The organism is Rothia halotolerans, assembly GCF_004136635.1.
Classification (GTDB): domain Bacteria; phylum Actinomycetota; class Actinomycetes; order Actinomycetales; family Micrococcaceae; genus Rothia; species Rothia halotolerans.
Window position 1 is genome coordinate 57,672 of sequence record NZ_NOIU01000003.1, and the last position, 229,584, is coordinate 287,255.

The window sequence follows — 229,584 nt, forward strand, 5'->3', positions numbered from 1 at the left end:
AGGTAGTGCGGCACGGGGCACGCCACCGGGTAGATCTGGTAGATGAAGTCCTGCTCGCCCTCCATGCGCTCGGTCAGGGAGACGAAGGGGAGATGGGTCGCGGGGTCGGAGCCACGCTCCACGACGGCGTCGACCCCCGCCGAGCGCATCTCCTCCGCGACCTCGTCAAGCGCCGGCCGGGCCGTGGAGTCGACGTAGCCGGCCACGTCCCGCTGGTCGGGATAGGACATCGAGCGGCTGAGCCGCTGCCGCCAGGACCTGGTCCGGGCGCCCGGCTCGATCGTGGCGGCGCGGTCCCCGGCGCGGACCCCGGCCCAGGAGGCCTGGCTGGCGTCCATCTGGGCGCCCTCCACCTTCAGCGCCTTCCAGAGGCCGAACATGATCAGGTAGAGCACGATCGCGAAGGGCAGGCCGAAGATGATGGTCGCCGACTGGAGCGTGCTGACGCCCCCGATCGAGAGCATGGCCAGGGTGAGCGCACCGGTGGCCAGCGCCCAGAAGATCCGCATCCAGTTCGGGCCGTCCTGCTGCGGGTCCTCGATGGTCGAGCAGAAGTTGGCCATGACCAGGGCGCCCGAGTCGGCGCTGGTGACGTAGAAGAGCAGTCCGGTGAACGTGGCGACCGCGATGGCCACGGTCGCACCGGGGTACTGGGCGAGCAGCGTGTAGAAGGCCTCCTCCTGGCCGCCCATGATGGTCTCGCCGAAGCCGGCGTCGCCCTGCTCGTGGATGCGCCCGAGCGCGGAGTTCCCGAAGACCGAGATCCACAGGAGGATGAAGGCGAAGGGGACGATCAGGACGCCCAGGACGAACTGCCGGATGGTCCGGCCGCGGGAGATCCGGGCGAGGAAGAGCCCGACGAAGGGGGACCAGGCGACCCACCACGCCCAGAAGAACAGCGTCCAGTCGCTCATCCACTGCTCGGGGTGGCCGAAGGGCATCGCATCCATGGTCATGCCGCCGAAGCGGCTCAGGTAGTCGCCGATGTTGGTGATGACGCCGTTGAGCAGGAACTCGGTGCGGCCGAAGACCAGCACATAGAGCATGAGCCCGATCGCCATCAGGACGTTGAGCTCCGAGAGGCGGCGGATGCCCTTGTCGACGCCGGAGACCGCGGAGACGATCGCCAGGAGCACGGACAACCCGATCAGGGCGGACTGGACCGCCAGCCCCTGGGGGAGGCCGAAGAGGAAGCCCAGGCCGAAGTTGATCATCACGACGCCGATGCCCAGCGACGTCGCGACGCCGAAGATGGTGCCGAGCATGGCCGCGATGTCCACGGCGTCGCCGGTTCGGCCCCTGATGCGCTTGCCGATGATGGGGTACAGGGCCGAACGGATCGACAGCGGCAGGTGGAAGCGGTAGGCGAAGTAGCCGAAGGCCAGTCCCATGAGGGCGTACATGGCCCAGCCGGTGATCCCGTAGTGGAACAGGGTCCACACCACGGCCTGCCGTGCGGCTTCGGCGCTCTCCCCGCCGCCCTCCGGCGGCGCGTAGTACTGCGTCACGGGCTCGAGGACCGAGAAGAACATCAGGTCCACGCCGATGCCCGCCGCGAAGAGCATGGAGGCCCAGGAGAAGAGGGGGAACTGCGGCCGCGAGTGGTCGGGGCCGAGCCGGGTGCGCCCCTGCCTGCCGAACGCGACCACGAGGATGAACACGATCACCACGGTCCCCGTGAGGATGTAGAACCATCCCAGGTTCGCGGCGACCCACGAGACGACGGCTCCCAGGGCCGCCGACGCCGAGTCGGGGGCGATGAGCGCCCAGCCGGTCACGGCGAGGATGCCGAGGGCGGCTCCGACGAAGACGGTCCAGTTGGTGCGGACCGGGGCGTGCGGGGAGCCCCCGGAGAGCTCGGGCCGCTCCCGGCGGGGTCGTTCCGGCTCCTCCGGCCGCTGCTGCTCGGTGACGATCTCCGCCATCCGGCTCCCTCCACACGTCTACTCTCAGGATGCTGATCAATACCGTCAGGGAGCTTATCAAAAAGATCAGGAGACTGATCGTATACGTGTGGGGGACGAACGGCGGACTCCCGGCGGCCCGTCAGCCCTCCAGCAGTCCCCGGATGTCGTCGGCGGCCAGGCCCGAGGAGAACAGGCCGCCGTCGTCCAACACGGCGTCGAACAGGGCGGACTTGGAGTCCTTGAGCTCCATGACCTTCTCCTCGATGGTCCCCGCCGAGACCAGGCGGTAGACCATCACGTTGCGGCGCTGCCCGATCCGGTGGGCGCGGTCCACGGCCTGCTCCTCGACGGCGGGGTTCCACCACGGGTCCATCAGGAAGCAGTAGTCTGCGGCCGTGAGGTTCAGCCCGAAACCGCCGGCCTTGAGGCTGATGAGGAACAGCGGCGCCTCGCCCTCCTCGAAGGCGCGCAGGACCTCGGCCCGGTTCCGCGTCGAGCCGTCGAGGTAGACGTACGGGATCCCGTCGGCGTCGAGCGCGTCCCCGATCTGCCGGAGGAAGGTGGTGAACTGGCTGAAGATCAGGGCGCGGTGGCCGTCGGCGATGATCTCGGGCAGCTGCTCGCGCAGGTACTCCACCTTGGCCGAGGCGACGTCCCGGTGCTCCTCATCCACCAGCCCCGCGGCGAGCGAGAGCCGCCGCAGCATCGTCAGCGACTGGAAGATCGTGAACCGGTTCTGGTCCATGTCCTGGAGCAGGCCCAGGATCTTCTGGCGCTCGCGCTGCAGCCGGGTGTCGTAGATCCGCCGGTGCTCGTCGGTCAGCGCCAGCTCGATCCGGTGCTCCTGCTTCTCCGGCAGGTCCCCGGCCACCAGCTCCTTGGTCCGCCGCAGCATCAGCGGCTTGATGCGCTGCCGCAGCCGGGGGAGCGCCCGCGGGTCCTCGCCGGAGGCGATCGGTTTGGCGTGGAAGTCCCGGAACTTCCGCGCGGAGGGGAACAGCCCGGGCGCCACGATGGAGAACATCGCCCACAGCTCCATCAGGTCGTTCTCCATCGGGGTGCCGGTCACGGCGAGCTTGAAGTCGGCGTTCAGCTCCCGGGCGGCCCGGTGGGCCTTGGTCCGCGGGTTCTTCAGGAACTGGGCCTCGTCCAGCACCAGCCCGGTGAACTCCGGCTCCCTGTACCCCTGCTCGTCCAGACGGAACAGCGCGTAGGAGGTCACGACGACGTCGGCCCCCTCGATCCGCTCCGCCACGGACCGCCCCGCCTTGGCCGTGGAGGCGTCGAGCACGACCGCTGAGAGATGCCCGGCGAACCGCTCGATCTCCCGGGCCCAGTTGGGCACCACCGAGGTGGGCGCGACGACGAGGAAGCGGGGCCGCGGGCCGGCCTGCTCGCCCGCGTCCTCGTGCCGCTCGAAGGCCCTCGCCATCACGGCGATCGTCTGCACCGTCTTGCCCAGCCCCATGTCGTCGGCCAGGATCCCGCCGAGACCGTGGTCCAGGAGGAAGGACAGCCAGCGGTACCCCTCCAGCTGGTAGGGGCGCAGGTCCGCGGTCAGGCGGCGGGGCAGCGGCGGCGAGGGGATCTCCTCCAGCGCCAGCAGGGACCCCACGGTCTCCTGCCAGCGCCCGGCGGTCTCGACGTCGGTCGCCAGCTCCTCGAGGTCCTCCCACAGTCCGGCCTGGTGCCGGCTGATGCGCAGCTCCTTCGAGGAGTCGGAGATCTGCCGCGCCTCGGCGACCAGCTCCCGCAGGGCCGTGAACTCCGGCCGGTCCAGCCGGAAGTAGCTGCCGTCGCCCAGCAGCAGGTGCTTCTGGCCGGAGTCCACGGCCCGGAAGATGTCCGCGAACGGCACGTACCACTGCCCGGCCCGGATGGTCACGCCCAGACCGAACCAGTCGCGGTCCCCGGTGGACTCGACTGAGACCGTGATCTCCGGGTCCCCGTCCAGGGCCTTGAACCGGGGCGGCTCGCCCTGAACGACGACGTCGACCCCGGCCAGCCCCCGTGCGAGCGGCAGCGCCCGCTCCACCAGGTCCCGGGTCTCCCAGCCGCTCACCCGGCGCCGGCCCAGGGAGGAGTCGGGGAAGGCCTGGCGGACCGCGCCGAGCACCTCGTGCTCCAGCTCGGCGTCGCGCAGCTCCCGGTGCGGGTCCGGGTGGCCGACCTGGACCGGGACGCGCGTCCTCTCCGGCTCCTCGGCCCCGGGCCAGCGGACCGGCGCCGTCGGATAGCTCCAGAACCACTCGCTGACGGCCGGGAAGATCTCCTCTGCCTCCGGGGCCGGCTCGAGGAACTCGACGCGGAAGACCAGCCGGGGCTCCAGGACCTCGGGCAGGGACTCGGCGACGGCGTCGTCCGCGGCGACCTCGGCCCGCCGGGCCAGCTGCGGGTAGAAGCCCTCGGCGAAGTCGGGGACCTCCTCGGCCGGGACCTCCATCGGGCCGCTGCCGATGAGGGACAGGACCATGGGGGAGGCCCGCTCCAGCAGGGGCACGAAGAGCAGCTCCGTGCGGTCCTCCAGCCACGGCTCCTCCTCCGCCTCCCGGTTCAGCTGGGGGAGGGGGGAGGGGCGGGTCCGCGCCCAGTTCCCCGACGCCTCGGCGCGCTGCTCGTACTCGCGCTGCAGGGCGTTGCCGAGCGCGAAGTAGGCCTGGGGATGCTGGGCGCTGCCGATCGGGAAGGCGCGGTCGGCCGGCAGCCAGAGGCTCTCGGCGTCCTCCTCGTCCCCGGCCTCGGGAGAGGAGGGGAAGCTCAGGGCGGGGGTCAGGGCGAGGCCGCCCTGCCCGGCGTCGGTCAGGCGCAGGCCGAGTCGCGCCTCGGGTGCGAGGGAGACCGCGGCCTGCCGGCCGTCGAGCACCAGCGTGATGCCGGCGTCGGCGCTGCGCTCCAGCAGGTCCCACACCAGCGGCGAGGTCACGTAGTCCAGGACCAGCCAGTCGTGGGTGGAGGCGTAGGCGTTCTGGTCCGCGCTGACCACGGCGTAGAACTCCCGCAGCCAGTCCTCCTGGGCGGGCCGCAGGCCGGTGCGGCGCCCCGCCCGCCGGGAGAAGGCGTCCCAGGTCAGGCCGCCCTTGATCCAGCGGCCCCGGGCGCCGAGCAGCAGCGGTCGCGCGCTCAGCCGGGCCGGAGCCGGGGTCTCGGGCGAGCCCATCCCCAGGCCGTAGCGCGCCGGCACCTCGAGCCGCAGGTCCAGGGCGGCGGGGACCTGCTGTGCGCCGCTGCGGAAGTCGATGCTCTGGGACTGGAGCGCCCGCGCCAGGTGGCGCCGCCAGGAGCCCTGGATCGCGCTGGTCTCGCCCGCGCGCGGCGCACGGTCCGGGAGGCGGGTCAGGCCGGGGACGCTCTCGCGCAGCTCGTCGATGGTCCTGCGGCGGGCGGCGTCGGCGTCCTCCTCGGGGGGCTCCGCCTCGCTCCGGGAGCCGTCCGCTGCGGGCCGGGGGCTCTCGGCTCCCGTGCGGGAGCCGTCCGTCGACGCCGAGCGGAGCGGCCGGTCCTCCCCGGCCTCGCCCCAGCCGCCCTCGTGGAACCAGCCGATCAGCGCCGCCATGACGTGCTTGCAGTTGGTGCCCACCGGGCAGGAGCAGAACGAGTGGAACGGCGCCGAGTGCGGGATCCGCTCGGCGGGGAAGACCACCGACTGCGAGTAGGGGCGCACCGCGTTGCCCGCCACCTTGGCGGAGAGGGTGAGGTTCTCCTCGTCGTACTCGGCCCCCAGGACCTTCCCGGCGCGGTAGTACCGCTCGCCGCGCGCGAAGGTGTTGTGTCCTGCGACCTTGAGGACCTGCGCGATGCTCACCGGGATCTGTGCAGCGGGATAGGGCATACCTCCCAATCTAGCCCCACCGGACAGGGCGGCGCGGCGCGCCGTCGGCTCCCCGGCTTTTCAGCCGCCGCCTCCTTGGGTATGCTGAATCCAGCTTCAAGAGTCTCAACTGCAAAGCTCCGACTTGGTTGAGCGCCAACCCCATGTTCAAGGGTGGCTCGGATGACGAAGCGGTCTATATTCGCCGTGAATGCGGCACACCTGACCGGTATAGGCAAGAGCACTCGAAAGGAATGCGCGCTCGCGCTGATGGCCATGTCCACCACTTCCTCCGCCCGCCCCGACTTCTCCGCCGCCGTCCCGGTCGCCGGAGGCTACCAGGCGATGAGCATCCAGGACTACGCCCGCGTCGACTCGGCGCGCTCTGAGTTCCTCAACTTCCTGCTGGCGCCCAACGCCGTGGGCACCCCGGTGGTCGAGATGGCGGTAGATCGCGCCGCATGACCGTGAGCTCCCAGGGGCTGCTCCTCGACGCGGACGTCCTCGCCGAGATCCGCCGGGCGGAGCCCAACCCAGTGATCGTGGCGTTCCTGCGCCGGCGCTCCCACCGGACGCTCTTCGTCTCGGTGCTGAGCATCGGCGAGCTCCGCGGGCTCTACCCCCACGCGGAGACGGACCGGTGGCTCGACGAGCTGATCGAGCGCTTCGGCGGCCACGTCCTGGAGGTGGGCCCCGACGTCGCGCGCGCCTGGGCCGGACGCTCCACGCCCGAGTCGATCCTCCGGCGCGGGCAGCCCTCCGGCGGCAACTGGACCGGCGCCGCGGTGGAGGGACTGATCGCCGCCACGGCGCGGGTGCACGAGCTCACGGTCGTCTCCTCGAAGGCCGAGGCGTACCGCGCCTGGGGGGTCGACGCCGCCGACCCCTGGACCGAGGCCTGAGGACCCTCGACGGCGGGGGACGCGCCGCTGGGCGCCCGGCATGTCAAAATTGATGTCGATGAGAACCCCACGCCGCCCGTCCCTTCCCGCGACGCTGCCGATGCCCCTGTGGCTCCAGGCGATCGTCGAGACCGTTCTGATGACCATCGCCTCGCTGGCGGTGGTCCTGGTCCTGCTGCTCTGCGGCTGGGCCTCGATGGGGTTCCCGGGCGGCGTCGAGCCCGTGCTCGGCGGGGCCGGGCAGCTGTGGCTCGCGGCCCACGGCGTCGGGCTGCGCCTCGACGTCGCCGGTCCGGGCGGGGGGCCGGACGTGACCGGCCTCGCCACGTTCACGCCCCTGGGGCTGACCCTGCTGCTGCTGCTCTTCGCCCGCCGCTCGGGCTCCCGGCTCGCCCAGGCCTCCTACGAGGGGCAGTTCTGGCAGCCGGTGCTCAGCTCGGCCCTGACCTACGCCGTCCTCGGCGCCGGCATCAGCCTGGCGAGCGGCTCTCAGGCGCTGTCCACCAGCGTCGTCGCCTCCGCGATCGTGCCCGTGTGGGTCGTGCTCGTGGGGGCGGTGTGGGGCGGCCACCGGGTCTCCGGCTCCTGGCTGCGCCTGCTCGGGATCCGGCGCGAGCGCCTGATCCAGCGGTACAACCAGTACACCCGGTGGGCCGGGGCCTACATCGTCTCCGTGCTGCGCTCCGCCTGGGTGGGGCTGCTGGGGGTGGTGGCGGCCGGGGCGCTGCTGACCGGCGTCGCGATCGTCTACCACTGGAACGACGCGATCGCCCTCCAGCAGGGCCTGCACGCGGGCCTGCTGGGCGACGCCGTCCTCGCCCTCTTCCAGTTCGCGATCCTGCCCAACCTGGTGGTCTTCGGCATGGCGTGGGGCCTGGGCGCCGGGTTCAGCCTAGGTGAGGGCACGCTGATCTCCCCGGCCGTGACCGACGCGGCCGGCCTGCCCGCGCTGCCCATCCTGGGGGCCGTGCCGGCGGGGACCGGGCCCTGGTCCTTCGCGGTGCTCGCGCTGCCGGTGCTGGCGGGCGCGCTCGCCGGCTGGTGGTTCGTCCGGGCGGGGGAGAACCACCTCGACGAGTGGCTGGCGCTGAAGATCAGGCAGCGGTGGCTCTCGGCGCTGCTCTCCGGCACGGCGCTGGCGCTCGCGGTGGGGCTGCTCGTGGGGGTCGGGACGGCCCTGCTCGCGGTGCTCTCCCGGGGCTCGCTCGGGGTGGGGCGGTTCACCGACGTCGGCCCGGATCCGCTCCTCACCGGGCTGTGGGCCCTGGTGACCGTGGGCGTCGGCGTCGTGATCGGGCAGGTGCTCTCGCCGGTGCTGGAGCGGGAGGGCTCCTCGACGGCGCGCCGGCGGGCCGCGGCGGGAGGATCCGCGGCGACGGCGGGGGAGACCGCCCAGGAGCCGACCCGCCGGGAGCGCCGCCGCGCCCGCCGCCGGGAGCGCCGGGTGCTCAAGGCGTCTTCCCGCCGGGCCGCCGCGGCCGGGAGGACGGGTGCGGCTCCCAAGGAGCCGGGCGCGGCCTCGGAGACCGGCGAGGGGCGTCTTGAGAACGACGCCCGGCCTGAGACCGCCGGACGCCCTGACACGGGACCGGCCGCAGGGGACGACGCCGGTTCCGTCGGAGCCGGTGAGCCGACCGCCCTGCAGCGCCTGCGCGGTGTGAGGGCCGGAGCCGCCGTCCCCCTGGAGCGGGATGCCGCTGAGCCCGCCGCCCCGTGGACCCGGGGAGACCTCCCCGACGAAGCCCGCGAGGAGGCCTCCGCAGGGGCCTCCTCCGCGCCCGAGCCCTCCGTGGACGCGAAGGCTCCCCTGCCCGCCGCCCCGGGAAGCGGGACCGAGGAGAAGGTGACCAGAGCCGATACGGACGACGACGGCCTCGAGGGCGCCCCAGCCGGATCGAAGGGGCACGCCCCGCGAGCCGATGCCGAGGGCCCCGAGGGGGCCCGCCCCGTGCCGGCGCCCTCCCACCCGGCCGGCCAGAAGCCGCAGAGCGGGCAGGACGCCCCGGAGGACGCCGAGCGTCCTTCAGAGGAAGAGCCCCGGCCCGAGCCGAAGCGCGTGGTGGTGGCCCGGCCGCGCCGGCGGCGCCCGAGGGGCTGAGCCGGGCCGCCCGAAACCTTCTGCTCCCGGCCCGTCAGTCCCCGGTTAGGCGGGACATGATCGAGTCGTACAGCGAGTCCTGACAGCCGCCGGCCGAGGAGATCGTCAGCGAGGTGTCCACACACTCGCGGTAGCCCTCCGTGAGCTGCCACATCGCGAGGTTCACCCCGGAGATCAGGGCGAAGTACAGGCAGCCCAGCAGGATCAGGATCATGAACACGTAGCCGGCCCGGCCGGAGCCCGCCCGCTTCAGCGCCACCAGCGCCGCGATGTCCGTGACCGCCGCGGCCAGCAGCAGCACCAGGGAGGCCGCCAGGAACCAGCGCCCGCCCCCGCCGTCGCCGGCCAGGAAGGAGGCCATCACCCCCGCCACGGCCAGCAGCACGGTCACGCGGGTGCGGTACACGACGGCGTTCGCCCGCCGCTCGGCGTCCGGGCCGCCGGGTCGCCCCGGGCCCTCCGACCCGGTGGGTCCGGTCTCGCGGGTCTGCTGGCTGTCCTGGGGATCGGGCGAGGAATGCATAGGACCCGAGTCTACCGGCCGTCGCGGCCCCCACCTCCCGGTACAGTGAGGCGCATGCGCATTGTGGTCATGGTCTCCGGTTCCGGCACCAATCTCCAGTCGATCCTCGACGCCGCCGAGGCGGGCCTGTTGGAGGCCGACATCGCCGCGGTGGGCGCGGACCAGGAGTGCCAGGGCCTCGAGCGCGCCCGCCGGGCGGGGATCCGGACCTTCGTCCTCGCCCCCGGGGACCACTCCGACCGCGAGGCCTGGAACCGCGCCCTCGAGGAGCGGCTCGCCGGCCTCGAGCCCGACTGCATCGTCTTCGCGGGCTTCATGCGGATCGTCGACGCGCGGCTGGTCGAGCGCTTCGAGCGCCGCATCGTCAACACCCATCCCTCCCTGCTCCCCGCCTTCCCCGGCGCGCATGGGGTCCGGGACGCGCTGGCCTACGGCGTGAGGATCACCGGGGTCACCGTGCACTTCGTGGACTCCGGGGTGGACACCGGCCCGATCCTGGAGCAGGCCGCCGTCCCGGTCGTGGAGGGGGACACCGAGGGGACCCTGCACGAGCGGATCAAGGTGCAGGAGCGCTCTCTGCTGGTGACCACGATTAAAAAACTGTCCGCCGCTGGCTTAGGCTGATGTGGTCACCAGCACCCATCCCCGACACACTGGAGCATTCGTGACCCTGATCGAGCTGGACCGAGTCCCCCTCAAGCGCGCCCTCATTTCCGTCTACGACAAGTCCGGGCTGCCGGACCTCGCCCGCGGCCTGCACGAGGCCGGCGTCGCCATCGTCTCGACCGGGTCCACGGCGCAGACCATCGCCGACGCCGGGGTCCCCGTCACGGAGGTCTCCAGCATCACCGAGTTCCCCGAGTGCCTCGAGGGGCGGGTCAAGACGCTGCACCCGCGCATCCACGCCGGCATCCTCGCGGACCGCCGCAAGCAGGACCACATCGACCAGCTCGAGCAGCTGGGGGTCGAGCCCTTCGACCTGGTGGTCGTCAATCTCTATCCCTTCGTGGACACCGTGGCCTCCGGCGCGGGCCAGGACGCGATCATCGAGAAGATCGACATCGGCGGGCCCTCCATGGTCCGCGCCGCCGCCAAGAACCACCATGCGGTCTCCGTGGTCACCGACCCGGCCCAGTACGCCGAGGTCGTCGAGGCGGCCCGCGGGGGCGGCTTCGACCTGGCCGCCCGGCGTCGCCTGGCGGCGGGGGCCTTCGCCCACACCGCGGCGTACGACACCGCCGTCGCGACCTGGACCCAGCAGCAGTTCCTGCAGGACCCGGAGGCGAACTTCTGGCCGCCCTACGCGGGCCTGGGCTTCGAGCGCTCCGAGTCGCTGCGCTACGGCGAGAACCCGCACCAGCGGGGCGCCCTCTACGCGGATCCCGCGGCCCGCCCCGGCATCGCGCAGGCCGAGCAGCTCGGCGGCAAGGCGATGTCCTACAACAACTACGTCGACGGCGACGCCGCCCTGCGCGCCGCCTACGACTTCGACGCCCCGGCTGTGGCCGTCATCAAGCACAACAACCCCTGCGGCATCGCCGTCGGCTCGCCCGAGGCAGCCGATCCGATCGCCGACGCCCACCGCAAGGCCCACGCCTGCGACCCGCTCTCCGCCTACGGCGGGGTGATCGCCGCCAACCGCGAGGTCACGCTGGCGATGGCCGAGTCGATCAAGCCGATCTTCACCGAGGTCGTGATCGCTCCCTCCTTCGCCCCCGAGGCGCTCGAGCTGCTGCAGAGCAAGAAGAACCTGCGCATCCTCGTGCTGCCCGAGGGCTTCGAGCGGGAGGAGCTGGAGTACCGGCAGGTCTCCGGCGGAGCCCTGTTCCAGCAGTCCGACCGCCTCCAGGCCGAAGGCGACGACCCGGCGAACTGGGAGCTCGCGGCCGGTGAGGCCGCCGACGAGGCGACGCTGGCCGACCTCGCCTTCGCCTGGCGCGCCCTGCGCTCGGCGAAGTCCAACGCGATCCTGCTCGCCGAGGACGGCGCCGCCGTCGGCATCGGCATGGGCCAGGTCAACCGCGTGGACTCCTGCCGGCTCTCGGTCGAGCGGGCCAATACCCTCGGCGAGGAGGGCCAGGAGCGGGCGCGGGGCGCCGTCGCCGCCTCGGATGCCTTCTTCCCCTTCGCCGACGGCCTCCAGGTGCTGCTCGACGCCGGGATCCGCGCCGTCGTCCAGCCCGGCGGGTCCATCCGCGACGCCGAGGTGGTCGAGGCCGCCGAGCGGGCCGGGATCACGATGTACACCACCGGCGCCCGCCACTTCTTCCACTAGGGCGCCGAGGCCGGGCGGCCGCCGGCTCCCGCATCCGCGGGGCCGGCGGCCGCTCGCGTCCCCGACCGGCCCGGACTCCCCGGCCCTCGCTGACCGGGCGGAGCTCAGGGGGCGGGGGCAGCGACCGCGCCTCGCCCACGCCGTCCGGTTCCGGCGGCCGCCGGCCCGGGTGCCCACCTGATGGGACGGTCGCTCCGCGCGGCATGATCCCGCGGGCCGATCTGATAGACCGGTGCCATGTCTTCACCAACCGCTCGTACGGCGGAGGATCGCAGCGCCCTGATCGCCGTGACGGTCTTCCCCCTGCTGATCCTCGCGGCCGGAGTCCTCGGCTTCCTCTTCCCGCCGGCCTTCGCCGGCTACGCCTCCTGGGTCAACCCGCTCCTCGGCGTCGTCATGTTTGGCATGGGCCTGACCCTGACGCTGCCCGACTTCGGCCTGGTGGCGAAGAAGCCGATCCCGGTGATCATCGGCGTCGTCGCCCAGTTCGTCATCATGCCGCTGCTCGGCGCGGGGATCGCCTGGGCGCTGCAGCTCCCGCCGGCGCTGGCGGCGGGCGTGATCCTGGTGGGCTGCTGCCCGGGCGGGACCGCCTCCAACGTGGTCTCCTACCTGGCCAAGGGCGACGTCGCCCTCTCGGTGGCGATGACGTCCATCTCGACGCTGATCGCACCCTTCCTGACCCCGCTGCTGTGCATGTGGCTCGCGGGCCAGTACATGAACGTCGACGGCGGCTCCATGATGCTGTCCATCCTGGAGGTCGTGCTGATCCCGGTCCTGGCGGGGGTCCTCGTCCGCTGGCTGCTGCCGCAGGTGGTCCGCGCGATCACGCCGGCGCTGCCCTGGATCTCGGTCGCGGCGATCTCGGTGATCGTCACCATCGTCGTCTCCGGCTCCGCCGAGGCGATCGCCTCGGCCGGCCTGCTGGTGCTGCTCGCGGTGATCCTGCACAACGGTCTGGGGTACCTGCTGGGCTACGGCGCTGCCGCCGCGTTCGGCGTCCCCGTGGCCTCCCGCCGCACGACGGCGATCGAGGTGGGGATGCAGAACTCCGGGCTCGCGGTCTCGCTGGCCCGGACCTACCTGACGCCGGAGGCCGCCCTGCCCGGCGCGGTGTTCTCGGTGTGGCACAACGTCTCCGGCGCGCTCGTCGCGGCCTTCCTCAGGCGTCGCGCCCTGCCCGCCGAGGGCCGGCGGGAAGAGGCGGCCGCGGCGGGCGAGGGCGAGCGCTGAAGCCGGACGGCGCGCGAAGAAGGGGCCCGGGAATCCCGGGCCCCTTCTTCGCGTCTCGAGCGCCGTGCGGCGCTACTCGATCTCGTCCAGCCGCCGCTCGAAGGACTCGCCGCCGGAGAGCACCGTGGTGAGATCGCCGATCCGGACCGTGACGTCGGGGGCCCGGCGCGACCGGGCGGTGATGCGCACCCGCTCCCCGTCGATGAACACGTCCAGCAGCTGGCCCCGGTACTGCACCTCGAAGCCGACCGAGCGCAGATGCTCCGGCATGGACGGCTCCAGGCTGATGCAGTCGTCGTACACCTGCAGGCCGGCGTAGGCCCGCTGGATGACGTCGAGGGTCCCGCACATGGCGCCGAGGTGGATGCCCTCCTGGGTCGTGCCGCCCTGGGTGTCGTCCAGGTCCGCCGAGAGCGCGTCCTGGTACACCGACCAGGAGTGGCGCCGGTCGATCCGGGCGAGGATCGACGCCGTGACCACCCGGGAGAGGGTCGAGCCGTTGGAGGTGCGCTGCAGGTAGTACCTGACGGTCTCCCGGATGGAGTCCACCTCGACGTCGTACCCCAGCTGCCCCAGCTCGTGCTTCAGGCCGTGCTGGCCGAAGAGGTAGACCAGCATCAGGGTGTCGGCCTGCTTAGAGAGCTTGTAGTCGTTGGTCGCGTCGCCCTCGGCCTCCAGGATCAGGTCCATCCGGCCGATGTTCCCGTACTTGCGGCGGTAGTAGTCCCAGTCCAGCTCCTTGAGGTCGTCGTACCCCTCGAACTGGCTGATGGTCCCGTTGGAGTTGAAGGGCACCGCCATGTGGTGCGCCATCTTGTCCCAGAGCTGCAGCTCCGCGTCGGTGATCTCGTGCGCGGACCTGACCCGGTCGGCGAGGTGCTCGGGGAGCTGCTCGAAGATCTCCGTGACGCGGCGGAACATCCACGCGGCCATGACGTTGGTGTACGCGTTGTCCTTGACCCCGCCGCCGTAGACGGATCCGGGGTAGCCGTCGTGGTACTCGTCGGGGCCCATGGCGCCGCTGATGTGGAACTTGCCGTCGGCGTCGTCGTAGGAGACCAGGCAGGCGAAGAACCGGGCGATCTCGATCATCAGCTCGGCGCCCTCGTGGCCCAGCCAGGAGGTGTCCTCGGTGGCCTGGTAGTACTGCCACGCGTTGTAGGCGATCGAGAGCCCCACGTGGAACTGGCGCCACGAGTTGTCCGGCATCCAGCGCTCCGAGTGGGGGTTGTACAGCTCCACGGGCGTCTCCTCGCGGCCGTCGGAGCCCGACTGCCACGGGAACATGGCGCCCTCCGCGCCGAACTCCCGCGCCTTGTGCTGGGCGCCGGGCAGGCGGGCCCAACGGTAGGCCAGCAGCGCCTTGGTCACGAACGGCAGGCGCATCGTGATGATCGGCAGGATGAAGATCTCGTCCCAGAAGATGTGGCCGCGGTAGCCCTCGCCGTGGAGTCCGCGGGCGGTCACCCCGGCGTCGGACAGCGACACGTTGGGCCCCAGGGTCTGCACGATGTGGAAGATGTGCAGGCGCAGGGCCAGCATCGTCGTGATGTCGGTGTCGATGTCCACCGAGAAGCGCGCCCACAGCCGGGACCAGGTCTGGGAGTGCGGGCCGTAGAGGGCCTTGAAGCCGATCTGGTTGCGGTTGAGCATCTCCACCGCGCCGAGGCTCGCCGAGGCGATCGCGGAGTCGCGCGAGGTGACCACGGCGGTGGTGGTGTCGAAGGTGACGCTGCGGCCGGCCTGGGCGTTGACGTGGTAGCGGCGCATCTCGACGCCGCCCGGCCGGATCTCCCGCTCCAGCCGGACGTCGGCGTTCTCGGTGACCTTGGTGCGCTGGGCGATCGCGATCTCGTGATCCGACTGGCTGGTGCGGGTGACGTTGATCAGCGTCTCGTCGGGCAGGGTCGTGGAGGCCTCGGCGACCAGGTGGTGCCGGCCGAGCTCCCGGTACTCGGCGACGTTGTTGTTGGTGACCGTCGGGTCGATCCCGTTGCGCACGTGGATGCGCCCGGACCAGCCCTCCGGGGTCAGCGTGGTCTCCAGGGCGGCGAGGTGCCGGTTGGCCATCGAGACCAGGCGGCGCTGCTGGACCCGCAGCCGCCGCGGGGTGCCCCGCTGGCGCCGGGACTCGTCGGGGAAGACCTCCTCGAGGAGCACCTGGCGGGTGAGGATGCCGTGCCGCAGGTCCAGCTCGGTGAGCTCCTCGAGCGGCCGCAGGCCGCCCTCGGACCACCACTCGCCGTCGCGCAGGCGGACGTCGAAGCAGAGGAAGTTCGGCGCGTTGACCATCGACTCGTGCTCGAGGTCCCGCCCGTTGATGTGGGAGACGACGCGGTTGAACACCCCGGAGACGTAGGTCCCGGGGTAGTGCACGCCGTCGTCCTGGCGCTCGGCCTTGGCGCCGCGGACGCCCATGTAGCCGTTGGCCAGGGTCAGCAGGGACTCGCGGTGGCCCTCGTGCTTGGGGTCGTAGCCGCGGTAGGCCAGCTTCCAGGAGTCGTCCCTGAGCAGGCCGAGGTCCAGCTCGGCGACGTCGTTGTGCACGACGTCGGCCCCGGCGTTCTGCAGCTCGTGGCGGTCCCCGTGCCGGTTGATCCCCACGACCAGGCCGAAGCCCCCCGAGCGGGCGGCACGCACCCCGGCCACGGCGTCCTCGATGACCACGGCCTCGGAAGGGTCCACCCCGATGATCTGCGCCGCGGCGAGGAACGTGTCCGGCGCCGGCTTGCCCGGCAGGCCGTGCTCGTGGGCGTAGGTGCCGTCGACGATGACGTCGAACAGGTCGGCCAGGCCGGCGGCCTCCAGGACGCGGCGGGAGTTGCGCGAGGCGGTGACCAGGGCGATCGGCGTGCCGCCGTCCTTGAGCCGCCGGGCGAAGTCCACGGTGCCCTTGAAGACCGTGACGCCGTTGCGCTCCAGCTCGGCCTGGAAGAAGTCGTTCTTGCTGCGGGCCTGGCCGTGCACGGTCCAGGTCCCGGCGGCGTCGAGCTCCAGGCCCTCGGGCAGGGCGGCGTTGCGGGAGGCGAGCAGGGTCCGGACGCCGTCCTCGCGGGTGCGGCCGTCCACGTGCGCGCGGTAGTCGCGGGAGATCGAGAACTCCCGGCGGTTGATGTCCTCGGCGGACGAGCCCTCGGCGGGCTCCAGGCGCGGGTCGGCCAGGATCGCGTCGAACAGCGTCTTCCACGCGTTCGAGTGCGCGGTGGCGGTGTCGGTGACCACGCCGTCCATGTCGAAGATCACGGCGCGGTAGGGGACCATCATCGGGAACTCGGGCGGACGCGCCTCCTGCCCCGCGGAGGGACGGTAGGGGGCGCCCGACCGCAGGTTCAGCGGATCCGATGACGCGAGCGGGTTCAGGGGGTTCATGAGCGGCCCTTCCAGCTGATAGACGTCAGGCGCTTCAGACTATTAAACACAGTTCTTCTCGGTGCGGAACGCTTCCTCACCCACTGTAAGGACTCTCACCCGGCGCGCATTCCCTCAGGAGGGCATGAATCTGCGTGAGGAGTCCCACGGCGATGCCACCGCGTGCTCTGCGAGGCCGGCGTGGCCTAGACTGTGTGAGGTAGCTTTCACGCGTGCCGCGCCACCGGGTGGCGGCCAGTCGTATCAGGAGAAGCATGAGCAATTCTTCCGTCCGGGAAGTCAACGATCTTCCGCTGTCAGAGGTCGACCCCGAGATCGCCGAGGCCATCCAGAACGAGCTGGGCCGCCAGCGCGGCACGCTGGAGATGATCGCCTCGGAGAACTTCGCCCCGCGCGCCGTGCTCGAGGCCCAGGGCTCGGTCCTCACCAACAAGTACGCCGAGGGCTACCCCGGCCGCCGCTACTACGGCGGCTGCGAGTACGTCGACGTCGTGGAGGAGCTGGCCCGCGAGCGGGCGAAGTCCCTCTTCGGCGCCGAGCACGCCAACGTCCAGCCGCACTCGGGCGCGCAGGCCAACACCGCCGTGATGATGGCCCTCATGCAGCCCGGCGACACCCTGATGGGCCTCTCCCTGGCCCACGGCGGGCACCTGACCCACGGGATGAAGCTCAACGTCTCGGGCAAGCTCTATAACATCGCCGCCTACGAGCTGGACCCGGAGACCGGCCGCCTGGACATGGACAAGGTCCGCGAGGTGGCTCTTCAGGCTCAGCCCAAGGTCATCGTGGCGGGCTGGTCCGCCTACCCGCGGGAGCAGGACTTCGAGGCCTTCCGCCGCATCGCCGACGAGGTCGGCGCCTACCTGTGGGTCGACATGGCGCACTTCGCCGGGCTGGTGGCCGCCGGCATCCACGCCAACCCGGTGCCCCACGCCCACGTGGTCACCTCGACCGTGCACAAGACCCTCGCCGGGCCGCGCTCCGGCGTCATCCTCTGCGTCGAGGACCTGAAGAAGAAGATCGACTCCGCGGTCTTCCCCGGCCAGCAGGGCGGGCCGCTGATGCACGCCATCGCGGGCAAGGCGGTGGCCTTCAAGATCGCCGCCTCCGAGGAGTTCAGGGAGCGGCAGCAGCGCACCGTCGAGGGCGCACGCCTGCTGGCCGAGCGCCTCTCGCAGCCCGACGTCGCCGAGGCCGGCGTCTCCGTCCTCTCCGGCGGCACGGACGTGCACCTGGTGCTGGTGGACCTGCGCGACTCCGAGCTCGACGGCCGCCAGGCCGAGGACGTCCTGCACGAGGCCGGCATCACGGTGAACCGCAACGCCGTGCCGGACGACCCCCGCCCGCCGATGGTCACCTCGGGGCTGCGCATCGGGACCCCGGCGCTGGCCACCCGCGGCTTCGGCCGGGAGCAGTTCGAGGAGGTCGCGGACATCATCGCCGGCGCCCTCAAGCCCGGCGCCGACGTCGAGTCGCTGCGCGCCCGGGTGGACCGCCTGGCCCAGGACTTCCCGCTCTACGAGGGTCTGGAGAGCTGGTAGGGATGGCTCAGACCGAGCAGAAGCCGGCGACGACGTCGGCCGAGGAGGGCCCCCAGCGGCTCGACGGGACGGCGACGGCGGCGGCCATCAAGGGCGAGCTCGCCGAGCGGGTGGCGCGCCTGAAGGAGCGGGGCGCGGTCCCCGGCCTGGCAACCGTGCTGGTGGGGGACGACCCCGCCTCGCACTCCTACGTGGGCGGCAAGCACCGTGACTGCGCCGAGGTCGGCATCGCCTCGATCCGCAGGGAGCTGCCGGAGAGCGTCACCCAGCAGGAGCTGGAGGCGGTCATCGACGAGCTCAACGCGGATCCGGCCTGCACGGGCTACATCGTGCAGCTGCCCCTGCCCGGGCACATCGACACCCAGAGCATCCTGGAGCGGATCGACCCGGACAAGGACGCCGACGGGCTGCACCCGACCAACCTGGGCCGCCTGGTGCTGGACGTCTACGGCGAGGGGCAGGCCCCGCTGCCGTGCACCCCGCACGGCATCGTCGAGCTGCTCCGGCGGCACCGCATCGACCTGGTCGGTAAGGAGGTGGTGGTGCTGGGCCGCGGGATCACGGTCGGCAGGCCGCTGGGCCTGCTGCTGTCCCGGCGCGACGTCAACGCCACCGTGACCCTGGCCCACACCGGGACCCGGGACCTCGACGAGGTGCTGCGGCGGGCCGACGTCGTCGTGGCGGCCATCGGGGTGCCGCACGCGGTGCGCCCCGAGCAGGTCAGGGAGGACGTGGTGCTGCTGGACGTCGGGGTCTCCCGGGTCCTGGACCCCGCGACGGGGAAGAAGCGGCTCACCGGCGACATCCACCCCGAGGCCGCGGCGAAGGCCTCGTGGGTCTCGCCGAACCCCGGCGGCGTCGGGCCGATGACCCGGGCGATGCTCCTGGTCAACGTGGTCGACGCGGCGGAGCGCGCGAGCGCCTGAGCGGCCCCGCGCCCTTCCCGCCCGGCCCGGCCGCTCGCTCATCGCGGACGGCCGGGCCGCGGCGCGGGTGCCGAGCGCCCGCGCTTGTACAATGGGCACCATGCAATCGATCGGACCCAACGACCCCCGCCTGAGCGGCGCAGCCACCGACCGGAAGACCTCCCGGACCGCCCTGTGGGCGACCGTGATCGGCATGGCGGTGCTCGTGCTGATCTTCGTCTTCGCGATCATCCAGGCGGCCAACGAATCCTCGGTGCTGGGCTGGATCCTGGCCGCCATCGCCGGCGGCTGGCTGGCCATCGCCGTCTACGTGCTGTTCATGGTGCGCGGGACGCTGCGCTTCGGCCGCGAGGCCGTGGCCCGGATGGAGGGGGAGATGCGGGGCGCGTCCGGCCGGGCGCCGGCGGCCGCCTCCTCGGCCTCCGAGGGCGACTCGGTCCGGGACCAGAAGATCGCCCACAGCTTCCAGATCGTCCTGGTCCAGGCCAAGGTCCTCAGCGAGGAGCTCGAGAAGGGCCCGGAGGCGGACCGCGAGGTCGTGGACCGCTCGATCGACACGATCAACCTGACCGCCAAGAACGGCATGGGCATGGTCCGCTCCGACGGGCCGATCAGCGGCACCGTCGTCGACTGACGCCCGTACCCCTCCCGCATCGCCGCCCGCGGAGGCGGCGCCGCGCCCGCACGGCATGAAAGGCATTCCTGCACCGATGACCGAAACCGCCGAGAGCACCCGGCCCCTGCGTGTGGCCACCGTGAACGTCAACGGCATCCGCGCGGCCTACAAGCGCGACATGGCGAGCTGGCTCGCCGAGCGTGACGTGGACATCCTGTGCCTGCAGGAGGTGCGCGCGCCCGACGGGATCGTGCGCGGGCTCCTCGACGAGGACGAGTGGGAGATCCTCCACGCCGAGGCGGAGGCCAAGGGGCGCGCCGGCGTCGCCATCGCGACCCGCCGCCCCGCTGCGGGGGAGCGGGCCCGCCACGGCGAGATCCTGGAGACCAGGGAGCACATCGGCGAGGAGTACTTCGCCAACGCCGGGCGCTGGGTCGAGGCGGACTACCGGCTGCCCGGCGGGCAGACGCTCACCGTGGTCTCCGCCTACGTCCACTCGGGCGACGTCGGGACGCCGAAGCAGGACGACAAGTACCGCTTCCTCGACGTGATGCTCCAGCGCCTCCCGGCGCTGGCCGAGCACTCCGACCACGTGCTGGTCGTGGGGGATCTCAACGTCGGCCACACCGAGCTGGACATCAAGAACTGGAAGGGCAACCTCAAGAACGCCGGCTTCCTCCCGGAGGAGCGGGCCTACTTCGACCGGTTCTTCGGGGACATCGGCTACGTCGACGTCGCCCGCAGCCTGGCCGGCGAGGTCCCCGGCCCGTACACGTGGTGGTCCTACCGCGGCCAGGCCTTCGACAACGACGCCGGGTGGCGGATCGACTACCACATGGCCACTCCCGCGCTGGCCGCCGCCGCGGCCGACGCCGTCGTGGACCGCGCCCCCAGCTACGACACCAGGTTCTCCGACCACGCCCCGCTCGTGGTCGACTACAGGATCTGACGCCGGGAGCCCCGGGCCGGCCGGGGCGCCGAGCAGAAGCACCGACGAGAGAGAAGCAGATGACCCACGAACCCTCCGCAGCACCCTCCGGCACCGCCGCCGCGACCCGAGCCCCCCGCGTCTTCTCCGGGGTGCAGCCCTCGGCCGACTCGATGCACCTGGGCAACTACATCGGGGCCGTGCGCAACTGGGTCCGGATGCAGGAGGAGAACGAGTGCATCTACTTCATCCCGGACCAGCACGCGATCACCGTCCCGCAGGACCCGGCCCTGCTGCGGGAGCGCACCCGGCGCACGGCCGCGCAGTACATCGCGGCAGGGATCGACCCGCAGCGGACCCCGTTCTTCGTCCAGTCCCACGTCCCGGGGCACGCCCAGCTGGCCTGGGTGCTCTCCTGCATCACCGGCTTCGGCGAGGCCTCGCGGATGACCCAGTTCAAGGACAAGTCCGCGAAGGAAGGATCGGAGAACGCGACCGCCGGGCTCTTCACCTACCCCGTCCTGATGGCGGCTGACATCCTGCTCTACCAGGCCGATCAGGTGCCGGTGGGGGAGGACCAGCGGCAGCACCTGGAGCTGACCCGGAACCTGGCGCAGCGCTTCAACGCCCGCTTCGGCGAGACCTTCACCGTCCCGGAGGCCAAGATCCTCAAGGACACCGCCAAGATCTACGACCTGCAGAACCCGGCGGCCAAGATGTCGAAGTCCTCGGCCTCGCCCAACGGGATCATCTGGCTGCTGGACGAGCCGAAGAAGCTCGCGAAGAAGATCAAGTCGGCGGTCACCGACGACGGCGCCGAGATCCGCTTCGACCGCGAGGCCAAGCCCGGCGTGTCCAACCTGCTGACCATCTACTCCTCCCTGACGGAGCGGCCGGTCGAGGAGATCGTCGCCGAGTACGAGGGGAAGATGTACGGGCACCTCAAGGTGGGGCTGGCCGAGGTCGCCGTCGAGACGCTCGGCCCCATCCGCGAGCGGGCGCTGGAGATGATGGACGATCCCGCCGAGCTGGACCGCCTCCTGGCGGTCGGCGCCGAGAAGGCGCGCGAACTCGCGGAGCCCACCGTCGCGGCGGTCTACGAACGGGTCGGCTTCCTGCCGCCCCGGAGTTAGCGGGCGGAGAGGCTCCGTGCAGAGACAGCGCTCAGGACCCCGCGGCGGGGAGACCGGAGGCAGCCCGACGCTCGGCTCGGGCCGCCGCTACCTGAGCGTGGTCCTGGAGGTCCCCCGCCGGCTCCGGGAGCGCGTCCTGACCCGGCGCGGTGGGGCGGGGAGCACGGGCCCGGCCGCTCACATCACGGTCTTCATCACCGAGCGGGACGCCGGGGAGCCGGGGGAGGCCGAGCTGCTGGAGCGCGTGCGCAGGGCGTGCTCGGGCGTTCCCGGCGGGGAGGTGGAGCTGCGCGGCACGGGGAGCTTCCGGCCGGTCAGCGACGTCGTCTTCCTGCGCGTGGGGGAGGGCTCGGAGATGCTGAGGGAGCTGCACCGGCGCTGCGCCGCGACGCTTCCGGACGCCTCGCCGTTCCCCTACCACCCGCACTTCACGCTCGCCCAGGGCCTCGGCGGACCGGAGCTGGAGCGGGCGGCCGCCGAGCTCGCGGACTTCGAGGACCGCTTCGAGGCGAGGGCGCTCGGCGTCTACAGCGGCGACCTGACGGGCTGGCGCCGCGTCGGCGAGGTCCCTCTGGGCTGAGGGCACCGGCGGGCTGAGGGAGCCGGCGGGAGGCCGGCCCGGAGGGCCTCACAGCACGTCGGTCTCGCCGTTCTTCTTCAGGGCGTCGACGGCGTTCTTGACCCGCTGCGCGTGCTCCTGGGTCGTGACCAGCAGGGCGTCCGGGGTGTCGACGACCACGATGTCCTCGATCCCGATCAGCGCGACGATCCGGCTGGTGTCCGAGACCACGATGCCCGAGGCGTTGTCGGTCATCACCCGCTTGTTCTTGCCGAGGACCGCGACCTCGTCGACGTCGACGGCGCGGTTCAGCCGCGAGATGGCGGCGAAGTCCCCGACGTCGTCCCAGGTGAAGCCGGCGGGCACCATCGCGACGTCGCCCGCGGCCGCGGCGGGCTCGGCCACGGCGTAGTCGATCGCGATCTTGGGCAGCGTGGGCCAGACCCGGTCCATGACCTCGTCCCGCTGCTCGGTCTCCCAGGCGTCCGCGATCTCCATGATCCCGGCGTGCAGCTCGGGCTGGTTCACCTCGAGGTGCGCCAGCAGCAGCCGGGCCGGGGCGACGAACATGCCGGCGTTCCAGGTGTACTCGCCGCTGCGGACGTACTGGCGGGCGGTGTCCTCGTCGGGCTTCTCCACGAACTCCGCGACCTTCAGCGCGGTCGGGGCGGCCGCGACGCCGAGGCTCTGCGCGGCGCGGATATAGCCGAAGCCCGTGGAGGGCGAGGTGGGCGTGACGCCGATGGTCACGATGCGGCCGGTGGCCGCCGCGGCCGCCGCCTCGCGCACCGCGCGGTGGAAGACCTCGGTGGGCTCGATGACGTGGTCCGCGGCGAAGGAGCCGACGATCGCCTCGGGATCCCTCCGGACGAGGATGGCGCTGGCCAGCCCGATGGCCGCGCCGGAGTCCTTGGGGGAGGGCTCGAGCACCAGGTCCACCTCGGCACACTCGGGGAGCTGCTGGCGGACCGCCGCGGCGTGCGTGCGGCCGGTGACGACCATCACCCCGTCCTCGCCCAGGTCGACCAGCCGGTCGTAGGTGGAGCGCAGGAGCGAGCTGCCCGAGCCGGTGAGGTCCAGGAGGAACTTCGGCGCGTCGGCGCGCGAGAGCGGCCAGAGGCGGGATCCGACGCCGCCGGCCGGGATGAAGGGGTGGAAGTGTTCGATTGCAGAGCTCATCGTCCCCCAGCGTATCCGGTATCCGCGCGACATCTTTAAACGGGATGCGGAGATGTCTTCAGGACGGATCGACCCTAACTCGTCCTCCCGTGCCCGGCGCGCTCTCGCGGAATGAGGGGGATCCGGACCAATAGTGCATCCTTTTATGCCCTATTCCCCCGTGATTCCGGGCCTGCGAGCCCGGACACTGTGTCACTAAGGGGGTCCCGCGACTGGTAATGTTTGGGGCAGAACTCGCACGCCCTGTCCTGCCCGGTCCTCGCCCGGTGGGAGCACGGGTGGGTGATCCGTGGGCCCCGCCGGCCCGGAAGAACCGGCGCCGAGCCCGTCCCGTTGATCAATCAGGGAGGTTATTCAGTGCCGAATTCAGCCAAGGGCACCCTCTATCGCGGCCGCCAGGGCATGTGGTCCTGGGTCGCGCATCGCATCACAGGTATCGCGATCTTCTTCTTCTTGCTGGTGCACGTGCTGGACACCGCCGTCGTCCGGGTCTCCCCGGAAGCGTACAACGCGGTCATCAGCGCCTACCAGAACCCCATCATGGGGCTCGGCGAGGCGGGTCTGGTCGCCGCCATCGTCTACCACGCCTTCAACGGCCTGCGCATCATCCTGATCGACTTCTGGAAGAACGGCGCGAAGAACCAGAAGGCGATGCTGTGGGGCGTCCTGGTCCTGTGGGTCGTCGTCATGGTCCCGTTCCTGATCCGCCACCTCTCTATCGTCTTTGGAGGTCACTGACCGATGGCAACTCCGCTGAAAGCGCAGATCGCTGTTCCCCGCAGCAGCGACAAGACGGTGGCCGGCGTCAAGTACAACCGCTCGGGCCGCAAGCGCAACAACTTCGAGATGTACGCCTGGCTGTACATGCGGGTCTCCGGCGTCATCCTGCTGGTGCTGATCTTCGGGCACCTCTTCGTCAACCTGATGGCCGGGGACGGCGTCCACGCGATCGACTTCGGCTTCGTGGGCGGCAAGTGGGCCAACCCCTTCTGGCAGGTGTGGGACCTGGTGATGCTGTGGCTGGCAATGCTGCACGGCACCAACGGCGTGCGCACCGTCATCGACGACTACGCCGAGCGGGACCGCACCCGGATCTGGCTCAAGGCCCTGCTCTACCTGGGCTCCGCCTTCGCGATCCTCGTCGGCACCCTGGTGATCTTCACCTTCGATCCCTGCCCCGCCGGCGCCGACCCGGAGCTGCTGGCCTCGTTCTGCCCCGCCCCCTGACCGGCGCCGGGGGCTGAGGCCCCGCCGGGGCGGCGACGTCGCCGCCCCCATCACCACCTGAGACTCAACGATAGAAAGAGCATCCTTAGAATGCAGGTTCACAAGTACGATGTGGTCATCGTAGGTGCCGGTGGCGCGGGCATGCGCGCGGCCATCGAGGCCGGGCAGCGCTCCCGCACCGCCGTACTGACCAAGCTCTACCCCACCCGCTCCCACACCGGTGCGGCCCAGGGCGGCATGTGCGCCGCGCTGGCCAACGTGGAGGAGGACAACTGGGAGTGGCACACCTTCGACACCATCAAGGGTGGCGACTACCTGGTGGACCAGGACGCGGCGGAGGTCATGGCCAAGGAGGCCATCGACGCCGTCCTGGACCTGGAGAAGATGGGCCTGCCGTTCAACCGCACGCCCGAGGGCCGCATCGACCAGCGCCGCTTCGGCGGCCACACCCGTGACCACGGCAAGTCCCCGGTGCGCCGCGCCTGCTACGCGGCCGACCGCACGGGCCACATGATCCTCCAGACGCTGTACCAGAACTGCGTCAAGCACAACGTCGAGTTCTACAACGAGTACTACGTGCTGGACCTGATCATGACCGAGGTCGACGGCGTGCGCCGCCCCTCCGGCGTCGTCAGCTACGACCTCGCCTCGGGCGAGATCCACGTCTTCCAGGCCAAGTCGATCGTCTTCGCCTCCGGCGGCTGCGGCAAGATCTTCAAGACCACCTCCAACGCGCACACCCTGACCGGCGACGGCATGGCGATCGCGCTGCGCAGCGGCCTGCCGCTGGAGGACATGGAGTTCGTGCAGTTCCATCCGACCGGCCTGGCCGGGCTGGGCATCCTCGTCTCCGAGGCGGCCCGCGGCGAGGGCGGCATCCTGCGCAACTCGGACGGCGAGCGCTTCATGGAGCGCTACGCCCCGACCATCAAGGACCTCGCCCCGCGCGACATCGTGGCCCGCTCGATGGCCAACGAGGTGCGCGAGGGCCGCGGCTGCGGCCCCAACAAGGACTACGTCCTGCTGGACCTCACGCACCTGGAGCCCGCGCACATCGACGCGAAGCTGCCGGACATCACCGAGTTCGCCCGCACCTACCTCGGCGTGGAGCCCTACACCGAGCCCGTGCCGGTGTTCCCCACCGCGCACTACGCGATGGGCGGCATCCCCACCAACATCGACGCCGAGGTGTTCCGCAACTCGGAGGAGACCATCCCCGGCCTGTACGCGGCCGGCGAGGTCGCCTGCGTGTCGGTGCACGGCTCCAACCGCCTGGGCACCAACTCGCTGCTGGACATCAACGTCTTCGGCAAGCGCGCCGGCATCAAGGCCGCCGAGTACGCCGCGACCGCCGAGTTCCTCCCGGTCCCCGACGACGCGACCCAGCGGACCGAGGACCTCCTCCAGCTGATGCGCAACGGCCACGGCGAGGAGAAGGTCGGCGTGCTGCGCAAGGAGCTGCAGGACATTATGGACGCGGACATGCAGGTGTTCCGCACCGCCGACACCATCCACTCGGCGCTGGACAAGATCGCCGATCTGGAGGACCGTTATACCCGGATCGCCATCCAGGACCAGGGCAAGCGCTTCAACCTCGACCTCCTCGAGGCCGTGGAGCTGGGCTTCCTGTTGGAGCTGGCCAAGGTCATGGCGGTCGCGGCGCTGCACCGCGAGGAGTCCCGCGGGGGCCACTTCCGCGAGGACTTCCCCAACCGCGACGACGAGAACTTCATGAAGCACTCGATGGCCTATCTGGACCCCGAGGCGGAGACCGACAGCGTGGCCGGAATCCGACTGGAGACCAAGCCCGTGATCTTCACCCGCTACGAGCCGATGGAGCGTAAGTACTGATGACTACCCAGGAAAAGGAAGCAGCCGAGCCGGCCTCCAAGGTCGACCTTCCCCAGGAGCAGGGCGGCGGGGGTGAGATCCCCACCTTCGACGTGACCCTGCGCGTGCGCCGCTACAACCCCGAGCTCTCCTCCGAGGCCTACTGGGACGAGTGGAACCTGACGATGTTCGGCACCGACCGCGTGCTGGACGCGCTGCACAAGGTCAAGTGGGAGATCGACGGATCGCTCTCCTTCCGCCGCTCGTGCGCGCACGGCGTGTGCGGCTCGGATGCGATGCGCATCAACGGCCGCAACCGCCTGGCCTGCAAGACCCTGCTGAAGGACCTCGACCTGTCCAAGCCGGTCATCGTCGAGGCCATCAAGGGCCTGCCGTGCGAGAAGGACCTCATCGTGGACATGGAGCCCTTCTTCCAGTCCTACCGCGAGATCATGCCCTTCCTCATCAACGAGGGGCACGAGCCGAAGCGGGAGCGCTACCAGTCGGTCGAGGACCGCGAGCGCTTCGACGACACCACCAAGTGCATCCTCTGCGCCGCGTGCACCTCCTCGTGCCCGGTGTTCTGGACCGACGGGCAGTACTTCGGGCCCGCCGCGATCGTCAACGCCCACCGGTTCATCTTCGACTCCCGCGACGACGCCGGCGACATGCGCCTGGAGATCCTCAACGACAAGGAGGGCGTGTGGCGCTGCCGCACCACCTTCAACTGCACCGAGGCCTGCCCCCGCGGCATCCAGGTCACCAAGGCCATCGCCGAGGTCAAGCAGGCGGTGCTGGCCCGGGCCTTCTGACCCGGCCGGGACCGCCTCCGCAGCACGACGCCGCCCAGGGAGCCCTCACGTGGGCTCCCCGGGCGGCGTCGTCGCATCTGGGGGGCGATCCCGCGCTCGCGCCGCGTCACGGAGGCGTCACGCCGTCACCTGGCCGGGCGCAGCCGGGAGGGCGCTAGAGTCGTGGGTATGGTCAACAGCCCGAGAACCTCCGAACTGGACACTCAGCAGCCCCTCGTCACGCCCTTCGTGGGCGCCTTCCTCCCCGAGCTGATCGAGTTCCGCCGGACCATCCACCGCTATCCCGAGCTCTCCTTCCGCGAGCACCGGACCACCGACCGGATCGTCGAGCGGCTCGAGGCGGCGGGGCTGCATCCGGTGCGGCTGACCCCCACGGGGTGCTACGTCGACATCGGGCAGGGGCCCATCGCCGTCGCGCTGAGGGCCGACATCGACGCGCTGCCCATCCAGGAGGAGACCGGGCTGGAGTTCGCCTCGGCCAACGAGGGCGTCATGCACGCCTGCGGGCACGATATCCACCAGACGGTGATGCTCGGCGTCGCCCTCACGCTCGCGGACCTGAACGCCTCCACGCCGCTGGCCGGGACGGTGCGGGTCATCTTCCAGCCGGGGGAGGAGAAGCTGCCCGGCGGCGCCCTGGCCTGCATCGAGCAGGGCGCGCTCAAGGGCGTCCCGCGGGCCTTCGCGCTGCACTGCGAGCCCAAGGTCGACGTCGGCCAGGTCGGCACCCGCATCGGCCCGATCACCTCGGCGACCGACACGATCAAGCTGCAGGTGCAGGGCCGGGGCGGGCACACCTCGCGACCGCACCTGACCGAGGACCTGATCTTCGCGATGAGCCAGATCGCGATCAACGTCCCCGCCGTGCTCTCCCGCAGCATCGACGCGCGGGCCGGGGTGCTGGTGGTCTGGGGGCAGATCGAGGCGGGCGTGGCGCCCAACGCGATCCCCGGCGCCGGCTACCTCGCCGGGACGATGCGCTGCCTCGACGCCGAGGCCTGGTACCGGGCGGGGGAGAGGCTGGACAAGGTGGTGGAGCAGGTCGCGGCTCCCTACGGCGTCGAGGTCGAGCTGGAGCACGTCCCCGGCGTCCCGCCGGTGGTCAACACGGAGACGGAGACGACGCTGCTGGAGAACGCCGCCCGTGCCGAGCTGGGGGAGGAGTCGGTGGTCCTGGTCGAGCAGTCCATGGGCGGCGAGGACTTCGCGTGGATGCTCCAGGAGGTCCCGGGCTCGATGATGCGGCTGGGCACCCGCGTCCCCGGCGGCATCACCTACGACCTGCACCGGCCGGACTACATCGCCGACGAGCGGGCGATCGAGTGCGGCGTGCGGGTCATGGCCGCCACCGCCCTGCGCTCGATCCAGTTCGAGACTCGTCTGCGCTGATCAGATGGTGAATCGGGGGTGATCCGATCCACTTCGTGGGAAACTTCCCCTTAGACTGGACGGGTAACGCATCTCACTCAGGGCCCCCTGCGCACCGGCGGCACCCTCGCCGGATCCGCTCGACGCGGCGAGCGCGGAGGTATCCCAGGCACCCACCGGAGGTCACCACCCATGTCAGTCCCCCGCCCTCCCCGGCGGCGCCCGGCGGCGCTGGCCGCGGGCTCCCTCCTCGGCGTCTGCGCCCTCCTCCTGTCCGCCTGCGGTCCCGCGCCCGAGGAGGGGTCTGACGCCGCCGGCGAGAACGAGGACTACTACGGCTGCATCGTCTCCGACTCCGGCGGCTTCGACGACCGCTCGTTCAACCAGAACAGCTACGAGGGGCTGAGGAAGGCGCAGACCGACTACGAGATCAGCGTCCGCCAGGCAGAGTCCCAGGCCGTGACCGACTACGGCCCCAACATCAACCAGATGGTCCAGAGCGGCTGCAACATGGTGGTCACGGTGGGCTTCAACATCTCGGACCAGACCGCCGAGGCGGCCGAGGCGAACCCGGACACGCACTTCACCATCGTCGACGACGACCAGATCGACCTGCCCAACGTCCGCCCCATCATCTACGACACCTCCCAGGCGGCCTTCCTGGCCGGGTACCTCGCCGCGGGCTCCTCCGAGACCGGCAAGGTCGCGACCTTCGGCGGCATGGAGATCCCCACCGTCACCATCTTCATGGACGGCTTCGCCGAGGGAGTGGAGCACTACAACGAGGAGAAGGGCGAGGACGTCGAGGTCCTCGGCTGGAACCCGGACGCGCAGACCGGCACCTTCACCGGCGACTTCGAGGACACTGGCAAGGGCAAGACCACCGCCCAGAACTTCCTCAACGAGGGCGCCGACGTCGTCATGCCGGTAGCCGGCCCGGTCGGCAACGGCGCGGTGGACGCGATCACCGCGGCCAACGCCGACTCCCCGGACGACCCGACCCGCATCATCTGGGTCGACTCCGACGGGTACGAGACCCTGGACAACGGCCAGGAGTACGTCCTGACCTCGGTCATCAAGAAGATGGGCGACGCCGTGGAGAGCACGATCAAGGACGACATCGACGGGGACTTCACCAACGAGCCCTACGTGGGCACCCTGGAGAACGACGGCGTCGGCATCTCCGAGTTCCACGACCAGGACGGGGAGGTCTCCGAGGAGCTGAAGGAGGAGCTGGACGACATCAGGTCCCGGATCTCCTCCGGCGAGCTGAGGGTCGAGTCCCCGGCGAGCCCGCTGAACGCCCGGTAGCCGGCAGATCCCGTCCCCGCACCACGGCCCGCGGCGCACCGCCCCGGCCAGCGCCCCTCTCACGAAAGCACGCGATGAAACTCGAACTGCGCTCGGTGACCAAACGCTTCGGCACGTTCACCGCCAACGACGCGATCGACCTGACGGTCGAGCCCGGAACCGTCCACTGCCTGCTCGGCGAGAACGGCGCCGGGAAGTCGACGCTGATGAACGTCATCTACGGCCTCTACGAGCCGAGCGAGGGGCAGATCCTCCTCGACGGCCGCGAGGTCTCCTTCTCCGGCCCCGGGGACGCGATGGCCGCCGGCATCGGCATGGTGCACCAGCACTTCATGCTCGTGCCCGTGTTCACCGTGGCCGAGAACGTGGCCCTGGGCGCCGAGGCGACCCGCGGCGGCGCCCTGAACCTGGAGGAGACCCGCCGCCGGATCCGGGAGATCTCCGAGCGGTACGGCTTCCGGGTGGATCCCGACGCCGTGGTGGAGGACCTGCCGGTCGGCGTGCAGCAGAGGGTCGAGATCATCAAGGCCCTGGTCCGCGACGCCCGGATCCTCATCCTGGACGAGCCGACCGCCGTGCTCACCCCGGAGGAGACCGACGAGCTGCTGGGCATCATGGCCCAGCTGCGGGCGGACGGGAAGTCGCTGCTGTTCATCTCCCACAAGCTGCGGGAGGTCCGGCAGGTCTCCGACGAGATCACCGTGATCCGCCGCGGCAGGGTCGTGGGGACGGTGGAGCCCACGGCCGGGACCGCCGAGCTCGCCGCGATGATGGTGGGCCACGACGTCAACCTCACCGTGGCCAAGGAGGCGGCGGAGCCCGGGGAGGCGGCCTTCCGGGTCAGGGGCCTCTCGCTGGTCTCGCCGACCGGCGTCCGGCTGCTGCGGGACATCGACCTGGAGGTCCGGCGCGGCGAGATCCTCGCGATCGCGGGGGTGCAGGGCAACGGCCAGACCGAGTTCGCGGAGGCCGTCATGGGCCTGCAGCCGCGGGCCACCGGCAGCCTGACGCTGGAGGGACGCGAGCTGCTCGGGCGCTCGCCCAAGCAGATCATCCGGGCCGGCGTCGGCTTCGTGCCGGAGGACCGGACGCTGGAGGGGCTCGTGGGGCCGTTCAGCATCGAGGAGAACCTCGTGCTGAACCTCTTCGACACCCCGGAGTTCTCCTCCGGGCCCTCGCTCAAGCGCGCCGCGATCCGCCGCAACGCCCAGCGGAAGGCGGCTGAGTTCGACATCCGCATGGGAGCGGTCTCCGACGCGGTCGCGACGCTGTCCGGCGGCAACCAGCAGAAGGTCGTCGTGGCCCGGGAGCTGTCCCGGCCGCTCAAGCTGTTCGTGGCCTCGCAGCCAACCCGCGGCGTCGACGTCGGGTCCATCGAGTTCATCCACGAGCGGATCGTGGCGGAGCGCGACGCCGGCACCCCGGTGGTCATCGTCTCCACCGAGCTCGACGAGATCTACGCCCTGGCCGACAGGATCGCCGTGTTCTTCCACGGGGAGCTCATGGGCGTCGTCGGACCCGAGACCCCGCGCGGGGTGCTGGGGCAGATGATGGCCGGCGCCTCGCGGGAGGAGGCGCAGGGCCGCGGTGACGCTCCCGAGGGCGATGCCCCCGGGACTGCCTCCGCCGGGCCCGTCACCTCCACCGGGCGCGCCGCCGACGGCCCCGCCCCCGGCGGCAGGGCCGCCGACGACAGCGCCCCCGCAGGCCACGCCAACCCCGAAGGAGAGGGCGCATGAGCCCCAGCCAGTCCCAGCAGCCCGTCCCGGCGCCCGCCGACGGCCTCGGCTCCGCCCCGGAGGACGGGGCCGGCCCGCCGGTGACCCCGCCGTGGGCGGATCGGCCCGCCAAGCCCACCCTCGCCTACCGGATCACCTCCTCGCCGCTGGTGCTCTCGGCCGCGGCGCTGATCGCCGCGCTGGTGGTGGGAGGGCTCCTGATCGTCCTGACGGACCCCCTGGTCACCTCGAAGATGTACTACTTCATCGCCCGGCCCTCGGACACCTTCGTAGCCGCCTGGAAGTCGGTGAGCGAGGCCTACCTGGCCCTGTTCGAGGGCTCGGTCTACAACCCCGCCGGCGAGACCGCCTCCCAGCGCCTCTACCCCCTGACCGAGACGCTGACCATCGCGACGCCGCTGATCTTCGCGGGCCTCGCCGTCGCCGTCTCCTTCCGCTCGGGGCTGTTCAACATCGGCGCCCAGGGGCAGATCATCGCCGGTGCGATCGTCGCCGGATACATCGGCATCGCCTGGGAGCTGCCGGCCGCCCTGCACCTGCTGCTCGTGGTGGTCGGCGCGGCCCTCGGCGGGGCGGTCTGGGGCGGGATCGTCGGGGTCCTGAAGGCCAAGACCGGCGCGCACGAGGTCATCCTGTGCATCATGCTCAACTACGTCGCGCTGAACCTGCTGCTGTACCTGCTGACCACCCCGGCTTTCCAGCGCCCGGGCTCGGCGAACCCCATCTCGCCCCAGGTCTCCGACACGGCGCTGTTCCCTCGGCTGCTGGGCGACTCCTTCCGCCTGCACTGGGGATTCGTCCTGGCGGTCGTGGCCGTCGCGGCGATCTCCTGGCTCGTCAACCGCTCCACCGTCGGCTTCCGGCTGCGCGCCGTCGGCGCCAATCCCCGGGCCGCCGCGACCTCGGGGATCAACGTGACCGCCGGCTACATCGTGGTCATGCTCCTCTCGGGAGGCTTCGCCGGGCTCGCCGGCGCGGCCCAGGTCTCCGGCACCGAGCGCGTGCTGACCGGGGACATCGCCGGATCCTTCGGCTTCGACGCGATCACCGTGGCCCTGCTCGGGCGCTCGACGCCGTGGGGCACCTTCTGGGCCGGCCTGCTGTTCGGCGCCTTCCGGGCCGGCGGCGTGGCGATGCAGACCACCACGGGGACCAACATCAACATCGTGCTGGTGGTCCAGTCCCTCATCGTCCTCTTCATCGCCGCGCCGCCGCTGGTGCGCGCGATCTTCAGGCTGCCGGACCCGGCCAAGGCCCGGCGGAGGAAGAAGCCCCGCAGGCCCGCCGCGTCCGCCCCCTCGACCTCAGGAGCATCCCGATGAGCACGCAGACTCTCGAGCCCTCCCGCTCCGCCGGGGCGGCGCCCGCCCCGGTCGTGCGGAACTGGAAGAAGGCCGTCATCTTCTCGGTGCTGGGCCTGGTGGCCCTGGTGCTGTGCGGGGTCAACGCGGCGGACACCACCGTGGTCCTGCGGCTGTCCAACCCCGGCGACGTCGTCGAGCTCGGGGACCTGAGCCTGCCCGCCTCGACGACGGGATGGGTCCTCAGCGTGCTCATGCTCGCGATCGCGGTGCTGGCGATCGGGCTCACGGCACAGGGGCGCGGCGTGAGCGGGTGGCTCTCGGCCGTGTTCTGGATCGCCTTCATCCTGGCGATGCTGGTGTGGGCGGTCGGGCACGCGACCGGGAACAGCCTCTCGCTGCCGGGCCTGCTGGGCGGCTCGCTGGCGCTGTCCATCCCGCTGATCTTCGGGTCGATGTCCGGGCTGCTGTGCGAGCGCTCCGGCGTGGTGAACATCGCGATCGAGGGGCAGCTGCTGTTCGGGGCCTTCGCCGCGGCGCTGGTGGGGACGCTGGCCGGCAGCGCGTGGATCGGTCTGCTCGCGGCGGTGCTGGGCGGGGCGCTGGTGGCCCTGATCCTCGCCGCGTTCTCCATCCGGTACCTGGTCAACCAGGTGATCGTGGGCGTCGTCGTCAACGTGCTGGTCTCCGGGCTCACCGGGTTCCTGTACTCGACCGTGCTGCAGCGGGACACCTCGCTGCTCAACGCGCCGCCCCGGCTGCCCAGCTTCGCGATCCCGGTGCTCTCCGAGATCCCGGTGATCGGCCGGGTGCTGTTCGACCAGTCCGTGCTGGTGTACCTGATGTACGCCGTCGTCGCGGTCCTCTGGTTCGCGCTCGGCCGCACCCGGTGGGGCCTGCGCACCCGCGCGGTGGGGGAGCACCCCCAGGCGGCGGACACGCTGGGGGTGAAGGTCAACCGGCTGCGCTTCCTCAACGTGCTGCTGGGCGGTGCCGTGGCGGGCATGGGCGGGGCGTTCTTCACGCTGGTCTCCGTCAGCTCGTTCACCAACGACATGACCGCGGGGCAGGGCTACATCGCGCTCGCGGCCCTCATCTTCGGGCGCTGGCGGCCGCTGGGAGCCCTGTGCGCCGCCCTGCTGTTCGGGTTCGCCACGAACCTGCAGTCGGTGCTCTCCCTGCTGGGCACCACCGTGCCCAGCCAGTTCCTGACCATGCTGCCCTACCTGGTGACCATCGCCGCGGTGACCGGACTCGTGGGCCGGTCCCGCGGGCCGGCCGCCTCCGGGCAACCGTACGTGAAGGAGTAGCCGTGAAGCTCACCGAGGACGCGATGTGGCAGCGGCTCCAGGCCGCCGCCCGCCAGGCCCTGTCCCGGGCCTACTGCCCGTACTCGAACTACCCGGTCGGGGCCGCGGCCATGACCGACGAGGGCCGGATGGTCTCCGGGGCCAACGTGGAGAACGCCGCGTACGGCGTGACGCTGTGCGCCGAGTGCTCCCTGGTCTCCGAGCTGCACCGCACCGGCGGCGGCACGCTGCGAGCCGTGGTCTGCGTGGACCGGGACGGCCAGGTCATCACCCCCTGCGGCCGCTGCCGGCAGCTGCTGCACGAGCACCGTGGGCCGGACCTGGAGGTCCTGACCCGGCAGGGGGCCAGGACCATGGAGGAGATGCTGCCCCTGGCCTTCGGGTCCGAGGACCTGGACCCGGAGGGGTCCTGAGGGAGCATCCAGGACGACGACGCCGCTCCCCGGGCCCGGGGAAGCGGCACGAGACGAGGAGGAGCGCATGACCGAGGCATTCGACGCCGTCGAGGTGATCCGGCGCAAGCGGGACGGGGAGCGGCTGGCCCCGGAGCAGATCGACTGGGTCATCGACGCCTACACCCGCGGCGTCGTCGCGGAGGAGCAGATGTCCGCGCTGGCGATGGCGGTGTTCCTCAACGGGATGGAGCGCGGGGAGATCGCCCGGTGGACCCGCGCCATGATCGCCAGCGGGGAGCGGCTCGACTTCTCGCCCATCCTGGGCCCCGGCGGCAAGGTCGCCACGGCGGACAAGCACTCGACCGGCGGGGTGGGGGACAAGATCACCCTGCCGCTGGCTCCGCTGGTGGCGGTCTACGGCGTCGCGGTCCCGCAGCTCTCCGGGCGGGGGCTGGGGCACACCGGCGGCACGCTGGACAAGCTCGAGTCGATCCCGGGCTGGCGCGCCGAGCTCTCCCACGCGGAGGTGCTCGAGATGCTCGGCGGGATCGGCGCCGTGATCTGCGCCGCCGGGGCCGGCCTGGCGCCGGCGGACAAGAAGCTCTACGCTCTGCGGGACGTCACCGCGACGGTCGAGTCGATCCCGCTGATCGCCTCCTCGATCATGTCCAAGAAGATCGCGGAGGGCACCGACTCCCTGGTGCTCGACGTCAAGGTGGGCAGCGGCGCCTTCATGAAGGACGAGGAGCGGGCCCGGGAGCTGGCGCGCGTGATGGTCGAGCTCGGCGAGGAGGCGGGGGTGCGCACCTCCGCCCTGCTCACGGAGATGTCCGTCCCGCTGGGGGCGAGTGTGGGCAACGCGATCGAGGTCGAGGAGTCCGTGGAGGTCCTGGCCGGGGGAGGGCCGGGCGACGTCGTCGAGCTCACCGTGGCGCTGGCCCGCGAGATGCTGGCCGCCTCCGGGATCGGGGAGGACCCGGCCGAGGCCCTGGCGGACGGCCGGGCGATGGACGTCTACCGGCGCATGATCCGGGCCCAGGGCGGGAACCCGGACGCCGCCCTGCCGACGGCGCGCGAGTCCCACCAGGTGCTGGCCCCGTCCGACGGCGTCCTCTCCCGCCTCGACGCCCTGGCCGTGGGCACCGCCTCGTGGCGGCTCGGGGCGGGGCGGGCCCGCAAGGAGGACGCGGTGCAGGCCGGCGCGGGGGTGCGCCTGCACGCGAAGCCGGGGGACCGCGTCGCGCGCGGGCAGCCGCTGATGACCCTCCTGACCGACACCCCCGAGAGGTTCCCCCGGGCCGTGGAGGCGCTGGAGGAGGGCTTCACCGTGACGGAGGGGGATTCCGCCGATGTCGAACGGCGGCTGATCCTCGATAGACTGTCGGCAGAATAGAAGGTCGGACGGCCCGCTATTGAGGGATCGGAAGTCGAGTGCGTCGGCGACGACGCGGAAGTCTAGGTGAGTTGTGGCATTCAAAATGTTCCGTAAGAATTCGCAGGACGATCAGTTCGACGAGCAGCGGCAGTCGGATGAATCGCCCATGACGAGCGGCTCCGCCCCCTCAGCGTCGGCCTCCGGCACCCGTGAGCCGCTTCCGGCCGGCAACGGGCTGCCCGAGCTCGTGGACCTGATGGACCGTGAGGGGGCCCACGTCCTCCAGCTGGACCAGCACGGCAACGAGATGACCGCGCACCTCGACCCGGGCGAGAAGCCCGAGCGGAAGAGCGTCGTGGACACCGAGTCCCCGTGGTTCGACGCCGTCGCCTCCCTCTACACCGCGGCCCAGGCCAGCGAGCGCGGCCCGTGGCGCCGGGTGGAGATCATGGTCTCCACGGTGCGCGATGGCGCCCGGACGGTGGAGATCGAGTACACCTTCCCCGACTCCGACCGCCAGCAGCGCGAGGCGTACACCCAGCGGGTCGAGTTGGAGCGCGAGGACGCCTCCGCGGACGCCGCCCCGCAGCCCGAGGCCCCGGACGCGGCGCCGACGCCGGCCGGGTCCTCCGCCCCCGCCTCCTCCGAGGCCCCAGCCTTCGCCGGGACCTCCGGCTCGTCCGGGCCCTCCGCCCCCGCCGAGGCAGCCGGTTCATCCGAGACCCCCGCCCCCGCCGAGGCCTCCTCGGACAGCGCCCTGGCCGCCCTCGCCGCCGACGCGGACCGCCGCCACGACGAGGCGGGCTCCCCGGCCGAACCCGAGCCCGGCCTCGCCGGCGACGCGCCGGCCCGGGACGAGTCCTCGGCCTCCGCCGCCGGGGAGCAGGACCCCGCGAGCGACGACGCCGTCTACGTCTCCTCCGACGAGCCGCAGGCCCCCGCCGAGGAGCGGGAGGTGCTCGGCACACCGGAGCCCCGCGACGAGGCGGAGGCCCCCGCGCCGGTCGACGCCGCCCTGGAAGGCCGCGCCGCCGAGGCTCCCGCCGCTTCCGGCGAGGCGGCCCCCGCCGCTTCCGGCGAGGCGGCCCCCGCCGCCGACGCCGCCTCGGTCCCGGACGCCCCGGCCCCCGACGCCGCCCCGGCCCACGCCGGATCCCCGGCGGACTCGGCAGAGGCCCCGGCCGGTGCGGCCTCCGCGCTGCCCGCATCCGCCCCCGCCACGGCCGACCACGCCGACGTCGCCCCCTCCTACGCCGCCCCCGCGCGCGTGGAGAAGCCCTCCGAGACCCACCTGGCCGACGGCAACCTGGTGCTCACCGAGTCCGCCGTCCTGCAGCGGCTCGGCGAGGCCCAGGCGGCGCTCTTCGGCCCCGGCGGCTCGGCGCGGGACGTCTCCAGCGTCCTGATCCGGGTCCGCGCCCTGGGCTCGTACTACGACGCCCTGACCCACGTGCGCCGCGACGGCACCTGGGAGCAGCGCAGGACCTTCGAGCTGATCCCGGAGGAGGCGCTGCACATCCTGGACCTCAAATCCGACTCCTACCTGGAGGGCAGCGGATCGCCGGTGGCCATGATGTTCCGGTTCACCCCGGGGATCCCGCCGCAGGTCTCCTTCGACTACCAGGACGAGGAGAGCTTCGTGAAGTACCGCGACCGCCTCCCGGCCCAGCAGTACATCGAGGAGCTGCGGCTCTTCCCCCGCACCGGCGTCAACATCCCCGAGCACATGAACGAGGCACTGACCCAGTGGAGCCTGTAGGCCCCCGACGCAGCACCGGGGTCGCGCCGTGAGCGCGGTCTCCACGGAGGATCTGCCGCATCGCAGCCTGGCCGCCTCGCGGCTGGCCCGGCTGCCCAAGGTGTGCCTCCACGACCACCTGGACGGCGCGCTGCGACCCGCCACCGTGGCGGAGCTCGCCGCCGAGTGCGGCCACGCCCTGCCCGAGCGCGAGCCGCAGGCCCTGCGCCGCTGGTTCGCCGAGTCCGCCGACTCCGGCTCCCTGGTCCGGTACCTGGAGACCTTCGAGCACACGGTCGCGGTCCTGCAGACCGCCTCCGCGCTGGAGCGCGCCGCGCAGGAGTACGTGCTCGACGCCGCGGAGGACGGCGTCGTCTACGCCGAGGTCCGCTGGGCCCCTGAGCAGCACCAGCGCTCCGGCCTGAGCCTGGAGGACGCGGTGGCCGCGGTGGCCCGGGGTCTCGCGGAGGGCGAGGCCGCCGCCGCGCGCCGCGGCGCCGCCGTCACCGTCCGGCAGATCCTCTGCGCCATGCGGCACGCCGAGCGGTCCCTGGAGATCGCGCGGCTCGCCACGGCCAGCCGGGCCCTCGGCGTCGTCGGCTTCGACCTCGCCGGGCCGGAGGACGGCCACGCCCCCTCGGCCCACCGGGAGGCGCTGCGGCACTGCGCGGAGCACTTCCTGCCGGTCACCCTGCACGCCGGCGAGGCGGCGGGCACCGGCTCGATCCGCGAGGCGGTGCTGGAGGGCCGCTCCCTGCGCCTGGGCCACGGCGTCCGCATCCTGCGGGACGTCTCCGCCGGGCCGGAGGGCGCGGCCCTGGGGGAGAACGTCTCGCGGTTCCCCGGCAACGGACACTCCCGTCCCGACGCCGAGGGCCTCGCCCTGGGGGACCTGGCGGCCTGGGTGCGGGACCGGGGCATCGCGCTGGAGCTGTGCCCCTCCTCCAACCTGCAGACCGGGGCCGCACCGCGGGTCGCGGACATCGCCTCCTCTGCGGACGGGGAGGGGGCCCGCCCCGCCGCCGAGTACCGCGAGCATCCGGTGGAGCTGCTGCGCGCGCTGGGCTTCACCATCACGATCAACCCGGACAACCGCCTGATGAGCGGGACCTCCATGACGCACGAGTTCGTGCGCCTGAAGGAGGAGTTCGGCTACGGCACGGAGGACTTCCTGGAGGTGACCATGAACGCCGCCCTCGCCGCGTTCCTGCCGGCGGACCGGAAGAACGAGCTGGTCGAGCAGGTGCTCGCGGGCTACTCGGGAGCCGGGGCGTGAGCCGCGCGGGAGCCGCCTTCGAGCGCCTCGTGGAGCTCATGGACGGCCTGCGCTCGCCGGGAGGCTGCCCCTGGGACGGCGAGCAGACGCACCGCTCCTTGGTCCGCTACCTCATCGAGGAGTCCTACGAGGTCGTCGAGGCGATCGAGGCCCCGGACGGCGTGGACCGGACGCTGCTGAGGGAGGAGCTCGGGGACGTCCTGCTCCAGGTGGTCTTCCACTCCCGCATCGCGGAGGAGACCCCGGCGGAGTCCGGAGGGTTCGACGTCGCCGCGGTCGTGGAGCAGCTCAACGCCAAGCTGGTCCGGCGGCACCCGCACGTCTTCGGCGACGAGCCCGACCCGGACGCCGCAGGGGAGGAGCCCGTGGACGAGCGCCGGCTCGAGCGGCTGACCCGCCGCTGGGACGCCATCAAGCGCGAGGAGAAGCCCGAGCGCTCGGACCCCTTCGACGGGATCCCGCCCGCCCTGCCCGCGCTGGCGCTGGCCGAGAAGACCCTGAGCAAGGCCGCCAAGGCGGGGCTGCCGCTGCCTGCGCCCGCTCCGATCCCGGCCCGTGAGGACGCCGACTCGCCCGGGGCCCGTCCGGACGCCGCCGAGACGGCCGCCGATGCCGTGGCCGGAAGACCCGACGCCGACGACGCCGCGGCCGGGCCGACCGGCGCCGCCTCCGAGCCCCGTCCGTCCCGGCCTCTTCCCCCGGAGCCCGGCAGCGAGATCTCGCCCGAGTCCGTCGCGGCGGCCGGCCGGGAGGAGGCCGAGCGCCTGCTCGGCGAGGAGCTGCTGGCCCTGGCCGTCCGGGCCCGCACCCTCGGCGTCGACCCCGAGCGCGCCCTGCGCGGCGCCGTCCGGCGGTTCACGGCGACTTCACGCCCCGTTGGGAAAGTGTGAATACGCCTGTGTTCGTGTGGGAAATTGATATGATCGTTCCCGGGAGCCGCGCCACGCGGGTTCAGAATCGCGCGGCGAGTCACTAGGCTCAACCACGAGAAGCCACTTATCCTTACCGACCCAGAGGAGATGCCCCATGGCTATCATCATCGACATCCACGCCCGCCAGATCCTGGACTCCCGCGGCAACCCGACCGTCGAGGTCGAGGCGCTGCTGGAGGACGGCAGCTTCGGCCGCGCGGCGGTCCCCTCGGGCGCCTCCACCGGCGAGTTCGAGGCGGTCGAGCGCCGCGACGGGGACAAGGGGGTCTACCAGGGCAAGGGCGTCCTGGAAGCCGTCCAGGCCGTCGTCGACGAGATCTCCGAGGTGGTCATCGGCCTCGATGCGACCGACCAGCGCCTGGTCGACGCCGCCATGCTCGAGCTGGACGGCACCGACAACAAGGGCAAGCTCGGCGCCAACGCGATCCTGGGCGTCTCCCTCGCCGTGGCCCGCGCGGCCGCCGAGGCCTCCGAGCTGCCGCTCTACAAGTACCTGGGCGGCCCCAACGCCCATGTGCTGCCCGTGCCGATGATGAACATCCTCAACGGCGGCTCCCACGCCGACTCCAACGTGGACATCCAGGAGTTCATGATCGCCCCGATCGGCGCCCCGACCTTCTCGGAGGCGCTGCGCTACGGCGCCGAGGTCTACCACCAGCTGAAGTCGGTGCTGAAGGAGCGCGGCCTGGCCACCGGCCTGGGCGACGAGGGCGGCTTCGCCCCCAGCCTGGGCTCCAACGCCGAGGCGCTGGACCTGATCCTCGAGGCCATCGAGAAGGCCGGCTATACCCCGGGCAAGGACCTCGCGCTGGCCCTCGACGTCGCCTCCTCCGAGTTCTACGACGCCGAGTCCGGCACCTACGCCTTCGAGGGCGGGAAGAAGACCGCCGAGGAGATGACCTCCTACTACTCCGACCTCGTGGCCAAGTACCCGCTGGTCTCGATCGAGGATCCGCTGGACGAGGACGACTGGGACGGCTACCGGACCATCACCGCCGAGCTCGGCGGGAAGGTCCAGATCGTCGGCGACGACCTCTTCGTGACCAACCCCGAGCGCCTGGGGAAGGGCATCGAGATCGGCGCCGCCAACGCCCTGCTGGTCAAGGTCAACCAGATCGGCTCGCTGACCGAGACCTTCGACGCGATCTCCCTGGCGCAGACCAACGAGTTCCGCTGCATGGTCTCGCACCGCTCCGGCGAGACCGAGGACACCACGATCGCCGACATCGCCGTGGCCACCAACGCCGGGCAGATCAAGACCGGCGCCCCGGCCCGCTCGGAGCGCGTGGCCAAGTACAACCAGCTGCTGCGCATCGAGGAGGAGCTGGGCAAGGCCGCGACCTACGCCGGCGCCGCCGCGTTCCCGCGCTTCTCCGCGAAGTAGCTCAACGCCGCTGAGGCGCGTGGGGCCCCGCCTCAGCCGGAGGATCATCCGGCTGAGGCGGGGCCCGACGCCGTCCCGGCCTCATCCCCGGACCGCGACGCCGCAGGCCCCGCCTCTCCTCCCGGCCGGGCCGTCTCTGCCTCGTCACCGCCCTGAGGCCCCGTGTCGCCCGTCCGGCCGGCTGGAGCGAACCTGGCCCGAGGGTTAGGTACAGTGAGGATGCATCAGCAACCGATGGAGAGGACGGCCCCGTGAAGAATCCCCTGCCCCGGGGCCTCCGGCTGCCCCAGCGGATGCGCCGGCGCGCGGACGATCGGCCCGAGCCCGCGGAGGGCGCCGGCCCGGAGCCGGGCGGCTCGGCCGGCAGGCGTCCCCGGACCGCGCGGAAGCGCCCCGCCGGAGCGGCCCCCGCCGGGCGCGCCCCGTCCGAGGGCACCGGCAGCGGCTCCCTCGGCGCCGAGGACTGGTCCGAGGAGCGGGGGGCGATGCAGCCGGTCGCGGCCCGCTCGTTCTCCGGCCGGACCGTGCTGCTGCTCCTGGTCGTCATCGCCCTGGTGGTGCCGCTGGCCCCCACCGTCCACCGCTACTTCGCGCAGCAGGCGGAGATCTCGGCGCTCGAGCAGGACATCGAGAGCCTCAAGTCCGAGCAGCAGCAGCTGAAGGACCAGGAGGACCTGTGGAAGCAGGACTCCTACGTGGAGCAGCAGGCCCGCGAGCGGCTCTCCTACGTCCGGCCGGGCGAGACGCCGTACCTGGTGGTCGGCGGCGAGGACGAGGGGACCGAGGCCAACACCTCCTCCGCCGAGGCCGTGACCTCGGAGGACCCGGGCTGGGCCGGGAAGCTCTGGGAGTCGCTGAACGATCCGGCCTCCTAGAGGCGCTCCGCGCACCCGCTGCACATCGACGCGACGAACCGAAGGACCACGGTGACCACTCCCTCCACAGACCACGTGCCGCACGGCTACGGAGCCAGCGCGGACACCCTCGCGCCGACCTCCCTGGACCTGCTGGTGCTCTCCCGCCAGCTGGGACGGCAGGTGCGCGACGTCGTCGAGGTCCCGGCCCGCTGCGTGTGCGGCAACCCGCTGGTCGCGGCGACGGCGCCCCGGCTCTCCAACGGCTCGCCCTTCCCCACGGTCTTCTACCTCGCGCACCCGGTGGCCACCCAGGCCGCCTCCCGCCTGGAGGCGGCCGGGCTGATGTACCGCATGACGGACCGGATCGCCGAGGAGCCGGAGACGGCACGCGCCTACGAGGCGGCGCACCGGAACTACCTCGCCGAGCGGGAGCGGGTCGGGCGCGCGGCCGGGATCGGAGAGGTGCCCGAGATCGAGGGCATCTCCGCCGGCGGCATGCCCAGCCGCGTCAAGTGCCTGCACGCCGTCCTCGGCCACACCCTCTCCGTGGGACCCGGCGTGAATCCCTTCGGAGACGAGACCCTCGAGGCGATCGGGCAGTGGTGGACGCCCGAGCGGTGCGCCTGCGACCCGGCCTGGCGCGAGCCCAGGGACTGACCGAACGCCCCCACCCGACCCCCAGGAGGTTCGAGACATCATGCGCGTAGGCGCCATCGACTGCGGCACCAATTCCATCCGGCTGCTCATCGCCGACCTCGAGGAGGCCCCCGGGGGCCCGGTCGCGGTGCGCGACGTCGTGCGCGAGATGCGGGTGGTCCGCCTCGGCGCGGGCGTCGACGCGACCGGATGGCTCTCCCAGGAGGCCCTGGACCGCACCTTCGCCGCCGTCGACGACTACGCGGCTGCCCTGAAGGAGCACGACGTGCAGCGCGTGCGCATGGTGGCCACCAGCGCGACCCGCGACGCCGGCAACCGGCAGATCTTCACCCGCGGGATCCGCGAGCGCCTCGGCATCGATCCCGAGGTCATCTCCGGGGCCGAGGAGGCCCGGCTGTCCTTCCTGGGCGCGGCCTCCGCCGTGGACCCCTCCTACGAGGGGCGCGACCTGGTGGTGGACATCGGCGGCGGCTCCACGGAGTTCGTGCTGGGCGATCGCGCCGGGGTCATCGGCTCGACCTCGGTGAACATCGGCTGCGTCCGGCTGACCGAGCGCTACCTGAGCTCCAACCCGCCCTCGCGCTCGCAGGTCGAGCGGCTGATCGGCGACGTCGACGCCGCCGTCGCCACCGCCCTGGAGACGGTGCCGATCGCGACGGCCACCCGCCTGGTCGGCGTCGCCGGCTCGGTCACCACCGTGACGGCGCAGGCCCTGGGCCTGGCGGAGTACGACGCCGAGCGCATCCACGGCACCGAGCTTCAGATGGACCGGACGATCGACGCCGCCCACGCCCTGACCCGGATGACCCGCGCCGAGCGGGCCGAGCTGGGGTTCATGCACGAGGGCCGGGTGGACGTCATCGGCGCCGGCGCCCAGATCTGGGCGCGCATCATCGAGCGGGTCAACGAGCTGACCCACGGCCGGGTGGACGCGACCGTGACCAGCGAGCACGACATCCTCGACGGCATCGCTCTCTCCCAGGTGGGGGAGCGGGAGCGGAAGAGGTAGTGCCATGGCCCCGCCGACGCGCCGCAGCCGCCTGACCGGCACCGCCAGGACGGCGGTCGCCGCCGCGCTCGCGCTGGGCGCGGCCCTGCTGGTCCCGGGAGCCGCCCAGGCGGTCCCGGGCCGGCAGCCGGCGCCCCTGCCCTCGGTGCCCATCATCGAGGAGGACCGCTCCGGCGACGGGGTCCGCGCCCAGGAGTACTGGCTGGACGACTACGGCTTCCGCGAGGCCTGGGGGAAGAGCACGGGCGAGGGCGTCAAGGTCGCGGTGATCGACACCGGCGTGGACGGGAACCACCCGGACCTGAAGGGCAACGTGGCCAAGGGCTCGGACGCCTCCGGCGGCGGCTCGGCCGACGGCTGGGAGGGCCTGGGCGCCGAGCCCGAGCACGGCACGCTGGTCGCCTCGATGATCGCCGCGCACGGGCACTCCGAGTCCGGGGTCTCGGCGGAGGGGAAGGAGCCCGGCAAGCCGGGGGGGATGATCGGGGTGGCCCCCGAGGCGGAGATCATCCCGATCTCCCTCTGGATCGGCACGGAGAACCCCGGCGGGGTCTCGGTCGAGGACCAGGTGCCGCGGGCCGTCCGCTCGGCGGTGGACGCCGGGGCCGAGGTGATCAACCTCTCGGTCGGCTCCTCCAAGACCTCGTGGCCGGAGTCCTGGGACGACGCCTTCGAGTACGCCCAGGACCACGACGCCGTGGTGGTCGCCTCCGCGGGCAACCGGGGGAGCGGGGTCACCCAGGTGGGCGCCCCCTCGACGATCCCCGGCGTGGTCTCCGTGGGCGGGGTGGACCGCCAGCGGGTGCAGTCCGAGGAGTCCTCGGCGCAGGGCATCTCGATCGCGGTGGCGGCCCCCAGCGAGGACCTGATCGGGGCGATGCCGGGCGACGGCTACGGGCTGTGGTCGGGCACCTCCGCCTCGGCGCCGATGGTCTCCGGCCTGGTGGCCCTCATGAGGGAGCGCTACCCGGACGACTCCGCGGCGCAGATCGTCCAGCGGCTGATCACCACCGCGGAGGACCGCGGGGCCAAGGGCCGCGATCCCCAGTACGGCTACGGCGTGATCGACCCGGAGGCGGCGCTGACCCGGGAGGTCGACGTCGCCTCGGTCACCGAGAACCCGCTCGGCAGCGTCGCGGAGTGGGCCAGCATCCACCGCCGCACGGTGCCCTCGGAGGCCGCCGAGGCGGACGCCCGGGAGCCCGCCCCCGAGCACGAGGAGGGGGAGAGCCTCGCCGCCGTCCCGCCGCCCGAGCCCGCCGCGCAGGGGACCTCCCTGCCGCGGCTGCTGCCGATCGCGCTGATCGGGGCCTTCGGCCTGTGGGTGGGGGTCCTCGCCGCGGGCGCCGTCGTCAAGATCCGCCGCACGGCACGCATGTCGCGGGGCGCCGAATAGCCACAGACGCGGCCTAGTGGCAGTATGGTGCGGAGTGAACAGTGGTCTCCGATGGGGCGGGCCCGCCTTCTTCGACGGAGGCGGGTGCGGCCTGTCCCGCGGTGCGCTCGGCCGAACGGGCTGACCGCATCTCACCCGAGCAATACCAAGGAAGTAGCATTTCAATCATGGCTTTCAAGCAGCTGACGAATGATCGTCCCCGCATCCTGGTCGTGGGCGGTGGCTATGTGGGCTTCACCGTGGCCTCCAAGATCCAGAAGGCCGTCAAGGCCTCCGGCGGCGTCGTGACCGTCGTCGATCCCAACCCCTACATGACCTACCTGCCCTTCCTCCCGGAGGTCGCGGGCGGGAACATCGAGGCGCGCCACGCCGTGGTCCCGCTGCGTCAGCACCTGCCCGACTCCGAGATCCTCACCGCCCGGGTCGAGAAGGTCGACCACGCGAACAAGAAGGCGACCGTCCGCGGCGTGGACAACGGGGACTCCTACGAGCTGGCCTACGACCAGATCGTCATCGGCGCCGGCTCCGTGACCCGCGCGTTCCCGATCCCGGGACTCGGCGAGTCCGCGATCGGCATGAAGGCCATCGAGGAGGCCGAGCACGTCCGCAACTGGGTGCTCCAGCGCCTCGAGGTCGCCGCCCTGCTCAAGGACGAGGCCGAGCGCCGCCGCGCCCTGACCTTCGTGGTCGTCGGCGGCGGGTTCGCCGGCGTCGAGACCGTGGCGGAGATCGAGGACATGGCCCGCGCCGCCGTCGAGCGCAGCGACTTCCTCCGCGTCTCCGACCTGCGCTTCGTCATGGTCGAGGCCATGGGCCGCATCATGCCCGAGGTCCCCGAGTCCCGCGCCGAGTCCGTGGTGGCGCACCTGCGCTCCCGCGGCATCGAGGTGCTGCTGAACACCTCCCTCGGCGAGGTCGTGGACAACACCACCCTCAAGCTGGTCAACATGGCCGACAAGTCCTCCGCCGGCGAGATCGAGGCCGACACCCTGATCTGGACCGCGGGCGTCCAGGCCGCTCCGTTCCTGAAGGAGAGCGACCTCCCCCTCGACGAGCGCGGCCGCCTCCGCGTGGGCGCCGACCTGCGCGTGACCGGCGACGAGGGCCCCCTCGAGGGCGCCTGGGGCGCCGGCGACAGCGCCGCGGTCCCGGACCTGACCGGCGCCGGCCCCGGCGGCTTCTGCGTCCCGAACGCCCAGCACGCCTCCCGCCAGGCCGTCCGCCTGGCCAAGAACCTGCTGGCCTCCCGCAACGGCGGGCAGCTGCAGGACTACTACCACGAGAACCTCGGCGCCGTCGCCGGCCTGGGGTTCCTCAAGGGCGTCGCCAACGTCAAGGGGAAGTCCTTCGAGGGCCCGCTGGCCTGGCTCATGCACCGCGCCTACCACGGCTACGCCATCCCCACCGTGGAGCGGACCGCACGCGTCGCCGCGAACTGGGCGCTCAGCGCGGTCTTCGGCCGCGACACCGCCCCGATCCGGCACCTGCGCCAGCCGCGCCTGTCCTTCCAGAAGGCCACCGGCGGCTCCGCCGACACCAAGAAGGCCCGCCTCTGAGGCAGGCCCCGGTCTTCCGGCAGAAGCGTCCGCGCTGACGGACGGGCCCCGTTCCCCGCCTCCCGGCAGGGGAGCGGGGCCGTTCTGCCCCAGTAGCCCAATCGGCAGAGGCGGCGGACTTAAAATCCGCGCAGTGTGGGTTCGAGTCCCACCTGGGGCACCCCTCCACGGCCCCGGAAGATCAGGCATCGCGCCCGGTCTTCCGGGGCCGTTCCGGCATCCATGGAGGGTGGCTGACCGCCATTGCTCGTCCAAAATCGTGGCAACGGTAGTCGGACCTTTCCGCTATGCTCAGAAATCGTGTCTACGAATCGAGTAAGCCTGCCGCCTCCCCGGTGGTTCATCCTCCTGGTCGCGTTCCCCCTCATCTTCATCCCATTGCTTCTGGCTGGCGGTGTACTGGGGCTGATCATCTGGGCGTTCTTGGGGCTTGATGAGCATGGCTGGAGCGTGGCCGGTGAGATTACTCGTAACGTCTCCGGGGTCGCCACGCTGGTCGGAGCGCTCATCACGGTGTGGATGCTGAATCGCACAAATCGTGCGCGTGCTCGAGAAGCGGCAAGCGCCAACTTCCGCGAACAGATGCAGTGGGCGGCAGAACGGATCTATACTGAGGACGAGGTGGCGCAGTCTTTCGCCCTTGCCATCATCGATAAGTACGCTGAACAAGCGAGGCTAGATAGGGGCTTGCTCTCATCAGATGACAAGGCCATGGCACTCGAGATGCAGTGGGTGGCGGACAACATCACGAATCCCGAGACGCTTGAAAATATAATCCCGCGCGACGATGATGAAGACATCAGCAAGGAGGGCTAGGTATGACCGGTACCAACCATGCCTCGCAGACTGATCGGCGTATCGCAACACCGGCTCAGATGCAGCGGAATGCTCGCGTCTTGAACGGCCATTTGCGTGCCGAGATGCATCGTGAGGTCTCAAGCCGTAGCGCAGCCCAATCGCAGAAGCCGCAGGATGACTGGATGAGCAGCGTCCGCGACATGGTGCGACAGGCAACTCGCGTGATCAGAAAGGATCCCCTCGGCTCGCTGTTCGGCCGATAGGAGTGCAGGAAGCCCCTCGGAACCTCCGGGGGGCTTCTTCGTGCCTCGCGTCGTCGTCGCATGGTCTCGAAGTCGATGACGTTCGTCTTCGGCGTCGGCTCCTCGGGGGAGGGGGCTGGCGTCTGTGGGTCATGTGTGGGTGTCTCAGCGGCCCAGAGGGCGCCGGCGACGCGAGTTGGCAGTGTCGGTGCGCATTTCGTCCATGACGTGCTGGTAGCGGGGTAGTATCGAAGTGATGGGCCACATGGGCAAGGTCTGCTCCAAACGAGGAGCTGGCCGGGCTCTTCGGAGTCTGCCCGGTGACTGCTGTCCTGGATCAGTCTCTCCGCGAGATAGTCGAGTAGGCTAGCGGCATCGTGCTCGAGGATGAGATCAAGTTTCCGGAGGATCTTGGGGTCAAGAACTATGAGCCTGCCCATGCCAGACCGTTCAGCGACGAGGTTGAGCCGTTCGAAGAGATGGAAGGCTTCGACCACCCGGGCATCGGCGTGATCGCTGAGGGTGAGCAGCCCGAAGTGCCCCTTTACCATACTGGTGCGAGGGCGTTTTGTCGTTATGTCTAAGATGCTTGGCTAGGCAGATTGTTACGTCTCATTAGGACGAACACCGGTATACTTCAGTGGTCTTTTCACTCATGAACTCCTGGAGGAACGATGGCTGACGCCACCGCAATCACCGCCGCGCAGATGGCATACGACAACGAGAAGAAGGAATCGGTGCCGATGTGGCTCCTGTGGTGGTTTACCGGTGTCTTAGGTGGGCACCGTTTCTACCTCGGGGATACCGGGTATGCGCTCGGGATGCTGTTCACCCTGGGCGGCTTCGGCTTCTGGGCTCTGATCGACGCGTTCATGATCAGTGGCCGTCGCCGGAACATCAACTCCAGAAAGCAGCAGGAGATCTTCCAGCGCTACGGTCTGACCCCGATCGCAGCACCTGCCCAGTAGTAAGACGAAGAACTGATGTTGGCGAGGCCCCACCGTATGGTGGGGCCTCGTGACGTTCTAGAGAAGGGCGTCGTCGAATATTGCACACTATCGACGGGTATGATCTGGGTTGGATGGAGCCGCGCTCTTCTCACGACTGATCGTCTTCCTTACCGTTGTTGGCCTGCATGAGGGCGTATTCGGACAATCCTAAAGAGGTAGGGGAAACTCGGAGCTCTCTTGGGCTCATCCCCCGGAGGGCCAGGCTTTACGTCCGACCTTCCGGGGCCGTTCCGTATCCGCGGACGGTGGGTGACAGCCATTACGCGCCTCGCCGTCGCTATATGCCTTCACCCCCTCGACGCTTGCCCTCCCCCGTTCCACCGATGTGGGCAGGAGCAGTAAAGGGCTCTGATACGGCCAGGAGCGGGGAAAACTCCCGATCCGGCACGTTTCCCTGCGCGTTCCCAGGTAATCAACGGCCCGGACGGCTGACGAACAACCGTTGAACTGTAAAATAGAGGGAAGGCCGGTCCACTGGCGCACCGCGCCCGTGTCGCCCATTCGCGAATCCACCACAGAATTGAGGAATCCCCATGGGACGTGGCAACCCGCTCATCAAGCGCATGAACTCCGATGCGCACAAGAACCACACGCCCGCCTACTCCGGCGGCGGCCAGGCGCTCGCGACCGATCCGCAGCAGCTGAACGACCTCTACAACGCCCCCTCGGCCACCGCCGCGGACACCCAGCGGGCGACGATGAACGACGTCGTCGTCAAGTGCCTCATCCTCCTGGGCCTGGTGGTGGCGGGCGGCGCCGTCGGGTGGGTGATCCCCGCCGTCGGCATGATCGGCGCGCTGGCCGGGTTCGTCCTGGCGATGGTCGTCATCTTCAAGAAGAAGACCTCGCCCGGGCTGATCATGGCCTACGCGGTGTGCCAGGGCCTGGCCCTGGGCGCCATCTCCCGCATGTTCGAGACGATGTTCAGCGGCATCGTCCTGATGGCCATCGTCTCCACCCTGATCGTCTTCGTCGGGATGCTCGCCCTCTACGCCAAGGCCGGCATGCGCATCGGCGGCAAGGTCGCCGCGATCCTGGGCATCGGCATGATCGCCTACCTCGCGTTCATCATCGGCAACCTGATCTTCGGCGCCTTCACCGGCGGCTCGATGCGCGACGTCGAGGTCTTCGGCATCCCGCTGGGGATCATCGGCCTGGTCGCGGTCGTCATGGCCGCCCTGTGCCTGGTGATGGACTTCCAGGAGATCGACGGCGCCCTGCGCGCCGGCGTGCCGGAGAAGGAGTCCTGGCGTCTGGCCTTCGGCCTGATGGTCACCCTGATCTGGCTCTACGTGGAGATCCTGCGCCTGCTCAGCTACTTCATGAGCGACGACTGACCGTCCCCAGCCTCCTCCGCCCTCACCGGCGGCCCCCGCGACGACGCCGGGCACGATGCACGTCATCGATGCGCCGGCGTCGTCGTCCGTTCTGCTTAGAATGAGGGTCATGACTTCTACCCAGGCATCCTCCAGCGGGACTCCGCCGACGTCGGGCACCTCCGACGGGCGGGGCCCCGCTCTCCGGTCCCGAGGGGCGCAGGACGTCCCCTACGGCATCACCACCGCCGCCGCATGGTCATGGCGGGTCCTGATCATCCTCGCGATGGCGGGCGTGATCGTGTGGCTCTCCCGCCCGATCAGCACCGTCATCATCTCGGTGGCGGTGGCGGCCCTGCTGGCGGGGCTGCTCTACCCCGCCGTGCGGTGGCTGCGGAAGCGGCGGGTCCACGCGGGGATCGCCACCGCGATCACCGAGGTCGGGGCGATCATCCTGGTGGTGGGCCTGCTCGCGCTGGTGGGCCAGCAGCTGGTGGTCGGGTTCTCCGAGCTCTCCGACCAGGTGGTCGCCGGCTACCAGCAGCTCATGACCTGGCTCTCGGAGGGCCCGCTGCACCTGTCGGTGGAGCAGGTGGACAACGCGATCAACTCGCTGATCGAGACCGTCCGCAACAACTCCCAGCAGCTGCTCACCGGCGCGGCGGCCGTGGGGTCCACGGCCGGCGAGGTGGGCACCGGCCTGCTGATCACGCTGTTCACGCTCATCTTCTTCCTGCTCGAGGGCGAGCGCATCTGGCTGTTCCTGGTCAAGCTCTTCCCCCAGCAGGCCCGGCGCGCGGTCAACGGCGCCGGCCGCCGCGGCTGGCACTCGCTGGTCTCCTACGCCCGCATCCAGGTGTTCGTGGCCTTCGTCGACGCCGTCGGCATCGGCCTCTCGGCCTTCTTCCTGGGGGTGCCCCTGGCCTTCCCGCTGGGCGTGCTCGTCTTCCTCGGATCCTTCATCCCGGTCATCGGCGCCGTGGCGACGGGCGCGGTCGCCGTCCTGCTGGCGCTGGTCGCCAACGGCCCGTTCAATGCCCTGCTCATGCTGCTCATGGTGCTGCTGGTCCAGCAGATCGAGTCCCACATCCTGCAGCCGCTGGTGATGGGCAAGGCCGTCTCCCTGCACCCGCTGGCCGTGGTGCTGGCCGTGGCCCTGGGCTCCATGGTGCTGGGGATCGTCGGCGCGCTGTTCGCGGTGCCGGTCATGGCGGTGCTGAACACCGTGGTCAGGTACCTGGCCGGCCGTCAGTGGGAGCACGACACCCAGATCCGCGCCGAGCCCTTCAAGTACCCCTGGGAGATCGCGCGGGAGTCCAAGAAGACGGCGGCCCAGCGGGTCAAGGACAGGATCTCGCGCGGCGAGTCGAAGAAGGACGCCGAGGAGGCGGAGCACCCCGCCGCGGCGTCCCAGCAGCCGGGAGACGGGGAGGCGGCCTCCGCGCGCACGACGTCGGAGGACTAGTCTCGTAGGGGGGCGCGACGGTCCGCGCCCGGTAAGGACTCAAGCATGCATCATCTGGAGAATCTCCCGGTCACCATCCAGGACATCGAGGCGGCGGCGAAGCTGCTGGAGGGGATCACCGAGGTCACCCCGGTCGCCCACTCCCGCGCGCTCGAGCGGGAGATCGGGTCCCCCGTGCACCTGAAGGCGGAGAACCTGCAGCGCTCGGGCTCGTTCAAGGTCCGAGGGGCCTACACCCGGATGGCCAAGCTCTCCGAGGAGGAGAAGGCGGCCGGCGTCGTCGCGGCCTCGGCGGGCAACCACGCCCAGGGGGTGGCGCTCGCCGCCTCCAAGCTGGAGATCTCGGCCAGGATCTACATGCCCAAGGGCGCGGCCCTGCCGAAGATCGCGGCGACGCAGAGCCACGGCGCCGAGGTCATCCTGCACGGGAGCACCGTGGACGAGGCGCTGGCGGAGGCGAAGCGCTACGCCGATCAGGTCGGCGCCGTCTTCGTCCACCCCTTCGACAACCCGGACATCATCGCCGGCCAGGGCACGCTCGGGCTGGAGGTCATCCGGCAGGTGCCGGACGTGGAGACCATCATCACCGGCGTCGGCGGCGGAGGGCTGCTGGCGGGGGTCGCGATCGCCGCCAAGGCGCACGAGGCCCGCACCGGCCGGAGGATCCGCGTGATCGGGGTCCAGGCGGAGCACGCCGCGGCCTACCCGCCCTCGCTGGCCGCGGACGCGCTCGTGCCGCTCAAGCGGGTCTCGACCATCGCCGACGGCATCGCGGTGGGGCGGCCGGGCCAGCTGCCCTTCTCCATCATCAAGGAGCTGGTGGACGACGTCGTGACCGTCTCCGAGGACGGCCTCGCCCGCGCCCTCATCTTCCTCATCGAGCGCAACAAGCTGGTGGTCGAGCCCGCCGGGGCGGTGGGCGTCGCGGCGCTGCTCGACGGCGAGCTCACCGAGCGCTACGGCGACCTGGGCTCCACGGTGTGCCTGCTCTCAGGCGGCAACATCGACCCGATGCTCATGCTCAAGGTGATCCAGCGGGGGCTCTCGGCGGCGGGACGCTACCTGACCATCAAGATCATGCTCACGGACCGCCCCGGCGAGCTCGCGACCATCTCGCGGGTCATCGCCGAGTGCGACGCCAACGTGACCGGCGTCGACCACACGCGGGTGGGCGGCTCGCTCTCGATGGGGGACGTCTCGATCACCATCGACATGGAGACCAAGGGCAACGAGCACAGCGACGAGGTGCTGCGGGCCCTGGAGGCCGAGGGACTGCAGCCCATCGTGGTCTCCTAGGCCGGGTGCCGGGTGCCGGGTGCCGGGTGCCGGGTGCCGGGTGCCGGGTCTTGGGCGCCGCGCCACCAGCGCTCGCTCGCAGGATCCCTGAGCCTAGGCGTCAGCCCCGCGCTGTTCCTCGCGGCCCCATGGGCGGGGACGACGAAGGCCGCGACCCCTCGGGTCGCGGCCTTCGCGCATCCTCGGCCGGGCGCTGAGGCCCGCCGCGGTCAGTAGGGCTTGGCGGAGATCACCTTGAGGGTGATGTCCTTGCCGTTGGGGGCCTCGTAGGTCAGCTGGTCGCCGACGCGGTGCCCGTTGATGGCCTGGCCCATGGGGGACTTCTCGCTGAAGACCTGGATGTCCTGGTCGCCCACCAGCGTGTCCGCGACCTCCCGGCTGCCCAGCAGGAAGGTCAGGGTCCTGCCGCTGATCTCGGCCTCCACCAGCATCCCGGGCTCGACGACGCCGTCGTCCGCCGGCTTCTGGCCGACCTCCGAGTGCTCGATGAGGTACTTCAGCTGCGCGATGCGCCCCTCGTTCTTGCCCTGCTCCTCCTTGGCCGCGTGGTACCCGCCGTTCTCGCGCAGGTCCCCCTCCTCGCGGGCGGCCTCGATGCGGTCGACGATCTCCTGGCGCTTGGGGCCCTGGCGCTCCTCGAGCTCCGCCTGGAGCCGGTCGTAGGCCTCCTGGGTGAGCCAGGCGCCGGATTCGGTGGTTTCTTCAGACATAGTCGCTCCTCGGGGTGACGCCGCGGGACGTGTGTGCTCCCGCGGCCGGGGGGTCGGTCCCCGGTCACGTCGTTTCGGATAGATAAAACCCGCCACGGGATGCCCATGGCGGGATACGTCGGTCCTTCGAGTGTAACGAGTGACGCAGAGAACGTCAGAAGATTTCGCCGCTAGCTGTCACTCGGCCAGCAGGAGTCGACGGTCACCGTGTGGGCGGGGGAGGTGGTGAGCAGCTGCACGTGGTGCGCGGAGGTCCTGTTGCTCAGCTGGTCCTCGGGCACCTCGCCGATGCTGACCTCGTCCCAGCCGACGGTGGCGTGCTGGTCGTTCAGGGCCTGGACCGCGCAGGTCACCACGGCGTCGTCGTCCTTGGTCAGCTCGAAGTCCAGGCCCGCCTGGTCGGCGGACTCGATGTCGAAGCTGACCTCCTTGAAGGTGGGGGCGTCCGCGTCGGAGAGCGCGATCCAGGCGGCGAAGGCCGCCGAGACGATGATCGCGACGGCGGCGATGGCCAGCCAGGCGCGGGTGCCCAGCCGCTTCCTGGGGCGTTGCCTGCCGTAGCGCTGGTCTAGAGTGGGAGAGGTCAATTTCTCTGAGGGTGCCTGCCAGTCGAAGGGTGTACCGGCCGGGGCCGGGCACTGCGTCAGTGGTCACTGCACGGTGCCGTCCCGTGAGGGTATCGTGAACTCGTCACCATTGTATCGAAAGGATGGGGTGTCAGGCTGTGCCAGACCCGCAGGAACCGGCTTCGGCCGTCGTCTCCGACCATGCATCTTCTCGCCCGGACTTCTCCGGGCTGAGGATCCTCGCGATCCACGCGCACCCGGATGACGAGTCGAGCAAGGGCGCCGCCTCGATGGCGTACTACGCGGCGCACGGAGCGCGCGTGATGGTGCTCAGCTGCACGGGGGGCGAGCGCGGCTCGATCCTCAACCCCGGCGTCGAGGAGAATCCCCGCTCGCACTGGGACCTGCCCGGGCTGCGTCATCAGGAGATGGCGAACGCCCAGCGCGCGCTCGGCGTCGAGCACCGCTGGCTCGGGTTCACGGACTCCGGCCTGCCCGAGGGGGACCCCCTGCCGCCGCTGCCGTGGGGCAGCTTCGCGACGCTGCCCCTGGAGCGCGCCGCGGCGCCGGTCGTCGGCCTCGTGCGCAGCTTCAAGCCGCACGTGATCCTCTCCTACGACGAGAACGGCGGCTACCCCCACCCCGACCACATCATGTCCCACAAGGTCTCCATCGAGGCCTGGGACGCGGCGGGCGACGCCTCGCGCTACCCCGGCACGGGCGAGCCCTGGACGCCGGCGAAGCTCTACTACGACCGGGCCTTCAACGTGGACCGCTTCAAGGCCCTGCACGAGGCCCTCACGGAGCGCGGCATCCCCTCCCCGTACGCCGAGCGCCTGGCCCAGTGGGCCGAGTCGGAGCCGGAGGGCGCCCCGCCGGTCTCGCGGCACAGCACGACCACCCAGATCCCGTGCGCCGAGTTCTTCGACCAGCGCGACGCCGCCCTCGTCGCCCACGTCTCCCAGGTGGACCCGGACGGCTTCTTCTTCGCCGTGCCCACGGAGATCCAGCAGCAGGTCTGGCCCTGGGAGGACTACACGCTGGTGGAGAGCCGCGTGGAGACCACGACGCCGGAGGACGACTTCGGAGCCGGGATCGACTACGCCGCAGAGGGCGGGACGGCGGGTGCCGAGGGCGCCGGACGGAGCGCTGGGGCCCGATGAGCGCGGCGATGCTGAACGCCGCCGTGCTGTTCGCGGCGCCGGGGCAGGAGTCCCCGACCCTCAAGCCGGGTCTCGACCCGAATCAGGTGGCGCCCGGCACCATCGGATTCGTCGTCACCTTCATCCTGGTGGTGGCGGTGGTGCTGCTGATCCTGGACCACACGCGCCGTCAGCGGCGGATGAAGAACCGCTTCGACTACGCGATGGCCCGGGAGGCCGAGGAGCGGCGTGCCCGGGAGGAGGGCTCCGCCGGCGCCGCGGCCCCCTCCGGAGAGGCCGCCGACGCCGAGGACCGGGGCGGGCCCGAGGGCGAGGCGGGGGAGGCCCCGCGCGACCCCTCGGACCGCTAGGTCCGCGGACCGCCGCCCGGCTGCTCGGCCGGGCGGCCCGCGCACGCCGTGCCGCCCGGAGGGGGCCCGGCCCGCCCTCAGGCGTGCAGGGCGAACACGATGGCGACGTAGTGGCAGGCGAAGCCCAGGATCGTGCACACGTGGAAGAGCTCGTGGAAGCCGAAGACCCGCGGGGACAGATGCGGCCGCTTCAGGGCGTAGAACACCGCGCCGGTGATGTAGCACGCGCCCCCGGCCGCGATCAGCAGGGTGGCCACGGGGCTGACGCTCCAGAAGTCGCCCAGGTAGAACACCGCCATGAGCCCCATCACCACGTACAGCGGCGTGTAGAGCATCCGCGGCGCCTGGGTCCAGAAGACCCGGAAGACGATCAGCAGGAGCGCGCATCCCCAGATGCTCCACAGCAGCACGGCCGTCCTGGGCTGCGTCAGCATGACCAGCGCCAGCGGCGTGTAGGTCCCGGCGATGATGAGCGAGATGTTCGAGTGGTCCAGCCGCTTGAGCAGCAGTTGGGCCCGCGGGGACCAGTAGGCGCGGTGGTACATCCCCGAGACCCCGAAGAGGACGACGCTGGTCAGCGCGAACACCGCGCACGCGGCGGAGCGCTCGCCCCCGCCCGCCAGGACGATCAGCACGATGCCGGCGGCGAACGCCACCGGTGCGAAGGAGGCGTGCAGCCACCCGCGCCACAGCGGCTTGCGCTCGAGCACGTCGGCGAAGCGGTGCGCGGCGGAGCTGGCCACGTCCTCGGCGTAGGAGGCCGCGGCGCGCGTGGCGGAGCCGGCCCGGGCGCGCAGCTGCTCGGCCCGGCGCTCGAGGCGCTCGGCCTGCGCCAGCCGCCGGTGCGAGCGCCGGTCTCCGGCCCGCTCGCCCGTGTCCGCTCCGGACCCACCAGCCATGCATTCCCACCTTCCGAGGCGTCGTACGCACTCATCGTAGCGGGCGGGTCCGTGAGTTGCCTGGGGGCGGGCGCCCCTCCGGCCGCGAGCGCCCAGGCGGCAGCGAGCGTCCCGGCCGCCGCGGGCGCCCCTCCGTCCCGGGCGCCGCGCCCGCCGCGCCTGCCGCGAGCGTCCCGCCTGTGGACACGGCGGGAAGCACGCCGCGGGCGGAGTACGGTTAGACTGGTCCGGCCGTCCTCGTGCCCCGCTGCGGGCTCGGCGTCGGGCGGACAGCAGAGGAACCCGGATGGGGAAGGACGAGCATGAAGCTACCGAAGCCTCTCTACGCGATCTACGAACGCAGGCTCGTCTCGTCGATCCCCGCGGACCGGCTGCCCCGCCACGTGGGCGTGATGGTGGACGGCAACCGGCGCTGGGCCAAGCTTATGGGGGAGCCCACCAAGCACGGCCACCAGAAGGGGGCCGAGCGGATCGTCGAGTTCCTCGGCTGGTGCCGGGAGCTGGGGATCGACGTCGTGACCCTCTACATGCTCTCGACCGAGAACCTGAAGCGCCCCGCCTCGGAGCTGGGCGACCTGATGAGCGTGATCGACGACCTGCTCCAGCAGCTGGGCGAGAGCGGCACGGCCCGCCTCCAGCCGATGGGGGCCCTGGAACTCCTGCCCGAGGCGCTCTACCAGAACCTGCAGCGGGTGACCGAGCAGACCGCCGGTGCGCGGGGGCTGCACGTGAACATCGCGGTCGGGTACGGCGGCCGGCAGGAGATCGTCGACGCCGTCCGGGAGCTGCTCGGGGAGGCGGCGGACCAGGGGCGGGACATGCGCGAGGTCGCGCGGACCCTTCGCGCGGACGACATCTCGGGCTATCTCTACACCCGCGGCCAGCCGGACCCCGACCTGGTGATCCGCACCTCGGGGGAGCAGCGGCTCTCCGGGTTCATGATGTGGCAGTCGGCCTACTCGGAGTTCTACTTCTGCGAGGCGCTGTGGCCCGACTTCCGACGGGTCGACTTCCTGCGGGCCCTCCGCGACTTCGCGAGCCGCCAGCGGCGCTTCGGCTCCTGAGCGGGCGGGCCCGCCGTGCTGCGGCTGCTCGCCGGCTGGTGGTCCGACTCCGGAGGGGAGGGGACGGGAGCCCTCGCGGCGCTGCTGGGCGGGCTCTCGGTCCTGGCGGCGCTCGCCGTGGGGGCGCGGCTGGGCTGGTCCGACGCCGTCGGGCACCGGCTGCCCCGCCGGTGGGTCGATGCCCTCTACCCCCTGGCGGTGGCGCCCGCCGCGGCGGCCTTCCTCCTCGCGGGGAGGCCTGGGGCGCTGCTCGGCGGCCTCGCCGGGGCCCTCCTGCACGTCGCGGTCCCGCTCCTGGCGCGCTGCCTCTCGCCGGGGGCGGTGGGCCGGGGCGACGTCCGCCTGGCCCCGGCCCTGGGCGCGCTCCTGGGGCTCCTCTCCGTGCCGCACGCGGCGGCCGGACTGCTGCTGACCGCGCTGCTGGGCGGGCTGTGGGCGGCCCTGCTGGTCCTGGCCGGGCGGGCGAGGCCGGAGGACCGCCTCGCCCTGGGGCCGTGGATGCTGCTGGGCGCGGCGGCGGTCTGGCTGGCCGCCCCCGCGCGCCTGCTCTGAGCCGCCGGGCGGCTAGTAGGGTGGTCACGTCAGACCGGCCGCAGCCCCTCACCGAGGAGGAACCCCATGCCCACCCCCGAGTTCGTGCTGAAGCTCCGCGAGAAGATCGGCCACGACCTGCTGTGGATGACCGGGGTGACGGCGGTGATCTTCGACGAGCAGGGACGCATCCTGCTGTGCCGGCGCTCCGACAACGGCGCCTGGACGCCGATCACGGGGATCGTCGACCCGGGGGAGGAGCCTGCGGTGACCGCCGCGCGCGAGGCCGAGGAGGAGGCCGGCGTCGTCGTGGAGGTCGAGGGGCTGGCCGCGGTCAAGAGCGAGTCCCCGCGGCGGTTCCCCAACGGGGACAACGTGCAGTTCATGGACCTGACCTTCCGCTGCCGCTACCTCAGCGGCACGGCGCGGGTGAACGACGACGAGTCCACCGAGGTGGTCTGGGCCTCGCCCGGTGAGCTGCCGGAGATGAGCCCCCGCATGCTGCGGCGCATCCGCGACGCCGCGGAGTTCGACGGCACCACCCGCTTCGTCCGCGGGGATTGAGGGCCCGCCCGGGAAGGCCGAGGGCTCGCCCGGGAACGCCGAGGGCCCGATCGGGCAGGGCGAGGGCCCGCCGGGGCCGGGGCGGCTCGGGACACCGCTCTCTGCCCGCCGGAAGACCCCGTGCGCAGCGCGAAGCCCCCGCGAGGATCTCGCGGGGGCTTCGCGCTGCATCGCGGCAGGGGAGGAGGGCCGGCCGCGCGGCTCCTCAGCCGCGGAGCCGCGCGGGCGCGGTCACCACTGCCGCACGGCCTGGACGTTGCGCAGGTTGGACCGCGCCATCGAGACCGCCTCGCCGGCGCCGCGGTTCAGCACGATCTTGGACATCGCGGTCGCGAAGCCCCAGATCTGGTCGCTGGAGATCTCCGGCGGCACGGAGAGCGACATCGGGTCGGTGACGACCTCGACCAGCGCGGGGCCGTCGTGGGACAGCGCCTCCTCGTAGGCCTTCTTCAGCTTCCGGGGATCCTCGACGCGCACGGACCGGAAGCCCATGGCGCGCGCGATCTCCGAGTAGTTGGTCTCCGGGACGTCGACGCCGAAGTCGGCGAGCCCGTCCACCAGCATCTCGAGCTTGACCATGCCCAGCGTCGAGTTGTTGAAGACCACCACGTTGACCGGCAGCCGGTAGGTCGCGATGGTGATGAGATCGCCCAGCAGCATCGACAGGCCGCCGTCGCCGGAGATCGAGACGACCTGGCGGCCGGGGTAGGCCATCTGCGCGCCGATGGACTGCGGCATGGCGTTGGCCATCGAGCCGTGCAGGTAGGACCCGATGAGCCGGCGGGTGCCCAGCGGCCGGATGTAGCGGGCCGACCACACGTTGCACATGCCGGTGTCCGCGGTGAAGACGGCGTCCTCGGCGGCGACCTCGTCCAGGACCGACGCCGCGTACTCCGGGTGGATCGGCTGGTGCTTCTCCACCTTCCGGGTGTAGGCGCCCACGGCCTTGTTCATGATCTTGTCGTGCTTCTTCAGCACGCGGTCCAGCCACTTCCGGTCCTTCTTCTGCTCGACCATCGGCAGCAGCTTCTCCAGCGTCTCCTTGACGCTGCCCTCGATCTGGAGGTCGACGTCGGTGCGGCGGCCCATCTTCTCCGGCGCCAGGTCCACCTGCACGGTCTTGGTGTCCGGCAGGAACTGGTCGTAGGGGAAGTCGGTGCCCAGCATGATCATCAGGTCCGCGTCGTGGATGCCCTCGGCCGCCGCGCCGTAGCCCAGCAGGCCGGTCATGCCGACGTCGTACGGGTTGTCGTACTGGATGAAGTCCTTGCCGCGCAGGGAGTGGCCGATGGGGGCGGCGGCCTTCTCGGCCAGCTCGATGACCTCGTCGTGGGCGCCGGCGACGCCGATCCCGACGAACAGCGCGACCTTCTGCGCGCCGTTGACCTCGGTGGCCAGCTCGGCGATGGTCGCGTCCGAGGGCACCACCGGCGAGCGGCGCAGTTCGCCGATCACCGGGGCCTCGACACTGGCCTCCTCGTCCGCGAGGTCCCCGGGCAGCGTCACCACGGAGACGCCGGACTTGCCGACGGCGTGGCGGATCGCGCTGGAGAGCACGCGGGGGGCCTGCTCGGTGGTGGAGACCAGCTCGTTGTACACGGTGCAGTCCTGGAAGAGCCGGTCCGGGTGGGTCTCCTGGAAGTAGCCCTGGCCGATCTGCTTGCTGGGGATGTGCGAGGCGATGGCCAGCACGGGGGCCTGCGAGCGGTTGGCGTCGTAGAGGCCGTTGATGAGGTGGAGGTTACCCGGCCCGCAGGAGCCGGCGCAGACCGCGAGCTCCCCGGTCAGCTGCGCCTCGGCGCTGGCGGCGAAGGCCGCCGCCTCCTCGTGGCGGACGTGGACCCAGTCGATCCCGCCCTTCTTGGAGCCGCCGGTGGCGCGCACGGCGTCGACGATGGGGTTGAGCGAGTCGCCGACGATCCCGTAGATCCGGCGGACTCCGGCGTTGATGAGTTGGTTGACGATCTGTTCCGCGAGCTTCACAGTTCCTCGATTCCTCGGCATGAGATGCCGATCCAGCCGATGGTGACCTTCTGGTCAGTGCAAGTATCCTCCGGGAGGCGTTATTCCGCCGGAGGGCGCCTCTTGACCATCATCACACGGGGAGGCGAGGTACATCTCCTCCGCCGCCCGGCAGGGACCGGATTCGCGTGGGCCGGGCCGGCCCCGGGCCGCGGCCGGGTACGGGAAAACCGGGCGACGTCGTGGAATCGGGAAGTTCACGACGTCGCCCGGCCTGTTTCCGCGCCCCCGCGGGGACGCGGGCCTGACGGGCTAGAAGGAGCCCAGCATCTTCGTCACGTCGAGGGCCTCGTCGAGCTGCTGCTCGGTGACCTCACCCCGCTCGACGTAACCCAGCTCGACGACGGCGTCGCGAACGGTGGTCTTGTTGTTCACGGCGTGCTTGGCGATCTTCGCGGCCGCCTCGTAGCCGATGAGCTTGTTCATGGGGGTGACGGTCGAGGGGGACGCCTCGGCGAGGAAGCGGGCGCGCTCCACGTTGGCGGCGAGCCCGTCGACCATCTTCTCGGCCATCACGGAGGAGGCGTTGCCGAGCAGGCGGATCGACTCCAGCAGGTTCTTGGCCATGACCGGGATGCCCACGTTGAGCTCGAAGGCGCCGTTGGTGGAGGACAGCGCGACCGTGGTGTCGTTGCCGATCACCTGAGCGGCCACCTGGATGACGGCCTCGCAGATCACGGGGTTGACCTTGCCCGGCATGATCGAGGAGCCCGGCTGCAGGTCGGGGATGCGCAGCTCGCCCAGGCCGGTGTTGGGGCCGGAGCCCATCCAGCGGATGTCGTTGCAGATCTTCATCAGCGAGTAGGCGATGCTGCGCAGCTGGCCGGAGGCCTCCACGAGGCCGTCGCGGTTGGCCTGGGCCTCGAAGTGGTTGCGGGCCTCGGTCAGCGGCAGGCCGGTCTCCTCGGCCAGCAGCTCGATGACCCGCGCGGAGAAGCCGTCCGGGGTGTTAATGCCGGTGCCCACGGCGGTGCCGCCCAGCGGGACCTCGGCGACGCGCGGCAGCGAGGCGTCGATGCGCTCGATGCCGTAGCGCACCTGAGCCGCGTAGCCGGAGAACTCCTGGCCCAGGGTCACCGGGGTGGCGTCCATGAGGTGGGTGCGCCCGGACTTCACGACGTCCTTGAACTCCTCGGCCTTGCGCTCCAGGGCGGAGGCCAGGGTGTCCAGGGCGGGCTTGAGGTCGTTGATGAGCGCTCCGGTGACGGCCACGTGCACCGAGGTGGGGAAGACGTCGTTGGAGGACTGCGAGGCGTTGACGTGATCGTTGGGGTGGACCTCGACGTCCTCGCCCTCCAGGGCGCGGGTGGCCAGCGTCGCCAGGACCTCGTTGGTGTTCATGTTGGAGGAGGTGCCCGAGCCGGTCTGGAAGACGTCGATGGGGAACTCGCCGTCGTGCCGGTGGGAGGCGACCTGGTCGGCGGCCTCGCGGATGGCGCCGGCGCGCTCGGCGTCGAGCACTCCCAGCTCCTCGTTGGCGGTGGCCGCCGCCTTCTTCACCAGCGCCAGCGCCGCGATGTGGGCGGATTCGAGGGTCGAGCCGGAGATGGGGAAGTTCTCCACCGCGCGCTGGGTCTGCGCGCTGTAGAGGGCCTCGGCGGGGACGCGGACCTCTCCCATGGTGTCGTGCTCGATGCGGAATTCTGCGTTGTCAGTCATGGTCTCCACTTTAGGACGTGCGGGCGGGCGGACGGGACCCAGGGTCACAGGCCCTGCGAGGAGGAGACCAGTTCGGCCTTGCCGTCCCGCAGGTTGTAGAAGACGCCGAGGACGGCGGTGCGCCCTTCCTCGACGGCCCGGGTGATGATCTTGGACTGGTCGACGATGCGTTCGGCCGACTGCCGGGTGTGCTCGCGCACCATGTCGTTGACCCCCGCGGCCTCACCGGCGTCGTGCCGGGTGGCGATGACCGAGGGCATGATGGCTTCGACCAGGTCGCGGACGAAGCCGGTGGGCATCTTCCCGCTCTCGGCCGCCTGCTGGGTGGCGGTCACGGCGCCGCAGGAGTCGTGGCCGAGCACCACGATCAGCGGGACCTCGAGCTCCGCCACCGCGTACTCCAGCGAGCCGAGCGAGGCGGCGCCGAGGACCTGGCCGGCGGTGCGGACCACGAAGGTGTCGCCGAGGCCGAGGTCGAAGATGATCTCCGCGGCCAGGCGGGAGTCGGAGCAGCCGAAGATCACCGCGAAGGGGTGCTGCCCCTCGGTGAGGGACTCCCGGCGGGCGGCGTCCTGGTTGGGGTGGGCCGAGGCGCCGGCCACGAAGCGGGCGTTGCCCTCGGCCAGGCGCTGCCAGGCCTGATCGGGGGTCAGCTGCGTCGATGCGTTCTCGAGTGCCATGGGCGTGGGTCTCCCTGCGTGGTTGTCGGTCGTATCGGGCCGGCCCCGCGGGTGCGGGACCGGCGGCGGGGGCTAGTCGGCGGAGGACCGCTGCGAGGAGTCGACGACGGCGCGGCTCATGTCCTCGAAGTCGGCGTCGTCGGCGGTGCCGCTCAGGATCACCGTGGTGTCCTCGAGCTGCCCGACGTAGGAGGTCACGGTCTCCTCCTCGCCGTCGGAGGCCCGGGAGACGCGGGTCTCCCAGTCGGCTCCGCCGGCCTCGATCTCTCCCGTCGCGGGGGCCGAGTCGGTCCGCTGGGCGATCCAGGTCGGGTTGGCGTCGGCGGCCTGGGTCACCGTGATGAAGCCGCCGCCGGGGGTCACGAAGCCGGTCTCCCAGTAGGGGACGCCGTCCGTGGTTCCGGCGTTCCAGCGGGCGAAGTTCGCGTGCCACGGCTCCTCCAGGTCGGGGGCGACGACGTCGTACCCCGCCTCCCGGCTGGCCTCGGAAGCCGTCTGCTCGAGGTCGACCTCGGGCCGGTAGGTCTGGTTGTCCGGCCGGGGCTGGAGCCAGACGAAGGGGAGGGTGATGGCCAGCAGGGCGATCATCGTGATGATGATCGCGCGCAGGGGAGTGTTGAGCCTCTTGGCCTGCTTCTCGGTGATCTGCGGGAGGACCCGCTCCTGCTGTTCATCGCTCGCTTGGTTCACGTAGGTCATTGTGCCCCACCTCGGGGGAGGCACAAAGCGGCGGCGCTGCGGCGGGGGTGATGAAATCAACCGGGGCCGGCCCGGGGGAGTCGGTAAGCTGAGGGATGAAACCTGCAGCTGGCGTCGGTGCGGCCCCCATCACGGGGCGCGGTGGACGTCGCGGGACACCACTTCGAAGGCGAGGATTCCTGTGTCACTTCAACTGACAGACCAGAACAACCAGGCGGACCGCAACCTGGCGCTCGAGCTCGTGCGCGTCACCGAGGCGGCCGCGATCGCCGGCGGCCACTGGGTCGGCGCGGGGGACAAGAACGCCGCCGACGGCGCCGCGGTGGACGCGATGCGCACCATGCTCTCCACCGTACAGTTCAACGGCACCGTGGTGATCGGCGAGGGGGAGAAGGACGAGGCCCCCATGCTCTACAACGGCGAGAAGCTGGGCGACGGCGACGGCCCGGCGCTCGACGTCGCGGTGGACCCGATCGACGGCACCCGGCTGACCGCGCTCGGGATGAACAACGCCCTCTCGGTCATCGCGATGGCCGACGGCGGCTCGATGTTCGACCCCTCCGCCGTGTTCTACATGGAGAAGATCATCACCGGCCCCGACGCCGCGGACCTGGTGGACCTGCGCCTGCCCGTCAAGCAGAACCTCCACCTGGTGGCCAAGGCCAAGAACAAGAAGATCAACCAGCTGACCGTGTGCATCCTGGACCGGCCGCGCCACGCGCAGCTGGTCGAGGAGGTCCGGGCCACCGGCGCCCGCACGCGGATGATCATGGACGGCGACGTCGCCGGGGCCATCGCCGCGTGCCGGGAGAACACCGGCGTCGACGTGATGCTCGGCACCGGCGGCACCCCCGAGGGGATCGTCGCGGCCTGCGCCATCAAGGCCACCGGCGGCGTGATCCAGGGCCGCCTGGCCCCCATCGACGACGACGAGAAGCAGAAGGCCATCGACGCCGGCCTGGACCTCGACGCCGTGCTGACCACCGACGAGCTCGTCACCAGCGACAACTGCTTCTTCGCGGCGACCGGCGTGACCGACGGCGACCTGCTGCGCGGCGTCCGCTACTCCGGCCCGCGGATCAGCACGCAGTCGATCGTGATGCGCTCGCGCTCCGGCACGGTGCGCATGGTCGAGGCCGAGCACCTGGCCACCAAGTGGGAGCGCTACGAGCGGTAGGCCCGCGAGGAGAGCCCAGTTCACGACGCCGCGGCGGCCCGTCCCTGACGAGGGGGCGGGCCGCCGCGGCGTCGTTCTGCCACGGAGCTCAGCGGCGCGTGAGCCGCGCCTTCGCCGAGGCCCCCGCGCGTCGTGCGGCCGGCAGGGCCTTCTCCCGCAGGAACGGCACCGCCTTCTCCTTGGCCGCGTAGGCCAGCCGGAAGGCGCGGTAGCCGACCGCGCTGACCGGCAGGTCCCAGGTCCCGGGGTAGGTCACGGGGTAGCCGCCGAAGGACTTCTTGAACTTGGTGAACCCCGCCCACTCGTGGTCCGGCTGACCCTCCGGGGCGATGCCGAACATGTCGAAGCGGGCCAGGCCCTTCTCCTTGGCCTCCAGCATCATGAAGGAGACCAGCGGGTTGTTGGCGCTGAGCCGGCGGTGCTCGAAGGACATCGAGGCGTGGGCGTAGGTGCGGGTGTCGTCCGAGTCGTAGACCAGGGCGGCGCCGATCGGCTCGCCCTCGAGCTTCGCCAGGTACAGCGTCGCCGCGCCGCCCGGGAGCAGCGACTGCGCGGCCTGGGCCAGGTAGTCGTCCTTCTGCCGGTTGAAGCCCACGCGCTCGGCGGTCCTGCCGAGGTAGCGGGTCAGGACCTCGACGTCGGCCGGGTCGTGCGAGGCCTCGAAGGTCACGCCCTTCTTGTGGATGTTCCGGTGCAGGTTGCGGTTGGTGGAGGTCATGCCCTTGAGCAGGGCGTCCTCCTCCTGCTCGAGGTCGACCATCCAGGTGTGGCTCGGCTGGATCTGGCGCGGGGCCAGGCGCAGGCCGCGGCGGCGCAGCTCGGCCGCCGGGTCCGCGTCGCCGGGGAAGACCGCGGCGTCGGTCGGCTCGACCCTGACGAACAGGCAGTCCTTGGACCGGGCGAGGCGGCGCAGGTCGGCCAGGGCGGCGTCGAAGGCGCCCGGGGAGTCGGCGTCGGGGCCGTACGGGCAGTACAGGTAGCGGCCGGTCCGGCCGCCCTCCAGGGTGGCCAGGTAGGAGTAGCCGGGGCCCTCCCCGCGGAACACCTCGTGCCCGAGGTCGCGCTGGAAAGCGGCCCAGGCCTCCGATTGCAGAAAATTCGTCATGGACTCCACTGTAACGGCGGGGGAGGGCGGGAGCTGACCGGGCCGCCCGGCCCGCTCCCGCCTCCCGGTCACGGGACCGAGCAGGTGCCGTTCTCCGTCAGCTCGGCCGCCAGCTCGACGTCGGCGGTCCCGGCCTGCTCCGGCGTCTCGCCCAGCGCGAGCTGCTGGCCCATGCCGACGATCGAGGCGGCGGGCAGGGCGGCGAGCGGCGTCGGCGTCTGGCCGGACTTCGAGCCCTCGATGACCTCGGAGACGCCCGAGCGGAACTGGTCGTAGTCCGGGTAGGTCGGGAACATGTCCTCGTAGTACGGCGGCGCGGCGCCGTACTGGATCAGCTCGTGGTCTTTCGCCTTCAGCCCCACGTCCACGAAGCTCGAGAGCTGGGCCTCGGGGATGTCGGTCTCGATGATCTGCTCGCCGGCATCGGTGATGGACTGGAACTTGGTCAGCACGTTCGCCGGGTCCAGCTGGGCGAGCATCGCCGACTGGACGCAGCGCTGGCGCGCCTCGCGGTCGTAGTCGGAGGCCCCCTCGCGGGAGCGGGCGTACCAGAGCGCGTGGAAGCCGTCGAGGTGCTGCACGCCGGGCTCGATGTACCCGTCGATGGGGTTCTTCTCGCCGGTGATCTCGTCGGTGCCGCCGCCGATGGGGACCCGGCCGCCGACGTCGACCGTGATGCCGCCCAGCGCGTCGATCAGGTTGGAGAAGCCGTCCATGTCCACCACGATGTACGCCTGGATGTCCAGGCCGGTGATGCCCGAGGCGGCGTCCTTCATGGCCTCCGCTCCCGGGTCCGGGGAGTCGGGGTAGAGGTCGGGGTGCTCCTGGGCGACCGTGGGGTAGAGGGCGTTGAGGATGCACTCGTCGCCGCAGTTGAAGCCGTCGGGGTACGCCTCCCACAGCGGCGAGTCCTCGGAGAACTGGGCGTTCTGCATGTTGCGGGGCAGGGAGATGGTCACGGCCTGGCCGGTCTTGGCGTCGACGCTGAACACCGTCATGGAGTCGGGGCGGCGCCCCACGCGGTCCTCGCCGGCGTCGCCGCCCATCAGCAGGAAGTTGTAACGGCCGTCCGTGGGCTTGAAGGCCTGCCCGCCCGAGAAGATGCTGTTCAGCGCCGAGCGCCCCACCCCCACCAGGTAGGCGGAGTAGCCCAGCGAGCCCGAGGTGACGACCATGAGCACGACGCAGCCGATCAGGACCGCGGGCCGCATGCCCTGCGCGAGGAGCCCGGGGCGGATCAGGCGCAGCGTGTCCAGGAACAGCAGGGCCCAGCCGATCGCGAGGAGGATCATCGCCACCATCAGCACCAGCGAGGTGAACCTCCCCGTCACGAGGGAGAACAGCCAGGTGCGGTGGAGCAGGAAGAGCAGCCCCGCGAGGATCAGCAGGGACCAGACGGAGAACGTCACCGTCAGGGCGCGCCGGCCCAGCGTGCGGTGGCCCGCGATCAGCTGGGCGGATCCCGGCAGGAAGGTGGTGAGCAGCAGCAGGATCCAGGCCCGCTTGGTGCGCGTGACCGTCCCCGCGAGGTCGGGACTGCGCAGGGGGTCGGTGAGGTGCGGCTTGCCGACCGGGTCGTCCAGGCCCCGCTCGGCGGCCGGCTGGTCGGGATGCTGCGCGTGGTTCGAAGGAGGGGTCATATCTCTGCCGAGGTCGGGGAAGCGGGCCGCCCGGGCTTCGCGGGCCGGTCCGTGGGAAGGGGCGGGCAGGAGGGTCGCTCCTGGCCCGGTCCGTTGCGGCCCCCGGCGCGGACCGGCCTCGGGGGAGGGGCCCGCGCGGGGGAGGGAGGATCAGGGGGCGTAGGCCCCGCCCGACTCCTCGCCGTCCCGCGAGGAGTCCTCTCCGGGCTCCTCGGCCCGGCGGCCCCGGACCCTGCGCTGGAGGGCCTCGCCCTTGTCCCGGGCGCTCTGCCGCAGGTCCTGGGCGAAGTCTCGCAGGTCGGAGCGGACCTCCGCCGCGGCCGGGGTGCCGCCGGCGCCCAGGATGCGCGCGGCCAGCAGGCCGGCGTTGCGGGCACCGTCGATGGACACCGTGGCGACGGGGACCCCGGCGGGCATCTGCACGATGGACAGCAGGGAGTCCATCCCGTCCAGGGACTTCAGCTTGACCGGCACGCCGATGACCGGCAGCACCGTCAGGGACGCGAGCATGCCGGGCAGGTGGGCGGCCCCGCCCGCGCCCGCGACGATGACCCGCAGGCCGCGCTCCTCGGCGCTGCGGCCGTACTCGACCATCTCCTCGGGCATGCGGTGCGCCGAGACCACGCGGGCCTCGTAGGGGATCTCCAGCTCCTCGAGGACCTCCGCGGCGGCCTCCAGGACCGGCCAGTCGGAGTCCGAGCCCATGACGATCCCCACCACGGCGGGGCCTTCCGAATAGCTCATCGTTCGCTCCTGTTCCAGGGGTGCTCCGCCGCGTCCTGCGGGGCGCCGTCGCGGATGATGCCCGCGGCGCCCGCGGCCTCCTCGCGCAGGCGAGCCACCTCGGCGGCGGGGCCGGTGACGTTGACGTGCCCGACCTTGCGGCCCGGCCGGACGCCCTTGCCGTAGGTGTGCACCTTGGCGTCGGGGTGGGCGGCCATCGCGGCGGGGTACGCCGAGAACAGGTCCGGGTTGGACCCGCCCAGGTAGTTCTTCATGACGGTGCTCTCGGCGGTGCGCCCCGTGCCGCCCAGCGGCAGGTCCAGCACGGCGCGCAGGTGCTGCTCGAACTGGCTGGTGACCGAGCCGTCCATGGTCCAGTGCCCGGAGTTGTGGGGGCGCATGGCCAGCTCGTTGACGACGAAGCCGGGGCCGCGCCCGGGCACCTCGAACAGCTCGGCGGCCATCACGCCGGTGACGCCCAGCTCCCGGGCGATGCTCAGCGCGGCCTCCCGCGCGGCCTCGGCGGTCTCGGGGGAGATCCCGGGGGCGGGGGCGATGATCTCGTCGCACACCGAGTCCACCTGGATGGACTCGACGACGTCCCACGCCCGGGCCTCGCCGGAGGGGCGCCGGGCGACCAGGGCCGAGAGCTCGCGGGAGAAGGGGACCTTCTCCTCGGCGAGCAGGGCTCCCTCGTCCACGCCGCTCTCCCGCGCCGCGGCGAACCACTCGGCGACGGCCTCGCCGCGGGCGTCGTCGTGCTCCACGATCATGACGCCCTTGCCGTCGTACCCGCCGCGCGGGGTCTTCAGCACCACGGGCCAGCCGGCGCGCTCGCCGAAGTCGATCAGCTCCTCCGGGGAGGACACGGCGGCCCAGGCCGGGTTGGGGAGGCCGAGGCGCTCGACGGCGCGGCGCATCTCGATCTTGTCCTGGGCGTGGATCAGCGCCTCGGGGCCGGGCTGGACGTTCACGCCCTCGGCGAGGAGGGCGTGCAGGTGCTCGGAGGGGACGTGCTCGTGGTCGAAGGTGACGACGTCGACGCCCAGCGCGAAGCGGCGCAGCGCGTCGAGGTCGCGGTAGTCCCCGACGGGGGCCGTCGGCACCACGGCCGCCGCGCACACCTCGGGCGACTCCGCGAGGATGCGCAGCTCGACGCCGAGTTCTGAGGCCTCGGGGGCCATCATGCGGGCCAGCTGGCCGCCGCCGATCACTCCGACTACAGGTCCGGTTACAGGAAAGCTCACCGTCCCAGGCTACCCGTTGACATACGTCACGGTCATGTCCCACGCGCTTTCACCGGATAATCCCAGCGGCTGTGAGTAGACTCTTCGGATGAACCGCCGCCCGTCCCGGCTCGTCAGCGCCGCGCGCCCGCGAGCCGTTTTCGCTGAAGGGCCCGAGCGGCGCATCTGAAGCCGATCCACTGGAGACTGAGTGTCCACCGTTGCCGAGAAAATCCGAGGGCTCTGGGAGCTCTTCATCAAGGAGGTCCTGAAGTTCGGGATCGTGGGCGGCATGGCCTTCATCGTGAACGCCTCCGTCACGTGGGTGCTGATGAGCACCTGGTTCCAGGACGACGGCCACGGCAAGGCCAAGTTCATCGCCGGCGTGATAGCGACCGTCTTCTCCTGGATCGTCAACCGCCTGTGGACCTTCCGCGAGAAGCGGCAGGAGAACAAGTGGCGCGAGGCGTTCCAGTTCGCGGTCGTCAACCTCATCGGCATCGGCGTGGAGTCCGGCTGCGTGCTGTTCACCTTCCACGTGCTGGGGATGACGTCGCGCGAGGCGTCCTTCATCTCCGGGACCATCGTCGGCACGGTCCTCGGCACGGTGGTGCGCTACTTCGCATACCGCTTCTGGGTCTACGGCAGCGCCAAGCAGTCCCAGCAGGCCGGCGAGTACACGCGCGAGGAGTACACGCGAGAGGAGCGGGTCGGCCAGTTCGTCGACGACGCGACGGGGATCGTGACCGGCAGGCTGCAGGTCGACGAGGTGCTCAAGGGCGTCCGGAAGCGTCCCGAGGGCTGAGCCGACCGGCGGGGCACGTGGCCCCGCCCGCGGGGCCCGGATCGTCCGCAGAGTCCGGCCAGCCCGTGAGGGCCCCGCGCCCGCGGCCTCTACAGGCTCGCCCGCTCCTCCGCGAGGATCCGCTCGAGCGCCGGACGGTCCCCGGCCACCTCCGGGTGGATCAGCACCACCGACCGCCCGGCGCGCATCACTCCCGCGCAGCGGGCGAGCTCCTCCGCCCCGAGCTCCTCGTCCCCCACGGCCAGCGCGAGCCCGCCCTCCCGGGACGCTGCCGCACCGGCGTGCTCGCCGACCCGCTCCAGCCACTCGCTCTGGGTCACGACGTCGTCCCCGTCCTGGGCCGCCGGGCTCTCCGGCGGCACCGGCTCGAAGGGGAGGAAGACGTCCCCCTGGCCCCTGACCTCACGGGCGAAGTCGAGCGTCCCCGCGGGCAGTTCCGCGGCGCCGTCGTAGGACATGGCGAGCGCGCCGCGGGCCATCAGCAGGGCGGTCCCTGCCTCCTCCATCCCGGGGCCGGGCTCGAAGCCCGCCCACAGGTCCGGGGCCTCCCCGCCGCCAGTCACCAGCCGGCATCCGGCGCGCAGCGCGCCGAGGGCCAGCACCACCGAGCGCCAGTGCGGGGCGGCGGCCAGGCGCAGGGCCGAGCCGGGCTCGGCGTCGAGCTCCTCGGCGAGGAGATTGGCCGACTTCGCGGTCCAGTTCTCCACCACCCGGCCCGTCAGCTCGACCCTCTCCCCGCCGGGCGCGTACCAGATCAGGGCGGGTCCCGAGGAGGCCGCGAGCGCCGTGAAATAAGACTCCATATTGGCCGGTGCATTGGGAACTGTGTGGTCAACCATGCTTTTATCGTAAGGGTCGGTGGACGCCTCTCGCCGAGGTCTAAGAGTCGTGACGCGGCTTGACGGGGCGGTCTTACACCGTTGTAATTATGTGAGGCAAGTGGAATATCGTCGCGCTGGACCGGGGGCGTGAGGAAGGATGGGCATGACCGACGCGATCAGCCGCCAACACGCAACGCTCGACTCCGGGGGAGTCGGTGAGGAGCGCGCCCCCGGGACCGAGGCCCCCGGGTGGGGGACGGGCAGCGGCCTTCCCCCCACCGGTCGGAGCCTGGAGGAGCAGGCCGACGTCCTGCTCGGAGGGCAGCCGGAAGCGGCCGAGCCCGCGGGCGTCGAGGCGCCCGCCCAGCGTGCCGCGGCCTGGGGCGAGGAGGCGTCCACCTCGGACCTGTTCTCCTCGGATCCGGCCGTGCTCAAGCTCTGGCAGGCCGCCGCCGGCCAGTACGGGATCGACGAGGAGGAGGGTGAGCTCGCCTGGCAGGCGGACGCCCTGTGCGCCCAGACCGATCCCGAGGCGTTCTTCCCCGAGAAGGGCGGCTCCACCCGGGATGCCAAGCGCGTGTGCTCCGAGTGCCCGGTCAGCGAGGCCTGCCTGGACTACGCGCTGGCCAAGGACGAGCGCTTCGGCATCTGGGGCGGCCTCTCGGAGCGCGAGCGGCGCCGGCTGCGCAAGCGCGCGAGCTGATTCCCCAGCTCGCGGTAGTACCCTGAGTCCGATGACGGAGAACATTCGAGCGTGCGCGCGCATGACCTGCCGGCGCGAAGCCACACTGACGCTGACCTACGCCTACGCTGACTCCACGGTGGTGATCGGCCCCCTGGCCACCCGCGTGGAGCCCCACGCCTACGACCTTTGCGAGTTCCACGCGGCGCGCCTGACCGCTCCGCGCGGATGGCAGGTCGTCCGCCTCGAGGGCGACGCCGCCCCGCCGCCGGAGCTCGGCGCGCCCGTCCGGCCCCCGCGCGCATAGACCCCTCCTCTGAGCCTGGCCCCGCCCCCGGCTCCTGGCCCGCGCTCCCTCCGAGCCCGGGCTCCGCGCCTCCCGCCTCGGGCCCCGCGGCCCTCGCCCCGGGAGCTGCCGGCACCGCCCCTCTCCGCCGCGGCGCCGAAGCCGCCTCTTCGCCCTCCGGGTTCTCCCTCCCGCCTCGCTCCTTCCCGGGCGCCGCATCCACCGCCGCCCCGCGCCTCTCCGGCCCCCGACGCCGGGTCCGTGGACCCGCGCGACGTCGGCCCGCAACCCCGGCGTAACCTGTCCCGCCAGCCGGTACACTGCATCCAGGCGAGCACCGCGCGTCGTTTGAAAGGACGGTCAGTTCGTGAACACCACCCCCTCGTTCGGTCCGGAGAGCGATCCCGCACGGGCCTTCCGGCGCTCCCATCCCGTGAGCCGCCGGAACCTGATGCGCGGCGGGGCCCTCGGCGTCTTCGGCGCGCTGTTCCTGAGCGCGTGCTCCGGCGAGGACGCCTCCTCGCAGGGCTCCTCCTCCTCGGAGCCCAGCGCCTCCTCGACGCCGCCCGCCGTCACGGTCGAGCCCGAGGACGGCGCCCAGCAGGTCAACCCCACGGTTCCCGTGCGGGTCAGCACCGATCGGGGCGAGGTCCTCAGCGTCGAGCTCACCGGCCCGGCGGGATCGGTCGAGGGCCGGATCTCCGAGGACGGGAAGAGCTGGACCGCCGAGGGGCCGCTGGAGTTCGACGCGGAGTACACCTTGAACTACCTCGCGCAGGACGGCGAGGACCGGGCGGAGGGCAGCCGCACCTTCTCCACGGTCACGCCCGAGCTCCAGGCCGACGCGACGCTCAACGTCGTGGAGGGCGAGACCTACGGCGTCGGGCAGGTCATCCAGTTCGCGTTCTCGGAGCCCGTCCTGAACAAGGCCGAGGTGGAGAAGGCGATCACCGTGACCGGCGGCGGCGCGGAGCCGGGCCGCTTCCGCTGGTACAGCGACATCCTGATGCGCTACCGCCCGCCCGAGAAGTGGGCGCCGCAGTCGCGGGTCGAGCTGACCGCGAACCTGCTCGGCGTCGACTTCGGCAACGGCATGATCGGCAACGAGAACCTCCGGTTGGCCTTCAGTACGGGCGAGCGGCACTTCGCGATCGTGGACAACGCCGATAAGATCCTGCGGGTCTACGTCAACGACGAGCTGACCCAGGAGTTCCCCGCGACCCTGGGCAACCCGGACTGGCCCTCCGTGACCGGCGAGCTGGTGATCATGGAGCAGCAGGCGAAGTACAGCTTCAACCCGAGCACGCTGGGGCTGTCCAAGGACGACCCGCACTGGTACGAGCCCTTCGACGCCTCGTGGACCTCGCGGCTGACCCGCTCGGGGGTCTTCGTGCACCAGGCTCTGCCTTCGGCGATCCCGCTCCTCGGCGTCGCCAACGTCTCCCACGGCTGCATCGGGCTGCCCCCGGAGGGCGCGAAGTTCATCTACGAGAACTTCCGCGTGGGCGACGTGATCGAGGCGAAGAACACGGACTACCCGCAGGCCGACCCCGACGACGGCTACGGCGACTGGAACATCCCGTTCGAGCACTACGCCGACCCCGCCTGGCACGGCAACTGGTAGAGTTCAGCCGATGACGATCCCCGCCCGGCCGGGGCGGGTCCCGACCCACGCCGAGGAGCAGGATGCCCCGCAGCACCGCGCGAGACGACGCTGAGTCCACGCCCTGGGCGGCCTCGCCGCAGCAGGAGTGGGACGAGCTGGCACCAGCCGTGGCCGAGCCCGCGACCTCGTCGGGGCAGGATGCTCCCGGCGTCGTGCGCGGCGGGTCCGCGGAGCCGGTGCCGGGGGCCGGCGAGGGTCCCGTGCCGGGGGAGAGCCGCGGCGGGAGCAGTGCCGCCGAGGCGCCCCGTCGCCCGCGCGCGCTGAGGCTGCGGCAGGCGCTCGTCGCGGTGGCCACCCCGCTGGTGATCCTGGCCCTGGGCCTGCGCGCGGTCGCCAGCGGGGCCTTCCTCTGGATCGAGTACCACCGGCCCGGCTTCCCCGCCGACCCCTACGGCTTCAACCCCGACGAGCGCATGACCTACGGCTCGCACGGGCTGAACTACGTCCTGAACCTCGCCCCGGAGCGCTACCTGGGCGACGTCGTGCTGGGCAACGGGGACCGGGCCTTCACCGCCCCGGAGATCGGGCACATGACCGACGTCAAGCACGTGCTGCTCTGGGCGCTGCTGGCGGTGGCGGTCTTCGCCGTGGTGGCCGCCGTCGGTACGCTCGGACTGCGCCGCCGGGCCCCCGGGGCGGTGCGCCGCGCCCTCTTCCTCGGCGGGTGGCTCACCCTGGCGCTGATGATCGCGCTGGGGATCCTCGCCGGGCTCGGCTGGGAGTCGTTCTTCGTGAGCTTCCACGAGCTGTTCTTCCCCCAGGGGAACTGGGCCTTCCGTCTCTCGGACACCCTGATCCGACTCTACCCGCCGCAGTTCTGGGTCGACGCCGCGGCCACCCTCGCCGCCCTCGCCCTCGTCCTCTCCACCGCCCTGCTGGCCATCACCTGGCCCCGCCGGGCGCGGCGCCGACGGCGCTAGAGGGAACCGGCTGCGGGGCGCGCCGGGCCTCGCAGCGGCTTCAGATCCAGGAGTCGAACCACATCAGGGACCGCCACTGGTCGTAGGGGATCGCCGTCCCCGTCCACAGCGGCAGCAGGTGGTTGGTCACCAGCAGGGCCATCGCGAGGAACGCTCCCACCACCGCGAGCCCGGCGCGCCGCCGCCGGACGCTCTCCCCGCCCCGCCCGAGCCCCAGGCCCAGGATCGCGGTGAGCCCGAGGATCAGCCAGGGCAGGAAGGACAGCGCGTAGAAGTAGAACGTGGTCCGCTCGGGGTACAGGAACCAGGGGAGGTAGCCGGCCGCGAAGACGACGACGATCGCCCCCATCCGCCAGTCCCGCTTCAGGATCCACCACAGCAGCACCAGGACCATGGCCGCCGCGGAGGCCCACCAGATGAGCGGGTTGCCCACGTTGAGGATGGCCTCCGAGCAGGGGCCGGGGGAGCAGGAGGCGGTGCCGGCGTCGTAGCTCTCGTAGTAGTACGACGTCGGCCGGCCGAGCAGCAGCCACTGCCAGGCGGGGGACTGGTAGGTGTGCGGGGTGTGCAGCCCCTGGTGGAAGGAGTACGCGGAGACGTGGTACTCCCACAGGCTGCGCAGGGCGGGCGGCAGCCAGGGGACCCCCTCGCCCGGATGCCGGGCGGCCCAGTCGCGGTCGTAGGCCCCGGAGGAGGCGAACCAGCCGGACCACGTGATCAGGTACGTCACGAGCCCGACGCCGACGATCGCGAGGAAGGCCGGCCAGGAGTCCTTCAGCAGGGCGCCGGTGAACCAACCGCGGATCCCCGCCACCCGCCGCGCGCCGGCGTCCCACAGCACCGTCATCAGCCCGAGGACCGCGACGAAGAACAGCGCGTTCCACTTCACCCCCACGGCGGCGCCACAGCAGATCCCCGCGGCGATCCGCCACCAGCGCACCCCCAGCCACGGGCCGTGGGCCAGGAAGGCGGCGCTGGGCGGGCCGCCCCCGGGCCCGGCGGCCGCGGCGATGAGGCGGGCCAGCCGGCGTCGTGCCTGGAGCCGGTCCGCGAGCAGGCAGGCGAAGGCGGCGAGCAGCCAGAACATCAGGAAGATGTCCAGCAGCGCCAGGCGGGACTGCACGATGTGCAGCCCGTCCAGGGACATCAGCAGCCCCGCGATCGAGGCGAGGGTCACCGAGCGGAACATCATCCACGCCGCCCACATCAGCAGTGCGATGGACAGCACGCCCACCAGAGCGGCGGAGAACCGCCAGCCGAAGGGATCGTCCCCGCCGAACAGCCACATCCCCGCCGCGATCATCCACTTGCCCAGCGGCGGGTGCACGACGTACGACGGCGCGTCCTCCGGCGTCCCCGGCTCGCCGGCGACGAAGGCGGCATCCGCCCCCTCGGGCCAGGACCGCTCGTAGCCGAAGTGCAGCAGGGAGTAGGAGTCCTTGACGTAGTACGTCTCGTCGAAGACGACCGCGTCCGGGTGGGCCAGCCCCACGAAGCGCAGGATCGCGGCGAGCAGCAGGACGCAGGCCGGGGCGACCCAGGCGAGGCGGGGCAGCGCGACGGGCGCGGCCCGGAGCCGGTCCAGCAGGGCCGGCAGCGCGAAGGCGCCCGGCGGGAACCCGGGCCCCCGGCGGCCGGGGGGTGCGATCTGGCTGGTGCTCATCCGGACCATGCTACGTCAGGGGCGGGGGAGCGGTCTCAGGTCGCGTGCCGGGGCTCCTCGGCGTCGGCCTCGACGCCCTCGGGCACCTCGACCTCCTGGGCCGCCGCGAACTGGGACTCGTACAGCGCCCGGTACGGCCCGTGCGCCTCCATCAGCTCGGCGTGCCCGCCCTGCTCCACGATCCGCCCGGCCTCCATCACCAGGATGGTGTCCGCGTCGCGGATGGTGGAGAGCCGGTGGGCGATCACGAAGGATGTTCGCGAGGCCCGCAGCGCCGACATCGCCCGCTGCACCAGCACCTCGGTGCGGGTGTCCACCGAGGAGGTCGCCTCGTCGAGGATCAGCACCGCCGGGTCGGCGAGGAAGGCGCGGGCGATGGTGATCAGCTGCCGCTCGCCGGCCGAGATGGCGCCGCCCTCCTGGTCGATCACGGTGCCGTAGCCCTCGGGCAGGGCCCGGACGAAGCGGTCCACGTAGGTGGCCCGGGCGGCCTCGAGGACCTCCTCGTCGGTGGCGTCCAGCCGGCCGTAGCGGATGTTCTCCATGATGCTGCCCTCGAACAGGACGGCGTCCTGCAGGACCATACCCGTCGCGCGCCGCAGCCGCTGCCGGGACATCCGCCGGATGTCGACGCCGTCGAGCGAGATGCTCCCGGCGTCGATCTCGTAGAACCGCATGATCAGGTTGACCAGGGTGGTCTTGCCGGCGCCGGTGGGGCCCACGATGGCGACCGTCTGGCCGGGCTCGGCCGTGAGGCTCAGGTCGCGGATCAGGGGCCGGTCGGGGGTGTAGGAGAAGTCGACGTCGCGGAACTCGATGCGGCCCCGCACGCGTCCTGCGTCGGCCTCGGCGTCCTCGGCGTCGGGGGACTGCTCCGGCTCGTCCAGCAGCTCGAAGACCCGCTCGGCGCTCGCCACGCCGGACTGGAGCATGTTCGCCATGCCGGCGATCTGCGCGATCGGCTCGTTGAACTGGCGCGTGTACTGGATGAAGGCGGTCGCCGCGCCCAGCGAGATCTGGCCGTTGGCGACCTTGAGCGCGCCGAGCACCGCGATGCCGACGTAGCCCAGGTAGTTCACGAACTGCATCAGCGGCATCATCATGCCGGAGAGGAACTGGGCCCTGAAGGCGGAGTCGTACACCGCGTCGTTGCGCTCGTCGAAGCGCTCCCGCATCTGCCGCTCGCGGCCGAACACGCGCACGACGTCGTGCCCGGTGAAGGACTCCTCGACGTGCCCGTTGAGCTCGCCGGTGCTCTTCCACTGCGCCCCGAACAGCCGCTGGCTGCGCTTGCCGATGATCCCGACGACGACGCCGGAGACCGGCAGCGCGATCAGGGTCACCAGGGCCAGCTGCCAGGAGATCGTGAACATCATGATCGCGACGCCGAGGACCGTGAGCAGCGAGTAGACCAGCTCCGAGAAGGCCTGCTGCATCGCCTGCTGGACGTTGTCCATGTCGTTGGTGGTCCGCGAGAGGATGTCGCCGCGCTGGCGGGTGTCGAAGTAGCTCAGCGGCAGGGAGTTGACCTTCCCCTCCACGCGCCGCCGCAGGTCGTAGACCAGGTGCATCACGAGGTCGTTGAGGATCCGCCCCTGGACCCACATGAAGAGGGCGGCCAGCCCGTACATCCCGACCACCGTGAGCAGCGCCTGGCCCAGGGCGGCGAAGTCGATGCCCGAGCCGGGCACGAAGCTCATGCCCGAGAGCATCTCCGCCATCTGGTCCTGGCCCTGGGCCCGCAGCCCCTGGACCACCGCCTCGGAGCTGGTCCCGGCGGGCATCTGGGAGCCCACGACGCCGGCGAAGATGATGTCCATCGCGTGCCCGAGCACGCGGGGGGCGGCCACCTGCAGGGCGACCGAGACGACCGTGGCCACGGCGACCACGACCAGCCGGAACTTGAACCGGCCGAGCTCGCCGACCAGGCGCCCGGCCGTGGGCCAGAACGCCCTGACCTGAGCGGGGGGCCTCTCGTCCATGAACTCGCTCATGCCGCCTCCTCCGCGGAAAGCTGGGACTCGACGATCTCCCGGTACGTCTCGGAGGACTCCAGGAGTTCGGAGTGGGTCCCGCGGGCCACGATCCTGCCGGCCTCCAGCAGGAGGATCTGATCCGCTCGGGTGATGGTGGAGACGCGCTGGGCGACGATGACCACGGAGGCCTCGCGCGTGGCGGGCTCCAGGGCGGCCCGCAGCCGGGCGTCGGTGCTGACGTCGAGGGCCGAGAACGAGTCGTCGAAGACGTAGACCACGGGGTCGGCCACGATGGCCCGGGCGATGCACAGCCGCTGGCGCTGCCCGCCCGAGACGTTGGTGCCGCCCTGCGAGATCCCCGACTCCAGCGCCCGGGCGGCCTCCCGGCCCTCGCCGGTCACCCGGTCCGTCACGAAGTCCTTCGCCTGGGCGGTCTCCAGGGCCTCCCAGAGCCGCTCGTCCGGCGCCTCCGAGTCGCCGAAGCGCAGGTTGCTGGCCACGGTCCCGGAGAACAGGTAGGGCTTCTGCGGCACCGAGCCCAACCTGCCGGTGATCTCCGCGGGGTCCATCCGGCGCACGTCCACGCCGTCGAGCAGGACGCTGCCCTCGGTCGCGTCGTAGAGGCGCGGGATGAGGTTGACCAGGGTGGACTTGCCGGCGCCGGTGGAGCCGATGATCGCCGTCGTGGTCCCGGGCTCGACCCGGAAGGAGATCCCGGAGAGCACCGGGTCCTCGGCACCGGGGTAGCGGAAGCCGACGTCCCTGAACTCCACGACGCCGCGGCGCTCGGCGGGCGCCTGCGGCTCGGCCGGCGGCACCACGGAGGGGCTGGTCTCCAGGACCTCGCCGATGCGCTGGGCGCAGACCATCGCCCGGGGGAACATCATGGCCATGAAGGTGCCCATGAGCACCGCCATGAGGATCTGCATCAGGTACTGCATGAAGGCGGTCAGGGAGCCGACCTCCATCTGCCCGGCGTCCACGCGCTGGCCGCCGAACCACAGCACGGCCGCCTCGGCGGCGAAGAGCATGATGGTGATGATGGGGCCGATCAGCACGAAGAGACGGCCGATGTGCACGGAGACGTCCGTGATGGCCCGGTTGGCGTCGCCGAAGCGCTCCGTCTCGTAGGGCTCGCGGACGAAGGCGCGGATCACCCGGATCCCCATGATCTGCTCGCGCAGCACGGAGTTCACGCCGTCCACCCGGCTCTGCATGACCCGGAACAGCGGCATCAGCCGGCGGATGAACAGGATCATGATCAGCACGACGGCCGGCGCCGAGACCCAGACGAGCCAGGACAGCCCCACGTCCTCCTGAACCGCCATGACGACGCCGCCCACCACCATGATCGGCATCATCACCATGAAGTTCATCATCATCAGCAGCAGCATCTGGATCTGCTGGACGTCGTTGGTGCCCCGGGTGATGAGCGAGGGCGCCCCGAAGCGGGAGAGCTCCTGGCTGCCGAAGGCGTCGACGCTGCCGTAGACCGCCGCGCGCAGGTCGCGGCCGACCGCCATCGAGGCCTTGGCCCCGAAGTAGACCGCCACGATGGCCGTGGAGACCTGAACGAGCGAGACCAGCAGCATGACGCCGCCGGTCCGCCAGATGAAGCCGGTGTCCCCGGTGGTCACCCCGCGGTCGATGATCTGCGCGTTGAGGCTGGGGAGGTAGAGGGCGGCCAGGACGGAGACGAGCTGCAGCAGCAGCACGGCGGCGATCCGGCCCTTGTAGGGCGCGCTGTAGCGGCGCAGGAGAGTCAGGAGCATGCGTAGATCCCACCATGAGGCTGAATGAGGCCTCGTCATTCTACGCTGTGGCGCATTTGGCAACAAGAGCGGCCCCGGGGGATCATCGGAGATGAAAGACCCGGGCCTGATGCCGTCCGGGCCGCCGAGTAGAAAGCCATGACGCCCCCGCCATGACGCCCCCCGGAACCACCCGCACCGACGCCCATCCGCACCTGCGCCGCCCGAAGCCGCTGATGTTCCTCCTGGACATCGTGCGCGGCGCGCTGGTGGGCAGCGTCGAGACCGTCCCGGGGGTGAGCGGCGGCACCGTCGCGCTCGTCGTCGGGCTCTACGACCGGCTGATCGCCTCGCTGGGGCACATGGTCTCCGGAGTCAAGGACTGGGTCGTGGGCCTGGTCCGCCGCGACCCCTCCCGCGCGGAGCGGGCGAGGGAGAACTTCCGCCAGGTGCACTGGTGGACGCTGCTGCCGGTGGGGATCGGCATGCTGATCGCGTTGGCGGTCATGGCGGGGGTGATGTCCAGCCTGGTCGAGGCGTACCCGGTGCACACCTCGGCGGCGTTCTTCGGCATGGTCCTCGCCTCGCTCTACGTCCCCTTCTCCATGGTCAGTCGGTGGCGGGCCAGGGATCTGATCTTCGCCCTCGTCGCCGCGGCCGCGACCTTCCTGCTGGTCTCTCTGCCGCCCAGCGGCGCGACCGAGCCCAATCCGCTCCAGATCGTCCTCGCCGCCGCCGTCGCCGTCTCCGCGCTGGTCCTTCCCGGTCTCTCGGGCTCGTTCCTGTTGCTGACCTTCGGGATGTACGAGGCGACCCTGGGCGCGGTGAGCGACCGGGACCTCGGGTACATCGGACTGTTCTTCCTGGGCGCCCTGCTCGGGGTGGTCACGGTCATCAAGGGGCTCCAGTGGCTGCTCGAGCACCGCTTCCACATCACCCTGGTGATCCTGACCGGGGTCATGGCCGGGGCGCTGCGGGCGCTGTGGCCCTGGACCTCCGAGGAGAACGCGCTCCAGCCGGTGGGGGAGCACGCGGGGGCGGCGCTGGCCTGGGCGATCGCCGGGTTCCTCGCCGTCGCACTGACCATCCTGGTGGAGCGGCTCTCCGCGCGGGCCGCCGGGCGGCGCTCGGTGTCCCTCGACGCCGGGGAGTGAAGGCGGGCGCCGCGGGCCCGGGAGCGAGGCCCGGGCCGCGGGCCGGGGGAGCGCCCTCGGGCGCCGGAGGCGGGCGGGTGACTACAGTGGTGAGCGTGACCGACCACCGAGACCCCACCGAGACCGCCGACCCCCTCGAATCCGCTGAGCCCGGGGAGGCCTCCGACCTCGCCGATCCCGGCGAGACCGCTGAACCCGCCGGCCCCGACGAGTCTGCCGAGCCCGCCGGCCCCGCCGAGCCCGCCGTCGCCGGGGAGGGCGGCTCCCTCGTCCTCGCGGCGACCCCCATCGGCAACCTCCGGGACGCCTCCGAGCGGCTGCGCGAGTACCTGGCCCACGCCGACGTCGTCGCCGTCGAGGACACCCGCCGGCTCAGGACGCTGGCCGCGGGGCTGGGGGTGAGCGTGGGCGGCCGGATCGTGACGAACCACGACCACAACGAGGCCCGGCGCGCCGAGGAGCTGGTCGATCAGGTGCGCGCGGGCCGCACCGTGCTGCTGATCTCCGACGCCGGCATGCCCACGGTCTCGGACCCCGGCTACCGCGTCGTCGAGCGGGCGGTCGCAGAGGGGCTGCGGGTGACCTGCGCCCCCGGCCCCTCCGCCGTGCTCTCCGCGCTCGCGGTCTCCGGCCTGCCCACCGACCGCTTCGCCTTCGAGGGGTTCATCCCCCGGAAGGCCTCCGAGCGGCGCGCCCGCCTGCGCGAGCTCGCGGGCGAGCAGCGGACCATGGTCTTCTACGAGGCCCCGCACCGGCTCGCCGCGATGCTGGGCGCCCTGGTGGAGGGCTTCGGGGACGAGCGGCGCGCCGTCGTCGCCCGGGAGCTCACCAAGCTCCACGAGGAGGTCCTGCGGGGAAGCTTGGGGGAGCTCTACGTGTGGGCCGAGCAGCATCAGGTCCGGGGGGAGATCGCCGTGGTGGTCGCCGGGGCGGAGGCGCCCGAGGCGGCCGAGCCGGAGAGCCTCACCGGCGACGTCGAGGCCCTGGTCTCCGAGGGGATGCGCCTGAAGGAGGCGGCCGCGCAGGTCGCGGGCGAGAACGGGGTCGGCAAGCGCGACCTCTACGAGGCCGTGCTCGCCGAGCGCGCCTCGGGCGAGTAGCCGCCGCGGGCGCGCAGCCCGCCGCACCAACATCGAACAGCGGCGCCGCGGGGACCCCGCCGGCGCCGGGGAAGCGAGAACCGCAGGACATGTGCACCTCACCGAGCGGATCCTGGCGCGAGCTCGCGCCCGACGCCGCGGAACTGCTGACGACCCTCTGGCCCGAGGCCGGGGCGCGCCCCGCCGCCGTCGCGGGCGAGGTGCCTCCCGCCTACGAGCCGGAGCGCTACGAGGCCGCGACCGAGCCGAGCGGGCCGGGCACCCGCCGCCGCTCCTCCTCCGGGGAGGACGGCAGATCCCGCAACCTGGTCTTCCCGCCGGCCCCCGAGCCGCTGCCCGAGCCGGTCGCGGACAACCACACCCACATGGACCTGCTCGACGGCGACGTCGCCGTCTCCGCCCGCGACGCCCTGGACACCGGGGAGGAGCTCGGCATCGGCGCCATCGTGCAGGTGGGCTGCGACCTGCCCTCCTCCGCCTACGCCCTCGCCGCCGCGGAGGCCGACCCCCGGGTGCTGGCCGCCGTGGCGATCCACCCCAACGAGGCGCCCGACCTCGCGGCCGCCGGGAAGCTCGACGCCGCCCTCGAGGCGCTGGCCGAGATGGCCCGGTCCCCTCGGGTCCGGGCCATCGGGGAGACGGGCCTGGACTACTTCCGCACCGAGGAGGGCGGGCGCGCCGCCCAGCGGGAGAGCTTCCGGAAGCACATCCGGCTGGCCCACGAGACCGGGCTGGCGCTGCAGATCCACGATCGGGACGCGCACGAGGACGTCGTCGCCATCCTGGAGGAGGAGGGCGCCCCCGAGCGCACCGTCTTCCACTGCTACTCCGGCGGCCCCGAGCTCGCCCGGATCTGCAACGAGCGCGGCTGGCGGATGTCCTTCGCCGGGACGGTCACGTTCAAGAACTCCCGGGACATCCAGGCCTCCCTGGAGATCGCGCGCCCCGAGCTGATCCTCGCCGAGACCGACGCCCCGTTCCTGACCCCGCACCCCTTCCGGGGCCGACCCAACGCCTCCTACATGACCAACTACACGGTGCGCTACATCGCCCAGCGCCGCGGCGAGGACCTCGCGGAGGTCTGCCGCCGGATCCGGGAGAACTCGGTGGCGGTCTACGGCTCCTGGGGCCTGCCGGGCTTCGGCGCGTGAGCGGCCATAGTAGGGTGCATGGGGTGAGAGACAACGCGCTGCTGGGACCCGCCGAGATCCGCGAGCTCGCCGAGCGGGCGGGCGTCCGCCCCACCAAGACCCTCGGGCAGAACTTCGTGATCGACCCCAACACCATCCGGCGGATCATCGCGACCGCCGGGGTGGAGCCGGGGGAGACCGTCCTCGAGGTCGGACCCGGGCTCGGCTCGCTCACGCTCGGGCTGCTGGACGCGGCCGAGCGCGTCGTCGCGGTGGAGATCGACCCGCCGCTGGCGGAGCAGCTGCCCGAGACGGCGGCCCGCTTCCGTCCGGGGTCCGCCGGGCGCCTCGACGTCGTGCTCTCGGACGCGCTGCGCGTCACCGAGCTGCCGGCCGCGCCGGACGCCCTGGTGGCCAACCTGCCCTACAACGTCGCCGTCCCGGTGCTCATCCACCTGCTGGAGACCTTCCCCACGCTCAAGCACGGGCTGGTGATGGTCCAGGACGAGGTCGCGGACCGGCTCGCGGCCGGGCCCGGGTCCAAGGTGTACGGGGTGCCCTCGGTCAAGGCCTCGTGGTTCGCCGAGGTCCGCAAGGCCGGGGTGATCGGGACCAACGTCTTCTGGCCGGCGCCCAAGATCCGCTCCGGGCTGGTCGCCTTCGTCCGGCGGGAGGAGCCATTGGCGCAGGTGGACCGGCGGACGCTGTTCGACGTCGTCGACGCCGCCTTCGCCCAGCGCCGCAAGACCCTGCGCTCGGCGCTGTCCGGGTGGGCGGGCTCCGGCGCGGAGGCCGAACGGATCCTGCGGCGGGCGGGCGTCGACCCGGGCCTGCGCGGGGAGCGGCTCTCCGTCGAGGACTTCGCTCGGATCGCCGCGGCGGCGGACGCGCCCGCGGAGGGATCCAGGGGATGATCCCGCCCCTGCGCCGCACCGCGACGGCTCCGGGCAAGGTCAACCTGTACTTCGCCGTCGGCCCGGCCCGGCCGGACGGCTACCACGACGTCGCCAGCCTCTACGCGGCGGTCGACCTGCACGAGTCCGTGACCGCCGAGCTCGGGCCCCGGGGGTCGGGAACCTCGATCACGACGTCGCTGCGGCCGGGCTCCGCGCTCGCCGCGATGGCCGAGCGCGGTCGCTTCTCCCTCGACGCGGTGCCCTCCGACGGCCGGAACCTCGCGGTGCGCGCCGCGGGGCTCCTGCTCCGGCACCACGGCCTCCCGGAGGACCTCGGGCTGAGGCTCGAGGTCGTCAAGGAGATCCCGGTGGCGGGCGGGATGGCGGGAGGGTCCGCCGACGCCGCCGCCGCCCTGCGCGCGGTCGGGGAGCTGCTGGCCCGCGCCGGGCTCGCGCCCCGGCTCGGCGAGGCCGCGCTGCGGGACCTCGCCGCCGAGCTGGGGGCGGACGTCCCCTTCGCGCTGCTCGGCGGGGTCGCCGTGGGGCGCGGGACCGGGACCGAGCTGACCCCCGTGCCGCTCGCGGAGCCCCTGGCCGTGGAGCTGCTGCCGGCCGAGTACGGCCTTTCGACGCCGGAGGTCTTCCGCGAGCTGGACCGGCTGCGGGCGCAGGGGGACGCCCCGGCCCCCGGGCCCCTCGAGGTCCCGGACCGGCTGCTCCGGGCGCTGGCCGAGCCCGGGCCCGGCCTCGCCCGTCTCGCCCCGCTGCTGCGCAACGACCTCCAGGCCGCGGCCGCGAGCCTGCGCCCCGAGCTCGCGACGGCGCTGGGCCCCCGCGACGGATGGGCGACCATGCTCTCCGGCTCGGGCCCCACGGTGCTGCGCCTGGGCGGACCGGGCGGCGCCTCCTCCGGCCCGGGGGAGGGGCAGGCGCCGTCCGCCGAGGCGATCCGCACGGTCATCCCGGCGCGCCCCGGCCTCGGCGACCTCTGAGCGTCTGAGCCCTCTCTCCGGTCTCTGACCCGGCCGGAGAGCCATTCGGCCCGGCCGGAGGTCCGCGAGCGCCTGAGCGCCCCCTTTCCCTTACGGCAGAGCGACCCGCCGCATGGCGTCCAGGAAGCCCGCCGTCAGGGGATTGGCGTCGTCGATCCTGGTCGCGGCCACGATCTGCCGCCGCGGCATCCGGTCGGCCACCGGCAGCGCGACGACGTCCTCCTCGTCCGCGCGGTACCCGATGTCCGGGATCATGGCCACGGCCAGCCCGGCCGCGACGATGCCCTTGACCGTCCCGACGTTGTTGCTGCGGAACGCGATCTCCGGCCGGAAGCCGCTGCCGGCGCACAGCGCCTGGAGGCAATGGTGCGAGGGCGTCTCCTCGCGATGGGCCACCCAGGTCTCGCCGCGCAGCTCCTCGAGGCGCACCGTCTCCTTGCCGCTCAGCCGGTGCTTCCTCGGCGCGACGATGCGCAGGTCCTCCGTCATGACCTCCGTGAGCCGCAGGTTCGCCGGGAACTCCCGAGGGACCAGGTCGTACTGGAACCCGAGGGCCAGATCGAGGCTCCCGTCCGCGACGCGGGGGAAGAGCTCATAGGGCTCTCCCTCGTCCAAGGTGATCTCGACCTCCCGACGGCGGATGAGGAATCGGGCCATCGCCTGGCCCAGGATCGGCCCGCCGGCGGAGTCGAAGGTGCCCACGCGCAGTCGCCCGGTCTCGCCGGCACCCAGGCGCGCGAGGTCGATCTCCAGCTGGCCGAGCAGGTCGATGACCTGCTCGCTGCGCTGGCGGACGTAGTGCGCCGCCTCGGTGGGGAGCACGCTGCGGGGCTCCCGGTCGAACAGGCGGATCCCCACGCTGCGCTCCAGCGCCGCCATCTGCTGGGACACCGCCGACGGCGTGTACCCGAGCTCGCGTGCGGCCGCCGCGAAGGATCCGGTCCGCATCACGATGCTCATGGTCATGAGGCTGTTCACGTCCAGGGTCATCCCGCGAGTGTATCCCGCATCACCGGCCAGCTCGCCAGAGCCCGGGCCTCCCGTCTTCGCCTTCGACGAGCATCAGCACAGCTGTGCCTCAGGTCACTCAACTCTGGTTCTCGCCGCCTGCCGGAGGGTCTCCGCCCTGCCTAGAGTTGTGACCCAGATCCCCTCAGCAGGGCCCGACGGGCCGTCCAGCGGAAGCGTGACTCCATGACCACCAGCACCGATCCCTCCACGATCGTCATCTTCGTCCTCTACATCGTCCTCATCCTGGGGATCGGCGTCTGGGCCTACCGGAAGAACACCGGGATGAGCGACTTCGCCATCGGCGGCCGCCGGCTCGGCACCTTCGTGACCACCGTGAGCGCCAAGGCGACCGACTCCAGCCAGTGGGTGTTCTTCGGGCTGCCCGGCGCGTTCTACGTCAGTGGCGTCGTCAACGCCTGGATGGTCATCGGCCTCACCCTGGGCTTCTACCTCAGCTGGAAGATCCTCGCCGGGAGGCTGCGGGACTACTCGGAGCGCAGCATGGACTGGCGCGACGATGCGGCCGGCGAGTCGGTGACCCTGCCCGGCTTCTTCGCCAACCGCTTCCACAGCGACACCCTCCGGAGCGCCTCGGCCGTCTTCATCATCATCTTCTACGTGGTCTACCTGGGCTCGGCCTTCATCGCCACCGGGGTCATCTTCTCCCAGGTCTTCGGGACCTCCGTGACCACCGGGACCATCGTGGGCGCCGTCGCCGTCATGGCCTACTCCTCGATGGGCGGCTACCTGGCCAGCAGCTACACCGACCTGATCCAGGGGCTGCTGATGTTCGTCAGCCTCGCCATCGTCATGGTGGTGGCGCTGGTCAACGCCGGCGGCTTCGGCGGCATCAGCGATGCGCTCATCAGGCACGACGCCGATATGGGCAACCTCTTCGCGCAGGTCGCCCTGGTGGACGGCCAGTGGCACACCACCAGCACCTTCGCGATCGTCGCGATCGTCTCCTCGCTGGCGTGGGGCCTGGGCTACTTCGGCTCGCCGCACATCCTCGTCCGCTTCATGGGCATGCGCTCCAAGGACTCCGCCAAGAACGGGGCCCGCCTGGGCCTGATCCTGTCGATCACCCTGCTGGGGTCGGCCGGCGTCATCGGCATGGCGGCCGTGGCGAGCTTCGGCAACGCCATGGAGCCGGATCCCGAGGGGATCTACATGCACTACGTCTCCACGATGCTGCCCACCTGGATGGCGGGCATCTTCCTGGCCGGCGTCCTCTCGGCCATCATGAGCACCGCCTCCTCCCAGCTGGTCGTCGCCTCGACCACCCTGACCGAGGACTTCTACCGGGCCTTCCTCAACCGCGAGGCCTCGCCGAAGCGGCTCGTCTGGCTCAGCCGCGTCACGGTGGTGCTGTGCACGATCGTCGGCGTCGTCGTCGCGCTGAACGGCGGCACGATCCTGGACCTGGTGGGCTACGCCTGGGCCGGCTTCGGCGCGACCTTCGGGCCCGTGCTGCTCGCCGCGCTCTACTCCCGCCGGGCGACCTGGGTCGGGGCGCTGGCCAGCATCATCGCCGGCGGGGCCACCGTCATCGTCTACCGCCAGATCGATCAGATCGGGCTGTACGAGCTGGTGCCCGGCTTCATCGTCGGCCTGATCGCGCTGTGGATCGGCAACCGCTTCGGCCCGGCGCCGAGTGAGCGGGTCACCCGGCACTTCGACGGGCTGACCGGGCGCATCGACGTCGTGCCCGCGGCCCGCTGAACCCCCGCCTCGCCGCGGACGGGACGCTTCCGCTCCGCCGCGGAGGGACGGCCCGTTCCGCGGTGGACCGCTCGGGCGCCTCAGCGGCGGACCGCCCGGACGCCCCGGCATCTGAGCACCCCGAATTTTCCCTCCGAACCGACCGATACGTACAGAAGAAGAACACCGAAGGAGCAGCACCCCATGGCACAGCTGGACATCGACATCCGGGACGGCATCGGCGTCATCACCCTGAACAACCCCGAGGCCCTCAACGCCTGGACCCAGCAGATGCAGCGGGACATGGTCACCGCCCTGCAGGACCTCGACGCCGACGAGCAGGTGACGGGCATCGTCATCACCGGCGAGGGCGAGCGGGCCTTCTGCGCCGGCCAGGACCTCAAGGAGGTCGCGGCCTTCACCGAGGACCACGTCGAGGAGTGGCTCGAGACCTTCCGCCTCGTGTACGACGCCGTGCTCTCCACCTCCAAGCCCGTCATCGCCGCCCTCAACGGCGTGACCGCGGGCTCCGGCTACCAGCTGGCGCTGCTGTGCGACCTCCGCATCGCCCACGACGGCGTGCGCATCGGCCAGCCCGAGGTGCGCTCCGGCATCCCGAGCATCACCGGCATGTACCTAACCTGGCAGTCCCTCGGCCACAGCAAGACCGCCGAGCTTATGCTCACGGGCCGCCTGATGCAGGCCGAGGAGGCGCACGCCCTGGGGCTCATCGCCGAGATCCGGCCGCAGGCCGAGGTGCTCTCCCGCTCCCTCGAGGTCGCCGCGGAGCTCGCGGCCCTGCCCAAGCACGCGTTCACGCTGACCAAGCAGCGCATCCGCCAGACCCTGATGCCCGGCCTCGAGGAGGCCTTCGAGGCGGCCTACGAAGCCGACCAGAAGGCCTACGGCGGCGGCGAGCCGCAGAAGACGGCCGGGGACTTCTTCGCGAAGAAGGGGGCCTGAGACCGTGCGGACCGCCGATGAGAGGACCGACGGGGCCGCCGCGGAGGCGGAGGCGATCCTCGGCGGGCCCGGGCTCTCCGAGGCCCTCCGGCGGCTGGCCGCCGAGGAACCGGGGAGGCCCTACCTGAGGGACCGGGACCGCGCCGTCGGCGCCGCCGAGCTGGACTCCCGGGTCGACGACGCCGTGGCCCGCCTCCGCGAGGCCGGCCTCACTGGCGAGGACCGGGTGGCGCTCGCCTTGCCGGTCAGCGTCGAGCACGTGGTGCTGATCTTCGCGGTGCTGCGCCTGGGCGCCCTGTGGCTGCCGCTGAACACCAAGCTGAAGGGCGAGCCGCTGCGGCACCAGCTGGCGGACTCGGGGACCGACGTCGTGATCGCCGAGGACGGAGCCGAGCTGCTCACCGGGCTGCCCGACGCCGGAGGATCCGAGAGGATCGAGCTGCCCGGCGCTTCCGGCGCTCCGCTGGAACTGGTCCGTCTGGAGCGGGTGGGACGCGATCGTGCCGCCCGCGAGGACGCCGTCCTGCTCATGTACACCTCCGGGACCACGGGCCCACCCAAGGGAGTGCTCGTGAGCGAGACGATGCTGACCGGTGCAGCGGTCGGCGCCCTCCAGGTGACCCGGCCCGAGCCCGGCGACGTGTTCTACGTGTGGGAGCCCCTGTTCCACATCGGCGGGGCGCAGGTCGTCTTCCTCCCGCTCTTCCGGGAGATCGAGCTGGCCCTGGCCCCGCGCTTCAGCGCCTCCCGGTTCTGGGAGGACGTCCGGGACTTCGGCGTCACCCACGTCCACTACCTCGGCGGGGTGCTGCAGATCCTGCTGCAGCTGCCCGTCAGCGCCGCGGAGCGGGAGAGCGGCGTCAGGGTCGCCTGGGGCGCGGGGGCCACGCCGGCCATCCGCGAGGCCTGCGTCCGGAGGTTCGGATTCGAACTGAACGAGTGCTACGGGATGACCGAGACCTCGAGCATCGTGACGGTCAACCGGAACGACGCCGAGGGCGGGATCGGCCGCCCCCTGCCCTGGTTCGAGGTCTCGGTGGACGAGTCCGCGCCGGGCACGGCCCCCGGGCAGGGCGAGATCCTCGTCGGCGAGCGGATCCCGGGCCTGCTCACCCGGGGGTACCTGGGCAACCCGGAGGCGAGCCGCAAGGCCCGCGACGGCGCCTGGTTCCGCACCGGCGACAACGGTCATCTCGACGACGCCGGCAACCTCCACTTCGACGGCCGGGGGAGCGACAGCATCCGGGTCCGGGGGGAGAACGTCTCGGCCTGGCAGGTCGAGGACGTCTTCGGGCTCCACCCCGCCGTCGACCGGTGCGCCGTCGTCGGCGTGGACGCGCAGGTGGGGGAGCAGGAGATGCTGCTGCTGGTGACGCCGGCCGAGGGGGCCTCCCTCGACCCCTCCGCCCTGCTGGACTGGGGCAGGGAGCGGCTCGCCGACTTCCAGGTCCCCCGGTACGCCAAGGTGGTCGAGGAGATGCCGCTGACCCCGAGCCAGCGGATCGCCAAGCACCGGCTCTCCCGGAACCTGGAGGGGGCGACGACGGCGGGGTGAGTCGGCCGGCGCGCGGTGGAAGAGACCGCCGCGCGCCGGATCGATAGGCTGGAGCCATGCACCATCTCTCTCCGGATGAGTTCGACGCCCTGGTCTCGGACTGCCTCGACGCCGTCCCCGAGGAGGCGTTCGCGCACCTCGACAACGTGGTCTTCCTGGTCGAGGACCGTCCCGAGGACGGCAGCGACCTGCTGGGGATGTACGAGGGGATCTCGCTGACCGAGCGCGCCCAGTACGGCTACGGGAACATGCCCGACCGCATCGTGCTCTTCCGGGAGAACCTGCTGGCGGCCTGCGCCGACCGCGAGGAGCTGGAGCGGGAGGTCCGTATCACCCTGATGCACGAGATCGCGCACTGCTACGGGATCCCGGAGGAGCGCCTCCACGAGCTGGGGTGGGGCTGAGGGCGCTCAAGTACCCCAGCGGTCGGCCCTAGTCGCTATAGTGGGTTTTCATTGATGAGGTTGAGACTCAGCACCTGCCGGGGTTGTGGGTCCTTCCCTGTGCTAGCCAAGCTTCCCAGCCGAATCCAGCGAGTCTTTCACGAGGAGTAAATAAGTATTATATAGCTTAGTAGCGTGTACCTTTACTGTGAATGTCTACTTAAATGAGGAGAATGGGAGCGATGAGCGAAATCGTTACGCGTACCCGGGCTGGCGTCTATCGTATCGAGGATATTGTTAAACTTGTGATGGAGGGTAAGCTACGCGTGCCTGAGTTTCAGCGTAATTTTAGATGGTCGCGAAAAGACGTCCTTGAGCTTTTTGATAGTATTCTTAAGGGTTACCCAGTGGGTAGCCTCCTTCTATGGCGTCACGCAGCGCCGGCAGCTTCAGTCTCTTTAGGAGAATTGCACATATCTGCTCCAGGTATTGCAGAGGCAACATGGGTTGTAGACGGCCAACAACGAATAACAGCAATTGCCAATGCTGTGTCGCAAGAGGCGTATGATGCATCAGAAAAGTTTCGCATCGACTATGATCTAACAAGACAATCTTTTGTTCTGGGCAGTGGAAATGATGAAGAGCTTCGGGTGCCATTGCCGGTTCTTTTCGATCTGAGGCGTTTATTAACGTGGGCTCAGAGTCGGCCCGCTGCGGTGGAGTACATACAGACAATAAACGATATTGCTGTAAAATTGAGGGACTTCTCGGTTCCGGCCTCCATCGTGGATGAGAGTAATGAGGATACATTACGAGAGATTTTTGATCGCACGAATAACTCTGGAAAGAAACTGAGGCGAGCAGAAGTATTCCACGCTTTGTTTAGTGAAAAACATGACGCAGGGCTAACCATTGAAGCGATAGCTGATGAATTAGAAAGCACTGGGTTCGGTAAAATTGATAGTGACACTGTACTGCATGCAATTCTAGCGAGGCGTCATGCTGATTTCAGTCGGGATCTAAGGCAAGAGTTTTCCAAAGACCGTGAGCTTCGTTTAGACGTATCGGCCAACGAAACGCAGGAGAAGGCTTTTCAAGGTGGGCATGATGCTTTGCGAAGGGCAGTAACGTTCCTTCAAGAAGAGGCAAGAGTCCCCCATGTTACTTTTTTACCCTATAAGTACCTAATTACTACTTTGGCACGATTCTTTGCGCATCATCCTAATCCACACCCTCGTAATCAAGATCTTCTAGTACGATGGTTTTGGCGCACTGCATTAGCTCCGACCCTTTTTAGTGGAAGTGCAACAGCGATGGGTCGAGGTCTTACAAGTAGAATAAATCCAGGTGACGAAGCTCAATCCGTGCAAGATCTTTTATCATTAGTTCCGGATGATTTTTCCTTTCTCTGGCCGGATGTCAATAAATTTCGCACAAATACAGCTTCCACGAAAATTATTCTTTGCGCACTTTATAAAACGGGTCCTCGACGTTTCCAAGACGGAGAGATTATAGATGTTACCTCACTAGCTAAGAGTCTTGAAGACACTCAAACTGCTCATGATGTAGTAGCTGATATAGTGCCCCGGGGTCGTATTCGAAACTCATTTCTAGCCAGAGGCGCAGGGGGAAAATTCTTTCTTGGAGATGATGATGTTTCTCTTGAGGAATGCCGCGATATTTTAGCAAGGAATGCTCCAAACCTATTTACAGATATTGATGCGATTTCAAATTCTCATTTAGTTGATGAGAAATTATCTGCGGCACTTAGAGAGGGACGTACGGAAGATTTTCTTGAGGGCCGGCTTGAGGCAATAGGTGAAGTCGTGCAAGATTTTCTATCTGTTCGGATGGGGCTGGATTTTCCAAGCAATCCACCGCTTGAGTCTTATGATTTAGATGACTCTGATGGATTCCGTGATGCTTATGACTCTTGAAGCTAGGCATGCTGTTCTTCTGTCGGGACAGGAAATTGGTGTTTTGCATCAAAGAGGTGATCATGTTCGCTTTAGTTTCCTGCCGAGTTATTGGGAAAATCCTGAACGTCAGGTTTTGGGTTTGTGGTTCGAAGATAGGCGAAATGCTCGCATTGCCTCTTCACTTAGGCTTCCACCCTGGTTTGCGAATCTTTTACCGGAGGGCCATCTAAGAAACCTTATCGCAGTTGATAGAAAAGTATCCGGCGATAGGGAGATGGAGCTCTTAGCGCAGGTTGGGCATGATCTTCCAGGTGCGGTGCAAATTTTGGATGGAAAGGGTGAAGACGTTCCATGGCTCCATAATGATATATTGAATGACAAGAGCAGTGGTATTACGCTTCCAGTCGGCCCAATTAAGTTCTCACTAGCTGGCGTGGGCTTAAAATTTTCTATGATGAAAGAAGGGGAACGTTTTACTATACCGGGGAGCTCGGATACCGGGTCGCACTGGATCGTAAAACTCCCCGATGCTAGGCATAGGGCTGTTCCTCAGAATGAGTTTGCGGTCATGCAGCTTGCCAAATCCGTCGGAATTGAGGTGCCAGAGATACATTCCTTGCACCGAGAGGAAGCGTTCGGTATCCCGGATCACCTATGGCCTACAGGCGAAGAATTTGCATTTGCGATAAAGAGATTTGATCGTGGGAATGATGGAAGTCGAATTCATATAGAAGATTTTGCGCAGATTCGTGGGTTTTATTCGGAAGAAAAATACCGTGGTGCGTTTGAAACGATTGCTGCGCTTTGTTATAGGGGAGAGGATGAAGATTCGTTATGTGAGTTTGTGAGAAGATTTGTTTTTAACGTAATCGTTGGAAATGGTGACGCGCATTTAAAGAATTGGTCAATGATTTATCCAGACGGCCGATCCCCACGGCTATCTCCAGCTTATGATATCGTTTCTACGATCGTGTATAATTTAAATGATGATATAGGGCTAAAATTCGGTGGCAGCAAGCGCTTTGATGATGTTTTGAGGTGGAAGTTTAAAAAACTTGAACAGACTCTTGGGGTACCGAGTGGCTTGCTGGTAGATATAGTTGATAAGACCTGCTCTAGGATTTCAGAAGTATGGGATCCTCAGTTATTTCCAGATAGCTTGGAGCCGGCTCGTAAGTGGATTGAGAAATCTATTAGCCGATATGAGTCTAATTTTTTTATTTAATTTCTCACGGGGCGAGCAATTCCGTATAATTCTAATTGGAGCATTGAAAGGTGCCATGCTGGCCCCATTATCAAAGTGAACGATGACGTTCAGCCAACTCGAATCACCCCGCGATCTCCGACAGCTCCAGCCAGCGCATCTCCAGCTCGTCGATCTCGTCCTGCACGGCCTGGGTCTTCTTCCCGAACTCCGCCAGCCCGGAGTAGTCGGACTGGTCGTGCGCGGCCATCTGCTCGTGCAGCTCCTCCTTCGTCGAGGCGAGCTTCGCCAGTTTCCGGTCGATCGCCTTGATCTCCTTCTGGGCCTCGCGGATCTCCGCGCCGCTGTGGGAGGAGGCGTCGGCGGAGCCCGAGGCGCCCAGCGGGCTGGAGGAGGGCTGCGACGAGCGCTCGGCGTCGGCCCGCTCCTGACGCCGCAGGTACTCGTCGATCCCGCCGGGCATGTGCCGCAGGCCGCCGTCCATCACCGCGTACTGCTGGTCGGTCACCCGCTCCATGAGGTAGCGGTCGTGGGTGACCACCAGCAGGGTGCCCGGCCAGGTGTCCAGCAGGTCCTCCATGGCCGCGAGCATGTCGGTGTCCAGGTCGTTGGAGGGCTCGTCCAGGATGAGGACGTTGGGCTCGTCCAGCAGGATCAGCAGCAGCTGCAGACGGCGCTTCTGCCCGCCGGAGAGGTCGCGGACCGGCGTCGCCAGCTGGGCGTTGGTGAAGCCCATCCGCTCCAGCAGCTGCCCCGGCGTCATCTCCTTGCCGCCGGCCACGTAGGTGGTGCGCTTGCGTCCGATCACGTCCGAGACGCGCTCGTCCCGCACCTCGGTCAGCTCGTCCAGCTGCTGCGTCAGGGTGGCCACCCGGATCGTCTTGCCGCGCTTGACCCGGCCGCGGTCAGGCTCCACCGCCCCGGTGACCAGGCCCAGCAGCGTCGACTTCCCGGCACCGTTGATGCCGAGGATGCCGGTACGCTCGCCGGGGGCGATCCGCCAGGTGACGTCCCTGAGCACCTCGCGCTCGCCGCCGCCGGGCAGGGGATAGGAGACCGAGGCGTCCTCGATGTCCACCACGTCCTTGCCCAGCCGGGAGACCGCCAGCTGGGAGAGCTCGACGCGGTCGCGCACCGGGGGGACGTCCGCGATCAGCTCGTTGGCGGCGTCGATCCTGAACTTGGGCTTCGAGGTCCGCGCCGGGGCGCCGCGGCGCAGCCAGGCGAGCTCCTTGCGCATGAGGTTCTGGCGCTTGGCCTCGGCGGCCGCGGCCTGGCGGTCGCGCTCCACGCGCTGGAGCACGTACGCGGCGTACCCGCCCTCGAAGGAGTCCACGACGCCGTCGTGCACCTCCCACGTGTCGGTGCAGATCTCGTCGAGGAACCAGCGGTCGTGGGTCACGGTGAGCAGGCCGCCGGAGCTCTTGGGCCAGCGCTGGTTCAGGTGCCGGGCGAGCCAGGTGATGCCCTCGACGTCGAGGTGGTTGGTGGGCTCGTCCAGCATCAGAACGTCCCAGTCCCCGGCCAGCAGCGCGGCCAGGGCCACCCGGCGGCGCTGGCCGCCGGAGAGGGAGGGGACGGGGGCGTTCCAGTCGAGGTCGCCGAGCAGGCCGGAGACGACGTCGCGGATCTTCGGCTCGGAGGCCCACTCGTGCTCGGGGATGTCCCCGACCACGGCCTCGCCCACGGTGAGCTCCTCGTCCAGCACGTCCGACTGGTCCAGGTAGCCGATCCGCACGCCGGAGCGGACCGTGACGCGGCCGGAATCGGGCTTCAGCCGCTGGGTCAGCAGCGCCATGAGGGTCGACTTCCCGTCGCCGTTGCGGCCGACGATGCCGATCCGGTCGCCCTCGTCGACCCCCACGGTCACGCCCTCGAAGACGGTCCGGGTGGGGAACTGGATGTGCAGCGATTCGCCGCCGAGTAGATGTGCCACGGACCCAGCCTACGTGCTCGGGGCCTGGTGGTCCCAGGCGCCCCAGGGGCCGCGACATGGCGAGGGCGGATGCTTTGGTAGCATGAGTAACCGTCCGCGCGGGCGGTCCATTCGCGCCGGGATGCGGACGATCCGCCTTGGTGTAATGGCAGCACAGCGGCCTTTGGAGCCGTTTGTCTAGGTTCGAGTCCTAGAGGCGGAACGAGTCGGCGCAGCCAGCGCGGGCTGTCGCAGCACGAGGAGTCCCCAGCACCTTGAACGTCGAAATCCAGGGAAAGCCGTCCGCGGTCATCGTTCTCGCCGCCGGCGCGGGAACCCGCATGAAGTCATCGTTGCCCAAGGTCATGCACCCCATCGGGGGACGCTCCATGGTGGAGCACGCCGTGGCCACCGCCCGGGAGCTCGATCCGGAGCACCTCGCCGTCGTCGTCCGCCACCAGCGCGAGCGCGTCGCCTCCCACGTCACCGACTTCGACGCCGAGGCGCTGATCGTGGACCAGGACGAGGTGCCGGGCACGGGCCGGGCGGTCGAGGTCGGCGTCGAGGCCCTCGACGCCCGGATCCCCGAGAGCCTGACCGGGACGGTCGTGGTCACCTACGGCGACGTCCCGCTGCTGACCGCGGAGACCATCCGCGAGCTCATCCGCCACCACGAGGAGGAGGGGAGCTCGGTCACCGTGCTGACCACGCACCTGGAGGTCCCCGGCGGCTACGGCCGGATCATCCGGGACGCGGACGGCGAGGTCGCCGCGATCGTCGAGGCCAAGGACGCGACGCCGGAGCAGCTGGCCATCGACGAGGTGAACTCGGGCATCTACGCCTTCGACGCCGCCGTCCTGCGCGAGTCCCTGCGCTCGGTCACCGACGACAACGCCCAGGGCGAGAAGTACCTGACCGACGTCCTGCGCATCGCGCGGGAGAACGGCCGGACCACCTCCGCGCTGAGCGTGGAGGACCGCTGGGAGGTCGAGGGCGCCAACGACCGCGTCCAGCTCTCCGCCCTCGGCCGCGTGCTCAACCGCCGGATCGCCGAGGCCTGCATGCGCGGCGGCGCGACGATCGTGGACCCGGAGACCACCTGGATCGACACGACCGTGAGCATCGGCAACGACGTCACCATCCTGCCCGGCACGCAGCTCTACGGCACCACCGTGATCGAGACCGGCGCGACCATCGGCCCGGACACCACGCTGACCGACGTCATCGTGCGCGAGGGCGCCAGCGTGGTGCGCACCCACGGCTCGGACTCCGAGATCGGGGAGGACGCCAGCGTCGGGCCCTTCACCTACCTGCGCCCCGGGACCTACCTGGGCGAGGCCGGCAAGGTCGGGGCCTTCTGCGAGACCAAGAACGCCGAGATCGGGGCCGGGTCCAAGCTCCCGCACCTGAGCTACGCGGGCGACGTCACGATCGGCGAGAACTCCAACATCGGGGCGGCGTCGATCTTCGTCAACTACGACGGCGTGAGCAAGCACCGCTCGGTCATCGGCTCCAACGTCCGGATGGGATCGGACAACATGTACGTGGCTCCGGTGACCGTGGGCGACGGCGCCTACTCGGGCGCCGGCACCGTGATTCGCAAGGACGTGCCCGCGGGCGCGCTGGCGATCAACCAGGCACCCCAGCGCAACATCGAGGGCTGGGTCGAGGAGAAGCGGGCCGGCACCGCGGCGGCGGAGTCCGCCCGGCGCGCCCGCGAAGCGCACCCCACGGACAGCGGCAAGGAAGGCTGAATCAATGACCGGGACCATGACCAAACCGGGCGAGAAGAAGATGGTGCTCGTCTCCGGGCGAGCGCATCCCGAGCTGGCGGAACAGGTCGCCGACTCGCTCGGCTGCGACCTGCTGCCCACCTCGGCCTACGACTTCGCCAACGGCGAGACCTACGTGCGCTTCGAGGACTCGGTGCGCGGCGCCGAGTGCTTCGTGATGCAGGCCCACCCCGCTCCGATCAACAACTGGCTGATGGAGCAGATCATCATGATCGACGCCCTGAAGCGCGCCTCCGCCCGGCGGATCACGGTGATCTCGCCGTTCTACCCCTACGCGCGGCAGGACAAGAAGCACAAGGGCCGCGAGCCCATCTCCGCCCGCCTGATCGCCGACCTGTACAAGACCGCCGGCGCCGACCGCATCATGAGCGTGGACCTGCACACCTCGCAGATCCAGGGCTTCTTCGACGGCCCCGTGGACCACCTGATGGCCATCCCGCTGCTGGCCAACTACGTCCGCGGCCGCGTGGACCTCGACAACGTCACCGTGGTCTCCCCGGACACCGGGCGCGTGCGGGTCGCCGAGCAGTGGGCCGAGCTGCTGGGCGGCTGCCCGCTGGCCTTCGTGCACAAGACCCGCGACATCAACGTCCCCAACCAGGCCGTGTCCAAGACCGTGGTGGGCGACATCGAGGGCCGCTCCTGCGTGCTGATCGACGACATGATCGACACCGCCGGGACCATCTCCGGCGCGGTCAAGGTCCTCCAGGACGCCGGGGCCAAGAACGTCATCATCGCCGCGACCCATCCGGTGTTCTCCGGCCCCGCCTGCGAGCGGCTGGCCGGCTCGGGCGCCAACGAGGTGGTCGTGACCAACACGCTGCCCGTGCCGGAGGAGCGTCACTTCGAGAACCTCACGGTGCTCTCGATCGCCCCGCTCATCGCCCGCGCGATCAAGGAGGTCTTCGAGGACGGCTCCGTGACGAGCCTCTTCGACGGCGTCAGCTGATGATCCCCGCCGCCCGCGCTTGCGCGCGGGCGGCACCCGGCCTCATAATGGGTCGGTATGCCAAGGCGAGGGAGGCCCTTCTCGGGTCCTCCGTGATCGACGGTGGCTGGTCGGCGGGACCCGGTGCGCACACCGGGCGGATCGAGCCAGTTGGAACCAGCTTGGCTCTCCGATGAAGAAACCGACACGAAAGGTGGCCCACCATGGCTGACCGCATCAAGATCTCCGCGGAGTCCCGCGAGGAATTCGGCAAGGGCGCAGCGCGCCGCATCCGCCGCGACGCCAAGATCCCGGCCGTCATCTACGGCCACGGCGAGGAGCCCGTCCACGTCGTGCTGCCCGGCCACGAGACGATGCTCGCCGCCCGCCACTCCAACGCGATCCTCTCGCTCGACGTCGAGGGCAAGAACTACCTGACCATGATCAAGGACGTGCAGCGTCACGCGATCCGTCCGGAGATCTACCACATGGACCTGCTGACCGTCCGCCGCGGCGAGCGCGTCGAGGTCGAGGTGGCCGTCCAGGTCGAGGGCGAGATCGCCCCGGGCAACATCCTGACCCAGCCCGAGACCGTGATCGTGGTCGACGTCGACGCCCTCGACGTCCCCGAGCACATCACCGTCTCGGTCGAGGGCCGCACCGACGGCGAGCACATCACCGCCGCCGACATCGAGCTGCCCGAGGACGTCAACCTGGTCTCCGAGCCGGAGATGGCAGTCGTCAACATCCACGCCGAGATCGAGCAGGACCTGGGCGAGACCCCCGAGGGCGAAGAGGGCGAGGAGTCCTCGGAGGACTCGGCCTCGGAGTCGGCCGAGGCCTAGTCCCCGGTCCGACGCCGTACGGCCCGCCGATGCAGCATCGGCGGGCCGTTCCCGTATCCGCCCGCTGGCCGCCGGGCGGCTCCGGGGCCACCGACCCGCGGCGAGAACTGTGTGAGGAGATCCGACCGTGTCCGAGACCTGGTTGATCATGGGGCTGGGCAATCCCGGCCCGGAGTACGCCGCGACCCGCCACAACGTGGGCCAGATGGTGCTGCGGGTGCTGGGCGAGAGGGTCGGCGGGAGCTTCAAGCGGCACCGGGCGGGGGCCCAGGTGCTGGAGGGCCGGCTCGGGATCGGTGGTCCCCGCATCGTGCTGGCGGCCTCCACCGGGTACATGAACACCTCGGGCGGACCCGCGGCCGGGCTGGCCCGTTTCTACGGCGTCGACGAGGAGCGGCTGGTCGTGGTCCACGACGAGATCGACATCCCCTTCGACACCGTGAAGCTCAAGCGGGGCGGGGGAGAGGGCGGGCACAACGGCCTGCGCGACATCTCCCGGGCCCTGGGCACCAAGGACTACCTGAGGGTCCGCGTCGGCGTCGGGCGGCCTCCGGGGCGCATGGACACCGCGAGCTACGTGCTCAAGCCCTTCGCGAAGGCCGAGGCCCAGGCCCTGCCGGTCCTGCTGGAGGACGCCGCCGACGCCGTCGAGATGCTGCTGGCGCAGGGCCTCACCCAGACCCAGCAGCGCTTCCACGCCCGCGCGGCCGGAGCCTAGGATGGAGAGCATGACCCACCACCACGAGGAATCGACCGTGCCCGCCGCCGGAGCCCTGGACGACGCCAGGGTCCGCGAGATCGTCGAGGACTTCCCGGTGCTCTCCGAGGAGGTCGAGGGTCACCGGATCACCTACCTGGACACCGGCGCCACGAGCCAGAACCCGCTCCAGGTGCTCGACGCCGAGCGGGACTACTACCTGCACCGCAACTCGGCCGTGCACCGCGGGGCGCACACGCTCGCCGTGCACGCGACCGACGCCTTCGAGGCCGCCCGCCGTATGGTGGCCGGCTTCGTCGGCGCCGCCGAGGACGAGCTGGTGTGGACCTCCAACGCCACCGAGGCCCTGAACCTGCTCGCCTACTCCTTCTCCAACGCCTCGACCGAGCGGTGGCGGGCGAGCGCGGGCCGCTTCGCGCTCGGGCCCGGCGACGAGATCGTCACCACCGAGCTCGAGCACCACGCCAACCTCATCCCGTGGCAGGAGCTCGCCGCGCGGACCGGGGCCACGCTGCGGCACGTCCCGGTCACGCCCGAGGGGGAGCTGGACTACGCGGCGGCGGGCGAGGTCGTCGGCCCCCGCACCCGGGTGCTGGCCTTCACCCACGTCTCCAACGTCACCGGGGCGATCACCGACGTCGCCCGGCTGGTGGAGCTGGCCCGCGGCGTCGGCGCCGTGACGGTGCTCGACGCCTGCCAGTCCGTCCCGCACCTGCCCGTGGACCTCCCGGCCCTGGGCGTGGACTTCGCGGCGTTCTCCGGGCACAAGATGCTCGGTCCCACCGGCATCGGCGCCCTGTACGGCCGGCGGGAGCTGCTGGCCGAGCTGCCGCCCTTCCTGACCGGCGGATCCATGATCACGCGGGTCACCATGGAGGAGGCCGAGTACCTGGACCCGCCCACCCGCTTCGAGGCCGGCACCCAGCGGGTCTCGCAGGCCGTGGGGCTGGCCGCCGCGGTCGAGTACCTCTCCCGGCTCGGCATGGACAACGTGCACGCCTGGGAGGCCGAGCTCGGGCAGCGCCTGGCCGAGGGCGTCGAGCGGATCGAGGGCGTGCGGCTGCTCGGCCCGGCCGCCGGGCGCGAGCGCGCGGGGCTGGTCTCGGTGCACGTCGAGGGCGTGCACCCGCACGACGTCGGCCAGATCCTGGACACCCAGGGCATCGCGGTCCGCGTCGGCCACCACTGCGCCCAGCCGCTGCACCGGGCGCTCGGCGTCACGGCCACCACGCGGGCGAGCGCCTACATCTACAACACCACCGACGACGTCGACCGCTTCCTCGAGGCCCTCGCGGGCGTGCGCGGCTTCTTCGGCGTCGGCGCCGCCCGCTGACGGGCGGGGAAGGGACCCCCACGATGAGCGACCTCGCTCAGCTGTACCAGCAGATCATCCTCGACCACTCCCGGCAGCGCACGGGGGAGGGCCTCGCGGACGCCGCGGGGCTCCCGAGCGCGGAGAACCACCAGTACAACCCCACCTGCGGGGACGAGATCAACCTGCGCGTGACGCTCGACGCCGCGGGGGAGCGCGTCGAGGCCGTCACCTGGGAGGGCGACGGCTGCTCGATCTCCATGGCCGCGGCCTCGGTGCTCGCGGAGTCGGCGCCGGGCCTGGGCCGGGCGGAGTTCCAGGAGCTCGTGGACCGGTTCCGCGAGATGCTGCACTCGCGGGGCAAGGTCGAGCCCGACGCCGAGCTCCTCGGCGACGCCGCCGCCTTCGCGGGGGTCTCGAAGTTCGTCGCGCGGATCAAGTGCGCGATGCTCGCCTGGGTCGCGGCCGAGGAGGCCGCGCGCGAGGCGGGAGCCCGGGCGGGGAGCGCCTGAGCCGCAGCTCGCGCCGAGCCCCCGGCCTCTACGCCGCGCCCGGCGCCTCGGCGTCGTCGGGCTCCTCGGCCCGCAGCCGCTTGTAGTGGGCGTTGCGGAAGCTCAGCAGGATCCCGCCGAGGACGGCCGAGATCAGGGAGCCGCTCAGCACGCCGACCTTCGCGTGGTCGTCGAACTCGGTGCCCAGGCCGAAGCTCAGCTCCGCCACGAGCAGGGCCACGGTGAACCCGATGCCGCCCATCATCGCCAGCCCGAGCACGTCCACCCACTTCATGCTCCGGTCGATCTCGGCCGGGCTGAGCTTGGTCAGCAGCCAGGTGGAGCAGAAGATGCCGATGGTCTTGCCGAAGACCAGGCCGAAGACGACGCCCAGCGCGACGGGATCCGTGAAGGCGGAGACGACGCCGTCCCACCCGCCGATCGCCACGCCGGCGGCGAAGAACGCGAAGAGCGGCACGGCCAGGCCGTTGGACAGCGGGGAGAACCGGTGGGCCAGCCGCGGCGCGAGCCCCGCGTGGGACTCTCCTGGCCCCGGCTTCGTGTGCCGCAGCACCGGCACCATGAAGCCCAGGACGACGCCGGCGATGGTGGCGTGCACCCCGGCCGAGTACACCAGGAGCCAGGTGATCAGTCCGATCGGGAGCAGGATCACCCAGGCGGCCCACGAGCTGGCGCTGAAGAAGCCGGGGAAGCAGTGCGTCAGCGCCCAGAACGCGACGGCGGGGACCACGGTCAGGGCCAGGTAGAGGAAGTTGACGCCCTCCGAGTAGACGACGGCGATGATCACGATCGCGATGAGGTCGTCCACCACGGCGAGGGTCAGCAGGAAGGTCCGCATCGCCCCGGGCAGCGCCGAGCCGACGACGGCGAGCACCGAGACCGCGAAGGCGATGTCGGTGGCGGTGGGGATGGCCCAGCCGCGCAGCGTCTCCCCGGACCCCCAGGCGAGGTTGATGCCGGCGAAGATGAGCGCCGGCACCGCCACGCCGCCGAAGGCCGCGACGATGGGGACCACGGCCTTGCGGGGGTTGCGCAGCTCCCCGTCGACGAACTCGGCCTTCAGCTCCAGGCCGACCATGAAGAAGAAGACCGCGAGCAGCCCCTCAGAGGCCCACTCGCCCACGGTGTGGAAGGTGGCCTCCCAGCCCGGGATGCCGACGTGGGTGTCGCGGACCCCGAAGTACAGGCCCGAGAGCGGGGTGTTGGCGAAGATCAGGGCCGCGAGCATCGCCGCGATCAGGAGCAGGCCGCCGGTGTTGCCCGCCCGGAGCTTGTCGGCGAGCGGGTGGCGGTGGTAACCCTCTTCTTCCAGGGTGATCGACATGGGGTCCTCTCGATCGATGGTGCGGTGACATGCCCGGGATGCGGCGAGGGCGCCGCACGGCCGCGGTCCGCCGGCGGGCGGGGCACGGGTGCGGCGCCCTTCCGGGGCCGGGCGGCGGGGCCTTAGCTGTGGTCCTTGATCCAGGCCTCGGCGGTGCTGCTCTGCAGTCCGATGGCGCGGCCGATGTAGGGTTCCGCGGCGGCGGCGATCTTCTTGCCGACCAGCGGGATGTTGGCGGTGACCTCGCCCCGGACCTCCACCGTGGTCTTCTCCCCGGCGGCCTGCAGGCGCTGGGAGGCGGCGGCGGAGATCGGCACGCCGGCGACGTCGATCTCGGTCTCCACGGTGCGGGAGCCGTCCGTCTCGGGGGCGCTGTAGGCGTCCTTCTGCGTCAGCGTCATCCCCTTGCCGAGGAACTTCTTCGCGACGCCGGGGATCTTGTCGGCGCCGACCGATCGGACGGTGGTGACGGAGAACGCGCCGTCGGTGGCGCCGTCGACCTGGAGGCTCTGGAACTCGACGCCGGCGCGATCGCTCACGCGGCGGGCGAAGTCCTCGGAGGTGAAGGCCTCGAGGACGCGGTCGACGGGGGCGTCGATGGATGATGATTCGTTCATGGCCATGGGTTCCTCGATTCTCGCTGCGGCGTCTGGTCCGCCCATCAGTCTAGCGGCTGGCGGTGCGAGCGGGGGCCTCGGCGCCCCGGGGCCCGCGCGGGCGCTCCCGGGGCGGGGAGGCGTAGGCTAGGGTCTGCCGGCCGTGGCGCCGGCACGCGCCCCCGCACGCGGGCGCCGGGCTCCTCGGGTGCCCTCCCGCGGCGCGGCGGCGTCCCTCAACCCTGCCCTCGTCGTCGAAGGATCCGTCCATGAGCCTCACGGGATTGCGCACCGCGCTGTCCAAAGAGCCCACGTTCGCCAACGTGTACGCGCAGGCCTCGAGGCCCGCCGCCGAGCGGTCCGCCGAGACCGTCATCGGCGCCGCGGACGGCCTGCGGGCGCCGCTGGTCGCCCAGGTCTCGGACGGGCTGGCCGCGGCGGCCGCCTCCGGGGCGTCGGGGGCCGAGGGCGGGCACGTGCCCGTCGTCCTGGCGGTGACGGCGACCGACCGGGAGGCCGAGGACCTGGAGACCGTCCTGGGCTCCTACCTCGATCCCGCCGCGATCGCCCGGTTCCCCGCCTGGGAGACGCTGCCCCACGAGCGGCTCTCGCCGCGCTCGGACACCGTGGGCCGGCGCCTGGCCGTGCTGCGCCGCCTCGCCGAGGCTGGGGACGGGACCAGGATCGTGATCGCCCCGGTCCGCTCCGTGCTGCAGCCCATCGCCGCGAGCCTGGAGAGCATGCGGCCGGTGCGCCTGGCGGTGGGGGAGGAGCAGGACTTCGAGGAGGTCGTCGAGGCCCTCTCCGCCGCCGCGTACTCGCGGGTGGACCTGGTGACCAAGCGTGGCGAGTTCGCGGTGCGCGGCGGGATCCTGGACGTCTTCTCCCCGGTCGAGGACCATCCCGTGCGCATCGAGTTCTTCGGCGACGAGGTCGAGCGGATGCGCTGGTTCGCGGTCGCCGACCAGCGCACGCTCAGCGGCGAGGGCGTCGTCGAGCCCGTGGAGATGATCGCCCCGCCCTGCCGCGAGGTGCTCATCACCCCCGGCGTCCGGGCGCGCGCCGCGGAGCTCAAGGACCGCCTGCCGGGGGCGGAATCGATGCTCGAGCGGATCGCGGACGGCATCTACGTGGAGGGGATGGAGTCCCTCGCCCCGCTGCTGGTGGACCGGATGACGACGCTGACCGCCTCCCTCCCGCCGGACTCCCTCGCCCTGGTCTGCGAGCCGGAGAAGGTCAGGTCCCGCGCCGCGGACCTGGTCGCGACCAACGAGGAGTTCCTCGTGGCCGCCTGGGAGCAGGCCTCGGACGGGCAGGCCGCGCCCATCGACCTGGCCGAGACCGGCCTGGCGGAGGGCGGCTTCCGCTCGGTCTCCGACGCGAGGACCGAGGCGCTCGACGCCGGCCTGGGCTGGTGGTCCATCACCTCCCTCGGCGTGGACGAGGCGATCGAGCAGGACGCCGACACCCTCACGATCGCGGTGCGCGCCCCGCTGGTCTTCGCCGGCGACGTCGAGGCCCTGCTGAAGGTCGTGGCCGACCACGTCCGCGAGGAGTGGCAGGTCGTCGCCGTGACCGAGGGCCCCGGCCCGCTGAAGCGGCTCACGGAGCTCTTCCAGGAGGCCGGCCTGCCCGCCGCGCGCCGGGAGGACCTCGTGGAGGAGCCCCAGCCGGGCATCATCGAGCTCACCACGGCTGCCCACGGCACCGGATTCGTCCTCGAGGAGGCGAAGATCGCGCTGCTGACCGAGGCGGACATCCTCGGCAAGGCGAGCCCCTACACCACGCGCGACATGCGCAAGCTGCCCGCCCGGCGGCGCCGCAACGCGGTGGACCCGCTCGCGCTGAAGGCCGGCGACCACGTGGTGCACGAGCAGCACGGCATCGGGCAGTTCGTCGAGCTGATCCAGCGCCCCGTCGCGGGGGCCATGGTCAAGCCGGGGCAGCCCAAGCCGGTCAAGGAGTACCTGGTGCTGGAGTACGCGCCGTCCAAGCGCGGCGCCCCGCGGGACCGGCTCTTCGTGCCCACCGACCAGCTGGACCAGGTCAGCAACTACGTCGGCGGCGACGCCCCGACGCTGTCCAAGATGGGCGGCTCCGACTGGTCCAAGACCAAGTCCAAGGCGCGCAAGGCCGTCAAGGAGATCGCGGCCGACCTGATCCGCCTCTACTCGGCGCGGATGGCCTCCAAGGGCCACGCCTTCGGCCCGGACACCCCGTGGCAGCGCGAGCTGGAGGAGGCCTTCCCCTACGTGGAGACCCCCGACCAGCTCACCACGATCAACGAGGTCAAGGCGGACATGGAGAAGGAGATCCCGATGGACCGGCTGATCTCCGGCGACGTCGGCTACGGCAAGACCGAGATCGCGGTGCGCGCCGCCTTCAAGGCCGTGCAGGACGGCAAGCAGGTGGCGCTGCTGGTGCCCACGACGCTGCTGGCCCAGCAGCACACCGAGACCTTCGCGGAGCGGTTCTCCGGCTTCCCGGTGCGGGTCGCGACGCTCTCGCGCTTCCAGACCGCCAAGGAGGCCAAGGCGGTGGAGGCCGGGATCGCGGACGGCTCGGTCGACGTCGTCATCGGGACCCACCGGCTGCTGTCCACGAGCATCTCGTTCAAGGACCTCGGCCTGGTCATCATCGACGAGGAGCAGCGCTTCGGCGTCGAGCACAAGGAGAAGCTCAAGACGCTGCGGACCAACGTGGACGTCCTGGCGATGTCCGCCACGCCGATCCCGCGCACCCTGGAGATGTCCCTGACCGGCATCCGGGAGACCTCGACGCTGGCGACGCCGCCCGAGGAGCGGCACCCGGTGCTGACCTACGTCGGGCCCAACACGGAGAAGCAGATCACCGCCGCGGTGCGACGCGAGCTGATGCGCGAGGGGCAGGTCTTCTACGTGCACAACCGGGTCTCCTCGATCGAGCGGGTCGCCGCGGACCTGCAGAAGATGGTCCCGGAGGCGAGGATCGCCGTCGCGCACGGGCAGATGAGCGAGTCCCGGCTCGAGCAGATCATCGTCGACTTCTGGGAGAAGCGCTTCGACGTCCTGGTCTGCACCACGATCGTGGAGACGGGCCTGGACATCTCCAACGCCAACACCCTGATTGTGGACCGGGCCAACAACTACGGCCTCTCGCAGCTGCACCAGCTGCGCGGGCGCGTGGGCCGCGGCCGGGACCGCGCCTACGCCTACTTCGTCTACCCGGTGGAGAAGCCGCTGGGGGAGGTCGCCCTGGAGCGGCTCAAGGCGGTGGCGGCGCACAACGAGCTGGGCTCGGGCATGCAGCTGGCGATGAAGGACCTGGAGATCCGCGGCGCGGGCAACCTGCTGGGCGGGGAGCAGTCGGGGCACATCCAGGGCGTCGGCTTCGACCTGTACCTGCGGCTGGTCGGCGAGGCAGTGGCGGACTACCGCGGCGACCAGGAGGAGGCCGCCCCGGCCGAGATGAAGATCGAGCTGCCGGTGGACGCGCACCTGCCGCACGACTACGTGCCGGGGGAGCGGCTCCGGCTCGAGGCCTACCGCAACCTCGCGGCGGTGACCTCCGAGGAGGGCGTCGCCGAGGTCGCGGAGGAGCTGGAGGACCGCTACGGCGCCCTCCCGGCCCCGGCGCAGAACCTCCTGAAGATCGCCCGTCTCCGCCTCAAGGCGCGCACCGTCGGGCTCACCGAGCTCATGGTGATGGGGCCGAAGGTCCGCTTCTACCCGGTGGACCTGCCGGACTCCAAGCAGATGCGCCTCGAGCGCATGTACCCGGGGTCGCTGGTCAAGGTGGTGCCGGGCACCGAGCGCCGCCAGGTCCTGGTGCCCAAGCCGAAGTCGGCCCCGGTCGGGGGCAAGGACCTGGTGGACGACGAGATCCTCGAGTGGGCAGGGGCCTTCATCGACGCGATCCTCGCTTGAGGCTTGAGGCTTGAGGCTTGAGGCTTGAGTCCTGCGGGCCAGGTCCCGGACACGGAGAAGGGCCGGCATCCTCACGGATGCCGGCCCTTCCTCGTCCTCGACGCCGGCCTCGGGGCCGGCGGGGGAGCGGGTCCCTAGGAGTCCAGGGTCAGCTCCTTGCCGTGCTGGGCGCGTCGCGCGGTCTTCGAGCGCAGGAACCACAGCGGCAGCATGAACGAGATCGTCGAGAGCGCCAGGCCCAGGGAGAACATCCACGGCTCCAGCGCGAGGTCCCACATCCCCCAGGTGCCGAAGAAGAAGAACCCGGCGCACAGGGCCGCCATGCAGATGATGAACACGATGACGTTCTCGGCCGTGTGACCCTGGCCGGAGTGGTAGCGGTTCCTCACGCCGGGGGTGCGCGCGCGGGACTCGGAGCGGGGGATGTCAGCCATGGCCGTCCTCATTCCTTGAAAGTGATGTTCGGCCCGCGCGGCGTGGACCGCGGCGGACGCTGGGAAGACTCCTCCCAGTATATGCGCTGGGCGGCGGACTCGCGGACACCGCCGCCCCGTGGGACCCTCGCTCCCGGCTCCCGGCTCCCGGCTCCCGGCTCCCGGCTCCCGGCTCCCGGCGCACGCGGAGCCGTGGGCCCTAGGAGTCGGCGCCGAGAGCGGCGGCGATGTCCGTCCGCAGACCCCGCAGGCGCGTCGCGGCGGCCTCCCGGGCGCGGGCGAGCCCCTGGGCCGGGTCCTCCTCCTCGGCCACTTCGACCACCGCCTCGAGGTAGCACTTCAGCTTGGGCTCGGTGCCGGAGGGACGGACGACCACGCGGCTGCCGTCCGCGGTCAGATAGCGCATCCCGTCGGTGGGCGGCAGCTCCGCGGTCCCCTCGGAGAGGTCCTCCGCGGAGACCACCGCGGAGCCGGCCAGGCTCGTCGGGGCCGTCTCGCGCAGCCGCCGCATCATGGCCTCGATGCGAGGGGGCTCCGCGACGCGCAGGGAGAGCTGGTCGGTCGCGAAGACCCCGTGCTGCAGGGCGAGCTGGTCGAGCACGTCCTGCAGCGTCCTGCCCTCCTCCTTGAGCCGGTCGGCGTAGTCGGCGAGCAGCAGCGCCGCGGAGATGCCGTCCTTGTCCCGGACCAGCTCGGGGGCGACGCAGTAGCCGAGGGCCTCCTCGTAGCCGTAGGCCAGGCCGGGCACCCGGGCGATCCACTTGAAGCCCGTGAGGGTCTCGCGGTACCCGAGGCCGTGCGCCTCAGCCATCCGCTCCAGCATCCGGGAGGAGACGATCGACGCCGCGAAGACCGCCTCGGAGGCCCGGTCCGGGCGCATGCGGCTCAGCGCGACCTGGCCCAGCAGCACGCCGACCTCGTCGCCGCGCAGCATCCGCCAGCCGCCCTCGGCCGCGGCGTCGGGGACGGCGAAGCCCGCCCGGTCGGCGTCGGGGTCGTTGGCGATCACCAGGTCCGCGCCGCAGTCCCGGGCCAGCCCCATCGCGAGGTCCAGGGCACCCGGCTCCTCCGGGTTCGGGTACTCCACCGTGGGGAACTTGGGGTCGGGGATGGCCTGCTCGGGCACCACCCGGAGCTTGTCGAAGCCGCTGCGGGCCAGGACCATGCTCATGACCTCGCCGCCGACGCCGTGCATCGGCGTGAGCACCAGCGAGAGGGCGCGGCTGGCCGGCGGGAAGCCCGGCAGCAGGGCGCAGACCTCGTGCTCGTAGTCGTGGGCGATGCGCTCGGGCAGCACCGTCCAGCCGGACTCCGCCCGGGGGATGGCGCCGACGTCGGGGGCCTGCGCGATCTTCTCCGCGATCTCGCGGTCCGCCGGCGGCACCAGCTGGGCCCCGCGCCCGTGCTCCTCGGCGGCGTGGCCTCCGAGGTAGACCTTGTACCCGTTGTCCCGGGCCGGGTTGTGGGAGGCGGTGACCATGATCCCGGCGTCGGCCTTGAGGAGGCGGACCGCCCAGGCCAGGAGCGGGGTGGGCAGCGGCAGCGGCATGAGGAAGGCGTCGACGCCGGCGGCGGTGAGGATCGCGGCCGTGTCGCGGGCGAACACGCTGGACTTGGCGCGGGCGTCGTAGCCCACCACCGCCCGCGGCGTACCCCAGTGCTCGGAGGCCGCGCGCTCGCCCAGGTAGGCGGCGATGCCGTGGGCGGCCTTGGCCACGACCACCCGGTTCATGCGCATCGGGCCGGCGCCCAGCTCGGCACGGAGACCGGCCGTGCCGAAGCTCAGGAAGCCGGAGAACCGATCCTCCAGGCTCCGGGCGGCCTCCTCGTGCTCCTCGGCCCGGCTGATGACGTCCAGGAGCTCTCGCTGGGTGTCGGGATCGGGGTCGGCCTCGACCCAGCGCATGGCCTCGTCGATGAGGGTGGGAAGGTCTGCCACGGGATGCACCTCGTTCTGTATCCGGGAAGCGGGCGGGAGAAGGGAGCGGAAGGGATGCGGGGAAGGGGGAGGGTCAGTCGTCCAGGCGCTCGAGGATCCCGGCGAGCAGCCTGGAGATCCGGGGGCCGGCGCTGCGGCCCTCCTCGAGCACCTCGGCGTGGCTCAGCGGCCGGTCGGAGATGCCGGCGGCCATGTTGGTGACCAGGGAGATGCCGAAGACCTCGAGCCCGGCCGCCCGGGCGGCGATGGCCTCCAAGGCCGTGGACATCCCCACCAGGTCGGCCCCGAGGGAGCGCACCATCGCGACCTCCGCCGGCGTCTCGTAGTGCGGGCCGGCCAGCTGCAGGTACACGCCCTCCTCCAGCGTCGGGTCCACCTCGCGGGCGATACCGCGGATGCGCGGCGAGTAGAGGTCGGTGAGGTCCACGAAGTGGGCGCCCCTCAGCGGGGACGCCGAGGTCATGTTGATGTGGTCCGAGATGAGGACGGGGACCCCGGGGCGGAAGGAGGGGCGCAGCCCGCCGCAGCCGTTGGTCAGGATCATCGTCCGGGCGCCGGCGGCCGCGGCGGTGCGCACGCCGTGCACGACGGCGTCGATGCCCCGGCCCTCGTAGAAGTGGGTCCGGGAGCCGATCACCAGGGCGCGGCGGCCCGCCGGGGTGAGGATCGAGGAGACGGTGCCCGGGTGGCCCGCGACGCCCGAGAGGTGGAATCCGGGGATCTCCTCCGCCGGGAGCACGTGGGTGGTCTCGCCGATCATCTCGGCGGCCCCGCCCCAGCCCGAGCCGAGGGTCAGCGCGTAGTCGTGCTCGGGCACGCCCGTGGCCGCGGCGATGTGCTCGGCGGCGCGGCGGGCGAACTGCGAGGTCTCCGCAGCCGGGTCGGCGGTGGTGATGTTTCCCATATTCTCGGTAGTCACGTCTCCAAGGTATCAGCAGGGCCCGGCGCGGCGGCCGATCCTCAGGATCCTCCGCGCGGACGGGGGAGTCCGCGTCCGGTCGCGTTGGTCATTGCGGGGCGGGTGGACCACAATGAGACCGTGAGTTCTCAAGATTCTTTCGCAGCGCACCGTCTCCTCGTCATCGGCGGCGGTCCCGGCGGGTACGAGGCGGCCCTGGTGGCCGCCAACCTCGGGGCCGACGTCACCCTGATCGAACGGCAGGGGGTGGGGGGCTCCGCGGTGATCACCGACGTCGTCCCCTCCAAGACGCTCATCGCCTCCGCGGACACGATGAACCGCTTCACCGAGGCGGCCGCCCTGGGCATCAAGACCACCCAGGGCGACGAGCTGGTGGAGCTCGAGGCCAGCCTCAAGAAGGTCAACGAGCGCCTGGTGAGCCTCGCCGAGCAGCAGTCCAAGGACATCCGCCGCTCCCTCGAGCGGGCGGGCGTGAAGGTCATCGACGGCACCGGCCGGCTCCTGTCCGCCAGCACGGTGGAGGTGACGGACCGGGAGGGCCTGACCTACGAGCTCGAGAACCGGGCGGTCCTGCTGGCCGTGGGCGCGCACCCGCGCGAGCTGGAGACCGCCAAGCCGGACGGCGAGCGGATCCTGAACTGGACGCAGCTCTACCACCTCCAGAGCGTCCCCGAGCACCTGATCGTGGTCGGCTCCGGCGTCACCGGCGCCGAGTTCGCCTCGGCCTATCGCGGCCTCGGCTCGCGGGTCACCCTGGTCTCCTCCCGGGACAGGGTCCTGCCGGGCGAGGACGAGGACGCCTCCCAGGTGCTGGAGGACGTCTTCGAGCGCCGCGGCCTGACCGTGATGCCGCGCTCGCGGGCGCAGGCGGTGGAGCGCTCCGACGAAGGCGTCATCGTGACCCTCAACGACGGGCGCAAGGTCTCCGGCTCGCACTGCCTCATGGCGGTCGGCTCGATCCCCAACACCGCCGAGCTGGGCCTGGAGAACGCCGGCGTCGAGGTCTCCGAGTCGGGGCACATCATGGTCGACGGCGTCTCGCGCACCAGCGCCCCCAACATCTACGCGGCGGGGGACTGCACGGGCGTGCTGCCGCTGGCCTCGGTTGCGGCGATGCAGGGCCGGATCGCGATCGCCCACCTGATGGGCGACTCCGTGAGCCCGCTGAAGACCCACCGGGTGGCCTCCAACATCTTCACCTCGCCGGAGATCGCGACCGTGGGCGTGGCCGAGGCGGACATCCAGTCGGGGAAGTACCAGGCGGACACGGTCATGCTCTCGCTGACCACCAACGCCCGGGCCAAGATGATGGCCGTGACCGAGGGCTTCGTGAAGATCTTCGCCCGGAAGGGCTCGGGCACGGTGATCGGCGGCGTCGTCGTCGGCCCGCGGGCCTCCGAGCTGATCTTCCCGGTCTCGCTGGCGGTCAACAACAAGATGAGCGTGGACGACTTCGCCGACACCTTCACGGTCTACCCCTCGCTGACGGGCTCGCTCTCGGAGGCGGCCCGGAGGCTGCACGTCATGCCCTCCTGACCCCACCGGGGCCCCGGGCCGGCGCACGGCCGATCCGGAGCTGGGAGGGGGGCGGGGCCAGCGGACCCGCCGACACGACGAAGGGGCGCCCACCGCATCATGCGGTGGGCGCCCCTTCGTCGTCCCCGAGGGGTGCGGCTCCAGCCTCCCGAGGGGAGCGGAGCCGGTCAGCCCTTCCGGGCGACGTCGTCCAGGTCCAGGTCGCGCGTCTCGTGCGAGACGAACAGCGCGATCATGGTGACGACCGCCGCGCCGGCGAGGTACCAGCCGACCGCCGCCACGCCGCCGGAGGCGTTGAGCCAGACCGCGACGTACGGGGTGATCGCCGCGCCCAGGATCGAGGCGACGTTGTAGGAGATCCCCGATCCGGTGTAGCGGACGTTGGTGGGGAACAGCTCGGGCAGGTAGGCCGACATCGAGCCGAAGGACAGGCCCATGACGGCCATGCCGATCGAGACGAAGAGGATGATCCCGAAGAGGTTGGCGTCCTCGCCGGTGCCGATCCGCTCAGGCGCCATGAACACGCCGAAGCTCAGGCCGAAGAGCAGGATCAGCACGTTGGTGAACAGCTGCTGGCGACGCCGGCCGAACCGGTCCGCCAGCCACCCCGAGACGGGCACGAAGGCGGCGAAGAACAGGATCGCGACCAGCTGGATCTCGAGGAACGTGTGGTAGGAGATGCCCAGCCCGCCGGACTCGACCGCTCCGATGCCGAAGGACAGGATCCATGCAGTCATGAGGTAGAACAGCACGTAGCAGGAGAGCATGATCAGGGTGCCGAGGATCATCGGGCGCCAGGCCTTCTTGAAGGCCTCGGCCAGCGGGGCCTTGACCTTCTCGCCGCGCTCGACCGACTGCCGGAAGACCGGGGTCTCCTCGAGCCTGACCCGCACGTAGAGGCCCACCAGGACCATCAGGGCGGAGGCCAGGAAGGGCACGCGCCAGCCCCACACCATGAACGGGTGGTCGGTGGTCCCGGCGTCGGCCGTGGAGTCGAAGCTCATCCAGGTGGTCAGCAGCAGGACGAAGCCGTTGGCGAGGATGAAGCCGAATGGCGCGCCCAGCTGGGGCCACATCGCGGCCCGGGCCCGCTTGCCGGGCTCGGCGTACTCCGAGGCCAGCAGCGCCGCGCCGGACCACTCGCCGCCCAGCCCCATGCCCTGCGCGAAGCGCAGGATGGTGAGGATGGCCGGCGCCCAGAGGGCGATCTGGTGGTAGGTGGGTAGCAGGCCGATGAGGAACGTCGCGATGCCCATGGTCAGCAGGGCGCCCACCAGCGTCGCCTTGCGGCCGATCCGGTCGCCGAAGTGCCCGAAGACGATCGAGCCCAGCGGGCGGCCGAAGAAGGCGGCGGCGAAGGTCGCCATCGAGGCCAGCAGCCGGGTGGTGTCGTCGTTGCCCGTGAAGAACAGGGCGGGGAAGACCGCGACGGCGGCCGTCGCGTAGACGTAGAAGTCGTAGAACTCGATGGTGGTGCCCACCACCGAGGCCGTGATGATCCGATGCTTGGGGACCCGCTGGCGCGGGGCGGGGGTTCCGGGGCTTCCCCCGGCTTCCTGTGTGGCGGTCACCTGTGCTCCTTAGCGCGATACCGAAAAAAGACCCGCTGCGCGCAGCGGGTCGATGAAAACGCCTTCAAGACTATGCTCACCTGTCACATAATGGACAAGCGGTCTCAGAATATGGTCACGGCATCACGGCATCACGGCATCACGGCATCACGGCATCACAGCATCGACGACACCGGAGGCCGGACACACCGCGGGCGGTGCGGAAGCCTCCCGGCATCCGCACCGCCCGCGGGGAGATGGAGCTACTTGATGGTGGCGACGACGGCGCCCGCCGAGACCGTGTCCCCGGCCTTGGACTTCAGCCCGGTGACCTTGCCGGACTTGTGCGCGGTCAGGGGCTGCTCCATCTTCATGGCCTCCAGGACCACGATCAGGTCGCCCTCCTGGACCTTGGACCCGTCCTTGACCGCGATCTTCACGATCGTGCCCTGCATGGGCGAGGTCAGGTCGTCACCGCTGGCCTTGGCGGCCGAGGCCGAGCGGTTCTTGCGCGAGCTGCGGGACTTGGCCTGCTTGGCCGAGCCCTGGGCGGCCTCGCCCATCGGGGGCAGCACCACCTCGAGGCGCTTGCCGGCGACCTCGACCGTGACCCGGTGGCGCTCGTCGTCGGCCTCGTCGACCGAGCCGGGGACGCCGTCGTAGGGCTGGATGGCGTTCTCGAACTCCGTCTCGATCCAGCGGGTGTGGACCGAGAAGGGCTCGCCGTCCTCCGGGGCGAAGGCGGGGTCGGAGACGACCACCTCGTGGAAGCTCGCGGCCGTGGGCATGCCGGTGATGGTGAGCTCGGCCAGCGCACGCCGGGAGCGCTCGAGCGCCTGCTCGCGCGAGTTGCCGGAGACGATCAGCTTGGCCAGCATCGAGTCGAAGTTGCCGCCGATGACGTCGCCCTGGACGATGCCGGAGTCCCACCGGACGCCGGGCCCCGAGGGCACCGAGAGCGTCTCGACGGTGCCGGGGGAGGGCATGAAGTTCCGGCCCGGGTCCTCGCCGTTGATGCGGAACTCGAAGGAGTGCCCGCGCAGCTCGGGGTCGCCGTAGCCGAGCTCCTCGCCGCGCGCGACGCGGAACTGCTCGCGCACCAGGTCCAGCCCCGAGACCTCCTCGGAGACCGGGTGCTCGACCTGCAGGCGCGTGTTGACCTCCAGGAAGCTGATGGTGCCGTCCTGGCCCACCAGGAACTCGCAGGTGCCCGCGCCCTGGTACTGGGCCTCGGCGAGGATCGCCTTGGAGGAGTCGTAGAGGCTGCGCAGCTGCTCCTCGGACAGGAACGGCGCCGGCGCCTCCTCGACGAGCTTCTGGTTGCGCCGCTGCAGCGAGCAGTCGCGGGTGGAGACCACGACGACGTTGCCGTGCGCGTCCGCGATGCACTGCGTCTCGACGTGCCGGGGGGCGTCGAGGAAGCGCTCGATGAAGCACTCGCCGCGGCCGAAGGCGGCGGTGGCCTCGCGGACGGCGGAGTCGTAGAGCTCGGGGATCTCCTCACGGGTGCGGGCGACCTTGATGCCGCGCCCGCCGCCGCCGAAGGCGGCCTTGATCGCGACCGGCAGGCCGTGCTCGTCCGCGAAGTCCAGGACCTCCTGGGCATCGGAGACCGGGTCCTTGCTGCCGGGGACCAGGGGCGCGCCGACCTTCTCCGCGATGTGCCGGGCGGCGACCTTGTCGCCCAGCTCGGTGATGGCCTCGGGCGAGGGCCCGACCCAGGTGAGGCCGGCCTCGCTCACGGCGCGGGCGAACTCGGCGTTCTCGGAGAGGAAGCCGTAGCCGGGGTGCACGGCGTCGGCGCCGGAGCGGCGGGCGGCGTCGAGGATCTTCTCGATCACCAGGTAGGACTCGGCGGCGGTCGAGCCTCCGAGGGCGAAGGCCTCGTCGGCGAGCTTGACGTGCAGAGCCTCGCGGTCGGGCTCGGCGTAGACGGCCACGGTGGCCAGCCCCTCGTCGCGGGCCGCGCGGATCACCCGCACCGCGATCTCGCCGCGGTTGGCGATCAGCACCTTGCTGACGGGGCCGCTGCGGTATCGCGACGCCTCGTTACTCTGCTCTGGCTCGGTATGGGTCACTTAGAAAACTCCTTATTATCCTCACGTGAGCTTAGTATCTCCGCCGCCGATTTGCCTAAGCCCGGGCGGTCCACAGATCGGTGATCGCCAGACCCGCCCGGCCCAGCAGCTCGCGCAGCGCGTTCACGCTCAGGCCGAGCACCGTGTGGGACTCGCCGCGGATCCCCTCGATGAACGCGGATCCGTAGCCCTCGATGGTGAAGGAGCCGGCCACCCACAGGGGCTCGCCGGTGGCCACGTAGACCTCGATCTCCTCCGGCGCCATGCGCGAGAAGGAGACCTCCGCGCTGCGGGAGGCACCGACGCCGTGCCCCGCCGCGGCCCCGGGGCGGCGGTCGACGAGCCAGTGCCCGGTGTGCAGGACGCCGGTGCGCCCGCTCATCGCGGTGATGCGCTCCACCGCGACCTCGGGCGTGAGCGGCTTGCCGTAGGCGAGGCCGTCGAGCTCGAAGACGGAGTCGCAGCCCAGGACGAGGTGGCCCTCGGCCTGCGGCAGCGCGGCGACGGCCTCGGCCTTGGCGCGGGCCAGCTCGAGGGCGGTGGCGGAGGGGTCGAGGGGGCCACCCTCCCGCTCCTCGGCGGCGGCCAGCGCGGCGTCCTCGTCCACCCCGGAGACCAGCTGCCGGAAGGCGATGCCGGAGGAGCTCAGGATCGAGACCCGCGAGGGGGACTGGGAGGCGAGGATCAGCAGGGGCGAGGCCGGGGCCGGTGCGTCGGTGGGGGTGCTCACGGGGACAGTCTAGGGGAGGGGCGGCCCGGCGGCGGCAGCGCGGGGCGGGATGTCCGCTCGGCGGACGACGTCGTGCCCGTGGGAAGAGGGCGGAGGGTCGTCGGCGGGAGACGGGAACGGCCGCGGGCGGGGAGGCGCTCGTCCTCCCCGCCCGCGGCCGTTCCCACGCGATGTCCCTCGGTCAGTCGCCGGTCCGGGACGCCGGGGCGCCCCGCTCGGCGGAGGTTGGGGCGCCGGCCGCGGCGCTCACCGCGTCCGTCCGCTCCCGGCCCTCGCCGCCGCCGTCGGCCGTGGTCCGCTCGGCGTCGCCGGGCTGCGCCGCGGCATACTCCTCGGCGGTCTGGTCCGACTCGAACCAGTCGGAGGAGCGCTTGCCGTTGTACAGGCCCTCGTCCAGGATCCCCTCCTGCTTGGAGATGATCGCGGGGATCAGCGCCTGCCCGGAGACGTTGAGCGCGGTGCGGCCCATGTCGATGATCGGGTCGATCGCCAGCAGCAGGCCGACGCCGTCCAGCGGCAGCCCCAGCGTCGAGAGCGTCAGGGTCAGCATCACGGTCGCGCCGGTGGTGCCGGCGGTGGCGGCCGAGCCCAGCACCGAGACCAGGACGATCAGCAGGTAGTGCGTGATCCCGAGGTCGACGCCGTAGAACTGGGCGACGAAGATCGCGGCCAGCGCCGGGTAGACCGCGGCGCAGCCGTCCATCTTGGTCGTGGCGCCGAAGGGCACGGCGAAGGAGGCGTAGGTCGGCGGGACGCCGAAGTTGCGCTCGGCGACCCGCTGGGTCACCGGCATCGTGCCCATCGAGGAGCGGGAGACGAAGCCGAGCTGGGCCGCGGGCCACACACCGGAGAAGAACTGCTTGACGGACAGGCCGTTGAGGCGGGCCAGGATCGGATAGACGACGAAGCCGACGATCGCCAGGCCCACGTAGAGCAGGATCACGAACTTCGCGAGCGAGCCCATGGTGGTCCAGCCGTAGGTGTAGATCGCGCTGCCGATCAGGCCGAGGGTGCCCAGCGGAGCGAGGCGGATGATCCACCACAGCACCTTCTGGATCACGGCCAGCGCGGAGCGGATGAAGCGCAGGAAGGGCTCGGCGGCCTCCCCGACCTTCAGGGCGGCGATGCCGATCGCACCGGAGACCACCAGCACCTGGAGCACGTTGAAGCTGACGCTCGAGGTGAGGTCGCCGGACTCGGCGGCCTGGGTGGAGACCGAGAGGCCCAGGAAGTTCGCCGGGACGATGCTGGTGATGAAGCCGAGCCAGGAGCCCTGCGAGCCCTCGTAGGCCTCCGGGGTGGTGAGGTCGGTGTTGGCGCCGGGCTGGAAGATGACCCCCAGGCCGATGCCGATGACCACGGCGATCAGCGCCGTGATGCCGAACCACAGCAGCGTCTTGCCGGCCAGGCGCGCCGCGTTGGTGACCTGGTTGAGGTTGGCGATCGAGGCGATCACCGCGGTCACGATGAGGGGGACCACGGCGGCCTTGAGCAGCGAGACGTAGCTGTCGCCGATCGTGTCCAGGGTGACCATGAGCCAGTTGGGGCTCTCCTCGGCGTCCCCGCCCATGGCGGCGGCGATGAATCCGAGGACGACGCCGGCCACGAGGCCGACGATGATCTGGACGCCGAAGTTGGTCATCCATGAGGGGAGGCGGTCGGAGAGCCTGGTCCGGGACTGCCCCGATGAGGGCGCGGAGGAGGTGCTCGAGTGAGAAGACATGTGCCCCAGCCTAGACCTTCTCCACATAACACATCTATTCTTCAAGTAGAAATGTTACGCGCCGGTGGGGGAATAAATCCTCGCTGTGAGGTGCATCATCCGGGAGTCGCTCCCGAGTCTTCCGGTCCCTCGTCCGCGAAACGGATCCCGGCCCCGTGCCGCAGGCGGGTGGCCAGCCGGTTCACCTCGTGCGAGAGCTCGGTGACCCGCTCGTACTCGGCCCGCTGGGCGGCGTCGAGCCCTGCGTCGCGGCGGGCCTCCAACAGTCGCGCGAAGGAGCGGGCCTCGAAGGCCATCCAGCCGGCCAGACCCTCCTCGGCGGGCGCGAGCGCGGCGAACAGCTTGCCCCGCGCGGTGTCCTCCGCGCGGGTGATGGCCTGGACGCCGTCGCAGGAGACCTCGCCGTGCGCGTAGTGGATGCGGGCGCCGGAGGGCTCGGCGTGGTCCTTCCCGGTCAGCACGGTGACGGTCCCCCACGGGTAGGTCAGCACCGCCGTCCCGTGGGCGTCGACGCCGGTGGGGGCCAGGTGCGGGACGTAGACGGCGTCCTCCGGCGTGCCCAGCCAGGCGAGCGCGGCGTAGAGGGCGTAGACGCCGAGGTCCACCAGCGCCCCGCCGCCGAAGGCGGGGGAGAAGATGTTCGGCTCCTCGCCCTCCAGGACCCGGTCCCAGCGGGAGGAGTACTGGGCGTAGGAGAGCGTCGCGGCCACGGGCCGCTCGCCTCGCGCGGCGCGGGCCGCGACGGCCTCGGCCACCGCAGCGAAGCCGGGCTCGTAGAGGTTCCGGGCCGCCTCCAGGACCAGCGCGCCCCGGCGGCGGGCGGCGTCGTGCACCGCCTCCCACTGGGCGGGGTCCAGGAAGGCGGGCTTCTCCACGATCACGTCCGCGCCCCGCTCGATCGCCTCGAGCGCGTCGCGGGCGTGCAGGCTGTTGGGGGAGGCGAGGTAGAGGACCTCGGCCCCCTCCTCGCACAGCTCCGCCGCGGAGCGGTGCACGCGCGCCTCGGAGGCGCCCAGTCCCCGGACCTCCTCCAGCGCGGCGAGGAAGCGCCGGCCGGAGTCCTCACTGCGGCTGGCGACCCCCGCCAGGCGGTACGCACCGCTCGCGGCGGCAGCCCGGGCGAAGGCCGAGCTGATCGCGCCGGTGCCGATGATCCCGAGCCGGAGCATCCGCGCGCCTACCGGGGCCGGGCCCGGCGCCAGGAGCCGGGACCGGGGCGCAGGCCAGCGCCGATCCGCTGGCGGCGGGCCAGCAGCCGGCCGGCCTCGCCGATCGGCCGGCCCTGCTGGTCGGATCCTCCGCGGCGGGAGAGCAGGGCGAGCGTCAGCGCCGCGAGGTCCTCCTCGCTCGGCTGCCCCCGCACCACGGAGAAGAGCGGCGCGTGCTCTTCCTTCGGCTGGTCGTCCTTCGATTCCATGGCTGTCTCCTTCACCGGCCTCAGAGCGGGATGTTCCCGTGCTTCTTGGCGGGCATCGCGGCGCGCTTGTCGTGCAGCGCGCGCAGCGACTTGATGATGTTCACGCGGGTCTCGGAGGGGGCGATGACCGAGTCGATGTACCCCAGCTCGGCCGCCTGGTACGGGTTGAGCAGCTCCTCCTCGTACTTCTGGATCAGCTCCGCGCGCTTGGCCTCCACGTCCTCGCCCGCCTCGGCGGCCGCCGCGAGCTCGCGGCGGTAGAGGATGTTGACCGCGCCCTGCGCGCCCATGACGCCGATCTGGGCCGTGGGCCAGGCGAGGTTGACGTCGGCGCCCAGCTTCTTGGACCCCATCACGATGTACGCCCCGCCGTAGGCCTTGCGCGTGATCACGGTGACCAGCGGGACGGTCGCCTCGGCGTAGGCGTAGATGAGCTTGGCCCCGCGCCGGATGATGCCGTTGAACTCCTGCTCGGTGCCGGGCAGGAAACCGGGCACGTCCACGAAGGTCAGGATCGGGATGTTGAAGGCGTCGCAGTGCCGGACGAAGCGTGCCGCCTTCTCCGAGGCCGCGATGTCCAGGGTCCCGGCGAACTGCATCGGCTGGTTGGCGACCACGCCCACGGTGCGCCCCTCGACCCGGCCGTAGCCGACCATCACGTTGGGCGCGTAGAGCGGCTGCATCTCGAGGAAGTGCCCGTCGTCCACCACGGTCTCGATGACGGCGCGCATGTCGTAGGGCTGGTTCGCCGAGTCCGGGATCAGCGTGTCCAGGTCCAGGTCGTCCACGGACATCTGCGGGTCCTGGTCGTGGTCCAGGGTCAGCCCGTCCTGGAGGTTGTTGGAGGGCAGGAACTCCAGCAGCTCGCGCAGGAAGTCGAAGGCGTCCTCCTCGTCCTCCGCGAGGTAGTGGGAGGTGCCGGTGACCGAGTTGTGCGAGGCCGCCCCGCCGAGGGTCTCCATGTCCACGTCCTCGCCGGTGACGGTCTTGATGACGTCGGGCCCGGTGATGAACATGTGCGAGCTCTTGTCGACCATGATCACGTAGTCGGTCAGGGCCGGGGAGTAGGCGGCGCCGCCCGCGCACGGCCCCATGATCACGGAGATCTGGGGCACGACGCCGGAGGAGCGCACGTTCATCCGGAAGATGTCCGCGAACATCGCCAGCGATGCCACGCCCTCCTGGATGCGCGCCCCGCCGCCGTCGTTGATGCCGATGACCGGGCAGCCGTTGCGCAGCGCGAACTTCTGGACCTTGACGATCTTCTCGCCGTTGGCCTTGGACAGGGAGCCGCCGAAGACGGTGAAGTCCTGGGAGTAGATGCCCACCAGCCGCCCGTCCACGGTCCCGTAGCCGGAGACCAGGCCGTCGCCCAGCGGCTTCTTCTTCTCCATGCCGAAGGCCGTGGACTGGTGGACGGCCAACGCGTCGAACTCCACGAAGGAGCCCTCGTCGAGGAACATCTCGATCCGCTCACGGGCCGTGTTCTTCCCCCGCGAGTGTTGCCGGTCGACCGGCGCCTGCCCGGTGGGGAGCCAGGTGGACTCGCGGCGGGCGTAGAAGTCGGCGATCTTGCCGGCGGTGGTGGTCAGGTCCGGGCCCGACGCCTCCTGAGCGTCACCGGATGCTGTGCGGGAGAGTTCTTCGGTCATGACTTCCTCAGTGCGGGATGGCTCGGGATGCTGCGGCTCGGAGACGACGGTGTATCCGGGAACAGCGGCTAACCTACTGTACCCAGCACGGGATTCCAACTGCGGATCTCGACGCCGGTCACGGCCCCGCCGAGGACCATGGGGTCATCGTCGAGCAGGGCCCGGACCTCCTCGGGGGAGTCCGCCTCGAAGACCAGCAGCGCGCCCGGGGACCCCTCATCGGAGTAGGGTCCGGAGACCTTGAGGGCGCCGCGCTCCAGCAGCGCCCCCAGATAGGCTCGGTGCTCGGGCCGGTGCTTGGCCTGTTCCTCGGCGGGGCCGTAGGAATAGGTCACGGCGAAATGCTGGGGCATGGTGGGGCCTCTTCTCCATCGTCGACGGTGCACCTCTAAACTAGCCCACGTGGGGCCCGCCGCGGCCGACGCCGCCGGCGACCCCGCCGCGCAGAGCGAGCCGCAGGGCCCCGGGACGACGGAAGGACGGGAATGCCAGAACCTCTCGAGACGGACCGGCTGGTCCCCGGACCCGGCCAGGACCCCCGCCTGACCGGAGCCGAGGTGGAGGTGCTGGACCGGGTGGCCTCCACCAACGAGGAGCTCGTCCGCCGGCTCCGGGCGGGCGGCCCTGGGGCTCCCGGGCACCTCCACGCGCTGGTGACCGAGCATCAGACCGAGGGGCGCGGCCGGCGGGATCGCAGCTGGACGGCGCCCCGCTCCAGCTCGGCCATCGTCTCCTTCGCGGTGCTGCCCTCCCGCGACGACGCCGAGGCCCCCACCCTGCCCCCCGCCTCGCTGCACTGGGTCACCCTGCTGCTCGCGCTCGCGGTCCGCGCCGCGGTGCGGGAGCAGACCGGCCTGCCCGCCGAGCTGAAGTGGCCCAACGACCTGCTCATCGGGGGGAAGAAGGCCGCGGGCATCCTGGCCCGGGCCGTGCAGGACGCCGAGGGACGCCTCGGCGTCGTCGTAGGGGTGGGCGTCAACGCCGGGCTCCGGCCCGAGGAGCTGCCCTCCGGGACCGCCACCTCACTGCTGGCCGAGACCGGCGAGGAGCCGGACCGCACGGAGCTGCTGATCCGCGTCATCGAGGGGTTCCGCGGGCTGGTCGGGGACTTCGAGGCGGCCGGCGGCTCCGTCGAGCGGGCCGCGCCGGGGCGGCCCGCCCTGCTGGAGACCGTACGGGGCGCGCTGGACACCCTGGGCCGGCGGGTCCGGGTCCAGCGGGCCGAGGGCGTCGGGGACCTCCTCGGGCTGGCGCTGGACGTCGACGCGGACGGCTCGCTCGTGGTACGGGCGGAGGACGGGAGCACCGAGGCGGTCTCGGTGGGCGACGTCGTGCACCTGCGTCCCGAGGAGGGCACGTGGGCCCCCCGCCCGGAGCGTGCCCCTGGTATCGGGGCCGGAGTCGGAACCGGAGGCGCCGACGCCGCGGGGGAGGAGCGTCCGTGAGGTACCGCGCCCCCCTGATGCCCGGAGAGCAGGTGGTCACCTGCAACCGCGCCCATCCGATGAAGCTGCTGCGCCCGCTCCTGGTCCTGCTGCTCGGCATCTTCCTGGCCAGCATGTTGCAGGTGCTGGGCTCGCTCTCCGCGGGATGGTCCGCGGCGGCTCCCATCGTCCTGATCGCAGCCCTCGTCTACGCCGCGGTGCGCGGCTACCGCTGGGCCGTGACGGGCTACGCGCTCACCAGCCGCCGCCTGGTGATCTTCCGCGGGCTGGGCAAGCGGCTCCCGCTGGCCATCCCGTGGGAGATCGTGGACGAGGTCAGGGGCCCGCGCGGCCCCTACGCCCGGTGGGCGGGCTTCGGCACCGTGCGGGTGCGGGCCCGGGGTCAGGGCTTCGACCTCACCTATCAGAAGGAGCCTGGGCGTTTCGTCGAAATGTGCGATGAATACCGCGGGCACTGCCTCGGCGCCCTCCATGACCCCGGAGCCCCCGTGTAAGCTTCCCAGTGCGAGACGTGTGAGCTGAGGCATGGCGGCGCCGCCGGGCCGAAGGCCGTCCGCGGCCCGGCCGCGCCGAGGGCCATTGCGGTGGACGAGTGACGAATGAGGTGGAGCAGCCAGTGACGGAGGAGAGCCCCGAAGAGCGCAGGGTGTACACCGGTCCGCAGACGAACCAGCTGAACCTGCACAACCCCGCTCAGCTCAACCTGTACCGGTCGGAGGAGGCCAAGCAGGCCGTGGGTGCGCTGGAGCGGGCCCTGCTCGGCGAGAACCGCTGGATGCGACGTCGGGAGGCCGCCCAGAAGGCGGAGATCTCCCTGCTCTCGGCCCGGAAGATCTGGCGCGCCCTGGGCATGCCCAACCTCAAGGACGAGGACGTCTACTTCACCGAGGCCGACTCCAACGCCCTGGGCACCGTCTCGGAGATGGTCCGCGACGGCTTCGTGACGGAGGACGGGGCGCTCTCCGTGGTCCGCTCGGTGGGCCAGATGATGGACCGCATGGTGGCCTGGCAGATCGAGGCGATCGTGGAGGACATGGTCGCCAGCCGCGGCATCACCGACGCCCAGGCCAGGCGGCAGCTGCTCGGAACCCTGCCGGAGCTGATCGACAACCTCGAGGAGCTGATCCGCTACGGGTACCGGCGGCAGCTCAACGCGGCCGTGATCCGCCTGGCGCTGAAGGTCGAGAAGCCCTCGGCGGACCCGGACGAGGACCAGGAGACCGACTTCAGGGCGCTGCCGCTGGTCCGCGGCATCGGATTCGCCGACCTGGTCTCCTACACCTCCCTCTCCCGGCAGATGAGCGAGAAGACCCTCGCCAGCCTCGTGCAGCACTTCGAGCAGCGCTGCGCCGAGGTGATCGCCGTCGGCGGCGGCCGGATCATCAAGACCGTGGGCGACGAGGTGCTCTTCCTCACCGAGTCGCCGGAGGCCGGCGCCCGGATCTCGCTGGCGCTGTCCAAGATCATCCGCGAGGACGCAGAGCTTCCCGAAGCGCGCGTTGCTTTTGTCTGGGGACGAATTCTGCCTAGGCTGGGAGATGTTTACGGCCCGACCGTGAACCTCGCCTCGCGCCTGGTGGCGCTGGCCGAGCCCGGCTCCGTCCTGACGGATGCCTCAACCGCCAACGTGCTCGAGGGTGACGAACGGTTCGTGCTGTTCCCGCAGGGGACGCGCAACGTGCGTGGTTTCGGGGACGTCCAGCCCGTGATAGTGAGCACGGGCGTGGGAACCGAACTGGAGATCGACTTCGAATGACCGAATCCCTCGAGCTGGTCACCTGCCTGGGCGCGACCACCCATCGCGGCTGCCACCGGAAGAACAACGAGGATTCGCTCGTCACCTCCGGGAACCTCAGCGTCGTCGCCGACGGCATGGGCGGGCACGAGGCCGGCGAGGTCGCCAGCTCCCTCGCGGTCAACACCCTGGCCGCCGCCCCGCTGTTCTCCACGCCCTCCTTCGAGGTGGACGAGTCCGCCGAGGAGCCGGAGGAGCAGCGCGGGCTGTTCCGGCGCCGCCGCCGCGCCACGAGCCGGCTCAACGCCCGCATCATGGACGTGCTCCGGCAGATCAAGGACGTCATCGGCGAGGCCGACGAGAACATCAAGACCGCGGGCAACATGCGCGCGGGCACGACGCTGACCGGCGCCTGGCTCACCCGCATCGGCGGGCAGAGCATGTGGATCATCTTCAACGTGGGCGACTCGCGCACCTACCGGCTGCGCCGCGAGGAGGACGCCCCGGTCAGCGAGCGGACCACCTCCATCTCCCAGAGCCCCGTCCAGGGCGTGGAGCTCGAGCAGGTCACCGTGGACCACTCCGAGGTCCAGTACCTGGTGGACACCGGGCAGATCACGGCGCTGGAGGCGCTGACCCACCCGCGGCGCAACGTCATCACCCGCGCGCTGGGAACGGGGAACTACTGGGAGCCCGACTTCTGGGTCATCCCCGCCCACCCCGGGGACCGGCTGATGATGTGCTCCGATGGGCTCTCGGGCGAGCTGTCCAACGAGTACATGGCGCGCGTGCTCGCCACGGTCGTCCACCCCAAGGACGCCGCCGACGTCCTGCAGGCCGCGGCCATCCGCGCCGGGGGCCGGGACAACATCTCCGTGATCGTGGTCGACGCCGTCCCGGCGGGCTCCTGCCAGAACCACGGCTGCGACGGCGACACCGACGGCGTGCAGGAGCAGGCCCCCGAGGAGGGGGTCATCGACCTGGACACCTGGAACGCCAAGGACCTCTCCGACCCTTCCCGCGCGGGCACCAGCCCGGACGGCCCGCTGGCCCCCGAGGAGACCACGGTCGACGCCGAGGGCGACCCCCGCGAGGCGGAGCGGACCGATCCCCGCGATGGGTCACAATAGGGATCGTGACTAGCGAAGAGAAGCAGAGGGCAGAGCAGGCGACCCGGGACAGCGAGCGCGAGGTCCCCCGCGAGGAGCTGAAGGAGCGCTACGCCGAGCTCGTGGAGAGCGTGCGCGCCGCCCGCACGGCGTACTACGTCGAGGACGCCCCGAGGATCTCCGACGCCGAGTACGACACGCTGTACCGGGAGCTCGAGCGCCTCGAGGCGGAGAACCCCGAGCTCACCGCCAACGACTCGCCCACCCAGGAGGTCGGCGGCGAGGTCTCCGAGGCCTTCGCGCCGGTCAAGCACCTGGAGCGGATGTACTCGCTCGAGGACGTCTTCTCGGTGGACGAGCTGCGGGCCTGGCTCCAGCGCGCCGCGGTCTCGATCGAGAACGTGCGCCCCGGCAGCCGGCCGGCCTGGCTGACCGAGCTGAAGATCGACGGCCTGGCGGTCAACCTGCTCTACCGCGACGGCGAGCTGGTCCGGGCCGCGACCCGCGGCGACGGCACCACCGGTGAGGACGTGACGCACAACGTGGCCACGATCGAACAGATCCCCGGGACCCTCGCGGGGGAGGGGCATCCGAGCGAGATCGAGATCCGCGGCGAGGTCTTCATCGCCTCCTCCGACTTCCGGGAGCTCAACGAGGGCCTGGTGGCCGAGGGGAAGGCGCCTTTCGCGAACCCCCGGAACGCTGCCGCCGGCTCGCTGCGCCAGAAGGACCCGAAGGTCACCGCTCGGCGCCGGCTGTCGATGTTCGTCCACGGCATCGGTTCCCGCACCGGCCTCTCCGCCGCCACGCAGGGCGAGACCTACGACCTGCTGGCCTCCTGGGGGCTGCCGGTGAGCCCGTACACCCGCCTGCTCGGCTCCGAGGAGGAGATCCTCGAGCTGATCGCCCACTACGGGGACCGCCGCCACGACCTGGTCCACGAGATCGACGGCATCGTGGTCAAGGTGGACGACTTCCGCACCCAGCAGCTGCTGGGCCACACCTCCCGGGTGCCCCGCTGGGCGGTGGCCTACAAGTACCCGCCCGAGGAGGTCAACACCGAGCTGCTGGACATCCAGGTCAGCGTGGGACGCACCGGCCGGGTGACGCCCTTCGGCCTGATGGAGCCCGTCAAGGTGGCCGGCTCCACGGTGGAGATGGCGACGCTGCACAACCAGGACGTGGTCAAGGCCAAGGGCGTGCTGATCGGCGACACCGTGGTGGTCCGCAAGGCGGGCGATGTCATCCCCGAGATCGTGGGACCGGTGACCGCGCTGCGGGACGGCTCGGAGCGCGAGTTCGTGATGCCCACCCGCTGCCCCTCCTGCGGCACGGAGCTCGCGCCGGCCAAGGAGGACGACGTCGACATCCGCTGCCCGAACTCCCGGTCCTGCCCGGCCCAGCTCTGGCAGACCCTGTTCCACACAGCCGGCCGAGGCGCCTTCGACATCGAGGCGCTCGGCGAGGAGGGCGCGCGGGCGCTGATCCAGCCCGCGGAGCCGGAGCGGCCGCCGCTGACCGGCCTCGCGGGACTCTTCGACCTCACCCCGGAGGACCTGGCCGAGGTCAGGATCGAGCGGGCCAAGCGGGGGAAGGGGGCCGAGCCGGGGGAGACCGAGCTCGTGCCCTACTTCTACACCCGGCCCACCGCGAAGAAGCCCTCGGTGCCCACCAAGAACACCCTCACCTTCTTCGAGCAGCTGGAGGAGGCCAAGGAGCAGCCCCTGTGGCGGGTGCTGGTGGGGCTGTCCATCCGGCACGTCGGCCCCACCGCGGCGCGCGCCCTGGCCACGGAGTTCGGCTCGATGAGCGCCATCCGCGAGGCGGGCGAGGAGCGGCTGGCCGACACCGACGGCGTCGGGCCGACCATCGCGCGCGCGGTCACGGAGTGGTTCGCCGAGCCGTGGCACCGGGAGATCGTGGACCGGTGGGCCGCCGCCGGCGTGCGGATGGAGGACGAGCGCGACGCCTCGATCCCGCGGGTCCTGGAGGGGGTCACGGTCGTGGTGACGGGCACGCTCGAGGACTTCACCCGGGACTCCGCGAAGGAGGCGATCATCCTCCGCGGGGGCAAGGCCTCGGGCTCTGTGTCGAAGAACACAGACTTCCTCGTGGCGGGTGAGAACGCGGGCAGCAAGCTGGACAAGGCCGAGCAGCTGAAGATCCCGATCCTGGACAACGAGAGCTTCAAGACCCTCCTCGCGGAGGGGCCGGATGGCGTTTCACCTAGTCAGGACGATGACGAAGAATAAGTCGTTCGACTTGACAACGTTACCCCTCCGTGATCTTAAGCATAGGGCGAGGGGTTGACCCCCGCCGCGCGGGCCTCATAGTCTGGCACGCGTGCCTCATGAGCAGATCGGATGCAGTTCCGTGATGCGGGCCGAAAAATGTTGAGCTTCCATCAAAATTTTGGTTGCCAACTCCAAAATCGTTATTGTATCGTTATAAACGTTCGAGGCCGTGAGGCTCGAACCTCACCGCGCGGAAGTGCGCGGATCTACATGCTGGGTGCTGCCGTAACACCGGACGTCGTCTACAGGGCAGACACCTGAAACAGAACCCCAAAGACATCTAGGGGTAGACGACGGCGCGCAGAAGTCCAGGGATGGATGGAGCGTAGGTGGCCCGAGGAGCATCGTGAACACTACTTCCAACATTCGCCGTAACGCCCGCCGCGGTGCCGCCGCTCTGGTGATCGGCGGCGCAGCCGCTGCAACCCTGTCGATGCCGGCCAACGCCGCCTCGACCGACACCTGGGACCAGCTGGCCGAGTGCGAGTCCGGCGGTAGCTGGGACACCAACACTGGCAACGGCTTCTCCGGCGGCCTCCAGTTCACCCCGAGCACCTGGTCCGCCTTCGGCGGCCAGGGCGACCCCCAGAGCGCCTCCAAGGCAGAGCAGATCAGCGTTGCCGAGAAGGTCCTCGACGGTCAGGGCTGGGGCGCATGGCCCGCCTGCTCCGCTTCGCTGGGCCTGGGCGACGCCGACAAGGCCGGCACCGCCTCCGTGGCCGACTCGGCCCCGCAGCAGCAGGAGCAGACCGAGGCCGTCGCGCCGCAGTCCTCCAACGTCGAGGCCTACGAGGCCCCGGCTCAGGCTGAGGCCCCGGCCCAGCAGGCCGAGGCTCCGGCTCAGGCCGAGGCCCCCGCCCAGACCGAGGCCGCCGCCCCGGTCCAGGAGGCCTACGAGGCCCCGGCCCAGGTCGAGGCCCCCGCCGCTCCGGCTCAGGCCTCCGCCGGTGAGCACACCGTCGCCGCCGGTGAGACCATCTCCTCCATCGCCGCTCAGCACGGCGTCTCCTGGGAGGAGCTGGCCTCCGCCAACGGCACCGTGGTCTCCGACCCCAACCTGATCTTCCCGGGCCAGGTCCTGGAGATCCCCGCCGCGTAAGTGGCTGATCCCCGGGCCTCGCCCAGCGAGTCCGAGTGATCTCCGTCGCACCCCGTCCTGTTCGCAGGGCGGGGTGCGACGCTTTTAACGGTCGGCACGGCGTCCTCGACGGCCCGGACGGCGTCGTCCACAGGCTCCTGGCGGATGCGGGCCCCGTGCGGGCCCGTGACTAGACTGGGCGGAGGGTCCCGGGCGCCGTCGGATGGACGGCAGCGCGCCGCCGGGCCAACCGAGCCATCAACCGAGCAGGAGAATGCATGTCTGCCATCAGCCGTGATCAGGTCGCGCACCTCGCGAACCTGGCGCGCATCGAGATGGGCGACCAGGAGCTGGACCTCATGGCCGCCGAACTCGACGTGATCGTCGACGCCGTCGCCTCGGTCGCCGAGGCGCCGATCCAGGACGTCCCGCCCACCTCACACCCGATCGCCATGTCCAACGTGCTGCGCGAGGATGTCGTGGAGGAGGGACTCACCAGCGAGGAGGCCCTGATGAACGCGCCCGACGCCGAGGACGGGCAGTTCAAGGTCCCGGCCATCCTGAACGAAGACTAAGAGGAGCAGATGACCGTGAGTCGCAACGAACTCGTCCAGCTGTCCGCCGCCGCGGCGGCCGCGAAGCTCGCCGCCGGCGAGGTCTCCTCCGAGGAGCTGACCCGGGCGCACCTGGAGCACATCGCCTCGACCGAGGGCGAGGCCCTCGACGCCGCTGACCGCTCCCGCGGCACGAGCGGCCTCAACTCCTTCCTGCACGTCGCGCAGGAGGAGGCCCTGGCCACCGCCCGTGGCGTCGACGCCTCCCGGGCCGCCGGGGACGATCTGCACCCCCTGGCCGGCGTGCCGGTCGCGGTGAAGGACAACATCGTCACCCGCGGCATGCCCACCACCGCCGCCTCCCGCATGCTGGAGGGCTGGCTGAGCCCGTACGACGCGACCGTCGTCGCCAAGCTCCGCGAGGCCCGCATGCCGATCCTGGGCAAGACCAACCTCGACGAGTTCGCCATGGGCTCGTCCACCGAGCACTCGGCCTTCGGCGCGACCCGCAACCCCTGGGACCTGGACCGGATCCCCGGCGGCTCGGGCGGTGGCTCCGCGGCGGCCGTGGCCGCCTTCCAGGCCCCGCTGGCGCTGGGCAGCGACACCGGCGGCTCGATCCGCCAGCCCGCGGCCGTGACCGGCTCGGTCGGCGTCCACCCCACCTACGGCTCCGTCTCCCGGTACGGGGCCATCGCGATGGCCTCCTCCCTGGACCAGATCGGCCCGCACGCCCGCACGGTGCGCGACGCCGCGCTGCTGCACGAGGTCCTGGGCGGCCACGACCCCCGCGACGCCACCTCCCTGAAGGACCCCGTCGGGCCCTACGCGGCCCAGGCCGCCGAGGGTGCCGCCGAGGGCGGGCTGCGCGGGATGCGGGTCGGCGTCGTGAAGGAGCTCCTCGACGCCGAGGGCATCCAGGCCGGCGTCTCCCAGCGCTTCCGGGAGTCGCTCGAGGCCCTGCGCGCCGCCGGCGCCGAGGTCCTCGAGGTCTCCCTGCCCAACCTCAGGTACTCGCTGGGCGCGTACTACCTCATCATGTCCTCGGAGGTCTCCTCCAACCTGGCCAAGTACGACGGCGTCCGCTTCGGCTCCCGCACGCTGCCCGAGGACGGCCCGGTGACCATCGAGCGGGTCATGGCGGCCACGCGCGCCGCCGGTTTCAACCCCGAGGCCAAGCGCCGCATCATCCTGGGCACCTACGCCCTCTCGGCGGGCTACTACGACCAGTACTACGGCGCGGCCCAGAAGGTGCGCACGCTGGTCATGCGCGACTTCGAGCAAGCCTTCGGCCAGGTGGACGTGCTGGTCTCGCCCACCTCGCCGACCACCGCGTTCCCGGTGGGGGAGAAGGTCGAGGACCCGCTGGCGATGTACCTCAACGACATCGCCACCATCCCCGTGAACCTGGCCGGCGTCCCGGCGATCTCCGTCCCGGGCGGCCTGGCGCCGGAGAACGGGCTGCCGGTGGGCGTCCAGTTCGTCGCGCCCGTCCGCGAGGACGCCCGCCTGTACCGCGCCGCGGCCGGTCTGGAGGCGGCGCTGGAGGCCGAGTGGGGCGGGCCCCTGCTGGACCGCCTGCCCTCGACCGAATCCCTCATCTCCGCACGCACCGAAGGAGCCGCCAAGTGAGCGACGAGACCCTCTCCTTCGACGAGGCCCTCGCCAAGTACGACCCCGTGCTCGGCTTCGAGGTGCACGTCGAGCTGAACACCAGGACCAAGATGTTCGACGCCGCCCCCAACGCCTTCGGGGACGTGCCCAACACCAACACCACCCCGGTCTCCCTGGGCCTGCCGGGCGTCCTGCCCATGGTCAACCGCACCGCGGTGGAGTCCGCCATCAAGCTGGGACTCGCCCTGGGCTGCGAGATCGCGCCGGTCAGCGAGTTCTCGCGGAAGAACTACTTCTACCCGGACACGCCCAAGAACTTCCAGACCTCGCAGTACGACAAGCCGATCGCGGAGAACGGATCGCTCGACGTCGAGCTCGAGGACGGCACCGTGTTCACGGTGGACATCGAGCGGGCGCACATGGAGGAGGACGCCGGCAAGCTCAGCCACATGGGCGGGGCCGGGCGCATCCAGGGCGCCTCCTACTCGCTGGTCGACTACAACCGGGCGGGCGTGCCGCTGATCGAGATCGTCACCCGCCCCATACGCGGGGCGGGTGAGCGGGCCCCGGAGCTGGCGCGCGCCTACGTCGCGGCGATCCGCGAGATCGTGAAGAACCTGGGGATCTCCGACGCCCGCATGGAGCGGGGCAACGTCCGCTGCGACGCCAACGTCTCGCTGATGCCCAAGGGCGCGGACACGCTGGGCACCCGCACGGAGACCAAGAATGTGAACTCGATGCGCTCGGTCGAGCGCGCCGTGCGTTACGAGATCTGCCGTCACGCGGCGGTGCTGGACTCGGGCGCGCCGATCGTCCAGGAGACCCGGCACTGGCACGAGGACACCCGGGAGACCACCTCGGGCCGCCCGAAGTCCGACGCCGACGACTACCGCTACTTCCCCGAGCCGGACCTCGTCCCCGTGGTCACCGACGCCGAGTGGATCGAGCGGCTGCGCGCCGAGCTGCCGGAGCCCCCGGCCGAGCGGCGTCGTCGGCTCAAGGCCGAGTGGGGCTACTCCGAGGAGGAGTTCCGCGACGTCGTCAACGCCGGCGTGATGGACCAGATCGAGGAGACCATCGCCACCGGCGCCTCGGCGGCGGTCGCGCGCAAGTGGTGGATGGGTGAGATCTCCCGCCTGGCGAAGCAGCGCGAGGTGGAGCCGGGCGAGCTCGGCGTCACCCCGGCCACGGTGGTCGAGCTGAACCAGCTGATCGAGAAGGGGGAGATCAACGACAAGATCGCCCGCCAGGTCCTCGAGCACGTGCTCGACGACGAGGGGACCCCGGCCGAGGTCGTGGAGAAGCGCGGCTTGGCGGTCGTCTCCGACGAGGGAGCGCTCTCGACCGCTGTCGACGAGGCCCTGGCCGCGATGCCCGACGTCGCGGAGAAGATCCGCGGGGGCAAGGTCCAGGCCGCCGGCGCCGTCGTCGGCCAGGTCATGAAGGCCACCCGCGGCCAGGCCGACGCCGGCCGCGTGCGCGAGCTGATCCTGCAGAAGCTCGGCGTGGAGGGCTAGGCCCTCCGGCCGCCGAGCGGACGGCCCGGGGCGGGGAGGCGGTGCGCCTTCCCGCCCCGGGCCGTCTCTGCGGGGCGATGCCTTCCCGCCCCGGGCCGTCTCTGCGCTGCGGGCTCCTCGGCCGACGGCGTGCCGCCCGCCCGCCCGGTCCCGCTACTCGACCACGCCGAGGCAGGCCAGCAGGAAGGCGTACTCCCAGGCCGTGTCACGCCACTGCGTGTACCGCCCCGAGCCGCCGCCGTGCCCGCCCTCCATCTCGGTGCGCAGCAGCACCGGCGCGGAGGAGGCGCTCAGGGACCGCAGCCGCGGCACCCACTTGGCCGGCTCGACGTACAGCACCCGCGTGTCGTTCAGGCTCGTCACGGCCGCGATCGGCGGGTAGGGCAGGGCGCGGACGTTCTCGTACGGCGAGTAGCCCATCATGTACGCGTAGGCCTCCGGGTCCTCGAGCGGATTGCCCCACTCCTCCCACTCCAGCGCGGAGAGCGGCAGATCCGGGTCGGACACGGAGGTCACCGGGTCCACGAAGGGCACGACGGCGAGGATCCCGCAGTACTTATCGGGCGCCATGTTGGCCACCGCCCCCATCAGCAGCCCGCCCGCGGAGCCGCCGGTCGCCGCGATCCGGGCGGCGTCGGCCCAGGGCTGGGCGGCGAGGTGGTCGGTGACCGCCACGAAGTCGGTGAAGGTGTTCAGCTTCCGCAGCTTCTTGCCGTCGGTGTACCAGCGGCGCCCCAGCTCGCCGCCTCCGCGCACGTGGGCGATCGCGAAAACGACGCCGCGGTCCAGCAGGCTCAGCCGGGAGATCGAGAAGCCGGGGTCCATGCTGATCTCGTAGGAGCCGTAGCCGTACTGCAGCACGGGGTGGGCGGCGTCGGGGTCCAGGTCCGCGCGGTGGACCACCGAGACCGGGATCCGCGTCCCGTCCTCGGCGAGCGCCCACTCGCGGCGGGCGGTGTAGCGCGCCGGGTCGTACCCGCCGAGCACCGGGGTCTCCTTACGCAGGCGCAGGGCGCCGGTTGCCGGGAAGTAGTCGTAGCGGCGCGAGGGCGTGACGAAGGAGGTGTAGCTCAGCCCTACGACGGGGGAGTGGACCGAGAACGCCCCGACGCCGGCCGAGTACAGCTCCTCCTCGAAGGCAGGCTCCACAGCCTCGGGCAGCGGCTTCCCCTCCAGGGCCGCCTCGAGGCCGGCCAGCGGCAGGAAGGCGGCCTTGGGCAGGGTGTCCTCCCGCAGGTCCAGCACCAGGTGGGTGGCGGTGAGCCCGACGCCGTGCAGCCGCCTGGTCTCGCTGGGCCCCAGCAGCACGGTGCCGGCCCGCTCCAGCTCCCCGATCCCCGCGGCCTGCCGCGCCTCCTCGAGCGGGACCAGCGTCAGCTGGCCGTTGGGCGCCCCGTGGTCGTGGCTGACCAGGAGGTGGCGGGTACTGCCCAGCAGCACCGGCTCCGCCTCGTAGAGGACCCGCTCCTGGCGGCCGATCACGGTCCAGGCCTCCTCGGCGCGGTCCTCGGCCAGGCCCTCCAGGGGCAGGAGGCGGGCCTCGTTGAACTCCGAGCAGCCGGCGTCGAGCACCAGGTGGGACTCGTCCGAGCTCAGGCCGACGCCGAGCCACAGCGTCGGGTCCTCCTCCCGGGCCAGGACGCGGTCCTCCCCGTCCGAGCCGATGCGGTGGGCCCGCACCTCGTAGGGGCGCCAGGAGGCGTCCACCAGCGTGTAGATCAGGTGGCCGGCGTCGGGGGTCAGGAAGCCGCCGGCGAAGACGTCCTCGAGCCGGTCCGGGAGCAGCTCGCCGGTCTCGAGGTCCCGGACGTACTGGGTGTAGCGCTCGTCCCCGGCGTCGTCCACCGCGTAGGTCAGGTAGCGGCCGTCGCGGGTGACCTGGAAGGCGCCGAGGGAGAAGAAGGGCAGGCCCTCGGCGAGGGCGTTGGCGTCCAGGAGGACCTGCTCGTCCTCCAGCGCCTCGTCCGCGGGGACCTCGGGCGGGGTCCAGTCCCGCTCGGTCTCCCCGGTGGTCCGGGCGGGGACGCGGCAGAAGACGGGGTAGTCCCGGCCCTCCGCCGTGCGGCGGAAGTACCACCAGTCGCCCTTGCGGACCGGCACCGAGAGGTCGGTCTCACGCGTGCGGGACCTGATCTCGCCGAAGATCGCCTCGCGCAGGTCGGCCAGCGGCTCGGTGACGGCCTCGGCGTAGCGGTTCTCGGCCTCCAGCTGGGCGATGACCTGAGGGTCGTCCTTGGCGCGCAGCCACTCGTAGTCGTCGGTGAAGACCTCGCCGTGCAGCCGGCGTTCGACCGGCTCCCGCCGCGTCGAGGGAGCCCGGGCGGCGTCGTTCCAGGGGGATGCTGAGTCAGCGGAAGGAGTCATCCCTCCACTCTACGGCGGGCCGGCCGCAGGGCGAGGTAGAGCGCCGCGAGCACTGCGCACCACACCGCGCCCACGATCAGCGCCAGCCGGGTGTCCTCGAAGAACCCCAGCAGGACCAGGACGCCGAGCATGAAGGCCAGCGCGATCCACGAGCCCGCGGCGCCCAGCGGCGTCGGGAACTCGGTGGGGCCGGCGCCCTCCCGCGCCCGCTGCCGCCGGAACGCCAGGTGGGTGACCAGGATCATGATCCACACCAGGACGGTCGCGAAGGTGGCCAGGGAGGCGACCACCAGGAACGCGTCCTCGAAGAAGTAGTTGAGCAGCACGCCCGCCACCAGCACCACGCCCATGCACGCCACCGTCATCCACGGGATGCCGCGGGAGGAGACCCGGGTGAACGACGCCGGGGCCAGCCCGCGCCGGGCGAGGCCGTAGAGCATGCGCCCGGCGCCGTAGACGTCGGCGTTGATCGCGGAGACCGCGGCCGTGAGCACCACGACGTTGAGGATGTGGGCGGCCGCCGGGATGCCCAGCCCGTCGAAGATCTGCACGAAGGGCGAGTTGCCCGAGCTGATGCCCGACCAGGGGGAGAGCGACATGATCACCGCCATGGTGAGCACGTAGAACAGCAGGATGCGCACGGGGACGGTGTTGATGGCCTTGGGGATCGAGGCCCGGGGGTTCTCCGCCTCGCCGGCGGTGATGCCGATGGTCTCGATGCCCCCGAAGGCGAACATCACCACCGTGAAGCAGGCGAGGAAGCCGGACAGGCCGTTGGGGAAGAAGCCGCCGTCCTCCCACAGGTTGGCCACCGAGGGGGCCGCCTCGGCGTCGAGCCGGACGCCGAAGACCAGCAGCGCGATCCCGCCGACGATCATGGCCGCGATCGCGGTGACCTTCACGACGGTGAACCAGAACTCCATCTCGCCGAACAGCTTCACCTTGGAGAGGTTGATCGCCAGGATGACCAGCACCACCGAGGCCACCCAGATCCAGCTGGGGGAGCCCGGGAACCAGAACTTCATGTACACGGCGACGGCGGTCACGTCGGCGATCGCGACCAGCGCCATCTCGAAGGCGTAGGACCAGCCGGTGACGAAGCCCGCCCAGGGGCCCAGGTAACGGGTCGCGTACTCGGAGAAGGCCCCGGAGACCGGGTGCGCGAGCGCCATCTCGCCCATCGCCCGCATCACCATGAAGACCGCCGCGCCGCCGACCACGTAGGCCAGCAGCACCGAGGGGCCGGCGAACTCGATCGCCGACGCCGACCCGAGGAACAAACCCGTGCCGATGGCCGAGCCCAGGGCGATGAACAGGATGTGCCGGAGGGACAGCCCGCGGGACAGCGGCTGGAGGTCGGTGTCGGACACGGTCGGAGAAGCCATGCGGATCCTTCGGGGTAACGCGGATGGGGGATTCCCGGCGCCCCGGTGCGAGGGGCGGAACCCGAAAGGACAGTGTACGCGTCCGCCGGCGCGCGGCAGCGCCGCGGTCCCGTCACGGGGCGGCCCGCCTTGACCGCGGCGGCCGCACGGGCCAAAATGTTCCCAGGTCAAGAGAACCAGCGACAAGCCCCAGCTAGCTGGTCGGCAACCCTCCAACCGCGGTGGGGTGCCCTGGGTGAGGACCTGGCCGGAGGCGAACACCGCATCCGGCAAGCGCGGGCGCGGTGTGCCCGGCTGTCACGCGGGCGCGGCTCCCCACTCCCCGGTGAACCAGAGGGTTCCGGGTCGAACGGGCGCCTCCGGCCGGTGCGCCGCCGGGTCGCCTCGCCCCCTCGAGACGAGAAGGAGCGACGCATGACCACCGAGGACACCCTGCCGACCCCGTCCCAGCCGCAGGGCTGGAGATTCGAGACCCGCCAGATCCACGCCGGGCAGGAGCCCGACGCCGCGACCGGCGCCCGGGCGCTGCCGATCTACCAGACGACGTCGTACGTCTTCCGTGACGCCGAGCAGGCCGCCGACCGCTTCGGCCTGCGGGAGCTGGGCCCGATCTACTCGCGGCTGACCAACCCGACCCAGGAGGTCGTGGAGAACCGGATCGCGGCGCTGGAGGGCGGCGTCGGGGCCCTGCTGGTGGCCTCCGGGCAGGCGGCGATCACGCTGGCCATCCTCAACGTGGCGCAGGCCGGAGGGCACGTCGTCGCCAGTCCCAGCCTGTACGGGGGCACCTACAACCTGCTGCGGTACACCCTGGCCAACTACGGGGTCGAGACGACCTTCGTGGAGGACTTCGACGATCCCGAGGCCTGGCGCGCGGCGGTCCGGCCCAACACCAAGGCCTTCTTCGGCGAGACCGTGCCGAACCCGCGCAGCGACGTCCTGGACATCGAGCCGCTGGCCGAGATCGCCCACGAGGCCGGGGTGCCGCTCATCGTGGACAACACCGTGCCGACGCCGTACCTGGTGCGGCCCATCGAGTGGGGCGCCGACGTCGTCGTGCACTCCGCCACCAAGTACCTGGGCGGGCACGGCAACAGCGTCGGCGGCGCGATCGTCGACGCCGGGACCTTCGACTACGGTGCGCACCCGGACCGGTTCCCGCAGTTCACCACCCCGGACCCGAGCTACCACGGCCTGGTCTTCGCGGAGGACCTGGGGGCCGAGGGCGCCTTCGGCGTGAACCTCTCCTACATCCTGCGGGCGCGGGTCACCCTGCTGCGCGACCTCGGGCCGGCGATCTCCCCGACCAACGCCTTCAACATCTCCGTAGGGATCGAGACGCTCTCGCTGCGCGTGGAGCGGCACGTGGAGAACGCCCGGAAGGTCGCGGCCTGGCTCGAGGAGCGGCCGGAGGTGACCCGGGTGCACTACGCCGGGGCGGAGTCCTCGCCGTGGTACCAGCGCGGCCTGAAGTACGCGCCGAAGGGCGTGGGGGCCGTGGTCGGTTTCGAGATCGAGGGCGGGGCGCCGGAGGCGAGGTCCTTCGCCGACTCCCTGCAGCTGCACTCCAACGTCGCCAACATCGGCGACGTCCACTCGCTGGTGATCCACCCGGCCTCGACGACCCACTCGCAGCTCTCCGAGGAGGAGCTGCGGGCGGCCGGCGTCGCCCCCGGGTTCGTCCGGCTCTCGGTGGGGCTGGAGCACATCGACGACATCCTGGCCGACCTCGAGCAGGGGTTCCGGGCGCTCGCCGCGCGCCGGGCCTCCGCCGCGACGGCCGCCGAGTAGGGAAGCAGAGCGAACGAGTGACGATCACGGGCACCGGGACCGACCGCCGCACGGGCAGGCAGGACGGGGTGGTGCAGTTCCAGCAGGTCGGCGACCTGGAGCTCGAGTCGGGCGCCGTGCTGCCCGAGGTCACCCTGGCCTACGAGACGTGGGGGCGGCTGGCCGAGGACGGCGGCAACGCCGTGCTGGTGATGCACGCGCTGACCGGGGACACCCACGTGGCCCACGGCTTCGCGGGGGAGGACGCGCCCGAGCTGACCCGCGAGGCCGCCGAGGCCCCCGGTTGGTGGGAGGGGCTCATCGGCCCCGGCGCCGCGATCGACACCGACAGGTACTTCGTGGTCTGCCCCAACATCGTGGGCGGCTGCTACGGCTCCACGGGACCCTCGACGCCGGCTCCCTCCTCGGCGGATCCGCAGTGCCGCCCCTGGGGCTCGCGCTTCCCGTTGGTGACGATCCGCGACTCCGTGCACGCCGAGGCGCGGCTGGCCGACGCGCTGGGCATCCAGGAGTGGTTCCTGGTGCTGGGCGGGTCCATGGGCGGCGGCCGGGCGGCCGAGTGGGCCGTGACCTATCCCGAGCGCGTGCGCAACTGCGCGGTGGTGGCCTCCGGCCCCGCGGCCACGGCGGAGCAGCTGGCCTGGGGGCAGACCCAGTCGCTGGCGATCCGGCAGGACCCGCACTACGCGGGCGGCGACTACTACTCGGGGACCTTCCCCGTGGACGGGCTCGGCCTCGCCCGCCGCATCGCGCACATCACCTACCGCTCGGACACCGAGCTGCACTATCGCTTCGGCCGCCATCCCCAGGGCGAGGAGGACACGGCGGGGCCGCTGGCCGCCCGCCGCGGGCGGTACCGCGTGGAGAGCTACCTGGACCACCAGGCCTCGAAGCTCGCCGGCCGGTTCGACGCGAACTCCTACCTCGTGGTCAACGAGGCCCTCATGAGTCACGACGTCGCCCGCGGGCGGGGCACCCTGCGCGAAACCCTGGCCCGGACGACCTGCGGCTGGACCGTCATCGCGGTCGACTCGGACCGGCTGTTCTACCCGAAGGAGTCCGAGGCGCTCGCCGAGGCCCTGCCCGCGCCGGTCGAGGTGCGGATGATCAGCTCGCCCAACGGCCACGACGGCTTCCTGCTGGAGACCTCGCAGCTGAGCAAGTTCCTGCGGGAGGGCGTCCCGGGGCTCTAGACCTGCGGGAGGGACGCTGGGATCCGCATCGCGTGAGCGGTCCGCCCGCCACGCGGGACCCCGCCTCGCCCCGTTCCCTGCTGTGCCCTGGTGCCCGCAGCCTGCACCCCGGCGCGTCCACAGTGCGGAGCCCGGCTCGGCCCGGGCCGCGCCGGGCTCGTAGCATGGATCCCATGGATCAGAAGTTCGTCGTTGAGTACTCGCGCCCGGAGGAGCAGAGGCCGGGCACCCACCTGGTGGTCATGCTGCACGGCTACGGCTCCCACGAGGGGGACCTCATGGGCCTGCTGCCCGCCCTGCCGGAGGAGGGGTTCACCTACGCCTCGCTGCGCGCCCCCGGGGCCATGCCCGGCGGGGTCGGCTTCGAGTGGTTCGGCCTGACCGGCCTGCCGGCCGAGGTCTCCTACTCCGAGGAGGGAGTCCGCAGCGCCACCGAGGCGGTGATCGCCTGGATCGAGGGCGAGGCGGGGGAGTATGCGGACGTCGCCCTGCTCGGCTTCTCCCAGGGGATGGCGGTGGCCGCCTCCGTGGCGCGGCGCCGTCCGGAGCTGGCCCGCGCCCTCGTCGGGCTCTCGGGCTTCGTGACCGCCCCGATCCAGGGATGGGCCGACGACGCCGCCCTGGCGGCCCGGCAGCCCCGCCTCCCGGTCTTCTACGGCCGGGACCAGGCGGATCCGGTGGTCCCCGAGCAGGCCGTGGCGCACACGCTGGACTGGCTGCGGGAGAACACCGACGTGACCAAGGTCCTCTACGCGGGCATGGGCCACGGCGTCAGCAACCAGGAGATCAAGCACGTGGGCGAGTTCCTGCGGCACGTGCTGCGCTGAGGCCGGGCCGCGCCGCCCGGAGGCGGCCACACCGGCCTCAGCCGGCCGAGACCACCTCGAGGACGGCCCCGGCGAAGCCCACGACGTCGCCGGGGCGGACCTGCCGCCCCCGCTGGGTCACGGTCTCGCCGTTGACGGTCACGTAGCCCTCGGCCACGACCTCCCGGGCCTGGGCGCCGTCCTCGACCAGTCCCGCCAGTTTCAGCAGCTGGCCGAGGCGGATGGACTCGTCGCGGATTTCAACGGTATCTCTGTGCTGATCGCTCATCGTGGCCAGTCTATCCGCACCGACCCGGTAGGCTTGTCCGGAGATCACCACCCCCGCCACCGCGCGTGGCACATCGCGTCAATCATGGAGTGAGCAGACATATGGCACCCAAGTCCACGCTGGACAACGTCATCACGCTGGCCAAGCGCCGCGGATTCGTCTTCCAGGCCGGCGAGATCTACGGAGGCTCGCGCTCCGCGTGGGACTACGGTCCCCTCGGCGCCGAGCTGAAGGAGAACATCCGTCAGCTGTGGTGGCAGAACTTCGTCCGCTCCCGCGAGGACATGGTGGGCCTCGACTCCTCCATCATCCTGCCCAAGGCCGTCTGGGAGGCCTCCGGGCACGTGGAGACCTTCACGGACCCGCTGGTCGAGTCGCTGCACACACACAAGCGCTACCGCGCCGATCACCTGCTGGAGGCCTACGAGGCCAAGCACGGCCACCCGCCGGCCAACGGCCTGGCGGACATCCGCGACCCCGAGACCGGCCAGCCCGGCAACTGGACCGAGCCGCAGAACTTCTCTGGCCTCATGAAGACCTACCTGGGCGCGGTGGACAACGAGGAGGGCCTGCACTTCCTGCGGCCCGAGACGGCCCAGGGCATCTTCGTGAACTTCAACAACGTGGTGACCGCCTCGCGCAAGCGCCCGCCCTTCGGCATCGGCCAGATCGGCAAGGCCTTCCGTAACGAGATCACCCCGGGCAACTTCATCTTCCGCACCCGCGAGTTCGAGCAGATGGAGATCGAGTACTTCGTGCACCCCGAGGACGCTCCCGCCGCCTTCGACCGCTGGGTCGAGGACTGCTGGAACTGGTTCGTGGACCTGGGCATCGACCCGGACCACATGCGCAGGCTCGACGTCCCCGAGGACGAGCGCGCGCACTACTCGGCCGGGACCATCGACCTCGAGTACCGCTTCGGCTTCCCGGGCAGCGAGTGGGGCGAGCTGATGGGCGTGGCCAACCGGACCGACTACGACCTCGGCGTGCACAACGAGAACTCGAACACCCGCCTGGAGTACTTCGACCAGGCGAGCGGGGAGCGCTACGTCCCGTACGTCATCGAGCCCTCCTTCGGCCTGACCCGCTCCATGATGGCGTTCCTGGTGGACGCCTACACCGAGGACGAGGCGCCCAACACCAAGGGCGGCGTCGACGTGCGGACCGTGCTGAAGCTGGACCCGCGCCTCGCGCCGGTCAAGGCCGCTGTGCTGCCGCTGTCCAAGAAGCCCGAGCTGACCCCGGTCGCGGAGAGGCTCGCCGCCGAGCTGCGCACGGCCTGGAACGTCGACTACGACACCGCCGGGGCCATCGGCCGCCGCTACCGCCGCCAGGACGAGATCGGGACGCCGTTCTGCATCACCGTGGACTTCGATACCCTCGAGGACCAGGCCGTGACGATCCGCGAGCGGGACACCATGGCGCAGGAGCGGGTGAGCCTGGACCAGGTCAAGGCGTACCTCGCCGGGAAGCTGATCGGCTAGTCGGATGGCGGAGAGCATGAACGAGTACCAGCTCCGGCCCTGGCGGGAGGGCGACGACCTGCAGCTGATGCAGCTGTGGCCCGATGCCGAGAACGTCCACGCCTCCGTCTTCCGCGCCAAGCTGGGGGAGGAGCCCGCGAGCCACTGGCAGCGCACCTTCGTGGTGGAGCACCACGGCGTGCCGGTCGCGGCGGGGACGGCGTACGAGACGAGCCTGCACTCCTGTCGCCTGTGGGCCTACGTCGAGGTGGCCCCCGACCACCGCCGGCGCGGCCTGGGCGGGATGATCCTCGCCGCCCTGCGCGAGGCCGCCGCGCAGACCCCCAGCGGCGTCTCCGCCCTGCGCAGCAAGGTGGTCCCGGGCTCCTCCGGGGCGGGCTTCGCGCAGTGGGCGGGGCTCACCTCGATCCAGCGCACACGCATGGTCCGCATCGAGGCCGGCGCGCTGCCGCCCCGGCCGCTGCGCGAGGACGAGGCGGGACGGACGACCCAGGCGGTGGAGGACCTCGCGACCGGATCCCTGGAGCTGACCCGGGTCCTGTGGGACTTCTACCGCCGGGTCCACGACTGGGATCCGCCGGCCGAGCAGTCGCTGGGGCAGGTCAACCGGCTCTTCCTCTCGGACGAGGCCGAGGCGTACGGCGCCGTGGTGCTCCGCGAGGACGTGGTGCGGGCCGAGCGGGAGGAGCGGCGGGCCCCCATCGCCGCCTTCGCCGTCAGCTACCGTCCCCTGGACGCGGACGCCCCGGACCGGGAGGTCGCGGACGACGAGGCCACGGAGGTCCTGCTGGGCTACGACGTCGACGCCCAGGGCGCCTCGGACGCGCTGCAGCAGCTCATCGCGCTGCTGGTGCACCAGTACCCGATCGTGATCGAGGTCGACGACTCGATGGAGGCGCTCGCCCGGATCGCCGAGGCGCTCGTGCACCGCGGGACCGCCGGCGTGGAGGAGGAGACCCTGGTGGTGGCCGAGGAGGGCCCCGCCGCGGCGTGAGCCGACGCCGTCGGTGGGAGGAGACGACCGGGCGACGCCGGGGCCTCGGGCCCGGCGTCGCCCGGATCGTCCGGTCCTCCCGCACGGCGGCCCGGCGTGCTCAGCGCTCCTCGACGTACCGCCGGGTCACGCTGAGGTCCTGGTCGCCGAGCCCCCGGCCGACCAGCTCCTCGTAGGACTCCAGGAGCACGGGCAGCAGCGCCGGGTTGACGGCGGCGGCCCCGGCGACGTCGGCCCCGAACCTGAGGTCCTTGACCATGTAGGCCGCGAGGCCGCCGGGCCGGTAGTCCTCCGCGGCCATCGCCACGCCCCGGGTCCGCAGCACCCGGCTGTCGGCGTAGCCCCGGGAGAGCAGGTCGAAGAGGCGGGCGACGTCGAGCCCGCTGCGCGAGGCGAGCGCCGCCGCCTCGCCGAGGGCCATCGCCGTCGCGCCCACCACCAGCTGGTTGCACGCCTTGGCGACCTGCCCCGAGCCGAGCGGGCCCAGGTGCTTGGGGGTCCCGCAGGCCCGGAGCACGGGCTCGGCCCGCTCCACGTCCTCCTCGGCGCCGCCGACCATGATCGAGAGGGTGCCCGCCTCGGCGCCCTCGACCCCGCCGGAGACCGGCGCGTCGACGACCCGGACCCTGCCCTCCTCGCTCTCGCCCAGGCGCTCCGCGAGCTCTCCGACCCCGACCGGGGAGGAGGTCGAGCAGATCACGAGGAGGAGGTCGCGGCCCCGGGCGCCGGCGAGGATCCCGTCCTCGCCGTCCAGGGCCGCCTCGAGCTGGGGGAGGTCCGGCAGGACCGAGAGCACGACGTCGCACTGCTCGCCGAGCTCCCGCGGGGTGCCGGCCCAGCTCGCTCCCGCATCCACCAGCGGGCGCGCCTGCTCGGGGCGGCGCGCCGTCACCGCCACGGACCGGGGGAAGGCCCCGAGGAGCCGGGAGGCCATCGGCGCGCCCATGTTGCCCAGCCCGATGACCCCGATTCGGGGGCCATCCTCGGCGTCGGTCTTCGCCCGGGGCCGGGCGGTCTTCTCAGAGTTCATCGTCGGTCCTCTCCCGCGTGCTGATGGTGCTTTCCGGACCGGCCCGAGGGACGTGCCGCCCCGCACCGCCGATATCGGATGCTGGCTGAATCATATTCAATATGCTGAATGGCGTCTAGACTGGGCGCATCACCGCTCGTAGAGAGCAAAACGACGAAGGAGCTGAAGCCATGGTGCCGGAGGGTAACGCAGAGAGCACGGTGCGGGGATCGGATCCGGGGGAGGGGGAGGACCGGCCGGTGCGGGTCGTCGTCGCCTCCCCGCTGCCGGAGGAGCTGTGCGCCTCGATCGCCTCCGCCGTCCCAGGTGCCGAGGTGGTGCGCCGCCAGGAGCTGTACCCGCCGATGCGCTTCCCCGCCGACCACGCCGGCGACCCGGAGTTCACCCGCTCGGAGCGGGAGCAGCGCGAGTTCGAAGAGATGGTGGACACGGCGGACGTGCTCTACGGGATCCCCGACGTGGACCCCGACGCGCTGCGGCGCACCGTCCGGGCCAACGGGCGCCTGCGCTGGGTGCAGACCATGGCCGCCGGCGGCGGGGCCCAGGTCAAGGCCGCCGGCCTGACGGGCGAGGAGCTCGAGCGGGTCCGGTTCACCACCTCGGCGGGAGTGCACGGGGAGCCGCTGGCGGAGTTCGCCCTGTTCGGCGTGCTGGCCGGGGCGAAGAACCTGCTGCGCCTGGCCGCGGACCAGCGGGAGAGGCACTGGCCCCGGGAGCGCTGGTTCATGGGACAGCTCTCCGAGATGACGGTCCTCATCCTGGGCCTGGGGGGCATCGGGCGCACCGCGGCCCGGAAGTTCGGCACGCTCGGGGCCACCGTGTGGGGCACCTCCCGCAGCGGCCGGCCGGTGGAGTCAGTGGACCGCGTCGTCTCCCTCGACGAGCTCGAGGACGTCATCGGGGAGGTCGACGCCGTCGTGGTGACCCTGCCCGGCACCGAGGCCACGGAGGGGCTCCTGGATGCCAGGCTCCTCGCGGCGTGCGCCCCCGGCGTCGTCGTCGTCAACGTGGGCCGGGGAAGCGTCATCGACGAGCCGGCGCTGGTGGAGGCGCTGGACGAGGGACGGGTGGGCTTCGCCGCCCTGGACGTCACAGCCCGGGAGCCGCTGCCCGAGCAGAGCCCCCTCTGGGAGCACCCCCGCGCCCTCATCAGCCCGCACACGGCGGCCCAGAGCGAGCACGAGCAGCGCCGCATCACGGAGCTGTTCATCCGCAACCTGAAGGCGTTCATGGCCGGGGGCCCTATGGAGAACGTGGTGGACACCGTTGAGTTCTACTGATCCGGAGAGAAGCGAAGAGGCCCTCGCCGCCGAGGCCAGGGGCGGGCCCGGCAGGGGCGCCCCCGCCGTGGTCAGGGCGGCCCGGCTGCTGCGCCTGCTGGAGGCGGCGCCCGGCCGGGAGATCCCGCTCGCGGAGCTGGCGGCGGACCTGGGCGCCGCCAAGTCCTCCACGCTCTCGGTGTGCGCGGCCCTCGAGGAGACGGGGCTGATCGTGCGCGGCGGGGGCGGATACCGGCTCGGCCGCGCCGTGCTGGAGCTGGCGGGCTCCTACCTGTCCGGCTTCGACCAGCTGCGGGCCTTCTACGACCTGTGCCGGGACTCCGAGGCGCTGGAGCGCGAGGTCGTCCAGATAGCGCTGCTGGAGGGCTCCGACGTCATCTACCTCGCCCGCCATGAGGGCCGGGTGCCCTACCGCTTCTCCGCCGGGATCGGCTCCCGCTTCCCGGCCTCCTCGACGGCGGTGGGGCATGCCCTGCTGGCCGGCCTCGGGGACGAGGAGGTGGAGCGGAGGTTCGCCTCCGCGGCAGCCTTCCCCCGGCTCACGCCCCACTCGGTGACGGATCTGCCGACCCTCCTGGCGGCCCTGCATCGCACCCGGGCGCGCGGCTACGCGCTGGATCAGGAGGGCGTGCATCCGGGGATCGTGGGCGTCGCCGTCCGGCTGCCGCCCTGGAACCCGGCGGACGCCCCGCTCTCGGTGGGCGCCTCGATCATGGCGACCGAGGCCACCCCCGACCGCGTCGAGGAGGTGGGGGAGGCCCTCCGAGTCCTGGTGGAGGCGCTGAGCAATCCGCTGGTCTCCCGATGAGGACGAGGAACCCCTCCGCTGAGAACGAGGAACCCCTCATATGTTCAGCACGTTGAATGATGTTCACTCCTGTGTTAGCTTGAGCCTGTCGCCACTGTGACACCCGTCATCAGGTGGGGATATGGGGTTCAGGTATCAAAGGAGATAGGCCCATGGAAACGGAGAACCGCGCAGAGGCGGAACGCGCCAGGCAGCTCAAGAGAGCGACCCTGGCCTCCAGCATCGGCAGCGCACTGGAGTACTACGACTTCGCCCTCTACGGGCTGGCCTCGGCGCTGATCTTCTCGCGCCTGTTCTTCCCTGACCTCGACCCGGCGACGGCGCTCATCTCGAGCTTCGCGATCTACGGCGTCGGCTTCCTGGCCCGACCCCTCGGCGGGCTGTTCTTCGGCGCGATGGGGGACCGGATCGGTCGCAAGGCCGTGCTGGTCATCACCATCCTGCTGATGGGCGGGGCCTCGACGCTGATCGGGGCGCTGCCCACCTACGAGCAGGTGGGCTTGCTGGCGCCCCTGCTGCTGCTCCTGATGAGGCTGGCCCAGGGATTCGGCGCCGGCGCCGAGCAGGCCGGCGCCACGGTGCTGATGAGCGAGGTGGCCCCGGTGAGGCGCCGCGGCTTCTTCGCGGCCCTGCCGTTCATCGGCATCCAGGGCGGCACCCTGCTGGCGGCCGGCGTCTTCGTCTACCTGGGCACCCTGCCCGAGGAGACCCTGCTCGGCTGGGCGTGGCGGGTGCCGTTCCTGGCGAGCTTCCTGCTGATCGTCATCGCCGTGTACATCCGGGCCAAGCTGCACGAGACCCCGACCTTCGCGGAGCTGGAGGCCCAGGACGAGGTCCCGCGCCAGCCCCTGCGCGAGCTCTTCAGCGGCTCCGGGATCCTGGTCCTCAAGGGGGTCGGGCTGCGCATGGCCGAGAACGGCGGCTCCTACCTCTTCCAGGGCATGGCGGTGGCCTACGCGACCAAGACCGTGATGCAGGACCCCTGGGTCGGCTCCCTGGCCGTGGCCATCGGCTCCATGATCGGCCTCTTCTCCGTGCCCCTGACCGGCGCGCTCTCCGACCGCCTGGGCCGCGTCCCGGTGTACCGGGCGGGCGCGCTGATCATGGTGTGCTACGCCTTCCCCGCCTGGTGGCTCCTCTCCTGGGGGAACACGGGGGTGACGCTGGCCGTCATCGCGTTCGGCATCGGCGTCGCCGTGAACACCATGCTCGGCCCGCAGTGCTCCATGCTGCCCGAGCTGTTCGGCAACCGCAGCCGGTACATCGGGGTCGCGATGTCCCGGGAGATCTCCGCGGTGCTGGCGGGCGGGCTGGCCGGCGTCGTCGGCTCGACCCTGCTCAAGATCTTCGACGGCTCGTGGGTCCCGCTGGCCGTCTACACCCTCATCCTGGGCCTCATCACCCTGATCACGACCTTCAGGGTCCCGGAGTCGAAGGGGCGCGATCTGCTGATGGTCGAGGACGCCCGGACCGCCTCCGTCCCGGTCGTCACCACGGCGGACGGGTACCAGGTCACCGGGGCCGCGGTGTCCATCGCCATCGAGGATCCGGAGCGGGAGGCCTGAGGGATCCGGAGCAGAGCGCACCGCAGACCGGCCCCGCCCCGCGCCCGCCCCGAGCGGGTGCGGGGCTGGCCGACACAGAAACCATCCCCAGAGGAAGGACAGCACTAGATATGCCGACATTCGACCTGACCGGGCGCACCGCGCTGGTCACCGGATCAAGCCGGGGCATCGGCCGCGGCCTGGCCACGGCGCTCGCCGAGGCGGGCGCGCGCGTCGTCGTCCACGGCCGCAGCCCCGAGACCGCGCAGGCCGCGGCGCAGCAGATCGCGGAGGAGACGGGCGCGACGACGCTCGGCCTCGCCTTCGACGTCACCGACGAGGGGGAGGTGGGTGCGGGCATCGCCGAGCTCGAGGAGCGCTGGGGCACCCCGGACATCCTGGTCAACAACGCCGGGATGCAGAAGCGGGCGCCGATCGGGCAGTTCGCGATGGAGGACTGGGAGCAGCTGCTCGCCACCAACCTCACCAGCGCCTTCCTGCTCTCCCGGGCGGTCTCCGGCGGGATGACGGAGCGGGGCTCGGGGAAGATCATCACGATCGGCTCGGTCCAGTCCCGCCTGGCCCGGCCAGGCATCGCCCCCTACTGCGCGACCAAGGGCGGCGTCGTGATGCTGTCCCAGGGGCTGTGCGCGGACCTGAGCCCGCACGGCGTGCAGGTCAACGCGATCGCCCCCGGCTACTTCGCGACCGAGCTGACCCAGCCGCTGGTCGAGGACGAGGAGTTCAGCGCGTGGGTCGCCTCCCGCACGCCCGCCGGGCGCTGGGGGCAGCTCGAGGACCTCTCCGGCGCCGTGGTGTTCCTGGCCAGCTCCGCGAGCGACTTCATCACCGGCCAGACCCTGTACGTGGACGGAGGGATGACCAGTGTCGTCTGAGAACCCGGAGAGCCCTGTGACCACCCGGGCCCTGAGGGTGGTCCCCGAGGAGGGCGGGCAGCGGCTCGAGCTCGCGGAGATCGAGCTGCCGCCGCGCCGGCCGGACCAGGCGCTGATCCGCGTCGCCTACGGCGGCGTCTGCGGGAGCGACCTGCACTACTGGATGCACGGCGCGGCGGGGGCCTCGATCCTGAGGCACCCGATGGTGCTGGGGCACGAGGTCGTCGGCACCGTCGAGGAGGCCGCTGCGGACGGCTCCGGGCCCGCCGCCGGGACCCCGGTCGCGGTCCACCCTGCCACCCCGGGCGACGACGGCGTGACCCGGTACCCCGCCGGCAGCCCGAACCTCTCCCCGCGCGCCACCTACCTCGGCTCCGCGGCGCACGACCCCCACACCGAGGGCGCCTTCAGCCGCCTGGCCGTGCTGGACGCGCGGATGCTCCGCCCCCTGCCTGAGGGACTGAGCCTGCGGGACGCCGCGCTGGCCGAGCCGGCCGGCGTCGCGCTGCACGCGGTGTCCAGGGCCGGGGACCTGCGCGGGAAGGAGGTCATGGTGATCGGCTGCGGGCCGATCGGCGCGCTGATCATCGCCGCGGCCGCGCGCGCCGGCGCCGCGCGCATCACCGCCGCCGACCTCCACGCCAGCGCCCTGGAGCGCGCCCGCCAGCTCGGCGCGGACCAGACGCTGCACCGGCCCGATGCCGCCGCGGCAGCGGAGGTGCAGGCCGACGTCGTCTTCGAGTCCAGCGGCAGCTGGCAGGGGACGGACACCGCGATCCGCGGCGCCGTGCGCGGCGGCCGCGTGCTCATGGTGGGCCTGCTGCCCCCGGGCCAGCAGCCGGTGGACCTCTCGATCGCGATCGCCCGCGAGCTGGAGATGGTGGGCTGCCTGCGCTTCAACGACGAGATCGACGAGGCGCTGACCGCGCTCGCGGACGGCTCGCTGCGCACCGGCCCGATCGTCTCGCACGTGCTGGACCTCGACGACGCCCCCGAGGCCTTCGAGCTCGCCCGCCGCGCCGAGGACTCCTGCAAGGTCCTGCTACGGTTCTGAGGACCTGAGAGGCATCGGCGAGGGGAGGGCCGTCCGGCGTGGAGGACGTGAGGATCGAGCGGGTGCTGCGCGCCGTCGAGTGCGTCCCGCAGGGCCGGGCTGCCACCTACGGTACGCTCGGGCGGATCTGCGGGGAGAGCCCGCGCGTGGTCGGCCGGGTGCTCTCGCTCTGGGGCTCCAACGTCGCCTGGTGGCGGGTGGTCAACGCCGCGGGCACGATCCCCGGGCACGGGGCGGAGGCCGCGTCGCTGTGGAGGAGCGAGGGGCTGCTCGCGGCGGGTCCCGCCCGCTCCCGCCGCGAGCCGGCCGTGGACCTGAGGCGGGTCGCCGCGGACGAGGGGGAGCTGCGCCGCCGCTGGGAGGCGGCGGTGGCGGACCTGGAGGGGTGAGCCCCGCGCAGGCGAGCGGCTCCCGCGCGGAGGAACGGCCCCGCGCCGCCGAGCGAGCCCGCGCCGCCGGACGGCGCCCGCCCCGGTGAGATCGGCCACGACCCCCGCGCCCGCCGCGCCGGCGTGTGAGACAATCGCCCGGTGACGACCACGACCCCCGCCCAGCTGACCCTGCCGCCTCTGCGCCTCGGCCCCCTCACGGTCGACGTGCCGGTGGTCCTGGCCCCGATGGCCGGCGTGACCAACAAGGCGTTCCGCAGGCTCTGCCGCGAGTACGGGGGAGGGCTCTACGTGACCGAGATGGTCACCGCCCGCGCCCTGGTCGAGCGCCGTCCCGAGTCGCTGCGCATCATCGACCACGACGAGGACGAGCGGATCCGCTCGATCCAGATCTACGGCGTCGACGCCGTGAACGTCGGCAAGGCGGTGCGGATGGTCGCCGAGGAGGGGCGCGCGGACCACATCGATCTCAACTTCGGCTGCCCCGTCCCCAAGGTCACCAAGAACGGCGGCGGCTCGGCCCTGCCCTGGAAGACCGACCTGTTCGACGCCATCGTCGGCACCGCCGTGCGCGAGGCCGCCCGGGCAGACATCCCCGTCACGGTCAAGATGCGCAAGGGCATCGACGACGAGCACATCACCTTCCTCGACGCCGCCAAGACCGCCCGGGACCGCGGGGTCGCCGCGATCGCCCTGCACGGCCGGACCGCCGCCCAGCACTACTCGGGCCAGGCGGACTGGGACGCGATCGCCGAGCTGCGCGAGGCGATCCCGGACGTCCCGGTGCTGGGCAACGGGGACATCTGGTCGGCCGAGGACGCCGCCCGGATGGTCGAGCAGACCGGGGTCGACGGCGTCGTGATCGGCCGCGGCTGCCAGGGGCGCCCGTGGCTGTTCGGCGACCTCCAGGCCGCCTTCGAGGGGCGCCCGGACCGCTACCGCCCCGGCGTCGCGCGCGTGGCCGAGATCATCTACCGCCACGCGCAGATGCTGGTGGAGACCTTCGGCGACGAGCACCGCGGCGTCCGCGAGATCCGCAAGCACATCGCCTGGTACTTCAAGGGCTACCCCGTGGGCGGGGAGCTGCGCGCCCGGATGGCGCAGGTCCCGGACCTCGCCACCTTCCGCGAGCTGCTGGGCGAGCTGGACCTGAGCCTGCCCTACCCCGGCGCCGCCGTCGAGGGCCCGCGGGGCCGCGCCGGCTCGCCCAAGCGCCCGCACCTGCCCCAGGGCTGGCTGGACTCCCGCACCGTCGACGACGCCGAGCGCCTCGGCCTGCTCGACGCCGAGCTGGACATCTCCGGCGGCTGATCCCGGGCGGGCACCCCGTCCCGTGGGACGCGACGGTGTCCTCCTCCCACGGCCGGGCGGGCCGCCCCCGGGCTGATCCCGCATCCCCGAAGAGGGCGAGAACCCCGCCCTCGCGCGGGATCCGCGATACTGTGAGCCTCAGTCCACCGACGTCTCACGTGAGGTACCGCCCATGTCCTTCCCCTCGGCGCTGAGCCTCCCCGGATACTCCGCGGAGGACACCGAGCGACGTCTGCCCGAGCACCACAAGAACCTCTACCGCAGCCACTTCGAGCGGGACCGGGCGCGGGTGCTGCACTCCTCGGCGCTGCGCCGGCTCGGCTTCAAGACCCAGGTGGTCTCGCCGACCTCGGACGACTTCACCCGCACCCGCCTGACCCATTCGCTCGAGGTCGCCCAGGTGGGCCGCGAGGTCGGCCGGATGCTCGGCTGCGACCCGGACCTGGTCGACGCCGCCTGCCTCTCCCACGACCTGGGGCACCCGCCCTTCGGCCACAACGGGGAGAGCGCGCTGGACGCGATCGGCGCCCCGGCGGGGGGCTTCGAGGGCAACGCCCAGACGCTGCGGCTGCTCAGCCGGCTCGAGCCCAAGGTGGTCCTCCCCGACGGCGGCTCGGCCGGGCTCAACCTCACCCGCGCGGCGCTGGACGCCGCCTGCAAGTACCCGTGGTCGCGCGACGACGCCCCGCTGCGCGAGGGCGTCCCGACCCGGAAGTTCGGGGTCTACGGCGATGACCGCCCGGTCTTCGAGTGGTTCCGGCAGGGAGCCCCGGAGGGGCAGAAGTGCCTCGAGGCGGAGGTCATGGACCTGGCCGACGACATCTCCTACTCGGTGCACGACGTCGAGGACGCGGTGTTCGGCGGGCACGTCCAGCTCGGCTGGGTCGCCGACGCCATGGCCCGGGACCGCGTGATCCAGTGGGCCCAGCGCTGGTACATGCCCTCGACCTCCGCCGAGGAGCTCGACGCCGCCCTGTCCCGCCTCGAGCGCCTGGACGAGTGGCTGCCGGAGATGACCGGCACGCGCGCCTCGATGGCCGCCCTCAAGGCTCTGACCAGCCGGCTCATCGGCCGCTTCTCCGGTGCCGCGCTCGAGGCCACGCGCGCCCGGCACGGGGACGGCCCGCTGACCCGCTACGCCGCCCGGCTGCACGTCCCCCGGGAGGTCGAGACCGAGATCGCGGTGATGAAGGGCATCGCCACGGCCTTCGTGATGGCGGTGCGGGACCAGGAGCCGCTGTACGAGAACCAGCGCGAGATGCTCACGGTCCTGGTCGAGGCCCTGATCCAGACGGACGGGCAGTTCCTCGACCCCGTCTTCGCCGAGGACTGGCGGGAGACGGACCGGAACGACGACGCCGCCCGCCTCCGCCTGGCGATCGACCAGGTCGCCTCCCTGACCGACAGCTCCGCGGTGCGGCTCCACGACCGCATCACCGGCCTGAACTGGAGGACCGGCGACAAGCCGCTGTGGTGATCGGCGGCCTGCCGCCGGCACCCCGCGACTTGCCGGGCCGGATAGCATGGGAGACGTGGCAGGACTGATACGACGCGAAGACATCGACGAGGTGCGCTCACGCACCGACATCCGGGAGATCGTCGAGGGCTACGTGACGCTGAAGTCGGCGGGCATCGGCTCCTACAAGGGCCTCTGCCCCTTCCACGACGAGCGCACGCCCTCCTTCCACGTCCGCCCGCAGATGGGCACCTACCACTGCTTCGGCTGCGGGGAGTCGGGGGACGTGATCGCCTTCGTCATGGCGATGGACCACACCGGCTTCAGCGAGACGGTGGAGCGTCTCGCCGCCCGGGTGGGCTATGAGCTGCACTACGAGCAGGGCTCGGGCCCCAGCCGGGAGGAGAAGGGCCGCCGGCAGCGCCTCATCGACGCCCACAAGATCGCCCAGGAGTTCTTCGAGCGCGCCCTTTACACCAAGGACGCGGCCGAGGCCCAGAAGTTCCTGGGCGGCCGGGGCTTCGACGGCGCCGCGGCGCAGCGCTTCGGCGTCGGCTTCGCCCCCCAGGGCTGGTCCCACCTGCTCAAGCACTTGCGGGACCGCGGCTTCAGCGAGGAGGAGCTCAAGGCCACGGGCATGTTCTCCGAGGGCCGCCGGGGACTCTACGACAGGTTCAGGGGCCGGCTCATGTGGCCCATCCGCAACATCGCGGGGGAGACCATCGGCTTCGGGGCCCGCAAGCTCTTCGAGGACGACCAGGGGCCGAAGTACCTCAACACCCCCGAGACGCAGCTCTACCGGAAGTCGCAGGTCCTCTACGGCATCGACCTGGCCAAGCGGAAGATCGCGCAGGGCAAGCAGCTCGTCGTCGTCGAGGGGTACACCGACGTCATGGCCGCGCACCTGGCGGGCATCGAGACGGCGGTGGCCACCTGCGGCACGGCCTTCGGCGCGGAGCACATCAAGATCGTGCGGCGGCTGCTGGGCGACGACGGCTCGGGCGGCGAGGTCATCTTCACCTTCGACGGCGACGCCGCGGGTCAGAAGGCCGCGCTGCACGCCTTCCAGGAGGACCAGCGCTTCACCGCCCAGACCTATGTGTGCGTGGCCCCCGACGGCATGGACCCCTGCGACCTGCGGCTGCGCCGGGGGGACAAGGCGGTGCGCGACCTGCTCCAGGCCAAGCGCCCGCTCTTCGAGTTCGCCATCCAGGTGACGCTGAAGGACTACGACCTCGACTCGCTCGAGGGCCGGGTGCGGGGGATGCGCGCCGTCGCGCCCATGATCGCCTCGATCCGCGACCACGCGCTCCGTCCCGCCTATGCCCGCCGGGTGGCCGGCTGGCTGGGCCTGGACCCGCTCGAGGTGGAGCGCGCGGTCGCGACCGCCGGCGCTACCCCGCCCCCGCAGCGCCAGGAGCGCCCCGCCCAGGCCCCTGCCGACGACGACGCCCCCCGCCCCGAGATCGAGGCCCCGGACCCGCGGGACCCGGCCGCCCGGATGGAGCGGGAGGCCCTGGAGGTGCTGGTGCAGACCCCGCACCTGATCGAGGACTCGCAGTGGACGGTCCTCGCCTCGACCAGGACGCGCTACCGGATGCACCACGAGCTGCTGGCCGGCGTCCTCGCCGCGCACGCCAGGGTCCCGGCGCGCCCCGGCGCGGAGTGGGTCAACACCATCCGCGCCCACGCCCACGAGGCGACCCACGGGCTGCTGGCGCAGCTCACGGTGGCGCCCCTGCCTGCCTCGACGCCGGAACAGCTCACCCGCTACGCCGCCGCGATCCTCAACCGGCTCCTGGGACAGGAGCTCGTCGCGCAGAAGGCGGACAAGATGGCCGAGCTGAACCGGCTGGACCCCGCGACGGACCGGGACGCCTGGCAGTCGGTGCAGCAGGAGCTGATGCGGCTGGAGATGCGCCGCCGGGAGCTCTTCGAGGCTCGGTGAGCCGCCCCCGTGCGGGGCGCTCGCAGGAGGATCGGCGGGCCCCGCGACCGGGGGGACGACCCCAGTCGCCGGGGTGTTTCCGCGCCGGGGCGGTTCCCGCGGCTGTGAGGGCTCCGCCGCCGGAGGGTTCCGCGTCGGGAGAGCCGCGTCGGAAGGGCGGACGACGTCGTCATGGAGGGGTTACGCCGGGTGGCGAGGCTCACTCCGGGGCGGTTTTGCGCGAGTCGGCGCGACCGGGTAGAGTCTCATGATGTTGCGAACGGGGAACCGTTCGGAGCGGGCGATCCCCCGTAGCTCAATTGGCAGAGCATTCGACTGTTAATCGAAGGGTTACTGGTTCGAGTCCAGTCGGGGGAGCCAACAAGCCGGGTCTGACCTGCGGAAACGCGGGAGAGGCCCGGCTTTTTCCATGCCCGGGTCCGTGGAGGTGTCCACAAACTGTCCTTTTTGGCGGCGAGGATCGCCGAGAAGGGCCGGGGCGCCTCCACCGCTTAATGACGACGTCCCGCTGCACCAACGGCGCAACGGGACGGCGGAGGGAAACTGACCCACGGCAGATGTCAAATGGGGGGCCGATCTGCCGTAGGCATGTCGGACCCTCACCGACGTGTTTCAGGATAGCCCCTCCGGGCCCACCGGGAAAGCTGGGCCGACCGGCGCGGGGCGCGCTTGGGCCACGTGGGGCGATGGTAAGTTGTGATGGAAGAGAACCATCACCATGAGGAGGCTCGATGTCTCACGCACCCGGACCGGCGCAGCCCGGAACCACCTCCCGGCCCCGTTCCTACCGGAGCGGGGTCGGGGCCCTCAAGAACGGGGCGACCCAGCTGCTGGGCGTCTCCAAGGTCGCCTCTCGGCTCGGCCCCAAGCAGATCAAGGACGAGCTCCAGATCGCCAAGCTGGAGATGAAGGAGAAAGGGGTCAAGTTCGGCGTCGGCGCGGCCTTCGTGGTCGCCGGCCTGGTCTTCCTCCTGCTCGCGGTCATCGCGCTCGTGGTCGCCGCCGTCGCCGGCCTGTCCAAGGTCATGGAGGCCTGGCTCGCCGCGCTGCTGATCGCCGCGCTGTTCATCGTCATCCTCGCCGTGCTCGCGCTGATCGGCGTCGCCAAGATCAAGGCGCAGCTGCCGCTGAAGCCCGAGTCGGCGATCTTCGGCCTGCTCTACGACCTCGGCGTCGCCAAGGAGGGCTCGGACTACACGGCCACCCGGGTGCGCCGCGAGATGCGCGAGAAGCAGGAGGCCAAGCAGCAGGCCAAGGACGAGGAGAACCGGCGCCGCCGCTCCGGGGAGGCGCCCGAGGTCCCCCAGCCGAACCGGGATCAGCTCGAGCAGCGCACCAAGGCGCGCCGCGATCACCTCAAGTCCCTGCGCGACGACCTGGGCCAGCAGGCCCAGGGGATCCGCTCGACGGCGTCGGGCCTGGTCGGCAAGACCAAGAACGACGCCCGGACCGCCCCGGACCAGGCGCGCTCCGCCGCCTCGGGCTTCGCCGCCAACGCCCAGGACCCGGAGGCCCTGCGGCTGCGCTGGAAGCCGCTGACCGTCCTGGCGGTCTCCCTGGGCGCGGCCGCGATCTTCCTCGCGCGCCTGCTGAAGCGCCGCTAGGAGGACCCTTCCGCATCACGACGCCGCCCGGTCGCCTCGCCACAGCGCGAGCCGGCCGGGCGGCGTCGTGCGCGGGGTGGGGTGGCCGGAGCCGGCCGGTAGACTGGATCGCGGGGCCCACGGCCTCCGCGCGGAACGTTCCCGACGAATGACAGCGAGAATGCAGACGAAGCCCCTGAGAATCCTCATCGGCGCGGATACCTATCCGCCGGACATCAACGGAGCCGCCCAGTTCGGGCACCGCCTGGCGGCGGGCATGCGGGACCGCGGGCACGAGGTCCACGTGGTCGCCGCCCGCACGAGCTCCGGCCCCTCCTACGAGGTGGAGATCGACGGGATCACCGAGCACCGTCTCCGGTCCCACCACCCGCCGACCCACCCCTACTACAGGCTCTGCTTCCCGTGGGAGGCCCAGCGGCGCGTCGACGCCATCCTCGACAGGGTCAGGCCCGACGTCGTGCACATCCAGTGCCACTACATCGTGGGACGCATGCTGGCCCGCTCCTGCCGCAAGCGGGGCATCCGCCTGGTCGCGACCAACCACTTCATGCCGGAGAACCTCGAGCCGTTCCTGCCCTTCCCCGACTGGTTCCTCCGCGGCTTCTCGCGGATCTCCTGGAAGGACATGGAGCGGGTCCTGAGCCGGGCGGAGTACATCACGACGCCGACCCCCATCGGCGCCCGCTCGATGCGCGAGCACGGCTTCGGCCGCCACGTGGAGCCGGTCTCCAACGGCATCGACGCCGCCGCCTACGAGCCGCGCGAGGGGGAGCGGATCGAGCGGCCGGGGCACCCGGTGGTCCTGTTCACGGGCCGGCTGGCCGTGGAGAAGAACATCGACGTGCTGATCAAGGCGGTGGCCAGGCTGCCCGAGGCCGACGGCGTCCGGCTGCACGTGGCGGGGACCGGCGAGATCGAGCCGACGCTGCGGGAGGTCGCCCGGCAGGAGGGGGTCGAGGACCGCGTCCGCTTCCTCGGCTACGTCAACGACGAGCAGCTGCGCCGGGAGTACCTGGCGGCGGACGTGTTCTGCCAGCCGGGGACGGCGGAGCTGCAGTCCCTGGTCACCCTCGAGGCGATGTCCGCCTCCACCCCGGTGGTGCTCGCCGACGCGCTGGCCCTTCCCCACCTCGTGCGCGAGGGGGGCAACGGCCACCTCTTCCGCCCGGGCGACCCCGAGGACCTGGCCGAGAAGCTGCGTACGGTGCTGGAGCTCCCGGAGGAGGAGCGGCGGCGGATGGGGCGGGTGAGCCATGAGATCGTGCGGCACCACTCGGTGGAGCGGACCTGGGACACCTTCGAGGCCATGTACCGGGGCGAGTACCGCACCGAGGCCGGGCGCGGCTGCGCCGGAACCGGTGAAGGCCTGGGGTAGTGTGATGTCTCGGCCGGCTCGTCCGGCCGCGGGGGGTTAGCTCAGCTGGTCAGAGCAGAGGACTCATAATCCTTGGGTCGCGGGTTCAAGCCCCGCACCCCCTACCGAGGAGGCCCTCGTCCGCGCGCTCACGGCGCGGACGAGGGCCTTCGTCGTTGCTGGAGCAGGCGGGGCGGGGGCAAGCCGTTCGTCCAACTCGTTCCCCAACTATATTCGTTTACGACTCAGTGCTCCTTGTCACACCACTTAATGCATATCCATTAGGGGAAACGGATCATTAGTTTCCACTGGGTGCTGAAATTGCCTCTGCCCTAACGGGAGCTACTGTAACTCCAAAGTGTACTGAAGCGTATTTTTTAGATGACCCCTACATTTCGCGATTCCCTCATCCAAAAGTTTGATGCTTCCTCATTCTTTAGTTTTGAACTAAGCTATGGATTTAAATTCACGGGCCGTGGGAGGGGTGCCTTCGCAGACGAAGGCGCCGGGCGGCCGGATGGAAGGAAACGCCATGAATCGGATGACTCGGCATCATCGTGAGCAGCTGCGCCGCAAGATCCTCGACAGCTCGCGGGAGCTGTTCGTCATGCAGGGGTGCTACGGCGCCACCATGGACGACGTCGCGGTGGTCAGCGGCCTCTCCAAGCCCGCCCTCTACCGCCACTTCGACAGCAAGGACGACCTGTGCATCGCCGTCGTCGAGGAGTGCTCGGACTTCGTCGAGTCGCTGATCTCGCCCTCGCTGTTCACGGGGCTCAGCCTCGAGGAGCGGGTCTCCCGCATGATCGCCCTGTTCATCGGGCTGGCCGTGGACCACCCCCACGTATACGCCATCGTCTTCGAGTCGGACATGGGTCACATCCCCGAGGTCGGGGATCGGCTGGGGGACCTGCGGGACACCCTCCTCCACTCGCTGACGGTGGGGGCCGAGGAGGGGCTGGTCGCCGAGGCGACGGACGAGTTCGCGCTGCGCGCCGAGATGATGCTCGCGGCGGTCATCCCCCTGTCCAAGCGGATCGGCGTCGAGTCCACGGTCATGAAGCGGGAGAACCTCCAGAAGGTGCTGTTCGACGCGATGTGGGGCGGTCTGAGGTCGGCGGCCTGAGCGAGGGAGCGGCCGGGGCCGCCGCGTCCGGAGGGTGGGTCGGGGCCTGAGGCCCCGGTCGCGAGGCCGGACGCGGCGGCGGCAGCAGGACGGAAGGCGCCAGACGGCGCACGTAGGCGAGCGGGTGGAGATACCGCTCGCCTCTCCGCACGCCCCAGTGCAGGCAGCTGCCGCAGGGCTCGTGGGGGAGGTCGGGGTCCCGGCGGGCGATCTCCTCCCCGCGGCGGACCGGCCGGCCCCGGGCGAGCTGGTCGACCACCGGCTCGAAGCTGATGCGCTCACCGGTGCGCGCGGTCACCGTGATCACGCCGCGGTGCACCACCCTGCCGGAGAAGGTCACGACGCCGTCCGCGGGGGAGAGGACCGGCTGCCCCGGCGAGGCCGCCAGGTCCACGCCGCGGTGCCCGGGGAGCCACTTCCGCTCGGGTGGGTCGAAGGCCCCCACCACGGCGGGGATGGGAGAGAGCGGCCAGGACCATCGTGGGGAGGGATGCGGGGCGGCCCCGCGCCCGATCGGCGCGGTCCGCTCCGCGCGGATTGCGCCCTCGGTCAGAGCCGCTGCTTCGGTCGGCGCGCTCCGGGAGGGAGCGGCGGCCTGTGCCCTCCCCGCGGACGCCGCCAGTGGGTCCGAGGCCAGCACGAGGATCCCGAGGAGCGCGAGGATGAGGTTCATGCGCCCCATCCCACCCGATCCGGCGCGGTCGCGGGCCCGCCCGGGGCGCACTCGCCCCCGTCCTGGGGAGGATCCGTGGCGAAGACGACGGTCCGACGGGACTGTGGACGGCCCCTCGGTGCTGTATAGTTGACGCGGCAGTGGTAGCCGTGTGCCCACTGACTTCGCGTGGTTCGCGCGCTGGAGCAGCCCCTGAGGGGATGCGCCGCCGCGGGGACGGCCACCGGTCCATCGTCCGCTCGCGGACATGGTGACGGCCGTCCGGGACCAGGGCCTTCCGGGCCCGCGTCCCGCGAGCCGCCAGGTCCGACGCAAGCCGCCCGGCGAGCGTCGGAGGAAGCAACCGATAACTACGAGAGCGGTGCGTGACCCTAAGGAACATGGGGCGTGCCGCACCTAAGGAGACGACTTTGCCCGTCGTAACAATGCGCCAGCTGCTCGATTCCGGTGTCCACTTCGGTCACCAGACCCGCCGCTGGAACCCGAAGATGAAGCGCTACATCTTCACCGAGCGCAACGGCATCTACATCGTGGACCTGCAGCAGTCGCTGGAGTTCATCGACCGTGCCTTCGAGGCCGTCAAGGCCACCGTCGCCCATGGCGGCACCATCCTGTTCGTCGGCACCAAGAAGCAGGCCCAGGAGACCATCGCCGAGCAGGCGACCCGCGTCAACATGCCCTACGTCAACCACCGTTGGCTCGGCGGCATGCTCACCAACTTCGCCACCGTCTCCAAGCGCATCGAGCGCATGAAGGAGCTCGAGCAGGTCGACTTCGACGACGTCGCCGGCTCGCAGTACACCAAGAAGGAGCTGCTGCTCCTGCGCCGCGAGTTCGAGAAGCTCGAGAAGACCCTCGGCGGCATCCGCAACCTCACCAAGGCGCCGTCCCTGGTGTGGGTCGTGGACACCAACAAGGAGCACCTCGCGGTGGACGAGGCCAAGAAGCTGGGCATCCCGGTCGTGGCCATCCTGGACACCAACTGCGATCCGGACGAGGTCAACTTCCCGATCCCGGGCAACGACGACGCCATCCGCTCCGTGAACCTGCTGACCCGCGTCGTCGCCGACGCCGTGGCCGCCGGCCTGATGGAGCGCAACAACAAGCAGTCGGGCCAGGGGAGCTCCGCCGAGGAGCCCATGGCCGAGTGGGAGAAGGAGCTGCTCGAGCAGCACGAGTCCCAGCAGGCCGCGGCGGCCCAGTCCGAGGTCGTCGAGCCGGCTCCGGAGGCCGCGGCCGCCGAGTCGGAGATCGCGCAGCCCGAGACCGCCGAGCCCCAGCCGGTGGACACCGTCGAGCAGGGCGAGAGCGTCCAGCAGGGCGGCACCGCCTAAGGCGAGTCACCTCAGGCCGAGCGGCGGGCCCACCCGGCCCGCGACAGCCTGTCACGGGGCCGGGCCGCACCGGCCCGGCCCCGTCTTCTCACCGTGATCATCACGTAACCGCAAAGGAAGTTCATATGGCGAACTACACCGCAGCCGACATCAAGGCCCTGCGCGAGCGCACCGGCGCCGGCATGCTCGACGTCAAGAAGGCCCTCGACGAGGCCGACGGCGACCAGCAGAAGGCCATGGAGATCATCCGCGTCAAGGGCCTGAAGGGCGTCACCAAGCGCGAGGGCCGCGCCACGGCCGAGGGCCTGGTCGCCGCACGCGTGGAGAACGGCGTCGGCTACCTGGTCGAGGTCAACTCCGAGACCGACTTCGTCGCCAAGTCCGCGCCCTTCGTCGAGTTCGGCAACGCCGTGCTCGAGGCCGCGATCGCGAGCGGGGCCGAGAGCCTCGAGGACCTCCTCAAGGCCTCCTCCAACGGCAAGACCGTCGAGGAGCAGGTCACCGAGACCGGCGCCCTGCTGGGCGAGAAGGTCGTCGTGCGCCGCGTGGCCCGCGTCGAGGGCCAGAACGTCGCCGTGTACCTGCACAAGACCTCCAAGGATCTCCCCCCGCAGGTCGGCGTCCTGCTCGCCGTCGAGGGTGAGAACACCGAGGAGATCGCGCACGACCTCGCCGTCCACATCGCCGCGATGGCCCCGAAGTTCCTCGACGACAGCGCCATTCCGGCCGACCAGGTCGAGTCCGAGCGCCGCATCGCCGAGGAGACCGCCCGGTCCGAGGGCAAGCCCGAGAAGATCATCCCGCAGATCGTCGAGGGTCGCCTGAAGGGCTTCTTCAAGGAGAACACCCTGGTGGACCAGGACTTCGCCAAGGACTCCAAGAAGTCCGTGGGCCAGGTGCTCGAGGAGGCGGGGGCCAAGGCCACCGCGTTCGTGCGCTTCCGCGTCGGCAGCTGACCGACCGTCCGCGCTTGAGGGGGCGCCCACCGCGTGTGGGCGCCCCCTCTTTGCGTAAGCTGACCGGGGGAGCGGAACTCCGCCGCCCTCATCAGCGCAAACCCTGTAGAGCTATCACACGAGGGCCGCACGGCCCAGGAGGAAACATGTCTGAGAATTCTGCGGCCCCCAGCCCCCACCCGCAGCGCCGTCGCGTGCTGCTGAAGCTCTCGGGCGAGGTGTTCGGCGGGGGCATGGTCGGCATCGACACCTCCGTGGTGCGTGAGATCGCCGTGCAGATCGCCTCGACCGTGGGGCAGGCCGAGACGGCCGTCGTCGTCGGGGGCGGGAACTTCTTCCGGGGCGCGGAGCTCTCCGGCGCGGGCCTGGACCGCTCGCGGGCCGACTACATGGGCATGCTGGGCACGGTCATGAACTCCCTCGCGCTGCAGGACATCCTGGAGCAGGAGGGCGTGGACACGCGCGTCCAGTCGGCCATCGAGATGGCCCAGGTCGCGGAGAACTACATCCCCCGCCGCGCCATCCGCCACATGGAGAAGGACCGCGTGGTCATCTTCGGCGCCGGCGCGGGCCTGCCCTACTTCTCCACCGACACCGTGGCGGCCCAGCGCGCCCTGGAGGTCCACGCCGACGAGGTGCTGGTGGCCAAGAACGGCGTCGACGGCGTCTACACGGCCGACCCCAAGCTCGACCCGGCCGCCGAGCGCCTCCACCACCTCACCTACGACGAGGCGCTGCGCCGGGACATCCGGGTGATGGACCAGACCGCCTTCAGCCTCTGCAAGGACAACAACGTGACCATGCGCGTGTTCGGCATGCAGGGCGGCGGCAACGTCGCCCGGGCCATCCTGGGCGAGGAGATCGGGACGCTGGTCACCGCCTGAGGCGCGCACGGCCGCCGTGTCGTCGCCTCGCCGCGGCGGTCGGTAGACTTTCAGGAGAGAAGCACAGGCGCGCGGCCCCGCCGGCGTCCGCTCCGCAGCGGGCGCCGGGGTCTCGCGCCGGAGCCCCGAGCGGCACCTTCGCGGTGGCGCACCCCGAACGAGGAGATCGCAGTGATCGAAGATTCCCTGTCCGAAGCCCGCACCAAGATGGGCAAGGCCGTCGAGGCCGCCAAGAACGACTTCGCCGCCGTGCGCACCGGCCGCGCCAACCCCTCCCTCTTCTCGAACGTGCTGGTCGAGTACTACGGCGCCCCGACCCCGCTGCAGCAGCTGGCCTCCTTCCAGAACCCCGAGGCCCGCACCCTCCTGATCACCCCCTACGACAAGTCGGCCCTGGGTGAGATCGAGAAGGCGCTGCGCAACTCCGACCTCGGCGCCAACCCTGCCAACGACGGCAACGTCATCCGCATCGTCATGCCCGAGCTGACCGAGGAGCGCCGTCGCGAGTACGTGCGCCTGGTCTCGGGCAAGGCCGAGGACGCCCGCGTGTCCGTGCGGAACATCCGCCGCACCGCCAAGGGCGAGATCGAGAAGGCCGTCAAGGACGGCGACGCCGGCGAGGACGAGGGCAGCCGGGCCGAGAAGGAGCTCGACGCCACGACCAAGAAGCACATCGACCAGATCGACGAGCTCCTCAAGCGCAAGGAAGCCGAGCTGCTCGGGGTCTAGTCCATGAGTGATTCAGCAGAGCGCCCCGCCCCCTCGGGGGAGCCCCGTCAGCGGACTCCCCGAGCGGGCCGGGACCTGCCCGCCGCCATCGGGGTCGGGGCCGTGCTCGTGGCCCTGGTGGTCCTCGGGCTGTTCTTCCTCCCGCTGGTGCTCGTGGCGCTGGCCGCCGTGGCGGCCGGCGTGGGCACCTGGGAGATCGGCCAGTCGCTCAACAGGAAGCGGGGCATGAGGATCCCGCTGATCCCGGCGGTGGTCACCGGCGCCCTCTTCCCGTTCGCCGCGTACTTCGGCGGCAGCGAGTCGCTGATCTACACGGTGCTCGGCTCGATCATCGTGGTGATCCTCTGGCGCGCCCTGGGCCGCCGGGACGGCATGCTGACCTCCATCATGGGGTCGATCTTCACGATGCTCTGGGTCCCCTTCATGCTCGCGCTCGCGATCCTGCTCTTCCGGCAGGAGGACGGCGCGGCGCGGGTCTTCACGATCGTGCTCATGGCCATCGGCAACGACACGTGGGGTTACATCGCGGGCGTCCTGTGGGGCAAGCACCCCATGGCGCCGCGGATCAGCCCCAAGAAGACGTGGGAGGGCATGGCAGGCTCGCTCGTCGGGTCCATGGCCGTGGGCATCCTCTGCGCGATCTTCCTGCTCGACGACGCGTGGTGGATCGGCGCCGTCCTGGCCGTCCTGCTCGTGATCGCCTCGACGGCCGGGGACCTGTCCGAGTCGATGATCAAGCGGGAGATCGGCATCAAGGACATGAGCAACATCCTTCCCGGCCACGGCGGCGTGATGGACCGGCTCGACTCGGTCGTCTTCGCGGTCGCGGCCGGCTACGTCGTCTTCGTCGTCCTCGGCTGATCCCGCCCCACCGTTCACAGGAGGTCCCATGCCCAGCACCGCACCGGATCCCGGCCAGCGTCCCGGCCCGCCGGGGCAGAGCATCACCGCGACCCAGGAGCTCGACAGCATGGGCCGCGCTCCCGAGGGGGCCAGGGGGTACTCGAGCCGTCAGGTCGAGGCCTTCGTGCGGGCCTGCGAGGAGAGCCTGCGGGCCGTCGAGGCCGGGGGAGAGCCCGAGGTGGCCTCCGCCGACGTGCGGGGCAAGGCCTTCGACGCGGAGGAGGGCGGCTACGACGTCGCCGACGTCGACTCGATGCTCGACTCCTACGAGGACCGCCTGGCCCGCGCCGAATGCGCCCGGTTCGCGGCCGAGCACGGCCGCCCGGCCCTGCAGGCCCGCGCCGAGGAGCTGGCGGGCCTGGTCATGGGCCGGCTGCACCGCCGGGAGGGCGAGCGCTTCCGCCGCCCGGTCGGGAAGAGGGCCGCCGGGTACTTCGCCGGCGACGTCGACCGGCTCTGCGAGGAGCTCCTGGCCTACTTCGCCGCGGCCGAGCGCGTCAGCCCCCGCCCCCTGCGCGAGGCCGCCTTCCGCGTCGCGAGCGGACGCACCGCCTACGACGAGGCCCAGGTGGACGCCTTCATGACTCGGGTGGGCGAGCTGATCCAGACTCTGCGCTGGTCAGACGCTTATTCGGCGGAGGACCGCTAGCCCGCGGGACGCGCCCCGAGCGCCCCTCGCGCCTCCTAGTTGTGTCATGGGACACAAGGTACTGTTTCTTACATCACAGTACCTAGGAGGCTCGCATGACATCCCACGGACCCCCCGACGCCGCGCCCTCGACCGGGCACGGCGCCCCGCCCCCCATCGACTTCGAGAGGGCCCAGGCCGACCCGCGCTTCCAGCGCCTGCGCCGCTCCCACCGGAGCTTCGTCTTCCCCCTGACGGTCGCCTTCCTGGTCTGGTACCTGGCCTACGCGGTGACCGCCATGTACGCGCCCGGCTTCATGTCCCACAAGGTCGTGGGCAACGTGAACGTGGGCATCGTGTGGGGCCTGCTGCAGTTCGCCTCGACCTTCGGCATCACGGCCTGGTACGTCCTGTTCGCCAACCGCCGGCTGGACCCGCGCGCCGTGGAGCTGCGCGAGGAGATGGAGGCCGGAGGGTTCTCCGGGCACGACGCCGCCCCCGCCGGGGGTGATCCGCGATGAGGGCGCTCGCGGAGGAGACGAGGCCGCTGCTGCTGAGCGCGGCCGAGACCGAGACGGTGGGGACCCCCGCGGTCAACATGTCCATCTTCGGGGCGTTCGTCCTGGTCACCCTGGTAGTGGTCCTGCGGGCCTCGCGGAACAACAAGACCGCCGCCGACTACTACGCCGGCGGACGCTCCTTCAACGGCACCCAGAACGGGCTGGCCATCGCGGGGGACTACCTCTCCGCGGCGTCGTTCCTGGGGATCGTCGGGGCCATCGCGGTGCAGGGCTACGACGGCTTCCTCTACTCGATCGGCTTCCTGGTCGCCTGGCTCGTGGCGCTGCTGCTGGTCGCCGAGCTGCTGCGGAACACGGGCAAGTTCACCATGGCCGACGTGCTCTCCTTCCGGCTGCGTCAGCGGCCCGTGCGGGTCGCTGCGTGCATCGCGACGCTGGCGGTCACCTTCTTCTACCTGCTGGCCCAGATGGCCGGCGCCGGCGCCCTGGTCTCCCTGCTGATGGGGATCAGCTCCCGGGCGGGGCAGTCCCTGGTCATCGTGGTGGTCGGGGCGCTCATGATCGTCTACGTCCTGGTCGGCGGGATGAAGGGCACCACCTGGGTGCAGATCATCAAGGCCGTGCTCCTGCTGGTGGGGGTCGCGGTGATGACCGTCTGGATCCTCGCGCTCAACGGCTTCAACCTCTCGGAGCTGCTGGGGGCCGCCGTGGAGACCTCGGGCAGCGAGGCCATCCTCGAGCCGGGGCAGCAGTACGGCGCGACCAACCTGACCAAGCTGGACTTCATCTCGCTGGGCCTCGCGCTGGTCTTCGGCGCGGCGGGGCTGCCGCACGTGCTGATGCGCTTCTACACGGTCCCCACCGCGAAGGAGGCGCGGAAGTCGGTGGTCTGGGCGATCGTCCTGATCGGCCTGTTCTACCTGTTCACGCTGGTCCTCGGGTACGGGGCGGCGGCGATGATCGGCAGCGAGCGGATCGCCGAGGCCCCGGGCGGGGTCAACTCCGCGGCCCCGCTGCTGGCCTTCGAGCTGGGCGGGTCGCTCCTGATGGGCGTCATCGCGGCGGTCGCCTTCGCCACGATCCTGGCGGTGGTCGCCGGGCTGGCGATCACGGCATCGGCCTCCTTCGCGCACGACGTCTACACGAACGTGATCTGCAAGGGCAAGAGCGACCCCCGCAAGGAGATCCGGGTGGCCAAGACCACGGTGGTGGTGATCGGGCTGTTCGCCATCGCCGGCGGGATCGGCGCGCAGGGGCAGAACGTGGCCTTCCTGGTCGCGCTCGCCTTCGCCGTCGCGGCCTCGGCCAACCTGCCCACGATCGTCTACTCGCTGTTCTGGCGCGGCTTCACCACGCGCGGGGCGGTCTTCTCGATGTACGGCGGGCTGATCATCTCGGTCGTGCTGATCGCGTTCTCCCCGGTCATCTCCGGAAGCGAGACCTCGATGATCCCCAGCGCGGACTTCGCGCTGTTCCCGCTGAGCAACCCGGGGATCGTCTCGATCCCCGCCGCGTTCCTCCTCGGCTGGATCGGGTCGGTGACGTCCCGGACCCGCGAGGACCGTCGCAAGCAGGCAGAGATGGAGGTGCGTTCGCTGACCGGCATCGGCGCGGAGAAGGCCGTCGAGCACTGAGGGGCCCGCCGCGGGCCGCCCGTTCCTAGCACGGCGGGCGTCCCGTGCGGCCCGATCGGCCGATCCGTTATGCTGTCCGGGTAAAAACCCCACTCAGGGCGTGAATGTGCCAGGGTGGGAACTCTTCCGACATCACATCGCGACCCCCGGGGCGCCGGCCACAAGCCGACCGCCTGCGGGAACCTAGAGAGGACGAGTCATGGGAATCATCGGTTGGATTGTATTGGGAATCGTCGCCGGAGCGATCGCGAAGCTGATCCTCCCCGGCAAGCAGGGCGGGGGCATCATCGTCACGATGATCCTCGGCATCGTCGGCGCGGTCCTGGGGGGCTTCCTCGGGTCGGCGATCTTCGGAGCGTCGCTGGAGAACTTCTGGTCGCTCCAGACCTGGGTCCTGGCCATCGTGGGCGCGCTCATCGTGCTGCTCATCTGGGGCCTGGTGACCGGACGCAAGCGGGCCTGACCGCCTGAGGGAACGGCACCCCGCCGTCCCCGGGGCCCGGTGCGCGGGGGAGGACGCAGATCCTCCCTCCCGCACCGGGCCTTTTGCGTGCGCCGGGGGCGGCAGCCGGGCCGGGCGGGCGAGGGCGCCCGCGGCGGGCCTACACTGGAGGTCATGAAATTCGGTTCCGTCCCCGCCGCAGCGTCCGCCTCCGCCGCGGGGCTCCCCGCCCGCGCCGTCGCCGTCCTCGGCTCTACGGGGTCCATCGGCACGCAGGCCCTCGACGTCGTGGACCACTGCGCCGCGCTGCGCGCCGAGGGCGGGGACGCAGCGGCGCCCGCCCTGACGGTCTCCGCGCTCGCGGCCGGCTCCGGCAGCCTCCCCCTGCTCGCCGACCAGGCCGCCCGGCACCGGCCGGAGGTGCTGGCCACCAGCGGGACCGCCGAGGACGCCGAGCGCCTCCGAGCCCTCCTCGCGGACCGCGCCGAGCCGGATTACGCCCCGCCGATCCTCCACGGCTCGGAGGCCGCCGCGACCGTGGCCGCCGAGGCCTCCGGGGACACCGTCCTCAACGGCATCACCGGCTCGATCGGCCTGGCCCCCACGCTGGCGGCCCTGCGCGCCGGGAAGCGGCTCGCCCTGGCCAACAAGGAGTCCCTGATCGCCGGCGGGCGCCTGGTCCAGGAGGCCGTCGCGGCCAGCCCGCTGGAGCAGCCGCTGATCCCCGTCGACTCGGAGCACTCCGCGCTCGCCCAGGCCCTGTCCTGCGGGGCGGATCGGGAGGTCTCCCGGCTCGTGGTGACCGCCTCCGGCGGGCCCTTCCGCGGCCGCAGCCGCGAGGAGCTGCACGATGTCACGCCGGCGCAGGCGCTCGCCCACCCGACCTGGGACATGGGCCTGGTGGTCACCACCAACTCGGCCACGATGGTCAACAAGGCCCTGGAGGTCCTCGAGGCCCACCTGCTGTTCGGGATCGAGCTGGACCGGATCGTCGTCGCCGTGCACCCGCAGTCGATGGTCCACTCGCTGGTGGAGTTCGTCGACGGCTCGACCATCGCGCAGGTCTCCCCGCCGGACATGCGGCTGCCGATCGCGCTCGGGCTGACCTGGCCGCACCGCGTCGAGGGGATCGCCGCCGGCTGCGACTGGGGGACGCCGCAGAGCTGGACCTTCGAGCCGCTGGACGAGGAGGCCTTCCCCGCCGTCCGGATGCTCAAGGAGGCCGCGCGAGCCGGCGGCACCGGCCCCGCCGTCTTCAACGCCGCCAACGAGCAGGCCGTCGCCGCCTTCCACGCCGGCCGGATCCGCTTCACAGAGATCGTCGAGACGGTGGGGACGGTGCTCGCCGAGCACCCCGGCTCCGGAGCCCACGCGCCCGACGCGGAACTCACGGTCGAGGCCGTGCTGCGCGCCGAGCGGTGGGCCCGTGAGCGCACCGATGCGCTGCTGGGGGCCGGCGCCTGATGGACATCCTGCAGGCGTTCGCCGGCTCCTGGCCGCTGTTCCTCCTGGGCATCCTCGTGATGGCGGTGGGCATCGCCGTCTCCATCGCGCTGCACGAGGTCGGGCACCTGATCCCCGCCAAGCTCTTCGGCGTGCGGGTCACCCAGTACATGATCGGGTTCGGCCGCACGATGTTCTCCCGGCGCCGCGGGGAGACCGAGTACGGGGTCAAGGCGATCCCGCTGGGCGGGTACATCTCGATGATCGGGATGTACCCGCCGGCGAAGGACGGCACCGCGACCGCCGACTCGACCGGGCTGTTCCAGCAGCTCGCCGCGGAGACCCGCAGCGTCGAGGAGGGGCGCCTGCAGCCGGGGGACGAGGACCGGCAGTTCTACCGGCTGCCGATCCGCAAGCGCATCGTCATCATGCTGGGCGGGCCGGTCATGAACCTGGTCATCGGCGTCGTGTGCATCAGCATCGTCGTCGCGGGGTTCGGCACGGCGCGCCCCAGCACCACCGTCGCCTCGGTGAGCCGGTGCGTCCAGACGGTGGAGGCCGGCCAGGAGGCGGAGCAGCAGTGCGGCGCGGGGGACCCGGACTCTCCCGCGCTCGCGGCGGGCCTCCAGCCCGGCGACCGCATCGTCTCCTTCGCCGGCCAGCCGGTCGGCTCGTGGGAGGAGATGAGCGGGCTGATCCGCGAGAGCGGCGGGCGCCAGGTCCCGCTCACGGTGGTTCGGGACGACGCCGAGGTGCGGCTGAGCATCGAGCCGATCGTGACGGACCGGCCCGTCGTCGACGCCGCCGGGCTGCCGGTGGTCGACGACTCCGGGGCGTACGAGACGGAGCGGGTCGGGTTCATCGGCGTCGGGCCCACGCAGGAGCTTCAGCCGGGGAGCATCTCCGAGGTGCCCGGCGTCGTCGGGCAGACCTTCGGGCAGATCGCGGGCGTGATCGTCAAGCTGCCGGTGCGGCTGTGGGAGGTGGGCGCCGCGCTGTTCACCGACCAGGAGCGGCCCGCGGACTCGCCGATGTCGGTGGTCGGCGTCGGGCGGGTGGCCGGCGAGCTCGCCGCCACGGACCAGATCCCCGCCGACGCCAAGGCGGCCTCGCTCCTCTCCGTCCTCGGCACGCTGAACTTCAGCCTGTTCGCCTTCAACCTGCTCCCGCTGCTGCCGCTGGACGGCGGGCACGTCGTGGGGGCACTGTGGGAGGGCCTGCGGAGGACCTGGGCCAGGGTGCGACGACGGCCGGACCCCGGGCCCTTCGACCCGGCCCGGATGCTGCCCCTGACCTACGGCGTCGCGGTGGCCTTCATCGGCATGACGGTGCTGCTGATCGCCGCGGACCTCTTCGACCCCGTGCGCGTCTTCTGACCGCGACGGCCTCCGGCCGCCCCGCGGCGGGCTCCGGCCCGCTGCGGTCCCGATGGAGCCCCGCCCGATGCGCCGGCGGGCCCCGTCCGCCCCGCCCGGCGGGAAATCACACGGGGCCGTCGTCGGGCTCACACCCATTGTGGGGCACAATGGGAACGTCGGATGCGTTGTGCCTTATACGGTGCGCCGTCCCATATCAGCCATCTCTTCTCGGAGGAACGATTTGACCTCGGTCAGCCTAGGCATGCCCGCCCCACCACCGCCCGTCCTGGCGCCGCGTCGAAAGACCCGGCAGATCCGGGTGGGCGACGTGGGCGTGGGCTCCGAATCTCCGGTCAGCGTGCAGTCGATGACCACCACCAAGACGCACGACATCGGCGCCACCCTTCAGCAGATCGCCGAGCTCACCGCGTCGGGCTGCGACATCGTGCGCGTGGCCTGTCCCACGGACAAGGACGCCGAGGCGCTGCCCATCATCGCCAAGCAGTCCAACATCCCCGTGATCGCGGACATCCACTTCCAGCCCAAGTACGTCTTCGCCGCGATCGAGGCGGGCTGCGGGGCGGTGCGCGTGAACCCGGGCAACATCCGCAAGTTCGACGACCAGGTCCGGGAGATCGCCCAGGCCGCCAAGGACCACGGGACCTCGATCCGCATCGGCGTCAACGCCGGATCGCTGGACCGCCGCCTGCTGCAGAAGTACGGCAAGGCCACCCCGGAGGCGCTGGCCGAGTCGGCCATGTGGGAGGCGTCCCTGTTCGAGGAGCACGGCTTCCACGACTTCAAGATCTCCGTGAAGCACAACGACCCCGTGGTGATGGTCCGCGCCTACGAGCTGCTCGCCCAGGCCGGCGACTGGCCACTGCACCTCGGCGTGACCGAGGCCGGGCCTGCCTTCCAGGGCACCATCAAGTCCGCGACCGCCTTCGGGGCCCTGCTCTCGCAGGGGATCGGCGACACCATCCGGGTCTCCCTCTCCGCCCCGCCGGTCGAGGAGGTCAAGGTCGGCGCCCAGATCCTGGAGTCGCTGAACCTGCGGCCGCGCAAGCTGGAGATCGTCTCCTGCCCCTCGTGCGGCCGCGCGCAGGTGGACGTCTACGAGCTGGCGAACTCGGTCACCGAGGGCCTGGAGGGCATGAAGGTGCCGCTGCGCGTGGCCGTCATGGGCTGCGTCGTCAACGGGCCGGGGGAGGCACGCGAGGCGGACCTCGGCGTCGCCTCCGGCAACGGCAAGGGCCAGATCTTCGTCAAGGGCGAGGTCATCCGGACGGTCCCGGAGGACCAGATCGTGGAGACCCTGATCGAGGAGGCCAACCGCATCGCCGAGCAGATGGAGGCCGACGGCGAGCTGCCCGAGGGCGAGCCCTCGGTCTCGGTGAGCTGATCGCGTCCTCCATGCGGTTCCTGAGGCAGCGACTGGACCGCGTCACCGGTCCCACGGTGCGTCCCCTGACCCAGGAGGACGCCGAGCCGCTGCTGACCATGATCCGCTCGCGGCCCGTGGCCAACCTCTTCGCGCTGGAGCACTTCCAGCGGATCGGGCTGCCCGGGTCCTCCTTCCTGACCCGGGCCCGCTCGGCCTCGCCGTTCCTGGGCGTCTTCGAGCCGGGCGGGCCCTCGGGAGCCCCGCGGCTGGCCGGCGCGGTGTGGTTCGGCGCCAACCTGGTGCCGGTGCACCTGGCCCCGGCACACCTGCCGCGGGTCATCTCCTACGTCCGCTCCACGGACCGGGAGATCTCCTCGATCTTCGGCACCGCCCGGGAGGTGATGACCCTGGGGGAGGGGCTGGAGCAGGCCGGCTACCAGCCCTTCGACGTCCGCCCCGAGCAGCCCCTGCTCGTGCTGCGGGCCGACGCCTCGCTGGAGGCCGCGGAGAACGGGCTCGCGCGGGGCGCGGGGGTGAGCCCCGTCCGCTGGGCCCACTCGCTCGACGTCGACGCCCTGCTGCCGGCCGCCGTCGCCATGTTCACGGAGGAGGTCGGCTACTCCCCGCTCGCGCGTGACGCCGCGGGGTACAGCCGCCGCATCGCCGAGGGCGTCGCTGCCGGCCGCACCGTGCTGGCTCTGGACGGCGTGGGGGACGTGGTCTTCAAGACGGACGTGGGCCTCGCCGCCGAGGGACTGTGCCAGCTGCAGGGGGTCTGGCTCGCCCCCCGGCTGCGCGGGCAGGGCCTCTCCGAGGGGCTGCTCGCCGAGGCGTGCCGGCTGATCAGGCCACAGCACCCCACCATCAGCCTGTACGTGAACGGGTACAACCTGCGGGCGCGGGCGCTGTACCGTAGAGTCGGCTTCGACCAGGTGGACACCTTCGCGACCGTGCTCTTCTAGCGGCGCGGTTTTCAGCTGTTCTAGACTTGCCGGGACACCTCGGCACCCCTTTCGAAGAGAAACGGACTCCATCCTTGGCCCTTCGCCTCTCCACCATGTTCCTGCGCACCCTGCGCGAAGATCCCGTCGACGCCGAGGTGGACAGCCACAAGCTGCTGGTGCGCGCCGGGTACATCAGGAGGGCCGCGCCGGGGATCTACAGCTGGCTCCCCCTGGGCCTCACGGTGCTCCGGAAGGTCGAGAAGGTCGTCCGCGAGGAGATGAACGCCATCGGCGGCCAGGAGGTGCACTTCCCGGCGCTGCTGCCGCGGGAGCCCTACGAGACCACCAACCGCTGGACCGAGTACGGCGAGAACCTCTTCCGCCTCAAGGACCGCAAGGACGCGGACTACCTCCTGGCGCCCACCCACGAGGAGATGTTCACCCTGCTGGTGAAGGACCTGTACTCCTCGTACAAGGACCTGCCGGTGATCCTGTACCAGATCCAGACCAAGTACCGGGACGAGGCCCGCCCCCGGGCCGGCCTGCTGCGCGGCCGCGAGTTCATCATGAAGGACTCCTACTCCTTCAGCGCCGACGACGCCGGCCTCGACGAGGCGTACCTCGCCCACCGCGGCGCCTACCAGCGCATCTTCGCCCGCCTCGGGCTCGAGATGGTCATCGTCAGGGCCCAGTCCGGCGCCATGGGCGGCTCCCGCTCCGAGGAATTCCTCTACGCCACCCCCATCGGCGAGGACACCTTCGTCCGCTCTCCCGGCGGCTACGCCGCCAACGTCGAGGCGGTGACCACCGTGGCCCCCGAGCCGGTCGACGCCTCCGCCACGCCCGCCGCCCACGTCGAGGAGACGCCCGAGTCCCCGACCATCGAGACCCTCGTGGCCCGCGCCAACGAGCTGCACCCTCGCGAGGAGGGGGAGTGGACCGCCGCGGACACGCTGAAGAACGTCCTGGTGGCGGTGACCCTCCCGACCGGCGAGCGGCGCATCGTGGGGGTCGGCGTGCCCGGCGACCGGTCCGTGGACCTCAAGCGGCTCGAGGTCAGCCTCGGCGTCGCGCTGGGAACCGGCGGGGAGGTCGACGTCGAGCCGGCGCTCGACGCGGACCTGCGCTCGTTCCCGATGCTGGTCAAGGGGTACATCGGCCCAGGCCTGAGCCTCGACGCCCCGCTGCTGGGCACCGACTCGCCCTCGGGCGTCCCGTACTTCGTGGACCCCCGGGTCGTCGAGGGCTCCGCGTGGATCACCGGCGCCAACCTGCGGGACCGCCACGTCTTCGACCTCGTGGCCGGACGGGACTTCTCGCACGACGGCGTCGTGGAGGCCTGCGAGGTCCGTGAGGGCGACCCGGCCCCGGACGGCTCCGGCCCGCTGTCCACCGCCCGCGGCATCGAGATGGGCCACATCTTCGCCCTGGGCCGCAAGTACGCCGAGGCCCTGGGCCTGCGGGTGCTCGACGCCAACGGCAAGCTCACCACCGTGACCATGGGCTCCTACGGCGTCGGGGTCACCCGGGCGCTCGCAGCGGTGGCCGAGGCCAATCACGACGAGAAGGGGCTCATCTGGCCCCGCCACCTGACCCCCGCCGACGTCCACGTGATCGCCACGGGCAAGGGCGCGGAGATCATGGAGGGCGCGGAGGCGCTGGTCGCCGACCTCGAGGCGGCCGGCCTCGAGGTGATCTTCGACGACCGTGCCAAGGCCTCCCCGGGCGTGAAGTTCGGCGACGCCGAGCTGCTCGGCGTCCCCACCCAGCTGATCGTCGGACGCGGCTTCAAGGACGGCGTGGTGGAGCTGAAGGACCGGCGCTCCGGCGAGTCCCGGGAGCTCCCGCTGGACAACGCGGTCGCCGAGGCCATCGCCGAGGTCCGTGCCGGCTGATCCCCGGGGCCGCGTGCCCCGGGTCCTCGCCGGGGCGCCGGCCGGCGGCCGCCCCCGCGTCCGGCGTCGTGCCCATCCCCGCCGCTGTCCCCGCGTCCGAGGACGCTCCCATACCCGCCGCTCTCCTCTCACCGGGTGCCGTCCGGGGAGCCCGGCGTGACCGAGATCCTCGCGGACCTGGAGCCCGGCATCCTGGCGCTGATCGTGGTCGCGGGCTTCGCGGCGGGGTGGGTGGACGCCGTCGTCGGCGGGGGCGGCCTCATCCAGCTGCCCGTGGTGCTGATGATCCCGGGGATGTCGCCGGTGCAGGCGCTGGCCACCAACAAGATGGGCTCGGTCTTCGGCACGGCGATCAGCGCGGCGACCTTCTACCGGCGCACCACCGCCCCGCTGCGTCCCGCCCTGCCGATGGCGGCCGTGGCGTTCTGCGGCAGCTTCGGCGGCGCCTCGGTGGCCGCGCTGCTGCCCGCCGAGGTCTTCAAGCCCATCATCCTGGCCGCCCTGATCGGCGTCGCCTCCTTCACGGTCGCGCGCCCGCAGGCAGGCCAGCTGGAGCGTCCCGAGCGCGGGCGCCGGGAGCAGGCCGTGATCGGCACCCTGATCGGCGTCTGCATCGGCTTCTACGACGGCGTGCTCGGCCCCGGCACGGGGTCCTTCCTGATCATCGGCATGATCACGCTGCTGGGCTACAGCTTCCTGCGGGCCAGCGCCCAGGCCAAGGTGGTCAACCTGGCGACCAACCTCGGCGCGCTGCTGTTCTTCTCCCTCAGCGGCTCGCTGGTCCCGCTGCTGGGCCTGGTGCTCGGCGCGGCGAACATGCTGGGCGGGTACGTGGGCGCGCGCAGCGCCGTCGCGCGGGGGAACCGCTTCATCCGCGTGGTGTTCCTTGCCGTGGTCCTCGTGCTCATCGCGAAGACGGGGTGGGACGTCTACCGGGAGCTGCTCCTCTGATCGAGGTCCCCTCAGTCCTCCGACTCGCCCGGAGGGTCGCCGGGCAGCGCGGGGACCGCGCCGGGCTCCGAGGACATCGCGGCGTGGACCGCGAGCCAGCGGAGGGACCAGGTGCGCCAGGCGGGGGAGGGCTCGACGTCGTCGGCGGCGAGGATCGCGAGGCTCCTGCCGGCCAGCGCGTCCGCCTCCTGCGTCCCGAGCCGTGCCGGATCCTCCTCCCTCGGCAGGCTGTAGGCCGCGGCGGGCTCGGGGAGCCCCTCGCAGCCGGAGGGGAGGGCCTCGCGCAGCTGGCCGAGCTGCTCGGAGTGCGCCCGGGCCGCGGCGCGGACGCCCTGCTCCTGCTCCGCGCTGGTGCCGTCCGCGGTAGCGCGGGCCAGGAGCACCTCGTCGGCCCACGTCGTCGCGTACAGCTCGGACAGCGTCGCGCCCACGGCCTCGGAGCGGGGATCCTCCGCCGCGCCGTCGGGGCACAGGCCCGCGGACAGCTCCTCGGAGGCAGGCTCCTCGCCCAGCAGCTCCCCGAGCGAGGCCCCCGCACCGCTGGCGGGGTCCGGGACCTCCGCCAGCGTCCCCTCGAGATCGCGCGCCGTGAGCCAGCTGCCCACCGCGATGGAGTCCATCAGCGCGGACTGGCGGGGGGCCAGGGCGGCGTCCCCGGCGATCCCGTGCAGGTCCGCGGCGGCGGCGTCGAAGACCTGGGCGGGCGTCCGGGAGGGATCGGTGGCCTCGGGCGTCCCGGCGCGGTCCCGGGCGACGGGCGAGAGCGCGGCGAGCTGCTCCTCGACGCGGTCCTCCAGCGTCCCCTCGGGATCCTCCACGACGCCGTCCTCGACCGCCCGGCGCACCTCGAGCAGCCGCTCCGCGGCCCGGACCTGCGCGTCCAGCTCGGGAGAGGCGGCGGAGACGCGCCACCACAGGATGCCGGCGAGGGCCAGCAGCAGCACCAGCAGCACCGCGAGGCACAGCGCGAGCGCGCGCGGGAGGGTCCTCATGAGTCGTGTCCTTTCCGCGCGCAGCCGAACCGGATGTACGTGAACCCATCATGGCACGTCCCCGGGCACCCGCGGCGCTAGGCTGGAGCCGAGCAACGATCCATCACGTCACGAGGAGGAGCCGTGTCCAACGGCCAGCAGAAGAAGTCGTCATCAACGTCGAGGTCCCGGCGCCGGGTCGCCCGGGAGAAGGCGAGCGCCGGGTACTCGGACCGGACGCACCCGCGCAGCGCCCTGGCGGACAGCGTGGACCTGGACCGGATCCGGGGGCGGCTCGAGCCGGTGGTCCGGCAGTTCGACCTCGTCCTGGAGGACGTCAGCGCGCGCGGCGCGGGCAACGGCCAGACCCTGTCGGTGATCGTGGACCTCCAGGAGGACGAGGAGGGCGCGGTCGCGCTGGACACGATCGCGGAGGTCTCCCGCGCGCTGTCCGCCACGCTGGACGAGGCCGACGACGAGCCGGAGAGCGAGTACCTGCTGGAGGTCTCCTCCCCGGGTGCGACCCGCAAGCTCACCGAGCCCCGGCACTGGAAGCGCTCCCGCGGCCGCCTCGTGCGGATCTCCATGGGCGGGGGGTCGTTCCTGGCCCGCCTCGAGGACACCGACGGCGCCACCGCCACGGTCCGCCGCAAGAGGGACACCCCCAAGGGCGTCCCCGAGAAGTACGAGGAGGCCGAGCGGCTGGACCTGGACGACGTCGAGAGGGCCCACGTCGAGGTCGAGTTCAACCAGTAGCCCCGGCTCGCCTAGACTGGGGCGAGACCAATGGATAGAGCGGGCGCCTCGAGGGGCGCGTGGGACTGACCGGCGCCGGAACGCACCTGCGTTCCGGCGCTTCGGCAGCGGAGCGAGAAAGGTTCAGCAATGGACATCGATATGAGCAACCTTCGGCTGCTGGAGAAGGAGCGCGACATCCCGGTCGAGACGCTCATCTCCATGATCGAGTCGGCCCTGCTGCTCGCCTACCAGAAGAACCCGGGGGCCATCCACGACGCCCGGGCGGTGGTGGACCGCGCGACCGGCCGGGTGAGCATCCTCGCTCCGGAGGTCGACGAGGACGGGACCGTCGTCGGCGAGTTCGACGACACCCCCCGCAACTTCGGGCGCATCGCCGCCTCGACCGCCCGCCAGGTGATCTTCCAGCGCCTGCGCGAGGCGGAGGACGACCAGATCCTGGGCGACTTCAGGGGCCGCGAGGGACAGCTGGTCTCCGGCCAGATCCAGCAGGGCGGCCGGAACAACATGGTCCAGATCGACCTCGGGACGGTCGAGGGCGTCCTGCCCCCGCACGAGCAGGTCCCCGGCGAGCGCTACGAGCACGGCACGCGCATCCGCGCCTACGTCGTCGAGGCCCGGCGCGGCTTCAAGGGGCCCTCCATCACGCTCTCCCGCTCGCACCCGGACCTGGTGCGCCGGCTCTTCGAGCACGAGGTGCCGGAGATCCAGGAGGGCGCCGTGGAGATCATGTCCGTGGCCCGCGAGGCCGGGCACCGCACCAAGATCGCCGTGCGGGCCACCCGCTCCGGCATCAACGCCAAGGGCTCCTGCATCGGGGAGATGGGATCGCGCGTGCGCGCGGTCACCTCGGAGCTCAACAACGAGAAGATCGACATCGTGAGCTACTCGGAGGATCCCGCGGCCTTCATCGCCGGCGCGCTGAGCCCCGCCAGGGTGGCCCGGGTGGAGGTGGACCCCTCCGGGCGGTACCAGGCCCGCGCCGTCGTGCCGGATGACCAGCTCTCGCTGGCCATCGGCAAGGAGGGGCAGAACGCCCGGTTGGCGGCCAAGCTGACCAACTGGCGGATCGACATCGTCGCCGAGTCCAAGGCGCGCGGCGCGGCGGAGTTCTAGAGGGGGACCGGGCCCGCGGGAGGGGCGCGGGTGTGGCCTGAGCCTCAGGCATTGGGGGAAAGCGCGCACAGGGTCTAGAATGGTCTACGGTGATCAGACCGCGTGGTGCCTGATGGTGCCCGCAATCCGAGAGCGAGGGTGAGCGATGTCTTCTCCCCCGGGGCGGCGCACCTGCATCGGGTGCCGCGCGATCGATGACCAGACCGCACTAGTACGTGTGGCCCTGAGGCCCTCGGAGGGGAAGCAACCCGACGTCGTCGTGCCGGATCCCGAGAGGTCCGTCCACGGCCGCGGAGCGTGGCTGCACCCCCGCCGCGCATGCCTCGAGCGGGCGGTCCGAGCGAAGTCCTTCGCGAGGTCGTTCCGCCGAGCCGTCGCCACGGAGGAGATCCTCCGCCGGCTGACGGAGGCTCCGGACGAGTCCGGAGCCGATCAGGGGTCACGCCAGCCTATGTCAACGGACGCCGACGCGTCCTGAGAAAGCGAGCCAGAAAACCGATGGAAACCCGATGAGTGCCGCGCAATGAGTGCCTCACAGTGCTCTGCCAACGGCGTTCCCGCGGCTGAATCAGCCGGCGGGGACCTTATCCGGAACTAAACGGTCTGGGCCTGTTTCGGCGCAGACCGAGACAGGAGAAATGTGGCCAAGCCCCGCGTTCACGAGCTCGCCAAGGAGCTCAACGTCACCTCGAAGGAAGCCGTCGCCAAGCTGCAAGAGCTCGGCGAGTACGTCCGAGGTGCATCCTCCACGGTGGAGCCCCCCGTGGAGAAGAAGCTGCGCGCCGCCTTCGCCGGCCGCAGCAAGTCCCAGCGCCCGGCGGCGCAGGGCACGCCGGCCCCCGCCCCCAAGCCCGGGGCGAGCGCGCCCAAGCCCGGCGCCGGCGCCGCGTCCCCCAAGCCCACGACGGCGACCCCCGCCACCGCGGGCAAGACCGCCCCGCCCCCGGGGGAGCAGTCCGCTCCCAAGCCGGGGGCCCAGCAGAAGCCCGCGCCGGCGGAGTCGGCCCAGCCCGAGGCCGTCCAGCCTCGCGAGGACCGCCCCCAGCAGGAGGCGCCCAAGCCGGGCGCGCAGGCTCCCAAGCCCGCCCCGAAGCCGGGCACGCGTCCCGGCAACAACCCCTACGCCTCGCAGCAGGGCATGCGCGCCAGCGACGGGTCCTCCTCGGAGGCCCCCGCCCCGCGTCCCTCGGCCGCGCGCGGCAACGTCCCCAAGCCGGGCGCCCCGCGTCCGGGCAACAACCCCTTCGCCTCGCAGCAGGGCATGCGCGGACGCGGCCAGGGCGGCGGCGAGCGCCGCGGCGGCCCGCGTCCCGGCGGCCCCCGTCCCCCTCAGGGGCAGGGCCAGGGTGCCGGTGAGCGCCGCGGCGGTCCCCGCCCCGGCGCTCCGCGCCCCGGGCAGGGCCAGGGTCAGGGCGCTCCGCGTCCCGGCCAGGGCGCCGGTGCGCCGCGTCCCGCGGCCAGCGGCGGCGCGCGCCCCAGCCCGAACATGATGCCGGCCAAGATGGGCCCGGGCGTCGGAGGACGTCCCGGCGCCGGTACCGGCGCGGGCGGCGGCGGACCCCGGCGCGGCGGCCCCGGGGGCGGCGGTGGCGGTCCGGCCCGCGGAGGCGGTCCCGGCCGCGGTCGCGGCAACGCCCAGGGCGCGTTCGGGCGCGGCGGCTCCAAGCGGAAGCAGCGCAAGTCGAAGCAGGCGAAGCGGCACGAGCTGGAGCAGATGCAGGCTCCCGCGGTGGGCGGCGTCGTCGTCCCCCGCGGCAACGGCGAGACCGTGGTCCGCATGCGCCGCGGCGCCTCGCTGATGGACTTCGCCGAGAAGATCAACGCGAACCCCGCGGCCCTGGTGACCGTGCTCATCCACCTCGGTGAGATGGCCACGCAGACCCAGTCCCTGGACGAGGAGACCTTCGCCCTGCTGGGCGAGGAGCTGGGCTACAAGGTCCAGGTCGTCTCCCCGGAGGACGAGGAGCGCGAGCTCTTCGAGTCCTTCGACATCGACTTGGAGGGCGAGCGCGAGGCCGAGACCGAGGAGCAGCTGGAGGCCCGTCCTCCGGTCGTCACCGTCATGGGCCACGTGGACCACGGCAAGACCCGCCTGCTCGACGCGATCCGGAACACCAACGTGATCGAGGGCGAGGCCGGCGGTATCACCCAGCACATCGGCGCCTACCAGATCACCACCGAGGTCGGCGGCGAGGACCGCAAGTTGACCTTCATCGACACCCCGGGCCACGAGGCGTTCACCGCCATGCGTGCCCGCGGCGCCAAGGTCACCGACATCGCGGTGCTCGTGGTGGCCGCCGACGACGGCGTCATGCCGCAGACCGTGGAGGCGCTCAACCACGCCCAGGCCGCGGACGTGCCGATCGTCGTCGCGGTCAACAAGATCGACAAGGAGGGCGCGAACCCGGACAAGATCCGCGGCCAGCTCTCCGAGTACGGGCTGGTGCCCGAGGAGTACGGCGGCGACACCATGTTCGTCGACGTCTCCGCGCGGCAGAACGAGCACATCGACGAGCTGCTCGAGGCCGTGTGCCTCACGGCCGACGGCGCGCTGGAGTTGCTGGCCAACCCGGACAAGGACGCCCGCGGCGTCGCGATCGAGGCGAACCTGGACAAGGGCCGCGGCGCGGTCTCGACCGTCCTGGTGCAGTCCGGCACGCTGCGCGTCGGCAACAGCATCGTCGCCGGCGTGGCCCACGGCCGCGTGCGCGCCATGTTCGACGAGAACGGCCAGGCCGTGACCGAGGCCGAGCCCTCGCGTCCGGTCCAGGTCCTCGGCCTGAACACGGTGCCGCGAGCGGGCGACACCTTCCTGTCCACGCCGGAGGAGCGCACCGCCCGCCAGATCGCCGAGAAGCGCGAGGCGGCGGACCGCAACGCCCAGCTGGCCAAGCGCCGCAAGCGCGTCACGCTCGAGTCCTTCGACGAGGCCGTGGCCGAGGGCAAGATGGACACGCTCAACCTCATCATCAAGGGCGACGTCTCCGGTGCCGTCGAGGCGCTGGAGGACTCGCTCTACAAGATCGAGGTCGGCAACGGCGACGAGGTCCAGCTGCGGGTCATCCACCGCGGCGTCGGCGCGATCACCCAGAACGACGTCAACCTGGCGACGGTGGACAACGCCATCATCATCGGGTTCAACGTCCGTCCGGCCGAGCGGGTCAGCGAGCTCGCCGACCGCGAGGGCGTGGAGATGAAGTTCTACACGGTGATCTACCAGGCCATCGACGAGGTCGAGCAGGCCCTGAAGGGCATGCTCAAGCCGGAGTACGAGGAGGTCGAGCTGGGCTCGGCGGAGATCCGCGAGGTCTTCCGCTCCTCCAAGTGGGGCAACATCGCCGGCTCGATCGTCCGCGGCGGCATCATCCGCCGCAACGCCAAGGCCCGCCTGGTCCGCGACGGCAACGTGGTGGGGGACAACCTCACCATCGAGTCGCTGCGCCGGTTCAAGGACGACGCCACCGAGGTGCGCGAGGGATACGAGTGCGGCATCGGGCTCGGCTCCTTCAACGACGTCAAGGAGGGCGACATCATCGAGACCTGGGAGCTTCGGGAGAAGCCCCGCGACTAGAACGCGCCGAACCGATGAGAAGCGCCGCCCCGCACGGGGCGGCGCGCGCGGCGGGCCGGCTCCCCGGGAGGACATCCCGGGGGCCGGCCCGCCGTGCCTGCTGAGAAGAGGGCGCCCCGCCCAGGGGCGCGAGAGCGAGGAGAGACCATGGCTGATGCAGCCCGCGCGGCCCGGCTGGCCGACCGCATCAAGGTCATCGTGGCCCGCGCCCTGGAGCGCCGGATCAAGGATCCGCGGCTCGGGTTCGTGACCGTGACCGAGGCCCGCGTGACCAACGACCTGCAGCACGCGACCGTCTACTACACCGTGTACGGCACCGAGGAGGAGACCGCCGGGACCCGGGCCGCGCTCGAGTCCGCCAAGGGCGTCCTGCGCTCGGAGGTCGGCAAAAACATCACGGCCCGGCTGACCCCGACGCTGACCTTCGTCCCGGACGAGGTCCCGGAGAACGCCAGCCACATCGAGGACATCCTGCGCAAGGCCCGGGCCCGGGACGCCGAGCTCGCGGAGGCCGCCGAGGGCGCCGCCTACGCCGGCGGTGCCGACCCCTACAAGCGCGAGGACGAGGGCGAGGCGGAGGAGGACCTCCTGACCGCCTACGACCCCGTCGAGGAGGAGCTGCCCGGGGAGACCGGCCAGGAGCCGGCCGACCCCGACTCGGGCGCCCCCGCCAGCGCGGAGGAGGCCGAGGAGGAGGACGACGCCGAGGGGACCGGCCGCCGCTCCGGGGGCACCGAGTAGGTGGCCCGGAAGCAGCAGGAGGGCGGTCCGTCCGGGCTCGTCGTGCTGGACAAGCCAGCGGGCTTCACCAGCCACGACGTCGTCGCCCGGATGCGCCGCGTGGCGGGGACCCGCCGGGTCGGCCATGGCGGGACGCTGGACCCCATGGCCACGGGCGTGCTCATCGTCGGCGTCAACAAGGCCACCAAGCTGCTGACCTGGATCAGCGGCGAGTCGAAGACCTATGAGGCCACGATCCGGCTGGGCGCCTCGACCGTGACGGACGACGCCGAGGGCGAGGTCCTCGAGCGGGCCTCCGCGGCGGCGCTCGAGGCGGTCTCCGAGGAGGCCATCCGGGCGGGCATCCGGAGCCTCACCGGCGAGATCCTGCAGGTCCCCTCCGCGGTCTCGGCCATCAAGGTCGGCGGCGTGCGGTCCTACGCCCGGGTCCGCTCGGGACAGGACGTCGAGCTCGCCGCCCGGCCGGTGTCCATCGGCGAGTTCGCGCTGCACGCGATCCGCCGGGTGGCCGACGCCGGGGAAGCCGGGTCCGGAGGCCAGGCTGCCGGAGCCGGGGACGCGGGGGCCCATGAGGCCGGTCCCGGCGGCCCCGGGTTCGACCTGGACGTCACGGTCTCCTGCTCCTCCGGGACCTACATCCGCGCCCTCGCGCGCGACCTCGGCCGGGAGCTCGGCGTCGGCGGCCACCTGACCGCGCTGCGCCGCACCCGCATCGGCGAGGTCGGGCTGGAGGACGCCTCGACGCTCGAGGAGCTGGGGGCCGCCGCGGAGGCGGGCCGCCCGCTGCCGCTGCTGCCGCTGGAGACCGCGGCCCGGCGCCTCTTCGCCGTCCGCGGGCTCACCGCCCAGGAGGCCACGGACCTGTCCAACGGGCGCTGGATCGCACCCTCGGCCGCGCCCGGGGGCAGCGGAGACGAGGAGGCCTCGGGGTCCGCGCCGGAGCGCGACGCGGCCCCCGCGGCCCCGGCCGCGCCCGAAGCCGCCGGCCCGGCCCGGGAGAAGGACGACGGCGTCGTCCCCGCCTCCCGGCTGACGGCCTGCTACGCCCCGGACGGCCGGCTCGTCGCGCTGGCCCAGGACCAGCACCGCCGGGGCCGCCACGTGGCGGTGCCGCACCTGGTCTTCGAGTCGGGGCAGCGCTTCGGGGCGGAGGGGACGGCGTCGTGATCGCCGGATACGACCTCTGGTTCTGGATCTCCGCCCTGCTGGGCGCGGTCTCCGCCGTGGTGTGCCTCGTGCAGTTCCTGCGGGGCCGGGCCCCGGACGACCTCACGCAGGGCTCGGTGCTGCTGCTCGAGGCGTTCCTGGTGGTCTACCTGGTCGGCTCGATCGTCATGCAGCTCGCCACCGACGGCCCCTCGGGGGACGCCTGGGAGTACTACGGATACCTGCTGACCGCGATGATCATCCCGGCCGGCACGTTCATCTGGTCGCTCACCGAGCGCAGCCGGTGGTCGACCCTCATGCTGGCGGTCACCGGCCCCATCATCGTGGTCATGATCCAGCGCATGAACATGCTCTGGTACTACTACTAGAGTCCACACGTGGAAGCCGCCGAGGCGGCACGAGGAGAAGCGAGGCACGGATGGGTTCGAGCCGTTCGGAAGGCGCCACAGGGCGGAGCACGGGGGAGGCCCCCGGCCGCTCCCAGCAGAAGTCCCGGGGCCCCGGGATGATCATCGTCGCGGTCTACGGGCTGTTCTCCCTCTCGGCGGGAGCCAGGGCGCTCTACCAGGTCCTCACCAAGTTCGACGAGGCGCCGCTGTCCTTCGTCCTTTCGGCGGTCGCGGCGATCATCTACGTCGTCGCCACGGTCTCCCTGGCGATGCGGGGCCGCCGGGCCTACTGGGCCGCGGTGTGGACCATCGGCATCGAGCTGCTCGGCGTGCTCGCGGTGGGGGTCTTCTCCTACCTGCGTCCGGAGCTCTTCCCGCTGGCCTCGGTGTGGTCGCACTTCGGCTCCGGGTACGGCTACGTCCCGCTCGTGCTGCCGGTGATCGGGCTGCTCTGGCTGTACCGCAGGCGCCCGGGCCGCAACTCCCCGCGCTGAACGCCCTCGTCCGGCGCCCCGGCCACGTAATCTGGAACCAGTGACCCTCGCACCCCAGCCTGGAAGGTGAGACAGATGAGCACGCGTCCGACCCCCGAGCCCGGCGGCTCCCCCTCCGACCCTCGGAAGGGGACTGCGCCCGGCGCCGAGGCCCCCGGAACCGCCCCCGCCGGCGGCCCGAAGCGCGAGGACCAGCGCCCGGGCCCGGCCGCAGACCCTCGTGAGCAGACCGCCGGCGGGGCAGCCGGCGCCGCCGGGCAGACGCGGCAGGGCGAGGACGCCGGCCGGAAGCGCCGCAGCCGCCCGGCCGCGGCGGGCACCGCCTCCGCGAAGGCGAAGAAGGAGCGTGCCAAGGAGGACGGCACGCCGCACGACTGGACGCTGTTCCGCGTCGTCATCGCCCTCTACGGGGTGCTCATCATCGCCTACGGCATCTGGCAGATCGCGGCCGGCACCGCCTCCCTGCCCGGCGTCGCCGAGTCCGGCGGCCCCACCGTGGCCTCCTCCTACGCCGGCCTGGCCGCCGTGCTCTGCGGAGTCGGCGCCTCGCTGATCGCGATCGCGGTGAAGTTCAAGTGGGCCAACATGCTCAGCTTCGTGTGCTTCGCGATCTTCCTGGGCGGCGTCGGGCGTATCCTGGCCTGGGCCTTCTTCGGGCTGCCCCACTGGTCGATGATCCTGTTGATGGTGCTCGACCTGGTGGTCCCGCCCTGCCTGCTCGTCTGGTACGGCTGGATCCGGAAGGCCAACGCGATCCGCCGCGAGATGGCCTCCGAGGACCCCCGGGGCGGAGCCCGGGGACGCCGCTGAGCGCCGGCCCCGGACGCAGCGTCTAGACTGATCACGGCCCGCCGCCGCGGCGGGCCGACCGCGCACGAAGGAGAGAAGTGGACTGCTTCACCAGCCTCGAGGAGATCCCTGCGGGATACGGGCCCACGGCGGTGACCATCGGGAACTTCGATGGCGTGCACCGCGGACACGCCCGGGTGATCGGCACGCTCGTGGAGGAGGCCCGGGCCGCGGGCCTGCGGTCGGTGGCGATCACGTTCGACCCCCACCCGGCGCTGGTCCACCGGCCCGAGGAGCCGCACTTCCCCATCATGGGGACGCGGGACAGCATGCAGCTGCTCGCCGAGCTGGGGCTGGACGCGCTCGCCCTGCTGCCCTACTCGCTGGAGTTCGCGCGGAAGACGCCCGAGGAGTTCATCCGCGAGACCTTCGTGGAGGGCCTGGGCGCCAAGCGCGTGGTCATCGGGGCGGACGTGCGGTTCGGCCGGGACAACGCCGGGGACCTCACGACCATGCGGGAGCTGGGGGAGGAGTACGGTTTCGACGTCGTCGTGGTCGAGGACCTCGGCGTGGACGGCGAGCTCTGCGACCTGGGCGAGGGGAACCGCCGCTGCTCCTCGACCTGGATCCGGGAGCTGCTGGCCCAGGGCGACGTCGGGGGAGCGGCCCGGCTGCTCGGCCGGAACCACCGCATGCGCGGCGAGGTGGTCCACGGCGCGGCCCGCGGGCGGGAGCTGGGGTTCCCCACCGCCAACATGTCCACCGACTCCGACGGCCTGATCCCGGCCGACGGCGTCTACGCCGGCTGGCTCCTCGACGAGGACGGGAACCGCTGGCCGGTCGCGATCTCCGTGGGCTCCAACCCCACCTTCGAGGGGGTCTCCCGCCAGGTCGAGGCCCACGTGATGGGCAGGCCGCAGGAGCAGGTGGAGGCCTTCGACCTCTACGCGCAGCAGGTGCTGCTGGAGTTCGTCGCCCACCTGCGGCCCATGGTCGCCTACCGCGGAATGGAGGCCCTCATCGAGCAGATGACCCGCGACGTCGAGAAGGCCTGGGAGGCGCTGGCGCGGGCCGACGCCTGCGCCCCCCGCGACGCCTCCTAGAACTCCTCGTGGGTGCGGGGATCGTAGCCGGTGCGGGTGATGCCCGTGTTGAGCAGCTCGATGTCCCGCATCTGCTCGGGGCTGAGCTCCCAGTCGAAGACGCTGATGTTCTGCTCCATGCGCTCGGTGCTGGAGGTCTTGGGGATCGGCACCAGCTTGTTCTGCACGTGCCACCGCAGGGCGACCTGGGCGGCGGTGACCCCCAGCTCCTCGGCGATGTTGCCGATCTGCGGGATGTCCTCCAGTGTGCTCATCCGGCCCAGCGGCGACCAGCTCTCGGTGACGATCCGGTTCTCCTCGTGGTAGGCCCGGGCCTCCTCCTGCTGCGCCTGCACCTGGACCTCGATCTGGTTCACGGCGGGGACCTCGCCGGTCTCCTCCTTGAGTCGGTCGATGTGCGCCGGCAGGAAGTTGGAGGTGCCGATCGAGCGAACGAGCCCGCGCTCCCTGAGCGAGATCATCGCCCGCCAGGACTCCACGTAGAGGTTCACGCTCGGGTTGGGCCAGTGGATGAGGTAGAGGTCGAGGTACTCGGTGCCGAGCCGGCGCAGCGAGGCCTCGGCTGCGGCGATCGTCGCGTCGTAGCCGTGGTCCTTGCCGGCGAGCTTGGTGGTGAGGAAGAGATCCTCCCGGTCCACGCCGCCATTGGCGAGCCCGCGGCCCACACCCGTCTCGTTCCCGTACTGGGCGGCGGTGTCGATCAGCCGGTAGCCCCGCATGATCGCCTCCGCGACGTTGACCTCGGCCTCGCCGTCGGACATCGGGTAGGTGCCGAAGCCCAGGGCGGGGATCCGGTGGCCGTCCCTCATCGTGTGGTCGTGCATCGGCGTCTCCTCGTGGTCGGGGTCGGATGGGTCGGTGTCGATCTTACGCCCGGGTCGCGGCGATCACGGCGAGCGAGGCCGCGGCGGCGCGCGCCGCGACCACCTCGACCGCCATGTGGAAGTCCTGGTCCGCGCTGGGCCCGCACAGGTCGGAGATCCCGCGCAGGGAGAGGAAGTCGACGCCGGCGCTGCCAGCGACCTGGGCGATGGCGGTGGTCTCCATGTCCGTGGACACCGCCTCCGGGAAGGCCTCTCGGGCGTCCTTGACGTTGGCCGCGGTGACGAAGGACCCGCCGGCCAGCATCTGGCCGACCAGGTGCCGTCCCTCCTCCGGGGCGAGGGTGCGGGCCGCGGCGAGCAGGGCGGGGGCGGCGTGGTAGCGCTCGGGCATGCCGGGCACCTGGCCGCGCTCGTAGCCGAAGGCGGTCGCGTCCGCGTCGGTGTAGGTGTAGGTCTCGCCGATCGCGAGGTCCCCGACCTCGACGTCGGCGCGCAGCCCGCCGGCGGAGCCCGCTGAGATCAGGGCGCGCGGCTCGACGGCGGCCAGGGCCGAGGTCGCCGCGCTGGCCGCGTTGACCAGGCCGATCCCGCTGCGCACGAGCAGCAGGGGCCGCCCCTGGTGGGAGCGGGGATGGAACCGGGCCCGCGCGAAGTCGAGGGACTCGCCGAGGGGCTCGGTGGCGGCGAGGAACGGCTCGGCCTCCTCGTCCATGGCGCACTGGACCACGACGCCGCCCAGCAGGCGCTGACGCACCTCGGCGGGGAGCACGGGGGAGTAGGCGATGCTCACGCGTAGACGACCTCCCACGCCTCGCGGGCGTCGAGGAACTCGCGGACGGCGGCCTGTGCGCCCTCGAGGGTGTGGTGGGCGCCCCAGCCGCACTGGGTCTCGTTGGCGGCGGGGACCTCCCCGGCCGCCAGGATGTCCCGGAGGGTCGCCTCCAGGATCGGCAGGAAGTCCTCCGGCTCGAGCCCCAGCGTCAGCGCGTAGAAGCCGGTCTGGCAGCCCATCGGGGAGAAGTCGATCAGCGCGTCGGTGTGGTTGCGCATGTGCTCGGCGGTCAAGTGCTCGATGGAGTGCACGACGGGCATCTCCAGGTGCCCGCGGTTGGGCTGGGCGAATCGCACGTCGTACTTGACGAGGGTGTCCCCGCCGGGCAGCTCCTTGCGGTCCGCGATCCGGACGTAGGGGGCCGCCACCTTGGTGTGGTCGAGGTTGAAGGATTCGACGTTCATCTTCTGCATGGGCCCATTCTCCCGCACGCCGGGCCCGGATGACAGGCGGCGGGCCCGGCACGTCGTCCGGGCATCGTCCAGCTTTTTCGGATATACCGGAGACGAAGCCATCTGACCGATCGTCAACGGAAAGGACACATCATGTCAGCTCTCGCCCCCACCGCCTTCTCCACCGCCGGACTGCTGGGCGGGTACAAGGTCGCCCGGGCCACCGGGGTCCGCCCGCTCGGCGGAGCGGCCCTCGCGCTCGGCGGCGCCGCGGCCTTCGCGGGATGGAAGAAGAACGCCGGCGCGGGCCGCGCCGCGGCGCTGACCGGCCTCTACCTCGCCGCCTTCGGCCTCTCCCACCCGCTGTCCAAGAAGATCGGCGCGTGGCCCAGCGTCGCCGCCGTCACCGCCGGGACCGGCCTGGCCTCGCTGGCCTTCGGCCGCTCCCGCTCCGGCAAGTAGGGAGCGGCTGGCGTGCGCTGGGACCCGGCCCGCTACCTGCGCTTCGGCGAGGAACGGAGCCGGCCCTTCGCCGACCTCCTGAGCCGGGTCCCCCCGGTGGAGGAGGCGGAGGCCCCCGGCGCCTCGCCGCTGGTGGTGGACCTGGGCTGCGGCCCGGGCAACGACACCCCGGTGCTGCGCCGCTTCTTCCCCGGCGCGCGGATCGAGGCGGTGGACAGCAGCCGCCAGATGGTCGAGGCCGCCCGCGCGTCCGCGCCGGGGCCCGACGTCGAGTACGTCCGGGCCGAGGTCCGGCAGTGGCTGGCGGACCGGCGCGCGGCCGGGGGAGAGGCTCCCCGGGCGATCGTCTCCAATGCGATGTTCCAGTGGGTCGAGGACCACCTGGAGCTGATGCCGGAGCTGGCCGACCTCGTGGCGCCGGGCGGAAGCTTCGCGGTGCAGGTGCCCGCCAACTTCGAGGCGCCCTCGCACGCGCTGCTGCGCGAGCTCGCGGCCCGGCCGGAGTACGCCCGGCACGTGACCGAGCCGCTGCGCGCCGCCTCGGTGCGCGCCGAGGACTACCTGCGGGCACTCGCCCGGCCGGGGTGGTCCGTCGACGCCTGGGAGACCACCTATCTGCACGTCCTGCAGGGACCGGATCCGGTGTTCGAGTGGATCTCGGGGACCGGGGCTCGCCCGGTGCTCGGGGCCCTGCCCGAGGCCGAGCGAGAGAGGTTCGCCGAGGAGTACAAGGCGCGGCTGCGCCGGGCCTACCCCGTCTCCGAGGCGGGCACTGTCCTGCCCTTCCGCCGGGCCTTCGCGGTGGCCACCCGGATCTGAGCCGGGGCCCCGCTCAGGCCAGCGCGGTGCGCCGCGTCCGCGGGCTGGAGACCGTGGGGTCCCCGGGGATCCAGAAGCGCAGCGGGGCGTCCACGTTGCGCGAGATGCCGATGCGGCGCCCGCGCACCCCCTCGACCCGCCGCGTCGGCGCCTCGAGGTGGAACGCCGCGCTCTTGGCCGGGCCGAACTGGCCCAGCAGCGCGCCGTCGTCCTCCAGGCTCAGGCCCAGCGCCGAGCCGAGGTTGCCGGGGCCACGGGCCAGGCCGGCGTCGAGCGCCCGCTCGCCGCGGCGGGAGCGGACCTCGTCCCAGCCGGAGAGCACCTCGCCCGCGCGCATGAGCACCCCGGAGCCGGTGCCCTCGGGCGCGCAGACGAGGTTGCCGGCGCGGTGGATGCCGTAGGAGGCGTAGACGTAGACGTGCGAGGGCGGGCCGAACATCGTGGCGCAGCGCGGCGTCGGCCCCTTGTAGGAGTGCGACGCCGGGTCGCCCACGCCGAGGTAGGCCTCCACCTCCGTGAGGCGGATCGCGACGTCGCCGCGGCTGATCACGGCACCCAGCAGCTGCGGGGCCACGACGTCGGCGGTTGCGGTGAAATCGATCATCGTCCCATCCTGGCACGCCGCGGGGCCGCCGGGCGGTGACGTCCCGGTCACACGCCTTTCACCCGCCCCGGCGATCCGATAGACTGGGACGCGCGTCTGGCTGCGGTCCGTGGTTGCCGGGCGCCCCTCCCATGCCCCTTCCCGGTGACCGGCGCGCGCCGGACCGGGACGCGGCCCAGGGCGGGTCCCCCGGCGGCACACGCCGCATCGGGGCCGTTCACGGCACTGACTCTAGGAGTTATTCAGTGGCACTCGATCCCGCTGTCAAGCAGGAAATCATCAAGGAGTACGCGACCGTCGAGGGCGACACCGGCTCGCCCGAGGTCCAGGCCGCGGTCCTGACCCGTCGGATCTCCGATCTGACGGAGCACCTCAAGTTCCACAAGCACGACCACCACTCCCGTCGTGGTCTGATGATCCTCGTCGGCCGTCGCCGCAACCTGCTCGGTTACCTGCGCCGCGTCGACATCGAGCGGTACCGTACGCTGATCCAGCGTCTCGGCATCCGCCGCTAGGACGTCGCAGGCGAGGGGCGGCGCTCCGCGATCCCGTGAGGGGACCGCAGGGGCGCCGCCCGCATCGCTTGACGCAGGCGCCGGCCCGGCAGGAGCCGGACCGGCGCGCAGAACATCCCAGCGCGGCCCGTACCGACGTGCGGTCCTCGGTAGTGGCCTCCGGAGTCCTGGAAGGATTCCGTGGGCCTCGATCGAAGACCGAGTCTCGTGATGCGGCGCCGCGCGACCAACGAGAAACGGAGGTGACCCGTGGAGGGTCCCGAGATCCAGTTCGCAGAAGCCGTCATCGACAACGGCGCATTCGGCAAGCGCACCGTGCGCTTCGAGACCGGCCGCCTCGCCCAGCAGGCCGCCGGCTCCACCCTCGTCTCCATCGACGAGGACACCACCATGCTCTCGGCCACGGCCGTGGGCAAGAACCCTCGCGAGGGCTTCGACTTCTTCCCGCTGACGGTCGACGTCGAGGAGCGGATGTACGCCGCGGGCCGCATCCCCGGCTCGTTCTTCCGCCGCGAGGGCCGCCCGTCCACCGACGCGGTCCTGGCCTGCCGGCTCATCGACCGCCCGCTGCGTCCCGCCTTCACCAAGGGCATCCGCAACGAGGTCCAGGTCGTCGTGACGGTCCTGACCATCGATCCGGACGAGATCTACAACACCGTGGCGATCAACGCCGCGTCGATGTCCACCGTGCTCTCCGGCCTGCCCTTCCAGGGCCCGGTCGGCGGCGTGCGCATCGCTCTGATCGACGGCCAGTGGGTCGCCTTCCCCAAGCACTCGCAGCTCGAGAACGCCGTGTTCGACATGGCCGTCGCGGGCCGCATCGTGACCAAGGCGGACGGCACCGAGGACGTCGCGATCATGATGGTCGAGGCCGAGGCCACCGACCAGTCCTGGAACCTCATCCAGGGCGGCGCCCAGGCTCCCACCGAGGACGTCGTCGCCGACGGCCTCGAGGCCGCCAAGCCCTTCCTCAAGGCCCTGTGCCAGGCGCAGGCCGACCTGGCCGAGCGCGCCGGGAAGCCCCGGATGGAGCTGCCCCGCTTCGGCGTCTACGGCGACGACGTCGCCGAGGCCGTCGAGTCCCGCTTCGCCCAGAAGATCAAGGACGTCTACTCCATCGCCGGCAAGCAGGAGCGGGAGACCGCCTCCGCCGAGCTGCAGCAGGAGATCTCCCAGGCCCTGGCGGGCGAGGACGGCGAGTTCGCCGGCCGCGCCGAGGAGGTCAACGGCGCGTTCAACGCGATCAGCAAGCAGACCGTGCGCCAGCGCATCCTGACCGACCAGGTCCGGATCGACGGCCGCGGCCTGACCGACATCCGCCAGCTCACCGCCGAGGTCGAGGTCCTGCCGCGCGTGCACGGCTCCGCGATCTTCGAGCGCGGCGAGACCCAGATCATGGGCGTGACCACGCTGAACATGCTCAAGCTCGAGCAGCAGATCGACTCGCTCTCCCCGGTGAAGTCCAAGCGGTACATCCACCACTACAACTTCCCGCCGTACTCCACCGGCGAGACCGGCCGCGTGGGCTCGCCCAAGCGCCGCGAGATCGGGCACGGCGCGCTCGCCGAGCGCGCGATCACCCCAGTCCTGCCCTCGCGCGAGGAGTTCCCCTACGCGATCCGCCAGGTCTCCGAGGCGCTGGGCTCCAACGGCTCGACGTCGATGGGCTCGGTCTGCGCCTCGACCCTCTCGCTGCTCAACGCCGGCGTGCCGCTGCGCGCGCCGGTCGCGGGCATCGCGATGGGCCTGGTCTCCGACGAGGTGGACGGCGAGACCCGCTACGCCGCCCTGACCGACATCCTGGGCGCCGAGGACGCGCTGGGCGACATGGACTTCAAGGTCGCCGGCACCTCCGAGTTCGTCACCGCGATCCAGCTCGACACCAAGCTCGACGGCATCCCCGCCTCCGTGCTCGGCGCCGCGCTGAAGCAGGCCCGCGAGGCCCGCCTGCACATCCTCGACGTGCTGACCGCCGCGATCGACGCCCCGGACGAGATGAGCGAGTTCGCCCCGCGGATCATCACCGTCAACGTGCCCGTCTCCAAGATCGGCGAGGTCATCGGGCCCAAGGGCAAGATGATCAACCAGATCCAGGAGGACACCGGCGCGGACATCTCCATCGAGGACGACGGCACCGTGTTCATCGGCGCCGTGGACGGCCCCTCGGCCGACGCCGCGCGCTCGGCGATCAACGCGATCGCCAACCCGCAGGTCCCCGAGGTCGGCGAGCGCTACCTGGGCACCGTGGTCAAGACCACCACCTTCGGCGCGTTCCTCTCGCTGACCCCGGGCAAGGACGGCCTGCTGCACATCTCCGAGCTGCGCAAGCTCAACGAGGGCAAGCGCGTCAACGACGTCGAGGACGTCCTCGGCGTGGGGCAGAAGGTCCAGGTCGAGATCACCAAGATCGACGACCGCGGCAAGCTCTCGCTCGCTCCCGTGGGCGAGGACTCCGAGGAGACCGAGTCCGAGGTCCTGGAGGACGCGGAGGCGTAGTCCGCCCCGGCCGCATCGCCCGACGCCGTCCGTCCCTTCCCCCAGCGCCTGCGGTGCTGGCGGGGGAGGGGCGGGCGGCGTCGTCGTCCCGGCCCCCTGCTGCCGTAGGCCCGCATGCGGCTCGACGCCGCTCGGGCCCGGCCCGCCCTCCCGCGTCCTCCGCCGCTCCGGGCCGCCGCTGCCCGGCCCACCCGCCCTTCCCGCCCACCTCCCGAAAGCTGAAGCATCCCCATGCCCTACGACCTTCCCCTCGACCCGCAGCGCCTGACCGAGGAGCTCGACTACCGCACCGGCCGCCTCGTCTTCTCCGGGGAGGTCGGCAACGACGTCCGCCGCTCGGTGCTGCCCGGCGGCGTGCGCGTGGTGACCGAGCGCATGCCGAGCCAGCGCAGCGTCGCGCTGGGCTTCTGGATCGGCGTCGGCTCCCGGGACGAGGAGCCGGGGATGCTGGGCTCGACCCACTTCCTCGAGCACCTGCTCTTCAAGGGCACCGCGAGCCGCACGGCGCTGGACATCGCCGAGGCCTTCGACGCCGTCGGCGGGGAGTCTAACGCGCTCACGGCCAAGGAGCACACCTGCTACTACGCCCGCGTCCTCGCCGAGGACGTGCCGATGGCCGTGAGCGTCATCGCCGACATGGTGACCTCTGCGGTCCTGGAGCCCTCCGAGCTCGAGCAGGAGCGCGGGGTGATCCTCGAGGAGATCGCGATGGACCTCGACGACCCCACCGACGTCGCCTTCGAGAGCTTCACGGGCCAGGTCATGGGCCGCCACCCGCTAGGCCGTCCGATCGGCGGGACCCCCGCCGAGATCACCGCGGTGGAGCGCGACGCCGTGTGGGAGCACTACCGGCGCCACTACACCCCGGACCGCCTGGTCATCTCCGCGGCCGGCGGGCTGGAGCACCAGGAGATGGTGGAGCTGGTCCTCGACGCGCTCGAGCGGGCCGGCTGGGACCTGAGCGAGGGCACGACGCCGCGCCCCCGCCGGGAGCGCCGCCCCTCCCCGCTGACCCCCGACTTCGGGGAGCACCGGGTCAGCCGCACCTTCGAGCAGGCCAACGTCATCCTCGGCACCACCGGGCTGATCGCGGGGCACGAGCGCCGCTTCGCGATGTCGGTGCTCAACGCGGCCCTGGGCGGCGGGATGTCCTCGCGGCTGTTCCAGGAGATCCGGGAGCGGCGCGGGCTGGCCTACAACACCTTCTCCTTCGCGGGCTCCTACTCCGACGCCGGCTACTTCGGCATGTACGCCGGCTGCACCCCGGAGAAGGTGGGCCTGGTGACCGACCTGATGCGGGCCGAGCTCGAGCGGCTGGCGGAGACGGAGATGCCCCCGGCCGAGCTGGCGAAGGTGACCGGCCAGCTGGGCGGGGCCACCGTGATGGGCAGCGAGGACGTCGGCTCCCGGATGTCCCGGCTCGGCCGCTCCGAGCTGGACACGGGCCACTTCACCGACCTCGACGAGCTGCTGGCCTCCCTGCGGGCCGTCACGGCGGCGGAGGTCCGCGAGCTCGCCGCCGACCTCGTCTCGCGCGAGACCGTGCTGACGGTCGTCGGGGCCTGAGGGAGGGGCGCCCCGTGGCCGCCCGCGGTCAACCGGACGCGGCCTGGAGCTCCGACTTGGCCTGCCCCACGGCGTCGGCCACCGTGCGCGCGTACAGCTCCTGGCCCGCCGGCTGCGGGTGCACGCCGTCGGAGACCAGCAGGTCCGGGCGTCCGTCGCTGGCGGCCGCCCAGTCGGCCAGCACGAGGCGGTCGGAGCCGCCGACGGCGTCCCGCACGGCCGCGTTCGAGGCCCCGACCCACGCCAGGGAAGGGGGAGCCTGCCCCGTGACCAGCACGACCTGGCGCATCCGGCCGTCCTCGGCGACGTCGAGGAGCCGGTCGATCTGCTCCCGCGTCATCTCGGAGTTGGTGGACAGGGAGACGACCACGATCCGGCCGAGCCGACCGGCGTCGCGGCGCCGCTCGAGCGCCTCCAGACCCGCCGGCACGTCGCGGGAGACCTCGGCGTCGACCGTCGCCCCGGGCAGCGCCGCCTCCAGCGCCGGGGCGGCGGCGAGCGTCACCGAGTCGCCGACCACGGTCACGTCCTCGCCGCCGGGCGAGGGGACGTAGGCCTCAGGGCCTTCCGCCGGGGAGCCGTCCCCGGCCGGCGGCTCCGAGGAGGCCCCGCCCCCGCCGCCCCGGGCGACCGACTCCGCGCCCTCGGCCACCACGCGCTGGGCCTCCGTCATCGACGGCGCGTTGACCCACGCCGCCGCGGTCCCGGCGATCCCCAGCAGCCCCGCCGTCAGCGCGAGGGCCGTCGCCGCCTGGCATCGCCCGGGCCGGCGCAGGCCGCCCAGCAGATCCGCCAGCGCCCCGCCGAACCCGCGCCGCCGCACGGGGTTCTCGACCCAGCGGTACGAGGCCGCGGCGACGGCCACGGTCACCGCCAGCACCAGGACGCCGCGCACCGCAGGAGCCGCCCCCGGCATCGCGTAGTGCGCGAGCGCCCACAGGGGCCAGTGCCACAGGTAGATCCCGTAGGAGCGGGCACCGACCCACGCCAGCGGCCGGATCGAGAGCAGCCTCCGCAGTCCCTCGGCCCCGATGCCGCGCACGTCCGGCAGCAGGCACTGGATGACCCCCAGGGCCAGCAGCGAGGCCGCGAGCAGCCCCCACGGGAAGAGGATCCGGGGCTGCGCCTCGGAGAGCAGCAGCGCGGCCGGGACGAGCAGCGCGAGGCTGAGCCATCCCAGCAGGATCCGTCCCGCGTTGGCCGCCCCGGGGCGGTTCGGCAGGGCCGCCTCGGAGGACGGCGGGTACATGCTCCACGGGATGCTCAGCGCCAGCGCGGCTCCCAGCATGAGGCCGAAGGCGTGGGTGTCCAGGCCGTAGTAGACCCGGGTCGCGTCGCCGGTGGCCCAGAGGACCACGGCCATCGCCAGGATGGAGGCTGCGGCCAGCGCGGCCGGCACGCGCCGGCGCCCCCGCCAGGTGACCACCAGCATGCAGGTCAGGACGAGGACCACAGGCCACAGGAGGTAGAACTGCTCCTCCACCGCGATCGACCAGAAGTTGGTGAACAGCTCCGGCGAGGTCTGCCGGAAGTAGTCGTGCTCCGAGGCGATGCCGGTCCAGTTGGTGGTGTAGGTCAGGGCGGAGAGGATCTGCCGCGGCATCCCGGCGAGCGCGTCCCCGCCGAGCAGCGCGGCCAGCCCCGCGCAGGCGGCCACGCACACGAGCATGGCCGGCACGAGCCGCCGCAGCCGCCGCATCCAGAACTGGGGCAGGCGCATCCGATCGGTGTAGGCCGCCTCGCGCAGCAGCAGCGCGGTGATCAGGTAGCCGGAGATGACGAAGAAGACGTCGACGCCGATCAGCCCGCCCGGCAGGCCCCCCGGCCACAGGTGGAAGAGCACGACGCCGGCCACGGCCAGCGCCCGCAGGCCGTCCAGCCCGCGCAGCCTGAAGCGTGGGTCGCCGTCGTGCGGGGCGACGGCGCTGCTGAAGGGGGTGGGACTGGGCATGGACGCGGTGGTTCCTCGGCGCGTGAGACGTTCGGCGACCCGGGCGGTCGGCCGTGCGCGGGCGGGCCGGCGCGCGGCCGGGTCGCGGGCGCTGCCGTCCATCGTACCGAGCCGGGGCCGTGGCGAGCGTCTCGATGACCTCGTGCTGACCGGTTGTGTCGCGCTCACCCGCTAAGGTGGGGACCATGACTGACGTGATCAAGGTAGCCGTCCTGGGCGCCGCCGGCCGCATGGGCTCGGAGGCCGTCGAAGCCATCAACTCCGCCGCCGACATGGACCTCGTGGCGGCCCTCGGCTCGGGCGACGCGATCGAGTCCCTCGAGGGCTCGGGCGCCGAGGTCGTTGTGGACCTCACCGTGCCCGCCGCGAGCGAGGCCAACGTCCGCTACGCCGTCGAGCACGGGATGCACGCCGTGGTGGGGACCACGGGGTGGGACGAGGCCAAGCTGGAGCGGCTGCGCGCGCTGCTGGGGGAGCACCCCGGCGTCGGCGTGCTGATCGCGCCGAACTTCGCGATCGGGGCGGTGCTGGCGGGCAAGTTCGCCGCCGCGGCGTCCCGGTACTTCGAGTCGGTCGAGGTCATCGAGCTGCACCACCCGAACAAGCTGGACGCGCCCTCCGGCACGGCCCGGCACACCGCGCAGCAGATCGCGGAGTCCCGGCGGGCGGCCGGCCTCGGGCCCAGCCCGGACGCCACGGAGTCGGATCCCGAGGGCGCCCGCGGCGCCGTGATCGACGACGTCCACGTCCACGCGGTGCGCCTGCGCGGCCTGGTGGCGCACGAGGAGATCCTGCTGGGCGACACCGGCCAGCAGCTCTCGATCCGCCACGACTCCTTCGACCGCGTCTCCTTCATGCCCGGCGTGCTCCTGGGCGTCCGCCGCGTGGGCTCCGCCCCGGGCCTGACCCACGGCCTCGACGGCTATCTCGACCTGGACTGAAGGGTGAGGTCGCTGCGCATCTTCACGGCCGTGGTGGCCGTCCTGGCGGCGGTCACGGTGTGGCTGCTGCCGCTGCCCTCCGGCACCCGGCTGTTCCTCCTCGTCATCCTCGCCTTCAGTGCGGTCTTCGTCTTCGTGGACTCGACCCGGAAGGGCCGGACCTTCGCGGCGATCACGATCGCCCTGCTGGTGCTCTACCTCGGCGTCACCGCCCAGCGCGGGATCCTCCTGCTGCTGGTCGGCGGCTGGATCCCCTCGCTGCTGGGGATCGGCATGGTCATCCTCCCGGCGGTCGGCGCGTGGGCGCTGATCCGCGAGGTGCTCTTCGGCGTGCGCGTGCAGCAGCTGGCCGGGCGCCTGGAGGAGGAGGGCGGGCTGCCCGAGGACCGGCTCCCGCGCACCGACTCGGGCCGGGTGGACCGGGAGGCGGCCGACGCCGAGTTCGCCGCCTACCGCCGCGAGGTCGAGGAGGACCCGGAGGACTGGCGCCGCTGGTTCCGGCTCTCCCTGGCCTACGATGCCTCGGGGGACCGCAAGCGCGCGCGCAGGTCCATGCGCGACGCCGTCGGGATCTGGCGCGGGCGGACGCCGCATGCCCTGTTCGACGGGGAGAAATGATGGATGTGCGGTACCCTGGGCTGTATGTCTGAGACTACGTTCGGAAACCGTTCCGCCACAGAGCCCATCTTCGGCCGTCTGCTGACGGCCATGGTCACCCCGTTCGCAGAGGACCGGTCCGTGGACGAGGAGGCGACCGCGAAGCTCGCGGTCGAGCTCGTGGAGCGCGGCAACGACGGACTCGTCGTCTGCGGCACCACCGGCGAGTACTCGACCATGACCGACGAGGAGAATGCCCGCGTCTTCCAGGTCGTCAAGGACGCCGTGGGGGACCGGGCCAAGATCGTCGCCGGCGTCGGCTCCAACGACACCGCGCACACGCTGCACCTGACCGAGCTGGCGGAGAAGGTCGGGGTGGACGGGCTGCTCGTCGTGACCCCGTACTACAACAAGCCCACTCAGACGGGCCTGCTGGCGCACTTCCGGGCGGTCGCGGACGCCGCCGAGACCCCGGTGATGCTCTACGACATCCCCGGCCGGGCCGGCATCCCCATCGCCCCGGAGACCCTCGTGGAGCTCGCGGAGCACCCGAACATCGTGGCCGTGAAGGACGCCAAGGCGGACCTCGCGGCCGGCACCGAGGTCATGTCCCGCACGGACCTGCAGTACTACTCCGGCGACGACGGGCTCACGCTGCCCTGGCTCTCGGTCGGGGCCGTCGGCCTGGTGGGAGTGACCACCCACGTCGCCCCCGAGCAGTTCCGCGGCATGATCGACGCCGCCGTGGCGGGCGATCTCGACGAGGCCCGCAGGCTGCACCGGGAGCTGCACCCGGTGGCCAAGGCGACCATGACCCGCGCCCCGGGCGCGGTGGCCGCCAAGACGATTCTCAAGTGGCAGGGACGGCTCGCATCCGACGAGGTGCGCCTGCCCCACGTGAAGCCGACGGATGAGGAGCTGGCGCTGATCCGCTCCGATCTGGAGGCCTCGGTGATCGCCTCGACCATCAGCTAGAGAGACATCGGGCCCGGCCGCCACTGAGGCGGCCGGGCCCTCTCACAGAAAGGGGTCCCGTGACCCAGATCCAATACGACCTGCCCAAGCCTCCCAAGCTCGGGCGCAACACCCTCCGGGTGATCCCGCTCGGCGGGCTGGGCGAAGTGGGCCGCAACATGACGGTCTACGAGCTCAACGGCAAGCTGCTGATCGTCGACTGCGGGGTGCTCTTCCCCGAGGAGACCCAGCCCGGGGTGGACCTGATCCTCCCCGACCTGAACTACGTGCTGGACCGCCTGGACGACGTCGTCGGCATGGTGCTGACCCACGGCCACGAGGACCACATCGGGGCCGTGCCGTACCTGCTCAAGCGCCGCCCGGACATCCCCCTCATCGGCTCCCAGCTCACGCTGGCGCTGGTGGAGGCCAAGCTCCAGGAGCACCGCATCCGCAGCCGCAGCCTGGCCGTGGTGGAGGGCGACGTCGAGGACCTCGCCCCCTTCGAGTGCGAGTTCGTCGCGGTCAACCACTCCATCCCGGACGCGCTCGCGGTCTTCATCCGCACCCAGGCCGGGAACGTGCTGCACACCGGCGACTTCAAGATGGACCAGCTGCCGCTGGACGGCCGCCTGACCGACCTGCGGCACTTCGCCCGGCTGGGCGAGGAGGGCGTGGACCTGTTCCTGCCCGACTCCACCAACGCCGAGGTCCCCGGCTTCACGCCCACCGAGAAGAACATCGGCGGGGTGCTCTCCAGCGTCATGCGCGATTCGCCCAAGCGGATCATCGTGGCCTCCTTCTCCTCGCACGTGCACCGCGTGCAGCAGGTCATCGACGCCGCGGCCGAGCACGGCCGCAAGGTGGCGCTGGTGGGCCGCTCGATGGTCCGGAACATGTCCATCGCGGAGAAGCTCGGCTACCTGCAGGTGCCGAAGAACATCCTGATCGACCTCAAGAAGGTCGGCGACTACCGCGACGATCAGGTGGTCCTGATGTGCACCGGCTCCCAGGGCGAGCCGATGGCCGCCCTGTCCCGGATGGCCTCGGGCGACCACCAGATCCAGATCGAGCCGGACGACACGATCATCCTGGCCTCGTCCCTGATCCCCGGCAACGAGAACAGCGTCTTCCGGATCATCAACGGACTGCTGAAGCTGGGCGCCAACGTCGTCCACAAGGGCAACGCCAAGGTCCACGTCTCCGGCCACGCCGCTGCGGGCGAGCTGCTGTACTGCTACAACATCCTCGAGCCCGGCTACGTCATGCCGGTGCACGGCGAGGTCCGGCACCTGCTGGCCAACGGCAAGCTCGCGGTGGAGACCGGCGTGCCCGAGGAGAACGTGCTGCTCGGCGAGAGCGGCATCGTCGTGGACATGAAGGACCACCAGGCGAAGATCGTGGGCGCGGTGGAGTGCGGGTACATCTACGTGGACGGCAAGTCCGTCGGCGAGATCACCGACACCGACCTGCGGGACCGCCGGACGCTGGGCGAGGAGGGCTTCGTCTCCATCGTCACGGTCATCGACCGCCAGGCCCGGCGCGTCATCGCGGGCCCGGACATCCACACCCGCGGCGTCGCCGAGTCCGACTCGGTCTTCTCCTCGATCATCCCCAAGATCTCCGACGCGGTCGAGGAGGCCCTGAAGGAGTCATCGGGGAAGAAGCCCACCGCTCACCAGCTGCAGCAGGTGGTGCGCCGCACCATGGGGCAGTGGGTCGGGCGCAAGCTGCGCCGCAAGCCCATGATCATCCCCGTGGTCGTGGAGTCGAAGCGCGAGAAGTAGGCCCTCTACGGGTCGCTCGGGCGCGGGCCCGGGGGATGGCGCACTTCACCGTCGCCGTCTCCCGGGCCCGTTGCCGTATCAAGTACCCTTGAGTGATATGGCGACTCGAACTTCCCCCACTTCCAAGAAGGGCGCCTCCGCATCGGGCCGTAAGACGGGCGGATCCAGCAAGTCCACCCGCCGGTCGTCCTCGGCGCCCGCGCGCTCACCCGAGCAGCCCCCCTGGCTGGTCCGGGTGGTCGTCGGCGCCTGGCTGGGCGTCGCCCACGTGGTCGGCGGCGCGATCCGCCGCATGGGCACTCTGCGCACCGAGATCCGGCCCGAGGAGCGCCGCGACGGCGGCGCCCTGCTCATGCTGATCCTCGCGCTGATCACCGCGGCCGTCGAGTGGTGGAACTTCGCCGCCGTCGGCGTACAGGCCGCGGCCTGGCCCGCGCAGGCGTGGCACGCCGTCGCCGCCGGGACCTTCGGCCTGATGGCGCTCGCGGCCCCCGTCCTGCTGGGCGGATTCGCGATCCGCGCCTTCCGGCACCCCACCGAGATGGGGGCCAACAACCGGATCGCCATCGGCCTGATGCTGATGACCATCGCGGGCTCCTCGCTGTTCGACCTCGCCGCCGGCTCCCCGGCCATCGGGGACGGTCTCGGGGCGATCCGCGGCGGGGGCGGCATCGTCGGCCTGCTGGCCGGGGGGACCGTCGCCAAGCTGATCACCGGGCCGGGCGCCGTCGTGCTCCACATCCTGCTGCTGCTCGTCTCCGTCCTGATCGTCACGGCCACCCCCGTGCGGCAGATCGTCCCCCGGCTCCGCGGCGCCTTCGCCCGGCTGATGGGCGAGAAGCCCGCCTCGGGCGCGGCCTCCGGCGCGCAAGGGGCGCACGACCGCAGCTACCTCGAGGAGACCTACTCCTCCGACTCCGCCCCGGTGGCCCCCCGCAAGCGCGGCCTGTTCGGGCGCCGGAAGAAGGAGAAGGCCAAGAAGGAGCTCGACTCCTACACCGGCGACGAGGCGTTCACCCGCGCCCTCCTCGAGGAGGAGACCGGTCCCATCGCCCCGGCCGAGGACGCCGCCGCCCCGAGCGGGGGAGGGGACGACGCCCGGACGCGGCTGTTCGACCAGAGCTCCGCCGCGCAGGGCTCCCGCGGCGAGGACCGGAAGGGGCGCCGGAAGTCCGAGCTGTTCGACCTCGGCAAGTTCAACCGGGCCCGGGGGGTCGAGCCGCGCCAGGAGACCGGCGAGGAGCCGGATCGCGCCGCCGAGGCAGGGGGCTCCACTGCGGCGGGTGCGGCTGGTGCCGTGGCCGGCGCCGCGGGTGCGGCCGCCGGCTCGGCCGCGGGAGCCGCCTCCACCGCCTCCGCCCCCGAGGCGGCTGGCGGCGCCGCCCCGTCGGCCCCCGCAGCCTCCGGGACCCCCGCCCCCGCCTCGGACAGTGCCTCCGCCTCGGGCAGTGCCTCCGCCTCGGGCAGCGCCTCCGCACCGGCCCCCGCCTCCGGCGAGGCCCTCGTGGGCTCCGGCCCGGCCGGATCCGCCCCCGTCGAGGATCCCCACCGCGGCGTCTCGCCGCTGGTGGAGGGCGAGGACGCGCAGGAGACCGAGGTGCTGGACGCGGGCCCGGCCGGCACCGCGCCGGGCGCCGTGTCGATGCCCCACGCCCAGCCCCAGCCGGGCGCTGCCCGCGAGGCGGCCCTGGCGACCACGGCGTACTCCCTGCCGAACCAGCGGGTGCTCACGCAGGGCCCGCCGGCCAAGGAGCGCTCCGAGGTCAACGACGCCGTCGTCCAGTCGCTCACGGACGTGCTGCAGCAGTTCAACGTCGACGCCGAGGTCACCGGCTTCTCCCGCGGCCCCACGGTGACCCGCTACGAGATCGAGCTCGGCTCGGGCACCAAGGTCGAGCGCGTCACGGCGCTGAGCAAGAACATCTCCTACGCCGTGGCCAGCGCCGACGTGCGCATCCTCTCGCCGATCCCCGGAAAGTCCGCGATCGGCATCGAGATCCCCAACACCGACCGCGAGACGGTCTCCCTGGGCGACGTCCTGCGCTCCTCCAAGGCCCACGCCTCGACCCACCCGATGGTCATGGGCGTCGGCAAGGACGTCGAGGGCGGGTACGTGGTGGCCAACCTGGCCAAGATGCCGCACATGCTGGTCGCCGGCGCGACCGGCGCGGGCAAGTCCTCCTTCGTCAACTCCATGATCACCTCGATCCTCATGCGCTCGACGCCGGACGAGGTGCGCCTGGTCATGGTCGACCCCAAGCGCGTGGAGCTGACCGCCTACGAGGGCGTCCCGCACCTGATCACGCCGATCATCACCAATCCCAAGAAGGCCTCCGAGGCGCTGCAGTGGGTGGTCCGCGAGATGGACGCCCGCTACGACGACCTCTCGCACTACGGCTTCAAGCACATCGACGACTTCAACAAGGCAGTGCGCGAGGGCAAGGTCCAGCCGGAGCCGGGCTCCAAGCGGACCATCCGCCCCTACCCGTACCTGCTGGTGATCGTGGACGAGCTCGCGGACCTCATGATGGTCGCCCCGCGCGACGTCGAGGACGCCATCGTGCGCATCACGCAGCTGGCGCGCGCGGCCGGCATCCACCTGGTGCTGGCGACCCAGCGGCCCTCGGTCGACGTCGTCACCGGCCTCATCAAGGCCAACGTCCCCTCGCGGATGGCGTTCGCGACCTCCTCGGTCACCGACTCCCGCGTGGTCCTGGACCAGGCGGGAGCGGAGAAGCTGATCGGCCAGGGCGACGCGCTTTTCCTGCCGATGGGCGCCTCCAAGCCGATGCGCGTGCAGGGCGCCTGGGTCTCCGAGTCGGAGATCCACGAGGTGGTCCAGCACGTCAAGCAGCAGATGCCCGTCAGCTACCGGGCGGACGTGGTCCAGGAGCAGCCCAAGAAGCAGATCGACGAGGACATCGGGGACGACCTGGACGTGCTCCTGCAGGCCACCGAGCTGGTGGTCAACACCCAGTTCGGCTCGACGTCGATGCTGCAGCGGAAGCTGCGCGTCGGCTTCGCCAAGGCGGGCCGGCTGATGGACCTGCTGGAGTCCCGCGAGATCGTCGGGCCCTCGGAGGGCTCCAAGGCGCGCGACGTCCTGGTGGCCCCGGACCAGCTGCCCGCCGCGCTGGCCCGCATCCGCGGCGAGGAGCCGCCCGCCGCGGCGGCCCCGGCTGAGACCGCGCCGCAGGAAACCGTGGGAGAATCGTCCCAGGAGCCCGTCGCCGACTACTACGACGACGCGGACTCCTCCGGCGGGGAGGACGCCTGGCAGCTGACCGGTCGCTAGACTCCCGCCGCCCGCCACGCACCGAAGGAGCCGCCATGAGCCCGGAGCAGAAGCCCTCCAACCTGAACCTGCCGAACGTGCTGACCACCGTCCGGATCGTGATGGTCCCCTTCTTCGTCTGGTTCCTCTGGGCGGGCGGGCCCTTCGGGGGCGACTCGATGGCGATGCGGTGGACCGCCGTCGTCGTCTTCGGGCTGGCGATGTACACCGACAAGCTGGACGGCGACATCGCCCGGTCCCGCAACCTGATCACCGACTACGGCAAGATCGCGGATCCCATCGCGGATAAGCTGCTCACCGGTGCGGCCTTCGTGGTCCTGTCGATGCTCGGCGAGCTGTGGTGGTGGGTCACGATCGTGATCCTGGTCCGGGAGTGGGGCATCACCGTGATGCGCTTCGTCGTCATCCGCTACGGGGTGATGGCGGCGTCGAAGGGCGGCAAGCTCAAGACCGTGCTGCAGACCGTGGCGCTGGTCCTGATGCTGCTGCCGCTCGGGGCGCTCGGCACCTGGGCGCTGGTGCCCGGCTGGATCGTGGTCGGGGCGGCGCTGGTGGTCACCGTGGTGACCGGCGTTGACTACGTCGTCAAGGCCATCGCGCTGCGGCGCGGCTACCTCCGCGAGCACGGACGGTGAGCGCGGCGGGTCCCCGCCCCGAGGAGCTCGTCCGCCTCCTGGGCGATCGCGGGACGAGCCTGGCCACGGCCGAGTCTCTGACCGCCGGCATGCTCGCCGCGACCGTGTGCGAGGTCCCGGGGGCCTCCGCCGTCTACCTCGGCGGCGTCGTCTCCTACGCGAACTCGGTCAAGCAGGGGCTGCTGGGGGTCGACGGCGCGCTGCTCGCCAGCCGGGGCTCGGTGGACCCCGACGTCGCCCTGGCCATGGCCGAGGGGGCCCGGTCCGCCTGCGGCGCCGGCTACGGGGTCTCGACGACGGGCGTCGCCGGCCCGGACCCGCACGACGGGAAGCCGGTGGGCCGGGTCTACCTGGGCCTCGCCGGCCCCGGGACGGAGCGGGTCCTCGAGCTGGACCTGGAGGGCGACCGCGCCTCGATCCGCTCGCAGACCGTGCGGCGGGCCCTGGGGATGCTCCTCGAGGAGCTGGGCGGGCGCGACGACGCCGCGTGACCGCCCCGTGACCTCGTGCTCGGCTGATTGCCAGTCTTCTCCCAGGCGCTTGGCCGGGCTCGCGGGAATGAACTCACAGGATCATCCGTTGGAATGGCTGTGACGGTTCGGAAAAGAACCTGCAGGGGTCCATCCGGACGCCGAAGGAAAGAATCGTCATATGCGTAGAGGGTCTGAACCGACCCGGCTAGGCTTTGAGTACATCGCAACGCCCGGAAGGGCGCATGTGTCTACCAGGGAGATTGGCATCAAGATGACGAAGCAACCCGTGTCCGTGAACGGTGTCGTCCGTTGGAAGGACGTGGGACAGGCTGACCATTCCGCGCCCGAGCACCAGGAGCCCCGGATGATCGTCCTGCGCCACGAGATCGGAGAGGTGCTGCGCGACGTCCGTCAGCGTCAGGGCCGCACGCTGCGCGAGGTCTCGCACAGCGCCCGCGTGTCCCTCGGCTACCTGAGCGAGGTGGAGCGCGGCCAGAAGGAGGCATCCTCCGAGCTGCTGGCCTCGATCTGCTCCGCCCTCGACGTCCCCATGTCCCAGATGCTCCGCGAGGTCTCCGAACGGCTCGCGGAGGCCGAGGGCATGCAGGTCCCGGACACCGTTCCCAACGAGCTGGCCGAGGAGTTCCGTCGCGAGTACGGGACCTCCGCCGTCAGCGCCGAGGACCTGCCGGCGGCCCGCGGCCGCTCGGTGGCCGGACAGTAAACATCGGCGAGCGGCGCCCCCCACGGCGCCGCCGGGCCCGCTCCCGATCCGACCTCCTCAGGTCGCGGGCGCGGGCCCTCGCGCGTTAAGGAGCAGGATGCACAGGGGAGGGGACCTCGGATGAAGCTCTCGGAGTTCTGGCGGAGCATGGACGAGGAGTTCGGCCGCGGGTACGCCAGCGTGGTCGCGGACCAGACGGTGCTCGACGCGGTGGGGAATCGGACCGCGCGGGAGGCCCTCGAGGAGGGGGCCCCACCCCTGGCGGTCTGGCAGGCTGTCTGCGCCCAGCACGAGCTGCCCGAGTCGAAGTGGCTCGGGGTGGACCCGGGGGAGCCCCGCTGACCCCCTCGGCTGAGGTTCGTCCGGCGGGAAAAACTTTCCCCCGAACCTTCGAAAATATGTTCGAAGTGCGGTACAGTGGAGCAGGAGAACAGCGGTGCCGGACGGAGCGTCCACAGGGAGCCGGACGGCGCTTAACTTGTCAGTCCTCCCCACTACAGTGGGAAACGGATCGCAAGATATTCATTCGCTCGCACCCGGCGGGGCGGGCAGGGAAATGAGGTAATCATGGCTGCTAAATCGCGCAATACGGCTCCGGCCACCCGTGCCGCGGAATCGGACCGGGAGAAGGCGCTCGAGACCGTCCTGGCCCAGATCGACAAGAACTACGGCAAAGGATCCGTGATGCGGCTCGGCGACCGCGAGGCCGTCAAGACCGAGACCGTCTCCACCGGCGCCCTCTCGCTCGACGTCGCGCTCGGCATCGGCGGGCTGCCCCGCGGCCGCGTCGTCGAGATCTACGGCCCCGAGTCCTCCGGCAAGACCACGGTGGCGCTGCACGCGGTCGCCAGCGCCCAGAAGAACGGCGGGATCGCTGCGTTCATCGACGCTGAGCACGCCCTGGACCCGGTCTACGCGGAGAAGCTCGGGGTGGACACCGACGCCCTGCTGGTCTCCCAGCCGGACACGGGCGAGCAGGCCCTGGAGATCATGGACATGCTGGTAGGCTCCGGCTCCATCGACATCATCGTGATCGACTCCGTGGCCGCCCTGACTCCCCGCGCGGAGATCGAGGGCGAGATGGGCGACTCCCACGTCGGCCTGCAGGCCCGCCTGATGTCCCAGGCGCTGCGCAAGATCACCGGCCGCCTGTCCCAGACCGGCACCACCGCCATCTTCATCAACCAGCTGCGCGAGAAGATCGGCGTGTTCTTCGGCAGCCCGGAGACCACCACCGGCGGCAAGGCGCTGAAGTTCTACGCCTCGGTGCGCATCGACATCCGCCGCATCGAGACCCTCAAGGACGGAGCCAACCCGGTCGGCTCGCGGACCAAGGCCAAGATCGTCAAGAACAAGATGGCCCCGCCGTTCAAGCAGGCGGAGTTCGACATCCTCTACGGGGAGGGAATCTCCGTGGAGGGCGGCATCATCGACATGGGGGTCGAGCACGGCATCGTGAAGAAGTCCGGCGCCTGGTTCACCTACGGGGGGGACCAGCTGGGGCAGGGCAAGGAGAACTCCCGCCGCTTCCTCAAGGACAACCCCGAGCTGGCCGAGGAGATCCAGCACAAGACGCTGATCAAGGCGGGCATCATCGACACGGAGGAGGACGGCTCCCAGGAGGCTCCGGCTCCGGCCGCCGCCGCTGAGGGCGCAGCCGAGGAGCTCGGCGACGATCCCCTGGACGCCCTGCCCGAGAACTTCTGATGACCCTCTCCTCGGGTCGCGGCGGCGGCCGGAACCGGTACGGTTCTGGCCGCCGCCGTCGTGGTTCCAGGCTGGGCGGCGCCCCGGAGGGACCTTCGGGGCCCCGGCGGACGGGGGAGGGGACCGCGGAGGGGGCGGGGTCCGCCTCTTCGCCTCCTGCTGAGCCCCCGGCCCCCACTACTGCCGGGCAGGCGGGTGACGGCGGTTCTCCCTCGTCCGCTCCGGGGAACGGCTCCGGCGAGTACGAGCAGGCCAAGGAGATCGTCCTGCGCCAGCTCGCGGCCTCGGCGAGGAGCCGAGCCCAGCTGGAGGAGAAGCTCCGCCGGAAGGAAGTCTCCGAGGCGGTCATCGCACGGGTCCTGGACCGCTTCGAGGAGCTCGGGCTGGTGGACGACCGCCAGTACGCCGAGATGTACGTCCGCTCCCGCGCCTCCAGCCGGAAGCTGGCCCGCCCCGCCCTGCGGCGCGAACTGGCGCAGAAGGGCGTGACGGGCGAGCTGGCCGAGGAGGCGCTGGCCCAGCGGGAGGACGAGGACGAGCGGGAGGACGCCCGCGAGCTGGTCCGCAAGAAGCTGGCCCACGAGGGCGAGCTGGCCGACCGCGTCGCCCGGGAGAAGGTCGTGCGGAGGCTGGCGTCGATGCTCGCCCGCCGGGGATACTCGCCGGGCATGGCCTTCGAGCTCATCCGCGAGGAGCTGGAGGCGCGCGGCGCGGAGCCGCCGGAGGACGACGACGCCGGCCTCTGACGCCCTCTCGCGCCCTGGCGGGGCGCTCGGGGACGGGCCCGCCTGATCTCCCAAGCGGCGGCCCCGCCGACTCCGCCGTCCCTGTGGCCGGGATCAAGCCGTTCTCTCCCGCCGCGGCGCATCTTGTACCCTGGCAGGGTGAGTGCCAACGTGATCGACCAGCCGACCCTCAGCCCCCAGACCGCCGACGCGCCCCAGCCGGGGATCGACGCCGAGACGGGCGAGCACCGCACCTATGAGGTGCGGACCTTCGGCTGCCAGATGAACGTCCACGACTCCGAGCGCATCTCCGGGCTCCTCGAGTCCGCCGGCTACGTTCCCGAGCTCGGCGGCGCCCCGGACCTCGTCGTCTTCAACACCTGCGCCGTCCGGGAGAACGCGGACAACAAGCTCTACGGCCACCTCGGCCAGCTCGCGCCGGTCAAGCGGTCCCGCGAGGGGATGCAGATCGCCGTCGGCGGCTGCCTCGCCCAGAAGGACCAGAACACGATCGTGGAGAAGGCCCCGTGGGTCGACGTCGTCTTCGGCACCCACAACATCGGCTCGCTGCCGACGCTGCTGGAGCGATCCCGCCACAACGAGCGCGCGGCCACCGAGCTGCTGGAGTCCCTCGAGGTCTTCCCCTCGACCCTGCCCACCAAGCGCGACTCCGTCTACTCGGGCTGGGTCTCCATCTCCGTGGGCTGCAACAACACCTGCACCTTCTGCATCGTCCCCTCCCTGCGCGGCAAGGAGAAGGACCGGCGCCCGGGCGACATCCTCGCCGAGGTGCAGGCCCTGGTCGACGACGGCGCCATCGAGGTCACGCTGCTGGGGCAGAACGTGAACTCCTACGGCGTCGAGTTCGGCGACCGGCAGGCCTTCTCCAAGCTGCTGCGGGCCTGCGGGCAGATCGAGGGGCTCGAGCGGGTCCGCTTCACCAGCCCCCACCCGGCGGCCTTCACCGACGACGTCATCGACGCGATGGCCGAGACCCCCAACGTGATGCCGGTGCTGCACATGCCGCTGCAGTCCGGCTCCGACCGGGTCCTCAAGGCCATGCGGCGCTCGTACCGCTCCAAGAGGTTCCTCGGCATCCTGGAGCGGGTCCGCGAGCGGATCCCGCACGCCGCGATCACCACCGACATCATCGTCGGCTTCCCCGGAGAGACCGAGGAGGACTTCCAGGCGACGCTCGACGTCGTGGAGCGCGCCCGCTTCTCCTCCGCCTTCACCTTCCAGTACTCGATCCGACCCGGCACGCCGGCCGGCGAGATGGAGGACCAGGTCCCCAAGGCCGTGGTCCAGGAGCGCTACGAGCGGCTGGTCGCGCTGCAGGACCGGATCAGCGCCGAGGAGAACGCGGCGCAGCTGGGACGCACGGTGGAGGTCATGGTCGCCGCCGACTCCGGCCGGAAGTCGGAGAAGACCCATCGCCTCTCCGGCCGCACCCCCGACCAGCGCCTGGTCCACTTCTCCGTCCCCGCCGGGGCCGAGCAGCCGCGCCCCGGCGACCTCGTGACGCTGAAGATCACCGAGACGGCCCCGTTCCACCTCATCGCGGACCCGGAGCCCGAGGACTACTCGGTCCGCCGCTCCCGCGCCGGGGAGGCCTGGGACCGCTCCCAGCTGGAGTCCTGCGGCGCCGGGGAAGCGCAGCCCGGCACCACCAATCTCGGCATGCCGAGCATCCCGCGCCGGCCCTCGCTGGGCCTGCCCGGGGCGGGGTAGCGGCGTGACGGAGGCCGGCCGGGCCGAGAGCGGATCCGCTGAGGCCGGGCTCACCGAGGCCGTGCGCTCTCAGACCACCGGCGGTGCCGCCGATCGTCCCGAGCCCGGCCGCACCGGCGCCGGCCGAGGGGGGACCGAACGGGCTGGCGCGGAGCGTCCCGTCGTCGCCGTCGTGGGTCCCACCGGCACCGGCAAGTCCGACCTGGGGGTCGCGCTCGCCCGGGAGCTGGACGGCGAGGTCGTCAACGCCGACTCGATGCAGTTCTACCGCGGGATGGACATCGGCACGGCCAAGCTCGCGCCCGAGGAGCGGGGCGGCGTCGCCCACCACCTCCTCGACGTGCTGGAGGTGACCGAGGAGGCCTCGGTCGCGCTCTACCAGGAGCAGGCGCGCGCCGCGATCGACGCCGTCCTGGCGCGAGGGCGGGTCCCGATCCTGGTCGGCGGCTCGGGCCTCTACGTCCGGGCGGCTCTGGACCGGCTCGAGTTCCCGGGCACCGACCCGCGGGCCCGGGCGGAGATCGAGGAGGACCTCGCCCGGCGGGGGCGGAGCGCGCTGCTGGCCGAGCTGCGCGAAGTGGACCCGGAGTCCGCCGAGCGCGTGGCCGACGACCGCCGACTGGTCCGCGCGCTCGAGGTCCACCGGATCACCGGCCGCCCCTTTACCTCCTTCATGCCCCGGCGCGAGTACGTGCGGCCGGCGGTGCAGATCGGGCTCGGCGGCCCGCGGGGCGCGCTGAACGAGCGGCTCGCCCGGCGGGTGGACCGGATGGTGGAGCGCGGTCTCCCGGAGGAGGTCGCGCGGCTCGACGCCGTCGGGCTGCGCCGGGGGCGGACCGCCTCGCGCGCCCTGGGCTACCGCCAGTTCCTGGAGGTCCTCGACGGCCTCAGCACCGTGGAGGCCGCCGCCGAGGCGACGACGACGGCGACCCGCCGGCTCGCCAAGCGCCAGGTGACCTGGTTCTCCGCGGATCCGCGGGTGGAGTGGACCGACTTCCGGGAGCCCCCGGAAGAGCAGCTGCGGCGGGCCCTGCGCCGGATCGCGGAGGCGGGCTGAGCCGGCGGCCGGTGTTCGCGCCGGTTCCACCTCGCCCTCTCGTACGTGACGGTCCCCGCGCCGCGCGGCTAGAATCGTGAGCGTGACTTCAACGCAGCCGCAGACCCCGCCCAGCCCCTCCGACCGACCCGCCGAGCCGGGTGATGCCCCCCGCGCCGACGCGGCCTGGGGCGAGCTGGCCGGCGTCGAGCTGACCAAGGGCCACGGCACGGGCAACGACTTCGTGCTGCTGACCGACCCCGAGGCCGAGCTGGCCCTGGACGCCGCCCTCGTGGCCGCCGTCTGCGACCGGCACCGCGGCGTGGGCGCCGACGGCCTGATCCGCGCGGTGCGCTCCGAGAGCCTCCCCGAGGGGCGCGAGCTGCTGGCCGCCTCGCCCGAGGCGGAGTGGTTCATGGACTACCGCAACGCCGACGGCTCGATCTCGGAGATGTGCGGCAACGGCGTGCGGGTCTTCGTCCACTACCTGCTCCGGCGCGGCCTCGCCGAGCCGGGCGGGGACGGGCGCCTGACCATCGGCACCCGCGGCGGCGCCAAGACGGTCGCGCGGACCGAGACCGGCTACGCGGTGGACATGGGCCCCTGGGGGTTCATCCACGGCGACGAGGCGCGGGAGGGCGGCAGCGACTCCACGGTGACCGCCAGGGGACTGCGCACGCCCCGGCCGGCGCTGTCGATCTCGATGGGCAACCCGCACACGGTCGTCGCCCTGGCGGGGGAGGCGAAGCTGGATAAGCTGGGCCTCTCCGAGGCGCCCGGCGTCCGGCCCGCTCCGCCGCACGGGACGAACGTCGAGTTCGTGGTCCCGGTGGAGACCGACGAGGAGGAGACGGTCGGCAGCATCGCGATGCGCGTGCACGAGCGCGGCGTCGGCGAGACCCAGTCCTGCGGGACCGGTGCCTGCGCCGCGGCTGCCGCGACCCGCTTCTGGGCGGGAGAGGACGCCCCGGACGAGTGGGTCATCGAGGTGCCGGGCGGCACGCTCGGCGCGACCTTCGTCCTCGGCCCGGACGAGCTCGAGCACGTGGTGCTCTCGGGGCCGGCGACGCTGGTCGGGCGCGTGGTCCTCGACTGATCCGGCCCGCCGGCCTCGCGCGGCGGATCCCCGCCACTCGGCGGCCGGCCCTCCTGGGCGGCGGACCCCCGCCACTCGGCGGCCCCCCGGGAGACGGACCCGGGCACGCGAAGGCCGCGCCTCCCGCACGTCCCTCAGCTCAGCGCCTCGGCCAGCAGCTCCAGCACGTGGCGGTAGGGCCTGCCGGTCGCCCGCGTCATGCCGATCTCGCACGTGCGGTTGGCGGCGGCGTGGGTCTCGGATCCCAGCCCCGCCACCTCGGCGGCCTCGGCCTCGGTGGCCGAGGCGGTGAGCTCCGGATGGAGCATCCCTCGATCCCCGGCGAAGGCGCAGCAGCCCCAGGAGTCCGGCACGCGCACGTCCCCGGCGACCGCCTCGGCCACCTGCTGGACGGCTCCGTTCAGCTTCATCCGGGTGGAGGAGCAGGTCGGGTGGATCGTCACCGACCCCAGGGGCCTCGTCCCCGCGGCGGGGAGCTCGCCCGCCGCGACGAGGACCGGCAGGACCCGCTCCGCGGTGAAGGCCACGGCGTCGACCACGCGGATCGGCCGGTCCAGGCCGGCCGCGCCCTTCGTCCCCTCCGCCGAGCGGAGCATCTCGGCCAGCCCCTCGGTGCAGGAGCTGGCGTCGGAGACGACGGGCAGCCGTCCTCCCTCGGTGGCCGCCGCCAGGGCGTCGAGCACCGTGCGGCGCATCTGCGCGTACCCCTCCCGGTGGCCCTTGGACTTCCAGGGGGTGGCGCAGCACAGCGACCCGATGCCCTCCGGCGTCCTGATCCGGACGCCGGCGCGCTCGCAGAGGGCGCGGAGGGCCGGGCCCACCCCGGATCCGCCCTCGGCGGGGCCGAAGAGGGTCGCCGTGCAGCTGGGGAACCACACCGCCTCGGCCGCCGGATCCTCGACCCGGCCGCGCGGCCGCCCGCCCGCGGGGAGGTCGGCCGTATAGCGCGGGACGGTCTCCGCTCCCACGACGCCGCGGGCCAGGTCGGTGGCGAGCCGGGGCAGGGCGGGCGGCACGGCGTCGGCGGCGCTGAGGGCCAGCCCGCCGCCCCGGCTCATGCCCCGCCAGGACTTGGCCGCCGCGAGCCAGGCCTTCTCCTCCACCCGGCCGGCCTCCTCCGCCCGCAGGCGGCGCACCAGGTCCCCGGTGTTGATGAGGACGGGGCAGGAGGTCTGGCACATGCCGTCCACCGCGCAGGTCTGCACCCCGTCATAGGCGTACTCGCGCCTGAGGGTCCGCGCCAGCTCGTGGTCCCCCTGGGCCTCGGCGCGGGCCGTCTCGCGGCGCAGGACGATCCGCTCCCGCGGCGTCAGGGTGAGGTCCTTGCTGGGGCAGACCGGCTCGCAGTATCCGCACTCGACGCAGCGGTCGACCTCCTCCTCCACGGGCGGGGCCACCTTGAGGTCCCGGAGATGGGCGTCAGGGTCCTCGGAGAGCAGGACGCCGGGGTTGAGCAGGCGGTCCGGGTCCACGAGCCGCTTGACCCGCCGCATCACCTCGTACAGCTCGGCGCCCACCTGGCGCTCCACGAAGGGGGCCATGATGCGCCCGGTGCCGTGCTCGGCCTTCAGCGTGCCGCCCTGGGCGAGGACCAGCTCCACCATCTCCTCGGTGAACTGCGCGTAGCGGCGCAGGTGGGAGAGGTCCCGCGGGTTCGGGTCATCGCCGAACTCCTCGGTGATCATGAAGTGGATGTTGCCGTCCTTGGCGTGGCCGAAGATGACGGCGTCGGCGTATCCGTGCCGGTCGAACAGCTCGATGAGCCGGGAGCAGGTGGCTCCCAGCCGCTCCACCGGGACGGCGATGTCCTCCAGCAGGGCCGTGGTGCCCGGCGCCCTGTTGCCGGCGACGGCCGCGAAGAGCACCTTGCGCGTATGCCACAGGGCGGCCCGCCGGGCGGGGTCGGTGGTGAACGCCGCGGCCGCGTGGAGGTCCAGCCGGGGCCAGAGCGGCTCCGCGCCGCGGAGCCGCTCCTCGAGGGTCCCTTCGTCCGCCTCCTGGAACTCGACCAGCAGGGAGCAGTGCTCTGCCACCTCCAGGGAGGAGATCTCCTCGGGGCAGTCCGGGTCCCTCTGCGTCACGCGCAGGCTCGTGGCGTCCATCAGCTCCACGGTGGCGGGGCCGCAGGCGATCAGGTCCGGGAGGCAGGCGGTCGCCGCCGCCAGATCGGGGAACACCAGCAGCGCGGTGGCGGCGCATGGCTTGATCGGGACTGTGCGGAAGACGGCCTCCGCCACGAAGGCCAGGGTGCCCTCGCTGCCGACCACGAGGTGCTCCAGGATCCTCACCGGCTCGGTGTGGTCCAGGAAGGAGTTCAGGCCGTAGCCCATCGTGTTCTTGATGGAGTGCAGCCTGCGCAGGGTCTCCACGCTCCCGGGGTCGGCGCGCAGCTCGTCGCGGATCCGGGCGAGCCCCGCGTGCAGCCGGGGCTCCGCCGCGCGCAGGCGCTCGTCGGCGTCGTCGGCCCCCGTGTCCACCACGGTGCCCGAGGGCAGGACCAGCACGGCCGACTCGAGGGTCCGGTAGGTGTTCGCCTTGATGCCGCAGGCCATGCCGGAGGAGTTGTTGGCCACCACGCCGCCGACGGTGCACGCGATCTCGCTGGCGGGGTCGGGTCCCAGCTTGGTGCCGTGCCGCAGCAGGCGGGCGTTGACCGCGCGCACCACGGCGCCGGGGCCGCAGCGGACGCGGGCGCCATCGTCGAGGACCTCGATGCTGCGGAAGGCCTTGCGGGTGTCGAGCAGGACGGCGTCGGTGACGCTCTGCCCGGAGAGGCTGGTGCCGCCGGAGCGGAAGGTGACGGTGAAGCCCTGCCGCCGTGCCGCTGCGAGCAGAGCGCCGACCTCCTCGGCGCTGGTCGGCGTCGCGACGGCCTGCGGGGTGAGCAGGTAGTGCGAGGCGTCGTGGGCGGAGGCCAGCCGGTCCACCGCGCGGACGCCGACGTCCTCGACGACGGCGCGCAGCGCCTCGACCAGCCCCTCCTCGACCTCTGGCAGCAGTGCGCTCATCTTCTCCTCCTCGAGCTGATGCGGTCGGCTTCCTCCCGATACTAGAGGGGCCGGGTCCCGCCGGAGCGGAGCTGATCGGCGATGTACTCGGCCTGCCGGATCGCCAGTGCGACGATCGTCAGGGTCGGGTTGGCCGCCGCTCCCGTGGTGAAGACCGAGCCGTCGGAGATGAACAGGTTCGGCACGTCGTGCGCCCGCCCCCAGCCGTCCACCACGCCGTCCTCCGGGCGCTCGCTCATCCGGGCGGTGCCCAGGTTGTGGGTCGAGGGATACGGCGGCGTCCGGTGGGTCGACGTCGCCCCCACCGCCCCGAAGACCTTCTCGCCGGAGGCGTAGCCGTGCTCGCGCATGGCGACGTCGTTGGGATGGTCGTCGAAGTGGACGTTCGGCACGGGGAGGCCGTTCTCGTCCTTCACGGTGGTGTTGAGGGAGACCCGGTTGGTCTCCTGCGGCATGTCCTCGCCGACCACCCACATGCCGGCGGTGTTGAGGTACCTGTCCAGCAGGGCGGCGAAATCCGGGCCCCAGGAGCCGGGGTCGGCGAAGGCCGCCATGAAGGCGGGGCCCAGGGAGATCGTCTCCATGTAGTAGCCGCCGGCGAAGCCGCGGTCCGGGTCGTGGAGGGACTCGTCGGCGATCATCCCGGCCATCGTCTCCCCCCGGTACATGCGCACGGGCTTCTCGAAGTGCCCCCAGACGGTTCCGGTGGTGTGGCGCATGTAGTTCCGTCCCACCTGGCCCGAGGAGTTCGCCAGGCCCTGGGGGAAGCTGGGGGTGCCGGAGAGCAGCAGCAGCCGCGGCGTCTCCACGGAGTTCGCCGCCAGGCACACCGTCGCGGCGGCCTGCCGGTGCAGGTTCCCCTCCGAGTCCAGGTAGAGGACGGCGTCGGCGCGGCCCTCGGCGTCGTGGGTGATCTGGACGGCCTGGGACTCCGGGCGCAGGTCCAGCAGCCCCGTCGCGGCGGCGCGCGGGATCTCCCGGACCAGGGTGGACCACTTGGAGCCGTTCTTGTCGCCCTGGAAGTTGAAGCCGTCCTGGATGGAGGCCGGGCGGCCGTCGTACTCCTCGGCGTTGGTGGCGTACGGGCCCGTGGCGTAGAACCTGTAGCCGGCCCGCTCGGCGCCGGCCGCGAACACTTTGTAGTTGTTGTTGGCCGGCAGCGGCTTGCGCCCGTGGACGTGGGTGGAGCCCATCGCCTTCTCCGCGCGGTCGTAGTACGGGGCGAGCTCCTCCAGGCCGATCGGCCAGTCCAGGAGGTTGGCGCCCTCGATCCGCCCGTAGGTGGCGCGGGCCTTGAACTCGTGGGCCTTGAACCGGGGAGTGGCCCCGGACCAGTGGGTGGTGGTGCCGCCGACCGCCTTGACGATCCAGGCGGGCAGGTTGGGGAAGTCCCGCGCGATCCGCCAGGACCCGGAGGTGGTCCGCGGGTCCAGCCAGGCCATCTGGTTGAAGGCCTCCCACTCGTCGTTGACGTAGTCCTCGTGGGTCAGGTGCGGTCCCGCTTCCAGGACGACCACGGGGATGCCCCGTGCCGTGAGCTCGTAGGCGAGGGTGCCGCCGCCGGCACCGGACCCGATGATGACGACGGCCTCCTCCTCGACGGGGACGCTGTAGCCGGTGGTGCTCCGGCCGGGCCGGGTCTGCTCGGTCATCACTTCTTCACCTCCTCCATGTCGGAGGCTGTCGCCCCGGGCTGGTTCACCGAGTCCGCGGGCGGGGTCGGGCCGCCCGGGGGCAGCGGAGCCGCGCCGGCGGCGATCTCCGGAAGCACGGCGTCGGGCGGGAACTCGATCCGGGGCTCCGGCAGCCAATCCAGGTCGTCGAACCCGCGGTGGAGGTAGCCGCCCTGATCGAAGGAGGCGCCCTCGTAGCCCAGCGCCTCCCAGACCTCGGCGTCGTCGTAGAGGTTCAGGACGGCGGTGCGGCGAACGAAGCCGAAGAACTCGGTGCCCCCCACGCGGCGCAGGGTCCGCAGCGCGGCGTCGTCGTCCAGGGCGCGGAAGTCCCCTCCCGCGAGCTGGTTGAGCGAGAGCAGGCCCTGGGACAGGGCGACGCGGAACCAGGTCTCGGCCTCGGCCTCGGTGAGGATCCGGTCGGCGGTGCGCTCGTAGGGGCCGTCGGGCACGCAGGTGTGCGGGAAGGCGACGCGGAGGACGCGGATGAGCGTCTCGCGGGCCTCGTCGGTCATCTGGACGGCGTTGAGCGAGGGGTACTTGGCGGGGAACACCATGGTGGCTCTCCTTCGGCTGATCTCCATCGATCTGACGGGCGACGACGACGTGCAGGGTGCCGCGGGCGCTCCTGCGGGGCGCCCGGGGCCGACATACGCCGTGGAACCGCCTTCCCGTGTGGACACGAGGCTATGTGACCTGGGATACACCGATCCATCGGTATTCTCGTGAGATGAGAACCGAGGCCGGGCGGGGCGTGGGGAGCCGAGCGGTTCGAGGACGAGGTCGAGGAGGCCCGGCATGGCGCAGATCGCAGTGGTGCAGCGGACGTTCGCCGTCCTGGAGGCGGTGGCCGCCTCGGGCAGCGCGAGCGCGAAGGAGGTGGCGGGCCGCCTGGAGATCCCCCTGCCCAGCGTCTACCGGCTCCTGCAGGAGCTCGTGGTCGCCGGCTATCTGGTGCACCTCAGGGAGCAGGGGAGCTTCGAGCTCGGGCCGAAGTGCTTCGACCTCGGCCTCTCCTTCCGTCAGAGGGTCATCGCGCCGCAGTCCATCCGCCACGCCGCGGACCAGGTGCACCGCGCCCTCGGGGCCGCCGCGTACTTCGCCGTCTACCGGGGCGAGGACATCGTGCTCACCTACCTGTCCGACTGCGAGAAGCACCCGCGGCTGCGCCCGCTGCGCTTCGGCTTCCACGAGGCGGCGCACGCGACGGCCTTCGGCAAGATCCTGCTGGCCGGCATGGAGCAGGAGCAGCGGGAGGTCTACCTCCGCGCTCGCGGGACGCCTCGGCTCACGCCGCAGACCCTGGTGGACTCCGCCGGCATCGAAGCCCATCTGGACGAGGTGGCCGCGCGGGGCATCGCCTGGGAGCACGAGGAGTTCCTGCCCGGCCAGACCTGCGCGGCCGTGCCCGTCCGCAACGGCACGGGCATGGCGGTGGCGGCCATCGCGATGAGCATCCGCACCCCCGACGCCGCCCACCGGCACCGGCAGATCGAGACCGTGCTGAGGGAGCACGCCGGACGCTGCTCGCGCTACCTGCGCATGGGCTGAGCCGGCGAGGCAGCGGCTGGGTCGCCGCCTCGGCCGCTCGTGCTATCCGCGCATGGGCTGAGCCCGAGCCGCTCGAAGGCGGCGCGGGGGCCGTTCTCGCCCCATGAGAAGGGGCGTTCCGCAACCGCCGGGCACCTGCCCACACTGGTGTCCCACTGCTTCAAGGACGAAGAGGAGCCTCACCATGAGCAGCACGCAGACAGTCGCCGTCGTCACCGGCGCGGCGCGAGGGATCGGCAGGGGGATCGCCGAGCGCCTGGGCGCCGACGGCCATCACGTCGTCGCCGCGGACCTTCCCCACATGGCCGCCGGCACGACGGAGACGGTGGAGGGCATCCGGAGGGCCGGCGGGACGGCGACCGCCGCGGAGGCGGACGTGACCGACGAGGAATCCACCGGGGCGCTCGTCCAGGCGGCGGTCGCGGCGGGAGGGCGGCTGGACGTCTTCGTCGCCAACGCGGGGATCGCGCAGGTGGAGGCCCTCGTGGACTACTCGAAGGCGGACTTCGAGCGGATCCTCAACGTCAACGTCACCGGCCTCTTCCTCTCCTACCGGGCGGCGGCGCGGCAGATGATCGCCCAGGGCGGCGGCGGCAAGATCATCGGGGCCGCCTCCATCGTGGCCTTCCGGCCCTTCGCCCTGCTCTCGCCGTACTCCGCCACCAAGTGGGCGGTGCGGGGCCTGACGCAGGGCGCCGCGATGGAGTGGGCCGAGCACGGGATCACGGTCAACGCCTACGGCCCCGGCATCGTCGGCACCGCGATGTGGGACCTGATCGACGAGAAGCTCGCCGCCGAGGAGGGCCTGGAGAAGGGACAGGCGCTGAAGAAGTACTCGCAGGACATCCTCCTGGGCCGCGTCTCCGTGCCCGAGGACGTCGCGAGCCTGGTCTCGTACCTGGCCGGCCCGGACTCGGACTACGTCACGGGCCAGACCATGCTCGTCGACGGCGGCATGCAGTTCTCGTGACCCGCCGCCCCGGCCGCGCGGTTCCCGTCTCCGCCCACCCAGCACCTGATTCTCAAGGAGCAGAGCCATGATCCTGATCGTCGTGAAGTTCCCCGTCAGACCCGAGAAGGCCGAGCAGTGGCCCGCCATCGTGAAGGACTTCACCGAAGCGACGCGGGCGGAGCCCGGCAACAAATGGTTCGAATGGTCCAGGAGCCTGGAGGACCCCCACGAGTTCGTCCTGGTGGAGGCCTTCGACGACGACGCCGCCGGGCCGCACGTCGAATCCGAGCACTTCCGCCAGGCGACCTCCGCCGACGGCGAGATGCGCCGGGCCCTCACCGCGACGCCGAAGATCATCTCACGGCAGGTGGAGGGCGAGGGCTGGGACGAGATGGGGGAGATGAAGGTCGGCTGACGACCTCGCCTGCCCCGCCCCGCACCGCGTCTCGGAGAGGCTCGGGGCGCCGAAGGGGCCCGGTGCGCCCTCGGGGCGGCTCGGAGAGGTCGGAGGAGGCGCGGGGCCCGTGGGGCGTCCCGGCCTCCCCGGGCTAGTCCGCGCGGAGGACCCAGAGGATCCGGAACCCCTTCGACGTCGTCAGGCGCGCCACGGAGAAACCCTCGCCCAGCGCCGTCCCCAACCACGCCGCGAGCGAGTCGGAGCCCAGGTTCTTCTGCACCACCAGATAGGCGGCGCCGCCCGGGCTCAGCCGCGGCAGCCAGGTCAGCAGGATCTCGTGCAGGACCTCCTTGCCGACGCGGATCGGCGGATTGGACCAGATCGTGTCGAACCTCAGCTCGGGGTCCACGTCCTCCGGCAGCCGCGCCGCGACGTTCCCCAGCCCCAGCTTCTCGGCGTTCATCTCCGTCAGGGCCAGGCTGCGCTCGTTGACGTCGACGCCGAGCACCTCCGCCCCGGGGTTCTGCAGCGCCATCGCGAGGCTCAGCGGCCCCCACCCGCAGCCGACGTCGAGCATCCGGCTCCCGCGCGCGGCGGGGACCTCCTTCAGCAGCACGGCGGTGCCCTTGTCGAGCCCCTTCGGGCTGAAGATGCCCGGCGCGGTGAGGACCTCGCGGGTCGCCCCGGCCAGGTCGACGCTCAGCGGCCGCGGCGTGAAGTCGCGGCCGGTCTGCGAGGAGAAGTAGTGCTCGGCCATGGTCCACGATCTTACGCCAGCGCCGCCGCGGGCCGTGCCGCATCCCCAGGGACGCCGATCACTGACGCTCCGGGGCGGACGGCGATAGAATACAGATACGAGGGAACGCCGGAAGCACGGCGGGCCCGCTCACACAGAAGAAAGGCACTATGCCCCACGACAACTCAACCGAACCCGCTGATCGCGGCGCCTCGCAGCCCAGCGACGCGCAGCTGCGGGCCACGGTGGATCGGGTGCTCGGACGCTTCTCCCCGGAGGAGGAGCACCGCGCGTCGATCCTGGACCGCAAGGCGCAGGAGCTCGCCGGGCGGGACGAGCACACCACCGCCGACGGCGAGCAGCGCGAGCTCGAGGAACGCCGCGCGCTCAGCCGCGTCGGCGGCCTCTCCACGGAGCTCGAGGACGTCACCGAGGTCGAGTACCGGCAGCTGCGCCTGGAGCGCGTGGTCCTGGCCGGCGTCTGGTCCGAGGGGACCCTGGCCGAGGCCGAGAACTCGCTGCGCGAGCTCGCGGCGCTCGCCGAGACCGCCGGCTCCCAGGTCCTGGACGGGCTCGTCCAGCGCCGCCTCAAGCCGGATCCCGGCACCTTCCTGGGCTCGGGCAAGGCCCTGGAGCTGAAGGAGATCGTCAGCTCGACGGGCGCCGACACCGTCGTTGTCGACTCCGAGCTGGGCGCCTCCCAGCGCCGCGCGCTGGAGGACATCGTCAAGGTCAAGGTCATCGACCGCACGGCGCTGATCCTGGACATCTTCGCCCAGCACGCCAAGTCCCGCGAGGGCAAGGCGCAGATCGAGCTCGCGCAGCTCGAGTACCTCCTGCCCCGCCTGCGCGGCTGGGGCGAGTCGATGTCCCGTCAGGCGGGCGGCCGCGCCGCCGGCGGCGAGGGCATCGGCTCCCGCGGCCCCGGCGAGACCAAGATCGAGCTGGACCGCCGTCGCATCCGCACCCGGATGGCCAAGCTGCGCCGCGAGATCGCGGCGATGAAGCCGGCCCGGGAGACCAAGCGGCTGAACCGGCGTCGCAACCGGGTGCCCTCGGTGGCCATCGCCGGCTACACCAACGCGGGGAAGTCCTCGCTGCTGAACCGGCTCACCGACGCCGGGGTGCTGGTGGAGAACGCCCTGTTCGCGACCCTCGACCCGACCGTGCGCCGGGCCGAGACCCCGGACGGCATCGGCTACACCCTCTCGGACACCGTCGGATTCGTCCGCTCGCTGCCGACGCAGCTGGTGGAGGCCTTCCGCTCCACCCTGGAGGAGGTCGCCGACTCGGATCTGATCCTGCACGTCGTCGACGCCTCCCACCCCGACCCCGAGGGGCAGATCCGGGCGGTCCGCGAGGTCATGGCCGACGTCGATGCCGGCGGCGTCCCGGAGATCATCGTGCTCAACAAGGCCGACGCCGCCGACCCGTACGTGGTGGAGCGCCTGCGCCAGCGTGAGCCCCGCCACGCGATCGTCTCCGCCAAGACCGGCGAGGGCATCGAGGAGCTCAAGCAGCTGATCTCCGAGACCATCCCGCGCCCGGACGTGCGGATGGAGATCCTGGTGCCCTACACCCAGGGCGCGGTGGTCTCCCGCCTGCACTCCTGGGACGCGGAGATCCTCAGCACCGAGTTCGAGGAGGGCGGCACCCGCATGTCCGTCCTCGTCCGGCCCGAGATGGCGGCCGAGCTCGGGGACTTCGCGGTGGCCGGTCAGTGACGCAGACGGTCGCGCCCACGGGGGACGAGCCGGAGACCCTCCCCGGGGCGAAGCCCGCGCTGGAGCTGCTGGACACGGCGATCGAGCGCACCGGCGGCCAGCGGCGCGAGGGCCAGCGCCGGATGGCCGCCCACGTGGCCCAGGCGCTGGAGCTCAAGCGGCACCTGCTAGTGCAGGCCGGAACGGGGACCGGCAAGTCGCTGGCGTACCTGGTCCCGGCCATCCAGCGCTCCATCGAGGCGGAGAAGCCGATCGTCGTCGCCACGGCGACGCTCGCGCTGCAGTCCCAGATCGTCAACCGGGACGTCCCGCGGCTGCTGGAGACCCTGGAGGACCAGCTGGAGCGGCCGGCCGAGGTCGCGCTGCTGAAGGGGCGCAACAACTACGTCTGCCTGCACAAGCTCGAGGGCGGGTACCCGGAGGAGGACGACCCCAGCGCCCTGTTCTCGCTGAACTCCGAGGGCGGCTCGGCGTCGGGCCATCCCTCCGTCGCGCCCTCGAGCCTGGCGGAGGAGGTCACGCGCCTGCGCGCCTGGGCGGAGACCACCGACACCGGCGACCGCGACGAGCTGCTGCCCGGCGTCGGGGACCGGGCGTGGCGGCAGGTCTCGGTGACCGCGGCCGAGTGCCTGGGCCGGAAGTGCCCGCTCGTCGAGGAGTGCTTCTCCGAGCTCGCGCGGCAGCGGGCGGGGGAGGCCGACGTCGTCATCACCAACCACGCGCTGCTGGCCATCAACGCCTTCGAGGGGATCGGGGTGCTGCCCGAGCACGAGACGGTGATCGTGGACGAGGCCCACGAGCTGGTGGACCGGGTGACCGGCGCCGTGACCGGGGCCCTCTCGGTCCAGATGGTGCGCGCGGCGGCCCGCGGGGTGCGCAAGCACACCTCGGCGTCCTCGGATCCGCTGAGCGCCGCGGCGGACGCCCTCGAAACCGCCTGCGAGGGCAAGCCCGCCGAGCTGATGCCCTCCGGCCTGGTGCCGGACGTGGCCCGCGCCATGGAGCTGGTGCGCGACGCCGCCCGCGCCGCGCTCTCCGACACCAAGCCGGACGGCAAGGACTCGGACGCCGGCCGGCAGATGGCCCGCTCCCGGCTGAGCGAGACCCTCGAGCTGGCGGAGCGGATGCTGGGGGCGGACGGCCGCTTCGAGGTCGTGTGGATCAGCCGCGTCGGCGGCTGGCAGCCCGGGGCCGGCTACGTGCCGGCGGCGGACACCGAGCCGGCGACCCTCCACGTCGCCCCGCTCTCCGTGGCGGGCCGGCTGCGGGAGGGACTGTTCGAGGACCGCACCGTGGTGCTGACCTCGGCGACCCTGGCGATCGGAGACTCCTTCGACGCCGTCGCCGGCTCGCTCGGCCTGCGCGGGGAGAAGGCTCCCCGCTGGGAGGGGCTGGACGTCGGCTCGCCCTTCGACTACCCGAGGCAGGGGATGCTGTACCTCGCCTCCGACCTGCCGAAGCCGGCCCGCGGGGTGTCGGAGCAGCAGCTCGAGCGGATCCTGCAGCTCGCCGAGGCCTCCGGCGGGGGAGCGCTCGGCCTGTTCTCCTCCAAGCGGGGCGCGGAGCAGGCGGCCGCGTACGTGCGCGAGCACTCGGACCTGAACGTCCTGGTCCAGGGCGAGTCCTCGCTGCGCGGCCTGGTCAAGGAGTTCTCGGAGGACGACGACGCCTGCCTCTTCGGCACCATGAGCCTGTGGCAGGGGGTCGACGTCCCGGGAGCGGCGTGCCGCCTGGTGATCATCGACCGGATCCCCTTCCCGCGCCCGGACGACCCGCTCTCCTCCGCGCGGACCCGCGCGGTGAGCAGGTCCGGGGGCAACGGCTTCATGGCGGTCTCCGCCTATCACGCCGCCATCAGGCTGGCGCAGGGCGCCGGCCGCCTGATCCGCGCCGCCGACGACCGCGGCGTGGTGGCGGTGCTCGACTCGCGGCTCGCGACGGCGCGCTACGGCGGGTTCCTCCGGGCGGCTCTGCCGCCGCTGTGGACCACCGACCGGCTGAGCACCGTGACGGGGGCCCTGCGGCGCCTCGCCGAGGGGTAGGCGTCCTTCTCCTTCTGAGGACGCGAACCCTCCGAGGGTGCGCCTTCGCCGGCCGGGCAGTCCGGCGCGAGGGGCGAGGGGGGGGCGGTGCCCTCCCGCGGGCCTCCTCGACCCCCTGCTGAGGGGCCGACGGATCCGTCGAACGCCGGGCGGCTCGGTCGGGCCACTGCGCGCGAAGACGCCGGGCGGACCCGTGGGGACGGGTCCGCCCGGCGTCGAGGAAGGTCCCTCAGACGGAGCGCAGGACGGAGACGACCTTGCCCATGATGCTGGCGTGGTCGCCGAGGATCGGCTCGTACTGCCGGTTCTGGGGGAGCAGCCAGGTGTGGCCGTCCCGCTGCCGGAAGGTCTTCACGGTGGCCTCGTCGTTGAGCAGCGCCGCGACGATGTCGCCGTTCTCGGCGGTGCTCTGCTGTCTGACCACGACCCAGTCGCCGTCGCAGATCGCGGCCTCGACCATCGAGTCCCCGCGCACCGCGAGCATGAACAGCTCGCCCTGGCCCACCAGCTGGCGCGGCAGGGAGACGACGTCCTCGATGTGCTGCTCGGCCGTGATGGGCATGCCGGCGGCGATGCTGCCGACCAGCGGGACGCGCGTGACGGCCTCTCCGCCCTCGGGGGCGGGGAGGAGCTCGACGACCTCGGCCCCCTGGGCATCCGCCGGCTCCGAGTCCGCGACCGGGCCCGCGCCGGACGCGGGCTCGGCCGCCTCCGGCTCGCACAGCACCTCGATGGCGCGCGGGCGCTTCGGATCCCGCCGGATGTAGCCGAGGGCCTCCAGGCGGGAGAGCTGGTGCGTGACGCTCGACAGGCTCGAGAGCCCGACGACGTCGCCGATCTCCCGCATCGACGGAGGGTACCCGTGGGCGGCGATGGAGGAGGATATGGCCCGCAGGATCCTCGCCTGCCGTTCGGTCAGCGGCTTGCGCGCGCCCTGTGCCGAGAGCTTGTGTGCCACCGGGATCCCTTCCTCGAAGACTTCTGCGATGAGGCGTCTGCGCGCCGGCCGTCCACGCCCGGCAGGACGGTGCCTCCGTCCTGCCGCGGTCGCCGGAACCGGTGCGCCGCCTCACCCTCCAGGCTAGGCGATCGGGTGTGGCAGATCAAACACATGTTCTATTTTCCTCGACAGTGTTCGAGAAAGCTGATAGAACATCTGTACTAGTTCGAACACGCATTCGAACTAGGTCACTCGACCCAGAAGGAAGCATCTGATGAGTCAGACCCTCGTCCGTCCCGACGCCAAGGCCTCCCGGCCCGGCACCGGCACCTCGCACCTCATGCTCACCCGGCGTGGCCGCTTCGTGTTCATCGGGCTGCCCGTGCTGCTCAGCGCCGCCGCGCTCCTGGCCGCCGTGCTGATCCTGCTGTCCAACGGCACCGCGCACGCCGAGGCGGAGCCCGTCTCGCAGGTCACCGAGCAGGTGGTCGTCACGGAGGGGGACACGCTGTGGAGCATCGCCGACCGCGTGGACCCGGCCCCGGACCCCCGCGACACCGTCACGATCATCGCCGAGCTCAACGACCTGACCCCCGGCCCGCTGACCCCCGGCCAGCGACTCGTCGTCCCCGTGATTTCCGAGGGCTGAGCATCTGTCATTAAGATGGGAGCGTGACTGACTCTCTGGATGCACTCGACCGGCTGCCCCTCCGCGACGATCTGCGCGGGCGCTCGCCCTACGGCGCGCCCATGATCGACGTGCCCTACGCGCTGAACGTCAACGAGAACACGCATCCGATGCCGCCCGAGGTGGCCGAGGCCATCGCCGAGGGCGTGCGGGAGGCCGCCACGGGGCTCAACCGGTATCCGGACCGCGACTTCCGCGAGCTGCGCGCCGCCCTCGCCGAGTACCTCGGCCACGGACTGGCCGAGGAGAACCTCTGGGCCGCCAACGGCTCCAACGAGATCCTGCAGCAGATCCTCCAGGCCTTCGGCGGCCCCGGCCGCAGCGTCCTGAGCTTCATGCCCACCTACTCCATGTACCCCCTGCTCGCGCTCGGCACCAACACCGAGTACGTCGCGGGGGAGCGCGCGGCGGACTACTCGCTCGACGCCGCCCGCGCCGCAGAGCAGGTGCGCGAGCACCGCCCGGCGGTGACCATCCTGTGCTCGCCGAACAACCCCACCGGCACGGCCCTCGGACTCGACGTCATCGAGGCCGTGTACGAGGCCGCCTCCGAGTTCAACGGCATGGTGGTGGTGGACGAGGCCTACGCGGAGTTCGCCCGGGATCCCGAGGACACCGCGCTGAACCTGCTCGCCGGGCGCGAGCGGCTCATCGTCTCCCGCACCATGAGCAAGGCCTTCGCCCTGGCGGGCGCCCGCGTCGGCTACTTCGCCGCCGCGCCCGCCGTGGTCGACGCCGTGACCCTCGTCCGGCTGCCCTACCACCTCTCCGCGATCACCCAGGCGACGGCGCTGGCCGCCCTGCGGCACCGCGAGGGACTGCTGGCCAACGTCGAGGACATCCGCCGCCAGCGGGACCGGATCGTCGCGCGCCTGACCGAGCTGGGGCTGGAGCCGGCGTCGTCGGACTCCAACTTCGTCTTCTTCGGGGGCGTGGGGGACAGCCACGGGCTGTGGGAGGACCTCCTGGCCGACGGCGTCCTGATCCGCGACGTCGGCATCGCCGGCCGGCTGCGCGTGACGGCCGGCACCCAGGAGGAGACCGCTGCCTTCCTCGACAGCCTCGAGAAGCACCTCGACGACCGCCGCTGAACCGCCGCCACCGCGCCACCGCCTAAGCGCCACCGCCTAAGGAGCCACATGCCCACCACCGCCGACGGCCGCCGGGCCTCCCTGACCCGGCAGACCAGCGAATCCTCGGTCAGCGTCTCGATCGACCTCGACGGCACCGGCCGCTCGTCGATCGACACCAGCGTGCCGTTCTACGACCACATGCTCACCGCGCTGTCCAAGCACTCCCTGATCGACATGGACATCCAGTGCAGCGGGGACACCCACATCGACGTCCACCACACCGTGGAGGACACGGCGATCGTCATCGGCGAGGCGCTGCGCGAGGCCCTGGGCGACAAGCGCGGCATCCGCCGGTTCGGGCAAGCCGCCGTGCCGCTGGACGAGGCGCTGGCCCGCGCCGTCGTCGACATCTCCGGGCGGCCCTACCTGGTGCACTCCGGGGAGCCCGCCGGCTACGAGTTCCACCTGATCGGCGGCCACTTCACCGGCTCCATGGTGCGGCACGTGCTGGAGGCCATCGCCTACCACGCCGGGATCTGTCTGCACATCGAGCTGGTCTCCGGGCGGGACCCGCACCACATCGCCGAGGCCCAGTTCAAGGCGCTCGCCCGGGCGCTGCGCGAGGCCGTGGAGCCCGACCCCCGGGTGGACGGCGTCCCCTCCACGAAGGGTGCCCTCTGATGGCCGGGACGACGACGGACGCCTCGAGGAGGGGTGGAACGGCGGAGGACGGGGCCGCCGAGCGGCGGCCCGCCGTGACCGTCCTCGACTACGGCGCGGGCAACGTCCGCTCGGCCGTGCGGGCGCTCGAGGCGGCCGGCGCCGACGTCGTGCTCTCCCGCCGCGAGGCCGACGTCATGGACGCCGACGGCCTCGTGGTCCCGGGCGTCGGGGCGTTCGACGCCGTGATGAAGGCGCTGCGCGCGGTCGACGCGCCCCGGATGATCGGGCGCCGCATCGCCGGCGGTCGTCCCGTGCTGGGCATCTGCGTCGGTCTGCAGGTCTTCTTCGAGCGCGGCGTCGAGCACAGCATCGCCTCGGAGGGGCTGGGGGAGTGGCCCGGGACCGTCGAGAAGCTGCCGGCCGCGGTGACGCCCCACATGGGCTGGAACACCGTCGAGCCGCCCGAGGGGTCGGTGCTGTTCCGCGGGATCGAGGACGAGCGGTTCTACTTCGTGCACTCCTACGGCGTGCAGACCTGGGACTTCGACCAGAGCATCGAGGTCATGGCCCCGCCGAGGGTCACGTGGTCCGAGCACGGCGCACGCTTCATCGCGGCGGTCGAGAACGGCCCGCTGAGCGCGACCCAGTTCCACCCCGAGAAGTCCTCGGCGGCGGGCCTGCGCCTGCTGCGGAACTGGATCGAGGCGCTGCCCCGCACCGGGCGGCTGGCCACCGGCTCCGGACCGGCGAGGACCGAGCCGGGCGAGCCGGCGCCGGGAGCCCCGCAGGACCCCGCCCCCGAGGAGGGAGCCGCGTGAGCCCCTTCGTCTCGGGACTGCTGCTCATGGTGGTCGGCGCGTTCTTCGCCGGCGGCGCCATCTCCTTCAACCGCCAGAAGCTGCCGGTCGTGGTGCAGGTGATCCTGTGGGTCATCGCCGTCGGCCTGTTCGCCTACGGGGCGTACGTGC

At 71.6% G+C, this 229,584-nt stretch carries 199 protein-coding genes, 4 tRNA genes, 1 pseudogene and 2 riboswitches (2 of these 206 running past the window's edge); of the genes and pseudogenes, 153 read left to right on the forward strand and 51 right to left on the reverse strand.

The window, feature by feature from the left end; translation table 11 throughout:
* Together betT and EWV39_RS14235 are read right to left on the reverse strand one after the other, a co-directional pair.
* On the reverse strand, positions 1–1,925 hold the 5' portion of the coding sequence (betT, locus tag EWV39_RS10070; protein ID WP_129659433.1) for a choline BCCT transporter BetT. Its footprint begins 343 nt before the window's first position; the window shows 1,925 of its 2,268 coding nt (coding positions 1–1,925); its start codon is at positions 1,923–1,925; its stop codon lies off the left edge, out of view.
* 121 nt (positions 1,926–2,046) lie between these two features.
* Positions 2,047–5,736: a DEAD/DEAH box helicase gene (locus EWV39_RS14235; RefSeq protein WP_129659436.1), complete on the reverse strand. Its 3,690-nt coding sequence runs from the start codon at positions 5,734–5,736 to the stop codon at positions 2,047–2,049.
* 94 nt (positions 5,737–5,830) lie between these two features.
* A riboswitch (SAM riboswitch) is annotated at positions 5,831–5,963 on the forward strand.
* Positions 5,964–5,991: 28 nt separating this feature from the next.
* Between EWV39_RS14235 and EWV39_RS10080 the strand changes: the two genes are divergently transcribed.
* Genes EWV39_RS10080 through EWV39_RS10090 form a run of 3 tightly spaced genes read left to right on the forward strand, consistent with a single transcriptional unit; the run spans position 5,992 to position 8,715 of the window.
* Positions 5,992–6,180, forward strand: a complete 189-nt coding sequence (locus EWV39_RS10080) for a hypothetical protein (protein WP_238148284.1) — start codon at positions 5,992–5,994, stop codon at positions 6,178–6,180.
* Complete coding sequence (locus EWV39_RS10085) at positions 6,177–6,617, forward strand: PIN domain-containing protein (RefSeq protein WP_238148285.1); 441 nt, start codon at positions 6,177–6,179, stop codon at positions 6,615–6,617. Before EWV39_RS10080 ends, EWV39_RS10085 begins: the two co-directional genes overlap by 4 nt.
* A 58-nt stretch (positions 6,618–6,675) precedes the next feature.
* A complete protein-coding gene (locus tag EWV39_RS10090) occupies positions 6,676–8,715 on the forward strand; it encodes a cell division protein PerM (protein ID WP_129659443.1) in 2,040 nt (679 codons plus the stop codon).
* Positions 8,716–8,749: 34 nt separating this feature from the next.
* Here EWV39_RS10090 and EWV39_RS10095 read toward each other — a convergent pair whose 3' ends face one another.
* A complete protein-coding gene (locus EWV39_RS10095) occupies positions 8,750–9,238 on the reverse strand; it encodes a hypothetical protein (protein ID WP_129659445.1) in 489 nt (162 codons plus the stop codon).
* Between the two features lie 54 nt (positions 9,239–9,292).
* Between EWV39_RS10095 and purN the strand changes: the two genes are divergently transcribed.
* From purN to EWV39_RS10110, 3 genes are all read left to right on the forward strand, one after another.
* Positions 9,293–9,862, forward strand: a complete 570-nt coding sequence (purN, locus tag EWV39_RS10100; protein ID WP_129659449.1) for a phosphoribosylglycinamide formyltransferase — start codon at positions 9,293–9,295, stop codon at positions 9,860–9,862.
* 40 nt (positions 9,863–9,902) lie between these two features.
* Positions 9,903–11,513, forward strand: coding sequence for a bifunctional phosphoribosylaminoimidazolecarboxamide formyltransferase/IMP cyclohydrolase (gene purH / locus EWV39_RS10105; RefSeq protein ID WP_129659452.1), 1,611 nt, complete (start codon positions 9,903–9,905; stop codon positions 11,511–11,513).
* 237 nt (positions 11,514–11,750) lie between these two features.
* Positions 11,751–12,746: a bile acid:sodium symporter family protein gene (locus EWV39_RS10110; RefSeq protein WP_129659455.1), complete on the forward strand. Its 996-nt coding sequence runs from the start codon at positions 11,751–11,753 to the stop codon at positions 12,744–12,746.
* Positions 12,747–12,818: 72 nt separating this feature from the next.
* Here EWV39_RS10110 and EWV39_RS10115 read toward each other — a convergent pair whose 3' ends face one another.
* A complete protein-coding gene (locus tag EWV39_RS10115) occupies positions 12,819–16,115 on the reverse strand; it encodes a beta-phosphoglucomutase family hydrolase (protein ID WP_238148286.1) in 3,297 nt (1,098 codons plus the stop codon).
* A 254-nt stretch (positions 16,116–16,369) separates the two neighbouring features.
* Between EWV39_RS10115 and glyA the strand changes: the two genes are divergently transcribed.
* The 6 genes from glyA to EWV39_RS10145 all read left to right on the forward strand — a co-directional run bounded on the left by glyA (position 16,370) and on the right by EWV39_RS10145 (position 21,839).
* Entirely contained in the window at positions 16,370–17,656 is a 1,287-nt protein-coding gene (gene glyA, locus EWV39_RS10120; RefSeq protein WP_129659458.1) for a serine hydroxymethyltransferase, read from the forward strand.
* A gap of 2 nt (positions 17,657–17,658) precedes the next feature.
* Positions 17,659–18,582 (forward strand): bifunctional methylenetetrahydrofolate dehydrogenase/methenyltetrahydrofolate cyclohydrolase, encoded by a 924-nt coding sequence (locus EWV39_RS10125; protein WP_129659461.1) that lies wholly within the window; start codon positions 17,659–17,661, stop codon positions 18,580–18,582.
* 100 nt (positions 18,583–18,682) lie between these two features.
* Entirely contained in the window at positions 18,683–19,216 is a 534-nt protein-coding gene (locus EWV39_RS10130; protein WP_165313273.1) for a hypothetical protein, read from the forward strand.
* Between the two features lie 76 nt (positions 19,217–19,292).
* Entirely contained in the window at positions 19,293–20,147 is an 855-nt protein-coding gene (locus EWV39_RS10135; protein ID WP_129659468.1) for an exodeoxyribonuclease III, read from the forward strand.
* Positions 20,148–20,206: 59 nt separating this feature from the next.
* The gene (trpS, locus tag EWV39_RS10140; RefSeq protein ID WP_129659497.1) at positions 20,207–21,259 is read left to right on the forward strand and encodes a tryptophan--tRNA ligase; all 1,053 of its coding nucleotides are present in this window, start codon (positions 20,207–20,209) and stop codon (positions 21,257–21,259) included.
* 16 nt (positions 21,260–21,275) lie between these two features.
* A complete protein-coding gene (locus EWV39_RS10145; protein WP_165313275.1) occupies positions 21,276–21,839 on the forward strand; it encodes a 2'-5' RNA ligase family protein in 564 nt (187 codons plus the stop codon).
* Between the two features lie 48 nt (positions 21,840–21,887).
* On the opposite strand, the gene EWV39_RS10150 is transcribed toward EWV39_RS10145, so the two are convergent.
* Entirely contained in the window at positions 21,888–22,997 is a 1,110-nt protein-coding gene (locus EWV39_RS10150) for a mannose-1-phosphate guanylyltransferase (protein ID WP_129659503.1), read from the reverse strand.
* Positions 22,998–23,354: 357 nt separating this feature from the next.
* On the opposite strand from EWV39_RS10150, the gene sdhC reads away from it, so the two are divergent.
* The 28 genes from sdhC (at position 23,355) to ilvA (ending at position 52,597) form a co-directional block, all read left to right on the forward strand.
* Positions 23,355–23,735, forward strand: a complete 381-nt coding sequence (gene sdhC / locus EWV39_RS10155) for a succinate dehydrogenase, cytochrome b556 subunit (protein ID WP_129659506.1) — start codon at positions 23,355–23,357, stop codon at positions 23,733–23,735.
* 3 nt (positions 23,736–23,738) lie between these two features.
* Positions 23,739–24,224 (forward strand): succinate dehydrogenase hydrophobic membrane anchor subunit, encoded by a 486-nt coding sequence (locus tag EWV39_RS10160; protein WP_129659509.1) that lies wholly within the window; start codon positions 23,739–23,741, stop codon positions 24,222–24,224.
* A gap of 90 nt (positions 24,225–24,314) precedes the next feature.
* Positions 24,315–26,075: a succinate dehydrogenase flavoprotein subunit gene (gene sdhA / locus EWV39_RS10165; RefSeq protein WP_129659514.1), complete on the forward strand. Its 1,761-nt coding sequence runs from the start codon at positions 24,315–24,317 to the stop codon at positions 26,073–26,075.
* Complete coding sequence (locus EWV39_RS10170; protein ID WP_129659517.1) at positions 26,075–26,866, forward strand: succinate dehydrogenase iron-sulfur subunit; 792 nt, start codon at positions 26,075–26,077, stop codon at positions 26,864–26,866. Before sdhA ends, EWV39_RS10170 begins: the two co-directional genes overlap by 1 nt.
* A gap of 168 nt (positions 26,867–27,034) precedes the next feature.
* Complete coding sequence (locus EWV39_RS10175; protein WP_129659520.1) at positions 27,035–28,255, forward strand: amidohydrolase; 1,221 nt, start codon at positions 27,035–27,037, stop codon at positions 28,253–28,255.
* Positions 28,256–28,426: 171 nt separating this feature from the next.
* The gene (locus EWV39_RS10180; RefSeq protein ID WP_129659523.1) at positions 28,427–29,545 is read left to right on the forward strand and encodes a BMP family lipoprotein; all 1,119 of its coding nucleotides are present in this window, start codon (positions 28,427–28,429) and stop codon (positions 29,543–29,545) included.
* 74 nt (positions 29,546–29,619) lie between these two features.
* On the forward strand, positions 29,620–31,284 hold the full coding sequence (locus EWV39_RS10185) for an ABC transporter ATP-binding protein (RefSeq protein WP_129659527.1): 1,665 nt from the start codon (positions 29,620–29,622) through the stop codon (positions 31,282–31,284).
* Positions 31,281–32,606 (forward strand): ABC transporter permease, encoded by a 1,326-nt coding sequence (locus tag EWV39_RS10190; protein WP_129659530.1) that lies wholly within the window; start codon positions 31,281–31,283, stop codon positions 32,604–32,606. The genes EWV39_RS10185 and EWV39_RS10190 overlap by 4 nt, the downstream gene beginning before the upstream one ends.
* Positions 32,603–33,895 (forward strand): ABC transporter permease, encoded by a 1,293-nt coding sequence (locus EWV39_RS10195; RefSeq protein WP_129659533.1) that lies wholly within the window; start codon positions 32,603–32,605, stop codon positions 33,893–33,895. The genes EWV39_RS10190 and EWV39_RS10195 overlap by 4 nt, the downstream gene beginning before the upstream one ends.
* A gap of 23 nt (positions 33,896–33,918) precedes the next feature.
* Entirely contained in the window at positions 33,919–34,308 is a 390-nt protein-coding gene (locus tag EWV39_RS10200) for a cytidine deaminase (RefSeq protein WP_129660077.1), read from the forward strand.
* 67 nt (positions 34,309–34,375) lie between these two features.
* On the forward strand, positions 34,376–35,683 hold the full coding sequence (locus EWV39_RS10205; RefSeq protein WP_129659535.1) for a thymidine phosphorylase: 1,308 nt from the start codon (positions 34,376–34,378) through the stop codon (positions 35,681–35,683).
* Between the two features lie 85 nt (positions 35,684–35,768).
* Positions 35,769–37,424, forward strand: a complete 1,656-nt coding sequence (locus EWV39_RS10210; RefSeq protein WP_129659538.1) for a hypothetical protein — start codon at positions 35,769–35,771, stop codon at positions 37,422–37,424.
* A gap of 28 nt (positions 37,425–37,452) precedes the next feature.
* The gene (locus tag EWV39_RS10215) at positions 37,453–38,679 is read left to right on the forward strand and encodes an adenosine deaminase (protein WP_420329961.1); all 1,227 of its coding nucleotides are present in this window, start codon (positions 37,453–37,455) and stop codon (positions 38,677–38,679) included.
* Positions 38,676–39,569: a MazG nucleotide pyrophosphohydrolase domain-containing protein gene (locus tag EWV39_RS14155; protein ID WP_238148287.1), complete on the forward strand. Its 894-nt coding sequence runs from the start codon at positions 38,676–38,678 to the stop codon at positions 39,567–39,569. Before EWV39_RS10215 ends, EWV39_RS14155 begins: the two co-directional genes overlap by 4 nt.
* 136 nt (positions 39,570–39,705) lie before the next feature.
* Positions 39,706–40,995 (forward strand): phosphopyruvate hydratase, encoded by a 1,290-nt coding sequence (gene eno / locus EWV39_RS10225; protein ID WP_129659541.1) that lies wholly within the window; start codon positions 39,706–39,708, stop codon positions 40,993–40,995.
* A 251-nt stretch (positions 40,996–41,246) separates the two neighbouring features.
* Positions 41,247–41,870, forward strand: coding sequence for an FtsB family cell division protein (locus tag EWV39_RS14240; protein WP_129659544.1), 624 nt, complete (start codon positions 41,247–41,249; stop codon positions 41,868–41,870).
* A 51-nt stretch (positions 41,871–41,921) separates the two neighbouring features.
* Positions 41,922–42,509 carry a DUF501 domain-containing protein gene (locus tag EWV39_RS10235; protein WP_129659547.1) on the forward strand — a complete coding sequence of 196 codons (588 nt, stop codon included), beginning with the start codon at positions 41,922–41,924 and terminating at the stop codon, positions 42,507–42,509.
* 40 nt (positions 42,510–42,549) lie between these two features.
* Positions 42,550–43,518 (forward strand): Ppx/GppA phosphatase family protein, encoded by a 969-nt coding sequence (locus EWV39_RS10240; RefSeq protein ID WP_129659550.1) that lies wholly within the window; start codon positions 42,550–42,552, stop codon positions 43,516–43,518.
* A 4-nt stretch (positions 43,519–43,522) separates the two neighbouring features.
* Positions 43,523–44,914, forward strand: a complete 1,392-nt coding sequence (locus EWV39_RS10245; protein WP_129659553.1) for a S8 family serine peptidase — start codon at positions 43,523–43,525, stop codon at positions 44,912–44,914.
* Positions 44,915–45,081: 167 nt separating this feature from the next.
* Complete coding sequence (locus tag EWV39_RS10250) at positions 45,082–46,470, forward strand: NAD(P)/FAD-dependent oxidoreductase (protein WP_129659556.1); 1,389 nt, start codon at positions 45,082–45,084, stop codon at positions 46,468–46,470.
* 86 nt (positions 46,471–46,556) lie between these two features.
* Positions 46,557–46,630: transfer RNA gene (locus tag EWV39_RS10255), tRNA-Leu, on the forward strand.
* A gap of 140 nt (positions 46,631–46,770) precedes the next feature.
* Positions 46,771–47,286: a hypothetical protein gene (locus EWV39_RS10260; protein WP_129659559.1), complete on the forward strand. Its 516-nt coding sequence runs from the start codon at positions 46,771–46,773 to the stop codon at positions 47,284–47,286.
* Between the two features lie 2 nt (positions 47,287–47,288).
* Positions 47,289–47,531, forward strand: coding sequence for a hypothetical protein (locus EWV39_RS10265; RefSeq protein WP_129659562.1), 243 nt, complete (start codon positions 47,289–47,291; stop codon positions 47,529–47,531).
* 356 nt (positions 47,532–47,887) lie between these two features.
* Entirely contained in the window at positions 47,888–48,094 is a 207-nt protein-coding gene (locus tag EWV39_RS10270) for a hypothetical protein (RefSeq protein ID WP_129659565.1), read from the forward strand.
* A 90-nt stretch (positions 48,095–48,184) separates the two neighbouring features.
* Positions 48,185–48,478 (forward strand): TM2 domain-containing protein, encoded by a 294-nt coding sequence (locus EWV39_RS10275; RefSeq protein WP_129659568.1) that lies wholly within the window; start codon positions 48,185–48,187, stop codon positions 48,476–48,478.
* 575 nt (positions 48,479–49,053) lie between these two features.
* Positions 49,054–49,857, forward strand: coding sequence for a Bax inhibitor-1/YccA family protein (locus EWV39_RS10280; protein ID WP_129659571.1), 804 nt, complete (start codon positions 49,054–49,056; stop codon positions 49,855–49,857).
* 109 nt (positions 49,858–49,966) lie between these two features.
* Positions 49,967–51,301, forward strand: coding sequence for an AI-2E family transporter (locus EWV39_RS10285; protein WP_129659574.1), 1,335 nt, complete (start codon positions 49,967–49,969; stop codon positions 51,299–51,301).
* A 45-nt stretch (positions 51,302–51,346) separates the two neighbouring features.
* Positions 51,347–52,597, forward strand: a complete 1,251-nt coding sequence (ilvA, locus tag EWV39_RS10295) for a threonine ammonia-lyase (RefSeq protein WP_129659576.1) — start codon at positions 51,347–51,349, stop codon at positions 52,595–52,597.
* Between the two features lie 209 nt (positions 52,598–52,806).
* On the opposite strand, the gene greA is transcribed toward ilvA, so the two are convergent.
* The gene (greA, locus tag EWV39_RS10300) at positions 52,807–53,307 is read right to left on the reverse strand and encodes a transcription elongation factor GreA (RefSeq protein ID WP_129659579.1); all 501 of its coding nucleotides are present in this window, start codon (positions 53,305–53,307) and stop codon (positions 52,807–52,809) included.
* A 170-nt stretch (positions 53,308–53,477) separates the two neighbouring features.
* The gene (locus EWV39_RS10305) at positions 53,478–53,894 is read right to left on the reverse strand and encodes a DUF4307 domain-containing protein (RefSeq protein WP_238148288.1); all 417 of its coding nucleotides are present in this window, start codon (positions 53,892–53,894) and stop codon (positions 53,478–53,480) included.
* A gap of 137 nt (positions 53,895–54,031) precedes the next feature.
* Here EWV39_RS10305 and mca point away from each other — a divergent pair, with 137 nt between their 5' ends.
* Complete coding sequence (gene mca / locus EWV39_RS10310; protein WP_420329962.1) at positions 54,032–55,036, forward strand: mycothiol conjugate amidase Mca; 1,005 nt, start codon at positions 54,032–54,034, stop codon at positions 55,034–55,036.
* Positions 55,037–55,044: 8 nt separating this feature from the next.
* Positions 55,045–55,386 (forward strand): hypothetical protein, encoded by a 342-nt coding sequence (locus EWV39_RS10315; RefSeq protein ID WP_129659586.1) that lies wholly within the window; start codon positions 55,045–55,047, stop codon positions 55,384–55,386.
* A gap of 77 nt (positions 55,387–55,463) precedes the next feature.
* On the opposite strand, the gene trhA is transcribed toward EWV39_RS10315, so the two are convergent.
* Entirely contained in the window at positions 55,464–56,285 is an 822-nt protein-coding gene (gene trhA, locus EWV39_RS10320) for a PAQR family membrane homeostasis protein TrhA (protein WP_129659589.1), read from the reverse strand.
* A 302-nt stretch (positions 56,286–56,587) separates the two neighbouring features.
* Between trhA and EWV39_RS10325 the strand changes: the two genes are divergently transcribed.
* The 3 genes from EWV39_RS10325 (at position 56,588) to EWV39_RS10335 (ending at position 58,444) form a co-directional block, all read left to right on the forward strand.
* A complete protein-coding gene (locus tag EWV39_RS10325; RefSeq protein ID WP_129659592.1) occupies positions 56,588–57,349 on the forward strand; it encodes an isoprenyl transferase in 762 nt (253 codons plus the stop codon).
* Between the two features lie 15 nt (positions 57,350–57,364).
* A complete protein-coding gene (locus tag EWV39_RS10330; protein WP_129659595.1) occupies positions 57,365–57,901 on the forward strand; it encodes a hypothetical protein in 537 nt (178 codons plus the stop codon).
* Positions 57,902–57,967: 66 nt separating this feature from the next.
* Positions 57,968–58,444 carry an NUDIX hydrolase gene (locus tag EWV39_RS10335; RefSeq protein WP_129659598.1) on the forward strand — a complete coding sequence of 159 codons (477 nt, stop codon included), beginning with the start codon at positions 57,968–57,970 and terminating at the stop codon, positions 58,442–58,444.
* A gap of 231 nt (positions 58,445–58,675) precedes the next feature.
* Here the strand turns inward: EWV39_RS10335 and EWV39_RS10340 are convergent, their stop codons facing one another.
* From EWV39_RS10340 to EWV39_RS10355, 4 genes are all read right to left on the reverse strand, one after another.
* Entirely contained in the window at positions 58,676–60,448 is a 1,773-nt protein-coding gene (locus tag EWV39_RS10340) for a pyruvate dehydrogenase (protein ID WP_129659601.1), read from the reverse strand.
* 270 nt (positions 60,449–60,718) lie between these two features.
* Positions 60,719–62,125, reverse strand: coding sequence for a class II fumarate hydratase (locus EWV39_RS10345; protein WP_129659604.1), 1,407 nt, complete (start codon positions 62,123–62,125; stop codon positions 60,719–60,721).
* 44 nt (positions 62,126–62,169) lie between these two features.
* On the reverse strand, positions 62,170–62,805 hold the full coding sequence (locus EWV39_RS10350) for a carbonic anhydrase (protein ID WP_129659607.1): 636 nt from the start codon (positions 62,803–62,805) through the stop codon (positions 62,170–62,172).
* A 72-nt stretch (positions 62,806–62,877) separates the two neighbouring features.
* The gene (locus EWV39_RS10355) at positions 62,878–63,504 is read right to left on the reverse strand and encodes a DUF4245 domain-containing protein (RefSeq protein ID WP_129659610.1); all 627 of its coding nucleotides are present in this window, start codon (positions 63,502–63,504) and stop codon (positions 62,878–62,880) included.
* A gap of 193 nt (positions 63,505–63,697) precedes the next feature.
* On the opposite strand from EWV39_RS10355, the gene glpX reads away from it, so the two are divergent.
* Positions 63,698–64,681 (forward strand): class II fructose-bisphosphatase, encoded by a 984-nt coding sequence (gene glpX / locus EWV39_RS10360; RefSeq protein ID WP_129660083.1) that lies wholly within the window; start codon positions 63,698–63,700, stop codon positions 64,679–64,681.
* 88 nt (positions 64,682–64,769) lie between these two features.
* On the opposite strand, the gene EWV39_RS10365 is transcribed toward glpX, so the two are convergent.
* The 4 genes from EWV39_RS10365 to EWV39_RS10380 form a co-directional block, all read right to left on the reverse strand.
* A complete protein-coding gene (locus tag EWV39_RS10365) occupies positions 64,770–65,786 on the reverse strand; it encodes a lipid II:glycine glycyltransferase FemX (RefSeq protein ID WP_129659613.1) in 1,017 nt (338 codons plus the stop codon).
* Between the two features lie 68 nt (positions 65,787–65,854).
* Positions 65,855–67,426 (reverse strand): LCP family protein, encoded by a 1,572-nt coding sequence (locus EWV39_RS10370; protein WP_129659616.1) that lies wholly within the window; start codon positions 67,424–67,426, stop codon positions 65,855–65,857.
* Between the two features lie 150 nt (positions 67,427–67,576).
* Positions 67,577–68,170: a 5-(carboxyamino)imidazole ribonucleotide mutase gene (gene purE / locus EWV39_RS10375; protein ID WP_129659619.1), complete on the reverse strand. Its 594-nt coding sequence runs from the start codon at positions 68,168–68,170 to the stop codon at positions 67,577–67,579.
* Entirely contained in the window at positions 68,167–69,336 is a 1,170-nt protein-coding gene (locus EWV39_RS10380) for a 5-(carboxyamino)imidazole ribonucleotide synthase (RefSeq protein WP_238148289.1), read from the reverse strand. The genes purE and EWV39_RS10380 overlap by 4 nt, the downstream gene beginning before the upstream one ends.
* Before the next feature lie 250 nt (positions 69,337–69,586).
* On the opposite strand from EWV39_RS10380, the gene EWV39_RS10385 reads away from it, so the two are divergent.
* Positions 69,587–70,180: a GtrA family protein gene (locus EWV39_RS10385; RefSeq protein WP_238148290.1), complete on the forward strand. Its 594-nt coding sequence runs from the start codon at positions 69,587–69,589 to the stop codon at positions 70,178–70,180.
* A gap of 89 nt (positions 70,181–70,269) precedes the next feature.
* Here the strand turns inward: EWV39_RS10385 and EWV39_RS10390 are convergent, their stop codons facing one another.
* Positions 70,270–70,983, reverse strand: a complete 714-nt coding sequence (locus EWV39_RS10390) for a TIGR03089 family protein (protein WP_129659625.1) — start codon at positions 70,981–70,983, stop codon at positions 70,270–70,272.
* A 175-nt stretch (positions 70,984–71,158) separates the two neighbouring features.
* Between EWV39_RS10390 and EWV39_RS14245 the strand changes: the two genes are divergently transcribed.
* The 4 genes from EWV39_RS14245 (at position 71,159) to EWV39_RS10410 (ending at position 74,555) form a co-directional block, all read left to right on the forward strand.
* Positions 71,159–71,704 carry a WhiB family transcriptional regulator gene (locus EWV39_RS14245; protein WP_420329963.1) on the forward strand — a complete coding sequence of 182 codons (546 nt, stop codon included), beginning with the start codon at positions 71,159–71,161 and terminating at the stop codon, positions 71,702–71,704.
* Positions 71,705–71,735: 31 nt separating this feature from the next.
* The gene (locus EWV39_RS10400; RefSeq protein ID WP_129659628.1) at positions 71,736–71,990 is read left to right on the forward strand and encodes a DUF3499 family protein; all 255 of its coding nucleotides are present in this window, start codon (positions 71,736–71,738) and stop codon (positions 71,988–71,990) included.
* A gap of 346 nt (positions 71,991–72,336) precedes the next feature.
* The gene (locus EWV39_RS10405; RefSeq protein ID WP_238148291.1) at positions 72,337–73,593 is read left to right on the forward strand and encodes a L,D-transpeptidase; all 1,257 of its coding nucleotides are present in this window, start codon (positions 72,337–72,339) and stop codon (positions 73,591–73,593) included.
* Positions 73,594–73,655: 62 nt separating this feature from the next.
* Entirely contained in the window at positions 73,656–74,555 is a 900-nt protein-coding gene (locus EWV39_RS10410) for a lipoprotein intramolecular transacylase Lit (RefSeq protein ID WP_129659631.1), read from the forward strand.
* Between the two features lie 40 nt (positions 74,556–74,595).
* Here the strand turns inward: EWV39_RS10410 and EWV39_RS10415 are convergent, their stop codons facing one another.
* The 3 genes from EWV39_RS10415 to EWV39_RS10425 are packed head-to-tail and all read right to left on the reverse strand — an operon-like array spanning position 74,596 to position 79,966.
* A complete protein-coding gene (locus EWV39_RS10415; RefSeq protein WP_129659634.1) occupies positions 74,596–76,218 on the reverse strand; it encodes a dolichyl-phosphate-mannose--protein mannosyltransferase in 1,623 nt (540 codons plus the stop codon).
* 35 nt (positions 76,219–76,253) lie between these two features.
* Positions 76,254–78,212, reverse strand: coding sequence for an ABC transporter ATP-binding protein (locus tag EWV39_RS10420; protein ID WP_129659637.1), 1,959 nt, complete (start codon positions 78,210–78,212; stop codon positions 76,254–76,256).
* Positions 78,209–79,966, reverse strand: a complete 1,758-nt coding sequence (locus EWV39_RS10425) for an ABC transporter ATP-binding protein (RefSeq protein WP_129659640.1) — start codon at positions 79,964–79,966, stop codon at positions 78,209–78,211. Before EWV39_RS10425 ends, EWV39_RS10420 begins: the two co-directional genes overlap by 4 nt.
* A 152-nt stretch (positions 79,967–80,118) precedes the next feature.
* On the opposite strand from EWV39_RS10425, the gene EWV39_RS10430 reads away from it, so the two are divergent.
* The 5 genes from EWV39_RS10430 to EWV39_RS10450 all read left to right on the forward strand — a co-directional run bounded on the left by EWV39_RS10430 (position 80,119) and on the right by EWV39_RS10450 (position 85,217).
* Entirely contained in the window at positions 80,119–81,099 is a 981-nt protein-coding gene (locus EWV39_RS10430) for a DUF368 domain-containing protein (protein WP_202864924.1), read from the forward strand.
* Positions 81,100–81,194: 95 nt separating this feature from the next.
* The gene (gene rsmI, locus EWV39_RS10435) at positions 81,195–82,199 is read left to right on the forward strand and encodes a 16S rRNA (cytidine(1402)-2'-O)-methyltransferase (protein WP_129659643.1); all 1,005 of its coding nucleotides are present in this window, start codon (positions 81,195–81,197) and stop codon (positions 82,197–82,199) included.
* Between the two features lie 89 nt (positions 82,200–82,288).
* Positions 82,289–83,350 (forward strand): TatD family hydrolase, encoded by a 1,062-nt coding sequence (locus EWV39_RS10440; protein ID WP_129659646.1) that lies wholly within the window; start codon positions 82,289–82,291, stop codon positions 83,348–83,350.
* A gap of 23 nt (positions 83,351–83,373) precedes the next feature.
* Positions 83,374–84,243 carry a 16S rRNA (adenine(1518)-N(6)/adenine(1519)-N(6))-dimethyltransferase RsmA gene (rsmA, locus tag EWV39_RS10445; protein WP_129659649.1) on the forward strand — a complete coding sequence of 290 codons (870 nt, stop codon included), beginning with the start codon at positions 83,374–83,376 and terminating at the stop codon, positions 84,241–84,243.
* Positions 84,240–85,217, forward strand: coding sequence for a GHMP family kinase ATP-binding protein (locus tag EWV39_RS10450; RefSeq protein ID WP_129659652.1), 978 nt, complete (start codon positions 84,240–84,242; stop codon positions 85,215–85,217). The genes rsmA and EWV39_RS10450 overlap by 4 nt, the downstream gene beginning before the upstream one ends.
* Positions 85,218–85,307: 90 nt before the next feature.
* Here the strand turns inward: EWV39_RS10450 and EWV39_RS10455 are convergent, their stop codons facing one another.
* Positions 85,308–86,195 (reverse strand): LysR family transcriptional regulator, encoded by an 888-nt coding sequence (locus EWV39_RS10455; protein WP_165313279.1) that lies wholly within the window; start codon positions 86,193–86,195, stop codon positions 85,308–85,310.
* A 216-nt stretch (positions 86,196–86,411) separates the two neighbouring features.
* On the opposite strand from EWV39_RS10455, the gene EWV39_RS10460 reads away from it, so the two are divergent.
* The 6 genes from EWV39_RS10460 (at position 86,412) to EWV39_RS10485 (ending at position 93,974) form a co-directional block, all read left to right on the forward strand.
* Positions 86,412–87,950, forward strand: a complete 1,539-nt coding sequence (locus EWV39_RS10460) for a sodium/proline symporter (RefSeq protein ID WP_129659657.1) — start codon at positions 86,412–86,414, stop codon at positions 87,948–87,950.
* 183 nt (positions 87,951–88,133) lie between these two features.
* Positions 88,134–88,892: an enoyl-CoA hydratase/isomerase family protein gene (locus EWV39_RS10465; protein ID WP_129659660.1), complete on the forward strand. Its 759-nt coding sequence runs from the start codon at positions 88,134–88,136 to the stop codon at positions 88,890–88,892.
* 4 nt (positions 88,893–88,896) lie between these two features.
* A complete protein-coding gene (locus tag EWV39_RS10470) occupies positions 88,897–90,447 on the forward strand; it encodes a class I adenylate-forming enzyme family protein (RefSeq protein WP_129659663.1) in 1,551 nt (516 codons plus the stop codon).
* A gap of 56 nt (positions 90,448–90,503) precedes the next feature.
* A complete protein-coding gene (locus tag EWV39_RS10475) occupies positions 90,504–90,851 on the forward strand; it encodes a metallopeptidase family protein (RefSeq protein WP_129659666.1) in 348 nt (115 codons plus the stop codon).
* Positions 90,852–91,072: 221 nt separating this feature from the next.
* Positions 91,073–92,767 (forward strand): GmrSD restriction endonuclease domain-containing protein, encoded by a 1,695-nt coding sequence (locus EWV39_RS10480; RefSeq protein ID WP_165313281.1) that lies wholly within the window; start codon positions 91,073–91,075, stop codon positions 92,765–92,767.
* Complete coding sequence (locus tag EWV39_RS10485; protein WP_129659672.1) at positions 92,730–93,974, forward strand: type II toxin-antitoxin system HipA family toxin; 1,245 nt, start codon at positions 92,730–92,732, stop codon at positions 93,972–93,974. Before EWV39_RS10480 ends, EWV39_RS10485 begins: the two co-directional genes overlap by 38 nt.
* A 103-nt stretch (positions 93,975–94,077) precedes the next feature.
* On the opposite strand, the gene EWV39_RS10490 is transcribed toward EWV39_RS10485, so the two are convergent.
* Complete coding sequence (locus tag EWV39_RS10490; RefSeq protein WP_129659674.1) at positions 94,078–95,889, reverse strand: ABC-F family ATP-binding cassette domain-containing protein; 1,812 nt, start codon at positions 95,887–95,889, stop codon at positions 94,078–94,080.
* A gap of 131 nt (positions 95,890–96,020) precedes the next feature.
* Here EWV39_RS10490 and EWV39_RS10495 point away from each other — a divergent pair.
* From EWV39_RS10495 to sufU, 7 genes are all read left to right on the forward strand, one after another.
* A tRNA-Gln gene (locus EWV39_RS10495) sits at positions 96,021–96,091 on the forward strand.
* Positions 96,092–96,143: 52 nt separating this feature from the next.
* Entirely contained in the window at positions 96,144–97,622 is a 1,479-nt protein-coding gene (gene glmU / locus EWV39_RS10500) for a bifunctional UDP-N-acetylglucosamine diphosphorylase/glucosamine-1-phosphate N-acetyltransferase GlmU (RefSeq protein ID WP_129659677.1), read from the forward strand.
* 4 nt (positions 97,623–97,626) lie between these two features.
* Positions 97,627–98,610 (forward strand): ribose-phosphate diphosphokinase, encoded by a 984-nt coding sequence (locus tag EWV39_RS10505; protein WP_129659680.1) that lies wholly within the window; start codon positions 97,627–97,629, stop codon positions 98,608–98,610.
* Between the two features lie 203 nt (positions 98,611–98,813).
* Entirely contained in the window at positions 98,814–99,434 is a 621-nt protein-coding gene (locus EWV39_RS10510; protein ID WP_129659683.1) for a 50S ribosomal protein L25/general stress protein Ctc, read from the forward strand.
* Positions 99,435–99,561: 127 nt separating this feature from the next.
* Positions 99,562–100,152, forward strand: coding sequence for an aminoacyl-tRNA hydrolase (pth, locus tag EWV39_RS10515; protein ID WP_129659686.1), 591 nt, complete (start codon positions 99,562–99,564; stop codon positions 100,150–100,152).
* 10 nt (positions 100,153–100,162) lie between these two features.
* Positions 100,163–101,485, forward strand: coding sequence for an aminotransferase class V-fold PLP-dependent enzyme (locus EWV39_RS10520; RefSeq protein WP_129659689.1), 1,323 nt, complete (start codon positions 100,163–100,165; stop codon positions 101,483–101,485).
* A 23-nt stretch (positions 101,486–101,508) separates the two neighbouring features.
* On the forward strand, positions 101,509–101,976 hold the full coding sequence (gene sufU, locus EWV39_RS10525; RefSeq protein WP_129659692.1) for a Fe-S cluster assembly sulfur transfer protein SufU: 468 nt from the start codon (positions 101,509–101,511) through the stop codon (positions 101,974–101,976).
* Between the two features lie 28 nt (positions 101,977–102,004).
* Here the strand turns inward: sufU and nhaA are convergent, their stop codons facing one another.
* Both nhaA and EWV39_RS10535 read right to left on the reverse strand, forming a co-directional pair.
* Positions 102,005–103,300 (reverse strand): Na+/H+ antiporter NhaA, encoded by a 1,296-nt coding sequence (gene nhaA, locus EWV39_RS10530; protein ID WP_129659695.1) that lies wholly within the window; start codon positions 103,298–103,300, stop codon positions 102,005–102,007.
* 122 nt (positions 103,301–103,422) lie between these two features.
* The gene (locus tag EWV39_RS10535; RefSeq protein WP_238148292.1) at positions 103,423–103,917 is read right to left on the reverse strand and encodes a DUF2505 domain-containing protein; all 495 of its coding nucleotides are present in this window, start codon (positions 103,915–103,917) and stop codon (positions 103,423–103,425) included.
* Positions 103,918–104,165: 248 nt separating this feature from the next.
* Between EWV39_RS10535 and mfd the strand changes: the two genes are divergently transcribed.
* Positions 104,166–107,801: a transcription-repair coupling factor gene (gene mfd, locus EWV39_RS10540; protein ID WP_129659700.1), complete on the forward strand. Its 3,636-nt coding sequence runs from the start codon at positions 104,166–104,168 to the stop codon at positions 107,799–107,801.
* A gap of 134 nt (positions 107,802–107,935) precedes the next feature.
* Here the strand turns inward: mfd and EWV39_RS10545 are convergent, their stop codons facing one another.
* The 3 genes from EWV39_RS10545 to EWV39_RS10555 form a co-directional block, all read right to left on the reverse strand.
* Positions 107,936–108,235: a hypothetical protein gene (locus tag EWV39_RS10545; RefSeq protein ID WP_129659703.1), complete on the reverse strand. Its 300-nt coding sequence runs from the start codon at positions 108,233–108,235 to the stop codon at positions 107,936–107,938.
* A gap of 199 nt (positions 108,236–108,434) precedes the next feature.
* The gene (locus tag EWV39_RS10550) at positions 108,435–110,141 is read right to left on the reverse strand and encodes a phospho-sugar mutase (protein ID WP_129660098.1); all 1,707 of its coding nucleotides are present in this window, start codon (positions 110,139–110,141) and stop codon (positions 108,435–108,437) included.
* A 106-nt stretch (positions 110,142–110,247) separates the two neighbouring features.
* Positions 110,248–111,078, reverse strand: a complete 831-nt coding sequence (locus EWV39_RS10555; RefSeq protein ID WP_129660101.1) for a purine-nucleoside phosphorylase — start codon at positions 111,076–111,078, stop codon at positions 110,248–110,250.
* Between the two features lie 135 nt (positions 111,079–111,213).
* On the opposite strand from EWV39_RS10555, the gene EWV39_RS10560 reads away from it, so the two are divergent.
* Positions 111,214–112,629 carry an NAD(P)H-quinone dehydrogenase gene (locus EWV39_RS10560; protein WP_129659706.1) on the forward strand — a complete coding sequence of 472 codons (1,416 nt, stop codon included), beginning with the start codon at positions 111,214–111,216 and terminating at the stop codon, positions 112,627–112,629.
* A 167-nt stretch (positions 112,630–112,796) separates the two neighbouring features.
* Here EWV39_RS10560 and EWV39_RS10565 read toward each other — a convergent pair whose 3' ends face one another.
* From EWV39_RS10565 to EWV39_RS10600, 8 genes are all read right to left on the reverse strand, one after another.
* Positions 112,797–114,200, reverse strand: a complete 1,404-nt coding sequence (locus EWV39_RS10565) for an MFS transporter (RefSeq protein WP_129659709.1) — start codon at positions 114,198–114,200, stop codon at positions 112,797–112,799.
* A gap of 242 nt (positions 114,201–114,442) precedes the next feature.
* Positions 114,443–116,257 carry an acetyl/propionyl/methylcrotonyl-CoA carboxylase subunit alpha gene (locus tag EWV39_RS10570; RefSeq protein ID WP_129659711.1) on the reverse strand — a complete coding sequence of 605 codons (1,815 nt, stop codon included), beginning with the start codon at positions 116,255–116,257 and terminating at the stop codon, positions 114,443–114,445.
* Between the two features lie 55 nt (positions 116,258–116,312).
* A complete protein-coding gene (locus tag EWV39_RS10575; protein WP_193554705.1) occupies positions 116,313–116,987 on the reverse strand; it encodes a nucleoside triphosphate pyrophosphatase in 675 nt (224 codons plus the stop codon).
* 181 nt (positions 116,988–117,168) lie between these two features.
* Positions 117,169–118,710 carry a dicarboxylate/amino acid:cation symporter gene (locus EWV39_RS10580; RefSeq protein ID WP_129659713.1) on the reverse strand — a complete coding sequence of 514 codons (1,542 nt, stop codon included), beginning with the start codon at positions 118,708–118,710 and terminating at the stop codon, positions 117,169–117,171.
* A gap of 95 nt (positions 118,711–118,805) precedes the next feature.
* A complete protein-coding gene (locus EWV39_RS10585; RefSeq protein ID WP_129659716.1) occupies positions 118,806–119,879 on the reverse strand; it encodes a Gfo/Idh/MocA family protein in 1,074 nt (357 codons plus the stop codon).
* Positions 119,880–119,887: 8 nt separating this feature from the next.
* Positions 119,888–120,127 carry an acyl-CoA carboxylase epsilon subunit gene (locus EWV39_RS10590; RefSeq protein WP_129659719.1) on the reverse strand — a complete coding sequence of 80 codons (240 nt, stop codon included), beginning with the start codon at positions 120,125–120,127 and terminating at the stop codon, positions 119,888–119,890.
* Positions 120,128–120,147: 20 nt separating this feature from the next.
* On the reverse strand, positions 120,148–121,779 hold the full coding sequence (locus EWV39_RS10595; RefSeq protein WP_129659722.1) for an acyl-CoA carboxylase subunit beta: 1,632 nt from the start codon (positions 121,777–121,779) through the stop codon (positions 120,148–120,150).
* A gap of 68 nt (positions 121,780–121,847) precedes the next feature.
* Positions 121,848–122,132: a YciI family protein gene (locus tag EWV39_RS10600; RefSeq protein WP_129659725.1), complete on the reverse strand. Its 285-nt coding sequence runs from the start codon at positions 122,130–122,132 to the stop codon at positions 121,848–121,850.
* 132 nt (positions 122,133–122,264) lie between these two features.
* Between EWV39_RS10600 and EWV39_RS10605 the strand changes: the two genes are divergently transcribed.
* From EWV39_RS10605 to gatB, 9 genes are all read left to right on the forward strand, one after another.
* Entirely contained in the window at positions 122,265–123,224 is a 960-nt protein-coding gene (locus EWV39_RS10605) for a biotin--[acetyl-CoA-carboxylase] ligase (protein ID WP_129659729.1), read from the forward strand.
* On the forward strand, positions 123,221–123,718 hold the full coding sequence (locus EWV39_RS10610) for a PH domain-containing protein (protein WP_129659732.1): 498 nt from the start codon (positions 123,221–123,223) through the stop codon (positions 123,716–123,718). Before EWV39_RS10605 ends, EWV39_RS10610 begins: the two co-directional genes overlap by 4 nt.
* Before the next feature lie 122 nt (positions 123,719–123,840).
* Positions 123,841–124,980, forward strand: coding sequence for an adenylate/guanylate cyclase domain-containing protein (locus EWV39_RS10615; RefSeq protein ID WP_129659735.1), 1,140 nt, complete (start codon positions 123,841–123,843; stop codon positions 124,978–124,980).
* Positions 124,977–126,089 (forward strand): protein phosphatase 2C domain-containing protein, encoded by a 1,113-nt coding sequence (locus EWV39_RS10620; protein WP_129659738.1) that lies wholly within the window; start codon positions 124,977–124,979, stop codon positions 126,087–126,089. The genes EWV39_RS10615 and EWV39_RS10620 overlap by 4 nt, the downstream gene beginning before the upstream one ends.
* Positions 126,090–126,094: 5 nt before the next feature.
* The gene (gene ligA / locus EWV39_RS10625) at positions 126,095–128,320 is read left to right on the forward strand and encodes an NAD-dependent DNA ligase LigA (RefSeq protein ID WP_238148293.1); all 2,226 of its coding nucleotides are present in this window, start codon (positions 126,095–126,097) and stop codon (positions 128,318–128,320) included.
* Between the two features lie 388 nt (positions 128,321–128,708).
* Positions 128,709–129,461, forward strand: coding sequence for a transglycosylase family protein (locus EWV39_RS10630; protein WP_337589944.1), 753 nt, complete (start codon positions 128,709–128,711; stop codon positions 129,459–129,461).
* A gap of 257 nt (positions 129,462–129,718) precedes the next feature.
* Positions 129,719–130,015: an Asp-tRNA(Asn)/Glu-tRNA(Gln) amidotransferase subunit GatC gene (gene gatC, locus EWV39_RS10635; protein ID WP_129659741.1), complete on the forward strand. Its 297-nt coding sequence runs from the start codon at positions 129,719–129,721 to the stop codon at positions 130,013–130,015.
* Between the two features lie 9 nt (positions 130,016–130,024).
* Positions 130,025–131,626, forward strand: coding sequence for an Asp-tRNA(Asn)/Glu-tRNA(Gln) amidotransferase subunit GatA (gatA, locus tag EWV39_RS10640; protein ID WP_129659744.1), 1,602 nt, complete (start codon positions 130,025–130,027; stop codon positions 131,624–131,626).
* Complete coding sequence (gene gatB, locus EWV39_RS10645; RefSeq protein WP_129659747.1) at positions 131,623–133,125, forward strand: Asp-tRNA(Asn)/Glu-tRNA(Gln) amidotransferase subunit GatB; 1,503 nt, start codon at positions 131,623–131,625, stop codon at positions 133,123–133,125. Before gatA ends, gatB begins: the two co-directional genes overlap by 4 nt.
* Positions 133,126–133,278: 153 nt before the next feature.
* On the opposite strand, the gene EWV39_RS10650 is transcribed toward gatB, so the two are convergent.
* Both EWV39_RS10650 and EWV39_RS10655 read right to left on the reverse strand, forming a co-directional pair.
* Entirely contained in the window at positions 133,279–135,489 is a 2,211-nt protein-coding gene (locus EWV39_RS10650) for a S9 family peptidase (protein WP_129659750.1), read from the reverse strand.
* Positions 135,486–136,874, reverse strand: a complete 1,389-nt coding sequence (locus EWV39_RS10655; protein ID WP_129659753.1) for an amino acid permease — start codon at positions 136,872–136,874, stop codon at positions 135,486–135,488. Before EWV39_RS10655 ends, EWV39_RS10650 begins: the two co-directional genes overlap by 4 nt.
* A gap of 165 nt (positions 136,875–137,039) precedes the next feature.
* A riboswitch (SAM riboswitch) is annotated at positions 137,040–137,156 on the forward strand.
* 132 nt (positions 137,157–137,288) lie between these two features.
* Between EWV39_RS10655 and EWV39_RS10660 the strand changes: the two genes are divergently transcribed.
* The 3 genes from EWV39_RS10660 (at position 137,289) to EWV39_RS10670 (ending at position 140,685) form a co-directional block, all read left to right on the forward strand.
* On the forward strand, positions 137,289–138,665 hold the full coding sequence (locus EWV39_RS10660) for a bifunctional o-acetylhomoserine/o-acetylserine sulfhydrylase (RefSeq protein WP_129659756.1): 1,377 nt from the start codon (positions 137,289–137,291) through the stop codon (positions 138,663–138,665).
* A gap of 17 nt (positions 138,666–138,682) precedes the next feature.
* A complete protein-coding gene (gene metX, locus EWV39_RS10665; RefSeq protein WP_129659759.1) occupies positions 138,683–139,858 on the forward strand; it encodes a homoserine O-acetyltransferase MetX in 1,176 nt (391 codons plus the stop codon).
* Between the two features lie 173 nt (positions 139,859–140,031).
* Positions 140,032–140,685 carry an alpha/beta hydrolase gene (locus EWV39_RS10670; RefSeq protein WP_129659762.1) on the forward strand — a complete coding sequence of 218 codons (654 nt, stop codon included), beginning with the start codon at positions 140,032–140,034 and terminating at the stop codon, positions 140,683–140,685.
* A 37-nt stretch (positions 140,686–140,722) separates the two neighbouring features.
* Here the strand turns inward: EWV39_RS10670 and EWV39_RS10675 are convergent, their stop codons facing one another.
* Positions 140,723–140,953 (reverse strand): RNA-binding S4 domain-containing protein, encoded by a 231-nt coding sequence (locus EWV39_RS10675; RefSeq protein ID WP_129659765.1) that lies wholly within the window; start codon positions 140,951–140,953, stop codon positions 140,723–140,725.
* A gap of 101 nt (positions 140,954–141,054) precedes the next feature.
* On the opposite strand from EWV39_RS10675, the gene EWV39_RS10680 reads away from it, so the two are divergent.
* Both EWV39_RS10680 and EWV39_RS10685 read left to right on the forward strand, forming a co-directional pair.
* Entirely contained in the window at positions 141,055–142,437 is a 1,383-nt protein-coding gene (locus tag EWV39_RS10680) for a glycine--tRNA ligase (RefSeq protein WP_129659768.1), read from the forward strand.
* A 16-nt stretch (positions 142,438–142,453) separates the two neighbouring features.
* Positions 142,454–143,431, forward strand: coding sequence for a GNAT family N-acetyltransferase (locus tag EWV39_RS10685; protein ID WP_238148294.1), 978 nt, complete (start codon positions 142,454–142,456; stop codon positions 143,429–143,431).
* 100 nt (positions 143,432–143,531) lie between these two features.
* On the opposite strand, the gene EWV39_RS10690 is transcribed toward EWV39_RS10685, so the two are convergent.
* Positions 143,532–144,461 (reverse strand): NAD(P)-dependent oxidoreductase, encoded by a 930-nt coding sequence (locus EWV39_RS10690; RefSeq protein WP_129659774.1) that lies wholly within the window; start codon positions 144,459–144,461, stop codon positions 143,532–143,534.
* A 170-nt stretch (positions 144,462–144,631) separates the two neighbouring features.
* On the opposite strand from EWV39_RS10690, the gene EWV39_RS10695 reads away from it, so the two are divergent.
* The 14 genes from EWV39_RS10695 (at position 144,632) to EWV39_RS10760 (ending at position 159,231) form a co-directional block, all read left to right on the forward strand.
* Positions 144,632–145,741, forward strand: a complete 1,110-nt coding sequence (locus EWV39_RS10695; RefSeq protein ID WP_129659777.1) for a D-2-hydroxyacid dehydrogenase — start codon at positions 144,632–144,634, stop codon at positions 145,739–145,741.
* On the forward strand, positions 145,728–146,549 hold the full coding sequence (locus tag EWV39_RS10700) for an IclR family transcriptional regulator (RefSeq protein ID WP_202864925.1): 822 nt from the start codon (positions 145,728–145,730) through the stop codon (positions 146,547–146,549). Before EWV39_RS10695 ends, EWV39_RS10700 begins: the two co-directional genes overlap by 14 nt.
* Before the next feature lie 152 nt (positions 146,550–146,701).
* Entirely contained in the window at positions 146,702–148,114 is a 1,413-nt protein-coding gene (locus EWV39_RS10705; RefSeq protein WP_129659779.1) for an MFS transporter, read from the forward strand.
* 110 nt (positions 148,115–148,224) lie between these two features.
* Positions 148,225–148,989 (forward strand): glucose 1-dehydrogenase, encoded by a 765-nt coding sequence (locus tag EWV39_RS10710; protein WP_129659782.1) that lies wholly within the window; start codon positions 148,225–148,227, stop codon positions 148,987–148,989.
* A gap of 16 nt (positions 148,990–149,005) precedes the next feature.
* The gene (locus tag EWV39_RS10715; RefSeq protein ID WP_129659785.1) at positions 149,006–150,043 is read left to right on the forward strand and encodes a zinc-binding dehydrogenase; all 1,038 of its coding nucleotides are present in this window, start codon (positions 149,006–149,008) and stop codon (positions 150,041–150,043) included.
* 47 nt (positions 150,044–150,090) lie between these two features.
* Positions 150,091–150,432, forward strand: a complete 342-nt coding sequence (locus EWV39_RS10720; protein ID WP_238148295.1) for an MGMT family protein — start codon at positions 150,091–150,093, stop codon at positions 150,430–150,432.
* Between the two features lie 141 nt (positions 150,433–150,573).
* A complete protein-coding gene (gene dusB, locus EWV39_RS10725; RefSeq protein WP_129659791.1) occupies positions 150,574–151,743 on the forward strand; it encodes a tRNA dihydrouridine synthase DusB in 1,170 nt (389 codons plus the stop codon).
* Positions 151,744–151,915: 172 nt separating this feature from the next.
* Entirely contained in the window at positions 151,916–153,220 is a 1,305-nt protein-coding gene (locus tag EWV39_RS10730) for a deoxyguanosinetriphosphate triphosphohydrolase (RefSeq protein ID WP_129659794.1), read from the forward strand.
* Between the two features lie 55 nt (positions 153,221–153,275).
* Positions 153,276–155,147 (forward strand): DNA primase, encoded by a 1,872-nt coding sequence (dnaG, locus tag EWV39_RS10735; protein ID WP_129659797.1) that lies wholly within the window; start codon positions 153,276–153,278, stop codon positions 155,145–155,147.
* Positions 155,148–155,431: 284 nt separating this feature from the next.
* Positions 155,432–155,507, forward strand: a tRNA-Asn gene (locus EWV39_RS10740).
* A 371-nt stretch (positions 155,508–155,878) separates the two neighbouring features.
* A complete protein-coding gene (locus EWV39_RS10745) occupies positions 155,879–156,751 on the forward strand; it encodes a phage holin family protein (protein ID WP_129659800.1) in 873 nt (290 codons plus the stop codon).
* A 148-nt stretch (positions 156,752–156,899) separates the two neighbouring features.
* Entirely contained in the window at positions 156,900–158,126 is a 1,227-nt protein-coding gene (locus tag EWV39_RS10750; protein ID WP_129659803.1) for a glycosyltransferase, read from the forward strand.
* A 30-nt stretch (positions 158,127–158,156) separates the two neighbouring features.
* Positions 158,157–158,230 (forward strand) — tRNA-Met (locus tag EWV39_RS10755).
* A gap of 407 nt (positions 158,231–158,637) precedes the next feature.
* Positions 158,638–159,231, forward strand: a complete 594-nt coding sequence (locus tag EWV39_RS10760) for a TetR/AcrR family transcriptional regulator (protein ID WP_165313285.1) — start codon at positions 158,638–158,640, stop codon at positions 159,229–159,231.
* On the opposite strand, the gene EWV39_RS10765 is transcribed toward EWV39_RS10760, so the two are convergent.
* A complete protein-coding gene (locus tag EWV39_RS10765; RefSeq protein WP_129659809.1) occupies positions 159,161–159,904 on the reverse strand; it encodes a M23 family metallopeptidase in 744 nt (247 codons plus the stop codon). The genes EWV39_RS10760 and EWV39_RS10765 overlap by 71 nt on opposite strands.
* A 410-nt stretch (positions 159,905–160,314) precedes the next feature.
* Here EWV39_RS10765 and rpsB point away from each other — a divergent pair, with 410 nt between their 5' ends.
* The 15 genes from rpsB (at position 160,315) to EWV39_RS10840 (ending at position 175,910) form a co-directional block, all read left to right on the forward strand.
* Positions 160,315–161,238 carry a 30S ribosomal protein S2 gene (gene rpsB / locus EWV39_RS10770; RefSeq protein ID WP_129659811.1) on the forward strand — a complete coding sequence of 308 codons (924 nt, stop codon included), beginning with the start codon at positions 160,315–160,317 and terminating at the stop codon, positions 161,236–161,238.
* Between the two features lie 125 nt (positions 161,239–161,363).
* Positions 161,364–162,194: a translation elongation factor Ts gene (gene tsf / locus EWV39_RS10775; protein WP_129659814.1), complete on the forward strand. Its 831-nt coding sequence runs from the start codon at positions 161,364–161,366 to the stop codon at positions 162,192–162,194.
* Between the two features lie 146 nt (positions 162,195–162,340).
* Positions 162,341–163,078 carry a UMP kinase gene (pyrH, locus tag EWV39_RS10780; protein ID WP_129659816.1) on the forward strand — a complete coding sequence of 246 codons (738 nt, stop codon included), beginning with the start codon at positions 162,341–162,343 and terminating at the stop codon, positions 163,076–163,078.
* 171 nt (positions 163,079–163,249) lie between these two features.
* Positions 163,250–163,807, forward strand: a complete 558-nt coding sequence (frr, locus tag EWV39_RS10785) for a ribosome recycling factor (protein ID WP_129659819.1) — start codon at positions 163,250–163,252, stop codon at positions 163,805–163,807.
* Between the two features lie 3 nt (positions 163,808–163,810).
* A complete protein-coding gene (locus EWV39_RS10790; RefSeq protein ID WP_129659822.1) occupies positions 163,811–164,668 on the forward strand; it encodes a phosphatidate cytidylyltransferase in 858 nt (285 codons plus the stop codon).
* A gap of 28 nt (positions 164,669–164,696) precedes the next feature.
* Positions 164,697–165,359 (forward strand): hypothetical protein, encoded by a 663-nt coding sequence (locus EWV39_RS10795; RefSeq protein WP_129659825.1) that lies wholly within the window; start codon positions 164,697–164,699, stop codon positions 165,357–165,359.
* 95 nt (positions 165,360–165,454) lie between these two features.
* Positions 165,455–165,859, forward strand: a complete 405-nt coding sequence (locus EWV39_RS10800) for a DUF485 domain-containing protein (protein ID WP_129659828.1) — start codon at positions 165,455–165,457, stop codon at positions 165,857–165,859.
* Positions 165,856–167,493, forward strand: coding sequence for a solute symporter family protein (locus EWV39_RS10805; RefSeq protein ID WP_129659831.1), 1,638 nt, complete (start codon positions 165,856–165,858; stop codon positions 167,491–167,493). Before EWV39_RS10800 ends, EWV39_RS10805 begins: the two co-directional genes overlap by 4 nt.
* A 199-nt stretch (positions 167,494–167,692) precedes the next feature.
* Positions 167,693–167,956 (forward strand): GlsB/YeaQ/YmgE family stress response membrane protein, encoded by a 264-nt coding sequence (locus tag EWV39_RS10810; RefSeq protein WP_129659834.1) that lies wholly within the window; start codon positions 167,693–167,695, stop codon positions 167,954–167,956.
* Positions 167,957–168,109: 153 nt separating this feature from the next.
* Positions 168,110–169,399, forward strand: coding sequence for a 1-deoxy-D-xylulose-5-phosphate reductoisomerase (gene dxr / locus EWV39_RS10815; RefSeq protein ID WP_129659837.1), 1,290 nt, complete (start codon positions 168,110–168,112; stop codon positions 169,397–169,399).
* Positions 169,399–170,754 carry a M50 family metallopeptidase gene (locus EWV39_RS10820; protein ID WP_129659840.1) on the forward strand — a complete coding sequence of 452 codons (1,356 nt, stop codon included), beginning with the start codon at positions 169,399–169,401 and terminating at the stop codon, positions 170,752–170,754. The genes dxr and EWV39_RS10820 overlap by 1 nt, the downstream gene beginning before the upstream one ends.
* 223 nt (positions 170,755–170,977) lie before the next feature.
* Positions 170,978–172,138: a flavodoxin-dependent (E)-4-hydroxy-3-methylbut-2-enyl-diphosphate synthase gene (gene ispG, locus EWV39_RS10825; protein WP_129659843.1), complete on the forward strand. Its 1,161-nt coding sequence runs from the start codon at positions 170,978–170,980 to the stop codon at positions 172,136–172,138.
* An 11-nt stretch (positions 172,139–172,149) separates the two neighbouring features.
* Positions 172,150–173,082 (forward strand): GNAT family N-acetyltransferase, encoded by a 933-nt coding sequence (locus EWV39_RS10830; RefSeq protein WP_129659846.1) that lies wholly within the window; start codon positions 172,150–172,152, stop codon positions 173,080–173,082.
* Between the two features lie 74 nt (positions 173,083–173,156).
* Positions 173,157–174,959, forward strand: coding sequence for a proline--tRNA ligase (locus tag EWV39_RS10835; RefSeq protein ID WP_129659849.1), 1,803 nt, complete (start codon positions 173,157–173,159; stop codon positions 174,957–174,959).
* A 156-nt stretch (positions 174,960–175,115) separates the two neighbouring features.
* On the forward strand, positions 175,116–175,910 hold the full coding sequence (locus tag EWV39_RS10840; protein ID WP_129659852.1) for a TSUP family transporter: 795 nt from the start codon (positions 175,116–175,118) through the stop codon (positions 175,908–175,910).
* Positions 175,911–175,921: 11 nt separating this feature from the next.
* Here the strand turns inward: EWV39_RS10840 and EWV39_RS10845 are convergent, their stop codons facing one another.
* Positions 175,922–176,902, reverse strand: a complete 981-nt coding sequence (locus tag EWV39_RS10845; protein ID WP_129659855.1) for a hypothetical protein — start codon at positions 176,900–176,902, stop codon at positions 175,922–175,924.
* A gap of 123 nt (positions 176,903–177,025) precedes the next feature.
* On the opposite strand from EWV39_RS10845, the gene EWV39_RS10850 reads away from it, so the two are divergent.
* The 10 genes and pseudogenes from EWV39_RS10850 (at position 177,026) to EWV39_RS10895 (ending at position 187,007) form a co-directional block, all read left to right on the forward strand.
* On the forward strand, positions 177,026–177,637 hold the full coding sequence (locus EWV39_RS10850; protein WP_165313287.1) for a ribosome maturation factor RimP: 612 nt from the start codon (positions 177,026–177,028) through the stop codon (positions 177,635–177,637).
* 129 nt (positions 177,638–177,766) lie between these two features.
* Positions 177,767–178,753, forward strand: a complete 987-nt coding sequence (nusA, locus tag EWV39_RS10855) for a transcription termination factor NusA (RefSeq protein ID WP_129659861.1) — start codon at positions 177,767–177,769, stop codon at positions 178,751–178,753.
* A gap of 145 nt (positions 178,754–178,898) precedes the next feature.
* Positions 178,899–179,231, forward strand: a complete 333-nt coding sequence (locus EWV39_RS10860; RefSeq protein ID WP_129659863.1) for a YlxR family protein — start codon at positions 178,899–178,901, stop codon at positions 179,229–179,231.
* Between the two features lie 162 nt (positions 179,232–179,393).
* The gene (infB, locus tag EWV39_RS10865) at positions 179,394–182,324 is read left to right on the forward strand and encodes a translation initiation factor IF-2 (protein WP_129659866.1); all 2,931 of its coding nucleotides are present in this window, start codon (positions 179,394–179,396) and stop codon (positions 182,322–182,324) included.
* Between the two features lie 147 nt (positions 182,325–182,471).
* Positions 182,472–182,906, forward strand: a pseudogene (gene rbfA / locus EWV39_RS10870) (30S ribosome-binding factor RbfA); the annotation flags it as partial.
* 159 nt (positions 182,907–183,065) lie between these two features.
* Positions 183,066–184,232 carry a tRNA pseudouridine(55) synthase TruB gene (truB, locus tag EWV39_RS10875; RefSeq protein ID WP_129659872.1) on the forward strand — a complete coding sequence of 389 codons (1,167 nt, stop codon included), beginning with the start codon at positions 183,066–183,068 and terminating at the stop codon, positions 184,230–184,232.
* On the forward strand, positions 184,229–184,600 hold the full coding sequence (locus EWV39_RS10880; RefSeq protein ID WP_129659875.1) for a hypothetical protein: 372 nt from the start codon (positions 184,229–184,231) through the stop codon (positions 184,598–184,600). The genes truB and EWV39_RS10880 overlap by 4 nt, the downstream gene beginning before the upstream one ends.
* A 50-nt stretch (positions 184,601–184,650) precedes the next feature.
* Positions 184,651–185,115: a hypothetical protein gene (locus EWV39_RS10885; protein ID WP_129659878.1), complete on the forward strand. Its 465-nt coding sequence runs from the start codon at positions 184,651–184,653 to the stop codon at positions 185,113–185,115.
* A gap of 75 nt (positions 185,116–185,190) precedes the next feature.
* On the forward strand, positions 185,191–185,925 hold the full coding sequence (locus EWV39_RS10890) for a DUF4345 domain-containing protein (protein WP_129659881.1): 735 nt from the start codon (positions 185,191–185,193) through the stop codon (positions 185,923–185,925).
* 77 nt (positions 185,926–186,002) lie between these two features.
* Complete coding sequence (locus EWV39_RS10895; RefSeq protein ID WP_129659883.1) at positions 186,003–187,007, forward strand: bifunctional riboflavin kinase/FAD synthetase; 1,005 nt, start codon at positions 186,003–186,005, stop codon at positions 187,005–187,007.
* Here EWV39_RS10895 and EWV39_RS10900 read toward each other — a convergent pair.
* From EWV39_RS10900 to EWV39_RS10910, 3 genes are read right to left on the reverse strand one after another with little or no spacing between them, the layout of a single operon-like run.
* The gene (locus EWV39_RS10900) at positions 187,004–187,831 is read right to left on the reverse strand and encodes an aldo/keto reductase (protein ID WP_129659886.1); all 828 of its coding nucleotides are present in this window, start codon (positions 187,829–187,831) and stop codon (positions 187,004–187,006) included. The two genes, EWV39_RS10895 and EWV39_RS10900, sit on opposite strands and share 4 nt — an antisense overlap.
* 43 nt (positions 187,832–187,874) lie before the next feature.
* Positions 187,875–188,621: a 5'-methylthioadenosine/S-adenosylhomocysteine nucleosidase gene (gene mtnN / locus EWV39_RS10905; protein WP_238148297.1), complete on the reverse strand. Its 747-nt coding sequence runs from the start codon at positions 188,619–188,621 to the stop codon at positions 187,875–187,877.
* Positions 188,618–189,076 (reverse strand): S-ribosylhomocysteine lyase, encoded by a 459-nt coding sequence (locus EWV39_RS10910; RefSeq protein ID WP_129659889.1) that lies wholly within the window; start codon positions 189,074–189,076, stop codon positions 188,618–188,620. Before EWV39_RS10910 ends, mtnN begins: the two co-directional genes overlap by 4 nt.
* 132 nt (positions 189,077–189,208) lie before the next feature.
* Between EWV39_RS10910 and EWV39_RS10915 the strand changes: the two genes are divergently transcribed.
* On the forward strand, positions 189,209–189,517 hold the full coding sequence (locus EWV39_RS10915; protein ID WP_129659892.1) for a hypothetical protein: 309 nt from the start codon (positions 189,209–189,211) through the stop codon (positions 189,515–189,517).
* A gap of 12 nt (positions 189,518–189,529) precedes the next feature.
* Positions 189,530–190,336, forward strand: a complete 807-nt coding sequence (locus EWV39_RS10920; RefSeq protein WP_129659895.1) for a methyltransferase domain-containing protein — start codon at positions 189,530–189,532, stop codon at positions 190,334–190,336.
* Positions 190,337–190,349: 13 nt separating this feature from the next.
* On the opposite strand, the gene EWV39_RS10925 is transcribed toward EWV39_RS10920, so the two are convergent.
* Positions 190,350–190,940 carry a DNA-3-methyladenine glycosylase gene (locus tag EWV39_RS10925; protein WP_129659898.1) on the reverse strand — a complete coding sequence of 197 codons (591 nt, stop codon included), beginning with the start codon at positions 190,938–190,940 and terminating at the stop codon, positions 190,350–190,352.
* 245 nt (positions 190,941–191,185) lie between these two features.
* Between EWV39_RS10925 and rpsO the strand changes: the two genes are divergently transcribed.
* The 3 genes from rpsO (at position 191,186) to EWV39_RS10940 (ending at position 195,517) form a co-directional block, all read left to right on the forward strand.
* Entirely contained in the window at positions 191,186–191,455 is a 270-nt protein-coding gene (gene rpsO, locus EWV39_RS10930) for a 30S ribosomal protein S15 (protein ID WP_129659901.1), read from the forward strand.
* A 249-nt stretch (positions 191,456–191,704) separates the two neighbouring features.
* The gene (locus EWV39_RS10935; RefSeq protein WP_129659904.1) at positions 191,705–193,951 is read left to right on the forward strand and encodes a polyribonucleotide nucleotidyltransferase; all 2,247 of its coding nucleotides are present in this window, start codon (positions 191,705–191,707) and stop codon (positions 193,949–193,951) included.
* 231 nt (positions 193,952–194,182) lie between these two features.
* On the forward strand, positions 194,183–195,517 hold the full coding sequence (locus tag EWV39_RS10940) for a M16 family metallopeptidase (RefSeq protein WP_129659907.1): 1,335 nt from the start codon (positions 194,183–194,185) through the stop codon (positions 195,515–195,517).
* A gap of 28 nt (positions 195,518–195,545) precedes the next feature.
* On the opposite strand, the gene EWV39_RS10945 is transcribed toward EWV39_RS10940, so the two are convergent.
* Entirely contained in the window at positions 195,546–197,468 is a 1,923-nt protein-coding gene (locus EWV39_RS10945; protein ID WP_165313289.1) for an acyltransferase family protein, read from the reverse strand.
* Between the two features lie 185 nt (positions 197,469–197,653).
* On the opposite strand from EWV39_RS10945, the gene dapB reads away from it, so the two are divergent.
* From dapB to dapF, 14 genes are all read left to right on the forward strand, one after another.
* A complete protein-coding gene (gene dapB, locus EWV39_RS10950; protein ID WP_129659913.1) occupies positions 197,654–198,409 on the forward strand; it encodes a 4-hydroxy-tetrahydrodipicolinate reductase in 756 nt (251 codons plus the stop codon).
* A 3-nt stretch (positions 198,410–198,412) separates the two neighbouring features.
* Positions 198,413–199,027: a hypothetical protein gene (locus EWV39_RS10955; RefSeq protein ID WP_129659916.1), complete on the forward strand. Its 615-nt coding sequence runs from the start codon at positions 198,413–198,415 to the stop codon at positions 199,025–199,027.
* Positions 199,028–199,051: 24 nt separating this feature from the next.
* Entirely contained in the window at positions 199,052–199,981 is a 930-nt protein-coding gene (gene dapA, locus EWV39_RS10960; RefSeq protein ID WP_129659919.1) for a 4-hydroxy-tetrahydrodipicolinate synthase, read from the forward strand.
* A gap of 59 nt (positions 199,982–200,040) precedes the next feature.
* Positions 200,041–201,747, forward strand: coding sequence for a ribonuclease J (locus EWV39_RS10965; RefSeq protein ID WP_129659922.1), 1,707 nt, complete (start codon positions 200,041–200,043; stop codon positions 201,745–201,747).
* A gap of 97 nt (positions 201,748–201,844) precedes the next feature.
* Positions 201,845–205,042 carry a DNA translocase FtsK gene (locus EWV39_RS10970; RefSeq protein ID WP_129659925.1) on the forward strand — a complete coding sequence of 1,066 codons (3,198 nt, stop codon included), beginning with the start codon at positions 201,845–201,847 and terminating at the stop codon, positions 205,040–205,042.
* Between the two features lie 35 nt (positions 205,043–205,077).
* Positions 205,078–205,677 carry a CDP-diacylglycerol--glycerol-3-phosphate 3-phosphatidyltransferase gene (gene pgsA, locus EWV39_RS10975; protein WP_129659928.1) on the forward strand — a complete coding sequence of 200 codons (600 nt, stop codon included), beginning with the start codon at positions 205,078–205,080 and terminating at the stop codon, positions 205,675–205,677.
* The gene (locus tag EWV39_RS10980) at positions 205,674–206,168 is read left to right on the forward strand and encodes a CinA family protein (protein ID WP_129659931.1); all 495 of its coding nucleotides are present in this window, start codon (positions 205,674–205,676) and stop codon (positions 206,166–206,168) included. Before pgsA ends, EWV39_RS10980 begins: the two co-directional genes overlap by 4 nt.
* A gap of 253 nt (positions 206,169–206,421) precedes the next feature.
* Positions 206,422–206,874, forward strand: coding sequence for a helix-turn-helix domain-containing protein (locus EWV39_RS10985; RefSeq protein WP_129659934.1), 453 nt, complete (start codon positions 206,422–206,424; stop codon positions 206,872–206,874).
* Positions 206,875–206,994: 120 nt separating this feature from the next.
* Positions 206,995–207,216 (forward strand): DUF3046 domain-containing protein, encoded by a 222-nt coding sequence (locus tag EWV39_RS10990; RefSeq protein ID WP_129659936.1) that lies wholly within the window; start codon positions 206,995–206,997, stop codon positions 207,214–207,216.
* 225 nt (positions 207,217–207,441) lie between these two features.
* Positions 207,442–208,581: a recombinase RecA gene (gene recA, locus EWV39_RS10995; RefSeq protein ID WP_129659939.1), complete on the forward strand. Its 1,140-nt coding sequence runs from the start codon at positions 207,442–207,444 to the stop codon at positions 208,579–208,581.
* Positions 208,581–209,327 (forward strand): regulatory protein RecX, encoded by a 747-nt coding sequence (locus EWV39_RS11000; protein WP_129659942.1) that lies wholly within the window; start codon positions 208,581–208,583, stop codon positions 209,325–209,327. The genes recA and EWV39_RS11000 overlap by 1 nt, the downstream gene beginning before the upstream one ends.
* A 204-nt stretch (positions 209,328–209,531) precedes the next feature.
* Positions 209,532–211,037 (forward strand): tRNA (N6-isopentenyl adenosine(37)-C2)-methylthiotransferase MiaB, encoded by a 1,506-nt coding sequence (gene miaB / locus EWV39_RS11005; protein WP_129660116.1) that lies wholly within the window; start codon positions 209,532–209,534, stop codon positions 211,035–211,037.
* Between the two features lie 172 nt (positions 211,038–211,209).
* Positions 211,210–212,094: a tRNA (adenosine(37)-N6)-dimethylallyltransferase MiaA gene (gene miaA, locus EWV39_RS11010; RefSeq protein ID WP_238148309.1), complete on the forward strand. Its 885-nt coding sequence runs from the start codon at positions 211,210–211,212 to the stop codon at positions 212,092–212,094.
* A 175-nt stretch (positions 212,095–212,269) separates the two neighbouring features.
* Complete coding sequence (dapF, locus tag EWV39_RS11015; protein ID WP_238148310.1) at positions 212,270–213,169, forward strand: diaminopimelate epimerase; 900 nt, start codon at positions 212,270–212,272, stop codon at positions 213,167–213,169.
* A 134-nt stretch (positions 213,170–213,303) separates the two neighbouring features.
* On the opposite strand, the gene EWV39_RS11020 is transcribed toward dapF, so the two are convergent.
* The 3 genes from EWV39_RS11020 to EWV39_RS11030 are packed head-to-tail and all read right to left on the reverse strand — an operon-like array spanning position 213,304 to position 218,407.
* Positions 213,304–216,177: an FAD-binding and (Fe-S)-binding domain-containing protein gene (locus EWV39_RS11020; RefSeq protein ID WP_129659948.1), complete on the reverse strand. Its 2,874-nt coding sequence runs from the start codon at positions 216,175–216,177 to the stop codon at positions 213,304–213,306.
* Between the two features lie 41 nt (positions 216,178–216,218).
* Positions 216,219–217,829 (reverse strand): GMC family oxidoreductase, encoded by a 1,611-nt coding sequence (locus tag EWV39_RS11025; protein WP_129659951.1) that lies wholly within the window; start codon positions 217,827–217,829, stop codon positions 216,219–216,221.
* A complete protein-coding gene (locus EWV39_RS11030; RefSeq protein ID WP_129659954.1) occupies positions 217,829–218,407 on the reverse strand; it encodes a hypothetical protein in 579 nt (192 codons plus the stop codon). The genes EWV39_RS11025 and EWV39_RS11030 overlap by 1 nt, the downstream gene beginning before the upstream one ends.
* Positions 218,408–218,648: 241 nt before the next feature.
* On the opposite strand from EWV39_RS11030, the gene EWV39_RS11035 reads away from it, so the two are divergent.
* The 3 genes from EWV39_RS11035 to EWV39_RS11045 all read left to right on the forward strand — a co-directional run bounded on the left by EWV39_RS11035 (position 218,649) and on the right by EWV39_RS11045 (position 220,768).
* Positions 218,649–219,401: an IclR family transcriptional regulator gene (locus EWV39_RS11035; protein ID WP_129659957.1), complete on the forward strand. Its 753-nt coding sequence runs from the start codon at positions 218,649–218,651 to the stop codon at positions 219,399–219,401.
* 184 nt (positions 219,402–219,585) lie between these two features.
* Complete coding sequence (locus tag EWV39_RS11040) at positions 219,586–220,371, forward strand: SDR family oxidoreductase (RefSeq protein ID WP_129659960.1); 786 nt, start codon at positions 219,586–219,588, stop codon at positions 220,369–220,371.
* Between the two features lie 67 nt (positions 220,372–220,438).
* Entirely contained in the window at positions 220,439–220,768 is a 330-nt protein-coding gene (locus tag EWV39_RS11045; RefSeq protein ID WP_129659963.1) for a putative quinol monooxygenase, read from the forward strand.
* A 133-nt stretch (positions 220,769–220,901) separates the two neighbouring features.
* Here EWV39_RS11045 and EWV39_RS11050 read toward each other — a convergent pair whose 3' ends face one another.
* On the reverse strand, positions 220,902–221,507 hold the full coding sequence (locus EWV39_RS11050) for a class I SAM-dependent methyltransferase (RefSeq protein ID WP_129659966.1): 606 nt from the start codon (positions 221,505–221,507) through the stop codon (positions 220,902–220,904).
* 149 nt (positions 221,508–221,656) lie between these two features.
* Between EWV39_RS11050 and hflX the strand changes: the two genes are divergently transcribed.
* Entirely contained in the window at positions 221,657–223,210 is a 1,554-nt protein-coding gene (gene hflX, locus EWV39_RS11055; RefSeq protein ID WP_129659969.1) for a GTPase HflX, read from the forward strand.
* The gene (locus EWV39_RS11060; protein WP_129659972.1) at positions 223,207–225,252 is read left to right on the forward strand and encodes an ATP-dependent DNA helicase; all 2,046 of its coding nucleotides are present in this window, start codon (positions 223,207–223,209) and stop codon (positions 225,250–225,252) included. The genes hflX and EWV39_RS11060 overlap by 4 nt, the downstream gene beginning before the upstream one ends.
* A gap of 229 nt (positions 225,253–225,481) precedes the next feature.
* Here EWV39_RS11060 and lexA read toward each other — a convergent pair whose 3' ends face one another.
* Positions 225,482–226,210, reverse strand: a complete 729-nt coding sequence (gene lexA, locus EWV39_RS11065; RefSeq protein WP_129659975.1) for a transcriptional repressor LexA — start codon at positions 226,208–226,210, stop codon at positions 225,482–225,484.
* Positions 226,211–226,466: 256 nt separating this feature from the next.
* Between lexA and EWV39_RS11070 the strand changes: the two genes are divergently transcribed.
* The 5 genes in view from EWV39_RS11070 to EWV39_RS13830 are tightly spaced (at most 48 nt apart) and all read left to right on the forward strand, a layout consistent with a single transcriptional unit that may run on beyond the window.
* Positions 226,467–226,841, forward strand: coding sequence for a LysM peptidoglycan-binding domain-containing protein (locus EWV39_RS11070; protein ID WP_129659978.1), 375 nt, complete (start codon positions 226,467–226,469; stop codon positions 226,839–226,841).
* 23 nt (positions 226,842–226,864) lie between these two features.
* Entirely contained in the window at positions 226,865–227,971 is a 1,107-nt protein-coding gene (locus EWV39_RS11075) for a histidinol-phosphate transaminase (RefSeq protein WP_129659981.1), read from the forward strand.
* A gap of 48 nt (positions 227,972–228,019) precedes the next feature.
* Complete coding sequence (gene hisB / locus EWV39_RS11080; RefSeq protein ID WP_129659984.1) at positions 228,020–228,634, forward strand: imidazoleglycerol-phosphate dehydratase HisB; 615 nt, start codon at positions 228,020–228,022, stop codon at positions 228,632–228,634.
* Positions 228,634–229,434 carry an imidazole glycerol phosphate synthase subunit HisH gene (hisH, locus tag EWV39_RS11085; RefSeq protein ID WP_129659987.1) on the forward strand — a complete coding sequence of 267 codons (801 nt, stop codon included), beginning with the start codon at positions 228,634–228,636 and terminating at the stop codon, positions 229,432–229,434. Before hisB ends, hisH begins: the two co-directional genes overlap by 1 nt.
* Positions 229,431–229,584: the 5' portion of a hypothetical protein gene (locus EWV39_RS13830; protein ID WP_165313291.1), read on the forward strand. 14 nt of this gene lie beyond the right edge of the window; 154 of the gene's 168 nt are visible here — the first part of the coding sequence; the start codon lies at positions 229,431–229,433; its stop codon lies beyond the right edge, outside the window. The genes hisH and EWV39_RS13830 overlap by 4 nt, the downstream gene beginning before the upstream one ends.

Excerpts from the sequence above, each read along its gene's own strand:
- EWV39_RS14235 (WP_129659436.1), bottom strand. The coding sequence starts at position 5,736 with ATGCCCTATCCCGCTGCACAGATCCCGGTGAGCATCGCGCAGGTCCTC.
- EWV39_RS10080 (WP_238148284.1), top strand. The coding sequence starts at position 5,992 with ATGTCCACCACTTCCTCCGCCCGCCCCGACTTCTCCGCCGCCGTCCCG.
- EWV39_RS10085 (WP_238148285.1), top strand. The coding sequence starts at position 6,177 with ATGACCGTGAGCTCCCAGGGGCTGCTCCTCGACGCGGACGTCCTCGCC.
- EWV39_RS10090 (WP_129659443.1), top strand. The coding sequence starts at position 6,676 with ATGAGAACCCCACGCCGCCCGTCCCTTCCCGCGACGCTGCCGATGCCC.
- EWV39_RS10095 (WP_129659445.1), bottom strand. The coding sequence starts at position 9,238 with ATGCATTCCTCGCCCGATCCCCAGGACAGCCAGCAGACCCGCGAGACC.
- purN (WP_129659449.1), top strand. The coding sequence starts at position 9,293 with ATGCGCATTGTGGTCATGGTCTCCGGTTCCGGCACCAATCTCCAGTCG.
- EWV39_RS10110 (WP_129659455.1), top strand. The coding sequence starts at position 11,751 with ATGTCTTCACCAACCGCTCGTACGGCGGAGGATCGCAGCGCCCTGATC.
- EWV39_RS10115 (WP_238148286.1), bottom strand. The coding sequence starts at position 16,115 with ATGAACCCCCTGAACCCGCTCGCGTCATCGGATCCGCTGAACCTGCGG.
- glyA (WP_129659458.1), top strand. The coding sequence starts at position 16,370 with ATGAGCAATTCTTCCGTCCGGGAAGTCAACGATCTTCCGCTGTCAGAG.
- EWV39_RS10125 (WP_129659461.1), top strand. The coding sequence starts at position 17,659 with ATGGCTCAGACCGAGCAGAAGCCGGCGACGACGTCGGCCGAGGAGGGC.
- EWV39_RS10130 (WP_165313273.1), top strand. The coding sequence starts at position 18,683 with ATGCAATCGATCGGACCCAACGACCCCCGCCTGAGCGGCGCAGCCACC.
- EWV39_RS10135 (WP_129659468.1), top strand. The coding sequence starts at position 19,293 with ATGACCGAAACCGCCGAGAGCACCCGGCCCCTGCGTGTGGCCACCGTG.
- trpS (WP_129659497.1), top strand. The coding sequence starts at position 20,207 with ATGACCCACGAACCCTCCGCAGCACCCTCCGGCACCGCCGCCGCGACC.
- EWV39_RS10150 (WP_129659503.1), bottom strand. The coding sequence starts at position 22,997 with ATGAGCTCTGCAATCGAACACTTCCACCCCTTCATCCCGGCCGGCGGC.
- EWV39_RS10160 (WP_129659509.1), top strand. The coding sequence starts at position 23,739 with ATGGCAACTCCGCTGAAAGCGCAGATCGCTGTTCCCCGCAGCAGCGAC.
- sdhA (WP_129659514.1), top strand. The coding sequence starts at position 24,315 with ATGCAGGTTCACAAGTACGATGTGGTCATCGTAGGTGCCGGTGGCGCG.
- EWV39_RS10170 (WP_129659517.1), top strand. The coding sequence starts at position 26,075 with ATGACTACCCAGGAAAAGGAAGCAGCCGAGCCGGCCTCCAAGGTCGAC.
- EWV39_RS10175 (WP_129659520.1), top strand. The coding sequence starts at position 27,035 with ATGGTCAACAGCCCGAGAACCTCCGAACTGGACACTCAGCAGCCCCTC.
- EWV39_RS10180 (WP_129659523.1), top strand. The coding sequence starts at position 28,427 with ATGTCAGTCCCCCGCCCTCCCCGGCGGCGCCCGGCGGCGCTGGCCGCG.
- EWV39_RS10185 (WP_129659527.1), top strand. The coding sequence starts at position 29,620 with ATGAAACTCGAACTGCGCTCGGTGACCAAACGCTTCGGCACGTTCACC.
- EWV39_RS10190 (WP_129659530.1), top strand. The coding sequence starts at position 31,281 with ATGAGCCCCAGCCAGTCCCAGCAGCCCGTCCCGGCGCCCGCCGACGGC.
- EWV39_RS10195 (WP_129659533.1), top strand. The coding sequence starts at position 32,603 with ATGAGCACGCAGACTCTCGAGCCCTCCCGCTCCGCCGGGGCGGCGCCC.
- EWV39_RS10200 (WP_129660077.1), top strand. The coding sequence starts at position 33,919 with ATGTGGCAGCGGCTCCAGGCCGCCGCCCGCCAGGCCCTGTCCCGGGCC.
- EWV39_RS10205 (WP_129659535.1), top strand. The coding sequence starts at position 34,376 with ATGACCGAGGCATTCGACGCCGTCGAGGTGATCCGGCGCAAGCGGGAC.
- EWV39_RS10210 (WP_129659538.1), top strand. The coding sequence starts at position 35,769 with ATGTTCCGTAAGAATTCGCAGGACGATCAGTTCGACGAGCAGCGGCAG.
- eno (WP_129659541.1), top strand. The coding sequence starts at position 39,706 with ATGGCTATCATCATCGACATCCACGCCCGCCAGATCCTGGACTCCCGC.
- EWV39_RS10240 (WP_129659550.1), top strand. The coding sequence starts at position 42,550 with ATGCGCGTAGGCGCCATCGACTGCGGCACCAATTCCATCCGGCTGCTC.
- EWV39_RS10245 (WP_129659553.1), top strand. The coding sequence starts at position 43,523 with ATGGCCCCGCCGACGCGCCGCAGCCGCCTGACCGGCACCGCCAGGACG.
- EWV39_RS10250 (WP_129659556.1), top strand. The coding sequence starts at position 45,082 with ATGGCTTTCAAGCAGCTGACGAATGATCGTCCCCGCATCCTGGTCGTG.
- EWV39_RS10265 (WP_129659562.1), top strand. The coding sequence starts at position 47,289 with ATGACCGGTACCAACCATGCCTCGCAGACTGATCGGCGTATCGCAACA.
- EWV39_RS10275 (WP_129659568.1), top strand. The coding sequence starts at position 48,185 with ATGGCTGACGCCACCGCAATCACCGCCGCGCAGATGGCATACGACAAC.
- EWV39_RS10280 (WP_129659571.1), top strand. The coding sequence starts at position 49,054 with ATGGGACGTGGCAACCCGCTCATCAAGCGCATGAACTCCGATGCGCAC.
- EWV39_RS10285 (WP_129659574.1), top strand. The coding sequence starts at position 49,967 with ATGACTTCTACCCAGGCATCCTCCAGCGGGACTCCGCCGACGTCGGGC.
- ilvA (WP_129659576.1), top strand. The coding sequence starts at position 51,347 with ATGCATCATCTGGAGAATCTCCCGGTCACCATCCAGGACATCGAGGCG.
- greA (WP_129659579.1), bottom strand. The coding sequence starts at position 53,307 with ATGTCTGAAGAAACCACCGAATCCGGCGCCTGGCTCACCCAGGAGGCC.
- EWV39_RS10315 (WP_129659586.1), top strand. The coding sequence starts at position 55,045 with ATGCTGAACGCCGCCGTGCTGTTCGCGGCGCCGGGGCAGGAGTCCCCG.
- trhA (WP_129659589.1), bottom strand. The coding sequence starts at position 56,285 with ATGGCTGGTGGGTCCGGAGCGGACACGGGCGAGCGGGCCGGAGACCGG.
- EWV39_RS10325 (WP_129659592.1), top strand. The coding sequence starts at position 56,588 with ATGAAGCTACCGAAGCCTCTCTACGCGATCTACGAACGCAGGCTCGTC.
- EWV39_RS10335 (WP_129659598.1), top strand. The coding sequence starts at position 57,968 with ATGCCCACCCCCGAGTTCGTGCTGAAGCTCCGCGAGAAGATCGGCCAC.
- EWV39_RS10340 (WP_129659601.1), bottom strand. The coding sequence starts at position 60,448 with ATGCCGAGGAATCGAGGAACTGTGAAGCTCGCGGAACAGATCGTCAAC.
- EWV39_RS10345 (WP_129659604.1), bottom strand. The coding sequence starts at position 62,125 with ATGACTGACAACGCAGAATTCCGCATCGAGCACGACACCATGGGAGAG.
- EWV39_RS10350 (WP_129659607.1), bottom strand. The coding sequence starts at position 62,805 with ATGGCACTCGAGAACGCATCGACGCAGCTGACCCCCGATCAGGCCTGG.
- EWV39_RS10355 (WP_129659610.1), bottom strand. The coding sequence starts at position 63,504 with ATGACCTACGTGAACCAAGCGAGCGATGAACAGCAGGAGCGGGTCCTC.
- EWV39_RS10365 (WP_129659613.1), bottom strand. The coding sequence starts at position 65,786 with ATGACGAATTTTCTGCAATCGGAGGCCTGGGCCGCTTTCCAGCGCGAC.
- EWV39_RS10370 (WP_129659616.1), bottom strand. The coding sequence starts at position 67,426 with ATGACCCCTCCTTCGAACCACGCGCAGCATCCCGACCAGCCGGCCGCC.
- purE (WP_129659619.1), bottom strand. The coding sequence starts at position 68,170 with ATGAGCTATTCGGAAGGCCCCGCCGTGGTGGGGATCGTCATGGGCTCG.
- EWV39_RS10380 (WP_238148289.1), bottom strand. The coding sequence starts at position 69,336 with ATGATGGCCCCCGAGGCCTCAGAACTCGGCGTCGAGCTGCGCATCCTC.
- EWV39_RS10390 (WP_129659625.1), bottom strand. The coding sequence starts at position 70,983 with ATGGAGTCTTATTTCACGGCGCTCGCGGCCTCCTCGGGACCCGCCCTG.
- EWV39_RS14245 (WP_420329963.1), top strand. The coding sequence starts at position 71,159 with ATGGGCATGACCGACGCGATCAGCCGCCAACACGCAACGCTCGACTCC.
- EWV39_RS10400 (WP_129659628.1), top strand. The coding sequence starts at position 71,736 with ATGACGGAGAACATTCGAGCGTGCGCGCGCATGACCTGCCGGCGCGAA.
- EWV39_RS10410 (WP_129659631.1), top strand. The coding sequence starts at position 73,656 with ATGCCCCGCAGCACCGCGCGAGACGACGCTGAGTCCACGCCCTGGGCG.
- EWV39_RS10415 (WP_129659634.1), bottom strand. The coding sequence starts at position 76,218 with ATGAGCACCAGCCAGATCGCACCCCCCGGCCGCCGGGGGCCCGGGTTC.
- EWV39_RS10420 (WP_129659637.1), bottom strand. The coding sequence starts at position 78,212 with ATGAGCGAGTTCATGGACGAGAGGCCCCCCGCTCAGGTCAGGGCGTTC.
- EWV39_RS10425 (WP_129659640.1), bottom strand. The coding sequence starts at position 79,966 with ATGCTCCTGACTCTCCTGCGCCGCTACAGCGCGCCCTACAAGGGCCGG.
- EWV39_RS10430 (WP_202864924.1), top strand. The coding sequence starts at position 80,119 with ATGACGCCCCCCGGAACCACCCGCACCGACGCCCATCCGCACCTGCGC.
- EWV39_RS10440 (WP_129659646.1), top strand. The coding sequence starts at position 82,289 with ATGTGCACCTCACCGAGCGGATCCTGGCGCGAGCTCGCGCCCGACGCC.
- EWV39_RS10450 (WP_129659652.1), top strand. The coding sequence starts at position 84,240 with ATGATCCCGCCCCTGCGCCGCACCGCGACGGCTCCGGGCAAGGTCAAC.
- EWV39_RS10460 (WP_129659657.1), top strand. The coding sequence starts at position 86,412 with ATGACCACCAGCACCGATCCCTCCACGATCGTCATCTTCGTCCTCTAC.
- EWV39_RS10465 (WP_129659660.1), top strand. The coding sequence starts at position 88,134 with ATGGCACAGCTGGACATCGACATCCGGGACGGCATCGGCGTCATCACC.
- EWV39_RS10475 (WP_129659666.1), top strand. The coding sequence starts at position 90,504 with ATGCACCATCTCTCTCCGGATGAGTTCGACGCCCTGGTCTCGGACTGC.
- EWV39_RS10480 (WP_165313281.1), top strand. The coding sequence starts at position 91,073 with ATGAGCGAAATCGTTACGCGTACCCGGGCTGGCGTCTATCGTATCGAG.
- EWV39_RS10485 (WP_129659672.1), top strand. The coding sequence starts at position 92,730 with ATGACTCTGATGGATTCCGTGATGCTTATGACTCTTGAAGCTAGGCAT.
- EWV39_RS10505 (WP_129659680.1), top strand. The coding sequence starts at position 97,627 with ATGACCGGGACCATGACCAAACCGGGCGAGAAGAAGATGGTGCTCGTC.
- EWV39_RS10510 (WP_129659683.1), top strand. The coding sequence starts at position 98,814 with ATGGCTGACCGCATCAAGATCTCCGCGGAGTCCCGCGAGGAATTCGGC.
- EWV39_RS10520 (WP_129659689.1), top strand. The coding sequence starts at position 100,163 with ATGACCCACCACCACGAGGAATCGACCGTGCCCGCCGCCGGAGCCCTG.
- sufU (WP_129659692.1), top strand. The coding sequence starts at position 101,509 with ATGAGCGACCTCGCTCAGCTGTACCAGCAGATCATCCTCGACCACTCC.
- nhaA (WP_129659695.1), bottom strand. The coding sequence starts at position 103,300 with ATGTCGATCACCCTGGAAGAAGAGGGTTACCACCGCCACCCGCTCGCC.
- EWV39_RS10535 (WP_238148292.1), bottom strand. The coding sequence starts at position 103,917 with ATGAACGAATCATCATCCATCGACGCCCCCGTCGACCGCGTCCTCGAG.
- mfd (WP_129659700.1), top strand. The coding sequence starts at position 104,166 with ATGAGCCTCACGGGATTGCGCACCGCGCTGTCCAAAGAGCCCACGTTC.
- EWV39_RS10545 (WP_129659703.1), bottom strand. The coding sequence starts at position 108,235 with ATGGCTGACATCCCCCGCTCCGAGTCCCGCGCGCGCACCCCCGGCGTG.
- EWV39_RS10550 (WP_129660098.1), bottom strand. The coding sequence starts at position 110,141 with ATGCGCTGGGTCGAGGCCGACCCCGATCCCGACACCCAGCGAGAGCTC.
- EWV39_RS10555 (WP_129660101.1), bottom strand. The coding sequence starts at position 111,078 with ATGGGAAACATCACCACCGCCGACCCGGCTGCGGAGACCTCGCAGTTC.
- EWV39_RS10580 (WP_129659713.1), bottom strand. The coding sequence starts at position 118,710 with ATGTCTTCTCACTCGAGCACCTCCTCCGCGCCCTCATCGGGGCAGTCC.
- EWV39_RS10585 (WP_129659716.1), bottom strand. The coding sequence starts at position 119,879 with ATGCTCCGGCTCGGGATCATCGGCACCGGCGCGATCAGCTCGGCCTTC.
- EWV39_RS10590 (WP_129659719.1), bottom strand. The coding sequence starts at position 120,127 with ATGGAATCGAAGGACGACCAGCCGAAGGAAGAGCACGCGCCGCTCTTC.
- EWV39_RS10595 (WP_129659722.1), bottom strand. The coding sequence starts at position 121,779 with ATGACCGAAGAACTCTCCCGCACAGCATCCGGTGACGCTCAGGAGGCG.
- EWV39_RS10600 (WP_129659725.1), bottom strand. The coding sequence starts at position 122,132 with ATGCCCCAGCATTTCGCCGTGACCTATTCCTACGGCCCCGCCGAGGAA.
- EWV39_RS10605 (WP_129659729.1), top strand. The coding sequence starts at position 122,265 with ATGCCAGAACCTCTCGAGACGGACCGGCTGGTCCCCGGACCCGGCCAG.
- EWV39_RS10620 (WP_129659738.1), top strand. The coding sequence starts at position 124,977 with ATGACCGAATCCCTCGAGCTGGTCACCTGCCTGGGCGCGACCACCCAT.
- gatC (WP_129659741.1), top strand. The coding sequence starts at position 129,719 with ATGTCTGCCATCAGCCGTGATCAGGTCGCGCACCTCGCGAACCTGGCG.
- gatA (WP_129659744.1), top strand. The coding sequence starts at position 130,025 with ATGACCGTGAGTCGCAACGAACTCGTCCAGCTGTCCGCCGCCGCGGCG.
- EWV39_RS10650 (WP_129659750.1), bottom strand. The coding sequence starts at position 135,489 with ATGACTCCTTCCGCTGACTCAGCATCCCCCTGGAACGACGCCGCCCGG.
- EWV39_RS10655 (WP_129659753.1), bottom strand. The coding sequence starts at position 136,874 with ATGGCTTCTCCGACCGTGTCCGACACCGACCTCCAGCCGCTGTCCCGC.
- EWV39_RS10660 (WP_129659756.1), top strand. The coding sequence starts at position 137,289 with ATGACCACCGAGGACACCCTGCCGACCCCGTCCCAGCCGCAGGGCTGG.
- EWV39_RS10670 (WP_129659762.1), top strand. The coding sequence starts at position 140,032 with ATGGATCAGAAGTTCGTCGTTGAGTACTCGCGCCCGGAGGAGCAGAGG.
- EWV39_RS10675 (WP_129659765.1), bottom strand. The coding sequence starts at position 140,953 with ATGAGCGATCAGCACAGAGATACCGTTGAAATCCGCGACGAGTCCATC.
- EWV39_RS10680 (WP_129659768.1), top strand. The coding sequence starts at position 141,055 with ATGGCACCCAAGTCCACGCTGGACAACGTCATCACGCTGGCCAAGCGC.
- EWV39_RS10685 (WP_238148294.1), top strand. The coding sequence starts at position 142,454 with ATGAACGAGTACCAGCTCCGGCCCTGGCGGGAGGGCGACGACCTGCAG.
- EWV39_RS10690 (WP_129659774.1), bottom strand. The coding sequence starts at position 144,461 with ATGAACTCTGAGAAGACCGCCCGGCCCCGGGCGAAGACCGACGCCGAG.
- EWV39_RS10695 (WP_129659777.1), top strand. The coding sequence starts at position 144,632 with ATGGTGCCGGAGGGTAACGCAGAGAGCACGGTGCGGGGATCGGATCCG.
- EWV39_RS10705 (WP_129659779.1), top strand. The coding sequence starts at position 146,702 with ATGGAAACGGAGAACCGCGCAGAGGCGGAACGCGCCAGGCAGCTCAAG.
- EWV39_RS10710 (WP_129659782.1), top strand. The coding sequence starts at position 148,225 with ATGCCGACATTCGACCTGACCGGGCGCACCGCGCTGGTCACCGGATCA.
- EWV39_RS10730 (WP_129659794.1), top strand. The coding sequence starts at position 151,916 with ATGTCCTTCCCCTCGGCGCTGAGCCTCCCCGGATACTCCGCGGAGGAC.
- EWV39_RS10745 (WP_129659800.1), top strand. The coding sequence starts at position 155,879 with ATGTCTCACGCACCCGGACCGGCGCAGCCCGGAACCACCTCCCGGCCC.
- EWV39_RS10750 (WP_129659803.1), top strand. The coding sequence starts at position 156,900 with ATGACAGCGAGAATGCAGACGAAGCCCCTGAGAATCCTCATCGGCGCG.
- EWV39_RS10760 (WP_165313285.1), top strand. The coding sequence starts at position 158,638 with ATGAATCGGATGACTCGGCATCATCGTGAGCAGCTGCGCCGCAAGATC.
- EWV39_RS10765 (WP_129659809.1), bottom strand. The coding sequence starts at position 159,904 with ATGAACCTCATCCTCGCGCTCCTCGGGATCCTCGTGCTGGCCTCGGAC.
- tsf (WP_129659814.1), top strand. The coding sequence starts at position 161,364 with ATGGCGAACTACACCGCAGCCGACATCAAGGCCCTGCGCGAGCGCACC.
- pyrH (WP_129659816.1), top strand. The coding sequence starts at position 162,341 with ATGTCTGAGAATTCTGCGGCCCCCAGCCCCCACCCGCAGCGCCGTCGC.
- EWV39_RS10790 (WP_129659822.1), top strand. The coding sequence starts at position 163,811 with ATGAGTGATTCAGCAGAGCGCCCCGCCCCCTCGGGGGAGCCCCGTCAG.
- EWV39_RS10795 (WP_129659825.1), top strand. The coding sequence starts at position 164,697 with ATGCCCAGCACCGCACCGGATCCCGGCCAGCGTCCCGGCCCGCCGGGG.
- EWV39_RS10800 (WP_129659828.1), top strand. The coding sequence starts at position 165,455 with ATGACATCCCACGGACCCCCCGACGCCGCGCCCTCGACCGGGCACGGC.
- EWV39_RS10805 (WP_129659831.1), top strand. The coding sequence starts at position 165,856 with ATGAGGGCGCTCGCGGAGGAGACGAGGCCGCTGCTGCTGAGCGCGGCC.
- EWV39_RS10810 (WP_129659834.1), top strand. The coding sequence starts at position 167,693 with ATGGGAATCATCGGTTGGATTGTATTGGGAATCGTCGCCGGAGCGATC.
- dxr (WP_129659837.1), top strand. The coding sequence starts at position 168,110 with ATGAAATTCGGTTCCGTCCCCGCCGCAGCGTCCGCCTCCGCCGCGGGG.
- EWV39_RS10820 (WP_129659840.1), top strand. The coding sequence starts at position 169,399 with ATGGACATCCTGCAGGCGTTCGCCGGCTCCTGGCCGCTGTTCCTCCTG.
- EWV39_RS10830 (WP_129659846.1), top strand. The coding sequence starts at position 172,150 with ATGCGGTTCCTGAGGCAGCGACTGGACCGCGTCACCGGTCCCACGGTG.
- EWV39_RS10845 (WP_129659855.1), bottom strand. The coding sequence starts at position 176,902 with ATGAGGACCCTCCCGCGCGCGCTCGCGCTGTGCCTCGCGGTGCTGCTG.
- nusA (WP_129659861.1), top strand. The coding sequence starts at position 177,767 with ATGGACATCGATATGAGCAACCTTCGGCTGCTGGAGAAGGAGCGCGAC.
- EWV39_RS10860 (WP_129659863.1), top strand. The coding sequence starts at position 178,899 with ATGTCTTCTCCCCCGGGGCGGCGCACCTGCATCGGGTGCCGCGCGATC.
- EWV39_RS10885 (WP_129659878.1), top strand. The coding sequence starts at position 184,651 with ATGGGTTCGAGCCGTTCGGAAGGCGCCACAGGGCGGAGCACGGGGGAG.
- EWV39_RS10890 (WP_129659881.1), top strand. The coding sequence starts at position 185,191 with ATGAGCACGCGTCCGACCCCCGAGCCCGGCGGCTCCCCCTCCGACCCT.
- EWV39_RS10900 (WP_129659886.1), bottom strand. The coding sequence starts at position 187,831 with ATGCACGACCACACGATGAGGGACGGCCACCGGATCCCCGCCCTGGGC.
- EWV39_RS10910 (WP_129659889.1), bottom strand. The coding sequence starts at position 189,076 with ATGCAGAAGATGAACGTCGAATCCTTCAACCTCGACCACACCAAGGTG.
- EWV39_RS10915 (WP_129659892.1), top strand. The coding sequence starts at position 189,209 with ATGTCAGCTCTCGCCCCCACCGCCTTCTCCACCGCCGGACTGCTGGGC.
- EWV39_RS10925 (WP_129659898.1), bottom strand. The coding sequence starts at position 190,940 with ATGATCGATTTCACCGCAACCGCCGACGTCGTGGCCCCGCAGCTGCTG.
- EWV39_RS10940 (WP_129659907.1), top strand. The coding sequence starts at position 194,183 with ATGCCCTACGACCTTCCCCTCGACCCGCAGCGCCTGACCGAGGAGCTC.
- EWV39_RS10945 (WP_165313289.1), bottom strand. The coding sequence starts at position 197,468 with ATGCCCAGTCCCACCCCCTTCAGCAGCGCCGTCGCCCCGCACGACGGC.
- dapB (WP_129659913.1), top strand. The coding sequence starts at position 197,654 with ATGACTGACGTGATCAAGGTAGCCGTCCTGGGCGCCGCCGGCCGCATG.
- dapA (WP_129659919.1), top strand. The coding sequence starts at position 199,052 with ATGTCTGAGACTACGTTCGGAAACCGTTCCGCCACAGAGCCCATCTTC.
- EWV39_RS10970 (WP_129659925.1), top strand. The coding sequence starts at position 201,845 with ATGGCGACTCGAACTTCCCCCACTTCCAAGAAGGGCGCCTCCGCATCG.
- pgsA (WP_129659928.1), top strand. The coding sequence starts at position 205,078 with ATGAGCCCGGAGCAGAAGCCCTCCAACCTGAACCTGCCGAACGTGCTG.
- EWV39_RS10985 (WP_129659934.1), top strand. The coding sequence starts at position 206,422 with ATGACGAAGCAACCCGTGTCCGTGAACGGTGTCGTCCGTTGGAAGGAC.
- EWV39_RS10990 (WP_129659936.1), top strand. The coding sequence starts at position 206,995 with ATGAAGCTCTCGGAGTTCTGGCGGAGCATGGACGAGGAGTTCGGCCGC.
- recA (WP_129659939.1), top strand. The coding sequence starts at position 207,442 with ATGGCTGCTAAATCGCGCAATACGGCTCCGGCCACCCGTGCCGCGGAA.
- EWV39_RS11000 (WP_129659942.1), top strand. The coding sequence starts at position 208,581 with ATGACCCTCTCCTCGGGTCGCGGCGGCGGCCGGAACCGGTACGGTTCT.
- EWV39_RS11020 (WP_129659948.1), bottom strand. The coding sequence starts at position 216,177 with ATGAGCGCACTGCTGCCAGAGGTCGAGGAGGGGCTGGTCGAGGCGCTG.
- EWV39_RS11025 (WP_129659951.1), bottom strand. The coding sequence starts at position 217,829 with ATGACCGAGCAGACCCGGCCCGGCCGGAGCACCACCGGCTACAGCGTC.
- EWV39_RS11030 (WP_129659954.1), bottom strand. The coding sequence starts at position 218,407 with ATGGTGTTCCCCGCCAAGTACCCCTCGCTCAACGCCGTCCAGATGACC.
- EWV39_RS11035 (WP_129659957.1), top strand. The coding sequence starts at position 218,649 with ATGGCGCAGATCGCAGTGGTGCAGCGGACGTTCGCCGTCCTGGAGGCG.
- EWV39_RS11040 (WP_129659960.1), top strand. The coding sequence starts at position 219,586 with ATGAGCAGCACGCAGACAGTCGCCGTCGTCACCGGCGCGGCGCGAGGG.
- EWV39_RS11045 (WP_129659963.1), top strand. The coding sequence starts at position 220,439 with ATGATCCTGATCGTCGTGAAGTTCCCCGTCAGACCCGAGAAGGCCGAG.
- EWV39_RS11050 (WP_129659966.1), bottom strand. The coding sequence starts at position 221,507 with ATGGCCGAGCACTACTTCTCCTCGCAGACCGGCCGCGACTTCACGCCG.
- hflX (WP_129659969.1), top strand. The coding sequence starts at position 221,657 with ATGCCCCACGACAACTCAACCGAACCCGCTGATCGCGGCGCCTCGCAG.
- EWV39_RS11070 (WP_129659978.1), top strand. The coding sequence starts at position 226,467 with ATGAGTCAGACCCTCGTCCGTCCCGACGCCAAGGCCTCCCGGCCCGGC.
- hisB (WP_129659984.1), top strand. The coding sequence starts at position 228,020 with ATGCCCACCACCGCCGACGGCCGCCGGGCCTCCCTGACCCGGCAGACC.
- hisH (WP_129659987.1), top strand. The coding sequence starts at position 228,634 with ATGGCCGGGACGACGACGGACGCCTCGAGGAGGGGTGGAACGGCGGAG.